Here is a 228,291-nt window from a genome sequence, read left to right on the forward strand (position 1 = left end):
TCGCGGTGTACTCGGTCGCGGTGATCGCCCGGCTGCTGCGGTCGTCGCTGATCGACGTGCTCGGTTCGGATTTCATCCGCACCGCCCGGGCCAAAGGCCTCGGCACCGCGGGAGTCGTCCTCTCGCACGGCCTGCGCAACGCCGCGCTGCCGGTGGTCACCGTGGTCGGGCTCGAGGTCGGCACCCTGCTCGGCGGCGCGATCCTCACCGAGCAGGTGTTCTCCTGGCCGGGGCTGGGCCGGTTGACCGTCGAGGCCATCCAGAACCGCGATTTCCCGCTCGTGCAAGCGGCCGTGCTGTTCTTCGCGGCCACGTTCGTCGTCGTGAACCTGCTTGTCGACCTGTCCTACACGCTGCTCGATCCGAGGGTGCGGGTGACCGCATGACCGCCGTGACCGCAGCCGTCCCGACCGCCCGGCCCAGCGTGGTGCGTGCGGTACTGCGCAACAAACTGGGCGTCGTCGCGATCACCGTCCTCGCGCTGATGGTGCTGGTCGCGGTCTTCGCGCCGCTGATCGCCCCGTACGATCCGGGCGCGCAAGATCTTTTGGTGCGGCTCCATCCGCCGGCCTGGGCGCACGGCGGCTCGTCCGCGCATCTGCTCGGCACCGACCAGCTCGGCCGCGACATCCTGTCCCGGCTCTTTTACGGCGCCCGCGTTTCGCTGCTCGTGGGCGCGTGCGCGGCGCTGCTGGCCGGGCTGGTCGGCGCGGCGATCGGGCTGGTCGCCGGCTACCTCGGCGGCTGGTTCGACCGGATCCTCATGCGGATCGCCGACATCCAGCTCGCGTTCCCGTCGATCCTGCTCGCGCTCGCCGTCGTCGGCTTCCTCGGCTCCGGGCTGTGGTACGTCGTGCTGGTGCTCGGCTTCACCGGCTGGGTGTCCTACGCCCGGGTCATCCGGTCCGAGGTGCTTTCCTTGCGCACCAGGGAGTTCGTCACCGAGGCGCGGGCGATCGGCGTGCGCGGCGGGACGATCATGCGCCGGCACCTGCTGCCGAACGTGCTGGCCCCGCTGGCCACGATCGGCACGCTGCACGTCGCCGCGGCGATCGTGGCCGAGGCCTCGCTGAGCTACCTCGGCCTCGGCGTGCCGAAACAGACCGTGACCTGGGGCGGGATGCTCAGCGACGGCCAGCTGTACCTCGGCACGTCGTGGTGGGTCGCGGTGTTCCCCGGACTGGCGCTGATGCTCACCGCGCTGTCTGTCAACCTGACCGGCGACGTCCTGCGCGACGTCGCGGACCCGAAGGCGTACCGCTCATGAGCGCTCTGCTGGAGATCGACGACCTGCGGATCGAATTCTGCCTCGCGACCGGGACCGTGGTGGCCGCCGACGGCGTGAGTTTCGCCGTGGAAGCCGGGGAAACCCTTGCGGTGGTGGGGGAATCGGGCAGCGGCAAGACCGCGACGGCGCTGTCGGTGCTGCGGCTCAACCCGGAACCGCCGTGCGTGTACGCCGGGGGAGAGGTGCGTCTCGACGGACGCGACGTGCTTCGCTTGCCGGAGAAGGAACTCCGGCGGATCCGCGGCAACGACGTCGCTATGGTGTTCCAGGACCCGATGACCAGCCTGAACCCGGTCAAGCGCGTCGGCGCGCAGGTGGCCGAGGTGCTGCGCCGGCACCAGGGCGCGACGCGGGCGCGGGCGCGCGCGGCGGCGGTGGAAGCGTTGCGGGAGGCCGGGATTCCCGATCCCGAGCGACGCGCCGGCCAGTACCCGCACCAGCTCTCCGGCGGGCTCCGGCAGCGCGTGATGATCGCGATGGCGCTCGTCGGACGGCCGCGGGTGCTGATCGCGGACGAACCGACGACGGCGCTGGACGTGACCGTGCAGGCGCGGATCCTCGACCTGCTGGTCGGCCTGCAGCGCAAGCACGGCATGGCGATCGTGCTCATCACGCACGATCTGGGCGTCGTCGCCGAGGTCGCCGACCGGGTCGTGGTGCTGCGGTCGGGACAGGTGGTGGAGACCGGCGACGTGGTCCCGGTTTTCGAGCAGCCGCAGGAGGACTACACGCGCGAGCTGCTGCGTGCGACGCCGAAACTGGAGCGGGTATGACGAACCTCGTGGAGATGCGCGGGCTGCGGAAACAGTACGGCGCGCTGGCCGCGGTGGACGGCGTCGATCTCGACGTGCGCACCGGGGAAACCCTTGCCGTGGTAGGGGAATCGGGCTCCGGGAAGACCACGCTGACCCGGCTGCTGCTGCGGCTGGAGGAACCGAGCGCCGGTTCGGTGCGCTTCGCCGGCGCGGACCTGTTCGCGATGCCCGCCGCGCAGCTGCGGAAAGCGCGGCGGGAGATGCAGGTGGTGCTGCAGGATCCCTACTCCAGCATGAATCCGCGGTGGCGGATCACCGACGTGGTGGCCGAACCGCTGGTGACGCACGAACGCGGGATGCGCGGCCGGCGCGGCCGGGCGAAGCTGCGGGAACGCGTCGGCGAGCTGCTCGCCGCCGTCGGGCTTTCGCCGCGGATGCAGGACCGCTACCCGCACGAGTTCTCCGGCGGGCAGCGCCAGCGGATCTCGGTCGCACGGGCGCTGGCGGTGCGGCCGCGGCTGGTGGTGCTGGACGAGCCGACGAGCGCGCTGGACGTCTCGGTGCAGGCGCAGGTTCTCGAACTGCTCGCGGACCTGCAGCGCCGGTTCGGGCTGACGTACCTGTTCGTGTCGCACAACCTGGCCGTGGTGCAGCAGATCGCGGACCGGGTGGCGGTGATGCGCGCCGGGCAGGTGGTGGAGCTCGCCCCGGCGGACCGGCTGTTCCGCGCGCCGGAGCACGAGTACACGCGGACCCTGCTGGACGCGGTGCCGAACCCGGACCCGCGAGCCCGCCGGCGGGTGGCTTCGTGAGTTCAGAGCTTCGACAGGACCAGACCGGCGCCGCCGAGAAGGGCGACGTCGTCGGCGGGGCTCTCGTTCACGACCACCCGCGGCGGTTCGGCGCCGGTGGCCCACGACGAGTCCTCGCGCAGCCGCTGCTCGATGCGGGCGCGGAACGGGTCGCCGCCCTCGGCGGCTTCGCCGTGCAGGACGAACAAACCCGGGGCGAAAAGCTGCTGGATGTTCACCAGTCCGAGCGCGATGTTGCCCGCGTACTCGTCCAGGAGCGGGTCGCCGGCGAGTTCGCGCACGGTCCGCGCGGCGAGTCCCCGCCGCTGGGCTTCGCCGCGCAGCCACGGCGTGGTCGCGACGGTTTTCCAGCAGCCGCGCGCACCGCAGGTGCATTCGCGGCCGCTCGCGGCGACCGTCATGTGCGCGCCGCTGCGGCCGCCGGGCGGGGCGAGGACTTCGCCGTCGAACAGCAGGCCGACGCCGAGCACTTCGCCGGTCGAGACCGACGCGAACGTGCTGCGGCCCTGGCCCGGCCCGAACCAGCGGTCGCCGAGGACCTGCAAGCGGGCGCGGTGCTCGACGTGGACCGGGACCCCGGCCAGGCCGCCGAGCACCTCGGCGATCGGGTAGCCGTGCAGCGCCGGCACCTCGTGCACCTCGATGATCGTCCCCGAGCCGGCGTCGACCAGCCCGGCGGAGGCGACGCCGATCGCGGCCGGCGCGGTCGGGAACCGGGTCGCTTCGGCGAGCGCGGCCGCGATGCCCGCCGGGGCGGCGGTGCGCGCGTAGGTCGCTTCGGCGCGCCACCGCACCCCGCCCGCGAGATCCAGCAGCGCGGCGCGGACGCGTCCGGGGAGCAGTTCGACCGCGCCGAGCACCGGCCCGGCGTCGGACGGCGCCGCGACCGGCGCGGGAACCAGCCGCAAGGCCGGGCGTTCGCCGGAATCCATGCGGTCACGATGCCACGCGCCGCGCCGAGAAGGGAGGCCACATGTCCGAACTGACGCGAATGACCTGGCAGGAGACGCGCGCCGCCGGGCGGTCCGCGATCGCGGTTCTGCCGATCGGCTCGCAGGAACAGCACGCCGGGCACCTGCCGATGGGCACCGACACGATGCTCGCCGAAGCGGTCACCGACGCCGCGCTGGCCCGGCTGGGCGGCGATCCGGAGGTGGTGCGGCTGCCCGCGCTGCCGTTCGGCCACAGCCCGCACCACCTGTTCGCGGCAGCGGTGTCGCTGCGCGCGTCGACGCTGCAGGCGGTGCTGGACGACCTGCTCGACTCGCTGGCCGCCAGCGGATACCGGCGCGTGCTGATCGTCAACGGCCACGGCGGCAACGACGAGATCATGCGGCTCGCGGTGAAGCAGTACGTGCTGCGCGCGGACGTCGCGCTGGCCGCGTGCTCGTACTTCTCGCTCGGCGACGGCCAGTCGCCGGGCCACGCGGGGATGTTCGAGACCTCGCTCATGCTCGCGGCGCACCCGGACCTGGTGCGCACGCCGGAGCCGCGGCCGGTCGTCGACCCGCCGCCGCTGTTCTCCGACTCGCCGTATCCCGGGCTGACCGTGGAGCGGCACGGCGAATGGGCCCGCGCCGGCGGGACCACCGACGACGCCGCCGCGGCCACCGCCGCGCACGGCGCGGAACTGCTCGCCGGGCGCAGCGCCGCGCTCGCCGAGGCGATCCGGGCGTTCGACCGCAGCACCCGCGACAGCCACGCATCCACCGAAGGGGCGCGATGAAGATCACCGACGTCGACGTGCGGGTCGTCAACCTGCCGCTGACCAACCCGTTCACCAGCTCGTTCGAGACGAAGACCGGCGAAACCCGCACCGTGGTGCGGCTGCGCACGGACACCGGGGCGCAGGGCTGGGGCGAGACGATGTGGGGCCGCCCGGTCGCCGAGCTGACCCGGAAACTGGGCGCGGAGATGATCGGGACCAGCCCGTTCGCCCTCGAAGCGTTCCACCGCCGCCACCACATGGTCCCGTTCTTCCACGGCTACCTCGGCTATGCCGCGCTCGCCGCGCTGGACGTGGCGTGCTGGGACCTCATCGGCCGCACGACCGGCCAGCCGGTAACCGATCTTCTCGGCGGCCCGGTGCGCACCGAGGTGCCGATCACCGCGCTGATCACCCGCGCCGACGCACCCGGCGCGCAAGGCACGGAACTGGCTCAGGGCCTGGCCGAGCACGCAGCGAAAGTGGTGGCCGAAGGCGGTTTCACCGCCGTAAAGCTGAAGGGCACCCGGGACGTGCGCGGCGACGTAGAGATCCTGCGCGCGCTGCGCAGCGCACTGCCGGACCTCGAGCTTCGCGTCGACCCCAACGCCGCGTGGTCAGTGCCCGACTCGATCCGCGCCGGGCTCGCACTGGAGGAACTGGACCTGGAGTACCTAGAGGACCCGTGCGTCGGCATCGAAGGAATGAGCCAGGTGCGCGCGAAAGTGCGGATTCCGTTGTGCACCAACATGTGTGTCGTCCGCTTCGAGGAGTTCGCCCCGGCAGTGCGCCTCGGCGCGGTCGACGTGATCCACGGCGATGTGTACAAATGGGGCGGCATCTCGGCCACCAAGGCGCTCGCCGCGCACTGCGAAACGTTCGGCCTGGGCATGAACCTCCACAGCGGCGGCGAACTCGGCATCGCGACCGCCGCACACCTGGCGGTCGTCGCGAGCACGCCGGTGCTCTCCCGCGCGATCGACAGCATGTACTACCTGCACGCGGACGACATCGTGGCACCGCTGCACCTGTCGAACGGCCGCTTGACGGTGCCGTCCGGGCCGGGGCTGGGGGTCGAGGTGGATGAGGAGAAGCTGGCTTTTTACGCGGCGAAGAACGAGAAGGAGGGCGATCTGACCGGCTGAGGGCCGTCGGTGCCCCATTTGCCGGTCGATCTGCTGGGACGGTGAAGCCAGCGCCTCTCCACGGGTCAATGACGTCGGTGTCGCGAGGGCGGGTTGCACGCTCCTGCGGAAGCTCGCGCTTCGTCCGTTGCGTGCGTTGATTATCCGAGTGCTCCGAGCTGTTGCAGCCGTGCCAGCGCGGCGGCGGCGTGTCGGCGCAACACTTCGTCCAGGTCACGACGCTCTGCTGGCGAAGCTTCCGGGGCTGCGAAGTACTCGTCGACCTCGGAGAACAGCTTGTCGAGCACGGCGAACACGTCGTCCGGGTGCAGAGCTTCGTCGTTCTTCATCAGGTCGAGGTATTGCTGTTCGAACTTGCCGGCGTCGATCGTCCGGTCGACGAACCGTCCGATCAGATCGCCGTGGTCGGCCGCGTCGCGCTTGTTCTCTCCGGAAGCGTTCACCTTCGCCCTCCACCAGGGACCCTTGTTCGATCACGTCGCGAAGCCGCTGGACGGTCAGTTCTCAACCCGTCCACTATGGTCCATCAGGTCTCAGCACTTCGTACCTCGCGGACGCGAAGGCGTGGGCGGGCAGCCTGAAGCAGCCCGGCGGGAAGAAGGGGTTCAGGGCCTACCGGGAGTTCTTCGAAGACGGCCAGATCGGCGTCAAACACCAGACTCCCGGCGGCGGGCCGGGCGGGATCATCGGACCGGACGGCCGGGTTGTGTCGTTCTGGTACAAGTAGAATCGGACGAAGAGCAGAATACTGAGTTTCCAGGACGCGTACACGTTGTGGCGGTGGCTTCCTTTCCCGCGAGGCGTGCTGAACCACGCCTTGGGCGACACCAAGGCGGACCTGGCATCCGCCGGCTTGCGGGTTGGGCACGGTGGTCCGCTTCGTGGAACAAGGCATCTTCAAGCCCGCGCCGGCCGACGTCCTGGCGGACCTGGGCCGCGTCATCGGCCGGATCGAGGCGCTGAACAAATGGCTGACCGAGGAACAGCAGATCAGCGCGGACCAGCAGCACGCTTACGCGGTGCTGTTGAAGATCGTCTACTCGGGATTTCTGAGCCAGGGCCCGGCGGCGCCGTGATCCGGCGTCCGCCGGGACGATGTTCCAGTAGGGCTGGTAGATGCGGCGGGCTCCTGGCGTGACGGCTTGTGCGACGCGGGGGAGGTAGTCCGCGAAAGTAGGCGCGGGCGCCGGGGGCGCGGTGCGGTGTAGCTGTTCGGCTGAGATGCCGAGTTCGCCGATGATGAGGTGTGCTGCGGCGAGCGTGGCGTCGGCAGTCATTGCGCGCTCGGAGGCGAGATGGACTGCAAGTGGCTGTTGATCATGGCGTCGAGGGCGGTTCGTGTGTGTGCGAGCAGCAGGCTGTGTGCGGGTGCGGCGGCCAGGAGTACGGCGTCGCCGGCTTCGATGCCGGCTGCTTGCCTCGCTGAGTGCGGAAGCTGTACGAAGTGGGTGCTTCGGACGGGAGATCCGGCCGGACCGGTCTGCACGGTCCAGTGCGTAGGTCATGGAGTGGTCGGAAGTACTCGGCGGGATGTTTCCGAGGAGCAGCGGCTCGCGGGCGGGTGCGCCCGCGGAGCGGCGGGGCAGGGGAAGCGCGCGGCCAATCTGTTCCGCTGTCAATGCTTGATCGGTCACGGGATCCTCCGTCGCCGCATTCATGGGTGTCTTAAGACATGCGGTCGAACGAGAGAACTTATGCGCAGGGTCGGTTCCGGAGGGTGTTCGTGTGTGAGCGGTGATGCCGGCGCGATGACCGTGGGGGCCTTGCCTGCCGCCGACGGGTAGGCCTGCGTTCGGAACCGGGCATCCAGCACCATATCGCCGGGTGGGTGGGGACTGCCTTGCCGCTGTCCGCACCTTGTCTCACTATGAGACAAGGTGACGCGCGCCACGAGTGCACCATGGTTGCGTGTGGGGTAAGCAGGACCCCCGGCACTGGACGTCAAAGGAGACGTGGTGGCGACTCGAGGCAACGAGACCATGCGCGACCTGCGGGAACTGTTCCTGTCCCGGGGCTCGCCCGAGGTGTCGGGGGTGCGCGACGTCATCACCGCGTCGTGGCAGCGGGCCCTGGAGAACCGGGTCGGCGTGGAGCGGCCGGAGCCGGTCTACGTGTCCGATCGCGACGAGGAGAGCCTGCTCGCGCACAGTGCCGCTCCGGTGCTGGCGAATCTGTCCGAAGAACTGGCCGGCCATCCGACCGCGATCCTGCTGACCGACGCGAACGGCCTGGTCGTCGACCGAATCAGCACCGATCGGGCGCTCACCTCAGGCCTCGACCAGGTGTCGCTCGCCCCGGGCTACAGCTATGCCGAGGAATCGGTGGGCACCAACGGCATCGGCACCGCGCTGGAATGCCAGAAGTCTGTGCTGGTGTCCGGTTTCGAGCACTTCAACGGCGAGCTGACCGGCTTCGAATGCGCCGGCGCGCCGATCGTGCATCCGGTCCGCGGCCACCTGGCGGGCGTTCTCGACCTCACCTCGTGGGCCGAAGCGTCCGGCCCGCTCCTGCTGACGCTGGCGCGCACCACCGCGAAGCGGATCGAAGAGGCGATGCTCGCCAGCACCGGAGCGCGCGAACTGAGCCTCTTCCGCGAGTACCTCGCCGCCTGCCGGCGCGGTTCGGGGGCGGTCCTGGCGGTCAACCGGGACGTCGTCATGGTCAACAGCCATGCCGAGGAACGCTACGACGTCACCGACCGCTCGGCGCTGATCACGCATGCCACGGATCTCGCCGGTTCGGCCAAACCCGCCACGGTGCTGGCCGATCTGCCGTCGGGGATCAGCGCTCGTCTGGAGTACCGGCCGGTCTACAACGGCGAAGTGCTCGCCGGAGGCATCTTCCGGGTCAAGAACCAGACTGTCTCCCGGCGCACTTCCGCGCATGCCGAACTTCAGCTGCCCGGTGTGGCCGGTGCGAGCCCCGCGTGGCGGCAGGCCTGCGCGGCGGCGGACGCGAGCCTCGGCGGCGGGCAGTGGCTCGCGCTGAGCGGGGAAACCGGCGCGGGGAAGGCGGCCATCGCCCGCGCGGTCGCGCTGCGCCACGGACGCAGGCAGGTTGTGGTCGACTGCGCTTCGGCTGACCTCAATGAAGAATGGCTGCCCGCGCTCGCCGAGGAGGCGGCTTGCAGCGACCCGCCCGTTGTTCTTCTCCGGCATTTGGACGCGCTGGACGACACTGTGCTGCCCGCGCTGTCCGATCTGTTCACCGCGTGGCAGAACGATCCGGCGCAGCACGCGCCCTCGTGGGTGGTGGCGACTGTCGGCAGCGAACCCGTCGATCCCGGCATTCAGGGTGCGGTGATGGCGTTCTTCGCGCGGAAGATCGAGGTTCCGCCGCTGCGCCACCGTATCGAAGACGTGCAGCGGCTCGTGCCGCATTTGCTGGCCCGCCGGGCAGGCAGCAGATCGTTGTCCGCTTCGGACGCCTGCGTCCGGCAGTTGATGCGGCTGCCCTGGCCCGGCAACGTCCGCCAGCTCGACCGGGTGCTCGCCGCGGCGGCGCAGCAGGTGCACGGCGGCGTCCTCGACGTCGCCGATCTTCCCGCCGAATGCCGCACCTTCACCCGGCGCCGGCTCACCAAGCTGGAGACCATCGAGCGGGACGCGATCGTCCGCAGCCTCGCCGCGAACCGCGGCAGCAAGGAACGCGCGGCCAGGGATCTCGGGATGTCCCGGGCCACGATCTACCGCAAAATCCGCGCCTTCGGCATCGTCGACGAAATGAGCTGATTCCGGTGTGCACAGCGGACTGCCGGATTACGGGCACCTGACCGTATTCGGCTGATCGAAAGCTGATTTCGAACCCGCTCTCCTGGTGCGAGAGCGGGTTTTTTCTGCCCGTCGGCGCGATCTCAGATTGAGATAGAACGCGGGCATTTCCCGGCACACACTCTGCCGGTCAGACGGACAGCGGCGGAGATGCCGCCGGTTCCAGGAGGCCCCAGTGAGCAGGCAGAGCCTTACCAAGGCGCACAACAAGATCACCGAGCTGTCGTGGGAGCCGACGTTCGCCACGCCGGCGACCCGGTTCGGGACGGACTACACGTTCGAAAAAGCGCCGAAGAAAGACCCGCTGAAGCAGATCATGCGGTCCTACTTCCCGATGGAGGAGGAAAAGGACAACCGCGTCTTCGGCGCGATGGACGGCGCCATCCGCGGGAACATGTTCCGGCAGGTGCAGCAGCGCTGGCTGGAATGGCAGAAGCTGTTCCTCTCGATCATCCCGTTCCCGGAGATCTCCGCGGCTCGGGCGATGCCGATGGCGATCGACGCGGTGCCGAACCCGGAAATCCACAACGGGCTCGCGGTGCAGATGATCGACGAGGTCCGGCATTCGACGATCCAGATGAACCTCAAAAAGCTGTACATGAACAACTACATCGACCCGGCCGGGTTCGACATCACCGAGAAGGCGTTCGCGAACAACTACGCGGGCACCATCGGCCGCCAGTTCGGCGAAGGCTTCATCACCGGCGACGCGATCACCGCGGCGAACATCTACCTGACTGTGGTCGCCGAGACCGCGTTCACCAACACGCTGTTCGTGGCGATGCCGGACGAGGCCGCGGCCAACGGCGACTACCTGCTGCCGACGGTGTTCCACTCGGTGCAGTCCGACGAGTCGCGGCACATCAGCAACGGCTACTCGATCCTGCTGATGGCGTTGGCCGACGAGCGCAACCGGCCGCTGCTGGAGCGGGACCTGCGGTACGCGTGGTGGAACAACCACTGCGTGGTGGACGCCGCGATCGGCACTTTCATCGAGTACGGCACCAAGGACCGCCGCAAGGACCGCGAGTCCTACGCCGAGATGTGGCGGCGCTGGATCTACGACGACTACTACCGCAGCTACCTGCTGCCGCTGGAGAAGTACGGCCTGGTGATCCCGCACGACCTCGTCGAGGAAGCGTGGAACCGGATCACCAACAAGCACTACGTGCACCGCGTCGCGCAGTTCTTCGCGACCGGCTGGCCGGTGAACTACTGGCGCATCGACGGCATGACCGACGCCGACTTCGAATGGTTCGAGGACAAGTACCCGGGCTGGTACGACCAGTTCGGCAAGTGGTGGGAGGCCTACAACCGGCTGCGCTACCCGGGCCGCAACAAGCCGATCGCGTTCGAGGACGTCGGCTACGAGTACCCGCACCGCTGCTGGACCTGCATGGTGCCCTGCCTGGTGCGCGAGGACCTGGTGGTGGACAAGGTCGACGACCAGTGGCGCACCTACTGCTCGGAGACCTGCGCCTGGACCGACAAGGTCGCCTTCCGGCCGGAGTACGAGGGCCGCGAGACGCCGAACATGGGACGGCTCACCGGGCACCGGGAATGGGAGACGCTGCACCACGACCGCGACCTGGCCGACATCGTCAAGGACCTCGGCTACGTCCGCGACGACGGCAAGACGCTGATCCCGCAACCGCACCTGGACCTCGACGACGCCAAGAAGCTCTGGACGCTCGACGACATCCGGGGCATCCGGTTCGCCAGCCCGAACGTCGCGCTCAACGAGATGACCGACGCCGAGCGGGAGCAGTGGGCCGCGGCCTACCGCGCCAACCCGAACGTCACTGTCGCCTGACGAGCCCGGGTCCCGCGGCCGCGTCCGGGCGGTCCGGCCGCGGGACCCTGCCGGAAGAATCGAGAAACCCATGGGCGACAAGCACCGCATCTCCTTCGAGCCGGTCGGCGTCGAGATGGAGGTCACCGAGGACGAGAAAATCCTGGACGCCGCCTTCCGCCAGGGCATCCACCTCATGCACGGCTGCCGCGAGGGGCAGTGTTCGGCCTGCAAGTCCTATGTGCTCGAAGGCGACTTGCAGATGGAGCGGTATTCGACGTTCGCGTGCAACGACGCGGAGGTCGAGGAAGGCTACTTGCTGCTCTGCCGGGCGCACGCCTACAGCGACTGCACGATCGAGCTGCTCAACTTCGACGAGGACGAGCTGCTCAACTCGGCTCCGCTGCAGGAGATCGCCACCGAGGTCGCCGAGATCGTGCCGCACACCCGCGACATCGTCGGCCTCCGGCTGCGGACGGCGAAACCGCTCGAGTTCAAGGCCGGGCAGTACGCCGAGCTGACCATCCCGGGCACCGAGGACTGCCGGTCCTTCTCGATGGCCACCACGCCCTCGACCGCCGACCACGTGGAATTCCTCATCAAGAAGTACCCGGGCGGCCGGTTCTCCGCGTTGCTGGAGGACGGCCTCTCGGTCGGGGATTCCCTGCTGCTGCGCGGACCGTACGGCAACTTCACGTTGAAGAAGGGGCACGTGCTTCCGCTGGTGCTGATGGCGGGCGGCGCGGGGATGGCCCCGGTGCTCAGCCTCCTGCGGCACCTCGCGGAAACGGCCGACCCCCGGCGGATCCGGTTCTACTACGGCGCCCGCACCGCGGCGGATCTGTTCTGTCTGGACGAGATCCGGGCATTGGGGGAGCAGTTGGCCGACTTCGGGTTCGTCGTCGCGCTGTCGGAGTCCGCGGACGGCGGGGGCGAACTCGGCGTGCCGGCCGAACCGGGGATGGTCACCGATGTGGTCGAGGCCCGGGAGCCGGAGCTGCACCGCGCCGAGGTGTACCTCTGCGGGCCGCCGCCGATGGTCGATGCCGCGCTCGATCTCGCGGCGAGACAAGGAGTTCCGGAAGACCAGGTGTTCTACGACAAGTTCACGACCTCGGTCAGTGACGATCAGTAACAGGAGAACGACGATGGCGAGCAGTCCGACAGCGACACGCAGCTTCCCGAAAGTGGAGTTCACCGACTCCGAAGCCGGCGCGCTGGAATTCCCCAGCTCGAAGAGCCGCAGCTACAACTACTTCGAGCCCGCCAAGATGCGCGCGACCGTGTACGAGGACGTGACGGTCGACGTCCAGCCCGACCCGGAGCGGCACCTGAGCCAGGGCTGGATCTACGGCTTCGGCGACGGACCCGGCGGCTACCCGCAGGAATGGACGCGGGCGAAGTCCTCGAACTGGCACGCGTTCCTCGACCCCAACGAAGAGTGGGAGCAGACGCTCTACCGCAACAACTCCGCCGTGGTGCGCCAGGTCGCGCTCAGCCTGGAGAACGCCAAGCGCGCAGGCGCCTACGCCCACTGGAAGCCGGCGTGGCAGACCTTCATCGCGCGGAACCTGGGCGCGTGGATGCACGCCGAGAACGGCTTGGCGCTGCACGTGTTCACCTCGATCCAGCGCTCCGGCCCGACCAACATGATCAACACCGCGGTGGCGGTCACCGCCGCGCACAAGATGCGCTTCGCCCAGGACCTCGCACTGTTCAACCTCGACCTGTCCGACTCGCTGGAGTCCTTCGACGGCGAGACGCACCGGGCGGTCTGGCAGTCGGCGGAGGAATGGCAGCCGACTCGTCGCGTGGTGGAGGAGCTGACGGCGGTCGGCGACTGGGCGGAACTGCTCTTCGCCACCAATGTGGTTTTCGAGCAGCTGGTCGGCCAGCTGTTCCGGTCCGAGCTGGTCATGCAGGTCTCGGCGGCGAACGGCGACTACGTGACGCCGACGCTGGTCGGCACCGGCGAGTACGACTACAGCCGCGACCTCGCCTACACCCGGTCGCTGTTCCAGATGCTGACCCGCGACGGGGAACACGGCGCCGCCAACAAGGAGCTGTTCGGCGAGTGGTTGTCGACCTGGGTGCCGAGGTGCCTGGCAGCGGCCGAGGCGCTGCAGCCGATCTGGTCGCAGCCTGCGGAGAAGGCGCGCACGTTCGCCGACTCGCTCGCCGCGAGCAAGGAGAAGTTCGCCCAGCTCCTCGAGGAGATCGGGCTCGACGTTCCGAAGGAGCTGGACCAGTGAGCGACATGAAGTTCGGTGCGCAGACCGAAATCTCGAACATGTGCGGCGTGACCCTGATGAACACCCCGATCGGCCGGGTGGTCGCCGACGTGATGGGCGCCAAGGACGGGGTCGGGCTGGTCGAGTACCCGTCGATGATCCGGGTCGACGGCACCCGGCTGCTCGAATTCGACTACGCCGAACTGACCGACGCGCTCGGCCAGGAGTTCGACGGCTCGGTCTTCGAGGAGATCAGCTCCACCCACTACGGCCGCATGGTGCACCTGGACGACCGCACCCTGCTCTTCGCCAGCCCGGAGGACGCGGCCGAGTACATCGGCTTCGACCTGCTGGCCAAGGGCTGAGGCCGGATCCCGAACCGCGCGGCGGCGGGCCGAGCCGCCCGCCGCCGCGTTCCCACCCCACCACTGCGAGCACGAACGAAGGGCGAGGATCTCCGATGTACGAAAAGGATGGCGAGCAGTACTACGTCGTCGACGGGCATGTCCACATCTGGGACGCGCGGGAGTCGAACATCAAGAACGTGCACGGGAAGCAGTTCATCGACTGCTTCTACGACTACCACCGCAACCTCAGCCCGGAGCAGGTGACGTGGGACTACGACACCTACACCTATTACGGCGGCGAGCGGCTGATGAAGGACGTCTTCGGCGACGGCCACGTCGACCACGCGATCTTCCAGGCCACGCTGCTGCGGGACTTCTACCGCAACAACTTCGGCCAGACCGGGGAATGCCTCGACCTGGTGCGCCAGCATCCCGGCAAGCTGACCTACAACCACGCCTACGACCCGCGCGACGGCGAGGCCGGGCTTGAGCAGTTGCGCCGCGACGCCGAGGAGATGCGGCTCAAGGGCGTGAAGCTCTACACCGCCGAATGGCACGGCGATTCCCGCGGCTACCGGCTGGACGACCCCTGGTCGCGGCGCTACCTCGAAGAATGCCTGGAACTGGGCATCAAGAACATCCACGTCCACAAGGGACCGACGATCCGGCCGCTGGACCGCGACGCGTTCGACGTGGCCGACATCGACCACGTGGCCACCGACTACCTCGACCTGAACTTCATCGTCGAGCACGTCGGGCTGCCCCGGCTGGAGGACTTCTGCTGGATCGCCACCCAGGAGTCCAATGTGTACGGCGGGCTCGCGGTCGCGATGCCGTTCATCCACGCCCGCCCGCGCTACTTCGCGCAGATTATCGGCGAACTGCTGTACTGGCTCGGCGAGGACAAGATCCTCTTCGGCAGCGACTACGCGCTCTGGACGCCGCAGTGGCTGGTGGAGCGGTTCGTGGACTTCCAGATCCCGGAAGACCTCCCGGAGTACCCGCGGATCACCGTGGCGCAGAAGAAAAAGATCCTCGGGCTGAACGCGGCCGCGCTGTACGACCTGGACGTGCCGGCGCAGTTCCGGCTGCGCGCGGAGGCCGGTGCGCGATGACCGCCGCCGCGGTTTCCCTGGACGCGCAGGTCCTGTCGGCGCTGGCGACGGTGTTCGACCCCGAACTGGACCAGCCGGTGACCGAACTCGGCTTCGTCCGCTCGGTCACGATCGACGACGCGGGCGTGGAGGTGCACCTGCGACTGCCAACCTCTTTCTGCGCCCCGAATTTCGCGTATCTGATGGTCTCGGACGCCTACGACGCGCTCTCGGCGCTTCCGGACGCGGGCCGGGTCCGGGTGCTGCTGGACGATCACCACGATTCCGAGAAGATCAACAGCGGTCTCGCGGGCGGGGCCGGATACGTCGGCACGTTCGGCGTCGAGGCGGAGCAGAGCCTCGACGAACTCCGCCGGACGTTCCAGCGGAAGGCCCATCTGGCCGCGGTCGAACGGTGTTGTCGTGCGGTGCTGGCCGGCGGCGCGTGGTCGCTCGAAGAGCTGCCGCTGCTGGAGCTGTTCGACCTGCCGGAGGGGCGGTTGAAGAACGCACTGCTGCGCCGGCGGGAAGCGATCGGGCTGCCGACCGACGCGCACGCGCGGGTGGTCGTGGACCACGCCGGCCGTCCGGTCGGGAAGCAGGACGCCGCGTTGTGGCTGCGTTTGGCGGCCGCCACCCGCATTTCGATCGAGGGCAACGCGCATTTCTGCCGCGGGCTGCTCGCCACCCGGTACGCGGATCCCGACGGGGCCGCGCCGCTCGTCGTCGACACCAGGAGCCGATCGTGAAAGCCGTCCAGGTCACCGGATACCACCGGAATCTCGAACTCCGCGACGTAGGGGAGCCGAAGGTCGCCGGTCCGCTCGACGTGGTGGTCAAAGTCGGCGCGGCCGGGGTGTGCCGCACCGACCTGCACATCCTCGAAGGGCAGTGGGCGGAGAAATCCGGCGTCGCGCTGCCTTACACGATCGGGCACGAGAACGCGGGCTGGGTGCACGCGGTCGGCGACGCGGTCACCAACGTCTCGGTGGGGGACAAGGTGATCCTGCACCCGCTGATCACCTGCGGGCTGTGCCGGGCGTGCCGGCGCGGCGACGACGTGCATTGCGAGCAGTCGGATTTCCCCGGCATCGACACGAACGGCGGGTACGCGGAGTACCTCCGCACGTCTGCCCGGTCCTGTGTCAAGCTGGCCGACAATCTCGAACCGGCCGAGGTGGCCGCGCTCGCCGACGCCGGTCTCACCGCGCAGCACGCGGCTGCGAAGGCGGCGAAACTGCTGCGGCCCGGCGATGTCTGCGTGATCATCGGCGCGGGCGGGCTCGGCCACATCGGCATCCAGTGCCTGAAAGCGATGAGTGCGGCGACGCTGGTCGTGCTCGACCGCAACCCGGCAGCTTTGGCGCTGGCCAAGGAGATCGGGGCGGACGTCACGATCGTCGCCGACGGGTCCCAGGTGGACGCGGTGCTCGACCTGACCGGCGGCCACGGCGCGGAAGCGGTGGTGGACTTCGTCGGCGAGGGCGGCGCGACCGCCGAGGGCGTCCGGATGCTGCGCCGCGCGGGCAATTACTACGTGGTCGGCTACGGCGAGAACATCGACGTCCCGACGATCGACATCATTTCCACCGAGATCAACTTCGTCGGCAACCTGGTCGGCTCGTACTCCGATCTGCAGGACCTGATGGTGCTGGCCGCCCGCGGCGACGTGAAGCTGCACACCGCGCAGTACCGGCTGGAGGACTTCCAGCAGGCGATCGACGATCTCAGCGCCGGCCGGGTCCGCGGCCGCGCGATCCTCATTCCCTGATACCGCAAGGAAAGGACGGAGACCATCATGGCGAAGCAGCTGAGGTTCGGCGTCGAGGCGCGGCGGCAGCTCGAGCTCGGGGTCAACACCCTGGCCGACGCGGTGAAGGCGACGCTGGGCCCGAAGGGGCGCAACGCGGTGCTGGAGAAGCTGACCGGCCCGCCGACGATCACGAACGACGGGGTGACTATCGCCCGGGAGATCCAGCTGGGGGAGCCGTTCGCGAACATGGGCGCCCAGCTGGTCAAGGAAGTCGCGATGAAGACCAACGGCGCGGTCGGCGACGGCACCACGACCGCCACCGTCCTGGCACAGGCGATGGTGCGCGAGGGCCTGGCCGCGCTGGGCGAGGGCGCGAACCCGATGCGGGTGCGGCGGGGGATCGAGGAGACCGTCGAAGCGGTCGTGGAATACCTGCGCAAGTCCGCGGTCGCGGTGTCCGGCGAAACCGAGCTGGAGCGGATCGCGACGCTCGCGGCGAGCGACGACGAGCGGATCGGCCGGGTGATCGCGCAGGCGCTCGCCGCGGTGGGCCGTGCGGGCGTGGTGGAGATCGAAGAGTCCGACCAGCCGGGACTGAGCGTCGAGCTGGCCGACGGGATCGAGTTCGACCACGGCTACACGTCGCCGTACATGGTCACCGACCGGGACCGGATGGAGGCGAGCTTCGCCGATCCGGTGCTGCTGCTGACCAACAAGAAGATCAGCCAGGTGCAGGACCTGATGCCGACCGTCGAGGCGGCGCGCCGGCTGGACCGGCCGCTGGTGGTGCTGGCGGAGAACGTGGACGGTCCGGCGCTGCAGCTGATCGTGAGCGGGAACGTGCACGGCACGTTCGCGGGCGCGGTGGTCCGCGCGCCGGGCTTCGGGCACCGGCGGATCGCCGAGCTGGAAGACCTCGCCGCGGCGCTCGGCGGGCGGGTGGTGAGCGAGGATTCCGGCGTCACGCTGGCCGAGGTCACCGAACGGGACCTGGGCCGCTGCGCGCACATCACCATCACCGAGGACTCGACGACGATCCTCGGCGGCGCCGGGGCCGAGGACGTGGTGCGCGCCCGGATCGGCCAGCTGGAGAAGCAGCTGGAGCGGGCCAGGATCGAGCACGACCAGGACAGCCTGCGGCTGCGCATCGCGCGGCTGTCCGGGCGGATCGCGGTGGTGCGGGTCGGCGCTGCGACCAGCGTCGAGATGAAGGACCGGATGCTGCGTGTCGAGGATTCCCTGGCCGCGGCCAGGGCCGCGCTGGAGGAGGGCGTCGTCGCCGGCGGCGGTGCGGCGCTGGCGCAAGCGGCGCTCCAGGTGGATCTGGACCTGGACGGCGACGCGGCGCACGGCCGCGACATCGTGCTGCGGGCGCTGGGCGAGCCGTTGCACTGGATCGCGGCCAACGCCGGGTACGAGGGAGCCGAAGTCCGGGAACGCGTCGCGGGACTGCCCAACGGCCAAGGGTTCGACGCGCTGGCCGGCGGGTACTGCGATCTGTTCGCCGCCGGGGTGATCGACCCGTTGAAGGTGACCCGCTCGGCACTGGAGAGCGCGGCGTCCATCGCGGCGCTGGTGATCACCACCGAGACGGCGGTGGTCGAGGAGGTCGTGGTCAACCCGGGCTCGATCATCGCGCCGGGCTTCGGGGACCTCGCCGAGGGCATGGTCCGCCCGTCCAACATCTACTAGGAACCGGGGGTCCCGCGCCGGGTCCGCTCCTTTCGGGCGGACCCGGCGCGGTCGACTACGCCGCGGCGCCGGGGCGGGCGCGTCCGGCCAGCCGGACAGCGAGGCTGAGCAGCCGTGCGGGCGGGCACTGGAGATCCACGAGCCCGGCGGCGGCCGCGGCGGCCGCGTCGAGGGGTCGCGGCCAGCCGGCCGGATGCACGACACCGCCGGACATGATCCGGAGGTCGGCGGCTTCGGCGAGCGCGTAGCCCGCGCCGATCGCGTCGCCGTTGACGGCGGCGACCACCGGCGCCGGGTGCTTGCGCACGGCGGCCGCTGCGGAGCGCAGGCCCGCCCCGAGATCGGGAGCGAACTGGCGGGCCGTTCCGGTCAGCACGACCGGCAGGGGCCCGGCATAGGCGAGTGCCGCGGCGAGGTGGCCGGTTTCCTCGGCCAGGAAGCGCACTACGACCGTTCCGTTCCGGTATTCCAGCATCCCCGCACCTCCTGGGCGTCGACGTCGCCGAAGCGTAGGCCGGGCCGGGGCCGGGGCCTGTCTCAGAACGAGATCTCCGGCGGTGCGCCGATGTGGTGCGGTGGCGGTCCAGGATTTCCCGGAAAGGTGTGCGCTGATGTCCGACGACGATGTTCCCGACCAGGTCTCCTCCGACGCGGCCGCCGGTCACCGCGAATGCCTCGAACGGGCTCGCCGGGCCTTGGCGGGCACCGGATGGGAGATCGAACGGCGCGCGGAGACGAGCCGGATCCGTGCCGGGTAGCCAAGCCCCGCTGCTCGTCGCCGGCAAAAACCGGGAGAGTTCGGCCTGCCGGGACGCGCACACCGTGTTCGGCCGCACCGCTTCGAAGGACAAGGAACTCCTGATCGTCAGTTTCCCGGCTGGCGACGAGTGTGCCGAGGTTTCAGCGGCGAGCGGGGATCAGCACGTTTGCGGTGCGGACACCGCGGTTCAGGGCTCGTGAGCGCGGGGCGATGGCGAATTGATAGGTGATTGCGACTTCAGGATAGGACGCCAGCCAGCCGGCCAGTTCTGCCACGACGAACCCGGCGAGATCGGCTGCGCGAGCGCAGTGCCACACGACGGCGGTGTGCAGGAGGTGCAGGCCTGTCCCGGTAGCGCGGGCGAGGTCGAAGGCGAGTGCCAGCGCGTCGCGGCGGATCTGCCGGGCGCGCACCTCCAGCACTACTGGCCCGGCGACGGTGCCGACGAGAGCGAGCGGCCGGTCGGCACCGTACACGAGGGCTCGCCACGGAATCCGGGTGTCAGCGGCCAGGACGAGCAACGAGGCGTCGAGTTCGGCGGCGCAGGCAAGCAATTCGCCAGCACCGCCGGACTCGAGGCCGGACACTCGCAGACCGGGCCATTGCGCGGTCACTCGCTCAACAGCGTGGTCCACGCAGGTGACCGACACCAAGCGGACTCCCGCCGAAGCGGGCTCGAGCGTCACCGGCCACCAGGTCGTCGCGGCGATTACGAGATCGGCACCGCGCCGGACGGCCGTAGCGGCTGCCCATAACAGTGCGTGCTCGGCTGCGGAGGTGCCGTCGAAGGCGACGACGATCGGCCCGGGCATGGTCAGGGCCGTCCTCGGTCGAGCAGTAGTGCGCGGCGGGCGGAGCCGACGTGATGGCGCATCGCGGCGGCCGCGGCCTCGGGGTTGCGGGTGATGATGGCCAGCAGGATCGCGCGGTGCTCGGCGAGGGAGCCCGTGCGCGGGTGCTGGGCCGAGATGTTGCGGTACTGGCGCATCACCAGGGGATAGAGGAGCGTGTCGTAGGTTCGTGCCAGGGTTGCTTGGTGCGCGGCGGCTTTGACTTGCTGGTGGAAGGTTCGGTTGCCTTTCGAGTAGGCGATCTGGTCGCCGGTCGCTTGTGCTGCTTCCATTCTTTCCAGGGTTGAGCGGAGTTCGGCGATTTCCCGGTCGGTCGCCCGTTCCGCGGCTTTGCCCGCCAGCGCCGCCTCCAGGGTTTCGCGTGCTTCGAGGATGTCGGCGGCTTCGGCGAGGGTGAAGCTGCGCGTGCGGACGCCTCGGTTGGCCTCGCTGGTGACGTAGCCTTCCTGCGCCAGCCGCACCAGCACTGAACGGATCGTGCCGCGGGATACGGTGAATCTCGTGGTCAGATCCGCTTCGGTCAGCCGGGTGTTCGGTTCGTAGCCGCCGGAGAGCAGCACAGTGCGCAGCTCTTCGTAGACCTGGCTGTAGCGCGTGGTGCGGCTGTCGCTTTCGGTCATGGCTCTAGCCCGGCAGTCCCGGGTACAGCCGGCGGGCTGTGCCGCCGAAGATCTCTCGTTGGTCCGCGGTCGGGACGTCGGCGAGGACTTCGTGGGCGAGGGCGACGAGTTCGGGCAGGGATTGCTCGGCTGCGGGGAGGTTCGAGCCCCAGGCGATCCGCTGTGCGCCGAACGAATCCAGTACGGGGTCGAGGAACGCGATCGCTTCCTTTCCGGCAGCGTGCAGGGGTTCGAGGTTGCGGTGGGTCAGTTTCAGGTGCAGGCCGGGGTGCACGGCCAGTTTCGCGACGGTCGCTCCGGCGTCCGCTGGGGATGTTGCGATGTCGGGGTAGCCGAGGTGGTCCAGCAGGACCTGGACGGACGGGAACCGGTCCAGCAGTGCGTCCAGTTGTGCGGTGGCGGGGCCGAGCCGCATCTGCAGGCAGACGGTCACGCCGAGTTCGGCGGCTTTTTCCCAGAACGGGAAGCTTTCCGGGGCCGCGAACCACTCGCCTTGGGCGGGGACTGTGCTGCCGCTGGTGAACAATCGCACGCCGGACAGGCCGTTGCTGGTGACGTTCGCGAGATGTTCGGCTGCGTCCGGGCGCAGCGGGTCCACGGTGCCGACGGCGAGGAATCGGTCGGGTCGCTGTGCGCGGCTGTCGAGGACGTAGGAGTTGTCGTAGCCGTACGCCGTGGTGGCCTGCACGAGCACGGCCTGCGCGATGCCTGCTTCGTCCATCCGGTGCGCCATCTCGTCGGCGGTGACCGGGCGGGTGGTGGCCCAGCCTGATTGCTTGCCGCCCAGGGGGGAACGCGGGTAGCGGTCGAGGTCGGCGGAGACGACGTGGCAGTGGGTGTCGATGATGTCCATGAACGGCACCTTTCAGGCGTCCGGGTAGTCGCCGTCGGCGAACAGTTGCCGCGGTTCGGCGGGGAAGTCGGCGTCGAGCAGGCCTTGGGCGCGCGAAAACTCGACGAGTGCGCGCAGGCTGAGGTCGTTGGCGGCCAAGCCGTACGGGATCGGGTCGGCGCCGAGTTGCCGGGCTTGTTTGCCCAGTCGCGGCAGGGCGGACCATTCCGGGTCGGCGGCGACCTGGCGGCGCTTGCTTTCGGCGAACGCGGCGTACAGCGAGGTCGGCAGGTCCGGGTCGCGTTCGACCAGTTCGCTGCGGACCGCGATCACCGAGTGCAGAGGGTAGATCCCGGTGCGCAGGTGCCAGTCGAGGGCGAGCACTTCGTGGTCGGGGAACAGCGGGTACGGGCCGTCCTCTGCAGACGGAGGCGGTGCCGACCATCCGGCGCGGGGCGCTCCGGCCCGGCCGGTACCGGCGTTGCCGCTCAGCGCGGCGTCGATGTCCCCGGCGCGCAGCAGTTCGCTGAGCGACCGGCCGTCGGTGACGTGCTCGACGTTGGCCGGTGCGCGGCCTTCGATGTGGTCTTCGTCGTCGACGACCCAGGTCACCGAGTTGAGGTCGAGGCCGTATTCGTGGTGGAGGATCCCGCGCACCCAGACTCCGGTGGTGACGGTGTAGGCGCGCACGCCGATCCGGGTGCCGGCCAGATCGGCGGGGAAGCGGATGCCGGAGTTCTCGCCGCACTGCACGTCGGCGTGGTGGAAGCGGCGGTTGAGGAACACCGGGATCGCGGTCAGCGGCACTCCGGCCTGCCGTGCCATGAGGTAGGAGGTGGGCGCGAGTTCGCAGACGTCGAATTCGAGGTCGCGGATCATCCGGCGGTACGCGCCGATCACCGGCGTCACCTCGACCGGTTCCACCGCGCGGCCGGGGAGCTCGACGTCTCCGTTCAGCAAAGCACGGCCGTGCGCGTAGTCGCCGAGGACGACTGAGAGCTTTTCCATGTCTTTCCTTCCGGGGTCAGGCGAGTCGCGAGGCGGACACGCCCAGTGCGGCGCACGTGCCGTCCACGAGTTCGTCGAACGAGACGGCGCGGGGGAGCACCTGCTGTTCGAGGGCGTAGCGGGCGACCTCGGTGACGGGTCCGCGCAGTGCTTCGAAGCCGACGGGGTTGAGTTCGGCCGGGCCGTTGCGCACTTGCGCGGCCAGTGCGTCGTAGACGGCGAGGACGGCCTTGGCGTCGGCGGCCGGGTTGATCGCGACGACGTGGTTGATCGGGGCGAAACCCTTGCGCTCGGCCCAGTTCGCCGCGACTGAAAGGGCATCCGGGACCGCGGTGCGGATGCGGTCGTCCGACGGGAGTTCGTTGCCCATGATGCCGTAGTCCAGTTTTCCGTCGAGGAAGTCGGCGGGCAGTTTCGTTCCTTCGGGTGCCCGCTTCGTCCACGCCGGATCGGTGTACTCGGGCAGGTGGCCGTCTTCGTAGGTGATCCAGTCCACTTCGGACAGATCGATGCCGTAGTCCTCGGTGAGAAACCCGCGCAGCCAGACACCGGTGGTCTGGCTCCACGAGCGCACGCCGACGGTCTTCCCGCGGACGGCGGCCACGCCGGGTTCGCCGAGGGTCACCAGGGTCTGGTGCTGGTGGCGGCCGAGGGCGGTGATCGGCAGCAGCGCCACCGGTTTGTCGTAGGCGACCGCTTGCAGGAGCGTCACGACGGCCAGTTCGCAGACGTCGGCGGCGCCGTCGTTGACGAAGCCGCGTGAGGCTTTGTGCACGGGGCGGATGTCGAGGCGTTCGGACGCCCCAGCGGCCTCCAACGCCGTGGCCGCGAGGTCGTCGCGGCCCAGCACGATCTTCATGTCGGGTTTCCTCTCCTTCACACGTCCTCGCCGTACTGGATCCGGCGGTAGGGCACGCTGAGCACGTCGCGGGTGATCCGGACGTCGATGACGGTCGGGCGCGGCGCGCGGACGTAGTCGCCCAGTGCGGCCCGGAGTTCGTCGACGGTGCGCACGGTCGCGCCGCCGCCGCCGAGCGCGCGGGCCACCGCGCCAAGCTCGGGGGTCGGGATCACCGCGAGCGCGGGATCGAGTCCCTTGGCGCTCGCCTTGTGGTACTCCGCGCCGAGGCCCTCGTCGTTCATCACCACGACGAGCACCGGCAGCCCGTACCGGCAGGCGGTCTCGAATTCGGGCAGGTGCATGAGGAAACTCGCGTCGCCCTCGACCACGAAGATCGGTTCGCGCTTGGCGACCGCCGCACCGATAGTCAGCAACGGGGCCTGCCCGATGGCGCCGAACATGCCGTAGTTCGACGTGATTTCGCGGGAGCGCTGGAACAGCATCGTGCCGAAGTCGGTCTGGTGCCCGCTGCCGAGGACGAGCCCGATCTCGCCCGGCAGTTCCTCGTCGACGACGGCGATCGCTTCGCGCGGGTCGAGCAGGCCGGGCTCGCGGCGGTACTCGGCCGGATCCACGAGCGGGGCGGTGAGCCGGGCGTGCACGTCGGCGGTGTGGAAGCCTTCGAGTTCGATGCCGCGCTGTTCCAGCGCGCTGGTCAGTGCTTCCAGTCCGGTCACCGCGTCGGCTTGGACGTAGCTGTCGGCGACGCGGCCGTTGCCCATCACGACGTGGGGCGCGGTGTCGATCTGCACGAATGTCGCGTCGGGGAAAAGATAGCCGCTTTCGATCGTGTAGTGGTTCAGGCTCGCGCCGACGGCGACGACGCAATCGGCTTCCTGCAACAGTTCCATCGCGACTTTGCTGCCGAACAGCCCGGCGATCCCGACGTGGTACTCGGTCTGGCCGTAGAGCCAGTTCTTGGCCTGCAAGGTGGTGGCCAGCAGCGCGCCGGTCCGGCGTTGCAGTGCGAGGACCTGCTCGCCCGCGTCCGCGCTTCGGGCACCGCGGCCCGCGATGAGCACCGGGCGCTTGCTCGCCGCGAGAAGTTCCGCGGCCTGCTCGATGCTCGCGGGATTCGGCAGCAACGCGGGAGTGCGCAGGAGGTCGGTGGACGGCGAGTACGGCAGGACGTCCTCGAATTCCTGCAGCTGCACGTCGATCGGCGCGCTGATCATGACCGGTCGTGACTCGGTGCGGGCGAGGTAGAACGCGCGCCGCACGATTTCCTCGGCGGAGTCGGCCTTCGCGACTTGCAGGAACTCGCATTCGATCGCGGCGGCGAACCGGCGCTGGTCCAGGTATTGCACCGCGCTTTCGTCGCCCAGCGGGGTTTCGCCGCAGAAGGCGACGAGCGGGATGCGAGCGCGGCTGGCCACGAGCATCGACGTGGCCAGTTGCGCGGTGCCCGGCCCGCTCGTCGTGGTGACGACGCCGGGGCGGCCCGAGGCGCGGGCGAAACCGTGCGCCATGCTCAGCCCGGCGCCTTCGTGGCGGACCTCGTAGAGCCGCGTGCCGTGTCCGGCCAACGCGTTCATCCAGTGCATGTTGGCGTCGCCCATCATGCCGAACACGTCGGTGACGCCTTCGGCGGCGAACGCCGCGGCCAGTGCTTCGTAGACCTTCACCGCGCGGCCTCCTGTTTGTCGAGGTGGCGGACGAGGCGGGGGAACACCCGCAGCGCGTTGCCGCCGTAGATGGCTTCCCTTTCGGCGGGGCCGAGGGAATCGAGAGAGTCGAGCAGCGCCAGGGTGTCGTCGAAGCGCCGTCCGGTTTCCGGGTCGACCGAGCGGACGGCACCGATCATTTCCGAGGCGAACAGGACGTTCGCGGCGGGAATGAGGTCGGTGAGCAGTTCCAGGCCGCGCCGGTGGTAGACGCAGGTGTCGAAGAAAACGTTGCCCAGCAAGGCTTCTTCCAACGGGGGCCGACCGCGGTCGAGCATCATCCCGCGGTAGCGGCCCCAGTGATACGGCACCGCGCCGCCGCCGTGCGGCAGGATCAGCCGCAGCGTCGGGAAGTCGGTGAACAGATCGGATTCGCACAGCTGCATGAACGCCGCGGTGTCGCCGTTGAGGTAGTGCGCGCAGGTGCCTTGCACGGCCGGGTTGCGCGACATCGCGACGTGCACCATCGCGGGCACGTCCAGCTCCACCATCTTCTCGTACAAGGGGTAGTAGACGGGGTCGGTCAGGGGCGGTGCCTGCCAGTACCCGTCGGACGGGTCGGGGTTGAGCAGGCAGCCGACGAACCCGAGTTCGGTCACGCAGCGCTCGAGTTCGGCGGCCGACGCGCGGACGGACTCGGCGAGCGCGTCGCCCGGGGACTGCGGCAGCTGGCACACGCCGGCGAAGTTGTCCGGGAACAGGCCGCAGACGCGGGCGATGAGGTCGTTGCTCACCCGCGACCACACGCGGCTGGTTTCCGCGTCGCCGTAGTGGTGGGCCATTTTCCCGGCGCCGGGGGAGAACAGCGTGAGATCGGTGCCGCGTTCGCGCTGCAGCTTCAGCTGGCCGTTCTCGATCGCGGTGCGAATCTCGTCGTCGTCGATGCGCAGCTCGTCGGGGGAGAGGCGCGCGCCGGCGTCCTCGAAGTTCTTGATCTGCCGTTCGCGCCACTGGCCGAGAGCGGGCGGCGCGGTGGTGAAGTGACCGTGGCAGTCGATGATCACGGGTTTCCTCCTGGGATGGGGTCAGCGCCCGGCCAGCTCGCGGCCCCGGTCGAGGCCGGGGTAGCTGCGGACCGGTGCGGTCATGAGGAAGCGGTAGCCCTCGTCGAGCACCTGCTCGGCGTTGCGGGCGGTGACGTGCGGATGGCCGACGACGACGTCGTGCTTCCGGCAGATTTCGACGATCCGGCGCCGGGCCTCGACCATCAGCGGGTGTTCCAGCTGCCGCGGCACGCCCAGCTCCTGGCTGAGGTCTCCCTCGCCGATGAGCACGAGCCCGATGCCCGGCACCTGGTCGAGGATCGCGGGCAGGTTCTCGATGCCGAGCTGGTCCTCGATCTGGATCACGGCGAGGATTTCGCCGTCCGGGTCGAGCGGCCAGACATCGGCCTTGGCGTAGTAGTCCTGAGTGGACAGTCCCCAGTAGCGCGCGGCGGCTGCCGGGGCGTCGCCGCGCAGACCGGCGGGTTCGAAGCGGTCGGTTCCGGGCAGGCGGGGGTAGCGGCAGGCCGCGACCGCGTTGCGCGCCTCTTCGACGCGGGAGATGTGCGGCCAGACGATGCCGTACGCGCCGAGGTCGAGCGCTTGTTTCGCGTGCCATTGGCCGTGTTCCGCGCCGTTGACCGGCACACGGACGAACGGGGTCGGCGCCGGGGCGAGGGTGCCTGCTTCGAAGATGCGCCGCCGGTCGAGGAGGTACTGCAGGCTGTCGCGGAGGTTCGCGGCGTCCCACGGTTTGTGCTCGGCTTCGAAGACCACCCCGTCGTAGGCGGAACCGGCGAAGTCGAGCGCCGCCGACGGCTCGGGCGGGGCGAAGGCCGCGAAGGCGGGTTTTCCCGACTCCAGGGCTCCGATGACGCTATTCAGCCTGGCCACTGTGCACCTCGCTCTGTTCGTTCTGTCGCTTGTGGACGATTCGCTGCCACCAGTCGCGCAGCCGCGCCCACAGCGAGGGGCGCGCGGGCGGTTCGGCGGCGGCGTCGCCGGCGCACTTGCGCACCAGTTCGGCGGAGAAGTCTTTGGTCATCCGGGAAACCACCGCACCGGCACCGGCTTCGATGAGCGACGCGAGCTTCCCCGCGAGGCTCACCTGGCCGGTCAGGCGGACGCGCGAACCCCCGGCCGCCGGATCCGGGACGACCCGGAAGGTCGCGTTCGCGGAGAAGCGGGTGGCTCCCTGCCCGTCGCGGCCCTTGGCCGACAGCCGCCCTTCCCGCTCGGGCTCGTCCAGGTCCAGGGAGACGCGGGCGCCGAAGCGCACGCCCACCGCGCCGAACTTGACGACCAGCGTTCCGTCGAACGATCCGTCGTCGTGCGAGGCGCCGAGCTCGGCGCCGCTGATGCACGACACCACCGCTTCGGGGTCGGACACGACCTCCCACACCCGCTCCGGCGGTGCGGGAACGGGGATCTCCTCGTCGATCTCGATCACAGCTCTGCCCTCGCTCGGCGGCTGCGCCCGTCACCGGGTCGGCCGCCAGATTGTTTAACAACTTTGCGGCGGACCGTAGCAGTCCGCAGCGATAGTCGGCAAGAACTCCTTGTTAAACAAGATTCTCGACGTCAGTCGATCTGCTGCCCGCTGAATCTTGTAGAACAAGAGTGGCCGGAGGATGTTCTCGCAGGTCGAGCGCGTGATCGCAGCGGATCGGACCGGGTGGAGAGACGTCGGTGAACGCAAGATTGTTAGACGATTTGCGTCCTCGACGGTTGAAACACCGGCAATCGGCGCGTACGGTCGCTGACACTGTTCGACATTTTGGGTGTCCGCCCGGTCGCGTCGGCACCCCCTTCCGCTCCAGCGCAGCAGAGGAGTCGTCCCCTATGGCCAGGACCTTGTCCGTCGCGGTGAAGACCTACCCGCACACGGAGTTCGCCGCCGCCCCCGGGTTCGCGCCCGGCGGCCATCGCGTCGAGGTCGCGCACGCCGATCCGATCTACCGGGCGTTCGCGCCGATGGTGCGGGAACTGCGCTACGACGTCAGCGAACTCGCCCTCGCCACCTTTCTGCAGGCACGCGAAGCGGGCGTGCCGATCGCGTTGCTGCCCGTCGTGCTCAGCGGCGACTTCCACCACCACTCGCTGACCCGCTGGCCCGGCTCGGCCGGATTCGCCCCGGCGGACCTCGCCGGGAAGCGGGTCGGGGTGCGGGCCTACAGCCAGACCACCGGCCTGTGGGTGCGCGGCATCCTGCACGAGGAGTACGGCCTCGACGCCAAAGACGTCACCTGGGTGACCACCGAGGGGCCGCACGTCGCCGAGTACGCCGAGCCGGCGAATGTCGAGCGCACGGAAGGAAAAGTGCTCGACGTCCTGCGCCGCGGCGACGTCTCCGCCGCCGTGCTCGGCCCGCCCGCGCTCGACGGCGCGGAAGGCCCGCTGGTCCCGGTCATCCCGGACTGGCGCGCGGCCGAAGAGGCCTGGGGCGAACGGCACGGAACAGTGCCGATCAACCACCTGCTCACCGTCCGGCGGGACCTGCTCGAAGCCGAGCCCGGCACGGTCGCCGAACTCTACGAGGCGTTCGGAACCCGTATCGAAGAACGCAAAGCCGCCGAGGCCGAGCCCGGACCGCGCGTGCGCGCACTGCGCTTCGGCATCACCGACGAACTCGTCGCCGGTCTGCAGATCGCGATCGACTACGCGCTGCAGCAGAACGTCATCCGCACCCCGGTGACCGTCGCCGAACTGCTCGACGACTTCTCCCGCCACCTCGCCTGAGCCCACCGAAAGCAGACCCCATGTTCCGCGTCGACACGCACACGCACATCATTTCCCCGGACACCGCCGCGTATCCGCCCGCGCCGCTCGGCGGGCACCGCTCCGACTGGTCCCGCGAACGCCCGACCGACATCGACGGCCTGCTGCGCGCAGCGGACGCCGCCGAGGTGGACCACCTCGTCATCGTGCAGGCCTCGACGGTCTACGGCTTCGACAACAGCTATGTCGCCGACCAGCTCGCCCGGCACCCCGACCGCCTCAGCGGCGTCTGCTCGGTCGACTTCCTCTCGCCCAAAGCCGTCGACGACCTCGCCCGCTGGATCGACGAACGCGGCTTCTCCGGCGTCCGAATCCGCGCCGCCGACGGGACGACCGCGGTGCCGACGCCCGGCCGCGGCCTCGACGACGACCGGATGACGCCGGTGTGGCAGTTCGTGTCCGACCGCCGCGTCCCGGTCTGCGTCCAGATGCACGCCAAGCACACCCCGATCCTGGCCGGACTGCTCGAGGCGTACCCGGGCCTGACCGTCGTGCTCGACCACGCGGCCCGCCCCGATCTCGGCGACGGCGTGCTGCCGTATCCGGCGCTCGCGCGGCTGCGCGACAGCGGCCGGGTCTTCGTGAAACTCACCCCGCCCGCCGTTCTGCGGGCCCAGCGCGAAGCCGGATCCGCCGCGCCGCTCGTGCGCACACTGGTCGAGGAATTCGGTGCCGACCACGTCATGTGGGGCTCGAATTTCCCTGCTTCGGAGGGCTCGCTGGGGGAGCTGGCGGACCTCGTGCGGGCGCAGCTTCCCGCGCTCGGCGATACCCAGCAGGCCCTCGTCGCAGGCGGCACTGCCGCGCGGTTGTACGGCGTGGCAGTCACGACGGGGGGACAGTGAGGACCGTGCGTACCCGTCGGAAGACCGTGCTGGCCGCGTTGGCGGCCGTGGTCGCGCTGCTCGGCGCGGGGTGCAGCAAGCCGCCGCCCGCGCCGGACGCCCGCAACCTCGCCGAGCTTTACCAGGCGGCGAAGAAGGAGGGGCAGGTCATCTGGTTCGCGCCGAAGCCGGAAGCCCAGATGCGGCCCGCGATCAAGGCGTTCGAGAAGAAATATCCCGGCATCACGGTCAAATACACCAACAAGAAGGCCCCGGACCTCGTCACCCAGCTCAATGTCGAACAGGCCGCCGGCCGCGTGAGTTTCGACGTGTCCAACGCGGGCGGGCTGACCGTGCTGCCGTCGGTGGACATGGCCGCGAAGGTCGACTGGAGCCGGTACGGCGTGCCAGGGAACCAGATCTTCGACGGCAACTTCGTCTACGTGTGGGCCGTGCCGAAGGTCTGGGCGTACAACACGACCGCGGTGCCCGCCGCCGACGCGCCGCACAGCTGGAACGACGTGCTGTCCCCGCAGTGGGGCGGCGGCAAGCTCACGATCGAGTCGCGCGGGTCCTTCATGACCGTGTGGGAGCAGGACAAGACGCTGGGCGCCGGACCCGGGCTGGCGTTCTCCGCGAAGCTGGCCAAGCAGAGCCCGCACTACACGGACAACACGACCCAGGCGCACACCAACATCGTCTCCGGGCAGACCCCGCTCGGCACGGACCTGATCAACCTCGTGCTCTCGGACAAAGCGAAGGGCGCCCCGGTCGCGGTCGCCCCGATCGGGCCGACCAACGCCAACAAGGCCTACCTGTTCGCGCCCGAGGGTTCGCCGCACCCGGCGGCCGGGCGGCTGCTCACCGCGTTCCTCGCCTCCGCCTCGGGGCAGAAGGCGCTCGCCGGCAGCTACAACTCGATCATTCCCACCGAGACCGACTGTTCGAAGGCCGCCGTCGCCAACCGCGTCGTCCGCGCGCTCTGCGCCGCCGGGGTCCAGTGGCACAGCGAGACCGACATCCAGCAGTACCAGCGGTTCGCCGATTTCTTCCCCCAGGTCGAGAAGGCCTTGGGCACCGACGTGAACTGAAATCCCCTTGGAGACTCCGACGATGCAGTCCGCCACCAGGGCCGCCCCCGCCGCACCCCCGCGCCCGCCCGCCGAACCCGCCCGCCCGCGCCGCCGCGGCCGCGTCCGCACCGGCCTCAACATCGCCATCGGCCTGTTCCTCGCCTACCTCGTGGTGTTCCCGCTGGGCATGCTGATCTTCAGCAGCCTCAAGAGCGCCGAACTGAAGCTGCCCTTCGACATCCCCGGGTTCACCCTCGACAACTTCGTCAAGATCTTCTCCTCGCCGCGAGTGCTCGAAGTAGCCCTCAACTCGGCGATCTTCGTGGTCGGCACTGTCTCGGTGGCGCTGGTGATCAGCGTCAGCCTGGCCTATCTCTTCGAACGCACGGACATGCCCGGCCGCCGCGTGCTGGCACCGAGCGCGCTGGCGCCGATGGGCGTGCCCGCGACCGTGATGGCGGTGGCCTGGGTGCTCGCGGCCAACCCCGCCAACGGCCCGCTCGCGCTGCTCGTCGAGCGCGTCTTCGGGATTTCGGTCGCTATCTACTCGCTGCCCGGCATGATCCTCGTGGCCGGCATCTTCGGCGTGCCCAGCATGTACCTGATGCTCGCGCCGACCTTCGCCCGTCTCAACCTCGAATTCGAAGAAGCCGCGGCCACCTCGGGCGCCGGATGGCTGACCCGCACCCGCAAGATCGTCCTGCCGCTCACCCTGCCCGGCATGAGCGCGGCCGCGATGCTGCTGGCCGTCATCGCGCTCGAAGAGTTCGCGATCCCGTCCATTCTCGGGACCCCGCACCAGATCTTCGTGTTCAGCAGTCTCGTGCAGGCGGCGCTGCAGCCGCCGTCGGGCATGTCGGACTACGGGCTCGCCAGTGCCTACGGCGTCCTGCTGGTGCTGCTGTCCCTGGTGATGATCGCGCTCTACCGGCGGCAGACGCGGGAGTCGCACCGCTTCAAGGTGGTCAGCGGCAAGGGATACCGGTCGGCTCCGGTGCGGCTGGGCCGGTGGCGCTACCCGGCGGCCGCGATCGTGACGCTGTATGTGCTCGTCGCGATCGTCGTCCCGATCCTGACTCTCGTGTGGACCAGCCTGACGCCGTTCCTGCAACCGATCAGCCTGCACAGCCTCGGCAGCCTCGGTTTCGCCAACTACGGCACGATCTTCACCGACCCGAACCTGACCCACGCGGTGGTCAACACCCTGGTCATCAGCCTCGTCACCGCGACCCTGACCGCCGGTTTCGGCCTGTGGCTGGCGCTGGCCTCCGAGCGCGGCGGGCGGGCCGGACGCGCGTTGTTCGACCTGTCGTTCCTCGTGTTCGCCGTGCCGAGCGTCGTGCTCGGCGTCGCGGTGCTGTTCCTGTACCTGTTCCTGCCGATCCCGGTCTACGGCACGATCTGGATCATCGTCATCGCGCTCACCACGCGCTACATCCCGCGCGCGTCGCGGATGCTGCAGACCTCCCTGCTGCAACTGGACGGCGGGCTCGAAGAAGTGGGCCGGGTTTCCGGCGCGCGGCATGGCACCGTGCTGCGCCGGGTGGTGCTCCCGCTCGTCGCGCCCTCGGTGACGCGCACCTGGCTCTGGGTCTTCGCGAACGCGCTGGGCGAACTCCCGATCGCGCTGCTGCTGTCCAATTCGGACAACCGCACCGTCGTCGTGCTGCTGTGGGACATGATCGGCGAAAGCGCGAACTACCCCGAGGCCAGCGCGCTGGCCGTGCTCCTGCTCGCCGTCTCCGCCGGTTCCGTGTGGTGGGTCAACCACCGCGGCTTCCAACAACACATCTGAGGTGTCGTGACCATGCAGAACACCGAGCACGCCGTGGCGATCTCCGGTCTCGAGAAGCGGTTCGCCCGGAAGCAGAGCGCCGAGGTGAGCCTCGCCGTCGACAACGTCGGCTTCACCGTGCCCCGCGGCGGCTTCTTCACCATGCTGGGCCCGAGCGGCTGCGGCAAAACCACCACGCTGCGCTGCCTGGCCGGGCTCGAAAGCGCCGACCGCGGCGAAATCTCCATGAACGGCAAGGCCGTCTTCTCCTCGGCGGCCCGCCGGGACGTCGCGCCCGAGGACCGTCCGATCGCGATGGTGCCGCAGTCCTACGGGATCTGGCCGCACATGAAAGTCTTCGACAACGCGGCTTTCCCGCTCCGCTACGGCCGCAAGACGTGCTCCCGGAGCGAGGCGCGGACGCGGGTGCTAGCGATGCTGGAACAGGTCGGCCTGTCGGAATACGCGGACCGGTGGTCGACTCAGCTGAGCGGCGGGCAGCAGCAGCGCCTGGCACTCGCCCGCGCCCTGCTGTGCGAACCGGAAGTCCTGCTGCTGGACGAACCTCTGTCCAATCTGGACGCGAAACTCCGGTCACAACTGCGGGCCGAACTGCGGTCCTTTCAGCAGAAGTTCGGCGTCACCACGATCTACGTCACGCACGACCAGGGCGAGGCGCTGGCGATGTCGGACACCATCGTCGTGATGAACCGCGGCCGGGTCGAGCAAATCGGTTCCCCGGCGGAGATCTACGACTCGCCCGCGTCCCGGTTCGTCGCCGATTTCGTGGGCAGCGCCAACCTCGTCCCCGGAGTCGTCGACGGCCCGCCACGCCGCGTAGCGGAAGTGAAAACCACCATCGGCGTCATGCGCTGCGAGCGTTTCGCCACGCCGCCCGCCCAAGTCCGGGACGTGCACGTGTGCATCCGCCCCGAACATGTCCGGATTGTGCCCGGAACCCCGGACGCCGGTCAGCCCAACCGCTTCCCAGCGCGCGTCATCTCCACCGAATACCTCGGCGACCGGCTCGAAGCGGTCGCCGCCGTGGGCGACGTCGAATTCCGCGCCCACGCCGACGCGCACTTGCGGATCCGCCCGGGCGACGACGTCGGAGTCGTGCTGGATCCCGAGTGGACAGTGGCCCTCTGGTCCTGACCTACTCGCCAGCGAACTTCAACTGGAGAGCACGGCGGACCGCGGACAGGTGATGACGCATCGCCGCGGCCGCCGCCTCCGGGTTGTGCGTGACGATGGCAGCGAGAATCGCTTCGTGCTCGTGGACGACCGTCGCCCGCGGCCGCGAACGGTCCATGTCGCGGTACTGCCGCAGCACCAGCGGATACAGCAGGCTGTCGACGAAGCGGGTGAGCGTCGACTGTCGTGCCGCCTCGCGCACCTGCTCGTGGAAGGAGCGGTTGAGCGCGGAGTACTCGTCCCGGCCGTCGGATTCCCGGCCCGCCCACATCCGCTCGCAGGTCGCGGTCATCTCCGCGATGTCCTCGTCGGTAGCGCGCTCGGCTGCCTTCGCCGCCAGGGCCGCTTCCAGGATCTCGCGGGTCTCGAGGATCTCGATCGCCTCGTCCTCGGAAAACGACCGCGTCCGCGCACTGCGGTTCGCCTCCGCGGTGACGTACCCCTCCTGGGCGAGCCGGGCGAGCACCGACCGGATCGTGCCGCGCGAGACCTCGAGCCTGCTGGTGAGGTCGGCCTCGGTGAGCCGGGCGTCGGGAGCGTACTGCCCGGACAGGATCAGCTCGCGGAGATCGTGGTACGCCCGCGCTGTCCGGGTGGCGCCGGGATCCGCGCTCTCCACGCGCGAGTCCTGCGCCTTGTCCACCGTCATCGCAGGCTGACCTCCCACACCGCGCCGTCCGATCGGCCGATCTTAGCCCGCGGGTGCGGACCGGTCGGCGCACTGATCGTTGTTCCGCCTGTCGGTGGTCGGCCGGAGCGCGGCCTCCCAAACGTCGACGGTGCACGGCGAGTGGTCCCGGCGCGGGTACCCGCGCCGGGACCACTCGCTCGCGTTGCGGTCAGTCGCGCACGGCCAGTTCGCCGAGTTCTGCCCAGTCGTTCTGGTCGACCTTGGCGTTGACGATGCGCGGTGTTTCGGCCAGATACGGCGGCAGGTCCCGCTGCGCGGCTTTGAAGTGGTCCGAGCCGACGTGCGCGGCGCCTGCGGCGTCGTCGCGGAAGGCTTCGACGAGGACGTATTCGTTCGGGTCGGCGAGGCTGCGCGACCAGTCGTACCAGAGGCATCCTGGTTCGGCGCGGGTCGCTTCGGTGAACGCGCGCGAGATTTCCGGCCAGTTCTCGGCGTGTTCGGGCTTCACGCGGAATTTCGCGGTAATGAAGATCATGCAGTTTCCTTTTAACGAGTCAGGGGACGAGGATCGCCCGGCCGCGGATGCGTCCGGCGGTGAGGTCGTCCAGTGCGTCCTGGAATTTCTCGAGCGGGTATCGGACGGTGTGCAGCCGTACCCGGTCCTGTGCGGCGAGCACCATGAGTTCGCACAGGTCGGTGTAGGAGCCGACGAGGTTGCCGATGAAGTTGATTTCGGCGGAGATGACGTCGATGGTCGGCACGTCGATGTTCTCGCCGTAGCCGACGACGTGGTAGTCGCCCGCGCGGCGCAGCATGGCGATGCCGTCGCGGGTCGCGCCGCCCTCGCCGACGAAGTCGAGCACGGTTTCCGCGCCCGCGCCGCCGGTGAGGTCCTGGACGGCGGCGACGTGCCCGCCGTCCGCGACGATGCCGTGGTCCGCGCCGATCGATTCGGCGAGCTTGACTGCCTCCGGGTTTTGGTCCACGACGATCAGTTCGGCGGCGGTGAGCGCCTGGTACACCGGGTACGCGTTCTTCGGTAGGTGGGCGCGGCAGGAGATGCTGCTCGATCCGGACGACGTCGCGGCTGGGCACGTGACGCGGTTCCGGCGCGCGTCGGCTGACCGGGTTGTCCGGTCACGCAAGCCAGCGCATCCGGAGATCATCTCTGCCGAGGACTTCACTGCGGTTCAGCTCTCTCGCCGGTCTCGCGCGGCGGGCGGTCTCGACGCGCGTCGGAAGCTGGAGCGAGGACCGAAGGCCACGAAGTGGACGTATGCGTTTCGCGGGCGAGTTCGGTGCGATCACTGCATGCGCAAGATGGAGGGGACGCCGCGGGACACGCGGATCTACTACCGCTGCGCCGCCCGGCCGCTCGTCCCTGGATCACCGGCTTTGGCTGATCACCCGAAGAACATCTATCTGCCGGAAGCGGCGTTGATGGATCCGCTGAACAGCTACATCCATCACGCATTCTCTGAGGAGCAGCGTGATGCGACCGTGGAGGCGATGCTCGGCGTCGCTGGCGATGTGAACGTCAACCCACGGCGCATGGCGGATGCCCAGCGACGGCTGACCCAAGCGAAAACCCGATTGGCGCGGCTCACGCAGGCGATCGAGGCCGGGGCCGACCTGGAAGCGCTGATCGAACCCCTGAACCGCGCGAGGGAGGAGCGCGACGCGGCAGCAGAGGAGCTGGCGAGGACTCCAGCTGGTTCAGAGCTGGGGAGAGCGGACGTTGAGGCGCTGGTCGACTCGTTGGGGGACGCCGGGAGACAGGTCCTCAGCGCAAGCCCGGCCCGGCTGCAGGAGCTGTACGAGGAGATCGGCCTGGAACTGGTCTATAACGCGAAAGAGCGGATGGTCGATGTGACCATCCGCCCACCCCGTAGGGTTAGTACGCGTGTCCGAGGGGCGAGTCGCGCACTAACCACACGCTTGCAATTGGCCTCGTGACGACGCAGGTCTCCTCCCAGGGGTCATGAACCTGCCTCGGGGTGGCCGATCGCCGCCGTGTCATGCTCAGGTTCGGCCTGTGCGATCTCTTCGCGTTGCCGCTGCTCACCTGGGCATCGCTTCCGCCGGAGGTCATCGCGGCGCGGTCGTCGCGGTGCTGTGCGTGATCATGCTGATGCAGTCCAACTCCGCGTATTCGCCGCTGATGATCTCCCCGACGAGCGGTGCCCGCCCGAATTGCGGGCCGTGGTGAGCCGGAACCTCGGCTTCATGCTGGGCGGGCTGATGCCGACGCTGGAGCTCGCTCAGCCCGGAGCTGTCGGACGTTCCCGCGCGGCTCGCGATCTTCCTGGCAGGTGCGGCTCTGGTATTCGTCGTCGCGATCGTGCCCAGCCAGGAAGCTCGGGGTGCGCTCGAGCGCTCCGTCTGGACCGCCGTCGATGACGTCGCCCCCGCCTGGCGGCGGCTGGTCCGACGGTGCGATCGGCGCGAGGTCCAGCCTCCACTCGGACGGTTCCCGACATCGTCTCGCGCCAGGCAGCCCTGCCGCGTGACGATGTCGGCAGCGCGATGGTCACCGCTCAATGCCGGGTGCCGATTGCGCCGTGATCTTTTCGTTCGCGAGGCGGCAGCGCGACATGCGCTGCGGCATTGCCCAGTCGCCTGACGGGCGAGACAAGTGACTCTGACCGCCGGCGCCGCCCGGGGCAGCCTCGCCGGGGGATGGGATGTGTTCGGTTGCGACAGGGGCGAGATGCGTTCGGGCGCCGGGCCTGGCACCTGGGACGGCGTCGTCGCGACCAGCAGTTCCTCCCGGCAGGGTCGGCGCCCCCGCCGGGAGGAAGCCGCGCTTCAGGCCGCCGCCCACGGCGGTTCGACCTCTTGCGCAAGCTCGACGATGTGGGGCTTCGCGTCGGACAGTGTCCAATCCGGCAAGTGCACGCGCTCGCCGCCGCGGAGGGCCGATTCGTGGGACAGGATTCCGGCACAGGTGATGTTCGCGGCTTGCACGGCGTTCGGGTAGGGCTCGGCCTGGCCGAGCACGGACATCAGCAGCCGGTGCGCGAGATGCGGGTGGGAGCCGCCGTGCCCGCCGCCCTGGACGAACGAACGGTGCTCGCTCTCGCCGTCCGCGGTGTAAACGCCGGCGGTGGTGAACGAGCGGATCTCTTCGGGCAGCCGCTGCGCGAAGTCGGGTACCTCGATCCGCTCAGGAGTCTCGCCGAGATAAAGCACATGCGCGGCGTCCTCGGTCTGTGCCCATTCGAAGGAACGGATCGAGCCGTAGACGTCGAAACTCTCGCGGTACTCGCGGGCGACGGCCCACAGGTGGCGGGTGACCTCGGCGACGACGTCGCTGTCGAGGAACTTGATGTGCGTCGACTCGATCGCGTACGGCGAGCCGTAGGCGTCCTTCATCCGGTCGAACACGGAGCCGGAGCCGAGGCACTGCACGTACTCGGCCTGATGCCCGGCGAGGGCTAGCGTCGGGCTGATCGCGTGCGTCGCGTTATACATCGGCGGCATCCCGTCCCAATAGGACGGCCAGCCGGTCATGTCCTGATGGTGCGAGGACCGGAAGAACTGCAGCTTGCCGAGATTGCCGTCGAGGTAGTTCTGCTCGAGGAAGAAGAACTCGCGGCTGTACACCGTGGTCTCCATCATCATGTAGGTCAGCCCGGTCCGGCGCTGTGCCTCGACGATGCGGCGGCAGTCGTGCACCGACGTGGCCATCGGGATGGTGCAACCGACGTGCTTGCCTGCTTCCAGCGCGGCGACGACCTGGTCGGCATGCAGCTGCAGCGGCGTGTTGATGTGGATGACATCGATGTTCGGATCGGCGAGCATGCGCGCGTAGTCGGTGTAGCGCACGTCGACGCCGTAACGGTTGCCGATCTCGTTGAGCTTCGACTCGGTCCGCTGACAGATCGCGTACATCTCGGCGTTGCGATGGCGCTGGTAGATCGGGATGAACTCCGCCCCGAACTCCAGCCCGACGATGCCGACGCGCAGCACCTTCTCCGAAGACATGCCTAGCCCTTTCTGTTTCATTTCTTGCTTTCGCCCGCGTCGACGGTCAGCTCCAGGCCGGTGATCATGCGCGCCTCGGCGGACAGCAGCCAGAGCACGGCGGCGGTCGAGTCGCCGATGCCGAGGTCGCCCGGAAGCAGTTGCCCGGCCCGGAAACCGGCCAGCAGGTCTTCGCGCGGCACCTGGTTCAGCTCGGCCATCGCAGCGGTCATCCCGGTGTCGATGCCGCCGGGATGCACTGTGTTGCACCGGATTCCGTAGGGGCCGAGTTCCGCGGCGAGCGAGGCGCTCAGTCCGCGCAACGCCATCTTCGCCGCGACGTAATGCGCGAGCCGCGGTACCGGTTTGATGCCGACGCCCGAGCTGATCAGCACCAGCGCTGAGCCGGCTCCGCGTTCGATCAGCCAGGGCACGGTCGCGCGGCAGGTGTGAAACACCCCGGTGAGGTTGATGTCGATCACGGTCCGCCAATGCTCCGGCGGTATTTCCCAGGTGGTGCGGAAGCCGTCGGTGATGCCGGCGTTCGCGATGACGTAGTCGATTCCGCCGAGGTCGCTCGCGGCCTGGTCCGCCGCCCTGGCCAGTGATTCGTGATCGCGAACATCCACTTCGAACAGCTCTGCCCGGCGGCCGAGCGCCCGGATCTCCGCTTGCGTGGCACGAAGATCGTCGATCGTCGCAGTGTGATATGGAGGATTCTCCACCTTGCCCGCACTGCCGAGGTCGACCAGCGCGACGTCCGCCCCCTCGGCCGCGAGCCGCACGGCGTGACTGCGGCCCTGCCCGCGCCCTGCCCCGGTGACGAAAGCCGCCTTGCCACGGAACCGGCCGTTCACGCTCGCCCCAGCAAGTGTTCGGCGCTCAGGTAGGCCAGTGCTTGGATCGTCTGGTTCGGGTTGTACCCGCCGTAGCTGACGAACTGCCCGCCGCCGACCGCGTACAGGCCGCGGCATTCGTGCACTTCGCCGTAGACGTTCGTGACCGAGGTCGCCGGATCCTCGCCCATGCGGTGCACGCCGACGTCATGCGTGGAGAGGTGGTATGGCGGCCGGGGATCGTCCGTCCAGTAGTCCTTCGCGCCCATCTCGCGAGCGATTTTCTCCTTGTAGCGCCCCATGAGCGTGACCGAGTTCGCGTCGTGCGGCGCCCAGTCGTGGGTGATCCGCAACGCGGGCTGGCCCCAGCGATCCCGGACGTTCGGGTCGAGGTCGCAGTAGTGCCGGGGATGCGGGAAATTGGTGGTCTGCGAATACATCCGGTGCAGGTGCAGGTAGTTGTCCCGCAGCCAATGCTTCAGCGACAGGCCCCACTTGGGCACCGCGGGGTTCATCAGGTGGTAGGCCTCGATCGGCTGCAGGTCTCCGGTGACGCTGATGATCGGCGAACCCCACAGCACGCCGAGGTCGTTGTCCGGCACCAGTTCCGACGTGTAGTCGTCGACGGCGCTGGAGGCGTTGAACGTGCCGAGGAACGGGTTCGTCGGCTCCGGCAGGACGGAGGTGAACCAGCCGAAATTGTGCGTCATGAAGTTCTGCCCGACCTGACCGTCCCGGTTGATCCCGGAGACCAGCAGCAGACGCACGTTCTCCAGCGAGTACGCGGCCAGCACCACCAGGTCGGACCGGACCTCGTGCGCGCTGCCCGACCCGTCCGCATAGGTCACGCCGGTCACGCGGGAGCCGTCGCCGGTCCGGTGGACGCGCAGGACCCGGCTCAGCGGACGCAGGTCGAGGTTCCCGGTCGCCTTGGCGGCAGGCACGGAGGTGACCTGGGTGGTCGACTTCGCTTTGACATGGCAGGGATAGCCGTGGCAGAAGCCGCAGTTCACGCACGCGGGCCTGCCGCGGTACTCGACCGAGTTGATCGCCAGCGGCTGGCGGAACGGATGCAGGCCGAGTCGGCGGGCCGCTTCGGCGAAAGGGACGTCGCCCGGTGCGTGGCGGACCGGCGGCATCGGGTACTCGTGCTCGCGCGGCGGACCGAACGGATTGTCCGCGGCCCGGCCGGAAATGCCCTGCTCCCGCTCGACCTTGCCGTAGTACGGCTCGAGATCGGCGTAGCTGATGGGCCAATCCGCCAGCGTGCCTTCCGGCAGCGCCTCCTTGCCGAACCGCTCCGCGATGGCGGAGCGCATCCGGAAGTCGGCCTCCCGGAACCGGTACGCCGCACAACCCCAGTGCAGGGTGCCGCCTCCGGTGCCGATGGAGGGCAGGCCGTACAGCGGCTCGTCCGAACCGAGTTCGCCCGCGGACCACGGCAGCACCCGTGCGGTCTCGCCTTCGTGCGGGCGCCACGTCACCGGGTCGACGTCGACGCCGGCGACGATGGCGCCACGCTGGTAGTAGCGCAGCTCGTCCTGTTTGACCAGGAAGTCGTCCTGCGTGTAATCCGGGCCCTTGTCGAGGCCCAGCACTCGCAGCCCGGCCGCGGTCAGCTGCTCGGCGATGATGCCGCCGGACGAGCCCATCCCGACCACGATCGCGTCGAATCGCTCGGTCATCGCCCGCCTCCGATCCGCGCGTAGAGGTCCTCGATCGTGAGCAGCGGGATCTCCCGGGCATCCACGCCCGGCCGCATCTGTTCGGCCGAATAGCCCCAGTGCGCCCCCGGGAAGCCGACGAGCTTCCATCCGGCGAGGTCGCGGTTGCCGCCGTACGCCGGGTCGCCGAAGAACCCCTGGACGGTGTGCTCGCGCACGATCCGGAAGAACCTCCCTGCGAAGGAAGGACTTTCCGCCAGAGCGGCGACGATCTTCCGGCGCGCTTCGGAGTCGAGGCCGACGAAGCCGAGGTCGCCGCTCAGCTCGCGCAGAGCGATCAGTCCGGCGCGGTAGACGGGTTGCAGGTCGCGCAGGAATCCGGCCAGCGAGCGGTCGATGTACTGGACGACACCGGCCTCGCTCGCCCCGGGGGAGCCTTCTTCGCCGGGCAGGATCTCCTCGGTCAGCGCGTCGAGGACGGTCGCTTCCTCGGGATTGAGGAACAGCAGAGGGTATTCCATTTCGTCCTTCTCCCTCGTTGTTTCAGAACCCGGTCCGTGCCTTGGTCCTGGCCTCGACCAGCGGGCGCAGGTACTCGATCGAGGTGCGGGCGTCCTCGTCGGGCTCGATGCCGCGACGGTGGAAGCCGGTCTCCATCGTCAGATAGCCGTCGAAGCCGGTGTCGAGCAGTGCGTCCACGAGGGACGGGAAGTCGCCGTCGCCGGAGCCGGGCGGGAGGCGGTCGCTGTCGGCGATGTGGATGTGCTTGAGGTTCTCGCCCATCTTGTACGCGTAGTCGCTGAGCACCTCGCGCCGATACAGCACGTGGAAGGTGTCGAACATGAGCTTTACGTTGTCCCGGTTGACGTCCTCCATCAGCTCGATCGCGTCGTCGGCGCTCTCGCAGAGGTTCGTGTCGTGGGAGGTCGGCTCGATGACGAGCGTGACACCGGTGTGCGCGATCGAGTCGGCGATCTCGGCGAGGCACTCGCGGGTCCACTTGAGCGCCTGCCGCCGCGAGGTGCCGAAGATGATCCAGCCGGGCAGGTAGATCAGCGTCTTGCCGCCCCACTGGGCAGTCAGCTCGGCCAGTTCCTTGTAGTGCTCGATGGTCGCCCGGCGTTCTTCGGCGACCGGGGAGGCGGGGTTGTTGCCGGGACCGCCGGACGGTGCGGGGAGCATGCTGGACAACGAGAGCCCGTGCTCGTCGAGCAGGTCCCTGATCTGGGCGCGTCGGTTGGCCGAGAGATGCGGCGGGTAGGCGTGCGGTGCGGCGGCGCCGATTTCGATGCCGTCGTAGCCGAGCCTGGCGATGCGCTTGATCGTCTCGTCGAGCGGGTAGGAGGGCACCCAGACGAAGAAGCTGGAGTAGGCCCAGGTGTTGTATGAGATCTTCACTTCGGTTGTCGCCTTTCGTGTCACTGCGGGGGCCGGCCGAGGAACTGCCCGACGTTGGTGTGGTCGACGAGGGTGGACTGGAGCTTGATCCGGGGAGCGAGCGGTTCGTCCGCACAGAGTTTCGCGGCCGCGATCGCCGCTTCCTTGGCCACGAGCGGATAACCGGCCGTGGCGGTGAGGGAGCCCGCGGCGATCCGCTTCAGCGCGTCGGCCTCGCCGTCCACGCTGAACACTTTGATCTCGTTCTGCCGGCCGGCTTCCCGGATGGCCTGGAGCGCGCCGAAGGTCATCTGGTCGTTGTGCGAGTACACCGCCTGGATCTGTCCGTGCGGGAAGCGTTGCAGCAGATCCTCCATGACCTTGAGCCCGTCGGCGCGTTTGTAGTTCGCCGTCTGGGTGGCGATGATCCGGACCCCGGAGCCCGCGATGCCCTGGCGGAAGCCGGCGCCGCGGGTGATGGTGGGGGAGGCGCCGAGACTCCCGGACAGCTCCACCACCGCGCCGCGGCCGCCCAGCGCCTTGACGACGGCCTTGCCGTCGGTGACGCCCGCTTCGACGTTGTCGGAGCCGATGTAGCTGGACACGTCGCCGTCCACCTGCCGGTCGGCGGAGATCACCTTGACCCCGGCGCGGGTGGCCTGTGCGATCACGCCGCGCAGCGCGGCGGTGTCCTGGGGCGAGATCACCAGGACTTCGACGCCCTTGGCTACCATGTCCGACACCTGATTGACTTGCGCTCCCGCGTCGCCCTGCGCGTCGGCCACAGTGACCTTCATGCCGCGGAGGAACTTTCGCGCGAAATCGGGGAACATCTGGGTCGTCTTCGCACCGTACGGAAAGGCGGTGCTGTTCCAGGAGACTCCGACGGAACAGCGCACGGTCGACGGATCGGCGTGCAGGATCAACTGGCTGCGGCATTCCGTGCCGCAGTAGACGCTGGGCGCCAGCCGGTCGCCGAGTTCCGCGGTCACCGGCACGTCCTGCCGCGGGACGGCCGTGCAACCCGCGACGAGCGCGGCCAGGCCGAGCGCCGCCAGCCGGGCCTTCACGAGCGACCGTCCTTGCGGCGGCGAATCGCCTGGACGGCGAGCATTACCGCCACGAGGATGACCGCACCCTTGACGATCTGCTGATCGAATGGCGAAACCCCGATCAGGTTCAGCACGTTGGCCAGGACCGCTAGCAGCAGGGCGCCGAACACAGTGCCGACCGCGCCGCCGATGCCGCCGGCGAGGCTGGTGCCGCCGATCACCACCGCGGTGATCGCGTCCAGATTGGACAGTGCGCCCGCGGTGGGGTCGCCGACGCCGAGCCGGGCCGCGCTCATGATTCCCGCCAGCCCGGCACACAGACCGCTGACGGCGTAGGCGGCCACGAGCGTGCGGCCGGTGCGCACGCCGGAAAGCCGGGCAGCCTCCATGCTGCCGCCGATCGCGTAGAGAAATCGCCCGAACGGCAAGTAGCGCAGGGTCACCACGCCGATGACGGCGACGAGGAGGAAGATCGCGAACGGCCCGGGAATCCCGAGCACGTCGCCACTGCCCAGCAGAGTGAAGAACCCGCTGCCATTGTCGAACGACTTTGGCCCGCCGTTGGTCAGGCGCAGCGACAAGCCTTGCATCGCGACCATCGTCGCGAGCGTCATGATGAACGGCTGTACCCCCCACCGGGCGACGCCGAGGCCGTTGAGCGCCCCCACTGCCGCACCGATGAGGAGCGACAGCACAATCGCCAGCGGCAGGATCATTCCGGCATCGAGGAACAGCGCTGTGCTCACTCCGGTCAGGGCGAGCGTCGCGCCGACCGATAGATCGATGCCGCCGGTGAGGATCACGAACGTCATTCCGATCGCGATCACTCCGACGACCGCCGACTGGCGGCCGACATTGAGCAGATTGGTGGGCTGGAAGAACAACGGCACCGCGATCGCCACCGCGGCGATCACGATGGCGGCGATGAGCAGCGGCAGCCAGTGGCGCCGCGCCCGGAGGGTCAGGGCCGGCAGGCGGCCTGCTTCGACGGCCACGGTTATCGCCCTCCCACGGCGTGCAACATGATTTCCTCTTCGGTGGCGGTACGACCGGGTAGCTCGGCGGTGACTTCGCCTTGGTGCATCACGAGAATGCGGTCGGACAAGGCCAGCACCTCGGGCAGTTCCGAGGAGATGACGATGATCGCGAGGCCCTGCGCGCACAGCTGCCGGATCAGGGTGTAGATCTCCTGCTTGGCTCCGATGTCGATACCACGTGTGGGCTCGTCGAGGATCAGCAGGTCGACGCCGGCTTCGAGCCATTTGGCGAGCACGACCTTCTGCTGGTTGCCGCCGGAAAGCGTGCCGACCGGCGTCTGCGGGCCCGGCGTTTTGATGCGGAGCTTTTCGATGTATCGGCGCGCTACGGACCGGTCGGCCGCGGGCCGTACCGTGCGGCGCCCGCGTTTGAGCAGGTTGACCAGCGAGATGTTGGCGGCGCAGGACTGGCCCGCGACGAGCCCCTGCGTCTTGCGTTCCTCCGGCACGAGACCGATCCCCGCCTTGATCGCCTGCAGCGGGTCGGTGATGCGCACGGGTTTGCCGTGCAGCCGCACCGTTCCGGTGTGCGGGTCGGCACCGAAGATCGCGCGTGCCAGCTCGGTGCGGCCCGCCCCGCGCAGCCCGGCGATGCCGAGAATCTCACCGGCCCTTACCTCGAACGAGACGGCCGACACGACCCCGGGCCGGGACAGTCCCTCGACCTGGAGCACCGGTTCGCCGATCTCGGCGCCCGGTGTACGGCTGCCGCGCACGAAATCCCGGCCGACCATCTTCGACACCAGCTCGTCGTGCGCGGTGCCGGCGATCGTCCCTTTGCCGGTCAGCTTGCCGTCCTTGAGCACCACGTACCGGTCCGCGAGGCCGAAGACCTCGTCCAAGCGGTGCGAGACGAAGACGACGCTCACCCCGCGCCGGGTCACGCCGCGCACGAGCGCCAGCAGCCGGTCGACGTCCGCGCCGCCGAGCACGGCGGTCGGTTCGTCGAGGATCAGCACGCGGGCGTCGCGGCGCAGCGCCTTCGCGATCTCGATCATCTGCTTGTCGGCAACGCTGAGCTCGCGCACCCGCTGGTCGGGCGAGACCGTCAGGCCGAGTTCGGCGAGGAGCGCCGCGGCCTCTCGGCGGGCACCCCGCCAGTCGATGCGCCCGCGGCCGGGGTAGCGGTTGAACAAGAGGTTCTCGGTGACGGTGAGTTCCGGGAACAGGCTCAGTTCCTGATAGACAGTGGCGATGCCGAGCGCCTCCGCGCCGGCCGGTCCGGTGATCGCTGCCGGACAGCCGTCGAGGAGCACCGCGCCGGAGTCCGGCGGGTGCGCGCCGGACAGGATGCGGATGAGGGTGGACTTGCCCGCGCCGTTCTCTCCAATGAGAGCCAGTACTTCGCCGGCTTGCAGAGTGAAGCTGACGTCGTGCAGGGCCTGGACCCCGCGGAAGGCCTTGCTCAGGCCTTGGACTTCGAGGCGAGCCACCACTTAGCCCACCCCCGGCGCCAGCGGGCGGACGACTGCGCTGTCCTCCGTGGATCTTGTCATAGCGGGAGCGTAAATTCCGTCGTGAACTGTCAAAATAGGCCAGAATTATTTCTTTTTCGACAGAAATCGAGGTATGATCACGATCATGGGCTCCCTGTGGACCGAAGTCGGCATCCTGCTCGAGGAGCAGAGCCTGGCCCCTGACGCGCATGCGGCGCGAAGTGTCATAACCCGTCTGATCGCGGACGGCACGCAGGTCAGTCGCAGCCGCCTGGTGCGAGCCACGGGCCTGGCGCGCTCCACGGTGGACAAGCATCTCGAGGCGCTCCTCGACGCCGGACTCATCGAGGACGCCGGATTCGGCAAGCAGGACGCGCGCGGGCGCCCGGCGCAGATGTTCCAGATCAGCGCCGCAAAAGGGGTCGTACTCGTCGCTGAGGTTTCCCCGCGCGCGTCGCGGGTCGCGCTGGCCACGCTGGACAAGGAGGTCGTCGCGCGGCGCGAGCTGGCGATCGACGTGCAAACGGGCCCGGAGGTGCTGCTGGCCGCTCTCGTCGAGCAGTTCCTCGCCATGCTGGAGGAGAACGGGCTCGCCGGGGACGACGCGCTCGCCATTTCGGTCGGACTGCCGGGCCCGGTCGACTCGCATCTGGGCATGGCGGTGCGGCCGCCGCTGATGCCCGGATGGGACGGTTTCGGAGTGTGCCGTTTCCTCGCCGAACGGCTCGGATGCGACGTGGTCGTCGACAACGACGTGAACCTGATGGCGCTGGGGGAGGCCAGGGCGCTGAAAGGCGCGCACCTGCCGTTGCTGCTCGTCCACATCGGACCCGGTGTCGGCGGTGGTTTCGTCGGCGAGAACGGCCGGGTGCTGCACGGCGCGGACGGTGCCGCAGCGGACATCGGGCACATTCGCGTGCCCGAGCTGCCCGACGCGTTGTGCCGCTGCGGAAACCGCGGCTGTCTCGAAGCCGTCGCCTCGACCAGTGCCATCGCCGCCCGCCTCGAGATGAGCGAGGACGGCCTGCTGGCCTCGGCGGTCCGCGGCGAGGCGAAGACCGTCAGCGTGGTTCGCGAGGTCGCGATCGTCGTCGGCCGCGTGATCGCCGACCTCGTCAACTTCTGCAACCCGGCGCGGATCGTGCTCAGCGGTCCGATCGTCCAGTGCACCGAAGAGGTGCTGGCCCAGGTTCGGAGCGTCGTCTACCAGCAGTCCCGGCCGCTCGCCACCCGCAATCTGTCGCTCGTGCAGAGTTCGCAGGGTGGCGAGGCCGGGCTCATCGGCGGCATGGTTTCCGCGATCGAGCAGGTCCTTTCGCCGCGTGGAATCGCCTACCACACCCGGCCGCGCGACTCGTCCATGCTGCCGCTCGGGTTGTGACGCCGGCTCACTTCAGCAGGAAACCCGCGTCGATCTGCTGGGTCGTGCCGGTGATCCATTTCCCGGCGTCGGACACCAGGAACAGGACGACGTCGGACACGTCGCGTACCGGCATCGCGTCGACCGGCATCAGGTTGTAGCGCATGGCGTCGCCGAGTTCTTTGTGTTCCTCCAGCCACTGCGGGAAGAACTCGTTGTTGGACATGGGGGAGTCAACGCCGGTGGGGTGGATGGTGTTGACCCGGATGGACTCCGGCGCCAGCTCGCGCGCGAGCGTCCGCATGAGACCGACGATGCCGTGTTTCGCCGCTGTGTAGTGCGTGCAGCCCGCGACTCCCTTCAGCCCGGCGATCGACGAGGTGAAGACGACGGAACCGCCCCGGCCGCCCGCCCGGATGTGCGGGATCACGGCCCGGCAGGCTTTGAACACGCCGGTCAGGTTGATGTCGATCATGTCGTCCCACGCGTCGTCGGTCAGCTCCCAGGTGTTCTCCGACAGGCTGAGGATGCCCGCGTTGGCGAGCAGGATGTCGACGCGCCCGAATTCGCGCATCGCGGTCTCGGCGAGCCTGGTCATGTCCGCGGTGCTGCGGACGTCGGCTTCCAGTGCGACACAGCGCCGCCCGGTCTTCTCGACCTCGGCGACGGTCTCGTCCAGATCGCCCGGCCGTCCGGTCGGGAACGGCACGGAGCCGACCTGATCGGTGATGTCGCAGACGACGATGTCCGCGCCCTCCTCGGCCAGCCGCACCGCGTGTGAGCGGCCTTGGCCCCGGCCGCCTCCGGTGATGACGGCGACTTTCCCGTCGAGCTGTCCCATCTTCGTGCTCCTTTCAGTGGTTGCGCAGTGCGGTGCGGAGAAAAGCGATGCTGTCGGCGGCGAGTGCGTCCATCGACGGCGCGACTGGGCGCCACAGCGAAACGGCCCGCGCGATTTCGGCGATCGTGGGCAGGAACGATTCGACGACGATCTGCCCGGAATAGCCGATGTCTTCGAGCGCGGCGAACACTTCCGGCCACGGGAGGTGCCCGCTGCCGGGTGTGCCGCGGTCGTTCTCCGAGACCTGGAAGTGGAAAACCCGGTCCCCGGCGGCGCGGATCGCGGCGCCGAGGTCCTTCTCCTCGATGTTCTGGTGAAACGTGTCGAGCATGAGGCCAAGGTTGTCGCGACCGACGGCGGCGCACAGTTCCAGACCTTGCTCGACGGTGTTGACGAGGTCCGTTTCAAAACGGTTCAGAGGTTCCAGCGCCAGCCGGACGCCGAGTTCGCCCGCGTGGTCCGCGGCGGCCCGCAGGCTTTCGGCCGCCCGCGCGCGTTGCCGGGCTCGTGCGTCCGGGGGCAGCAGCCGAGCCTGCCCGGTCGGCGCATACATCGGCCCCGCCACATGGGGGGACCCGACCGCCGCCGCCAGGTCCACGCAGCGGCGCAGGTAGCCCAGGCCGGCTGCGCGGGCGTCCGGGTCCGCCGCGGACACATCCCGGTCCGGGCCGAAAGCGCCGCAAACGCTGACGGCGAGTCCGTGTTCCCCGGCCGCGTCGCGCAGCGCCCGCGCGGACAGCAGCTGCGGATCCTCGACGCAGACCTCGATCACGTCGTAGCCGAGGCCCGCGACCTTGGCGAAGGCCGCGGGGCAGTCGGCGTCGGAGAACGGCGAGGCGAGCACGAACGTGCTCAGTCCCAACGGGTTGCGCATGGTCGTCACACCAGGCCCAGTTCGTTCTCGAGGCTCTTCGTATGGGCGATGGCCGCCTTCGTGTACGGATCGAGGAACTCCGGTGCGCCCGCGCTGGAGAGCACGCCCCAGACGTCACCGGCCGCGGGCAGCAGTTCGTAGGAGATCCAGCCGAGGTAGCCGATTTCGGCGATGGCTTGGACGATCGGCCGGAAGTCGGTGTGTCCGCAACCCGGTGCGGCGCGGTTGCTGTCGGCCAGGTGCACGTGGGCGAGCCGGTGCCCGCAGTGCCGGATCGCCGCGGCGATATCCGGTTCCTCCAGTGCCATGTGGAAGGTGTCGGCCATGCAGCCCAGCGCGGGATGCCCGGCCTCGTCGACGAAGGCGACCGCTTGGTCCATCCGGTTGATCAGGTAGGTCTCGTACCGGTTCCACGGCTCGACCGCGATGCGGACACCGTGGTCGCCGGCATAGGCGGCGATCGTCCGAGCGGCCTCGACCGCCCACGCCCATTCGCGTTCCCGGTCGGTTTCCGGCGTGATCTTCATGCAGGCCGTCGGAGTGAACGTGACGACCTCCGCGCCCAGCTCCGCGGCGTAATCGACGTTGCCGCGCAGGTAGTCCAGCGCGTTGCGGCGGACGGCCGCGTCGGTGCTGACCACGTCGCGTTCCGGGGTGAAAATGCTGATGACCGACGACGCGCGCACATCGTGCTTGTCGAGTTCGCGGCGGATCTCGGCGACGTTGTGCTGTGCTGGTTCGCCGACCAGTTCGACGCCGTCGTAGCCGAATTTCGCGATCCGCGCGATGCCCTCCGCGAGCGGCTCCCGGCCGTAGACGAGCGTGTTGTAGGTATAGCGGAACATCGGTGTCCCTTCACTCCGTGGCTTGGAAGTCGTGCGTGTAGTCGCCGACGTTGTGTTTGGTGAACGTGATCGGATCGCCCAGCACGATCTCGCCGTCGGCGCCGACAGTGCGGCTGCCGAGATGACCGGCGGGGAAGGACTCGCCTTGCCTGCCGGTGATCTTTCCGGCGATGTAGGCCGCGGCCGCGTAGTAGGCGAGGTAGCCGAGTTCGCGCGGGCTCCACAGGACGTAGGCCGGCACCTGCCCGTTCCGGAGCAGCTGCGCGTCGGCGCTCGGGTTGCCGAGGCCGGTCACCACGATCCGGTGCGCCGCCCCCAGATCGGCGGCGGCCTTGACGCTCGCTTCGAGCGCGATCGGGGTCGGTGCCATGATTCCCCGCAGATCCGGGTACGCCCGGATCAACGCGACGGCCGCGTCGTAGCTCTTTTTCGCGTCGTCGTCGCCGTAGGAGGTCTTGACCAGCTTCATGCCCTTGTTCTCCGGCCGGGCCAGCTCCGCGTGCATCGCCGCGATCCACTTGTTCGTGACCTCGGCGGTGGCCTGCGAGGAGACGATGCCGAATTGACCGGTGCGGTGCAGGGCGCCGGCGAGGATGTCGAACTGCGCACGTCCGATCGCGCCGGTGCTCGCCATGTTCACGAAGATCCCGCGCGCGCCGGCGGCCACGTCGCCGTCCCACGCCATGATCTTCGCGCCGTGGTCGCGGGCCGCGCGCAACGCGGGCGCGACGGCACTGGAGTCCACAGCGGACAGCCCGATCAGGCACGAGCCACGCTGCCGTCCGCTCTGGATCCGCTGGATCTGGCCGGTGACGTCGCCGGCGGCGGGACCGACGAACGACAGTTCGCCGCCCAGCTCGCGCTGCGCGTCCGCCATCCCGGTGTGCACGGCGGCGAAGTACGGATTGTCGGTCGACTTCGGGATCATCGTCAGGTTGCAGTCGCGGATGGACTTCGGCGCGGCCGGGCCGGTGCCCGAGGCCGGGGCGCAAGCGCCCAGCAGCATGAGCAACACGGCGGTGAGCGCGGTGCGGCGGGCGGTCACGAACGGCCTCCGGTTCGGCGGTCGCGCGCGGCACGGATGCGCGCGGCGAGGGCAGGGACGACGACGGCGCCGATCATGAGCAGGCCGGTGACCATGTACTGCACCGCAGTCTCGGCGTCGTCGAGCGTCATCCAGCTGGTCACGACCGTGACGAGGATCAGCGCGAGCAGGACGTCGGCGAACGAGCCTCGCCCGCCGTACATGCTGACCCCGCCGATCAGCACGATCCCGATCACGACCAGTTCCAGTCCGGTCCCGTTGGTCGCGCGCACAGTGCTGATGTAGCCGCTGTAGGCGATGCCCGCGACCGCGGCGACGGTCCCGGAGAACACGAACAGCGAACGTTTTATTCGGCGGACGGCCAGTCCGGAGAAGCGCGCGACTTCCGGGTTGCTGCCGATCGCGAACACCTTGCGGCCGATCGCGCCGCGGTGGAGGAGCACGGCAGCCGCCGCGGCCAGCGCGAGGAACGCGAGGAACCCGTACGGCACAAGGCTTCCGGGCACGGAATCCTGAGCGAACGACGTGAGAGCGCGTGGCAGTTCGCTGACGCCTTCGTTGCCCAGCAGGATGTACGCGCAGCCGCGGTAAAGACCGAGCGTGCCGATCGTGACGATCAACGACGGCAGCCCGACGTCGACCACGAGGATGCCGTTGACCAGACCGGCGACCGCGCCCGCGAGGATGCCGACGCCGATCGCGAGCCAGGCTGGCAGCCCGGCGCGCAGGGTCACGCCGAAGATCGCGGCCGACAGCCCGAAGGCGGACGCGACGGAGAGGTCGATCTCGCCGGCGGTCATGAGCCACGCCATCGGGACGACCATCAGGCACAGGCCGAGCGCACCGATCGCGGTGATGGCGAAGTTGTCCGCCGTGGCGAAATAGGGATTGGTCGCCGACGCCAGCACGAACGCCAGCACGACCAGCGCGGTGAGCATCAGCTCCCACGGTCCCAGCCACGACGGCAGGCGCACGGTGCGCTTCGGGGCGGCGGACTCGGTCATGCGGTCCTCCTTCGGGACGCGAGACGGCGGCGCAGGACCAGGTCGAGGGTGATCGCGACGATGATCACGAAGCCCTGGACCGCCTGCAGCCAGAACGGGGACACGTCCAGCAGCGCCAGCCCGATGCCGATCACGGAGAGCACCGCGGCGCCGAGGACGACTCCGGGGACGGAACCGGCGCCGCCGGTGATGCTGACCCCGCCGATCACGACCGCGGCGAGGATGACGAGTTCGTAGCCATTGGCGGCCGAGGAGTCGACCGTGCCGTACCTGGCGCCCCACAGCACGCCCGCGATCCCGCAGAGCAGGCCGGTCACCGCGTACGCCCCGAACACGAGCTTGCCGGACCTGACGCCCATCCGCTCCGCGGATTCCGGCCCGCTGCCGGTCGCGAGCAGCGCCCGGCCGGTCAGTGTGTGCCGGACCACCAGGTGCGCGATCACCGCGATGACCGCCGCGTAGACGAACATGCCCGGGATTCCGGCGATCGACCACGACGCGAGCGCCGTGTAGGACGAGGGCATGTTCTGCGCGGTGATCTGCTGGCTGCCGGCCAGCGCCGAGTCGGCGCCGCGGAACACGTACAGGGTGCCGAGAGTGACCATGATCGACGGCACCTTGAGCGTCGCGACCAGCGCCCCGTTGATCGCCCCGAGCGCGAGGCCGAGCAGCATCGCGACCAGGATCGGCACCACGAGCGGCAGCCCGGGATGGGCGGCGATGACGGCCGCCGCGGCGTAGGCGGTCAGCCCGACCGTGGACCCGACGGACACGTCGATGTTGCGGGTGAACAGGACCAGCGCCTGTCCGGTCGCCACGATCACGACGATGGCCATGTCCGCGAGCACCTGGCTCAGCGTCCCGGCGCTGGCGAATCGCGGCGCGAGCACGGAGAACCCGGCCACCAGCGCGACCAGGACCCCGGCGAGGCCGAGCTCGCGCTGGGCGAACCGGGACCGGCGGCGGGCGAGCGGCGGCGCGGGCGCGGGCGTCAGCTCAGACGTGTGCACGGTCCACCTGCCCGGTCATCGCACCCAGCACCTGCTCGGCGTCGAACGGGCGCCGGACGAATTCCGGGCCCTGGCGCCCGCGGTAGAAGGTGACGATCCGGTCGGCCACCGCGAGCAGCTCCTCGAGTTCGTTGCTGATCAGGACGATCGCCAGTCCCGTGGCCGCCTGTTCGGACACCAGCTGGTGCACCTCGGCCTTGGCCCCGACGTCGATGCCCTTGGTCGGATCGTCGAGGATCAGGATCTCCGGGTTCGTGGCGAGCCACTTGCCGATGACGACCTTCTGCTGGTTGCCGCCGGACAGGGCGGCCACCTTCTGATCCGGTCCGGCGGTGCGGATCCGCAACCGGTCGATCGCGCCGGCCGCCAGCTCTGCTTCGCGGCGGGCGGACAGCAATCCGAAGCGGCGTATCCGGTCGAGGCCTGCGAGCGGCAGGTTGAACCGGATCGAGTGATCCAGCACGACGCCTTCGGCGTGCCGGTCCTCCGGGACGTAGGCGATGCGCCGCGCCATCGCGTCGCGGGGCGAACGGATCGCCGCCGGTGCGCCGTCGACGAGGATTTCGCCCGAGTCGGCCGGATCGAGCCCGAACAGCCCGCGCGCGATCTCGGTGCGCCCGGCGCCGACAAGTCCCGCGAGCCCCAGGATTTCGCCGCGCCGCACCTGGAACGAGACGTCGCGGTAGGCGTCGCGGCGGGTCAGCCCCCGCACTTCGAGCTTCACCGCACCCGGTTCGATTTCGGCCTTGGGGAACACGTTCTCCACCGCGCGGCCGACCATGTGCCGGACCGCGCTCTCCGGCGTGAACTCGTTCGCGGGCCCGCTGATCACGGTGGTGCCGTCGCGCGAAACCGTGACCCGGTCGGCGAGGTCGAACACCTCGTTGAGGCGGTGGCCGACGAACAGCACCGCCACGCCGGCCGCCTTCAGCCGCCGCACGATGGCCATCAGCCGATCGACTTCGCGGGCGGACAGCGCAGCGGTTGGCTCGTCGAGGATGAGCAGCCGGGTTTCGCCGAGCAGCGCCTTCGCGATCTCGAGCAACTGCTGGTCGGCACTGGGCAGCTGGTTCACCGGGGTGCGCGGGTCGAGATGCGCGCCGAGCCGCGCGACCGCCTCCGCGGCGTTGCGCTCGATCCCGGCCCAGTCGAGCAGCCGGGTCCGCCGTCGCGGCGGGGGCTGGGTGAACATGATGTTCTCGGCCACGGTCAGGTCCGGGAACACCACGGGATGCTGGTGGACCACCGAGATGCCCATGGCTCGCGCCGCGCGGGGATGGGGAATGGTCACTTCGGCGCCGTCGAGCACGATGGTGCCCGCGTCCGGCCGGTGCACGCCCGCCAGGATGTTGACCAGGGTGCTCTTGCCCGCGCCGTTCTCGCCGAGCAAGGCGTGCACTTCGCCCGGATACAGCTGCATGGTCAGGTCGCGCAGTGCGGTGACGCCCCCGAAGCGTTTCGCGATCCCGTTCAGGGCGACCAATGGGGCGGTCATCATGCCTCCCCGAAGGCGGTGCCACGGGCTGCGGCCGCGAGCCGTTCCGCCGTCATGACCGTGGGCAGCATGGTGTTGGCGGCGGGCGGGACCGGGATGACGGAAGCGTCCGCGACGCGCAGGCCCGCGCAGCCGTGCACGAGACCGGTTTCGTCGACCACTCCGCCGCGTTCGGGCGGAGCCATCCGGCAGGTGCCGGTGAAGTGGTAGCCGGAGGCGGCCATCTCTTCGATCGTGGCGTCGAGCGAGGCGTCGTCGGCGATCGTGGCGGCGTCGATCCCCATCGGCTCGTGCAGCAGGCCGGCCAGCGGGTCGCTGGTGATCACCTGCCAGCCGAGCCGGACGATCTCGCGCATGGCGTCCCGGTCCGCCCGCTCGCCGAGATAGTTCGGCCGCACGCGGGGGAGTTCGGCGGGGTCGAGGGACCTGGCCTGGACCGTCCCGGTCGCGCGCGGTTTGTTGAGCACACAGCCGATTCCGGCGACGTGAGAGAGGTCCGTGCGCCCCTTGCCCGCCAGACCGCGCGCATTTTCTCCGGTCGTGGCGACGTCGAGATAGGCGAACATGGTCAGCTGCGCGTCGAGCGATCCGGGCTGGACGGTCGTCGAGGTGCGGACGGCCGTTTGCAGGCTGAAGTCCTCCGGCGACCACGCTCCTTCCCTCGGGGGAGCGACGAGCGGGACGGAGAAGTGGTCGCCAAGATGCCGCCCGGCGGGAAGCTCCGCGATCGTCGGAACGCCAAGCCGAGCCAGCACGTCCCGAGGGCCGATGCCGGATCGCTGGAGCAGGGCGGGGCTCTGGATCGCGCCCGCGCACAGGATCACTTCGTCGGCGCCGATGCGGGGCCCGTCGGCCGGCTCGACACCGGTCGCGCGGGTGCCGTCGAAGGTGATCCGCCGGACCAGCACCCCACCGCGCACGGTCAGATTGGACCGGCCGCGGGCGTGCGCGAGATGGGTCAACGCGGTGGACATCCGCAGCGTGCCGCGCCGGTTCATCGGCACCGGCCCGACTCCCTCCGCGTCCGGCGCGTTGAAGTCGCTCGCGTCCTTGATGCCGAGGTTCCGGCAGGTCCGCACGAACGCGGCCTGCAGCGGTCCGTACTCCGCCTCGGCGGCCCGCACGAGCGGAAACAGCCCGGCGCGGCCATGGATGTCGTCGCCGGGCGCGGCGTCGGCTTCCAGCTCCCGATAGGCGGCCAGGACGTGCGGCCAGTCCCAGCGCGGGTTGCCCAGCGCGGCCCATTCCCGGAAATCGGCGGTCGCGCCGCGCAGCGAGATCATGCCGTTGACGGCCGAACCGCCGCCGACCAGCCGGCCCTGCGGCGCGGCGATCGGGGCATCGCCGTGTCCTTCGACAGTCAACGCCCAGTCGTGGCGCGGGTCGGCTTCGGGCGCGTGCCCGCGCATGGGCACGTACCGGCCGTCGCGCACCGCGTCCGGGATCGCTTCCTCGGCGGGATAGTCCGGGCCGGCTTCCAGCAGCAGGACCGTCCGGTCCGGGTCCTCGCTCAGGCGGGCGGCGACGACGCACCCTGCGGTGCCGCCTCCGACGACTACCACGTTGTAGTGCTCGGTCATGGCTTTCTCCTCCAGCGGCGACTCAGGCGACGAGCAGGGGGCGGAGCGTGCGATGGGCGACTTCCAGGCCGGTGCGGACCTTGTCCTCGGTGCCGCCCCACACCGGGTCTTCGTGTTCGACGGACAGCACGCCGTCGAAACCGCCTTCGTAGAGCGTGTCGACGACAGCTCGCCAGTCGACCTCGCCAAGGCCGGGCACGCGGTAGCGCCACCAGCCGACGTCGAACGGGTCGGCGCGCCCGATCGCCTTGCCGGGCCAGCCGTAGCGGTGGCGGCGTTCCGGGAACAACTGGATGTCCTTGGCCTGCGCGTGCGGGATCTTGTCGACGTAGGGCCGCAACGCCGCCACCGGGTCGATGCCCATCCACATCAGGTGGCTCGGGTCGTAATTGAGGTAGAGGCCGAGGGAGAACATCCATTCCCACAGCTCGGGGGAGTAGGCCAGGTTCCCCGGATACCCGTCGGGATGCCAGCCTTCCATGACGCAGTTTTCGACGATGAGCTTGACGCCCAGTTCGCCCGCGCGGTCCACCAGCGGAGCGAACACCCGCTCGGCGTCGGCGAGGTTTTCGGCCACGCTCCGGCCCGGATGGCGCCCGATGAAAGTGCCGACGGTCGGACAGCCCAGTCCTGCGGCTGCCTCGAGGCACGCGAGCACGTGCTCGTTGACCGCCTTGCGTTCCTCCGGGTCCGGATGGAGGTTGTTGTCGTAGAACGCCAGCGACGACAAGGTGAGCCCGTGCCGGTCGAACAGCGCGCGAGTCTCGTCGGCGCCGTGCCCGTCCAGGTTCGCGGCGTCGAGATGGGTGGCGGTGAACGGCCGGTCGCCGAGGTCGGGCCACGCGGCGACCTCGAGGGCCTCGTATCCGTGCGCCGCGGCCCATTCCGCGATCTCGGCGAGCGGACGGCCGGGCAGGCAGGCGGTGAGGAAACCGAGCTTCATGACGAGGGAACCTCCACCCAGGTCGAGGATGTGCTGGACGTGATGACGGCGTCGGTGAGTGCGGCGGCCCGGGCGCCGTCGGCGAACGTCGGCAGGCCGTCGGGGACGGTTCCGCCGAGCGCCTGATAGGTGTCGGAGACAAAGGCGTTGAAGCAGTCCTGGTAGCCCTGCGGATGGCCGGGCGGCAGTGCGCAGTACCTGGCGGAGGCCGGCGACATCGCGGCGGCGTTGCGGTCTAGCACCGTGTTCGCGCCGAGTCCGCCGATGTGCAGCTGCTCGGGGTGTTCCTGGTCGAAGGCGTACGAGGCGCGGGAGCCGTCGATCGAGAACCGCAGCGAGTTGCGTCGCCCGATCGTCCGCTGGCTCACGACGACCGCGCCGGCCGCACCCCCGGTCGTCTCGAACTGAACGGTGGTGGCGGTGCCTTCGCCGGTCGTCCGCGCGCACACGCGGGCGATCCGGTGTCCGGTGACGAATTCGACGAGGTCGCACCAGTGCACCCCGATGTCGGCGAACGCGCGGTGGCGCCCGCCCTCGTCCGGTTCCCCGCGCCAGCCCGCACTCGCGCCGCCGGCCTGCCAGTCCTGCAGATACGCGCCGTGCAGCAGGCTCAGCTCGCCCGCCTGGCCGGCCGCGACCCGGGCACGGGCCTCTCGCACCGCAGGGTAGAACCGGTAGACGAACGGCACGGTCGCGATCCGGCCGGCTGCCGCCGCGGCGAGGGCCGCCGCGTCGGCCAGGGAGGTCGCCAGCGGTTTCTCGCAGACGACCGCCTTGCCCGCGTCGAGCGCCCTGCGGGCCAGCGGCACGTGCAGCGAGTTGGGGGTGCAGATGTGCACCACGTCGACGTCGTCGGACTCGGCGAGTTCCTCGGCGCTCGACGCAGGAGCCGTGGCGCCCAGCCGTGTCGCCGCTGCCGCCGAACTGTCCGGAGTGGACGCCGCGACCCGCGTCACGGTCGCTCCGGCCACCCGCACCGCTTGCGCGTGCACCGCGCCGATGAACCCCGCGCCGATGATTCCGGCGCGCACCTGATCCGCCATTATCGGGTCGTCACCGCCTCGATCCGTCCGTCCAGATAGGACTTGCTGATCCGGGCTGCCTCCGCCGGATCGCCGTCGTAGTAGTCGAGTTCCACGAACAGCCATCCGTCGTAGCCGATCTCGCGCAGTGCGGCGAACACGTCGTCGAAATCGACCTCTCCTTGCCCCAGCGGCAGGAACCGGCCGTCGCGCACGTCTTTGAGGTGCACGTGCCGGACCCGGTCGCGGTGCTCGCGGATGAGCTGGGCCGGGTCGCCGCCGCCCGCGACGAGGTGCGCGGTGTCGGGGCAGAACCCGATACGGGAACAGCTGAACAGCCGCCGGACCTCGTCGGGGCTTTCGACGATCGTGGTGAGGTGCGGGTGATAGCACGCTGTCAGCCCCCTTTCCTCGGCCAGCTCGGCGACGGTGTCGAGCGCTTCGCCGAGCCGGTCGTAGTCGTCGTCGCGCGTTCCGCTTGCCCGGCGCGCGCCGCCGCCGACGACGAGGTGCTCGGCTCCGAAGGTCGCGGCGAGTTCTGCGGCACGGCGCACGCGGTGCAGCTCGTCGGGCAAGAGCTCGGAGTAGATGAAGTTCGCTCCCGTGTAGACACTCGCGAGCGTCAAGCTGTTCTCGCCGAGCAGGTCCCGCAAGCGCTGTGGTTCGGCGGCGAAGTCGGCGAGGTTGCCGTCGAACAGTTCTACGCCTTCGTAACCGGCCGCGGCGATGTCCCGCAGCGCGCGCGGCATCGATCCCGGGACCCGGTAAACCAGGTCCTTGACGCTCGTTACGCCGGTCGGGTCGCCGGTCACCCCGCCCCAAGTGATCGTGTGGCAGCCGAGTCGCATCGCATCCTCCTTCGAGACGAAACCTGAACCTGCGCCCGCGGCTACTCGCCGGCCCCTGCGCGGCGGAGGCGTTCCCGGACGTACCGGTCGGAGGCGGCCAGTTGCGAGGTCACTTTCTCCAGGGGCCAGCCGCCGGTGCCGTGGCATTTCAGGCTCGCCGGGCCCTGGTAGCCCAGCCGCCGCAGGGCGGCGAGCGGGACGCTGTGGTCGAGGGTGCCGTCCGGACGCGGCAGCTGCCGCTCGCCCGGCCCGAAGTTGAGCCCGTCGACGCCGCGCCGGTAGTCGCGGTCGATGTCCCAGATGTAGTAATAGAAGAGTTTCTTGCGCTCCGCGAGAAAGGCGAGCACCTCGCTGATCGTTTCCTTCATGACCCACAGATGCGACGGTGCGACGCAGACGCCGAGGTTCGGGTGGTCGAGTTCGGTGACCAGCCGCTTGATCTGCGCGAAGCTGTCGACCCCTTCGTCCCACCGTTGTTCCTCGCCGATGCCGGACTCGAAATCCGCGCTGAACGGGACCGTGAGGTGGTTCTCGACCGCGATGCGGATGCCCTTGGCGGCAGCGGATTCCACCAGCGGCGGCAGGAAGGAGCCGACGAAGTCGGAAAAGTTCGCCTCGCAGTCGAAGACGACCGTGTCGATGCCCAGCTCCGCCGCGAGGTCGATGCGTTCGGCGATTTCCTGCTGGTTCTTGCCGTACGCGGTGAGTCCGCACGGGGTGATGCCGCAGGTGTCCAGCGCCTTCCGGATCGCCCCGACGTCGTCGCCGGGATTCACGTGGTGCGCGAGGGGAGCCGCCGAGGACCACAGATTGACCTCGCGGAATCCCAGCCCGGCGAGTTCGCGCAGCGCGAGGTCGAGCGGAAAGTCGTGGTAGGGAAGAATTTCTGCGGTGTACCGCATGTTTCGGTGCCTCTCAGTCCCAGGTGAACACAGCTTTGTCGGTCAGGCGGCGGTCGAACGCGCGGAACGCCTCGGCCGCGTCGTCGAGCCGGTAGCGGTGGCTGACCAACCGCTCGATCGGCAATTCGTGGCGCACGGCGAAGCGACTCAGGTCCGCGAACAGGCCGATGGGGAAGTACCAGCCGCCGGTCACCCGCAGCAGTTTTCGGATGAGCTGATCGCTCGGGTTGATCGTGGTCTCCCGCGATTCGCCGACGAAAGCGACGCTGCCGAGCTTGCGCACACAGTCCAAGGCGGAATTCTGCGCGGGCGGCGCGCCCGAGCATTCGACCACCGCGTCGGGTCCCTGGCCGCAGGTGAGCTCGCGCAACCGGGCTGCTGCGTCGTCCGAACCGGAGTTGACGACCGCGTCCGCGCCGAGTTCTCGCGCCAGTGCCAGCCGTTCGTCGAGCAGGTCGACCGCGAGCACGGTCGCGCCGAGCGCCTTGCCGACCAGCACCGCGGCCCCGCCCATCGGCCCCATTCCGAACACCGCGAGCGTCGTCGCGCCGCTGACGTCGATGGACTTCTGGGTGGCGTACTGCGTGCCGACCATGTCGGTGAGCAGCGCTCCGGCGGAGTAGGAGAGTTCGTCCGGCAGCGGCAAGCAGTTCACCGCGGGGACGACGAAGTATTCGGCGTCCCCGCCGTCCACGTCGAATCCGAGGCATTTCCACTGTGGACAGAGCATCAGCTTGCCGCCCCGGCAGTATTCGCACCGCATGCAGCCGATCGCGAGATAGGCGGTGACCCGGTCGCCCGGCGCGAGCCCGGTCGCCCCGGGGCCGATCTCGACCACGTCGCCGGCCGGCTCGTGCCCCGGCACGACGAGGCCGCGGCCCGCGGACGCGCCGCCGACGATGGGGTTCCCGGTGTACAGGCTCATGTCGCTGCGGCAGATCGCCGAGGCCCGGGTGCGCACGAGCACCTCGCCGGGGCCTGGTCGCGGCACTTCCCGCTCGACGACCCGGACCTCGCGCTCGCCCGGCAGCAGAACGGCTTTCATGGCGGTGCTCCTTCTATTTGACGGCGCCGAAGGTGAGCCCGGAGACGATCCGGCGGCGCAGGACGAGGGTCAGCACGACGATCGGTGCGACGATCACGGTCGAGGCGGCGGTGAGCATCCCCCAGTCGGTGCCGAACATGCCGGTGAACTCCATGATTCCGACCGGCGCGGTTTTGGCGTCCTGGCGGGTGAGCGACAAGGCGAGCAGGAACTCGTTCCAGCACAGGATCGCGGTGAGGATCGCGGCGGTGGCGATCGACGGCACGAGCAGCGGCCAGAGCACCCTTCGCAGAATTCCCCAGCGGCTCAGGCCGTCCAGCATCGCGGCCTCCTGAAGCGCGTACGGGATTTGCAGAATGGCGCTCCGGAGAATCCACACGGCGATCGGCAAGTTGATCGCGGCGTACGGCACGATCAGGATCGGGTAGGTGTCGAACAGCCCGAGGTTTCCGGCGAGGATGAACAGCGGCACGACCGAGACCATCGGCGGGAACATGTACGTCGAGAGGATCCACGACGACAGGAACCGCCGGGGCCGGAATTCCCGCAGCGAAAGCGCATACGCGGCGGGCACGGCCAGTACGACGGTGAGGACCGTGGCGCCGACCGTGACGATCACGCTGTTGAGCACCAACGGCCCGAAGGCCTGTCCTGCCCCGCCGCCGGTGAGCACCTTCGCGTAGTTCTCCAGAGTGGGCCGGAACGACCAGCTCGGCGGCACGCTCGTCGCGACGCTCGGCGGTTTGAGCGAGGTGACGACCATGAACACGATGGGCACCAGCGACCCGAGCAACCATGCCCAAAGCACGAGCTGCCCGGACCAGGCATTGGCTTTCCGACCGGCCACGTCCTATGCCTCCTCGTCGTCGCCCTGGCGGCCGATGAGGCGCAACAGCAGGGGAGTGAGCGTGAGCAGCAGCACCAGCAACAGGAGTCCGACGGCGGCGGCCGCGCCGATCCGGAAGCTCTGCAGCGCCACCCGGTAGACGGCGAGGTTCACGATCTCCGTGGAGTTGCCGGGCCCGCCTCGGGTGAGCACCTGGAACGAGTCGAAGGTCTTGAACGCCTGGATGGTCCGCAGCACGAGCGCGATGCCGAGGAACGGAGTGAGCATGGGCAGCGTGACGTGCCGGAACGCCTGCCAGGCCGACGCCCCGTCGATCGCCGCCGCCTCCAGCGGCTCCGGCGAGAGCGATTGCAGGCCCGCCATGAGGATCAGCGCGACGAACGGGGTCCACTGCCAGATGTCGAGTCCGAGTACGGTGAGCCAGGCGGTGGCCGGCCGCGCGAGCCAGTCCAGGTCGGCCGGGACGATCCCGAGCGCGCCGAGGTAGTGGTTCACCCAGCCGTAGTTCGGGTTGACCAGCTGCCGGAAGAGCAGCGCGGACACGGCCGGGGCGACCGCGAACGGCAGCAGCATGAGCGCGGCGGCCGGGCCCGAACCGCGCACCTTCGCGCTGAGCGGGATCGCGAGACCCAGACCGAGCAGCATCTCCGCCGACACGGCCACGGCGACGAACACGAGCGTCGTGAGCAGCGACGAGAGGATCTCTGGATCGGTCAGCACCGCGCCGAAGTTGGCGAAGCCGACGAAGCCGCTCTCCCCGCCGAACAGGTCGACGCGGCGGAAGCTGGACACCAGCAGGTAAAGCGTGGGCGCCACCGTCAGTGCGAGGAGCACCAGCAGCGCGGGAGAGATGAACAGCCAGCCGGCGCGGTTGTTTCGGCGTAATGCGCGGCGGTCCGCGGCCGGCGCCGTGGTCTCGGACGGAAGAGCGCGGAGGGTCGTCATCGAGACACCTCGTATCCGGCGGCGGCGAGCAGGCGGCGGACCGATTTCACGGCCTCGTCGAGCGCCGCGCGGGGCTCGGCGCGTCCGGTCGCGGCGGTGTTGACCGCCACCGCGATCGCCTGGCTCACTTCGGTGTAGTTGGTCAGCCGGGCTCGCCCGACTCCTGCCGAGAGGGTGGCCCGCAGCGCCCGGTAGAACTCGGCGTCCGGGTTCGCGGGGTCGCCGACCAGCCGGTCGTACACCGACGTCCGGGTCGGGTGCAGGCCCGCCTTCGCCATCTCCAGCTGGACCGGGGCGCTCGTGAGCCAGGCGATCGCGCGGTAGGCCCACGCCTTGTGCGCGGAACTGCGATTGATGCTCAGCATGTACGTGCCGAAGTGCGGTCCCGTCGCATGCCCGCGAGGCACCGGGGCGTACCCGATCTTGCCAAGGCTGGGCGTGTCGAGCTTCATGCTGTGGTAGTTCATCGACATCGCGGCGAGCCCGGCGCCGAAGGTCGACGCGGTCTCGTCCCAGGACGCCGACGCGGTGCCCGGCGGCACGACCGGGCGGTCGGTGATCATGTCTCGGTAGAAAGCCAGGGCCCGCTCGCCCGGCTCCTCCGCGAAGCGCAGGCTCAGGTCGTCCCCGATGAGGTGCCCGTCGCCGCCGAAACCGGCCAGGAGCGTCTTGAAGTCGTCAGTCGCCCAGTCGCCGACCCCGGCCATCCACGTGGTGCCGTAGCGCCTCTCGGCCGGGCGGGTGAAGAAGGCGGCCACCGTGCGGAATTCGTCCCAAGTGGACGGTACGGTCAGCGGCCTCCCGGTGCGGGCGGCGAACGCGCTCCGCTCGGCCGGATCGTCGAACAGGCTCTTGCGATAAGCCATGGTGAGCCCGTTGGCCTGGATGGGCAGTCCGTAGATGTCGAATCCGGCGGCGCTGATCGCTTCCGTCGTGGCCGGAGCGCCGGTGGCGGGAAAGTGCGCAGCGGGCGTTTCCTCGCGGTAGACGGCTGTGTCGTAGAAGATCTTCGGGATGAAATCGCCGAGGTCCACGTGCGCGAGGTCGTTGAGAGCCGGTTGGCGGAGGTAGCCGGCGAGCGGCTCGATCACTCTCGTCAGGGCGGGCGTCCATGGAGTGTCCATGATCATGATGTCGTAGTGGCTGCTGCGGACGGCCAGCTCCGCGAACGTCCGCTGCTGCAGCGCGTCGTACGGCTGGCCGTCGATCTCGAGGCCGAACCCGAAGCGTTCGCGGAAGGCCGGCAGCTGCGTGCGCACGGCGTCGAGATTTCCCTCCGCGGTGGCATACAGCATCCGCAGCCGGTCGGGCCGGGGCTCCGCAGCGCGGGCGCCGACCGGCCCGGGCGGCGCGGCGCAGCCGGACACCGCCGCAATCCCTGCGGCCAATCCCGCGGCTCGCAGCGCTTGCCGGCGGGTGAGGTGGTGAAGCGGCACGGGCACCTCCTGGACGCCTCTGTCCCGGTGTGTCGTTTCTGTTGGCGGAGAGCAAAGTAATGTTTTTGGCGTGCAGAAGTCAACCCGGGGCGTGCAGAAGAGGGCCGATCCGCGATAATCTGTCCCCCGTGACAGACCTCAGGATTTCCCCGGACCAGCTCGGCGATCTGGTCGCGGTGCTCGACCTCGTTCGCTCGGGCAGTGCGCGGACCAGACCGGAGCTGGGCCGCCGATCGGGCCTCGGCCGCACGGTGATCACCCAACGGGTCGGCCATCTGATGCGAGCCGGCCTGATCGAGGACGGCGAACTGGGGCTGTCCAGCGGCGGGCGAGCCCCGCGTGAACTGCGCTTCCGGTCGGAGGCGGGGGTCGTGCTGGCCGCCGAGCTGGGCGCCACGAGCATCAGCACCGGGATCACGGATCTGTCCGGCCGCCTGCTCGCCCACCGCGAGGAGGCCGCGGACATCGGGCAGGGCCCGGAACCTGTGCTGGCCCGGGTCCGGACGATGCTCGACGAGCTGCTCGCGGAGTCGAGCGGCGCGCCGGTCTGGGGAGTCGGCGTCGGGCTGCCCGGTCCGGTGGAGTTCGCCGCCGGCAGGCCGAGCGCGCCGCCGATCATGCCCGGATGGGACGGCTACCCGGTGCGCGAACGCCTCGCGGCGCACTACGACGCGCCGGCCTGGGTGGACAACGAGGTCAACACGATGACGCTGGGCGAGTACCGGACGGGGGCCGCGCAGGGGGTGCGCGACTACCTCTACGTGAAGATCGGCACCGGGATAGGAGCAGGCCTGATCTCCGGCGGCCGGTTGCACCGGGGGAGCCAAGGGTGCGCCGGGGACATCGGCCACACCGCGGCGCGGTCGGAGAGCTCCGTCGTCTGCCGCTGCGGGAACACCGGCTGTCTGGAGGCGCTGGCGAGCGGCGCGGCGCTGGCGCGCGACGGTGCGGCCGCCGCGCGCGACGGCAGCAGCCCGGTGCTGGCGGAACGGCTTGTGCAGCAGGGACACGTGGACGCGGCCGACGTGGCTTGGGCGGCGCAAAAGGGCGACCGCGCGGCCGTCGAGCTGTTGGTGCGCGCCGGCCGGCTGATCGGCGAGCAGCTGGCGATGCTGATCAGCTTCTTCAACCCCTCGCTGCTGCTGATCGGCGGCGGCGTCGCGGGCGCGGGCGCGGGCGATCAGCTGATGGCGGCCATCCGGGAGGCGATCTACCGCCGGTCGCTGCCGCTGGCCACCCGTGACCTGCGGATCGCCAGCTCCTCCCTCGGGGCCCGCGCCGGCGTCGTGGGCGCGGCCTTCATGGTCCTCGACGAGCTGTTCGCGCCCGACCGGCTGGCCCGCTGGCTCGACCTCGGCAGCCCGGCCGGGCACCCACAGCTGGCCGAGGCGGTCGCCTGAGGCAGCGCGCTTCCGGCGGGCCGCGGCGGCGACCGGCCGGAAGCGCGCGTCGCGGGCTGGGCGAGCAGGGGTGCCCTCCGCTGGCGGGCGAGGGAGCCGGGCCCGCGGAACCGCGCCCGAGCGCGCCGAACGAAAGCCGGTCGTCGTCACTTCAGCTCCGTGCTGATCGTCCGGCCGGACCGCACCGGCGCGTTGGCGAGGTCAGGACATGAGCCGCACGCCCAGCGGCGTGATCGCGCCGTCGGCGGTGGTGAGGTCCCCGGCCGCGGAATCCTCCGGCAGCGAAAAGCGGACCAGCCGTCCCCACGGCGTGCGGCCGTCCTGCTCGTCCCCTCGCGGCTGCCCGCACGGAAATCCGAAACCGAACCACAGAAACCCGTCCGGGTCGATGATCTCGCTGGAGATCGTGCCGTCGGTGGCGCCGTGGTTGCACAACGACCGGCCGTGTTTTCCGGGCGGCCCGCCGTCTTCCTGGTGATCGCGCAGAACCTGCCGCAACGCTTCCGGCGTGGCGCCGTCCAACGCGCCGAGCAGTTCGCGGCCCCGGCCGTACCGGTGCGTGGACGCGGTAGCCTCGTCCCAGCCAGGAGCCGGGTTTCCAGCGAGGCGTTGCCACACGTTGGCCCGCGCTTCGGCGTCGGCCGCGGGACCGCACACCGCCACGCGTCCGCCGCCCACCTCGACCGCTGCCATGGCGCCCGAGCGGTCGGCGAGGAGATAATTGCCCGGCAGCGGGCTTTCCTCGCGCAGGCAGGCCACCGCTTCGTCCACAGTGGACGCATGTGCGAGCATCCTGGCGGGCCATTCCTGCGCGGGGTAGTCCGCCAGGTTCCGCTCCGGCACGAAGGCGTAGGTGAAGCCGAGTCCGGCGCTGTTGACCCCGCGGGTGAGCATTCCGGCCCACGGCACGGGCACGTCGGCGGACGGCACGACGACGCGGACCGCCAAGTACGAATGGCGTTCGCCGTTCGCGGCCAGCAGATGATTCGTCGTGGAGTACGGGTTGTCGCTGTTGCTGGCCAGCAGCCAGCGCCGGGGACTGTTGATTCCTGCCAGGAAACACATGCCTACTCCGATGCGGGTTCGGGATTGCCGGGTGCGGGTTGCGGCTGCCGGGCTTCGCCGCGCAGTCGCGCGTTGGCCGCATCGAGGCCGGGCGTGCGCGGCGGCGGAGCGATCTGCAGCAGGACCGGCTCCGGCATCGAGCGGCAGGCGTCGCCGCAGTCCTTGGTGTGCATGCAGTCCTGGGAGCAGATCCACTGCTGGTGGTGCGGGCAGGGGAACAGGTCGTCGGTGCTGACCACCTCGCCGTCGAGAGGGCAGGCGACGACGAGATCCTCGCGCGGCCAGGCGATCCGGGGGCGGATCGCGTAGTTCCGGCCGCGGGCGCGAGTGCCGAGCCACCAGGTCAGGCCGCCGGCGATCAGGAAGCTGACCCAGTTGGACAGGTAGAGCGTGACCTGTCCGCCCAGATGCCCGAGCAGACCGCCCACCGCCAGGAAGGAGCCGACGACAGTCGCGGCGAACAGCGGGATCACCCCGGACCAGTTCCAGTGGCGCAGCATGGCGCGGCGGTATTCGATGAAGCGGCCGTTGTCCGGCCCGTGCCCGCCCCGGCCCCGGACCAGCAGCAGGTCGGCGATGCTGACGCCGATCCAGGCGGCCAGCAGCACTCCCTCGACGGCGAGGACGGTGCCGAGGTGGTCCAGGACGTTGAGGTACATCGCCAGGGTGCCGAGCACGACCATGACGACCGCCCAGACCGACCGTCCCGGCGTGAAACGCAGCCGGGAGAAGAAGTTCGCCAGCGAGAGCGAGCCGCTGTAGGCGTTGAGCAGGTTGATCCGCAGCTGAGTGATCACGATGAGCAGGAAGCCGCCGACGCCCATGATGGCGACCATGTACTGGCCCGGGTTGGCGTCGCCGCCCGAGGCCGCCCACAGGAGCAGGCCGATCGCGCCGGCGATGACGTAGGCGCCGAAGGCGTACGGCAGCAGCGCGACCCACAGTGCGCCGCGGCGGCCGCCGCGGGCGAGGCTCTGCTCGTTCGCGAGCAGCCGTCCCATGTCGGCGTGCCCGAACGCCACGTTGCCGACCAGTCCGTTGTACGACGCGACCGCGCCGAGCAGCCCGATTCCGCCCACGCTGCCCACGTGCGCGGTGATGAATTCGCGAGTCGCCGGCAGATCCGCTCCGGACAGCACGATGATCAGCAGCGCCGCCAGCCCGACGACGTAGGCGTAGAGCGTCCATTTCTGGAATTTGGCGACGAACTGCAACCCATAGAGCACCAGCGGCAGGAACACCAGACCCACCAACAGGTACGAGACCTTCACCGGGATGCCCGTCTGCGCGGCCAAGGCACTGGAGAGGATCTGGCCTTCGGTGGCGAAGTAGGTCAGCCAGCTCACCCAGTAGAGCAGAGTGGTCCAGGCGGCGCCGTCGAAGCCGAGGGCCAGGCCGCGCGACATCAGCGCGGAGCCCAGTCCGGTGCGCGAGGCGGTCTTGACGAACAGCACGTTGAGCAAGGTCTGCACCAAGACCGCATAGAGGATCGCGACGAGCACGTTCGCGATGCCGAAGGACGCCGCCAGTCCCGCGGGCAGCGAAAGGAAGATGGCCGCCGTGGCGCCGCCCGTCAGCGAAAGCACGATCTCGGACGTGCGGTAGCGCCAAGTGGGCGGCACCTTGCCCAAGGCGTAGTCGTCGCGCGCGACGCTGCCGGAGCCGATGCGCGCGGGCAGGTCACCGGTATCGCTCACTGTCTCTCCTTGAAAATTCGTCGAAAGCGGGGAACGCTCATGCGCGGCGAAACGAAGTGACCTGTTCAGGCGGAATTCGGTGGATGTGCCGCTCGCTTCCCCGGAAGAAGTCAGGGCGCCGTGACGACGATCTTTCCCGCCTGGCTACCGGATCGCAGGTAGCGATACGCGTCCGTCACGTGGCCGAAATCGAAGACCCGGTCGACGCGAGGCCGGAGGCGGCCGGACCGGATGGCTTCGCCGACGAGGGCCGTTCCGCGGGCCCGCTGGCCGGGATCGCTCACGTGGTTGAACATCGAGTACGGATGGAACACCGCACGCGCCCGGCACATGGCCGCCGCCGGGACGACTGGCTGCCGGTCGGTCAGCGTGCCGTACCCGAAGACGGTCGCGCCCGGTGCGAGATGGTCGACGTAGCGCGCGAGCGAGTCGCCGCCGAGCGGGTCGAACGCGGCCCGCAGGCCTTTTCCTTCGCTGGCACGGGAGATCGCCCTTGCCAGCCCCGCGTCGCCGACGACGACCGCGGTCGCGCCCGATTCCCGGAGGATCTCCGCCTTCGCCGGCGACCGGGTGGTCGCGACCGCGGCCACGCCGAGTTCCCGGCACAGCTGCAGCGCGCCCAGCCCGGCGGAGCTGGACGCGGCCGTGATCAGGACCGCGTCGCCCTCGCCGAGATCGCAGACCTCTTTGAACGCGAAGTACGGCGTCAGGTACTGCATCCAGATCGCCGTCGCCTCATGGTCGTCGAGCTCGCCGGGCACGGCGGTGACGTAATCGTCCGGCACGACCGCGGTCGCGCCCTGCACGCCGTTCCGCGTGAAAAACGGGATGGCGGTGACCCGGTCGCCGGGAGCGAACGCGGTGACCCCGGAGCCGGTCTCGGCGACCACTCCGCAGGCCTCGGAACCTATCCGCGACGGGAAGACCGGGATCGTGTAGTGCTCCCCGGCCAGGTACATGAGATCCGCGCGGTTGAGTGCGAACGCCGAGACCCTGATCCGCACGTCGTGCTCGCCCAGCGGCTGCTCCGGCCACGGTCCGACACGCAGCACCTCGGGGCCCCCGAATTCGGTGAAATAGACCGCCTCGGCGCGGCTCATCGCGGGTCCTTGGCGAGGTTCGGCTCCTCCGGGCTCAGAAACCGCGCGTATTCGTCCGCTCCCGGGCTCTGGTACCCCAACCGCCCGGACACCGTCCAGCCCTGCCGCGCCGCGGCGTCGGCAAGGAACTCCGCGTAACGGAGCGGGGCGACGGTGGCGTCGATGACGGGCACGCCCAGTTCCGCCTGCAGCCTGCGGTAGAACCCGAACTCGATGGTGCAGCCGAGGATGACGGCGTCGGCCCGGTCCTGTTCGACGGCGGCGCGCGCCTCCTCGAGGATGCGGCGCCCGGTGAACGCCGGGTCGGTCTGGAAGTCGTTGACGCCCATGCCGAGTTCGCGGAAGGAAGCGAGCGAACGCTCCGCACCGTAACGGTGGACGTTCTCCTCCATCTCGGGAATCCACTTCGCGCGCCCCACGAGCACGGAGAACCGTTCGCCGACCGACTGGGCGGTCCGGATGCAGGCCTCGGCCGGTGCGGTGACCGGCATCCGGCTGGTCACCTCTTTCGCGGCGCGCACGAACGGGTCGTAGAAGCATCCGATGACCATGGCGTCGTAGCCCTGCTGCTCGGCCCAGAGCACGGTCCGGAGCGAGGGCTGTGCCACCGTCAGTTCGTACGCGTTGTATTCGAGGTGGACGGGCCCGGTCCCGTTGAGCGACGCCACGTCCACGCGGGTGTCCTCCCGCGCCTCGGCGCGCAGGCTGTCGCCGATGGGGGCGTCGTAGGCGCTGTTCATCACGGGGTTGAGCCAGAGGATTTTCCGGGTCACGTGCTTGCTCCCGGACGGTGCGGTGTCGTCGCTCGGGTGCGGTCGCCGTCCAGCATCGAGCAGATGAACTCCGTGAGATTGGCGCCGAGGATCCGCCGCGCCAGGTCCGTGCCGAAGCGCTTCTCGGCGGCCTCGGCGAGCGTGGCGAAATCGGCCGGGCGCCGCAGTCCCGCGGTCTTGGGAATCTGCGTCCAGTCGACGAGCAGGCCGGTGAAAACCGGGTCGACCACCTCGGCGACGTCGTCGATGAAGTCGGTGCCGAGTCCTACGCGGTCCGGTCCGAGGAGGCCGACGGCGTGCTCCACGTGGTCCAGGAACCGGTCCAGAGTGGGGACTTCGTCGGTCAGGAAGGGACCGAACGCGTTGACGGCCAGGAATCCGCCCGCCGCGCCGAGCGCCTCGATCTGGCCGTCGGTGAGGTTCCGCGGATGATCGGCCAGCGCGCGGCAGGAGGAGTGCGACGCGATGAAGGGTTTGCGCGCCACCTCGGCGAGGTGGAAGAAACCGGCTTCGGACAAGTGGGAAACGTCGACGATGATCCCGACGTCCTCCATGCGCCGCACCGCGTCGACGCCCAGCCGGGTGAGGCGGCCGCCGGTGTCGCGCTCGCCGACGCCGTCCGCCATCATCGTGCGCCGGTTCCACGCCAGCGAGCACATCCGCACGCCTTCGCGCCGCATCACGTTCACGAGTTCGAGCGAGTGGCCGAGCGGCTCGGCCCCCTCGATCGCCAGGAGGAGCGCGATCTTCCCGGACGCGATCGTCGCGGCGATTTCGGCGCGGGTCGACACGAGCGCGACGGCATCGCGATGGACCTCGGCGAGGTGCCGGGCTTCTTCGATCATGAGCAGGCACCGGCGCAGCGCGCCCTCGCCTACGAACTGTTCCTCTGTCGCCACCGGGAGCACCTGGAGGCTCACGCCGCCCTGGCGAAGCTGAGGCAGCCAGTAGTCGCCGAAGGGGTCTTCGTGTCCCCGTTCGCGCAGATGGCGTACCGCCATCAGCAGGTCGTTGTGGCAGTCCGCCACCCGGTAGCTCATGAACGCTCCTTCGCGGCGGCTTCGAGCACGGCATCGAGCGCTGCTCCGTCGTAGTAGAGGTACGCGGAGCTGAGCACCCCGTTCGCGACGGTCACGACCGAGCAGCCGGCTACGTCGAGATCGGGGACGTCCGGCCGGTCGGAGGCACCGGACATCCGCCAGCGGACCACCACCCGGTCGCCGAAGGCGAGGGTCTCGTCGACCTGCCTGCGGTAATCCGGGTACACGGCGCGGAGACCGTGCATCGCCTCGAGGTCGTCGTGTGCGGATCCGAGCGCGGGGTGCCCGTTGACGGCCACCTCGAGGTCGGCGGAGACCAGCGCGCCCATGCCCTCGAAATCTCCGGCGTTCTCGGCGCTGTTGTAAGCGAGCCAGATCGCGGTCGCGTCCAAGATCGGTCCCTTCATGACTTGAGCGGCCCCGCCGCCTTGACCTGGACCCGGCACGCTTGGCCGGGAACGTAGGACAGCGGCACCTCGTGGACGGAGGTGATGCGGACGGCCTCCGGGTCGGCGCCCGAGCGGATGGCCGCGTTGACGGCGAGTTCCCGGGCTTCGGCCAGGCACGCTTCGCGGCCCTTGTCCTCGTAGCGGAACACCCGGTCGACGGTGCCCGAGGCGTCCGCGATGGCGGCGCCGTAGGCGTTGGCCACGGCGTGGTGGCCGGGCCGGACCACCTCGGTGACCCCCGGAACCTTGTCCGGCACGAGGTGGGAGCCGCCGCCGACGGCGATCAGCGGCAGTTCGTGCCGGCTGGCTTTCATGCGGTCGGCGATGATCCGGATCTGCTCGTCCACCCACGCCAGGGCGGCGTCGACGGTGTCGGAGGACAGGGACGCGACCGAGGCCGGGTCGCCGAATCCGGTCAGCCGGCCCGCCCGCGTCGAGATGTCGGAGAGGGTGAGGGTGGAACCTCCGCGCACCAGCGCCTCGGACACGACGCGATAGCCGACGGAATCGGGCCCGACGGCCACGTCTCGTCCGGTGCCTCGCACCACGGTGCCGCCGCCGAGGCCGATCGAGATCAAGTCCGGCATGCGGAAGTTGGTGCGCACGCCGCCGACCTCGATCGCCGCGGTCGACTCGCGGGGGAAGCCGTCGACGAGGATGCCGATGTCGGCCGAGGTGCCGCCGACGTCGACGACGAGGGCGTCGGAGAGGCCGGCGAGCGAGCAGGCGCCCCGCATCGAGTTCGTGGGTCCGGACCCGAGTGTCAGAACGGGGAAACGGGCGGTCTCCTCGGCGGTCATGAGAGTGCCGTCGTTCTGTGTCAGGAACGAATCGATGCTCAGCCCGTTCTCCGCCAGCGCGGTCTGGAAACCGTTGACGACGTTCCGTGCCACGCCAAGGAGCGCGGAATTCAGGACAGTGGCGTTCTCCCGCTCGAGAAGGCCGAGAGCACCGACCTGGTGGCTCAGCGACACGGGGAAGTCCGGTCCGAGCTCCTCGGCGATGATCTCCGCGGCGCGCAGTTCGTGGGCGTGGTTCGCAGGGGAGAAAGGCGCGGACACGGCTGCGGCGGCGACCGTCCCCGCGCAGCGCGCCGCGAACCGGCGTATCGCGTCCTCGTCGAGCGGGGCGATCTCGGAGCCGTCGAACTCGCTGCCGCCGCCGACGATCTCGGCCGGGCCCATGATCGTTTCGAGCAGGTCCGCGGGCCACGAGACGCCGGGACGGACGCCGCGCGAGGCCGGCGCCGCCAGCCGGATCACCCCGACCCGCTGGAGGCCGCGCCGCTGGATGATCGCGTTGGCGGGATGGGTGGTGCCGAGCATCGCCTGGGTGATCCGGTCCCGGTCGACCCCGGCGACCGCCTTCGAGAGCGAGGCGCGGATCCCGTCGAAGGGATCGGGGGTGGTGGCCGACTTGGTGGCGGCGACGACCTGGCCGGTGCTGTCCACGACGACCGCGTCGGTGTTGGTGCCGCCGACGTCGATACCGATTTTGAGGCTCATGGGACGGTTCACCCTTTCAGGGGGACGTAGTCGACGTCGTAGCCGAACGCGGCGGGACCGACGACGTCGAGCATCCCGTCGCGCTTCCAGCCGTCAGCGCAGGGCAGGCCGAGGACGCGCACTCGCTGGCCGTAGGCGAGGCTCTCGGTGGTGATCGGCTCCGCCGTTTCGAAGTCGAGCATGCAGATCAGGTCCGGCGGCGTGACGACCGGACGGCCGTTCTCGATCGCGAGCAGCAGCTCGTTCTGGATTTCGATCCGGAGCGTCCGGCCCGGGCCGGCGAAATCCTCGACGACGACCGTGCCGCGCGCGAAGCCGGTCGTGGTCCGCCGGTCGAGGTCGATGATCTTGCCGTCGAAGACGATCCGGCCGTCGGCGAAGTCGAGGAACCGGTCCCAGCTCCCTTCTTCCCGGCGCTGCACCGCGCGCAGCAGACCGCCTATCTCGCTGCAGTAGCGCATCGAACCCCACACGGCCGCGTCGCGGGCTTCGGCGACCGTCATCGGATAGGCGGCCAGCGCGTTCGCGAGGCCGAGCATCATGGCCGAGCCGCGGACCAGTTTCTCGCCGACTTGGTTCGAGACGGTCTCGAACGCGATCCGGTTGCCCTTCTCGTCGGCGAGGCTCATCGGGGAAGCGGACAGACCGGCGAGAGTGAACGTGGTCATCTCGATCTGCGGGAAAGCGCGGCGCATGCCGTCGGCGTCCACGCAGGGCACGCCGAGCTCGGCGGCGACGGCCAGCGGGATCAAGGTGTTCATGCCGCCGACTTCGACCGGCATGATCGCGTCGATGTCGCGTCCCAGATAAGAGACGAGGGCGCGCACCGCGTCGGCGAACTCGCTGCCGGAGGGGATTTTTTCGACGATGACCGTCGGCGCGCCGACGACCGCCACGGTCGCCAGCTGTGCGGCGGCGGAAAGTTCGTCGAGGCCGACGATGTCGATGGGCCCGTGGTCGTTGATCGCTTGCTCGACCATGAGCTTGGCGATGAACGGGTCACCGCCGCCGCCGGTGCCGAGCAGGGTCGCGCCCAGCGTCAGCTGATCGAGCGCGTCCAGTGCGAGTTTTCGCATGTCGGGAGGGTTCCTTCCCAGCCGTGCTCCGAAGAATCGTTGGCAGGGACGGTAGAACCCGCCGCGTTCGCCGACGATGGGCGTTCCGCACTGCCCGGCCGGGGGTGGTTGGACCGATCGCCCATTGGGCCGGGTCGGCGGCTCGGTCAGGCTGGCCGGGTGACTCGACCAGCCGACGGATCCGACCTGCTCCTGTTGACCGCCAGCGAAGTCGACGGCCTTCTCTCCGTGGAGGAGGCCGTCGAGACGCAGCGTGCCGCGTTCACCGCATTGGCCGCGGAGCAAGCGTTCCTCGCGCCCCGGATCCTCTCCGAAGGTTCCCGCGGCGACACCGCTTTCGTTTATGCGGCACGGCAATCTCTCGAGGAGGGAGTGGTCGCGAAGATCGGCTGCGTCGTGCCCGCCAACAGTGCCCGGGGGCTGCCGACAATCCACGCGATGGTGGTCGCGCTCGATGCCGTGACCGGGCGCCCCGCAGCGCTGCTCAATGGCGAGGCAGTAACGAAACTGCGTACCGTCGCCGCCTCGGCGCTGGCCGCCCGGGTTCTCGCCCCGCCGCCGGAGACGGTGGCTGTCATCGGCTACGGGATCCAGGGCCGCGCGCACGCGGCCGCGATCCGGCGCCTGTATCCCCGCGCCGAGGTTCGAGCGTGGGCGCCGAACCTGGGGCCGGACGCGACTTCGGACGGAGTCGCCGCGTGCCGGTCAAGTCGCGATGCGGTTACCGGCGCGGGGCTCGTGATCACCTGCACCACCAGTCGCACGCCGGTGCTGGAAGCGGACTGGCTCGCCCCCGGTGCGACCGTGCTCAGTGTCGGCTCGTTCGGGCCGGACCGGCGCGAGGTCGGCGACGACATCGTCGGCCGGTCCGCCGTCGTCGTCGACGATGCTCCGACGGCGCTCGAACACGCGGGCCCGGTCAAGCACGCAGTCGCCGGAGGAGTGCTCGGAGCCGACCGGATCATGACTCTGGGACAAGCGCTCACGCAAGGTTTCGCCCGTCCGGCCGACGCGGAATGGACCTTCTACAACAGCGTCGGCATCGGAATTCAGGACGCCGCGGTCACCGCGGCGATTCTCGACCGCGCGAGCAGCGCCGGCGTGGGACGGCGGATCCCGTGGTGAGCCAGGCCGACGTCACGGTCGTCGGCACCGGGGCGGTCGGGCTTTCCACCGCGTTGTTCCTGGCTCAAGGCGGCGCGAAGGTGGAAGTCGTCGACAGCGGCGGCATCGGGGCCGGCGCCTCGCGGAACAACGCGGGATGGATCGTGCCTTCGATGAGCGAGTCGGTGCCTTCTCCGGCCGCGCTTCGCACGGCAGCCAAATGGTTCGGTCGCGGAGACGGGCCGCTGAAGGTCGGCTGGGAACTGTCCGCGGGATACGTCGCGTTCCTGGCCCGCATGCTCTGCGCCGCCCGTCCCTCGGCGTACCGGCGCGGGCTGGCCGCCACCGCGTCGCTCGCGGTCGGCGCGGTGGCGGCATTCGACGAACTGGTCCGTCTCGGTGTCGATTTCGAGCGGCACGCCCGCGGTGTCCTGCTGCTCTTCGTCGAGGAGCACGGCATCCAGCCGCATCTCGACGACCTCGCCGTCCTGGCGGGACTCGGCCTGCCGGGCGCGGAGGTGCTGGCGGGGAAGGACGTCCGGGAGCTGGAACCGGAGGCGGGACAGGGAGTCGTCGGCGGAATTCTGTGCGGCGGAGACCAGCACGTCGACCCTTCGTCCCTGGTCGACGGGTTGGCGGCGGCGGGTGCGGAAGCCGGTGTGCGGCTGAGGCTCCACGCACCCGTCACGCGGATCGTCGAAGGCACCGGGTGCGTGCACCTCACGGCGGGCGGAGTCACCTCGTCCACTGGCGCTGTCGTGCTGGCCGCCGGGGTCGGCACTCGAAGCCTCGCCGGGATGGTCGCGAAGCGAGTCAGCATCCGCGGCGGGAAAGGCTACGGATTCGACTACCGGCCGGCGCCGTTCACCCTCGGCCACGCCGTGTACTTGAGCGACCACAAGGTCGCGGTGACACCCTTGGACCGGGGCATTCGCCTGGCCGGGACGATGGAGTTCGGGGCGGAGAACATCGAGGTCGACCACCGCCGTGCGGCCGGCGTCGCCGCTGCGATGCGCGCGTATTTCCCGAACTGGCCGGTCCGCGCTCCCCGTCCCTGGAGCGGGCTGCGGCCCATGACCCCGGACGGGCTGCCGGTCATCGGACACCTGCCGACCCGGGCGCCGATCTACGTCGCCGCGGGCCACGCGATGCTCGGGATCACCCTCGGCCCGATCACCGGACAGTTGCTCAGCAGGCAGATCCTGACCGGCGAACCCGACCCGCTGCTCGCCCCGTTCGCCCCGGACCGGTTCCGGCCCGTCCGGTTCCGGAGAGCCTGAGCGTCGGCGTCCAGTTTCGCGAAGCAGCCGGGCCGCGGAGGAAGCCGCACCCCGCTGGGTGCCGGCCGGACGGGCGTTGTGCGGAACGCACAGGAATCCGGATTCCGGTTGGGCAGTTCGCTGGTCGCCCGGATTACCGTGTGCTCGTAACCTTCGGACCGTCGCCCGGGGAAGGACGCGCCATGAGGCAGCTCGGCAGAGCGGAGTTGGACGAGTTGACGCTCGGCGCCACGTTGCTGGGCAACGGCGGAGGGGGAGACCCCGCCCTGGCGCGGCTCGTCGCGGAACAGGCCATCGACGACTACGGACCCGTCACCGTCGCCAAGCTCGAGGAACTCCCGGACGACGCCCAGCTGGTCACGGTCGGGGTGGTGGGCGCGTCCACGGCCATCGTCGAGAAGATCCCCGCCGGCCGGGAGTTCACCGCTGCGGTACGGGCGCTCTCGTCCTATCTCGGCCGCGAGGTCGACGGCATCATGCCGGTCGAGGCAGGCGGGATGAACACGCTGATCCCGCTGGCGGTGGCCGTCGAGCTGGGCGTTCCCTGCGTGGACGCGGACGGGATGCGGCGCACCTTCCCACAGCTCGAGATGACCACGTTCACCCTCGGCGGGATGAGCGCCTCCCCGATGAGCCTCGCGGACGAGAAGGGCGACAAGATCACCTTCGAGGCGATCACGAACCAGGTGGGCGAGCGGCTGGTCCGCGGCTCGGCGATGATGCTGGGGCTGGCGAACGCTCTGGCGGCGTACCCGATGACCGTCGCTCAGGCGAAGGCGGCCGCGATTCCCGATTCGCTGGAGTACTGCGCCACGATCGGCCGGCTGCTCCGCGCGATCCAGCGCCGCGAAGACGGCGCGTGGCGCGGGTTCCTCGGCTTCACCGGAGGCCGGAAGGTTTTCGAGGGGAAGATCATCGATCTGGAGCGGCGGACGACGACCGGTTTCGCACGGGGGACCGTGACGATCGAGGGGTTCGACGATCCGACGCGCACGATGCGGATCGAGATGCAGAACGAGCTCCTCCTCGCCCTCGAGGACGGGCTCCCCGTCGTGACGCCGCCCGATCTCATCTGCATGCTCGACCACGACACGGCGGACCCGGTGACGACGGAGTCGCTGAGCTACGGCGAGCGGGTCACCGTGCTGGGCTTGCCCTGCGCCGAGCAGTGGCATCGCGAAGGGTTCCTCGACGTCGTCGGGCCCGCCGCGTTCGGCTACGACGTCGACTTCGTTCCGCTGAACGGGGAGCCGTGATGAATCCGGATGCCGCGACCGGAGAGGGCGCACCTAGGCGCGATACCGGCCGACCGGGCATCTGCCTCGGCGAGGTGCTCAGGTGGGGCCGGCTGGCCTCGGCCGCCCTCCTTGGCGGCGAGTCCGCCCTCGACCGGCCCGCCACCCGCGTCCTGATCGCTCCTGCCGGACGTTCGCGCGAAGGCGACTTCGCCGGGGCGATCGTCCTGCTGGACGGTCGTGAGCTCGCGCTCGACACTTACCTGGTAGACGTCACCCTGCGCTGGATGGGCGAAGCCGGCGCGGTCATGCTCGTCGTCGTTTCGCCGGAACAGCCGCCGGGCGTCGCGAGCTGCCGGCTGGCCGATCGCAGCGGCGTCGCTCTGGTCGAGACCGAGGATTCCCTCCTCGAACTGGCGGACGCGCTGCGCGAGCTGGTCGAAGCGCCGCAACGCGTCCTGGCCCGGGTGATCGTGGACGCGGTGGACAAGCTGGCCCATCTTTCGCCGAGCAGCGGGGTCTCGGGCGTCCTCGACGTCGTGCGGCAGGCTCTGGGCGCACAGGTGTCGCTCGTCGCCGCGGAGGGGGAGATGCTCGCCGGGGATTCGCTGACGCCGCCGTTGCTGCGCCGGGACCAGGTCAACGTGCAGCTGTCCACTGTGGTCGGGACGACGCACCGGTTCACTCAGCCGGTGACGCTCGCGAGCGGCGAACGGCCGAGTTTCTGGATCGTCGCCGAGCTGGAGGCCCCGGGCGAGGTGCGCACGAGCGTGACCCGGTCGTTGCTGAAGATCGGCAGCAGTCACGTGGCCAACCGGCTGATCTCCGACCGGCTCGAACAGGAACGGGACGCGCGCGCCCGGCTCGGCGTGCTCAACGCCATCATGGCGACCGCCGGCCGGCCGTCGGCCGCGCTGGTGCAGCAGGTCGCCACGCTCGGGTGGCTCACCGACGGCTGGGCCACCGCGGTGCACCTGCGGATCGCCGGTCCCGTCGATGCGATGCAGATCCTCGCGCTCACCGATTCGGTACGCGTGCTCTTGGCCGAATCCGGGTTCGACGGCCCGCTCGTCGAACGTTCCGACGGGTGGACGACCTGGACGGTGCGGCTCGGCGAACCGCCTGCCGCGCGCTTCGCCCAAGACACCGCGGCGGTCCGGCACGCAGTACGGCGGTTCCTGGAAAGCCGGGACCATCTCCGGGTGTACGCCGGAATCGGGAGGCCGTACCTCGGACTGCAGGGATTGAAGCGCAGCCTTGCCGAAGCCCACGAGGCGATGACCATCGCCCAGGGAGCCGGCTCGCGGAGCGGCGTGCAGCACATCGACGAGGTAGGCCTGCAACGGATCCTGGTCGGTTGGTACAGCTCCGAGGAGTCCCGGGACCTCGCGCGCAGCCTGCTGCGCCCGGTGATCGAGATCGATCGGCAGGAGGAACTGCTCAGCACCCTCGAAGTGTTCCTCGACAACGAATCCTCTCCGACCGTGACAGCGGAAATCCTCGGAGTCCATCGCAACACCGTCGTCAACCGGATCTCCCGGGCGAAAAGCGTGCTGTCCGCGGACCTCGACGACCCGGACGAGCGGCTCGCGGTCCAGCTTGCCTGCCGGCTGGCGAAGCTGCGCGGCTGAAGAGCCTGTCACCGCACCGGCCGGCGGGCGGCAGTGCGATGACAGGCTCGCCGCCCCTGGTTGCTAGGCGAGTTCCCGGCCCTCGGTTTCGGGCATCACCACGGCGAAAACCGCTGTCGCCACGAGGAAAAGGTCGATGAACAGCATTGTCGAGGTGAAACCGCTCGCGTGCGCCAGCAGAATGCCGACCAAGCTCGGTGCGATCGTGTTGGCGACGCGCTGGCCGCAGACGCCGACGCTGTAGCCCAGGCCCCGTACCGGCGACGGATAGATTTCGCCGATCCAGGTGTCCCAGACGCCCCACGCGCCGAGGCTGAAGAACGAGAGAACGAAACTCCCGACGTACAACTCCGCGAGCGTGCCGGCGTTCGCGAAATAGAATCCGCCGGCTGCCGCGGCGAGCACGTAACCGACGAAGATCTTCTTGCGGCCGTATTTGCCGGTGAGCCAGGACGCGCTGACGTACCCGGGAATCATGAACACCGCGCTGATCGCGGCGAAGCCCAGACTCGACGACGCGGACAGCCCGCGCTGTCCGAGCAGGGTCGGCAGCCACGTTTGCAGGCCCCAGTATCCCCACGAGAACAGGAAGTTCACGAGCAGCTGCAGAACGGTGATCCGGCCGAGCCGTCCCCGGAACAGCGCCGAGAACGAACCCGCCCGCACCTCGGGCACGGACAAGGACTGCGCGCTGATGTTCTCCGCGTCCGCGGCGCCGAGACGCCGCAGGGTCGCCAGCGCCTCGTCCTGGCGTCCCCGCTGGACGAGCCAGTACGGGGACTCCGGCACCCAACGGCGGATGACGAGCACCCACAGGCTGGCGACTGCGCTCGCGATGATGACGCCGCGCCACGCGCCGGCGCCCAGTACCGCGGTGACGCCGACGGCGAGCAGCATGCCGAGCGGCCACCCGGCGGCCAGGTATACGGCGAGCCGGCCGCGATGCCGTACCGGCAGCAGCTCTTCGAAGTAGGGGAAGGTGATGGTCAGGATGCCGGCGAAGAGGAAACCCGCCACGGCCCGTGTGACGAGAAGCGTCTCGTAATTGGTGGAGAAGCCGCCGACGAGGGTGAGGACCCCGTAACCGGCGAGGCTCCACGTGCAGGTCGCGCGCCTGCCGATCCGGTCGGAAATCGGCCCCCAGGCGAGAGCGCCGGGGATCATGCCGAAGAAGAGCGCGGAGATGACAAGCCCCAGCTGCGCCGCGGTGACGTGCAGGCCGGCCTCGATCCCGGGCGCGATGTAGGTCAGGCTCAGCATTTCCCACGACTCAATGGCGAGTGCGGCGTAGAGTGCGATCCCGATCTTGAGATGGACCCGCGACAGCGGCATCCGGTGGAACATGGACCCGACAGAGACGGTCGCGGGTGAACCGGTCAGCGCCTCTGTCGACGGGGCACGGGTTCGACCCGCTTCTTCGCTGCTCATCGGACGACCTCCGGGCGGACGGCTTGAGAAGTGTGCGAACTGTAGGCACCCGGTCGTTCAGCCGACGATGTGCTCTGCGCACTGATCGAGCAGCCCGGCTTGGGCGATGCGTCCAAGCCCCGCGGGACGGCGGCGCATGTGCGGGTTCATCGGTCTGTAGCGGCACTGAATGCCCGCCGGGCCTCCTTGCGGCGGAGAGCTGTGTGTCCTGGATTGGATGCTCGCAGCCGAAGACCGCCAAGCGGGCTTCGGCCATGTGGAACTGCCGCGGAGGCCGGTCAGGACGGATGGCGGCGCGTGGTGGGCAAATCAAGATACTTGCGCCGAGGCTCTCCTCTAGCGACCAAGTGTGCGCCGTGCCGCTGTGGCCGATCGGAGCCGCTCTTGTGGTCGGCAGCGGCCTGCTTCGAATGTCAGCGTGAGCGAGGTGAGCAACGAGCGCGTGGTGACGGAGGTGTCCGAGCGGAACCGGAGTTCGCGCGGGTGCGCCAGGAGTCCGCGGCGAAGGTCTCGGGAGGCATATCGGGCTCGGCGAGCGGCTGGCAGTGCTCGTCGTTCGGCTGCCACACGATTGTTGTCGAAGAAGCGGTGGGGGACCGCGCGGCACCGCCGCACGCGGTCGCGTCGCCGGTGTTTGTCACCGCCCTGGCTTTCACCGTCACCGTGGCACTAGCTGGACCGACTTTGCACCGGACACTGAGAGCCGCCGTGCCCTGCCTTCCGGACGCGGAACACCTAGGCCGATGAACTCGCATAGCGCCCCAGCGTCGCCCGTGCCGCTCGCAATTACGGGGTAGATGTGCAGGTTACCTGGGGGAACTATTGGTCCTTGTCTGCCTGCTCGCCCTACGACGCTCATCGGCGGGGATCCCGCGGCCGTGATCTGTGATGAGCCCAGCCGGTTTACTAGCGGCGCTGGAGAAGCGAGCTCGCTTAATGCGACTGGGCAAACGATCGACCTGAAGCCACGGGTTCAAATCTCTAGGGGCTTGAGAGGGGCGAGTTGCTCACTATCCACACGTTTGCAATTGCCCTATTGATAGTTTGAGCGACATAGTGAGATTGCTGCACGCGTGTGACAAGGCTATAGCGCTTACGCGGCTAGGTCGCGCCCCCACTTGCTATCGTCCGACTTGGTTGGCCGGTTGCGCATGTGCGGGGTTCTTCGGAGAAGGCGTCGACCGAGCGGGACGGACATGCGCTTGCGCCGGCCTCCGCGTGACTGGATCGGTCGGCAGGCCGAGGTGCTTCGTCAGTGCCACAGGAAATCGCGGCTTCGCGGTGGAGGTTGCCGGCGACGTGGCCACGACGAGCGTAGCGACTCGGTCGGACTGGGCGAGTCTCCGTTGTCCGCTGCACGCCAACGGTGCTCTACTTCTCTCGTGCCTGAGGCTCGGCCGCAGCTAAAGGTCGTGGAGACGGCGCGGGGCGAATTCTGGGTAGCCCGGGACGTCCGATCCGATCGGCAGCGCCAATTGCGCGGACACGGGCGCGAGGCCGACCTCGACCGCCACCAGTTTCAGCTGTTCGACGGCGCGGATGCCGCCGTAGCTGACGAAACCGATCGCCTCGTCGCGCCACTCGGCGTAGACGAAAGCGAAAGCGTTCTTCACCGCGGCGGACGGAGCGTGGTTGTATTCCGGCGTCACCACGACGAAACCGTCGAAAGACGCGACTTTTTCCGCCCACTTTTTGGTGTGCTCGCCCGCGTAGTGCCAGACCGCGGCGGGGATCTCTTCGTCGTCGAGCGGAAGGTTCCATTCGGCGAGATCGACGATCTCGTACTCGGCTTCCGGCCGCATCGAAGCGACCTGGTGCACCCATTCGACCACGCTCCCGGCGACCCGGCCGGGGTGGGTGCTTCCGGCGATCACGGCGATCTTCGTCATGTCTCCCCCGCCCTTCGTTTTCGGAGTCGGTCCCGATAGTGGAGCGAATTCCTCTGGTACGGAAGAAGGAACTTTTCTTTCCCGTGGTTACGTCAATGTTCCTCCTATTCGAACTGGTTGATACCGGCCATGATCAAGCGGGAACCGCGGACGTCGCGGTGCGGGCGACGAGTTCCGGGGGTGAGTGCACCGGTTGCGCCCGCGACGGTTCGGTCACTTCGCGCTGGAAACTTCGTTCTCGAACCCGTAGAGCACGGCAGGGTTCCGAATCAGCATTGCCTCCCACTCGGCCGGTCCCGGCAGCCACCCGCGAACCAGTTCCAGGAACGTGCGGTCGTCGGGGGCGGGAGACAGCGTCGGGTGGGGCCAGTTGCTGCCCCACAACAGCCGATCCGGTGCGACATCGGCAAGGGCGCGGACCGTCTCGCCGAGGTCGGCGAAGGTTTCGCTCCGGCAGGTGCTGGTGAGGTAGGGGGCGGAGATTTTGAGCCAGGCCTTTCGCTCCGCCAGAAGTTCCCGGACGACAGCGAATTCGCGGCTGTCTACACCGGACGGCTGGGGGATTTTGGCCAGATGGTCGAAGACCAGCGGCACGTCGAGGCGGCGCAGCACGGGCCCGTACGTGACCAGCAGCTCGGGCGGCAGGTTGAGTTGCAGGTGCCAGCCCATCCGCTGGGCGAGACCGGCCAGCGGCTCGAGCGCGTCGAGCGTGAGCGGGAACGCGTCCCGCGGGTGCCGCAGGTAGAGCCGGACGCCGCGGATGCCGCCTTGGTGGAGTCGCTGCAGTTCGTCGTCGGGAGTGTCCGGGCGAACGACGGCGACCCCTCGGGCGGCGGTGCCGAAGGCCGCGATCGCGTTGAGGGTGGGGCGGTTGTCGGTGCCGTGCCTGGAGGGCTGGACGACGACGAGCCGTCCGAGCCCCAGGCGTTTCTGCACTGTCCGGTAGTCGGCCGGGGCCCGGTCGGGGAAGGCGTTGCCGCCGGTGGCGGGGTACCGGTGGTCATAGAAGTGCAGATGGGTGTCGCAGCCGAGCGGGTGGTTCACGGCAGGCCGCCCTCGGGTTCGTCGAGCCGGGACGCTCCGGTGAACCGGAGAGTGGCGAGGCCGATCGCGGCGGCGGCGATCATGTACCAGGCGGGGGCGAGGCCGTAGCCGGTGGTCGTGAGCAGGAACTGGGCGAGGTAGGGGCCGAAGCCGCCGCCCAGGATGGTGCCGAGGGAGAAGCCGAGCGCGACGCCGGACATGCGGGCGCGGGAGCCGAACAGCTCGGTGAAGAGCGGGTATCCGACGGCCTGGGCGAACACCCACGGCAGCAGGGAAACGGTCATCGCGAGGACCAGCGAGAGCCCGTCGCCGCGCGCCATCCAGAGGAACGCCGGGACGGTCAGCACGACGTAGCCGGCCATGGAGAACGCGTAGACCCGCCGTCGTCCGAAGCGGTCGGAGAGCCACGCGGCCGCGGGCATGAGGACGGCGAGGACGACGGTGATGATCGCGTTGGCGCCCAAGGCTTCGCCGGCCGGATAGCCGAGTTGCTTGACCAGATAGGTGTTGAGGTAGATGTGGCCGACGTAGGCGGTGCAGGTCATGGAAAACGCCAGCAGGATCAGTTTGAGCACGGCGCGCCATTCGTGGGCGAGCAGGTGCCGCAACGGGTTTCCGGCCAGCTCGCCGCGGGCGGCGTTTTCGGTGAACTGCGCGGATTCCGGCAGCCGCGAGCGCAGGTACAGGACCACAAAGGACAGTGGCAGGGAAAGCAGGAACGGGATACGCCAGCCCCAGGCGTGCATGGCCTCCTCGCCCAGTACGGCGGTGAGCGCGGCTGCGAGTCCGCCCGCGGCCGCGGTCCCGAGCGCGATACCGGCGGGAGTGAAGGCGCCGAAGAAGCCGCGCAGCCGGGCGGGCGCGGTCTCGGCGATGTAGGTCGACGCGCCGCTCGCTTCGCCGCCCGCGCAGAAGCCCTGGAGCAGCCGGGTGAGCAGAAGCAGCACCGGTGCCAGAACTCCGACGCTGGAGTAGGAGGGCAGCAGGCCGACCGCGGCGCTGGCGAGTCCCATCAGGAGGACGCTGGCGAGCAGCGCGGTCTTGCGGCCTCGCCGGTCGCCGAGCCGGCCGAAGAAGATCGCGCCGACCGGCCGCAGGAGGAAGCCGCTGCCGAAGACGGCCAGGGTGTCCAGGATCGCGGTGGCCGGGTCCGCGCGGGACAGGAACGCAGCGGAGACGAAGATCGCGAGGTTCGCGTACAGCGAGAAGTCGTAGTACTCGATGACTGAGCCGGCTCCGCCGGCGAGCGCGGTCTTCCACACTGTCGACGGAGTGCGCGAACCGCGCGCCGCGGTTTCGGCGGGGGAGTCGTCCGGCTGGCGGACCGATCGCTTCATGCAACATCATCCTCGGACGCACCGCCGACGGTTATCACTGTATGATAGCGTCTAGCGGTATCGCTGGGTATCTGGGAGGGGACATGGCGGAGGGCTCCGCGCCGGAACGGTCCACGATGCGGTCGGTCGAGCGGACGTTCGACGTGATCGACACACTCGCCGACAGCGGGCGGCCGCTGCGGCTCGCCGAGCTGGCCCGCGGCGCGGACCTGCACATCGCGACCGCGCAGCGCATCCTGAAGGTGCTGGAGCGCCGCGACTTCGTGACGCAGAGCGCGGGCAACTACACCGTCGGGCCGGCCGCGCTCGCGGCCGCGCATTCGTACCTCATCGGCAATCAGCTCGTGCTCGCCGCGACCCCGGTGCTGCAGGAGCTCGCGGAGGCGCTCGGGCTCACCGCCTCCCTGTCGGTCCGCGTCGGCGACGCCCGGGTGCTGGTCGCACGGGTGGAAGGCGGCAGCCCGCTGCGCTATCAGCTGCCGATCGGCGGGCGGCTGCCGCTGCACCTCGGCGCGGGCAAGATGTTCCTCGCCGAACTGCCCGCGGCCGAGCGGGCGGAGGTGCTCGACAAGCTGGGCGAGGAACTGGTCATGGCGGGCGGCGAGAAAGTGTCCCGCGCGGAGTTCGCCGCCCGCCTGGACGAGATCGCCGCCCGCGGCTACGCGATTTCGCGCAACGAGCGGGTCGTGGGCGCGCTGTCGGTCGCGGCCCCGGTCCGGTCGCGCGACGGCGAGGTCCTCGGGGTGGTGCAGGTGTCCGGACGGGACGAGGACGTCGACGACGCACGGCTGAAGGAAGCCGAACGCGAGGTCGTGAACGCGTGCGCGAGCATCGCGGCGAGGACGCATTGAGCACCGTTTCCTAGAGGATCGCCATCGCGTTCGCGGGCGAGCCGACCGCGCCCGGCAGATTCAGCGGTTTCGCCGACGCGAAGAACGCGTGCCGGCCGGTCCGGTCGCATTCGGCGGCGAGCGTGCCGAGCTTCCACAGCTCGCCCAGCGGGCAGCCGAGTTTCGCGATCAGTTCCTGGTGCAGCATCCCCTGGTCCGCGCCGGACGTCGCCCGGTAGGGCGAGTCCGGCGCGGCCGGGAGCGCTTCGACGGCGAAGGTGTCGGTGCCGAGCAGCGCGACCCGGTGGTCCCAGAGCCAGGCGAGGAATTCCGGTTCCTGTGCGACCCCGGTGGTGCGCCGCCGGGACCGCGCCGCTTCCCGTTCCCCGGGGGACAGCCCGAGGAACCACTCGGCCCACCCGGTGTGCAGGAGCACGATGTCACCGGGGTCCACAGTGGACTCCTGGGCGGCGAGCGCGTCGGCGAGACAGGCGGTCGTGATGGGCTCGCCGGCGGCGTGGTCGATCGGCGAGCCGGTCCGCCGCCGATGCCCGGCGACGTCGATCAGGACCGCGCGCCCGGCGATCGGCCGCTCCGCCCAGCGCTGGACGCCCAGGTCCGGCGTGCCGGCGCGGATCCGCTCGTCCGCGACGCCGTTGTAGAAGCCGTGCCCGTGGGCACGGCGGTGCCGGAGCCCGTCGAGGTGGCTGCTGACTTGGGGCCAGTAGCCGTCCCAGAAGTCGTCGAAACTGTCCGGATGGGCGCTCGTCATCGTCTGGGACGGCGGTTTCCGGTTGCGGGACACGGAAGGAACGAACGCGTCGGCCGGATAGTCCAAATTGAACACTTCGCCGGTCCGGATTTCCGCGGCCCCGGCGCGGACTTGCGCCGGTCCGGAGAAGTTCGCCATCCCGCGTTCGGGGGCGTCGCCGAACAGCCGCCAGCTGGAGCCCGGCGGAGCGTCGGAGCGGCGCAGAAGGTCTTCGTACGTCCCGAATCCGGCGGTCATGCCGCGCCTTCCGCGAGCCGGAGCAAGGAGGTCCGGGTCGCCGCGCTCATGACCGACGACGTGCTGAGGTCGTCGCAGTATTCGGCGACCGCGGCCATTTCCGCGGCGCGGCGGGCCGCGTGCTTCCGGGATCCGGTGAGGAAACGGTCGATCGTCGTGTGCCCGTCGCCGGACAGCTCGGCGGCGATCTGGCCGCGCACCCAGTCCTCCGCGCCCGCCTTCCGTCCCGCGTCGACCGCCTCGCACACCACCGCGGCCAGGCCTTTCATGAAGATGCTGCGGAGCAGCTTGTGCCCCATCGCGTCGCCCAGCTGGCCCGGGACGACATCGACCGGCGCGCCTGCCGTCGCGAGCAGTTCCGCGACCACCGGCGCCCCCGGGCCGGCCGCCATCAGCGGGGTGACCGCGCCGAGGGAGATCACCGGGCCGAGGATCGCGACGTCGGCCGTGCGGACCCCCTCGGGCAGCACCTTGCCCAGGTCCCGTTTGGCGGTCGGGGACGACGAGGTGAAATCGGCGTACACGGTCGCGGGGCTGATGTGCGCGGCGACATCCTCGGCCACCGCGCGGGACGCGTTCGCGGTGGTGAGGACCAGCACGACGTCGGCGTCCCGCACCGCTTCCGCGACGGTATCCGCACGGTGCAGTCCCGGCGTGGGCGGCGGTGCCGGGTCGAACCCGACGACCTCGTGCCCGGCGTTCTGCAACGCGACGGCATAGATCCGCCCGGCTTCGCCGAGCCCGATCACTGTGCAGCGCACACTGACTCCTTCTTCGCACCGGCTTCCGCGACGATCGCTTTCATCCGGTTGGCTTCGTCTTCCTGAACGGCTTCCGCGGCGGCGGCGATGTCCTCGGCGCGGTCCCGCGGCACGACGACGACGCCGTCCGCGTCGCCGACGACGATGTCCCCGGGCAGCACGGCGACCCCGCCGACCGCGACCGGGCAGCCGAGCGATCCGGGCCCGTGTTTGTAAGGACCGGCGGGGGAGGTGGCGCGGGCGAAGACCGGCATGCCGACCTCGGCCAGTCCGGTCGCGTCCCGGATGGCGCCGTCGACCACGAACGCCGCGACGCCGGCGTTGCGGGCGCGGGCGCCCAGCAGTTCGCCCAGCAGGGCGCGCGATTCGTCGCCCTGGCCGTTGACGACGATGACGTCGCCGGGTGCCGCTTCGGCGAGGGCGCGGTGCAGGAACGCGTTGTCCCCGGCCCGGGTCCAGACCGTGAACGCCGGCCCGGCGATCCGGCCGGCTGGCCACACCTGCTGGATCCGGGAATCGAGAACGCCGAGGCGTTCCATGGCGTCCCCGATGTTCGGGGTCGGCAGCGCGCCGAATCGGCGGCACAGCTCTTCGATGGACATCTGTTTTCCTCCGGTGGATCGCGGGTTCAGACGAGGCGCAGGAACGCGCGGGCTCGTTCGGTGCTCGGGCTGTCGAAGAATTCCCGCGGCGGGCTGTCTTCGACGACTTTTCCGTCGGCCATGAAGACGACGCGGTCGGCCGCCTGCCGGGCGAAGGTCATCTCGTGCGTGACGACGACCATCGTCATGCCGTCCTGGGCCAGCGATCGCATGGTTTCCAGGACTTCGCCGACGCGCTGGGGGTCCAAAGCGGACGTTGGCTCGTCGAAGAGCATCAGGTCCGGGTTCATCATCAGGGCCCGGGCGATGGCGACGCGCTGCTGCTGCCCGCCGGACAGCTGGGCGGGATAGGCCGCGGCGCGGTCGGCGAGCCCGACGCGGTCGAGCAGTTCGCGGGCGTGCCGTTCGAGTTCGGCGGAGGTCTTCAGCTTCAAGGTGCGCGGGCCGAGCACGAGGTTGTCCAGCACGGTGAGGTGCGGGAAGAGGTTGAAGTGCTGGAACACCATGCCGATCCGGGCGCGCTGGGCGGCGGACTCCTTGCCGGTCAGGTCGTGCAGTTTCCCGTTGCGCACCTTGCGGCCGATGAGCGCCCCGTCGACGGAGACGTGCCCTTGGTCGGGCATCGCCAGGCCGTTGATGCAGCGCAGCAGGGTGGTCTTCCCGGACCCGGACGGGCCGAGCAGGCACACCACTTCCCCTTGCCGCACTTGCATGTCGATGCCGCTGAGGACGTCTTGGGCGCCGAAGTGCTTGTGCACGTTGACGATGTCGACTGCGGTCACGGCGAAACCTCGTTTCCGGCGGGCGGCGCGGAGCGCGGTTTGCGCTTGCGCTGGTTGGCGCCGCGGGCCATGCGGCGTTCGAGCACGTTCTGCCCGGCGGTCGCGGCGCTGGTCACGAGCAGGTACCAGATCGCGGCGACGATGAGCAGTTCGATGGTGCGGAGGTTGTAGCCGGAGATGTTCTCGGCCTTGCTGAGGATGTCGCCGCCGGCGATGACCGAGACCAGCGAGGTTTCCTTGAGCAGCGTGATGAACTGGTTGCCGGCGGGCGGGATCATCACGCGCAGCGCTTGCGGGAGAATGACTTTGCGCTGCGCCTGCCACCAGGTCAGCCCGACCGCCGACGCGGCCAGGTGCTGGCCCTCCTCGACCGAGAGCAGGCCGGAGCGGATGATCTCCGCCAGGTAGGCCCCGTTGGCCAGCGAGAGCGCGATGATCGACGCGGCGAACGGGGACAGCACGTCGTTCGTCGGAGCGGAGACGACCCAGGACGTGCCGGGGATGCCGAGCGTCAGGTGCGGGGCGAACAGCGCCAGGTTGCCCCAGAACAGGATCTGGATCAGCGCCGGGACGCTGCGGAACACCCAGACGTAGAGGTTGCCGAGCACGCCCAGCACCGGGTTCTTGCTCAGCCGGAAGAACCCGAAGACCAGCCCGATCGCCGTCGCGCCGAGCATCGCGACCACGGACAGCACCAGCGTTTGGCCGAGGCCGTTGAGGATGAGGCCGTCGGCGAGGTACCGGCCGACCACGCTCCAGTCGAGTTGCGGGTTCTGCGCGAGGGATTTCACGACGAGCGCGGCGATCGCTGCCAGCACCGCGGCCGACAGCCAGCGACCGTAGTGCCGCTTCCGCGCGACGGTGTCGGGCACCGCCGCCGCGGCGGGCGGCGAGGCGGCCACATGCTGCTCTCGTTCGTTCATGGAGGTCTGCATGGCCGGCCTCAGCTCATCGGGATTTCGTCGTTGGTCTCGGCCTTGGCGACCGCCATGCTCGCGAGATCCCACTTGTCGAGGATCTTCTTGTAGGTGCCGTCGGTGATCATGGCGTTGAACGCGGCCTTGAACGCCTGGGTGAGCGCGCCGTAGTCCTTCGGCAGCGCGATCCCGGTCTCGCGAGCGGCCAGCTGGCCGACCAGCGTGGCGCCGAGGGTCTTGTCGGCCTTGGTCGCGAGCTGGATCTGCGGCGCAGAGTTCACCATCGAATCGACCCGCCCCGAACGCACCGCGTCCTGGCCCGCGTTGAAACTCGGGAAGTACAGGTACTGCAGCGCGGGCTTGCCCGCGGCCTTGCACTTCGCGTTGATCGAATTCGCGATGTTCTGATTGATCGTCGACCCGCTCGTCAGCCCGAACCGGGTGCCGCAGGCGTCGGTTTCGGAGTGGTAGACCCGGCCCTGGGACACCAGCAGGCTCGAGGACGCCTTGTAGAAGGCGAGCAGGTTGACCACGCCCTTGTTCTCGGGCGTCTTGGTGATCTGCGCGCCCGCGATCTCGACCCGCTTGGACTGCAACGCCGGAATCAGGCCGGCATAAGGAACCTGCGCCCACTTGACGGTCAGGCCCAGCTTCGCGCTGGCCGCGTTGATCAGGTCGAGCAGGACTCCGTCCGGCTTGTTGCCGGGGGAGTAGAAGTTCATCGGCCGGGTGTCGAACGACGCGCCGCCCGCGAGGGTGCCTTTCGCGTGGATGTCCGCGGGCACGAGCTTGACCAACGCCGGGTCCGCGCCGCCGTAGCTGCCCGGGTCGGCCGCCGTCGCGCCGCCGCTGGCTCCCGAACTCCCGCACGCGCCCAGGAGCAGGGCCAGCGAAGCAGCGGTCGCCGAAGTCTGGAGCAATCTCTTCATTGAAATCTTCTCTCGGTTCGAAGGCCTCGGTCGCCCAGGTGACTATCACTGTATGATAGTTGCTATCAATTTTGAGGTAGTTTGAGCTACGCTCGCCCGGCTGTCAAGGAGTGCCGAGCCGGGTTCCGGGAACGAGGAGGGCCGATGGCGAACACGGACGTGCACGCGCCGGTGCGGGAAGACTGGCTCGCGCGGAGCGAAGAACCGCTGGCAGTGCCGGACATCCCGATCGTCGACGCGCACCACCACCTGTGGGACCGCCCCGGTTCCCGTTATCTGCTCGGCGAATACCTGCGCGATCTCGAGCAGGTGCCGCAGGTGCGCGCCACGGTCTACGTGCAATGCCGCTCGTTCTATCTGGACGAAGGCCCCGGCGAGTTCAGGCCGCTGGGCGAAGTCCGGTTCGTCCGGTCGGTCGCCGAAGCGTCGCCTTCGGTGCCGACTGTCTGCCAAGCCGTCGTCGGCGGTGCCGACCTCTCGCTGGGCCATCAAGTCGAGCGCGTGCTCGATGCCATGGAGGAGGACTCCGGATGCCGCTTGCGCGGCATCCGGAACCAGACCGCGTGGCACGCCGACCCGCGCATCGTCAGCTCGCCGTACCAGGCTGAACCAGACCGGTTGCTGCGCAAGGAATTCCGGGACGGAGTGCGGGTGCTGGGCCGACGCGGGCTGAGCCTCGACGTGTGGGCTTACCACACGCAACTCGGTCAGGTTCTCGCACTCGCGCGAGAGTGCCCGGAGACGACGATCATCGTGGACCACTTCGGCGGCCCGCTCGGCATCGGTCCCTACGCGGCAGGCTCGCGTGCGGTCCTGGACCGATGGCACCGCGGAATGGACGGACTGTCGCGATGTCCCAACGTCGTCGTGAAGCTGTCGGGAGCCGGGATGCGAGTGTTCGGGTTCGGTTTCGACCAGCCGCAGCAGCCGCCGACCTCTGGGGAAGTCGCATCGGCGATGGCGCCGTATTTCGATGCCTGTCTCGACCGCTTCGGGGCGTCGCGTTGCATGCTTGCGAGCAATTTCCCCGTCGACAAAGGGATGTTCGGCTACCGGGTCCTGTGGAACGCGTTCGCCGAGTGTGCCGCATCATTGCCGGCGACCGAGCAGCACGACCTCTTCCACCGGACAGCTGAACGCGTGTATCGGCTGGACGACCTGTGAACCTCATTTGAACGCCGCAGACCAGACGAGGTCACGCTGCACTGACCTGTCTGGCACCGGCCGGGAACGGCGGGGCTCAGCAGGACGTTGCGGCAGTCGGGGAGTGACGTGTACGCGCTGCACACCGGAGGACAGCGGGGTAGCGGTAGCGCGCAGCTTCGGTGACGAACAGGCTCGAGTCGTTGCGGAACTTGGTTTCCCGCCGCGCGGACGATCGCGACCGACTGGCGGCTGCTGCCGGGTGGTCGGCGAATGCCGGGAGCAGCTCCAGCACCGCGCGCACCTCCGGATAGGCGAGCCGCGTTCCCCCGGCCCCAGAGCGCCTCGAACAGCCCGGTCAACAGCGGCCCGGATCGACTCGCTGTCGCCGCCCAAGCGACCAGTCCTGGCTGGCCCGACCCGCCGTCTGCGGCGACCCTTGTCGTGCTCAGTCGGTCGGCCGCGAGGGTGGTGCTGCCTCTGCGGTTGCTGCGGATCACGCAGGTCTACCGGGATCTCGGCGTGCAGCTGAGCTATGACAATGAAAAAGAGGCGGCCATAGTGACCGCCTCTCCCCGTGTGTCTAGCGTGTGTGTCTGAGGGGGACTCGATCACGGTTGCTGGCGAGAATTCCCCGTGAGAGGAAATTCGTCATGCTGCGAGCCAATCAGATTTCTTCGGTTCGAATGGGAATGCGGATGCGTTGCTGTCGTGGGCGAGTGGGTGGGGTTCGCCGGCCAGTGCGGCGAGGGCGGTCGCGACGTCGTGAATCGTGGCTTTGACATATGTGGCGGTGCTGGTGGCATGGGCCGGGCTGGTTTGGGTTGAGTGTCCAGCATAGGCCTGGGCGGTGGCGTAGCCGAAGTGGCGTTCGACCCAGGTGAGGGTGGTGTGGCGGAGCCAGTGGGTCGTGATGCCGTGGCGTGCGATCCAAGGTTCCGCGCGGCCGATGCGGTTCCAGAGGCTGTCGTATCGGCGGCGGGTGATCGGTTTCCCGGTGCGGTAGCGCAGCAACGGCGTGTCGGGGGTACCGGCGGGGCGGTGCCGTGCGTGGTCGAGCAGGGCGTGCATGAGGGTGGGGGAGACGGGTTGCCAGCGGGTGGTGCCGCCTTTTTCCTTGAGCAGTACGAGGTGTTGGTCGGGGTCGAGGCTGTGTTCGGTGAGGGCGAGTGCTCCGCCTCGGCGGCAGGCCGTTTCGGTGTGGAGGCGGAGCAGAAGGGTGTCGAGCTGCGGGTCGGTTCCTCCGGCGGCGGCGGTGTTGATGGAGTGCAGTTCGGTGTTGGTCAGGGCGCGGCGGAGCGAGGGGTGTCGCCGAGGTTTGGGGATGTGGGCGGCCGGGTTGTCGGGGTGGGTGATGATGCGGTCGAGTTCGGCGTGGCGGTAGAGGCATCGGGCGGCGGCGATGAAGTGTTCGGCGGCGCTGGTTCCACCGCGGTGGTTGCGGCGGATCTGTGCTTCGGCTTTCACGTGGGCGGACAGGTGCAGGAATTCGGTTGGCGTCGGCTCGGTGATCGGCCGGTCGGGCCGTACCTGGAGCAGGAGGTTCCAGTAGGGCTGGTATGTGCGGCGGGCCCCTGGCGAGACGGCGCGCGCGACTCGCGGAATGTAGTCAGCGAAGGTCGGGGCCGGACAGGGCGACGTCATCGTGCCGCTGAGAAGTTGTTCCGCTGAGACACCGAGTTTGTCGATGACGAGGTTTGCGGCGGCGAGGGCGGCGTCGGCGGTCATCGAGGACTCGAGTCCAGGCGTGAGCGCAGGTGGGTGCTGATCATGGCGGCAAGGGCGGTTCGGGCGTGCGCGAGCAGAAGATCGTATTCGGGTGCCGCAGCGAGGAGCACGGTTTCGCCGGGCCGGATACCGGCCATGTTTCTTGCTGAGTGCGGTAGCAGGACGAACTGTGTACTGCGCACGGAATGGGTTCCGTGCGGTGTCCGGGTGAGGACAAGGGTGTCGGAGAGCGCGGTGATGTTCAGGTGGTCGCCGACGGACCAGCCGAGGTTGGTAAGCAGTGCGGGGGCGGAAATGCGGCCGGACCGGTCGATGTGGCCCAGCGAATATGCCATGGAGTTGTCTGGCTCTGACCGGATGGCCGTGAGGGGTAACGGTTCTAGTTGGGGCGATGCTCCGGGGCTGGGCAGGGCAAGCGCGCCGACGATCTGTTCTGCCGTCAGGTCTCGACCGGTCACGACGTCCTCCGCAGCCGCAATCAGGGGTGTGTCAAGGCACGCATCCTGACCGGGGGACTCATGCGGCGGGGTCGCTCGCGGTGGGCTGTTCCGCGGTGTGAGTTCGAATTCCCGGGGAGGCACCCCTGAAACCCCACAGGTCAGTGAGGCTTCTGAGCTGCGGATTTGCGGTGCGGTGGGAGTTTGGGATGGAGCGTCGTCGGGGTGGCGGCGCGTGATGATGAGTCGGTCGTGGTGTCGACGATGCGGTGGCGGGGAGTTCGATCCCGGCTCGGCGAAGCGGTTGAGACGAAAGGGAAACCGCCTGGCGTGCCAGGGATACGAAAAGAGATGGGGGGCGGTTCACCTCACGCCGGGAACTGGTCGGCACGGGATGGTCCGCCGGAAGTCAGGATTCGCCGGGACCGTCGGGCAGCAGGCGTTGCAGACCGGTTGCGACAACTGAGGCGACATCCAGGTCCGGATCGAGTGCCGCGTTGATGATGACGCCGTCGATCAGTGCCATCGCGAGCACGCCGAGCGGCAGGGGATCCGCCGTCGCGGACCGGTCGTAGCGAAGGAGCACCTCGCCGAGTTCGCGATGGGTGCGGCGGAGGGCGGCGAGGCGCCGTGCGGCCAGTTCGGGGTTTCGCGCCGCGACGATGGAGAACTCGGCGCTGGCCAGGAACCAGCCGCGTCGGCGGCGAATGGCGTCGGCAAGCCAGGAGCCGACGGCCCGGCCAACTTCCTCTCGTCCGAGGCTCTCCGGGTCGATGTGCCGCCACTCGCTGGGCAGGGACTCGGCGCGCTCCTCGGCCAATGCGAGGAACAGCTCCTCCTTGCTGCTGAAGTTGCCGTACAGCGCGCCCTTGGTGAATCCGGCTTCCGCGGCGATGGCTTCCAGGGAGGCGGAGCCGTAGCCCACGTCGCGGAACTTCTCGTACGCCGCTTGCAACAGCGCGGACCGCGTCTCGCGGCGCCTCCGCTCCCGGCTCGATTCGGGGGCTTGACGGCTCGGCGCATTCATATACTCTTCGTACCACAGATACGTATCGTATCGGAAATACGGTGCGTATATAAGTGGTCAGAGCTGCCCGCTTGCCCCCAATCGGAGGTTTCCGATGACAACTGTGCCTTCCCCTGGCCGCGCGGCCGTCGCGGCGACGCTGTGCGTCGTCACCGCGGCGTTGTTCGCGTACTCGACACTGGAGACGATGCTGTCGCCGGCCTTGCCCGCGATCCAGCACGCGGTGGGCGCCTCGGCGCCGGAGATCGCGTGGGTCTTCACCGGCTTGTTGCTGGCCGGTGCGGTCTCCACTCCACTGGTGGGACGTCTGGCCGATGTCCGTGACAAGCGGACCGTCCTGCTGGGCGTGCTCGCGGTCGTCGGCCTGGGCACCCTGCTCGCCGCGATCGCCACGAACGTCGCCCTGCTGACTGCCGGACAGGTCCTGCAAGGCGTGGGGCTGAGCCTGGTCGCGTTGTCGGTGGGCATCATCCGCGACACCCAGCCCGCCCGGCGCGTCGCCGCAGGCAACGGGCTGATCGTGGGGACAGCGGCGTCGAGCACCGCGGTCGGGCTCGTGATCGCGGGTCCGATCCTCGAGGTGCTGCCCTGCACCTGGTTGTACTGGATCCCCTTCGCGGTGCTCGTCGCGGCGTTCGCGGTGGCGTGGGCCGTCGTCCCGCCGTGTCCGCCGGCCCGGCGCGGCCGGATCGACTTCACCGGTGCCATTTTGCTTGCGTTTGGACTCGCGCTGCTGCTGATCGGGATCTCGCGCTCCTCCAAAGCCGGCTGGGGCTCGCCACTCGTGCTGAGCCTGCTCGTGGCGGGCGTGGCGGTCCTCGGCGTGTTCGCCGCGGTCGAGCTGCGAACAGACGAGCCCCTGGTGAACCTCCGGCTGCTGGGCATGCGCGCGGTGCTGTTGACCTGCGCCGTGGCGTTCGTGGTCGGGTTTGGCACCTTCGCTGTCTTCGTCCTGGTGCCGATGCTGGTGGAGTTGCCGCCGACGACCGGCTACGGGCTCGGCGGTTCGGCCCTGTCTACCGGGCTTTACCTCGTGCCGCTGGGTGTCGTCGGCACGGCCGTCGCCCCGCTCGCCGGCCGGTTTGAACGAGTGATCGGCACCCGGGGCGTGATGTTTGTCGGCGCCGTGGCGATGGTCGCCGCCGCGCTCGTGCTCCTCACCGCGCCGGGGCGGCCGTGGCTGATCCTCGTCTCCACGGCGTTGGCGGGCCTGACCGTCGGCTTCGGGCTGACCGGGGCGATGAACATCGTGGTGGCGACGGTGCCCGAAGACCGGACGGCCAGCGTCAGCGGACTCGTCTTCGTGGTCAAGAGCATCGGCGGGGCACTGGGTGCCCAGCTGGGTGCCGTCCTGTTGGCACAGTCGACCGCTCCGGCCGCGGAAACGCCTGCTTGGGCTGGCTTTCAGTCGGCGTTCCTGCTCGCCGCCGGGGTGAGCCTGGCCGCGGTGCTGCTCAGCATCGCACTGCCCGCCCGGCTGCCCCGCGCCGCCACTGCGATCGGAGAACCCGCGTGACGGCACATCCTGGCCTCACCGCGCTCGACGCCGCCGTGGGACGAGCCGCCTCGGGGCACGCCGTGGCCGGAGCATCCGCGTGTCTGATCGACGGAACGACACGGTGCGCCACGATCGGGGTGGAGCGGACCGAAGGCGGTGCTCGGGTCGGCTCGCGCACGCTGTTCCCTCTCGGATCGGTGACCAAGATCGTCGTAGCCGCCGTGGTCTGCGGGCTGGCGGCCGAAGGCAAGCTCGACCTCGACACTCCCGTCGCCCCTCTCGTGCCGGAGCTGCGCGCGCTCGGCCCCCGCGGCACCTCGATCACCGCGCGCATGCTGCTATCCCACACCTCGGGCCTCGCCGATGCCTGGGACGGCTCAGCCTCGCTGGGCGACCTGCTCGACGCCTCTGCCGGGCCCGCCGCGACCGCGCCCGGCGAGAGCTTCTCCTACAGCAACACCGGCTATGTGGTACTCGGCCGGCTCATCGAGAACCTCACTGGCCGGAGCTGGACGGAGGCCGCGCAGCGGGCGATCCTGCAGCCGGCCGGGATCTCCTCCGCCGTCTTCACCGCACCAGCCGACGCGGTCGCCGGACACGTCCTCGGCGAGGACGGCGCGCTGGTGGCCGGCGACCTCTGGCCGCCGGTGAGCCCGCTCTTCGGCCCGGCAGGCGCGGCCATGCACGCCACTGCGGAGGACACGGCCCGGCTCGTGCTCGCCTGCGCGACTGGCCGCGCCCAAGACGGACGCGAACTGCTGCCCAGCCGGATGGCCGACGAGATGCTCCGCCTGCAAGCCCCGTTGCCCGGCGAACCGCTGCATTTCCGAGGCTGGGGACTGGGCTGGGCCCTTCCCGCCACCGGGCCCTCCCGAGCAGCTCAGCACATCGGCGGAACGAGTGCGTTCGTCCACGTCGAGCCCGACCGAGGCGTCGCGCTGGCCGTGCTGACCAACTTCCCGGAGGGCTGGGCCTTCGGGAAGAACGTCCTGCGCGAGACCCTCGGTTACCGCCGGCCCGCGCTCCTGCCCGGCTGCGGACCCGGCCACCCGGAGCGATACGCCGGCGAGTACGTCTCACCCGCGTTCGGAGTCACGGTGCGCGCCGCCTGGGGCGGCAGGCTCCTGATCACCAATCCCCTCAACGGCGCGGAAACCGACCTGAACCACCGCGACGACGACTCCTTCTGGGCCGATTTCGGCGCCTTCGAGACCGAGGTGAGCTTCATGGATTTCGACCGCGGGCGGGCCGGCCGCCTGCACACCGCACTCCGGATGCTGCGCCGTGTCGCCTGAGCGCGCCCGCACCGACGTCCTCGTGATCGGCGCGGGCATCGTCGGCGCGCTGATCGGCCGGGAGCTCGCCGGGCGAGGGCATGGGGTCGTGCTCCTGGACCCCGAGCCCGGCCGCGGCGCCTCGATCGGCAACGCCGGCCTGCTCGTTCCCAGCTTCACCAGGCCGATGGCCGCCCCCTCGACCTGGTGGGAAGGCGTGCGCGGGATGACCGGCGAGAACCCGCTGATCAGTATCGGCTCGATGTCTCCAGCAGTCCTGACGTGGCTGGCCCGGTTCACGGTCGCGGCCCGCCCGGGCCGGGCCGGTCGTATCGCCGCGCGGCTGGTCGCTCCGGCCCGCGCGGCCGCGGACGCATACGCCGGCCTAGCCGCGGAGACCGGCATCGACCTCGGCTTGGCCCGCGGAGGGTGGCTCCAGGCAGCGCGCAGTCCAGCCGTCCTCCGGCGAAAGGCGGTCCTGGCCCGGACTTTGGCGAAGGAAGGCGTTGACTACGAGGTCCTGACCCGGGACGACTTGCGCGCACAGGAGCCGGAGCTCGATCCGGGGCTGGCCGGCGCGGTGTTCTTTCCCGGCGACTCCTCGCTGGATCCGGCCGCGACGACACGCGCGGCACTGGCTGCCGCTGAAGAGCGCGGCGCCGTCGTCCGCCGCACCCGAGTCAACGGCCTGGTCCGCCGGTACGGCGAAGTCGCCGCGGTCCGGACCGGACTCGGCGAGTTCAGCGCCACCACCTACGTCCTCGCCACCGGTGCCGGACGGCTGGGGGGACGAGGGGTTCAGCCGGGCTGGGGCTGGAGCGTCGACCTGCCCGCGATGCGAAATCCGATCAGCACGCCGATGATCGGGCTCGACGACCATGTCGTCTTCAACCCCCTGCGTGGGCGGATCCGGATCACTGGCGGCATGCGGATCGGCGGCACTCCGTCAGCCCGCGACGACCACCCGGCCGCGACCGCGATCCGGCAGGCTGCCGAACGGCTCGTCCCGGCGCTGCGTGACCTGCCCGCCGGAAGCATCGTCCGCGCGGCGCGGCCGATGACCCCTGACGGACTTCCGCGAGTGGCCAGGACCGGCCGCAATCTCATCGTGGCCACCGGGCACGGCACCCTCGGAATGACGCTCGCCCCGGCAACTGCGGTCACGGTCGCCCGGCTCGTCGGGAGCGAAGACCGCCGCGAGGAGGTCCTGTGGTGACCGCGTCGCCCACAGCGGGCCACCGGCTCCACACCTCCGCGCTGGTCGCCGACGCCCACAACGACCTGCTGATGCTCGTCGCCCGTCGACCACCGCAGCGCTGGGCCTCGTATTTCCGCGACGTCTGGTATCCGCAGCTGCGTGCCGGCGGAGTGGATCTGCAGGTCCTGCCGGTCTTCGTCGACAACGAGTTCCGGCCGGAGGGTGCCCTGCGCGAAAGCCTCCGAATGGTCGAAGCGGCACACCGCATCGCCGAGGGCAATCCGGATCTGGTCGCTCTGTGCCGGACCGGCGCCGACATCGACACGACCATCCGGTCCGGCCGCATCGCACTGGTCCTGGCGCTGGAGGGATGCCCGCAGATCGACACCGACCTCGAGCTCCTGCAGACGTTCGTCCGCCTCGGCGTCCGGATCGTGTCCTTCACCCACTTCGGCCGGACGGCGCTGGCCGACGGATCCGGAGAAGACCGTGCCGGCAGCCGCCTCACCCGCGCCGGCGTCGAGGCGCTCGCACTGCTGGAATCCCTCGGGGCGGCGATCGACGTCTCACACCTCGGATCCGCCGGCATCGACCACGTGCTCGAGCTGGCTGCTCGGCCCGTCATCGCGACCCACTCCAGCGCCCGCAGCGTTCACCATCACCACCGCAACCTTTCCGACGACCACATTCGGGGCATCGCCGCCACGGGCGGCCTCGTCTGCGTGAACCTTTACGCTGGATACCTCACCGCAGAGCCGCCGACACTCGACCACGTCGTCGCACACCTCGAACGCGTCGCCGAGCTGGCCGGTCCCGACAAGGCCGGAATCGGCTCCGACTTCGTCGCCGACCTGTTCGCGGAAAAGGTCCCTGCCTGCTACCGACCGCTGATCATCGAGGGCACCAACACCGAAATCCTCGTTCCCGGACTCGAAGGACCGGCGGGGCTTCCTCTGATCAGCCACGCGTTGCTCGCCGCCGGACACCACGAGAACGAGGTCCGAGGAATCGCTGGCGCGAACCTCGCCCGGTTCCTCGGCTCCAAGCACTGCTGAATGGACACCGATACTGTCCTGCCGCGGCGTTGCCCACCTGAACAGGCTGCGACCGTCATCGCGATGGGTTCGCACACTCCGGACGCGCGCGAACTCGACGGCCGTACTCTTCACGGCGCACGAAACGTCGTAGAAGACGTCCGCACCGCCACTCGCGAAGCCGCCGACATTTCGGATGCTTTTAGTGCCGGCGACATCAGCGACCTTGTGCCCCTCCATGAGATCGTAACCGGGCAAAGGCCAGTGAAATCGGGCCGGCGACGCGTTTTCCGGTCCGGCGGCATGGCCTGGGAAGACCTGGTTATTGCCAAAACAGTGCTCCAAAAGTAGAGGTTCGTGCAGGAATAACTACCGTCGGCTGTCCAAACAGGGTCGGAATTCTTTGAGCGGGACGAAGACGACGGCTGGCCGAGGGGCACGCCGCCGAACAGCCGGCCGCACCTCTTGAGGCGGTTGTTGATGTACAGCCGATACCCGAGCCGCGGGCACCGGCGCCGCGGTGCCGACCGGCCGTGCCGGTGCCGAATCCTCTGGGCGACAAGGCCGCGTCGGAGGCGACGAGGCAGTTCGTCGCCGCGTGAAAGCGACACTTACAGTCCGCCAGCCGGTGTCCCGCCTTGCCGAATACTTGCGATTGGCCCTGTGACGACGAGGCCCTCTCGTGACGCGATCATCTCGCCCAGCCGGCACCAGAGCTGTTGCCCCTATTGAGCACGCCGAGCCGCTGCACGCGCACCAGTGCGGCGGCGCAACGCGTCGTCCGGTTCGCGGCACCCCGCCGAAGCCTCCGGCATTACGAGGTATTCGTCGCCCGCGGAGAACGAATCGTCCGCTCAGCCGGCCGCATTGTGGTCGTTCTCTGTACCCGGCGAGACGGCGGCTGCCGCTCCGGTCCGGGCGGCGATCACGCGGGCCGGTAGATCGGGCCGCGTTCGACGACTCGGTGCAAGAGGTCCTCGTCGATGTCCTCGGCGATGTGGACGGTACGGGGCTGTTGGCCGGTGTATCCGAGAAGTTCGCGCACCTCGCGGTTCGTGTAGTAGCTGCCCGCGGCCGCGAGCAGGACTGCTTGGTACCCGGCGTCGTCGAGGTCGCGCAGGTGTTTGAGGGCGGCGCCGGCAGGCAGCCCGGTGGTGGCAGTCCACGCGCGGAGCAGGTCGGGGACGAGGTCCGGCCGGGCTCGGAGGACGACGTCGAGCTGTTCGCTGTCGATGCCGGCCGCGGCGGCGGAGGGCATCGGGCCGGCTGCGGGGATCAGGTCGTCGGCGAGTGCTCGCAGCCAGTCGCGGCACTCGCCGGGCAGGTGGTGGTCCGGTGTCGCAAGCATGAGTGCTCCGATCAGGCGGGGACGGGCTGGTTCCGGCGGTTCGAGATCAGGTGTTCCGTGGTGCGCAGGGCGAGCGCGGCGATGGTGCTGGTGGGGTTGACGCCGCCGGAGGTGACGAACACGCTGCCGTCCACGATGTACAGATTGGGGATGTCGTGGGATTTCCCGTACTCGTCGACTACCGACGTCGCCGGGTCGGTGCCCATCCGCGCGGTGCCGAGGAGGTGCCAGCCGGAATACCGCATGAGCGATTCGGTCGCGACGTCGCGCGCCCCGGCTGCGCGGAAGGACTCGGTGGCCCGTGCGATGTGGAAATCGAGCAGGCGGCGCGAGTTTTCGCTGACGGAGTAGTCGATCCGGGGCGCGGGGATGCCGGAGGAATCGGCGAGCCCGGTGCCGACCGTGACGCGGTTTTCCTCGTCGGGCAGGTCTTCGCCGAAAATGCCCCAGCTGATGGTCCGGCCGAGATGGCGGCGGACGTGCTCGTGGTGCGCGGGGCCCCACACCTCCTCGCCCGCGCGGGTCGGCAGCGCGGCGTTGAGCGGGCCGCCGGTCGGGGCGAGGCTCCACTTCGCGCCTCGCACGAAACCGCGGTCGGTGTCGGTTTCGTAGAACTGGTAGGAGGTGATCTTCGCGCCGACGTGGCCCCGCCAGCTTTCCAGGTCCTCGTCGAAGTACCCGGTGACGTTGGCGAACGGGTGCACCATCAGCCGCCGTCCGAGCAGGCCGCTGGAATTGCCGAGTCCGTCCGGGTGCGCGGGCGTGGCCGAATTGAGCAGGATCCGCGGCGTGCCGATGGCGTTGGCCGCCATGATCACCACGCCGGCCCGGACGGAATGCCAGGATCCGTCCGGGAGGACGTATTCGGCTCCGGTGGCGAGTCCGTTGGCGGACATCAGGATCCGGGCCACGCGTGCCCCGGTCAGCAGGCGCGCGCCGCCGGCGACCGCGGCGGGCCAGTGGGTGAGGTCGGTCGATGCCTTGGCGCCTTCCGGACAGCCCTGCATGCACGATCCGAACTGGACGCACGGCCGCCGCCCTCGGTGCGGTGCGGACAGCACCGCCTGCGCGGCCGGCCACCAGTGCCACCCCAGCTTGTCGTGCGCTTCGGCCATCCGCGCACCGATCCGGCCGATCGGCAGCGGCGGGAGGGGCGGTTCGGCACCGTCGGGGTAGGCCGGGTCCCCGCCCGCGCCGGACACGCCGAACGCCGCGTCCGTGCGTTCGTAGAACGGTTGCAGGTCCGCGTAGCGAAGCGGCCAGTCGTCGGCGACGCCGTCCAGCGTGCGCACCCGGAAATCGGACGGCAGCAACCGTGGCCAGTCGCCCGCGTAAAGGATCATGCTTCCGCCGACTCCCGAGTACATCAGCGGCGCGACCGCGGAATGCGAGTCGTCGACGGGGTAGTCGGCGGGGTTCTGCCGGATGTTCGGGCTGGCCGACCATTGTTTGCGCGCTTCGAGTTCGTACGTTTCGCGCTGGGCCGGGTAGCCGGCCCGGTCGGGCCAGTCGCCTTGTTCCAGGCACACCACGTCGAATCCGGCCTTCGTCAGTGCTCCCGCGGCGACCCCGCCCGACGCTCCCGCGCCGATGATCAGGACGTCAGCTTGCTCCATCGGATTCCTCTCGCACACCGCCGTTGGTAAGCGCTTTCCGGCGTACCGTAGGCGAGGTCGTTCCCGGATGCAAGAGGCGGCCCTGATCCGAGCGAGACGCAGTCGTCGGCGTGACGGGCGGACTGGCGGCTGCCGGGCGCCGCGCGGTCAGCCAGCGGAAGAGCGGGTGCTGTCGCGGAGGACGACTTCGCCCCGTACGCGATGGCGGCGCGGGGTCTCGGCCGCTTCGTCGAGGGCGATCTTGACCGCGTCCGCGCCCATGTCCGTCATCGGGAGGCGGACGGTGGTGAGGCCGGGAACGACGTCCCGGAGCGGGCTGATGTCGTCGAACCCGGCGATGCCGATGTCCTCGGGCACCCGCAGGCCCGCTTCCCGTGCCGCCGCGAGAGCGCCCAGCGCCATCACGTCGTTGACCGCGAACAGACAGTCGACCGGCGGTTTGCCTTCGGCCCGTTCGAGCAGCGCCTTGGTCGCGTCGTACCCGCCGGAACGCGTGAAGTCGCACGAGATCTGGTGTTCGTCCTCGGGTTCCGCGCCGTGTTCGGACAATCCGAAGGCGAACCCTTCGGCCCGGTCGCGGGCCGTGAGCAGCGAGGGCGGCCCCGCCAGCACTGCGAATCGGCGATGTCCTGCGCGATGGAGCGCATCGGCGAGCGCGGCGGCGCTCAGCCGGTTCTCGACGACGACGGTGCCGATTCCGAGCCCGTCCTGCCCGATGCACGCGGCTCGTCCGCCGCCGTGGGTGTATTTCCGCAGGATCGCCCGCATCGGGTCCAGCAGTGCGGGATCGTCGACTCGTGAACCGGCGAGGATCACCGTCTGCGCGCGCTGTCTGCGCAGCAGTTCCACGTGGCGCAGCTCGGCGGCCGGGTCGCGCTGAGTGCTGGCGACGGTGACCAGCAGGCCCCGTTCGCCCGCGGCGGCGATGACTCCGGCCGCGATGCTGGAGAAGTACGGGTCGGCGATGTCGTGCACGATCAGCCCGAGCGTGGCGGTGCTGCCGCGGGCCATCGCCTGTGCCTGGGCGTTCGGCGAGTAGTCGAGTTCCGCCGCGGCGGCGAGAACCTTGGCTCGCAACGCTTCTTTCACCTGGCGGGTGCTGCCGTTCAGCACTCGCGAAGCGGTCGCGAGGGAAACCCCCGCCCGCTCGGAGACGTCGGCGAGGGTGGCCGCGGCTTCTTCGGGCTCGGCGGGGTTCGGCGTACGTCGGCGACTCACGGTCGCGATGCTAGCGCTTTCCGGAATCGCAGCTCGGATGTCCGGCGGCGGGGCTTGACGCGGATGGGCGAAGTTCTCTAGCTTGGAAAGCGCTTTCCCAGTGCGTTTGCCCTAGCTGGACGGGAAGGCGCAGACCGCGGCAGACCCCGCTCCGGCCGGGGCCGATCCGACGACGTATCCCCAGGAGAATCCATGGCTCAGCGAAGCATCGGCATCATCATGAACGGCGTCACCGGGAGGATGGGGTACCGGCAGCATCTCGTCCGGTCCGTCCTCGCGCTGCGCGACGAGGGTGGGGTGCGGCTTCGCGGAGGCGAGCGGGTTCAGGTCCGTCCGCTGCTGGTGGGCCGCGACGGCGCGAAGCTTGCCGAACTGGCGCGACGGCACGACATCGCGGACTGGACCACCGACCTCGACGCCGCGCTCGGCGACGACCGATGGGACGTCTACGCCGATTTTCTCGTCACGAAGGCGCGGGTGGCGGTGCTGCGGCGGGCGATCGCCGCGGGAAAGGCCGTGTACACCGAGAAGCCGACCGCCGAGACCGTGCCCGAGGCGCTGGAACTGGCCGCGCTCGCCCAAACGGCCGGCGTGCCCAACGGCGTTGTGCACGACAAGCTTTACCTGCCCGGCATGCGCAAGCTGGCGAGGCTGGTGCGGTCCGGGTTCTTCGGCCGGATCCTGTCCGTGCGCGGCGAGTTCGGCTACTGGGTCTTCGAGGGAGACGGACAGCCCGCGCAGCGGCCGAGCTGGAACTACCGGGCCGAGGACGGCGGCGGAATCGTCGTCGACATGTTCCCGCACTGGAATTACGTGCTGGAGAATCTCTTCGGAGAAGTCCGCTCGGTCTACGCGCGGGCGGTGACGCACATCCCGACCCGGTTCGACGAGAACGGCGCGTCCTACTCCGCGACCGCGGACGACGCCGCGTACGCGATTTTCGAACTCGACGGCGGCGTGGTCGCGCAGCTGAATTCGAGCTGGGCGGTGCGGGTGAACCGCAAGGAACTCGTCGAATTCCAGGTCGACGGCACGCACGGCAGCGCGGTCGCTGGCTTGTTCGGCTGCCGGGCGCAGCACCGGACCGGCACGCCCCGTCCGGTGTGGAACCCCGACCTCGCCGACGCGCACGACTACGGAGCCGACTGGAGCGAGGTCCCGGACAACGAGGTGTTCGAGAACGGTTTCCGGGTCCAGTGGGAGGAATTCGTCCGGCACGTGGTCGACGGCGATCCGCACCCGTACGACCTTCTCGCCGGAGCACGCGGGGTGCGGCTCGCCGAAGCGGGACTGGAGAGCTCCCGCACCGGTGCGCGGGTCGAACTTCCGCCGCTTGAAGCACCGCGCGTGGCGCTGGCGAACGGAGCGGCGAAATGACGGAAGTCGCTCTTATCGACTCGGCCGCCCGGGTCACTGGTTACCAGCTGCGGACTCCTCCCGCGCTGAAACGTCCGGAGAGTCCGTCGCGGTCGCGGATCGCCTTCGCCGCGGCGCACGTCGTCCCTCGCGCGACCGCGGAGAACGTGCCGGGTGCACCCGCGGACCTCGATTGGGACGCCACGCTCGCGTTCCGCCGCCACCTGTGGTCCTGGGGGCTCGGCGTAGCCGACGCGATGGACACGGCCCAGCGCAACATGGGACTCGACGCGGCTGCCACGCGCGAGTTGATCGCCCGGAGCGCGGCTGAGGCGGCGTCGGTCGGCGGAGCGCTGGTGGTCGGGGTCAACACCGATCACCTGACTGAAGAAGTGTTGTCCTTGAGCGAAATCGTGGACGCCTATGTCGCCCAGCTCCACTACGCCGAAGACCGCGGTGCAGGTGTCGTCCTGATGGCCAGTCGGCATCTCTCGCGCATTGCGACGTCGGCCGCGGACTACGAGAAGGTGTACCGCGAGGTGCTCGCGCGGGCGGGTGCCCCGGTCGTCCTGCACTGGCTCGGCGAGGCGTTCGACCCTCAGCTCGCTGGCTACTTCGGGGCCGAAGCGGACGCGACCGTACTCCGGATCGTGCACCAAAACGCCGACAAAGTGCGCGGGATCAAGATGAGCCTGCTCGACCCGGGCCGCGAAATCGCGCTCCGCGCCCGGCTTCCGCACGGCGTACGGCTCTTCACCGGGGACGACTACCACTACGTCAGCCTGATCGAAGGCGACGGCCAAGCGCACAGCGACGCGTTGCTCGGCGCCTTCGCGGCCGTCGCTCCGTTGGCGGCCACGGCATTGCAGGCGCTCGACGCGGACGATTCCGCGGAATACCGGCGCGTCCTCGAACCGACCGAAGCCCTGGCGCGGCACCTTTTCGCCGCGCCGACCGCCTTCTACAAGACCGGGGTCGCCTTTCTCTCCTGGCTCAACGGCCACCAGCCGGCCTTCGCGATGGCGGGCGGCCTGCACGCAGCACGCAGCCTGCCGCACCTTTCCGCCGCGCTCCGGCTCGCCGACGAGGCAGGAGCGCTGACCGATCCCGAACTGGCCGCGCGGCGGTGGACCTCGTTGCTCGCCGTGCACGGCCTCGACGACCGGGTTCCGGCGTGACCGCGCACCCGCGGATGTCGTTGAACCAGGCGACGATCCGCCACGCGGACTTCGCGACCGCGCTGCGCGTCACGCGGCAAGCCGGCATTCCGGCGATCGGAGTGTGGCGGGAACCGGTGGGCGCCGTCGGACTGTCAACGGCGGCAGCGATGCTGGCGGATTCAGGACTGCGGATGTCCAGCCTGTGCCGCGGCGGGTTCTTCACCGGGCCTGACACGGCGGCAGCGCTCGACGAAAACCGCAGGGCGATCGAGGAAACCGCCGCGTTGGCCGCGGCCGGGGCGGCGGGCTCCGCTCCGGTGCTGGTCCTCGTGGCGGGCGGTCTCCCCGAGGGCGACCGGGACCTCGCCGGGGCACGGAGCCGGGCGCGGGACGCGGTCGGCGTGCTCGCCGAGGACGCGGCGGCGGCCGGGGTGGTGCTCGCGATCGAACCGATGCACCCGATGTACGCCGCGGACCGCGGGGTGATCTCGACGCTGGCGCAAGCGCTCGACATCGCCGAGCAGTTCCCTGCGGACCGCGTCGGAGTCGTGGTCGACACGTTCCATGTGTGGTGGGATCCGTGCCTCGGCGACCAGATCCGCCGCGCCGGGCTGACCGGCCGGATCGCCTCCTACCAGGTCGGCGACTGGATCACGCCGCTGCCGCCGGACGTGTTGCTCGCCCGCGGTCTGCCCGGCGAAGGGCACGTCGACCTGGCGTCGATCTCGGAGCTGGTCGAGAAGGCCGGCTATCGCGGCGACGTCGAAGTGGAGATCTTCAACGAGGACCTCTGGCGGGCCGACCCGGATCGCGTGGCCCGGCGGGCGGCGGAAACCTTCGACGGTGCGGCGGGAGTGCCGGGATGACGGCCGGAGAACGAGCCTTGCGCGTGCTCGTCGCACCCGACTCGTTCAAGGGCTCGGCCGGCGCGGCCGACGCCGCCCGGTGGCTGGCCGAAGGCTGGGCTGCCGCGCGCCGGCACGACGAGCTGCGGGAACTGCCGCTTGCCGACGGAGGAGAGGGCACTCTCGACACGGTCGCCGCGGTCGTGCCCGGTGCGCGCAGGATGCCGGTCACCGTGCCGGGGCCGCACGGCAGCCCGGCGCACGCGCACTGGCTTCTGCTGCCCGACGGCACCGGCGTTGTCGAACTCGCCTCCACCAGCGGCCTCACGCTGCTCGACCGGCCCCGCCCCGCCACGGCGCACACGCTCGGCTTCGGCCGCGCGATCGCCGCCGCTCTCGACGCCGGCGTGCCCCGGCTTCTGCTCGCCCTGGGCGGGTCCGCATCGACGGACGGCGGCGCCGGGGTCCTCACCGCGCTCGGTGCCCGGCTGCTCGACGAGGCAGGAAACCCGGTTCCGCAAGGAAATCGCGGTCTGGCACAGCTGCGAACCATTGACTGCACAGGGCTCCGCCCCCTGCCGCGCGCGGGTGTGACGGTGCTCAGCGACGTGACCAATCCGCTGCTCGGACCTACCGGCGCCGCAGCGGTTTTCGGTCCGCAGAAGGGGTTTTCGCCGACCGATCTCCCCGCCGCCGAGTGCAATCTCCGGCGGCTCGCCGACCGGCTGGACGCCGATCCGGCCGCGCCCGGGGCCGGCGCGGCGGGCGGGACCGCGTTCGGGCTCCTGGCCTGGGGAGCGCAGTTGGCCCGGGGAAGCGAGTTCGTCGGCGCACTGGCCGGGCTGCCTGCCGCCGTCGCGGGCGCGGACGTCGTCGTCACAGGGGAGGGCCGGTTCGACGCGCAATCCCGGTCGGGAAAACTCGCTGGCCACGTGTCCGCGCTCGCGGCCGCGGCGCGGGTGCCCGCGCTCCTCGTCGCGGGCCGGATCGCCGCGCCTATCACGGGACTGTTCCAGGCCGCCGCGGACCTCTCCGAACTCGCCGGCGACCAGGCCCAGGCGACCGCCGATCCGGCGCTCTACCTGCGCCGTGCCGGAGAAAGGCTGGCCCGCCGGATGCCAGCGCACTGACCTGCCCGTCGATCACCTTCGCGCCCGCCGGGCGGGCGCCCGGAACTGTCCAGGAAAGGAAAGCCATGACGATCGCCAGTGTCGATCCGACGACCGGAACCGTCCGCAAGGAGTTCGCCGCGCACACCCCGGCCGAGGTCGAGGACCGGATCGCCGCGGCGCAGACCGCGTTCCGCGAACTGGCCGGCACCACCTTCGGCCAGCGCGCGGCGTGGCTGCACCGCGCCGCCGACCTGCTGGAGGCCGAGGTCGACGACGTCGCCGAGCTGATCACCGCGGAAATGGGCAAGACGCTCGCCTCCGCGCGCTACGAAACGCTCAAGTCGGCTGCCGGCCTGCGCCATTTCGCCGACCACGCCGAGCGGTACCTCGAGCCGGAACGGCCGGTCGACCCGGCGGCTGTGGGCGCCGCGGACCTCGCCGTCCGCTTCGAGCCGTTCGGGGTGATTCTCGCGGTCATGCCCTGGAATTACCCGCTCTGGCAGACGATTCGCTTCGCCGCGCCCGCTTTGATGGCCGGGAACACCGGGCTGCTCAAGCACGCCTCGAACGTCCCGCAATGCGCTCTTTACCTCGGAGAGCTTTTCGACCGCGCCGGATTCCCCGCCGGGTCTTTCCCCGCCCTGCTCATCGAAGCGAAGCAGGTGGCTCCGCTTCTCGCGGACCGCCGGATCCGCGCGGCGACGCTGACCGGATCCGTGGCAGCCGGCTCCGCTGTGGCCGAGGCAGCGGGGCGGAACATCAAGAAGACCGTGCTCGAACTCGGGGGCTCTGACGTGTTCCTGGTACTCCCGAGCGCGGACCTCGCGAAGGCCGCCGAAGCGGCGGTGACCGCGCGGGTACAGAACTCCGGGCAGTCCTGCATCGCCGCGAAGCGCTACTACGTCCACGCTGATGTCTACGACGAATTCACCGCACGGTTCGTCGAAGGGATGGCGGCGACGACTGCCGGGGATCCCCGGGACCCGGCAACGACTTTCGGTCCGCTGGCCACCGAACGCGGGCGGCGTGACGTCGAAGAACTCGTGGACGACGCGATCGCGAAGGGCGCGACTGTCCTGACCGGCGGCCGGACGCCGGGCGGGCCGGGGTTCTTCTATCCCGCGACCGTCCTTTCCGGACTGACGCCGGACATGCGGCTGTACCGCGAGGAATGCTTCGGCCCGGTCGCCTGCGTGCACCGCGTCGCCGATCTCGACGAGGCGATCAGGCTCGCCAACGACTCCGACTTCGGGCTCAGCTCCAGCGTCTGGACCGCCGATCCGGACGAGATCGAGCGCGCGACCCGCGAGATCGAAGCCGGGGGAGTGTTCGTCAACGGGCTCACCGCTTCGTTCCCCGGCGTCCCCTTCGGCGGGACCAAGGATTCCGGCTACGGCCGCGAGCTGTCGGCGCACGGGATCCGGGAATTCGTCAACGTCAAAACCGTCTGGCGGGCCTGACCTGTCCTCGTTCCTGCCACTAGTCCACCGCGAAGGAGTTTCAACGATGAAACCGGCACCGAAGATGCAGGCGGTGATGGTGCTCTACCATCTCGGCGAGCAAGGCCTGTGGGAGCACCATTTGTTCGGGGCGCTGCGACAGCACTACCGCGACGCAGAACTGTCCGGGCTGCGCGAGGGCCTGGTCGGTCTGTCCACTGTGGGCTGGCTGGACGTGGTCGGGCAGCGCAGCCATCGCGGCCATCTCCTGCGCCGCTACGCGCTGGCCGCGTCCGCGAGGCGGCTCGTCGAGTACCAGCTCGACCTTCGGCGGTACCTGCCGGTCGAACTGCCAATCCCCGCGGGGAGGCAAGCATGAGCGCCTCAGGCTCTGCGGCCGACTTGGCCGAACGGTCCCGCCTGGCCGACGGCAAGAAGACCCGGATGGGGATGATCTACGCGATCCTCGCCGCTCCCGCGCTCGGCCTCGCCTTCGGCTTGCTGGGCTCGATCGTCTCCACCCCGCCGTTCGACCGGCAGCAGCCGACCGGCGCCTTCGCGCTCGTGGCCGCACTGCAGGTGCCCTTCGGCGTCCTCGCGATCGCGGTGTTCCTGCTCGTCACCGGAACCTGGCGCGACACCGGCCGGATCCTCGGGCACCGGGTCAGCTGGTGGAACCTCTTCGTCGCCGTCGGCGGATTCGTGGGCGACCTGTGCTTCGCCGCCGCGTCCGGCCTGATCGGCGGCGCGCTCGCCGGGTCCATCGGAGGGCTCGCCGGCGTGGTAGGCGCGATCGTCGCGGCCGTGCTGTACCGCGAACGCATCCTGCGCGCCTCCACGGTGCTCGGCCTGGCCGCGCTGGCCGTCGGGATCTGGCTCGCCGTCTCCGGCGGCGAACTCGGCGCGCCGACGCACGGCTGGTACTTCCTGGTCGGTCTGCTCGTCATCGTTGCCGCCGTGCTCACCTGGGGGTTCGAGAGCTTCGCGATCACCGCGGGCACCGACCTCATGCCGCCGGAGAGTTTCCTGTGGTGGCGGGCGTTCCTCGAACTCCTGATCGCCGACGTCCTGCTCGTCGTGCTGTTCCCGGAGGGACGGCGGATCGCGGTCGACGCCTGGGCGCAACCGCGGCTCGTGGCGATCGGAGCGGTGATCGGGCTCGGCTGGGCGATCTGGATGATCATGGGCTACTACATCGGGATCTCTTACGCGGGTGCGGTTCGCGGCGGCGTGCTCACCAACACTCTCGCGTTCTTCTTCATCGCCTTTTTCTCGCTAACCGTTTACGGTGCGCCGTTCAGCACGTACGTCATCGTCGGATCGGCCATCACCATCGTCGGCACGCTTTTCATCGTCACCGAACCCAAAGCGCACCTTGCCCGGCTGCGCTCCTGAACCACCGCACCCAGAACGGAGACCACATGTCTGCCCGAATGTCCACATCGGACTCGACCGACGACGGCGCGCTCGCCGACGCGTACCTGCGCCGCAGCGCCCGCGCCAAGCTGCGCCGCCTCTCCGGGCTGATCGTGCTGTGCGCGCTTCTGCTCGCAGTCCTCGTGCTGATCTACGCCGAAGGCTGGTACTCCGGGCCGGGAGCCGGCGGTGCGGGCTGGGTGTTCGTCGGCATCGGCGTGGCGGCGGCCGCGATCGCGGCGGTCGTCATCGACATCGTCTACCGGAAGGAACTCTGAGATCATGGCTTCTCCTGCCGAACCGCCGTCCGAGACCGTCGCCCATGATCTGCCGTTGCTCAACGCACGCCGCTGGGCGCTGGGATTCCTGGCCTTCGCGATCGTCCTCGCAGTCGTGTTTGCTGAGTTCCTGGTCGGTTTCGTTGCCCACGCGCACTGACCTGGGGCACCGGACGGCGTGAGCGGGTTCCCGCAGCCGGCGCACGAACGACGAAGGCAAGTCGCAGGGCGTTACCATCGGCGCGTGGGCGACAACGTGTCGAATGAATCGACGGAGCTGCTTTCGGTGCGCGAGGAGCAGCGGAGGATGACGCGGCAGCGGATCATCACCGCAGCGCGGCAGGTGTTCGAGGAGCGGGGGTACGGACAGGCGTCGATCGGCGACATCGCCAAGGCGGCGAAGGTCAACCGGGCGACGTTCTACCTGCACTTCACCAACAAGGCCGAGGTGTTCACCGAGGTCTACCGCGCGGTGCGGGAGGACCAGAGCGCGCAGTACTGGTCGCTGCTCGGGCGGGCGCTCGCCGAGGGCAAGGCGGCGAGCGTGCGCGCCTGGCTTGACGGGGCGCTGTCCTGGTGGGAGAGCCAGGCGGCGCTGCTGCCCGCGATCCACGAGGCGATGGCCAGCGACCTCGAGGTCGCGGCCCGGTGGAAGGACCAGATCGACCAGCTGGCCGGCGGCCTGGAGGAGTACTTGGTCCAGTTCCCGGAGGCTCGGCGCGAGGAGCGGCGGCTGCGGGTCGAACTGCTCATGGTGCAGCTCGACCAGGTGTGTTTCCGCGCGATCGTGCAGAAGGTGTTCGCGATCGAGCGGACGCAGCTGCTCGATGTGGTGACCGGGCTGTGGGTCGACGCGCTCGGGCTGGAGCGCGACTGACCCGAACCTAGATCAACAGCTTGACGCTTGACTCGACACAGTGTCGTCCTTATTCTTCGGGGGACACCTGCGCCGGCAGTGAACGCGCAGGTCAGGCGAGTACGGCCGCAGCCCTGTGCGGCCTGCCCGCCTGGTGTCGAGGCGTCGACAGGGAAGACGCCGGTCTTCGCCCACCTGTCAACGATGACTCGGGAGCGTCCCCCTATGTCCTCCAGTCCTGGCGTCTCCGCTCCGTCTCCGGCGCTGATGCGGCGCGTGGTCTTCGCGTCCGCCATCGGCAATACCGTCGAGACTTACGATTACGCGGTCTACGGCTTCCTGACGGTCGTCCTTTCGAAACTGTTCTTCCCCGCGCAGCAGCCGGGTGTCGCGTTGCTGTCGGCCTTCGCGGTGTTCGGGGTCGCCTTCGTGGTGCGGCCGCTGGGTTCGCTGCTGTTCGGCTCGATCGCGGACCGGATCGGGCGCAAGCCCGCGCTGGTGGCCACGGTCGCGCTGATGGCCGGAAGCACGGCGGCGATCGGCGTGCTGCCGCCGGTGGCGTCGATCGGGGTGTGGGCGCCGATTCTGCTGGTGCTGTTCCGGTTGCTGCAGGGGCTCGCGGCGGGCGGCGAGTACGGCACGGCCATGACTTACGCCGCCGAGTTCACCCCGCGCGGCAAGCGCGGCGCGATGACCAGCCGCGTGCAGATCGGCAGCGTGGCGAGCCTGCTGCTGGCCGCGGGCACGGTGCTGTTGCTGAGCACCCTCCTGACGCCCGCGGCGATGGCGAGCTGGGGCTGGCGGATCCCGTTCCTGCTGGCCCTGCCGCTCGGCCTGGTCGGGCTCTACATCCGTTCGAAGCTCGATGAGTCCCCCGAGTTCCGGGCGCTGGAGAACCGCACGCAGGTGCCCGCCTCTCCGGTCAAGGAGTCGTTCGCCGCGCACTGGCGGCTGATCGTGCTGATCTTCGGCATCGCCGCGTTCCAGCAGGTCGGCTACTACATCGCCTTCACCTACGCGCAGACGTACTTGATCCGTCTGGGTTTCTCGCAGTCGCAAGCCACTTTGGCCACGGTGATCAGCATTGCGGTGGCGGTCGTGCTGGTCGCGCTGGGCGGACCGCTGTCGGATCGGTGGGGCCGGTGGCCGATGCTGCTCGGGCTTTCCGCGGGCACCTTCGTGCTGGCCTATCCGCTGTTCATCGGGCTCTCCTCGGCGAAAAGCCTCGGCGCGGCCATCGCGATGACGGTGCTGCTTGGCGTCCTGCCCGCGTTGTACACGGCGGTGGCTCCGGCGTCCTACGTGGAGGTTCTTCCGGCGCGGGTGCGCGCCACCGTGTTCGCGGTCGGGTTCGCGTTGGCGGCGACGTTGCTGGGCGGTCCGGCGCTGTACGTCAGCCAGACGCTCGTGCAAGTCACCGGGGACAACCGTGCGCCCGCGCTGTTCCTGATGTTCGGCGCGCTGGTGAGCCTAGTCGCGGCGTTGTTCGTGCGGCGGGCGGCCAAGCGGGTGGTGGACTCGGAGCCGGCCCCGGCGGTCAGCGAGCGGTCTCGCGAAGGGGTGTGACCCGTGTTGCTCACCGATCTCGCTGAGCAACTCGACACCGCGGCCCCGGGGATCACCGGCGAACTGATCGACCAAGCCGGTACCTGTCTCCTCGACGCGCTGGCCTGTGCCTACGGCGGACGCGACCTGCCGTGGGCCAGGCAGGCCAGGGCGATCGCGGGCAGCGGCGACGCCACGATCTGGGCGACCGACGGCCTGCGGAGCGGGCTCACGGACGCGGTGTTCGCGAATTCCGTTGCCTGCCACGCGTTGCTGCACGAGGACACGCATGCCGAAAGCCGCGTGCATCCCGGGACGGTGGTGATTCCGGCGGCGCTGGCGATCGGGGAGCGGCTCCGCTCGCCGTTGCCCGCGCTGCTGCGGGCGATCGTGCTCGGCTACGAGGCCATTGCCCAGGTTTCGGCCGCGGTGCTGACCGAGGAGTTCGGTGCTCGCGGATGGCGGGCCAGCAGCGTGTTCGGTCCCTTTGGCGCCGCGGCGGCGGCCGCGCATTTGCTGGGGCTCAAACCGATCGCTGCCGCGCACGCGCTCGGTATTGCTGCCAGTTCCGCCGCGGGTCTGTGCCAGTGGGCGCGCGACGGGACCGCCGAGGTGTTCTTCCAGAACGCCGGAGCCGCGCGAGCAGGCGTCGTCGCCGCGTTGCTCGCGGGGGAGGGCGCGACGGGTGCGACGTCGGCGGTGGACGGGATTTTCGGCCTGCGCCAGGCATTCGGCGGTGCGCGTGACGAAGCAGGACCGCCGGACGTCCGGCTGGATCGGATGGCGATCTCGCAGACGTTCTTCAAAGCGCACCCGTCGTGCGCCTTGACTCAGGAACCGATCGACGCGGCGATCGCCCTTGCTGCCCAAGGAATCGACCCCGCGCAGGTCGTCGAAGCGACGGTGCACACGTCCGGCGTGGCGGCCCGCTATCCGGGCTGTGCCAACGCGACTGCGCTGACCGCGCCGATTTCCCGGCAGATGAGCCTGCAGTTCGCCGTGGCGGCCGCGCTGACCGACGGCGAAATCCGTCCGGAACGCTATGCCGGAGCGCTCGATCCTGGGCTGGCCAAGCTGGCCGCGCGGATCTCCGTGGCGGTGGATCCGGTTGCGGACGCGGCTTTTCCGGCGCGCCGGGACGCACGCGTGACAGTCCGGCTCACGGACGGACGCGTCGTGTCCGCAGAAAGCTGTGAGCGGGTGCAGGTGTCCGTGATCGAGAAGTTCCGCTCCTACGCGGAGCCGGTGCTGGGCGCGGGGATCGACACGGTCCTGCGGGCTGTCCGAGAACCCTTCTCCGGTACCGATTCCGCGGAGCTCGCCGCACATCTCCGCTAAATCGACAAGTTGTCGCTTGACTCGACACTATGTCGTGTCTAATCTGGCTCGCAGGCCGGGGGCCGTTCCACGGAAGGACAATGACGTTGCGTTCCGAAGTCACGTTTCAGATCGGGTGCGACATCGGCGGTACGTTCACCGACGTCGTCGCGCTCGCCTCGGACGGACAGTCCTATGCGGACAAGTCCGACACCGTCCCGGACGACCTTGCCGCGGGATTGCTTGCCGCGCTGGAAAATCTCGCCGGTCGTGTCGGACTGCCGCTGCCCGGGCTGCTCGCCGCGACCACGCGGTTCGTCAACGGCACGACCGTCGTGACGAACGCGGTCGCCGAACTGCGCGGCGCGAAGGTCGGCCTGATCACCACGCAGGGCTTCGGCGACAACCTGCTGATCGCGCGTTCGGCCCGCAACGCGCACCGCGATCACCACAAGCAGCTCAGCCTTCCGCAGATCGTCGCCCGCGAGAACGTGCTCGAGGTGCCCGAGCGGATCGACCGCAAGGGCCGGGTCGTCGTTCCGCTGACCGAGCGGCGGGCGCGCGAGGCGGTGGAAGCACTGGCGGCCAAGGGCGTCGATTCGATCGCCGTTTCCCTGTTGTGGGGCTTCGCGAACCCGGAGCACGAGGAACTGCTCGCCTCGATCGTCGAGGCCGAGCATCCGGAGCTGTTCTTGAGCGTCGCGTCGCGGCTGCACCCGGTGATCCGGGAGTACGAGCGGACGATGACCACGGTGCTCAACGCGTTCACCGGGATCCGGGTCGCCGAGTACACCGAGCGGATCGAGCGCGAGCTGGCGGCGCGCGGACTGCGCGAACCGGTTGCGTTCATGCAGGGTTTCGGCGGCACGTCGAGCGCGGCGGAAGCCCGGCAGCGGCCGATCACGCTCATCGACTCCGGTCCGGCGGGCGGCGTGATCGGGGCGCGGGCGCTGGCCGACCGGCTGGGCCTGAAGGACATCGTGACCGCCGACATGGGCGGAACGTCGTTCGACGTCTCGGTGCTGCGCGACGCGACCCCTAACGTGACCCGGCGGGTGATGCTGGGGGAGCGGTTCCTGACCGCGCTGTCCAAGATCGACGTGCTGCCCATCGGCACCGGCGGCGGCAGTATCGCGTGGCTGGATTCGCGCGGCGTTCCGCAGGTCGGGCCGCACAGCGCGGGAGCCGAGCCGGGGCCGATCTGCTACGGCAAAGGCGGCACGCGGCCGACGGTGACCGACGCGTCCGCGGTGCTCGGGCTGCTGGATTCCGGGTCCTTTCTGGACGGTCGCCGGTCGCTCGACACGGTCAGCGCCGGCGACGCCCTCGCCCGCGAGATCGGGAAACCGCTGGGCGTGGACGCGGTGCAGGCCGCGGCGGCGGTGCACCGGATGGTGGTCGCGGACATGGGCAACGCCGTCCGCGCCGTAACGGTGGAGCGCGGACACGATCCGCGCCGGTTCGCGATGGTGGCTTTCGGCGGCGCGCTCGGCCTGTTCGCCGCGGACATCGCCCGTTCGGTCGGCATCCGGCAGATCGTGATCCCGGCCGAAGCGGCGGTGTTCTCCGCGCGCGGCTTGCTTTCCAGCGACGACATGCGCACCCGCGCGCGGTCGGTGATGTGGCAAGGCGGCGGCGCCGATGCGGTGCGTGCCGCGCTGAAGGAGCTTGACGCGGAACTGGTCGAGGCCTTGCACGCCGCGGGCTACGCGGACGACCGGATCGACATCCGCTGGGAAGGCGACTTCAAGTTCCTCGGCCAGCAATGGGAACTTCGGGTGCCGATCCCGCGCCGCGACGACTTCGGCGAAGCGGATCTGGTCGCGATCCAGGACGGATTCGCCGCGCGCTACGAGCAGGAGTACGGCGAGGGCACGGCTTGGGTGGGCAGCCCGGTGGTGCTGATGTCGGTGCGGGTCACCGCGACCGGCCGGGTCGACTTCTTCGAACCGGCCGAGCAGGAACTGTCCGACGGCGTGGCCGAACCGGTCGGCCGCAGGCGGATCCAGCGCGCCGGAGAGTCCGAAGTGGACGTTTACGACGCGCGGCGGATCACCGCCGGGGCCAGGATTTCCGGCCCGGCGCTGATCGAACACTCGCTGACCACCGTCTCGCTGCCCGAGGGCTGGGAGCTGAACGTGGACGGCTGGGGCAACTGCTTGCTGACCGATACCGACCGGACCGCCGGGGAGGAAACCGCATGACCGCCGCCAGCACGGCCGGGCTCGACCCGGTCGACGTCGAAATTCTCGCCAAGGCCCTGGACAACGTCGCCGCGGAAATGGGCGTGGTGATGATGCGCGCCTCCGGCAGCCCCGCGATCGCGGAGGCGGTGGACTTCTCCACCTTCATCGCCGACGCCGAGGGCGACATCATCAGCTACGCCGGCTACATCACGATGTACCTGGGCGCGGCCCGGCAGGCAGTCCGGCACATCCTCGCCACCTACCCGCGGCAGGAAATCCGGCCCGGGGACATGTTCCTCTGCAACGACCCGTTCACCACCGGCAACGCGCACGCCGTCGACGTCGGCGTGGTCCGGCCGATCTTCTTCGGCGAAGAACTGGTGGCGTGGTGCTGGGCCGAGGCGCACGTCAACGATTTCGGCGGCGCCGCTCCGGGCGGGATGGACCCGACGGCGACCGAGGTCTACGGCGAAGCGCTGCGGCTGCCTGGCGTGAAGATCGTCGACCAGGGGCGTCCGGTCGAGGACGTGTGGCGGATCATCGAGACGAACATCCGGGTGCCGGAGCTGGTGCTCAACGACATCCGGTGCTTCATCGCGGCATGTCACCGCTGCGACGAACGGCTGCAGGCGCTCGTCGGGCAGTACGGTGCCGACACTTTCCGCCGCTACGTCGAAGCCGCCAAGGACCTGGCCGAGCAAGCAGTCCGGCGCAGGATCGCGGACTTGCCGAAGGGCACGTTCACCGCCGAGGAATTCGCCGAGCACAACGGGCATGCCGACGAGTTGTACCCGATCCGCTGCACGCTCACCGTCAGCGACGACGCACTGCGGTTCGACCTGACCGAATCCGCGCCGCAGACCGACGGTTTCATCAACGTCAGCGCGGCGACGACATTGGGTGCGGTCGTGTCGCCGCTGCTGATCACCCTGCTTCCGGATCTGCCGATCAACCAGGGCACGCTGCGCCCGATCGAGGTGGTCACCCGGCCGGGCACGATCTGCGACGCGCGCCGGCCCGCGCCGATGGGGGCCGGGCACATCGAGACCGGGTTCCGGATCGGGAAGGTGGTCACGAGGCTGCTCGCCGATCTCCAGGCGGGCAGCGAGAACGCCTTCGTCCGCGAGCACGTGACGGCTCCGTGGCAGGACTCGTGGAGCGCCAGTTTCTTCTACGCTCCCGACGAATCCGGCCGGCTCGTGCCGTTCCCGGACATGAACGGCGGCGGCAGCGGCGCGGGCGCGCAGGCGATCGCGGACGGCATGGACGTCAGCGGCGTGCTCGCCCAGCCGCAGAACAGCATCCCGGACATCGAGATCAACGAACTCGCCTATCCGGTGCTGTACCTGTGGCGCAAGCTGAACCCGAACTCCGGCGGACCGGGCCGGACCCGGGGCGGCGCGGGCATCGACCTCGCGTTCACGCCGTGGTACACGCCGGGCGGCCAGGAGCACGTCATGGCGGCCTGCTGGCAGGTTCCGCCGTCCGGGGTCTTCGGCGGCTACCCCGGTTCCACCAGCGGTTCCGCGCTGGTCTCCGGTGCGCAGGCGGACGAGGCGTTCGGCCGGGGCGAGGTGCCGCGTGGGGTCGAGAACCTCGCTGCCGCACCGAAACCGTTGCAGGGCAAGCAGTTCGGGCTTTCGGTCGGTGCGGGCGACGTCGTGGTGCTGCGGGTCGGCGGCGGTGGCGGGTACGGCGATCCGCTGGAACGAGGGCCGGAGCTGGTCGCGGCGGACGTGCGCGCGGGCGTCGTGACGGCCGACGCGGCGCGGGTTTCCTACGGCGTCGTGCTCGATGCGGCGGGCGACCCCGAGGTCGCCGAGACCAGCCGGGAAAGGGAGCGAATCCGCGCCGGCAGGCGGGAATGGCCCCGGGAAGACGGCTTGGCGGTGCGTCGAAGCCCGGCGCACGAACGGCTCGCCGAACGCGGCCAGTGGTGCCAGCCGAGGCCGGGGGTCGAACTCGTGGAGTTCGCCGACCCGGAGACCGGAACGCTGCTGCGCGCCGATGTGGTCGTGCACCCGGACGCCCGATGACGGGCCACAACGAAAGGCGGAACGACGTGGTTGCCCCGGATACTTTCCCGGACGCGCTGGCGGCGCTGGCGAAGCTGTTTCCCGGCGAGGAGGCGGTGGTCGCGCCCGAGGGACGGCTGACCTTCGCCGAGTTCGCCCGGCGCTGCGACGACCTGGCGGGCGCGTTCCGCGCGGCGGGGCTGCGGCCGGGGGAGCGGGTGGGGATCCTGCTGCCGAACGGGCTGCGCTGGCTGGTCACGATGCTCGGCGCCCAGCGGGCCGGGCTGGTCGCGGTGCCGGTCAACACCTGGTACCGGTCGGCGGAGCTGGCGCATCTGGTCGGCACCGCTGACTTGCGCCTGGTGGTTACCGAGAAGCAGGTGTTCGGCAAGGACATGCTCGCCGAACTCACCGCCGCCGGGCACGGGGAGGTCTTCGAGAGCGGAGCCCGCGCCGACGGGTATCTGGGCGCGTTGTTCTGGCCGTCCGGCGAGCCGTTCCCGTCCGGGCTCGAGCCCGCCCCGGCGCCGGAGCGCAGTGCGGGGCCGGACGACCTCGCGATGATCCTTTACACCAGCGGCAGCACGGCGTTGCCGAAGGCGGTGCCGCTGGAGCACGGCAAGCTGCTGCGCAACGGCTACGAGATGGGCGAGCGGATGCACGTCGGGCCGGGCGACCGGCTGTGGTTCGCGATGCCGTTGTTCTTCGGTTACGGGGCCTGTAACGCGCTTCCGGTCGCGCTGAGCCACGGCTTGACCTTGTGCATCGAGGAGAAGGTCGACGGCGACGCGTCGCTGGCCTTCATCGAGCGCGAACGGTGCACTGTCTCTTATGGACTCGCGACCGCGGTCCGTGCGCTGCTGGCCGCGCCGAGCTTCGGCAGCCGGGACGTCTCGTCGCTGCGGACCGGACCGGTCGGGTTCAACGCCGAGGACAAACGGCTGGCCATCGAAGGGCTCGGCATCACCGAGGCGTGCAGCGCCTACGGGCTGACCGAGTCGTACGGCTTCGTGACCATGACCGACGCGAGCGACCTGCCGGAAGTCAAGCTGCACACCCAAGGCAGGCGGCTGCCGACCCAGGAGATCCGCATCGTGGACAAGTCCGGCGCGGTGTGCCCGCCCGGGGTCAGCGGCGAGATCGAGATCCGGGGCTGCGTGATCGACGGCTACCTCAGCGGATCGGACGTCAGCGGCGGCACGCATTCCCCGGACGGCTGGTTCCGCACCGGCGACCTCGGATCGCTCGACGCGGACGGACGGCTGTCGTTCGGCGGCCGCTGGAAGGAAATGCTCAAGATCAAGGGCATCAACGTCGCGCCGGTGGAGATCGAGGGCATCCTCGGCGAGCACGCCGAGGTCGACCAGGCGTACGTCTTCGGACTGTCCACTCCGGACGGCGACCAGGAGATGGCCTGCGTCGTCGTCGCGGACGCGCGCAGCGGCGCGGAGGGAACCGAACTGGCGGGCAGGTTGCGGGAGTACGTCCGGTCCCGGGCCGCGAGCTACAAGGTGCCCGCCCGGGTCGTGGTGCTGGATTCGGCGGCGGTGCCGCAGACCCACACCGGGAAGGTCAGCAAGCTCAAACTGCGCGAGATGCTGGAGGCGGGATGACCGGGCGGCGCACCCCGGCGTTCGCGGACCTGCCGACGCTGCCGGACCGGGACGAGCACCACGCGTGGGACGTGTGGGGGCGCGCGGACGAAATCGGCACGCTCAACCTGATCGGACCGCAGCAGCGGCTCGCCGCGGCGAAGACGGTGCGCAGCGGGCAGATGATCCCGCTGACGCTGCCGCTGAACGAGCCTGATCCTGGCCTGTTCGACGAGCGCGATGTCTTCCAGCACGTCGTGGAGGACACCGTGGCCGGGCACGACGACCGGCTGGACGGGTTCTATCTGCAGGGTTCCTCGCAGTGGGACGGGCTGCGGCACATCAAAGCCGGACGACACGGCTACTGGGGCGGCCGCAGCGAAGCCGACCTGGTGGACAGCGAAGTTCTGGGCGTCGACCGGTGGGCTGAACACGGCTTCGGCGGGCGTGGGGTGCTGGTCGACGTCGCCGGGCACCTGGCGGCGCAAGGCACGCCGCTCGCGCCGGACGAGCCAGTGGAGATCACCGCCGCGCTGCTCGACGAAGTCGCCGACGCGCAGGGAACCGTCTTCGCGTCCGGGGACATTCTCGTGGTCCGCACCGGATGGACGGAGTGGTACCGGCAGCTGGCGGCGCGGGACCGGGCCGCGCTGCGCGGAACGATCGGCACCGGTTTCGCTTGCCCCGGGCTGGAGTCGGCGAAGGACATGGCCGGCTATCTCTGGGACCGGGAATTCGCCGCGGTCGCGATGGACAACGTCGGCGTCGAGGTCTTCCCGGTGAACCGCACCAAGGGCTTCCTGCACCGGCGGCTGATCGCGTTGCAGGGCATGCCGCTGGGCGAACTGTGGCTGCTGGACCGGCTCGCGCGGGCGTGCGCGGAGCGGGGGAGCTACGAGTTCTTCCTCGTCTCCGGGGTGCTGCCGCTGCCGCGCGGGGTCGGCAGCCCCGCCAACGCGCACGCGATTCTCTGACGCTTCGAGAAAGGAACGATCATGCCGCTAGGACCGGTACGCCAGGTGGCGATAGTCGGGATCGGCATCACCGAGCTGTCCCGGAAATCCGCGCGCAGCGGCCTCAACCTGGCCGCCGAGGCGCTTCAGCTGGGGCTGGACGACGCCGGACTCGGTGCCGGGGACGTGGACGGGCTGTTCACCAACGTCGGCTATCCGCTGTCGATCGACTACGACCGGGTGGCGGAGGCGTTCGGCCTGCGGATCCGCGCCGCCGTGCAGACCTGGAGCCACGGCCGGTTCGTCGGTCCCGCGCTGCAAGCCGCCGCACAGGCCGTGGCGCTCGGCACCACGGAGGTGGCCGCTTGCCTGGCCGGAGTGTCTTTCTCCGGGCTGGGCATGGTCGGCGGCGCGGGCGACGCGGAAGGCCTGCGCCAAGGCGGCGGCTCGCACGGGGAACTGCCGCATTACGGGATGACCGCCCCCGGCGCGGGCGCGGCGATGGCGTTCCGCCGGTACTGCGAGCGGTACGGCGTCGACCCCGCGCTGATCTCCGCGGTGCCGATGGCCATGCGCCGCCACGCCCGGCTCAACCCCAACGCGCAGATGACCAAACCGCTGGAGCAAGCGGATTACGACGCGCAGCCCTACATCGTGGAGCCCTTGCGCCGTCCGGACTTCGCGCTGCTCAGCGATGGCGGCGCCTGCCTGCTGGTGACCACAGTGGAGCGAGCGCGCGATCTGCGGCAGCCCGCGGTGATCGTCTCCGGAATGCAGGGCCTGCGCGCCGGCCGGGACGAGTTCATCTTCGCGCCGCCCGGGCTGGGCGTGTTCACGCAGGGCGACGAGCGCCGAGTCGAGGACCATCCGGTCTACGCGATGGCGGGCCTCTCCGGGCCGGGCGATGTGGATTCGCTGCAGCTCTACGACGCTTTCTCGCCCAACGTGGTGTTCGTGCTGGAGCGGTTCGGCTTCGCCGGCGAGGGCCAAGCGCTCGAATGGCTGCAGGACGGCCGCATCGAACTCGGCGGCGAGCTGCCGGTCAACACCGCGGGCGGCCTGCTGTCCGAAGCGCACCTCTGCGGCTGGGGGCACATGGCCGAGGCGGTCCGCCAGATCCGCGGCCAGGCCGGCGACCGCCAGGTGACCGGATGCGAGGTCGTCCAGTGGGCGACGCCGTTCGGCGATTCGACTGTCTTCACGAAGGACCGGTGACCACGATGACCACTGCGCGACCTCTCCCGCTTCGCTACCCCGAGGACGTCGAACACCTCGACGGCGCGGCTCGCGGCGAACTGCGCGTCCCGGTGTGCGGCTCGTGCGGCGAGGCGTTCTGGCCGCCGTCCCCGGTGTGCCCGCGCGATTTCCGCCGCGACGTCGAGTGGACGACCGACGCCGGGACCGGCCGGGTGCACAGCTGGGTCCGGTTCCACAAGCGCTACTTCGAGGGTGACGACGTGCCGTACGTCGTGGTGCAGGTCCGGCTCGACAGCGGCCCGAACCTGACCACGACGTGGACCGGCCCGGACGACCCTGTGCTCGGCGAACCGGTGACGGTCTCGTTCCGCGAGGTCGGCGACGGGGTGTGGCTGCCGGAATTCGGGCCGGGGGAGCAGGCGTGAAGCCGTCTCGTGAACTGGCGGCCCGGATCGGACCGGTCGGCGTGTGGCTGTCCGTTCTGGCGGAGGTTCCCGCCGCCGAGGCCGCGAAGGCCGCCCGGGTGGTCGAAGACCTCGGCTACGGTGCGCTGTGGATTGGCGAATCCCCGGCGCACAAGGAAATCTTCACCCACGCCGCGTTGCTGTTGTCGGCGACCACACGGCTGACCGTAGCCACCGGAGTCGCCACCATCTGGGCTCGCGACGCGGTCGCCGCCGAAGGCGCGGCCCAGACGCTCGGCGAGGCTTTCCCCGGACGGTTCGTGCTCGGCCTCGGCGCCAGCCACGCGGAGGCCGGCCGAGGGAATGGCCATGACCGGCCGCTGACGGCGTTGCGCGAATACCTCGACGTGCTGGACAGCGATCGCTACCGGGGGCCGCGGCCGGACCGTGCGGTGCCTCGGGTGCTGGCGGCGTTGCGGCCCCGGATGCAGGAACTGGCCCGCGACCGGGCCGCCGGGATGCACTCGTTCTTCGTGCCGCCCGCGCATACCGCGGCCGCCCGGGAACGTCTCGGTCCGGAGCCGTTGCTCGTTCCGGAACAGGCAGTGGTCGTCGATGCGGACGCGGCACGGGCGCGCGAGGTGGCGCGGGAGCACGTCGCGACCCGGCTTGTGCTGCGGAATTACGTGAACCACTTGCGTGCCTTGGGTTTCGGGGACGAAGACTTCGCCGACGGCGGGAGCGACCGGCTGGTGGACGAGTTGGTCGTGTGCGGCGCTGCGGACCAGGTGGCGGCGCGGGTTCGCGAGCATCTCGCCGCGGGGGCTGATCACGTGGCGATCCATCCGTTGACCCGCGCGCCAGGCGTCGAGCCAGTGCTGGACCAGCTTCGGGCACTGGCGGCAGAGGGAGGAATCCGGTCGTGACTGATCGATATCGCGCGGCCGAAGGGCAGTTCCAGCTGACCGGCGTCCAGGCGCTGGCCCGGCTGCCCTTCGAGGTACGCCGCGCCGACCAGCGGGCGGGGCTGCGGACGGCGGCGTTCGTGTCCGGCTACGAGGGCTCGCCGCTCGGCGGATACGACCTCGAACTGGGCAAACAGGCGGAGCTGCTGGCCGAGCACGACATCGTGTTCGAGCCGGGCGTCAACGAGGAACTGGCCGCCACCGCGGTGCAGGGCGCGCAGCTGGCGGCCAAGTCGGAGAACCGGCGCGTCGACGGCGTGACCGGCTACTGGTACGGCAAGTCCCCGGGCCTGGACCGCGCCTCGGACGCCCTGCGGCACAACAACCTCATGGGCACCCACCGCCTCGGCGGGGCGCTGGCGCTGGTCGGCGACGACCCGGGCGCGAAATCCTCGACGGTGCCCGGCAGCTCCGAACTGCTGCTGGCCGACCTCGGCATGCCGACGCTGTACCCGGCGGATCCGCAGGAGGTCCTCGATCTCGGGCAGCACGCGGTGGCGATGTCACGGGCCTGCGGGCTCTGGGTCGGGTTCAAGATCGCTACGAACGTCGCCGACGGGACCGGCACCGTGCGCGTCGATCCCGGCCGGTTCCGTTCTCTTGAGCCGGATCCGGTGGTCGACGGTCGGCCGTTCGTCCACGAGATGACCGCCCGGATGCTGCAACCGGACCTCGGCAGGCTGGAGCGCAGCCGTGACGGCGCGCGTCTCGAACTCGCCCGTCGTTACGCCGCGGTCAACGGGCTGAACACCGTTGTCGGCGGCCGCGACGCCCGGATCGGGATCGTCGCCGCGGGCAAGACCTATCACGATCTCCGCCAGGCGCTGGAGATCCTGGGCCTGGACGAGCCCGAACTGGAGCGTCGCGGAGTCCGGCTGCTGCGGCTCGCGATGGTGCACCCGCTCGAACCCGAAGCCGTCACCCGGTTCGCGGCGGGACTGCGTGAGATCGTGGTGGTGGAAGAGAAACGTTCTTTCATCGAGACCGCGGTCAAGGACCTGCTCTACGGCCGTCCCGACACTCCGGCCGTCGCTGGCAAACGCGGTCCCGACGGCACCGCGCTGGTCCCGGCCGACGGCGAACTGGATCCGGACCGCATCGCCGCGGCGCTCGCGATCCGCTTGCGTGCGCACGGCGGCTTCCCGTCCGTGGAATCCTGGCAGGCCCCGCGACGCACGATCGCGCTCCCGCTCGCCGCTCGCACGCCGTATTTCTGCTCGGGCTGCCCGCACAATTCGTCCACGAAGACGCCGGAGGGATCGCTGGTTGGCGCCGGGATCGGGTGTCACAGCCTGGTCTTGATGACCGGCCGCGAGGACTACGGCGACATCACCGGACTGACCCAGATGGGCGGCGAGGGCACGCAATGGATCGGCATGTCGCCGTTCGTGCGCGACGACCACTTGGTGCAGAACCTCGGCGACGGCACCTTCCACCACTCCGGCAGCCTCGCGGTGCGCGCGGCCGTCGCGTCCGGGGTCAACATCACCTACAAGCTGCTGTACAACTCGGCCGTCGCGATGACCGGCGGCCAGCAGCCGACCGGGGTGCTCACCGTTCCCCAGGTCGTCGCGGCGATGCGGGCTGAAGGCGTGCGCCGGATCATCGTCACCACCGAGGAACCGGCGCGCTACCGGCGCGTCCGGCTCGGCCGCGGCGTCCGGGTCTGGCATCGCGACCGGCTGGCCGAAGCGCAGGAGACGCTCGCCCGCGTCCCGGGCGTGACGATGCTGATCCACGACCAGGAATGCGCGACCGAACTGCGCCGCAAACGCAAACGCGGGCTCGCCCCGGAACCGCCGCAGCACGCGGTGATCAACGAACGCGTCTGCGAGGGCTGCGGCGACTGCGGGGAGAAGTCGAACTGTCTCTCGGTGCAGCCGGTCGACACCGAATTCGGCCGCAAGACCCGGATCGACCAGTCGTCCTGCAACAAGGATTTCTCGTGCCTGGAAGGGGATTGCCCGTCGTTCCTCACCGTGCTTCCCGGCAAGAGCGCGGGGAAGCGGCCGCTCGCCGAACCTCTGGCGGACCCGCTGCCGGAACCGAAACGGACGGTCTCGGCTGAGCGGTACACCGTGCGGGTGACCGGGGTCGGCGGCTCCGGCGTCGTCACGCTGTCGCAGATCCTCGCGACCGCGGCGAACATCGCCGGACTGCCGGTGCGGTCGCTCGACCAGACCGGGCTCGCGCAGAAGGGCGGCGCGGTCGTCTCCGACGTCAAGATCGGCGCGACGCACGCGAACAAAGCCAGCGACGGTGAATGCGACCTCTACCTCGGTGCCGACGTGCTCGTCGCCGCGGACCCGCGCTACCTCGCCGTCGCCGACCCGAGCCGGACCACCGCGGTGGTCTCGACGTCGAAGGTCCCGACCGGAGCGATGGTCGCCGACACCAGCGTCACGTTCCCCGAGGAGGCGGCCCTGCTCGACCGGCTCCGCGAAGCGGCCGGAACCATGACGGCGCTGGATGCCCGGGAAATGGCCGAGGTGCTCTTCGGCCAGGACCAGTACGCCAATCTCCTGCTGACCGGAGTGGCCTACCAACGCGGTGCGCTGCCGATCCCGGCCGAGGCGATCGAAGAAGCCGTCTCTCGCAACGGGGTTCGGGTCGAGACCAACGTGCAGGCGTTCCGCCGCGGCCGGCAATGGGTCGCTGACCCTGCGGCGCTGGAAACTGTGCTCGCCGGTGTGCGCGGAGAACCCGAACCGGAGCCCGCGCTGTCCCCGGCGGCCCGCGCACTCCTGGCCACCGTCGGCGAAAGCGCTGAACTCGCGCGGTTGCTGCGGGTCCGGGTGCCTGACCTGATCGCGTACCAGAACGTCGCCTACGCGCGCCGTTACGTGGAGCAGGTGGAACGGGTGCGCCGTGCCGAGTCCGGCGCGGTCCCGGGCTCGACGGCGCTGACGGAAGCGGTGGCGCGGAATCTGTACAAGCTCATGGCCTACAAGGACGAGTACGAGGTCGCGCGGCTTTCGCTGGATCCGGTGCAGGAACGCCGAGTCCGTGCGCGGTTCGGCGCCGACGCCCGCATCGCGTACCGGTTGCATCCGCCGGTGCTCAAGGCGCTCGGCATGCGCCGCAAGATCGAACTGGGGCCGTGGTTCAAGCCGGTTTTCCGGGTCCTGGTGGCGGGGCGGCGGTTGCGGGGGACGCCGCTGGACCCGTTCGGCCGTGCCGCGGTCCGGCGGCTGGAGCGTGACTTGATCGCCGAATACGAACGGGTCGTCGGCGAGCTGGCCGAGCGGCTTGACCAGGAAAACCACGCCCTGGCAGTGGAAACGGCTCTCCTGCCCGACTTGGTACGCGGTTACGAGGACGTCAAACTCGGCACTGTCGCGAACTACCGGAGCACACTCGCGCAGAAGATGGACGAGTTCCGCGCGGCGAAGGCCGGTGCGCCGTGCTGAACGAACTTCGCCGGGCGTTGCCCGCCGGCCGGGTCCTCACCGATCCGGATGTCCTGGCCGCCTACGCGCACGACGAGGCGGTGTGGGCTGAGCACGAGCTGCCGTTGGCTGTCGTGCGAGCGCACACCGCCGAGGAGATCCAGCAGACCGTGCAGGTGTGTCTGCGCCATCGGGTGCCGATCGTGCCGCGTGGTGCCGGTACCGGTCTGTCCGGAGGCGCGAACGCGGTGGCCGGCGGGATCGTGCTGTCCACCGAGCGGATGACCGCCATCCGCGAAATCAACCCCGCCGAACGGCTCGCGGTGGTCGAACCGGGTGTCGTGAACGAAACGTTGCGGTCGGTGTGCGCGGACCACGGCCTGTGGTATCCGCCGGACCCGGCGAGCGCGCCGTGGTCGACGATCGGCGGCAACGTCGCGACCAACGCCGGCGGCCTGTGCTGCGTCAAATACGGCGTCACCCGCGACTATGTGCTCGGAATGGAAGTCGTCACCGGGACCGGGGAACTGGTCCGGCTCGGCCGCCGCACCGCGAAAGGCGTCGCCGGGTACGACCTCGCCGGGCTGATGGTCGGCTCGGAAGGCACGCTCGGCGTCGTCACCGAAGTCACCGTGCGGTTGCGTGGCGAGCGGGCCGGCGAACGCACGGTCGCCGGGTTTTTCCCCAGCCTGTCGGCGGCGGGAGACGCGGTCGCGGCCGTCAGCGAGTCGGGCGTCGTGCCGTCGGCGCTGGAACTGATCGACCGGCACACTCTCGCCGCGGTGGACGCCTGGAAGAACATGGGCCTGTCCGCCGACGCGGAGGCGGTGCTGCTCGGCCGCACCGACGCACTCGGCGAGGACGAGGCGAAGGTGCTGACGGACTGCTTTACCGCGGCCGGAGCCACCTGGGCGGCCGCATCGTCCGATATGGACGAAGCGGAGGCGCTGTTCGCCGCGCGACGGTTGGCGTATCCGGCGCTCGAACGGCTGGGGCCGGTACTCACCGAGGACGTCTGCGTACCCCGCGGCGCGGTGCCGGAAATGCTGCGGCGGATCGAAGCCATCGGCGTCCGGCACGCCGTGCGGATCGCGAATGTCGCGCACGCCGGGGACGGCAACCTGCACCCGGTGCTCGTCGTCCCGCCCGAGGAAAGGGCACGAGCGGAGGCCGCGTTCGAGGAGATCCTCGACGAGGCGATCGCGCTGGGCGGCACGGTCACCGGGGAACACGGTGTCGGCCTGCTCAAACGCGGCGGGCTCGCCCGGGAACTCAGCCCGGCGGTGCTGGCGATGCACGCGGCGGTCAAGAACGCGCTCGATCCGCACGGAATCCTCAACCCGGGCAAGGTGATCGCGTCGTGCGCGCCGTCGTCCTGAGCGCTCCGGGAGAACTGGCGGTCACTGAAGCCGACTGCCCGGAACCCGGTAGCGGCGAGGTCCTGGTGGAAGTCGCGGCCTGCGGGGTGTGCGGGCACGACCAGGCCGACCGGGCCGGACTGCTGGACATTCCGCTGCCCGCGGTGCTCGGCCACGAGATCGCCGGAACCGTCGTGGCCGGCGGAACCCGGTTCGCGGCAGGGGACCGGGTCGCCGCGAAGCAGTTCGGCACCTGCGGCCGCTGCGAACCATGCGCGGCCGGCGACGAACTGCGTTGCCCGCGGCGCGCGTTCCTCTACGGCGGGTTCGCCGAATACGCGGTCCTCCCGGAATCCGCCCTGCTCCCCGTGCCGCCCGGGGTCCCGCTGGCCGAGGCCGCCGTGGTCGCCTGCGCGGTCGGCACCGGACTGCAGGCTCTCCGCCGGGTGGCGCGGGTCAAGCCCGGCGAGACGGTCCTGGTCACCGGAGCCGGCGGCGGATTGGGGATGCACGCCGTCCAGGTCGCCGCCGCGCTCGGGACCCGCGTGCTCGCGCTCACCGGGAGTCCGGACAAGATCGCGCAGCTGGAGAAGTCCGGTGCTGCGCAGGTGGTGCTCACCGGGGACACCGCCGGGCAGGACATCCTCGACCTGACCGGCGGCCAGGGCGTCGACGTCGTGCTCGACAACACGGGGTTGCAATCCGTGTTCCGCCAAGCTTTCCGCGCGCTCGCCCACGCGGGCCGATACGTACTGACCGGACAGGTCAGCGGGGAGCCGATCCGAGTCCATCCGGCTTTCGTGTTCGAGAAGGAAGCCGTCATCACCGGCTCGGGATCCACGCTCATGCGCACCTTCGCCGAGGCGATGGCCTTGGTCGCCGAGGGCCGGGTGCGACCGGCGGTGAGTCGCTACCCGCTCGAAGACGCGGCGCGCGCTTTCACCGACCGGGTCGCCGGCCGCGCCGTGCTCGTTCCTTCAGGAGGACTGTCATGACCAGGCCCTTGGCCGGTACCCACGTCGTCGAGTGCGCGAGTTTCGTCGCCGGGCCGACCGGCGGCCTGACCCTGGCGCAACTGGGCGCCGACGTCGTCCGCATCGACCCGATCGGCGGCGGCAGCGACTACCTCCGCTGGCCGGTCGCGCCGACGGGGGAGAGCTACTACTGGGCTTCCCTGAACAAGGGCAAGCGTTCGGTCGCGATCGACCTGCGCGATCCGGAAGGCCGCGAACTCGTCCTCGCACTGGCCACCGCTTCCGGCCGCGATCGCGGGATCCTGATCGACAACGCGGTCGGCCGTCCGTGGCTGGCCCACGAACGGCTGGCCGCCCGGCGTCCCGACGTGATCCACGTGCGCGTCCAGGGCTATCCGGACGGACGGCCCGCGGTCGACTACACGGTCAACGCCGAAGCCGGGATCCCCGGGATCACCGGCAGCGGCGACTGGGCCGCGCCGGTGAACCACGTGCTGCCCGCGTGGGATCTCGTCACCGGGCTGAGTGTCGCGACCGGCGTGCTCGCCGCGCTGCACCACCGCGACCGCGCCGGCGAAGGGTCCTATGCGGAGCTGGCGCTGTCCGACGTGTCTCTCGCCGGGGTCGCGAATCTGGGCTGGCTGTCGGAAGCCGCCGACCGGCACGGCGAACGGCCCCGGCACGGCAACCACGTCTACGGCAGTTTCGGCGTCGATTTCGCTTGCCGCGACGACGCCCGCGTGATGGTCGTGGCGCTCACCGACGGCCAGTGGCGCGCGTTGCAGTCGGCGACCGGGACCGCGGAGGTGTTCACCGCACTGGAGAAGGCAATGAACGCGGACCTGCGCGACGAGGCCGAACGGTATCGCCTCCGCGAGACCATCGCGGCGGTCCTGCGGCCGTGGTTCGCCGCGCGCGACCTCGACGAGGTGGGCAAGGAACTCGACGCCGCGCGGGTCCTGTGGGGCCGTTACCGCGGGATGGCTGATCTCGTGGCCGAACACCGCGAGCGGGCACACGACGTGCTCGCCGACCTGCGACTGCCCAGCGGCAGCCCGGCCATCACGGCACGGTCGCCGTTGCGCTTCTCGGGCGAGCGCGGTCCCGCCGGGGCGTGCCCGGCGCTCGGCGCGGACACCGATTCCGTACTGGCCGAGGTGCTCGGCCTTACCGCCGCCGAACTCGGCGGCCTGCACGACCGGCGGGTCATCGCCGCGCCGGAAAACCCGTACAAGGAGGTACGTTGACCATCGATTCGAGCATCGCCCTCGACCGCACCCGGTTCTTCATCGACGGTGTCTGGACAGAGCCGAAGGGCGCCGAGACGCACCTCGCCCTGGAAGCGGCTACCGAGAAACCGCTGGGCCGCGCCGCGCTGGGCTCCGACGCCGACATCGACGCTGCCGTCCGCGCCGCCCGCCGCGCCCTCGACGAGGGACCGTGGGGCCGGACCACCGCCGCGGAACGCGCGGCGACGATGCGCCGGTTCGCTGAGGCGCTGGCAGCCCGCGCCGCCGACACTGCCACGCTCGTCAGCCGGGAGAACGGCATGCCGATCGGGCTGTCGAACGCCTTCAACGGGGACGCGCCGGCCGGGCTGCTGACCATGTACGCGGACCAGATCGCGGCGGAGCAGCTGGAAGAAGTCCGGCCGAGCGCGTCCGGATCGACGGTCGTGCGCCGCGCCCCGGTGGGCGTGGTCGCTGCGATCACGCCGTGGAACTACCCGCAGGTGCTCGCGATGATGAAGATCGCGCCGGCGCTCGCCGCGGGCTGCACCGTGGTGCTCAAGCCGTCGCCGGAAACCGCGCTCGACGGGTACGTTTTCGCCGACGCCGCCGCGGAAGCCGGGCTGCCGCCGGGCGTGCTGAACATCGTGGTCGCCGGTCGCGAAGCTGGTGCCGCGCTGGTGTCGCATCCGTTGGTGGACAAGGTCGCGTTCACCGGATCCACCGCCGCGGGCCGGACGATCGGCGCGGAATGCGGGCGGCTGATCCGCCGGTGCACGCTGGAACTGGGCGGGAAATCGGCGGCCATCGTGCTCGACGACGCGGACCTCGACACCTTCGTCGCCGGTCTCGACAACGCCTGCTTCCAGAACAACGGCCAGACCTGCACGGTCCAGTCGCGCATTCTCGCCCCCCGCTCGCGCTACGCCGAAGTGGTCGACGCGGTCGCGCAGTACGCGCGCGAAATGGTGCTCGGCGACCCGCTCGACCCGGCGGTCACCTGCGGTCCGATGGCCAGCAAAGCACAGCTCGACCGGGTTCTCGGCTACCTCGAACTGGGCCGCGCTTCCGACGCCCGGCTGGTGGCGGGCGGCGGCCGTCCCGCCGCACTGTCCCGGGGCTGGTTCGTGGAGCCCACCGTGTTCGCCGACGTGGACAACCGCGAGCGGATCGCGCAGGAGGAGATCTTCGGCCCGGTCGTCACCATCACCCCGTATGAGGACGAGGACGACGCGGTCCGCCTAGCCAACGACAGCGAATACGGGCTCGGCGGCTCGGTCTGGACCACCGACGAGGACCGCGGCCTCGCCCTCGCCCGCCGCGTGCGGACCGGAACAATCGGCCTCAACTACTACCTCCAGGACCTCGGCGCGCCGTTCGGCGGGATGAAGGGCAGCGGCGTCGGCCGCGAACTCGGGCCCGAGGCGCTCGACAGCTACCTGGAATTCCAGTCCGTCTACGCCAGCGCCGCCCAGCTCTGACCCAGGGCCGCCCCGGGGCCGCCGCACGCGGCCCCGGGGACTGACCGCGGAGGAGAAGACCCTTGTCCACTGTTCGACGCCTGCGCTCCATCGCGCTCGCCCTCGCGCTTGCCCTGCCCCTGACCGCTGTCCCGGACGCTGCCGCCGCCACCCGCTACCGAGTCCAGCGACTGGTCACCGGCACCACGCTGCACTCGCCGAACGGCATCGCCCTCGCTCCGAACGGCGACCTGCTCACCGCGAGCCTCGCCAGCGAAACCATTTCTGCAGTGGACCCCCGCACCGGACGGAACCGCACTCTCGTCGGCCCGCGCGACGGTCGTTCCGACGACCTCGCGGTAGCCCCCTCCGGCGAACTCCTGTGGACCGACCCGGTCGGCGGTGTCGTGAAAGGCCGTGCACCGGACGGCCGGATCCGCACCGTCGCGCGTGATCTGCCCGGCGTCAACTCCATCGCGTTCGACCGGTCCGGCAAGCATCTGTACGTCGGGCAGCTGACCTTCGCCGACGCGCTGTGGGAGATCGACCCCGCCGGCCAGGCCGCGCCCCGGCTGGTCGCGCGCGATCCGGGCGGGCTCAACGCGTTCGCCTTCGGACCGGACGGCATGATCTACGCGCCGCGTTCGAAATACGGGGAAGTCGCCAGGGTCGATCCGCGAACCGGAGCGATTTCCGTGCTCGCTCAAGGATTCCGTCAACCGGTCTCCGTCCGCTTCGACGCGCAAAACCGCCTCTACGCGCTCGACGGCGCGACCGGCCAGCTGGCCCGGATCGACCCGGCCGGTGCCAAGCACACCGTGGCGATGCTGCCTGCCGCCGATGACAACATGATCATCGACTCCACCGGGCACGCTTACGTCAGCAACATGGCCGACAGTTCCGTCTCCCGCGTGGACCTGAACACCGGAACCGTCAGGGCCATTACGTCGAGCCAGCTCGCCTTCCCGGCCGATATCGCCTCCGACGGGCGGACGCTCTACGTCGCCGACGTGACCGCGCTGCGCACCGTGAACCCGCGTACCGGTGCAGTCGGCGAAATTCAGCGGCGGCTGTCGTCCTCGCTGGAGTTTCCGGCCGGGATCAGCGTCACCGCAGCACATTTCGTGCTCACGTCAGAGCTGATCGGGTCGGTTCAGGTGGTGGACCGTCGGACCGGGAAGGTCGTTCGCGAGGTGCACGGTCTCGACAATCCCGCGGACGCCGTCGAGCTGTTTGACGGCAGCCTGGTGATTTCCGAACCCGCAAACGGAAGGCTGCTGCGCGTCGTCGGCGAGGAAGTCCGTCCGTTGGCGGAAAACCTCGGCACCCCAACGGGTATCGCTGTCACCGAGCGCGGGACAGTCCTGGTCGCCGATGCTCAGGGCCGTCTTGTCGAGGTCGAACCCGCCTTGGGAACGGTCGTCGAACGAGCTGCCGGACTCGGCGGACTGCGGGCGGTCGCGGTGCGACCGGACGGATCGGCTGTCGTCCTCGACGCCACCGGCCATCGCGTGCTTTCGGTGGACCGGCAAGGAAAACAAGAAGTGCTCGCGACCGGCCTCGACGTCGGCTACCTCGACGTCCCATACGCCCGTTCCGGCGGCCTCGCGCTCGGCACCGACGGAACCGTCTACATCGCCGCGGACCGGCACAACGCCGTCGACGCGATCCGGAAGACGCACGGATGACCACCCGGGAGTTCCGGTTCGGCGTCAACCTGCTCACCCCGACCTCGCGCGCGGAATGGCAGGCGCGGTGCCGCGAAGCCGAAGACCTCGGCTACGACGTCATCGCGGTCGCCGACCACCTCGGCATGCCGGCGCCCTTGCCCGCGCTCGTGTCGGCGGCCGAAGTCACCACCCGGCCGCAGCTCGCGGTGTTCGTGCTCAACTCCGGGTTCTACAACCCGGTGCTGCTGGCCCGCGATCTGGCCGGAACGGACGCGCTGCTCGACGGACGCCTGGAGGTCGCGCTCGGAACCGGCTACGTGAAGGCTGAATTCGACCTCGCCGGGATTCCCTGGCGCAGCGCGTCCGAACGAGTCGACCACCTCGAGCACACCGTGCTGGAGATGGGGCGGCTCCTCGCCGACCCGGACCACCGGCCGAGCCCGGTCCGGCGGCCGCCGCTGTGCGTCGCAGGCAACGGCAACCGGGTCCTGCGGATCGCCGCCGAACACGCTGACATCGTCGCCTTCAGCGGGGCCGCACCCGGGCACCGGCCCGGCATGCTCCGGTTCCTCGGCCCGGACGCGCTCGCCGCCCGCGTGGACCACGTGCGGCAAGCGGCCCCGCACCGCTTCGACGACCTCGAACTCAACCTGCTCGTCCATGCCGTCGCCCTTGACGGCGACCGCCAGTCCGCAGTCGAGCGGCTGCCCCGGTTCGAGGCTTACCGGTCCGATCTGGCGCAAGTGCCCACCGTCCTTTCCGGACCTCCGGCGGAGATCGCGGAAACCCTTCATCTGCACCGGAAGACGTTCGGCTTCAGCTACGTCACGGTGCCCGAACCGGCGATGCGCGACTTCGCTAGCGTCATCGCCGCAGTGAGGAGCTGACCCTGATGGCTCGTTTGGCCCGGACCGCCGGCCTGACCGATGTGCAGCAGGAGATTCTGTCCACGGTGCGGTCGTTCGTGGACAAGGAGATCATCCCGCACGCGCAGGCGTTGGAGCACGCGGACGAGTACCCGGCCGAGATCGTCGAGGGCATGAAGGAGATGGGCCTGTTCGGGCTCACCATCCCGGAGGAGTACGGCGGCCTGGGCGAATCGCTGCTGACCTACGCGTTGGTGGTGGAGGAGATCGCGCGGGGCTGGATGAGCGTGTCCGGTGTGATCAACACGCACTTCATTGTCGCGCACATGATCACCCGTCACGGGACGCCGGAGCAGAAGCAGCACTTCCTGCCTCGGATGGCGACCGGCGAGGTGCGCGGCAGCTTCTCGATGTCCGAGCCGGACCTCGGTTCGGACGTGGCGGCGATCAAGACCCGCGCTAAGCGCGAGGGCGACGATTATGTGATCGACGGCGCGAAGATGTGGCTGACCAACGGCGGCTCGTCGAACCTGATCGCGCTGCTGGTGAAGACAGACGAGGGCGCGGAGAAGGCACACCAGAACCTGACGACGTTCCTGGTGGAGAAGCCGTCGGGGTTCGGCGAGGTTCTTCCCGGGCTGACGATTCCGGGCAAGATCGACAAAATGGGCTACAAGGGCGTGGACACCACGGAAGCGGTGTTCGACGGCTTCAAGATCGGTGCGGACAAGGTGCTGGGGGAGGCTCCGGGCAAGGGCTTCTCGTACATGATGGACGGCGTCGAGGTGGGCCGGGTGAACGTCGCGGCGCGGGCGTGCGGCATCGCGATCCGGTCGTTCGAGCTGGCGATCGCGTATGCGCAGCAGCGTTCGACGTTCGGCAAGCCGATCGCGCAGCACCAGGCGATCGCGTTCAAGCTCGCGGAGATGGCGACGAAGGTCGAGGCCGCGCACCTGATGATGGTCAACGCCGCCCGGTTGAAGGATTCCGGTGCGCGCAACGACGTCGAGGCCGGGATGGCGAAGCTGATCGCCAGCGAGTACTGCGCCGAGGTGACCCAGGAGGCGTTCCGGATCCACGGCGGCTACGGCTACTCGAAGGAATACGAGATCGAGCGCCTGATGCGCGAGGCCCCGTTCCTGCTGATCGGCGAGGGCACCAGCGAAATCCAGAAAACCATCATCAGCCGCGGCCTCCTGCGCACATTTGGCCGACCTTAGGAAAGACTCGTCGTGGAAAGTCGGCCGGTGAAGTGGGTCACTTGCTTCGATATCGAAGCAACGAAGGCGGGCTCGGGTTCCGGGTTCTTGGTCGGTGCCTCGATTGTGGGAGGCCGCCGGTTTTGGAGCACCGACACGATCGCTCTGCTCAAGCCGTCGAATGTGATTTCGTACAAACCTTAAGAACTGCTGTCCAGGCTTCCGCTGAACGTCGCTCTCACGGCTGAGGCGAGAGCGTCGAAGAGGGGGTCTAGTCGTTCGCGTGCATCTGCCGGCGGGCGTGAGCCGTCCGCGATGAGGTTTCGGGACGCGCGGGCCGATGTACGTTTTCACAGTGGTGCCGGACCCTCAACTGCTCCCCAGGGGTGCCCAGTGGTGATCGTCGCGACCATGTGCCGAGTTCCGCCGTGGACGGCGCGCGTGCCCCTGCGTCGTTCAGGACGTGTCGGACGACCAGCACCATCACGAGCGTCGCCGGCGCACTCGAGGCCGACGTCTTCCTCGTTGCCGCCGGGGGAGCGCTGTACGAGGTCGCGGCTGCCGGTGCGACGGTGACGCCGGTCGGCTCCCTCGACATGACCCGCCAACTCGCCGACGTCCGCCTCGACGCTGCACCCGGCCGCCTCGTTCTCTCCGACTGCTCCCTCGCGATTCGCCGCGCACTCGAGTGCGGAGCGGGTTTGCTCGCCGCCGAACAGGTCGGCGTGGCCCTCTGGTGCTTGGAGACCACCGTCGAGTACCTCAAAATGCGCCGCCAGTTCGGCCGCGTCGTCGGCGGGTTCCAAGCCCTCAAACACCGGCTGGTCGACCTGTACACGAGCGTCGAATCCGCCGCCGCAGCAGCCCAGTACGCCGCGGCGCCCCTCGCAACGGGCGAGACCCGGACGTGCCGGTCGCGGTGGCCGTCGCACAGGCCCACTGCAGCGACGTCACCATGGTGGCCGCGGAGGAAGCCATCCAACTGCACGGCGGCATCGGGATGACCTGGGAGCATCCGGCACACCTCTACCTCAAACGCGCCAAGTCGGATCAGATCGCGCTCGGGACTTCAGGCGTCCACCGCTCCCGGCTCTCGGCGTTGATCGACCTTCCATCTTGATCAGCGGCGGCCACTTCGACGCGCGCGTCCCGCGCCGAGGACGGCTGCGAATGCTCCTGGACAACTGTTGTCGGGGGCGGTTTCTCATCGACGTCCCGGTAACGCTGGCGTCGATGCCGTGGCGGCTGGGTTCGAGGCCGCGCGGGTGTTCTTCGGCGGTGTGTTCGCGGTTGTGTTCCCGGACAACATGAAAGCGATGGTGGAGCAGGCCGACGCGACCGATCCGCGGTTGAACGATGCGGTCCGCGAGTACGCCCAGTCCCGCGGGCCGTGGCGCGGTGCGACCCGGCTGGTTGTTGGTCTGTTCGGGCGGCGCTCGTTTGTTTCTCGTCATCGGCCGGTCTTCGCGCGGTCCCGGTTCCGGGCCGGCGGAGGGAGTTGCGGTGAGCGGGTCAAGCGGTGCGGCTTTTGCGGGGGCGGTGGCTGCGCGGCGCGGCCGGTCGCGTGCGTGCGGTCGGGCTGTGAGTGGTGTGCGGTTCGCGTTTTATGGGCGGATGTCGACTGTCGAGTTTCAGGATCCGCGGACGTCGCGTGCGTGGCAGCGCGCGGTGGCGGATGAGCTGGTGGAGGGGGTCGGCGAGGTGGTGGTGGAGTTTTTCGATGCGGGCCGGTCGCGGCGGTGGTCGTGGGAGGAGCGTCCGGCGGCGTCGGATCTGCTGGCGGCCGCGGAGCGCGAGGATCGCGGGTTCGATGCTGTGGTGGTGGGGGAGTACGAGCGCGCGTTCTACGGTGACCAGTTCCGCGAGGTGGTCGCCCGGCTGGGTACGGTGGGCGTGCAGGTGTGGTTGCCGGAGGCCGGCGGCCCGGTGGAGCTGGACAGCCCGGTGCATCAGGCGTTGATGACGTTGCTGGGCGCGCAGGCGCAGCGCGAGGTGGTGCGGGCCCGGCACCGGGTCATGGCGGCGATGGCTGCGCAGGCGCGGTTGCAGGGGCGTTTTCTGGGCGGTCGTCCGCCGTACGGGTATCGGTTGGCCGATGGCGGGCCGCATCCGAACGCGATGCACGCGCGGTGGGGTCGGCGTGTGCATGTGCTGGAGCCGGATCCGGCGACGGCGCGGTGGGTGCGGTGGATGTTCGCCGAGCGCGCTAGGGGCCGGTCGATCGCGTCGCTGGCGCGGGAGCTGAACGAGCGCGGTGTCGCATGCCCGTCGTGCGTCGACCCGGCAAGGAACTCGCACCGGTCGGGTGCCCGGTGGATCGTCCGCACCGTGGCGATGATCCTGGAGAACCCGCGCTACACCGGCCGGCAGGTGTGGAACCGCCAGAGCACGAACGGGCACGGCACCGGTGGACGGCGTGGGGGTCGGGGCTCGGGTGCTGTGCGTCGGAACGACGCGGTGGAGTGGGAGGTGTCCGAGCGTCTGGCGCACGCTCCGCTGGTGGACGAGGCGACGTTCCTCGCCGTGCAGCGGACACGGGCCGGACGCCGCGCCAAGGACGGTGGCACGCGGGAGTACGCGTTGTCCGGGCTGGTCGTGTGCGGGGTGTGCGATCGCCGGATGGAGGCGCACTGGGTCCACGGCCGGCCGGGGTACCGGTGCCGTCACGGCTACAGCACCGCCGCGCCGCGCCCGGTCGACGGGCCGCGCAACGTCTACGTCCGCGAGGAACACCTGCTGCAGACCGCGGCAGGACTGATTCCGGCGGACGAAGCGGCTGACCGCAGCCCGCGCGCGATACAGGAGGCTCTTCGTGACCGGGGTCTGGAGATCTTCTGCGGTCGCGCGACGCGCGAACTCCGACCGGCCGCGGCGCGAGAAGTCGTCTGCCCCGGAGGGCCGCCGGGGCAGCTTGCGCTCGACGTGGACTGCGGCCCCCTCGCCGGCGCGCCATCGGCGCACCGGACGGAGCCCGCCGAGGAGCACGACCGTCCGTTCCCTGCAGCCGACGAGCGACCGGTATCACCGGGCCGCGACCGTCTACCGGCATAAATTTACCCCACGGATCTGAAAATCCGTGGGGTATGGGAGTGTCCGAGAGGCGAGTTGCTCGTTAACCACACGCTTACAGCTCCGAGGGTAATGCACCTCGTGAATCGATTAACCAGGTGCATTCCCTCGGGCTGCTCAAATCTTTCTAATCCTTAAACAGCCAGTATTCGGATGATATTCCGACTATTTGAATAGAGCAAATCTTTTCTCGGTTATCAATCAGCAGTCGCCTGAGCGTCGCCTTCGGTCGCATTGAGTTGAGCTTCGTATAGATTCCCAGCAGGCAGATCAAGTAGCTTCAAAAGTTTCTTTGCGTGTGCGATCTCCTGTCGAGTTGAATGAGAGCCTCTGCCGTACAGGCCGACGATCTCTTCGCCGATCTTTTCGGGACTATGCAGGCTTAAGTAGCAGCTCACCACTATTGCTGCGCCACGATGATCCCGATTTCGGAACGCGTTAGTTTGTTCGAAACTTTTATCAACTAGCAACCGGATCGCATCATGCTCACTGGATGGTATGGTCCAGCGGCCAATTAGAGGTGAAGATCGGATAGCCCATGCGGCGTAGGTCGACATTTGACTGCCAGGATTTCTCCTCCAAAGGTATAGCAACTTCATTTGTACGTCGTTGTTTAGTTGAGCATCATCCTCCAGGTAATGAATGGACCAGGCAAGCGACCATACAATTGCGAACTCAAGCGATTCGAACCCGTGATCTTCCGAAAGAAATTCTTGCGCATTCTTTCGTGCTAGGCGCTTGAGGTCGTCTTCATTGAGCTCCGGCAAATCGTCTCCTTCTCTGGATTGCCTGGAGATCCGGTTTGCATAAGCCGCAGTCATAAAGTTTAGAGCGCCGGATATGTGTTCGTCAAAGTTGTCCGAGTTAAGATTCGAAGCAATCAATGAGCAGTATTCGTCTGCTTCAAGATGACTGGCTTCAATGCTTAAGATATCCGATTTCGTGAAGACGTAACTCGGGTACTTGTTTCGATTCCCTCTAATTCCGTCCGCGACAGACTCGCGGAGTATTCCCTCGTAGCGTCCCCCAAGCAAACCTTTGGCGAGAGTCTGCGAAAACCCGAGGAAACCCCAATCCGTATTACCTCTTTCGATAATGAATTCAATTGCTTTTCTCGCTGCATTCGGCGCTATTGGAACTTCATCGGATAGGCATGCAACGATATTCCCAAGAAGAGAATTGTACTCTGAAGTTAGACGACTGCGCGTGCGGTCAACTGATTTTGATGGGGGATCCGTTATAAGTTTAAGTATTTTACTTTCAATCTTTGCGGCTAAATCCATCGCGTGCTCAAGGATGTCAACCGCCTTCCGTCCTGCCAAAACCGCAGATATTCCTACAACCTCACGCCATCGCGGATCTTTCAATTTTGCGCCCAGTAGCCGAGAAGGTTCCTTCGAGCGTACATTGGCAGGAATGTAGCCGTTAACGATTGCTAGTGCACAAAGATATTCCTGAAATGTCAGATGTTTGAATTCATAAACCCAGCGGAGTTGGCCACCATCGAATTTTTGGCCACTCTGCACAAGTAGACTACTTCTCTCTTCTACTGATTCAATGAACTCGTGAACTGAGGTCTTCGCGTATGCGAGCACTTCAGGGACCGCGCTGCGCGCCTCTGCGAAGAAGTCGGCCAACTCGGGAGACGTCACGCTAGCCTTGCCCTCCACCATCATCCGGTAGGCTGCAAATGCAAGCTGAGGAAGGGCTTCTTCTGGGTCAATTGGATCGTGACTTTCGACATTCCATGTCATAAGAAGGACTTCAATAGCTTTTTGGTACAGTACGGTGCGCCGTCGGGGAAGTTGCCCAACCCACCGTTTGACCAGCAGTAGTGTTGTGAGGAGCAAGGGGTTGACAGCTAGGCGTCTCACCCGGTCTGTAGATACAATTGAAGCCGCCAAGGCAAGGGCGTCCGACTCGACATCGGGACGGTCTCCGAGCACCTCCCTGTGCCAGAGCTTGCATAGCAAGCTGATGTTCTCATCCGAGAGTTCATCGACGCGATAAGTGTGACAGATCGAACCTACGGCTCCAGCTATAATGCGAAAACCTACTTCTCGGGATGTCACAACAAGCTTGACCTTGGGGTATCTGCCCACGAAAGTTCGTAATTGTGCCACGAACGCAGCACGGTCGGACTGTGACGGAATCTCGTCAAGTCCATCAATCAATAACACGACACGACCGGCGTGCAGCCGGTCGCGTATGTACAGAGAAAATTCTCGCGCGAACTCTTGCATCTCTGCGCGGATGACGACCTCGTCGAGTATCTCGCTTATAGGGCGCGTCGCGCTGGGGCCAATTTGGCGGCACCTAACCACGATCGGAAATGCGTTGTAAGGTAGAGCGATATCGGGTTCCGTGTCGGGGGGTTGCGGATCCAAGAATGCCATGCACAAGCGCTTCAGAATTGTAGTCTTTCCAGACCCTGGTGGGCCAAGAACCGCAATTCTGTCATAGCCGGAAATCGCATCTACTATTGAGATTCCACCTGCTGTTCGTCGGTTTCGTTTGGATTTTCCGTCGGCGATCTGATCGATTTCTTCTTCGAAGTCTGCCGAATTATCGACATCGCCTGAATCTTCAATCCGAGCAGGGCTCGGATCTGTAACCTCTTTCTGTTCTATATCAATCAAGCTGAGTGGAACATACAGATCCTCTAATGCAAATGTCTTCGAACCAACGTGCTGATCGGCCGGAAGGCCCTCTAGGGTGATCTTTCCATATTCCGTTGCCAAATATTCGTAGTACGAGCTTTTAAAGCGTTCTTCGAATTGCGGACTTCGTGCGCCATCGCGAAAAATAATTGGATGATCTACTGCTCCTCGCAAGGAGGGTTCTGCGATTCCGCTTACAACTTCTCCATCTGCGTGAACTAGGCACACTGCTGCAGTGGTGCCAGAATCGCCGAAATGGACTGACCACACCCATCCTATGGAGGTTCCTATTAATTCTAGGCGTTCAAGGAACTCGAGTTGAGGACTGTGCTGGTGAATGAATCTTCCGGAAACTTCCGCAGCGCGCGCCGGAGATACTACAACTTTTCCTTCGACAAGTATATTGGCTATGTCTTCACCATTGAGAGTTACAATTCGAGGCGGTGAAAAGGAACTTTCCTGCTCAAGGGCGGTCTCCGTAAACCCTGACAGGGACAGAAAGTAGCCAACAATGTCAGCCGTCTTGGCCACTCGACGCTCCACGTCGAGTACTCCGGCAAATTTATTTACATCGCTCCCACCGATAGGTGCCTCGTGTGCCTTGCATTCTGCAACTACTGTTCGGCTTTCGAACTTATGGGATGCAGAGATATCTAGCTCGCGCCCGCTCTTATGTACGTTCAAGCGAAACTTCTCGTAGCCTAGTGCCTCGAATACGTCGGTTGCGAGCCGGGTTAAGACGTCTCCTTTCGCGTTGCTTGTATTTGCGATGACTCGCGTGGTTATCGAAGTGGTCACTTGTCCCTCATTTTGGTAGCCTAGCTTTGTCGCGTATTCGATACCTGTCAACTGTCTTGGCTAGATTATGGCCTGTACCCTCTTTTCATTGAATCGCTACTCCTGGTAATGAACGATCACTCATCGATTGGTCGTTGACTGGCGTCGTTGTGTTACAGGTTGTCGGCGAGGTTCAGGTCAACTCGGTCCAACTGCCGCGGCAACCGGCGACGGAACGCTGCGCGCAGTTCAGGGCATCGAATCTACGTCGGATCGTCCCATGAGACGGTTGTGAGACGGACGGCTCGAATTGGAAGACCTCTATTTGGGGGTCGTGTCGAGCGCCCGCGTCGGCCGCGCTAGCGTGAGGAAGAATCTTCTTAACCTGGAGTTGCCGATCAAGCTTACTGGAACACGCGTCAGATGAGGAAGTCGGACATGGTTGACTAGTAAGTGGTGTTGCCATACACAAGGCCCGAGGCTGAGGAGTCGTCATGCCGACTGCACTGGGCGCTGGCAGCCCCGTGCTTGGCCGGACCGCGCCGGTCGAACACCCCGGACGCGCGAGCCGATGCTCAGGATTCGCGGACGCTAGGAGTGAATCGGCTGTCAGCAGGCGGTAGAGCTTCTTCCGTGGCTGGCCGCGATCTGCCTGACTAGCTCTACATCTACATCAAATGGACTGCCAGTCTCGCGCGTCTCCACCGTGAAGATGCCAAGACGTCTTTGTCCGCAGTAGACGACCGACTCTCCGGTAGCCATGGAGTATCGGTCGAACGCCGTCGTGAGACCAGCTTGCCAGGCGAGATCCGCAGGCACAACGTGAAGTGCGAGTGATCGTGACCTCGCGGCGATGCCAGCCCGGGATCGTAGGGTTGTATTTGGGCTCGCAGTCCCGTCGCGGAGAGCGTGATCGGATACGAATACCTCTAGTGGGGCAAGCTGCGTGCCCCGATACGGGCGTGAGATTTGTAGCAACTCCGGGATATCGAATGGATCCCAAGCTATGATTGACTGCGCGCCCACATCGTGCGCGGTCAGCGCCATGGTCCGAGTCGGAGACCCCGGTGTGCCGCGGACGACCCAGCACCCTTCTGCTGTGCCGTTGGCCATGCGGAGAATGTCGCGCCTTACCTCGCCGACGGCACCGATCGCGCCGAGGATGCCGGCCACGTCCGCGAGGCTTGGCGTGCGGCGTGCTTGTTCCCAGCTGGACAGCATCGCGGGCGCAACGCCGATTCGGCGTGCAAGTTCGCGGAGTCCGAAGTTGGCTTCGATGCGGGCATTTCGGAGGCTGGCTCCGAGGATGCGCGTTCGAGGAGTCGGGGGCATCGCGGTTCGGGCCGATCAGAGGCTACCGCGACAGCGCGGGATGGTTCGGCGGGATCGGGATGCCGTTGGCGCGGCGGTACTGGTAGTCGCAGTGGACGCACATGACGAGAACGCAGTTGGGGTCGCGGCTGTCGCGTGACTTGAAACCGGTCGGTGCGGTGAGGCCGCACAGCATGGTCACGTCTTCGCCGGGGTCTGGGACTGAGTCGAGCATGGCGCGGTGCCACACCCCGTCCACGACTGGGTGGACGTGATCAAGGTCGATGAAGATCAGCGCTTGCATGAGGATCCCCGTACCGGTGGTTGATGCGTCTCGGAGCTGTCACAGACTGCCGAGTGGCCGCGGAGTGGCGTGACGTGACGAAAGCGGCTTTGAGCTGGGCGAATCACGGTTGTGACGGCTGTGACGTGTCCCAGGCCCACGCTCGCTGGAGCGCCCGAGCCGCCTAGTTCGGGCCGGAGGCGGCTGCTGCGGCTGGTGTCACAGCGTTTCCGCGCCAACTGGCATCCAACCTCTCCTCGACAGCCTGCGGTCTGTTGAAATCATTCAGTGCGTACGGCTGGCGCGAGACCACGGCGCTCGTGTGGCAAGGCTGTGGCACTTGTGCGGATAACCTGCGTCTGCATTTGCTATCGTCCAACTTGGCTGGCTGGAAGGGGTGAGGTGCGGCGATGGCGGAGCGGCGAGAAGCGCTGATTTTGGCTCGCGAAGATGCTGGTCATACACAGGAGACCCTCGCCGCGGTTCTCGGCGTCGACCGGACAACCGTCGCGCGCTGGGAATCCGGTGGGCATCGTCCGTTGCCGCATCAGTGGCCGGAGCTGGGGAGGGTGCTCGGGCGACCGGTGGCGGACGTGCGGGCATTCTTCGGGCAAGGCTCGCCCGAAGCGGGAGGCTCTGCGCTTACGTCGGCGTTCGAGTGGTTGGACAAGTCGGCGGGCTGGGCTGCGGGGATAGCTCGGCGCGCTGTGCGGCCGACGCCGGGCGGTCAGCGTCGGATCGGTCGCCGGGCTGACGAGGCGGAGGTACTTCGACAGTTCTACGGCACTCCCGAGGGCGAACACTGCTACTTCGGTGCGGAGGTCGGGCGCGAACTGGTCACTACGAGTGTGGTGACCAGACCGGACTGGACCGATCTCCGATGTTCGCTGGATGCCCGGCGGGATGTGCTCGTGCTTGATGCGCGAGTTGCTGCAGAGCAGCGAGCTGGGACAACGGACGCCGCCTTAGCTCGGCTGGCAGAAGCAGCGACAGCGGACGTCCGGATCGCCGATCGGCCGCTGTACCGGCTGCTTGACGTCGACGTTTGCGCTGATCATGTCGGCGGGACAGTGGGCACTGCCTCGTTTGTCGAGTACGCGTTAGGTCCGGACCTGCTCGAACAGGAGTTAGCGGCTGGCGAGACCCAGATGCGGAGCGAGCTGCTGCCAGACCTCGCTCGTGTTCTCGACACGCGCAGTCGTCTTTGTGCTGGTGGGGTGCTGGCGCTGACCGCGATCGCGCGGCAGGCGGATCCCGCCCGCGGCGAAGCTGACTATCTCCTGCTCGTGCAGGAACGATCCGGCCATGTGGTCAACGGGTCGGGTCGGCTCGCCGTGATCCCGAAGGGGTTCCACGGTCCGCTGGCGGACCAGCGGGGCGACGCGCGAATCGGCGCAACGCTGCGGCGTGAGCTGGAGGAAGAGCTGTTCGGTCGTGACGACGTCGATACCACGACTGATGTGCAACGTGCGGCCGACCCGATGCACCCGACGCGGCTCTCGGAACCGATGCGGTGGTTGACGGCGGAGCCGGGCCGGATGCGGATGGAGTGCACGGGCTTCGGGTTTAACCTGGTCAGCGGCAACTACGAGTTCGCGGCGCTCGTCGTGATCGAGGACGAAGAGTTCTGGCCGCGGTTCGGCGGCGTGGTCGAGGCGAACTGGGAAGTCTCTGGCCTGCGGCAGTACTCGTCGCTCGACCGTGAACTGGTCGGCGAGCTGATCAGTGACGAGAAGTGGACGAACGAGGGCCTGTTCGCGTTCTTGCTCGGCCTGCGCCGGTTGTCGGAGATCGGCGGTGTGCGGGTGTCGTTGCCGCCGATCGGCCTATGCTGCTGACGGCCACCGGACGGTCAGCACGACAGAGTCGGCTAGCGCTTCCCAAGAGTGGTCGATTCCGGGACCCCACATGACGTAATCGCCTTGGCGTGACATGGTTTTCGTGCCGCCGGTGACGTCGATGCGGAACTCGCCGGAGATGAGCATGACAAGCGTGGTGCGCCGATCATCGGCCGTCCACTCGGGACGCTTGTCTCCTGCGGGATGGTTGGCCCACTTGACTTCCACGTCGTTCGTCGCCCGAACTCCGTGCGAGGGGTCGAGGAAGTGGCCGACCAGCCAGCCGCGGTTGCCTGCGGCGTCTTCGTTGGCGTTGCCGCTGGTCCAGCCCTCGGTCACTCGCTGATCTCCCACTCGATCGTTGGCAGGCGCACCCGGTCTCCGCCGATTTCCGCGAGGCGTCGGAGTCCTTGCGTCATGGCGAACAAACCTTCGTTGCTCCACGCTACATCAGTCAGCAGTTCGGTCAGAAGCTCGATGTCTGTGGTCGAATATTGGCGCAGCGTCGAGGATTCCCAGTTCGCGGCGACGACTCCGCCGTACTGGTTCCAGAACTCTTCGTCCTCGATGACGATGAGGCTGGCGAACTCGAAGTTGCCGCTCACCAAGTTCAGCCCGAACCCGGTCGTCTCCATGCGGAGGCGGCCGGGTTTTTGCATGAGCCAGCGCATTGGCTCCGACATGAGCGTCGGGTGCATCGGGTCCGCTGTCAGCGAGTCGGCGACGGTGTTGTCGATGTCGGGGCGGCCGAACAGCTCCTCTTCCATCTCGCGCCGGAGCGTTGCGCCGATCTGCGCGTCGCGGCGGACGTCGGTGAGGGGCTGGTGGAAGCCCTTCGGGATGACGGCCAGGCGGCGCGCGGCGTTCAGGACGTTGCCCGAGCGTTCTTGGACTAGCAGGACGTAGTCGGCTTCTCCGCGGAACGGGTCGGCGGGGCGGGCGATGGCGGTGAGGGCTAGTGCGCCGCCGGCGCAGAGCCGGGTTCCGACGTCGAGGACGGACGCCAGGTTGGGGAGGTAGCGGTCTCGCAAAGGGAGCTTGAGCGGTCCGCCGGCGATGATGGCGTCGACCAGTTCGCCCTCCAGCAGGTCCAGCGTCAGGGCGTAGTGGACGAAGTGCGTGGTGCCAAACGAACCGGCGAGCTGGTGTTCCGCGATGTCGAGGGCGAGCGCGCGGTAAAGAGGGCTGTTCACGAGGCGGGTGTTCATGGCCAGCGACTCGGCGAGCCGGTGAACTGCCGCGGTTGCGGCGCGCTCGTCGAGGCCCAGGTCTGCCTTGGGCTGCGCGGTGGCGACCCTGAATCGGTCTGACGCGGGGCGTAGCTCGCAGTCCAGATCCAGCCAGTTCGCACAGGTCAGGACGCTGGTGTTCACGAGTTCGGTGCCGACGCGCGCGGTGTACAGGCCGTGGTCGCCGGTTCGGCTGCCGTAGTAGGCGGCAAGCGCGTCAGCGGTGTCGCGTTGGGTGACCCAGCTGCGGCGGGTGCTGCGATCGCGCAGGGCTTGGGTGTCCAGCTGCGCGGCTTTGGCGGCGACTGCGCGGCGCGCGGTTCCGGGAGACCAGTGTGCGTGCTGGTCGATCCATTCGAGCGCGGACGCGATGTTCGGGTCGTCGTCCAGGCGGGGATCTCCGGGTGTCTCGGCCGGTGCGGTGCCGGTCAGTTCGGCGAAGCGCGCGCGCTCGGCGTCACCGACTTGCTCGTACGCGCGGTCGAGCACCTGTTGCATCTCCGACCGCGGGCGCAGGTCCGGCTTCTGGTGCCAGGACGCGACCGTGCGGACGCCGATGCCTAGGTGCGAGGCGAAACCCTCGTTGCTCATTCGGAGAGCGGCTTGCAGCGCTGATGCGGTGCGGCCTGTCCATTCGTCGGCCGGATTCATCGGCGCGCGCATTCCGAATTCGAAGCTGCATTAGTCGTGCACTGCTTATGCACTGCTGGTGCATGGGAACGGTCGCCGTTTCGGCCTTGAATTCGGGGTATGGAAATCATCTGGTTCATCAGCCCGGAGCGCAAGCCGTCAGCGCTTCTTCTGCACGTGGTCGACGACGGTTGCCAGGCTGGTCTGGACGTCGTCCAGCCGGTTGAAGATCTCGTCCAGGCGCTGTTCGAGCGCGTCGAGGCGGGTCGAGAGTTCGCCACCGTCGTCGGCTGGCTCGTCGGGGTGCGGCGGCGTGCGGTTCTGCAGCACGGCCTGCAGATGTTGCGGGTGCCAGCCGAGCGTGGTCGAGAGTGCTTCGAGCGTGCGCGCGCTCCGTCGGCGCTCGACCGTGTGGTGCTGCAGCTCGCGCACGATCGCCTGCGACACGTGCGACCGCTCGGCCAGCTCGCGCTGTCGCCAACCGAGTTCGTGCACGCGCATGTCGATCGCCTTCGCGACCGCCGCCCAATCCTCCGACACCTATTCCTCCGCGCTCCGCCTCAGCGCCGAGATTAGCGCGTCATTGCGCTTTTCTCGCGCCGCGTAGCGGGTGTGCCGCGGCGCGTCGGATATCTATGCCCTTCGGGCAGCTGAAATCAACAACATAGTCTTGAAATCATCAGATTGGCCTTTTCTTATGAACTCGAATGTCACTTTTCACACGCCGGATGAAGCGGCTTGGCTGCTCGGTGTCTCGCGGGGCGCGGTCAGCCGGGCCATCCGGAGTCGCAAGCTGCGGGTGGTCCGTCGCCGGGAAGGGTTGCGGATCCCGTCCAGCGAGCTGACGCGCGTCCTTCGCGGAGGTGCGGCGTGATGGACGAACTCACCTTGATCGGGATTGCTTGGCGGCTCGACGTGCTCCGTTGGGTGCCGTCCGAGGTGCTCTACGACGTCGTGACCAGGGACGGACTCTGTATGTGGCCACCGGACGGTGACCCGCCGCCCGCCTCGTCGGACCCGGAACTCGCCGACCGAATGTGCGGCGGATGTCCGGTCCGGGACATGTGCCTGGAGCTGGAGTTGCGGACTGCCGGCGCGGCGACCGTTGGTATCTGGGGCGGGATGACGGACGACGACCGGCGGGCGTTGCATCCGCACTGGCTGCGCCGTGGCGAGCGGGCCGGGGGTGCGCGATGAACGGGCTGACCGTGACGCCGACTCAGCTCGTGGCCGGATTCGGCGTGCTGCTGGTGCTGTTCTGGGTTTGGCGTGCGAGTGCGCGTCGGGCGAAGGCAGCGGCGGAGAAGGCGCGGTCCGGGGCGCGGCTGGTGTCGTTGGCCGGGCGGGTCGTGTTCAATGCAGCGCTGATCGTGGCGGTTCAGTGGGTGGTGATCGCTCACCAGGGCGGGACGTGGGTCTTGCTGGCGGTGTTGGGGTTGCCTGCGCTGTTCGCCGCGCACGCGCTGACCCGGGCGCTGACCGTAACGACGATCGACACCTCGAAGCGGGGTGGTCGGCGATGAGTCGGGCGCAGAAGTTGGCGCAGGACGCGGCTGAGGCTGCGGAGGTTCGGGCGTATCAGACGGATCCGGACGTGGTGGCGCTGCGGATCGAGCGGGTGCGGCGGCAGGTCGACTGGATGGCGTGGTCCGGGATCGTGCTCGGGCTGGGCTTCACGATGACGAACGTGCAGACCTTCGCGTCGGCTGATACGGCGGTGTGGTCGTTGCCGTGGCTGGCGGCATGGGTGCTGGATCCGACGGTTTCGTTGGTGCTGCTGGCGATTCTCCGGGCGGAGCAGGTGACGGCGCGGTACCAGGTTAGGACTGGGCCGTGGGTGCGGCGGGCGAAGTGGTTCACGCTGGCGGCGACGTATGTCATGAACACCTGGACGTCGTTCATGGCCGGTGAGGCTGCGGCGATCGTGTTGCATTCCGTTCCGCCGCTGGTGGTGTTCGTGGCGGTGGAGGCGGTCACGGATCTTCGGGACAAGCTGACCGATGCTGTGCTGGTGGCTGCTGGTGAGCGTCGAGTTGTTCGGTCGGTCGAGGGCGGGCGGCGGAAGCTGTTCGCGGACTACCTCGCCGAGGCGCGGGCGGCTTGGGCTCCGGGCGTGGAGATCACGCCGGCGTGGGTTCGGCAGGAGACCGGGTGTTCGCGCGGGTTGTCGCCGCGGTTGGCTCGGACGTTGCGCGCGGAGGTGGCCAATGGCTGACGACGCGCTGGTCAAGGCCGAGCCGATACTCGACGGGGAACTGGTGGATGACACGTTGCCCCAGCCGCGGAAGCGGTTTGAGTCCTGGTGGCTGCGATCCCGGTGGGTGCCGACTTGGTTTAAGGACCGGAACCAGGCGCGGCAGGCGGCGAAGGACTTCGTTGCGGGTGTCGTGCGCTCGCCGTTCCGGTGTCTGGGTGCGGTGGCGCGCGGGCTGGTTGCGGCTGCGCGGTGGTGGCGAGCTTGGGTGACTGTTCGGGACTTCCGGGAGGCGGCGGAGCAGTCGGAGAAGTTGGCGGACAAGTTTGCCGATATCCGGGCTCTGACGTTGTTCCGGTGGAAGGTCACGGGTGCGGTTGCGACCGGTGCCGTTGCGGTCACTCTGATGGCTCACCTGGTCTACGGTGCCGTTGCTCTTTGGGGCGTCGGTGGAGTCTTGGCGGTTGCGTTGGCCGTGCTTGGACGCCAGCGCGAAGGGAGTCCGGGGCGAAAGGCGGTGCTGGCCGGGCCACGAACGTTGCGCTGGACGATGGATCCGCAGGTGCTGGTCGACGCCTTCCGGGACGCGAAGCTGGTGGGCAAGGACGAGACGTTGCGGCTGGTCGAGCGCGCGACGCGGATGGGCGACGGCTGGGCGATCACCGTGGATCTTCCGGCTACCCGGAAGGCCGCGGACGTGATCAAGAACCGGGAGGCGCTGGCGTCGGCGCTCGCGGTGGATGAAGTGCAGCTGATCGTGGAGCGGGTGCGCGGTAACGGCGGGCACGCTGGCCGGGTCGCGATGTGGGTTGCCGATGAAGATCCGTACGCATCTGCGCCGCGGAGGACGCCGTTGCTCGACGCGGCGCGGTGGGATGCGTGGCGACCGGTCCCGTTTGGACGGGATGCGCGGGACCGGCGGGTGGATCTTCCGTTGGTGTGGACGTCGTTGCTGGTTGGGGCGATTCCGCGGCAGGGCAAGACATTCGCGGCGCGGTTGGCTGCGGCTGGGCTGGTGCTTGACCCGTTCACGCGGCTTTATGTGGCGGATTTCAAGGCTGGGAAGGACTGGGACGCGGCTGGGCGCGTCGCGCATCGGTTCATGTCGGGTGATGAGCCGGAGCACGTGTTGGCGCTGGTCGGGTGGCTGGTGGAGCTGGTCGGCGAGGTGCAGGGGCGGTTCCGGCGGATGCGGGAGCTGGACGACGAGATCTGTCCGGAGTCGAAGGTCACGCCGGCGATGTCGCGGGACCGGGCGTTGAACATGCCGATCACGGCGATTTTCGTGGATGAAGTGCAGGTTCCGTTGGAGGACCGGACGCCGGTCAAGGTCGAGGGCAAGACGTTGACGGCGGGCGAGTATGTCGGCGAGTTGTTGACGTGGTTGGCGAAGAAGGGACCGGCGGCCGGGATCGTGCTGGTGTTGGCGACGCAGCGGCCGGACTCGAAGACGATTCCGTCCGGGTTGCGGGCGGTACTGGGGTCGCGGTTCGCGTTGCGGGTCATGGACTGGCGGGACAGCAACATCGTGCTCGGCGAGCAGATGAACACGCGCGGGTATGACAGCAGTCGGTTGCTCGCGTCGCACAAAGGCGTTGGGATTCTCCGGCCGGACGGGGATGCGCAGGCTGGAGGGGATGTGCTGGCGCTGACTGTGCGGACGTATTACATGCCGAACGAGGACTGGCAGACTATCTGTCGCCGCGGACGTGAGCTGCGTGAGGCGGAAGGGACTCTGACCGGGCACGCAGCTGGTGCGTCGATGCCGGAACTGGAGATGCCAGCCGCTCCGCAGATCGTTGCGGCTACCCGTGATGACGCGGTTGAGGAGCAGTTACCGGAGCCGCTGCGCGCGGTGGTCGAGTACTTGGACAACGCGGCAGACGATCGCGAGTTCGTCCCTACCTCAGAGCTGACAGCCGCGCTCGGTGTCGAGGCGAAGACGTTCGCGGCGCAGATGAGCGAACTGGGCTGCCGCCCGACGCGGTACCGCCTTACCGGCGACGACGGCCGAACTCGTCAGGTTCGCGGATACCTGATAGCTGAAATCGATCAGGCGCGACGCGAGGCGGCTTCGTTCGGCGTCGAGGGGGCGTCATGACGAGTTCCAGGAGCGACGAGCAGGGCGTTGTGGTCATCCTGCCTACGGAGATGCCAGTATTGACGCCAGTGGTGGCGCGCGGACTGCTTGCGGTCCTGGTCGAGTTGACAGACGTGCCGTGCTGGGACCGTGCGAAGGGGACGACCGATGACAGCTGATTTCGATATCGATCCGTGGGCAGTGCTGGACGATGCGCTCGGCGTCGACTCGGCCGTCGTTGCTGAGGAGCAGATCGGTTCGTTGGCGTTCTACGGGCGGTGCTCGACGGAGGACAACCAGGATCCGGAGACCTCGCTGGGTTGGCAGCTTGGGAACGCCACGAAGTTCGTTGGCCCGCTGGGCGGAGAAGTGGTTGCGCAGTACTTCGACGTTGGCCAGTCGCGTTCGGTGCCGTGGGAGCGGCGGGATGCGGGTGCGCAGTTGTTGGCCGCGCTCAAGGATCCGCGGCGAGAGTGGACCGGTGTTGTGGTCGGCGAGGGGACGCGCTGCTGGTTCGGGAACCAGTTCTCGCTGATTGCTCCGCGCTTCGCGGCCTACGGGGTTGACCTGTGGGTTCCGGAACTCGGTGGGAAGTTCGACGCACGCAACCCGTCGCACAAGATGCTGATGAGCGTCCTCGGTGGGATGAGCGAGTCGGAGCGTCAGCACGTTCAGGCGCGTGTCCGGTCGGCGATGGACGCGCAGGTGATCAACGAGGGGCGGCATCAGGGCGGCCGGGCACCGTACGGATATCGAGTGGTGGACGGCGGTCCGCATCCGAATCCGCGGAAGGCGGCCGAGGGGTTCCGGCTGCGGGTGCTGGAAATCGATGAGCCCGCGGCGGATGTGGTGCGCCGGATGTTCGCCGAGTACTTGGCAGGCGTGGGCGACCGGGTGATCGCACGTGGGCTGAACCAGGACGGTATTCCGTGCCCGTCGAAAGCGCGGCCGGAGCAGAACCGGCACCGTCCGGGGGACGGTTGGCAGGGCTCGACCGTGCGCGCGATTCTTGAAAATCCCAGATATACGGGCTACGCGGTCTTCGGGCGGTGGACGAAGCATGAGCGTCTGCTGAATCCGGACGACGTGAGCGCTGGTTACGTCGTCCGGTTCCGGCGGTCGGATCCGGGAACGGTGGTCCGGTCGCGGCGGCAGTCTCATCCGGAGATCGTGTCCGTGGAGACCTTCGCGCAGGCGCAGCTGCTGCGGCGGTCGCGTGGCGCTGGCGGGATGCGTGGTATCGCGAAGCTGGAGCGGGACCGTCCCACGGTGAAGAACGTCTACCTGCTGAAAGGTCTGATCCGCTGCGAGATCTGCGGTCGGAAGATGCAGGGCGCGCCGATCCGGAAGACGGTGTACTACCGATGCATGGCCCGGACGTTGGCACCGGGATCACCTGCGCTGGAGAACCATCCGAAAACGGTCAATCTGCGCGAAGACGTCGTGATGCCCGCGTTGAACGGCTGGCTGTGTCAGGTATTCGACCCGGCGAACCGGGATGAGACGGTCGCCGCGTTGGTGGCCTCGCAAGGCGGAACGCACTCGACCGGCAGGGAGTCGGCGGAGAAGCGGCTGGCTGATGCGGAGTCGCGGTTGCGCAGACATCGAGCAGCGATCGAGGCGGGCGTGGATCCGGCGGCAGTGGTGGAGGCGATCAACACGGCGCAGGCGGAGCGGGAGGCGGCGCGCGCGGAGTTGCAGCACTTGCCGAAGGCGACCGTGATCGAGGCGGCGGAGGTGTACGCGCGGTTGGACTCGATGGACGACGTGGCCCGAGCACTGAACTCGCGGACGCCGGAGCGGATCACGCGGGTCTACCAGGACCTCGGCGTGCAATTCCGCTATGACAATGAAAAAGAGGCGGTCGTAGTGACCGCCTCTCCCCGTGTGTCTAACGTGTGTGTCCGAGGGGGGACTTGAACCCCCACGTCCGTTAAGGACACTAGCACCTCAAGCTAGCGCGTCTGCCATTCCGCCACTCGGACTTGCTGATAAAGAGAGTATACGACGGTCTGGCACGCCTTTTCAGGGGGGTGTGGAATCCGGTCGAAGGCTCGCATGAGATGATCACATGTTCTCGACATTTTAACCCCTGGTGGAATATCCGCAGGTCATCGGCATGCGGACCGGGCGTCAAGGTGTGGCTCCCATGGCCAGGGCCGAGCATGATGCTGATCTTGCCAGGCGAACGGGACGGGCCTGTGTGCCCTGGCTGGGACCTGTTGCCGGGGCGGTCCTGGAAATCAGGCTGCCAGGAGTCAGGCGCCGATCATCGTCACCATCCCGGACACCACGATCAGCCCCACGATCGCCCGGTCGAACACCAGACGCGGAACCCGGCCGACGAGGCGGCCGCCGAGGATGTTGCCTGCCAACGCGGCCAGGACGAGGATCGGCAGCCGGGTGCTCAGGTCCGTGGTGTCGAGCTGGCCCGCGGTGATCAGGAGGAGCAGGGACAGGCAGTTGGTCACCACGAAGTAGCCCGCGAGGTCGCCCACGAACGTTCGGGGCGGGACTTTTGCCGAGGCGAGCAGGACGGCCGGGGGTGCGCCGTTGAGGGAAGTCGTTGTGGAGAGGTAGCCGCCGAGCAGGCCGGCGATTGTTTGTCTTGCCGGGGTCGCTGGCCGGGCTTCGCGAGTGGGGCGGAGGAGCAGGCGGAGGCCGGAGAGTACGACCACGGTGCCTGCCAGGATGCGGAGTGCGTGCGGCGGGAGCAGGTGCAGGGTGAGGGCGCCGGCGGCGGCACCGGGGAGGCTTGCGGCGCCTAGGACGGCTACGCGGCGCCAGGCGATGTGGGCTCGTTCGCGGTGGAGCACGGCGAGTCTGGTGATCATGGTGGTGATCAGGTTGATCACCACCACTTGCGGCAGCGGGAACCCGATCAGCAGAAGCAAAGGCGTGCCGACCAAGGAAGCGCCGAAGCCGGTCAGGCCGCCGATGAAGCCTGCGAAAGCGACCGCTAGTGCGCCGAGGATCATGGGACCGCCTGTCTGGGGGAGAGCGTCATGTGACCACTGCTTGGCCCACTAAGGCGAGCGAAAGCACGGCGAGGAGCCCCAGCACGATCCGGCGGGCATCGCCGCGGGCGTGGCGGTACAGCCAGGTTCCGGCGGCGATTCCGGCCAGGGCCAGGGGGAGGAAGAGGGCGGTTTGCAGGAGGACGTCGCTGGTGAGCAGGCCGCCGGTGCCGGCGGTGGCGACTGTCATCGTGTCTGCGGCCAGGAAGAAGACGACCAGGCTCGCGCGGTTGACCGCCATCGGCAGCGGGGACGCGAGGTACATCAGGACGACTGGCGGGCCGCCCATGCCGCAGGCGCCGTTCAGGATGCCGAAGGCGGTGCCCATGCTCGCGCACGCGCTGCGGCCGGGCAGGCGGTGGGTGCGGCGGCTGAAAGCCAGGGCTAGGGCGGAGATTCCGACAACCAGGCCGACGGTCAGTCTTGTGGCGCGTTCGGGTAGAGCTGCGAGGAACCAGATGCCGATGGGGAGGCCGAGGAGCGCACCGGCCAGGAGCCAGCGTACGGACGGGCGGTGGGCGTCGGGCCAGGACTGGGGCAGCAGGGTCACGCTCGAGGCGATTTCGAGCAGGAGGGTGCTGGGGACGACGGCGGGAGGCGGCAGGACCAGGCAGAGGCAGCTCACCCACACCAGGGACGCGCCGAAACCGGAGTAGCCGCGGATCAGGCCTCCGGCGAACAACGCCGCGACGGCGAACGCCATCGCGGCCGGGGGCAGTTGCCAGAAGGTCATCGGCGGGCGGGGGGAGCGGGGACCCTGGACGGGTGCGGCATCGGACCTCCACGGCGCGGGCGGATCGCTCCACTGTGCGGTACGTCTGGCCGGGGCGGTAGGTCCAGAATCGCGGCATCGCGGGGTGCCAGCGGGGCGGTCCAGCCGGGCGGAGCTGCCGAGGATCGGCAGGTCGAAAGCCCGGCTGGACCGAAACAGGACTGAGCGGTCAGGAAGAGGCGACTCCGGCCTCGCCCCGCGAAGAGTCCGTCTCCGCGGCGACCGCGGGCGCGGGGCGGCGCTTCCGGAACTGGTACGCGATCAGGATCAGCGTCAGGGTCACCGCGCTGAGCCAGAACTGCGAACGGGTCGTCGGGAGGAAAGCCATGGCCAGGATGACTGCCGCCATCAGGGCGATGGTGGCGTAGCTGAGCCACGGGAACAGCCACATCTTCAGGCCTAGCGCGCCGGGGTCGGTGTTCTGCAGGCGCTTGCGCAGGCGGACCTGGGCGAGGGCGATGGCGAGGTACACGAAGAGTGCGACCGCACCGTAGGAGTTCACCAGGAACTGGAAGATCAGGTTCGGCGAGGTGTAGGCCGCGATGACGGAGACGTACCCGATGACGGTCCCGGCGATGATGGCTCGGCGGGGGACGCCGCTGCGGGACAGCTTCGTGAACATCTTCGGGGCGTCGCCGTTGCGGGTCAGGGCGAACAGCATCCGCGAGGACGTGTACAGCGCCGAGTTCAGGCAGGAAAGCACCGCGGTCAGAACGATCGCGTTCATGATCGTCGCCACGGCGGGGATGCCCAGGACGTCCAGGACCGCGGCGTACGGGCTGACTGCGGTGTCGGGAGCGTTCCAGGCCTTCACCGCAACGACCACGAAGACCGAGCCGACGTAGAACAGGACCACGCGGAACACGATGGAGCGCATGGCCTTGGCGATCGCGCGGCGCGGCTCGGCGGATTCGGCGGCGGCGATGGTGACGATCTCGGCGCCGGTGTAGAAGCCGACGCACGGGACGACCGCGGCTAGCACCGCGCCGATGCCCATGGGGGCGAAACCGCCGTGGGAGACCAGGTTGCTGACGCCGCCGTGGGAGCCGGGCCAGACGCCGAACAGGTACAGGGCGCCGACCACCAGGAACACGAGGATCGCGATGACCTTGATCGAGGAGAACCAGTACTCGAACTCGCCGTAAGAACGCGCGGAGACCAGGTTCGTGGCGGTGAGCAGCAGGAGCAATCCCAGGCTGAGCACCCACAGCGGGACGTTCGGCAGCCACAGCTGCAGGATCCGGCCGCCGGCGACCGCTTCCACGGCCACCACGATCACGAAGAAGTACCAGTACATCCAGCCGACCGTGAAGCCGGCCCGGTTGCCCATCGCCTCCCTGGCGTAGACGTAGAACGAGCCGAGCGCGGGCCGCGCGACGGTCATTTCGGCCAGCATCCGCATGATGAGCACGGTGATCAGCCCGGCGATCAGGAACGAGACCACCGCCGCGGGCCCGGCCGACTGGATGACCACGCCGCTTCCGACGAACAGGCCGGCGCCGATCACGCCGCCCAGTGCGATCAGATTCATGTGGCGTTGCTTGAGACCCGGTTTGAGACCGCTCTCGGCGGCTGTTTCCGGTGCAGAACCCACGTCTCCTCCTTCCGGCGGCGCCGGGGGACCTCGATGTCCCCGCGCCGGCCGCCGCCGCGATGTCGCTGAGAGCTGCTGTGTGGTTCCCGTCACCGTAGGAAGGAACAGGTCCCTCCGCGAGAGCCAGATACCACCGATGCTCTGGGACCAGAACGAGCCGGTCCCGGACAGCACGACGGGCGCCGGGTGCCCCGTGTCTTCCGAGGTACCCAGCGCCCGTCCCGGCTATCCGTCAGGGCTGGATCGCCTTCTCCACGTCGGTGAGCATGCCGTCGACGCCGTGCAGGAGCTCGTCCAGCACGTCGGTGTCGGCCACCAGCGGCGGCGAGATCATGAGCATGGTCGCGCCCCGGTCGTCGCCGCGGAGGATGACTCCGGTGCGGCGGAACGACTCCGGCAGGACCTCCCGCAGGACCGTCAGCGACTCCTGGTCGGTCAGCTCGCGGCCGCCGTCGCGGTCGGCCATCAGCTCGATCGCGTAGAAGAAGCCGGTGCCGCGGACGTCCTTGACGCAGCGGTGCGCGTCCTTCAAGGACTCCAGAGCGGCGTGCAGCTTCGGGCCCTCGGAGAGGACGTGCTCGGGCACCTTCTCGTCGCGCATCGCGCTGATGTTGGCGACCGCGATGGCCGTCGAGACCGGGTGGCCGCCCCAGGTCGCGCCGTGGGTGAACACGCCGCCCTTCGGGGAGTCGTACAGCTCGGTCACCAGCCGCTCGCGCACGATCACGCCGCCGAGCGGGGCGTAGCCCGAGGTGGAGCCCTTGGCGAAGGTGATCAGGTCCGGTACCACGCCGGTCAGGCCGTGGCCGAAGAAGTGGCCGAGGCGGCCGAACGAGCAGATGACCTCGTCGGACACCAGCAGGATGCCGTACTTGTCGCACAGCGCCCGCAGCGCCGGCCAGTAGCCCTCCGGCGGGACCAGCGCGCCCCGGCCGTTCTGGACCGGCTCGGCGAACACCGCGGCGACCGTCTCCGGGCCTTCTTCGAGGATGACCGCCTCGATCGCGCGGACGCAGTCCAGCTGGTCGGCCGGGCCGCAGTCGCCGGTGAAGCCGAGGGTGTTCGGGACGTGCCGGATGCCCGGCAGCAGCGGGCCGAACGGCTCCTTGATCTTCGGCAGGCCGGTCACCGACAGCGCGCCCATGGTCGTTCCGTGGTAGGCCATTTCGCGGCTGATGATCTTCGTCCGCTCCGGAGCGCCCTGGCTGCGGTGGTACTGCCGGACGAACTTCAGCGCGGTCTCGACCGCCTCCGAACCGGAATTGACGAAGAACGTGGTGCCGAGGTCGCCGGGGGCGAGGTCGGCGATGATCCGGGCGGCCTCGATCGACGGCGGGTGCGCCGAGCCCCAGTTGCTGGCGTAGGCGAGGGTGCCGACCTGCTCGGCCGCGGCCTTGGCGATGTCCGCGCGGCCGTGGCCCATGTTGACGCAGAACAGCCCCGCGAGGCCGTCGAGGTGACGGCGGCCCTCGGTGTCGATCAGGTAGCTGCCCTCGCCGCGGACGAACACCGGGAATTCGCTTTGCCAGGTGTCCTTGCGCGTGAAGTGCGGCCCGAGGTGTCGGCGGGCAGTGGCCCGCAGCTCCGTGACGTTCACCTGGCGACCTCCTGTGTGTGCGAGAACGGGAATGTGTCGACGATCGCAATCTTTCTGGTCCACGCCCAGAGCCAGAAAGAGGCCGATCACCGGTGCCAGATCCGGCGGCGGGCATGAAAAAGCCCGGCCGGGCGTGAAGGCTCGGCCGGGCAGGGGGGTCGTGAGTGTTCATCACGGTCAGAACCGCGATGAACACTCACGAGGCGCTTACACGTAGTCCTGGTACTTCTCCAGGAACCGCACCGGCTTCGACAGCGCGTCGCGGCGGAACGGGTCGCCCAGCTCGCGGGTGCACATGATCTCGATGACCGTCGTGCGGCCCTCGTTCATCTGCGCGTCCACGGCCTTCCGCAGCGCCGGGCCGACGTCCTCGAGCTTGTCCACGACGACGCCGTCCGCGCCCATCGCCTGCGCGATCCCGGCGAAGCTCTCGCTTTCCAGTTCTCCCGCGACGAACCGGCGGTCGTAGAAGTCGACCTGGTTCTTCTTTTCCGCGCCCCACTGGCGGTTGTGGAACACGACGGCGGTGACCGGGATGTCGTGCCGCACCGCGGTCATGATCTCGCCCATGCTCATGCCCCACGCGCCGTCGCCGGCGTACGCGACGGCCGGCCGGTCCATCGCGGCGGCCTTGGCGCCGATGATGGTCGGCAGCGCGTAACCGCAGTTGCCGAAGGACATCGGAGCGAAGAACGACCGCGGCTCCTCGAAGCGCAGGTAGCTGTGCGCCACGGAGTTGATGTTGCCGATGTCGGTGGAGACCATCACCCGCGGCGGCATGGCCTTCTCCAGTTCGCGCAGGACCTGGCGCGGGTGCAGCCAGTTGCCCTCCTCCTGCTCCTGCTCGGCGATCATGTCGAGGGAGTAGGGGTCCTTTTCGTGGGTCCACGCGGAGAGTTCTTCCTCCCACGCGTCCTTTTCCGCCTTGGTGCGGTCGGCGCGCTCGCCGCGGGTGGCGTCGCAGGCGAGGGTGCGGTCCGCGAGGCGTTCAGTCAGCGCGGCGGCGGCGGCCTTCGCGTCGCCGCAGATGCCGACGGTGATCTTCTTGACCAGGCCGAGCATCTTGTGGTCCGCGTCGATCTGGATGATCTTCGCGTTCTTGGGCCAGTAGTCCATGCCGTGCTGCGGCAGGGTGCCGAACGGGCCGAGCCGGGTGCCGAGCGCGATCACCACGTCCGCCTGCGAGATGAGCTTCATCGCGGCCTTGGAGCCCTGGTAGCCGAGCGGGCCGCACCACTGCGGGTGGCTCGCCGGGAAGCTGTCGTTGTGCTGGTAGCTGTTGACGACCGGCGCGCCGAGGCGTTCGGCGAGCGCCTTGGCCTCCTCGACGCCGTCGGACATGACGACCCCGCCGCCGGAGATGATCACCGGGAATTCCGCGCTGGCCAGCAGTTCCGCGGCCTGGGCGAGGCTCTTCTCGCCGCCGGGGCCGCGGTCGAGCCGCTGCGGCTCGGGGATCTCGGTCTCGATCTCGCCGTAGAAGAAGTCGCGCGGGATGTTCAGCTGGGTCGGGCCGAGTTCCGCGTGCGCCCGGTCGAAGGCCCGCGCGGTGTACTCGGCCATCCGCTTCGGGTTGTTGACGTGCGCCTGGTACTTGGTGAACTCCTGGAACATCGGCAGCTGGTTGGCCTCCTGGAAGCCGCCCAGCCCGGTGCCCATGGTGCCCGCCTCGGGCGTGATCATCACGACCGGGCTGTGCGCCCAGAACGCCGCCGCGATCGCGGTGACGCAGTTGCTGATGCCGGGCCCGTTCTGCCCGATGACGACGCCGTGGCGCCCGCTGACCCGGGCGTAGCCGTCGGCCATGTGCGCGGCGCCCTGCTCGTGCACGACCGGCACGAGCCGGATGCCCGCCGGCGCGAAGATGTCCATCGCGTCCATGAACGCCGAGCCCATGATGCCGAAGATGTCGGTGACGCCGTTGGCCACCATCGTCTCGACGAAGGCCTCCGACGGGGTCATCTTCGCCGTCCCGCTGACGACGGTGCGGCCGTCGCCCGTCTTCCTCTCCGCCATGGTTGAACTCCTTCGACGCTGAAAGTCTTGGTTTTCGGTACGTGAGGTTCGTAAAAGCTGAACACGACGGACGATAGGACGCCACGCGCGGGAGGTCAACCGGCAGTTGATGGAAAACGAGACAGGATGTGCTACTTTTCGGAACGTGAGTGAGTTGCGGAAGACCAGCGCCGTGGAACTCGTGCGCGAGCCGGACGGCGCGGGACTCGACGGAGACACCCCGACCATGCGGCTGTTCTCGCTGCTCGAGCTGATCGCGGCGAAGGACCAGCTGGTGACGCTGCAGAGCCTGGTCGAGGAGACTGGCCTGCCGAAGCCGACGCTGCACCGGATGCTGCAGCAGCTGGAAGGCGCGGGCCTGCTCGTGCGCCAGGCCGACGGACGGCATTACGGCACCGGCGACCGGCTCCGTCGCCTCGCGGAGAACCTGCTGCTCAACGCGACGCACCACGGCGCGCGGCGCGCGGTGCTCAACCACCTGGTCGACGAGCTGGGGGAGAGCTGCAACATCACCGCGCTGTCCGGCAGCGAGATCGTCTACCTCGACCGCGTCGAAACGCCCGAGCCGCTGCGGTTCTACCTGCGGCCGGGTTCGCGCGTGCCGATCCACTGCTCGGCCAGCGGCAAGATCATCCTGTCCCAGATGAGCCCGGCGCAGCGGCGCAAGCTGCTCGCGCACGCGCCGCTCAAGCAGTACACCGCCAAGACGGTCACCGATCTCGACGCGCTGGAGGAGGAGTTCGCCCGCATCCGGCGGGACGGATTCGCCTTGGACGACGAGGAATTCCTGCCCGGGCTCGTGTGCGTGGCGGTGCTGGTGCCCAGCCGCACCGGCCGGTCCAACCTGGCGGTGGCGGTGCAGGCGCCGGTCATGCGGCTCACCGCCGACAAGGCTTTGCAGGCGCTTCCCGCGTTGCAGCGGGCCGCCGAAGCGATCAAGGAGGTCGAGGCCGAGGGGTCGGCCGACGACGCCGACAGCATCCCGTCCTGACGGAGGTCTCCCGATGAACCCGTTGTCCAGCAACGGTCCCGACGCCCGGATCGCCGTGCGCGACGCGTTCGGCATCGACTCGTCCATGACAGTCCCGTGCTTTTCCGAAGCCGACGAGCACGTTCCCGAGATCGATCCGGCCTACCGGTTCAACCCGGACGTGACGCTCGCGTTGCTGGCCGGGTTCGCGCACAACCGGCGCGTGCTCGTGCAGGGCCTGCACGGCACCGGCAAGTCCACGCACGTCGAACAGGTCGCGGCGCGGCTGAACTGGCCGTGCCTGCGGGTGAACCTCGACGGCCACATCAGCCGGCTCGATCTCGTCGGCAAGGACGCGGTGGTGCTGCGCGAAGGCAAGCAGGTCACCGAATTCCGCGAGGGAATCCTGCCGTGGTCGCTGCGGCGGCCGACGGCGCTGATCCTCGACGAGTACGACGCGGGACGGCCGGACGTCATGTTCGTCATCCAGCGGCTGCTCGAACGGGACGGCAAATTCACGCTGATCGACAGCAACACCGTGCTGCGCCCGCATCCCGGTTTCCGGCTTTTCGCCACGGCCAACACGGTGGGGCTGGGCAATCTCAACGGGCTCTACCACGGCGTCCAGCGGCTGAACCACGCGCAGATCGACCGGTGGAACATCGTTGCCGCGCTCGATTACCTGGCGCCGGAAGAGGAAACCGCGATCGTGCGGGCGCGCGTGCCGGGGCTGTCCGGGCAGTTCGTCGAGGCGATGGTGGCGGTGGCCGGGCTGACCCGCGAGGGGTTCCGGGCCGGTGACCTGTCCGCGCTGATGTCGCCGCGCACGGTCATCACGTGGGCGGAGAACTGCGAGATCTTCGGCGATCCGGCGCTCGCGTTCCGGCTGACCTTCCTCAACAAATGCGACGAGGCCGAACGCCCGGTCGTCGCCGAGTACTTCCAGCGCTGCTTCGACCTGGAGCTGGCCGCGGCGTGAGCACGCCCGAGACCCGGCGGCGCCAGCAGGTCGAGGAGCTGTCCGCGGCGGCGATCCGGGCGGTCAGCGGGACGCCGGACGCGCATTTCCGCGGCGGGCGCTTGCATCGCGGCACCCGTCCGGTGCCGATGCCCGCGCCGCATTTGCTTGCCGACGACGAGGATCTGCAGTCCTTCCGCGGCGCGGCGGACGGGATGGCGTTGCACCTGAGCCGGTCGGATCGGGAGCTGCACAAGCGGTTGCGGCCCCGCGGCGGTGTCGAGCGGCTGCTGTTCGAGCTGCTGGAGCAGTTCCGGGTGGAGTCGTTGGTTCCGGCCGGTTTTCCCGGGGTGGCAGCGAATCTGCGGCGGCGGCATGAACGCTGGTCGCTGTCGGCGCACCACAATGGACTGACTGAGACGGCGCGCGGCGTGCTGCTTTACACCGTCGCGCAGGTCGCTCGGGCGCGGATCACCGGCGAGCCGGTCGTGGAAGAGACCGAGGATCTGATCGAGGCGACCCGGGCGGCGATCGCGCCGATGCTCGGTGCGCAGTTGGCCGGGCTTCGGCGGAACCGGGCTGATCAGGCGGCGTTCGCCGAACATGCGCGGGCGCTGGCCGAGGCGGTCGCCGGGTTGCTGGAACCGGAGAAGCCCGACGACGCTGACGACGACGAAGAAGACACCGCGGCGTACGCGTTGCTGCTGGATTTCGCCGACGAAACCGGCAGCGAGGAAGGCGGCACCGCGGGACTCGGTGACCACAAAGGACCGGTGGCGGCCGGGTCGTACCGGGTTTTCACCACCGCTTACGACCGCGAGGACCGGGCGGGACCGTTGGTGCGGCCGGAATTGCTGCGCGAGTTGCGCGAACGGCTCGATGCCCGGGTGGCCGAGCAGGGCGTCAACGTGGCTCGGCTCGCGCGGGAACTCACAGCTGTGCTCGCTGAGCCGGAACGGTCCGGATGGGACGGTGCGCAGGAAGAAGGCCAGATCGACGGCCGGGCGCTCGCGCGGTTGATCGCGACGCCCGCGGACCATCGGGTGTTCCGCGTAGAGCGGACCGAACCGGTCGCCGACGTGCTGGTCACGTTCCTGATCGACTGCTCGGGATCGATGAAGGCGCACCGGGAAACCGTTGCGGTGCTGGTCGATCTGTTCGCTCGCGCGCTGGATCTCGCCGGCGCGAGTTGCGAAATCCTCGGCTTCACGACCGGCGCCTGGCACGGCGGCCGGGCGCGGCGGGACTGGATGCGCGCCGGGCGGCCGAAACACCCTGGGCGGCTCAACGAGCGTCGGCACCTGGTGTTCAAGGACGCGGCGACACCGTGGCGGCGCGCGCGGCGGGATATCGCGGCGTTGCTGAAAGCCGATCTGTTCCGTGAGGGCATCGACGGCGAGGCGTTGGCGTGGGCGGCTGGTCGGGCGCGGGCGTGCGATGCGCGGCGGCGGCTGGTTTTCGTGCTGTCGGACGGGAGTCCGATGGACGGCGCGACCGTGCTGGCCAATGAGGAGCGGTATCTCGACCGGCATTTGGTGCAGGTGGCGGACGGGCTGGAGCGGAGCGAGACGGAGGTGTACGGCATCGGGGTCGGGCTTGATCTCAGTGCGTATTACCGCCGCAGCTTGGCGCTGGACGCCGCGGAAGGCACGGGGTTCCGTGCCTTCCGCGAGATCCTCGACCTGATCGCCCGTCGCTAACCTGCTGGTTGTGCGACCGGCGAAACCGCCGCTGGTTCGTTGCGCTCCAAGGCGATCGGCGAACGCCGCTTCCCGGGAGCGAGCAGGCTCCAGCCGAACACGATCACCAGGTTCGCGCCCATCGACACCAGACCGGTGTTGAGGCCGCCGAGCGTCACGCCGGTGGCGTACAGGACGACCGCGGTCACCACGCCGACCACCATGCCGGTCGCGATCGCCGCGGTGCGCACTCGCCGGGCGAACAGGATCGCCAGCCAGCCCGGCACGACCTGGGCCAGCAGGTTGTAGGTCAGGTTCAGCACGGTGAGCATCAGCGTCGAGGCGGTCAGCGTGAGCACGGCGGCGAGCACCAGGAACACCGCGACCGCCACGACCGTCCAGCGCCGTTGCGCCGCGGGGCGGACGTTCGGGGCCAGGTTGCGGCTGACCATGCCGCCGATCGCCAGCGCCGTCGCGGACAGCACCAGCACGCCGGACAACGCGGCGCCAGCGGCCACGAGGCCCAGAACCGGTTCCGGGAGAAGGCCTTTCGCGGTCACCATGAAGACCGTGTTCGGGTTCTTCAGCCCGGGGTGCTGCTTGAGCCCGTAGTAAGCGGCGAAGACGAGGAACGGGTAGATCAGCATGTACAGCGGCATCCACACCGTCGAGCTCTTCACCGCCCGCTCCGAACGCGCCGGGAACACGTACGCGCCGCCGAAGCCGAGGTAGAAGACCACGCTCTGGAACAGGATCGTGGTCATCGCGAACCACAGGTCCTGGCCGCCCATCGTGGTCTGCGCCCTGGCCAGCGCCTCGGGCCCGGTGACCCCGGACGTCCCGCCGGCGACGAGCACCGCGGCGAGGCCGACGAGCACCACTCCGAGCAGCATGAACGCGTCCTTGAGGATCGACACGAACGCGGGGGAGCGGATGCCGGACACGGCGATGTAGGCGAACGCGATGACCCCGGCCAGCAGCACGCACTGCACCGGGGTCAGTTTCAGCCCGAGGTTGCTCAGCACCACTTGCAGGCCGATGAACTGGTACTGGCCCCACGGCACGAGCGCGATCAGCATCGTCACGCACGTGATCAGCTCCAGCGTCCGGCTGCTGTAGTGGCGGCCGAAGACGTCCGGGACGGTCATCGCGTCGTGCTTGCGCGCCGCGCGCCAGACCAGCGGGGCGAGGAAGTAGCCCAGCGAATAGGCGAGCAGGATGTAGCCGAGGAACCAGATCCCGTAACTCGCGCCGTGGGCGTAGATCCCGCTCGGGAAGCCGATCATCGTGCCGATGCTGTACACCTCGCCGACGGCCAGGAAGTACAGCAGCCACGGCGGGAACGAACGGCCGCCGACCAGGAACTCGGAGATCCCGCCGCCGCGCGACGAGCGGCCCGCCCACAGCGCCAGCAGGATCGAAAGCCCCATGACGACGGCGACAATGAGAATCAGCATTTACTGGTCCTCCTTCGCTGCCGGCGTGTCCGCCGGGTAGTGCTTGCGGTCGAAGAACCACCAGCTGATCCACAGGCACAGCGTGGTCAGCGGGAAGCAGAGGAACATCCAGAAGAACACCAGCGGGAACCCGGCCACTGTCGCGGGCGAGCCCGCCACCAGCGGGATTCCGCCGAGGATCGCGATCGCGGGGATGCCGAGCCCGATGCACAGGCTCGGCCAGCTGCGGATCATCGGACGCCTCCCGCCGGGGCCGGATCGCGTTGCCAGACCAGCTGTCCGCCGATCACCGTGGCGTCGACGGTCAGGTCCCGGATCCGGCTTGGGTCCACTGTGGTCGGATCCTCGGACAGCACGATGAGATCCGCGAGCTTCCCGACTTCCAGGCTGCCCTTGCTCTCTTCCTCGCCGGCCAGATAGGCCGCGTCGATGGTGTACCCGCGCAAGGCGGCTTCGACGTCGATCGCTTGTTCCGGGCCGAGAAGCTGGCCGCTGCTGGTTTGGCGGGCGACCGCGCACCAGATGCCTTCCAGCGGCGGCACCGGCGTGACCGGCGTGTCGGAGTGGAGTCCGAAGTGGATTCCGCGGGAGCGGGCCGACGCGAGCGGGCTGATCCGGCGGGCGCGTTCCGGGCCCAGGAAGACGTCCCGGTGCCGGTCGCCCCAGTAGTAGACGTGCTTGATGAAGAACGACGCGGCGATGCCGTTTTCGGCCATCCGGTCGAGCTGGTCCTCGCGGGCGGTCTGGCAGTGTTCGATGCGGTGGCGGCGGCCGGTGCCTTCGGGCGCGCCGAGGCGGGCGTAGCCGTCGATGATGGCGTCGATCGCCGCGTCGCCGTTGCCGTGCACGGCGACCTGCCAGCCCGCGGCGTCGAGCGCGGCGATGCGGCGGGACAGGTCCTCCGGTTCGAGCAGCATCATGCCGTGTTCGCCGGGGTCGCAGGTGTAGCCCTCGGCGAGACAGCCGGTGCGGCCCTGGATCGAGCCGTCCGCGACGATCTTGATGCCGTTCATGGTGAATCCGTCCGGACTGGACGGATCGGGCGCTTCCGGGGCGCCCTCGGCGAGGCCGGGCAGGAGGGTGTGGAACAGGTAGCCGTGGATGCGGGTGCGCAGCTTCCCGGCGCGGGTCAGCATCCGGTACGCGGCGAGTTCCTGTTCGCCGCCGATCAGGCCGATTCCGGTGTCGTGCACCGAAGTGACGCCGTTGCGCAGGTACTCGGCGTCGGCGAGCTGGAGTGCCGCGGCCAGCTCGTCGGGGCCCTGCGCGGGCATCGCGGAGTTGACCAGGAACGCCGCGGTCTCGATGAGGAGGCCGGTCGGTTCCCCGCGTTCGTCGCGGGCGATGGCGCCGCCGGGCGGGTCGGGCGTGGCCGCGGTGATGCCGACAGCTCGCAGCGCGGCGGAATTCGCCACGCTGAAGTGGCCGGTCACGTGCGTGAGCAGGACCGGGTTTCGCGGTGAAGCGGGATCCAGGTCGTGCCGGGTCGGATGGCGGTTGTCGGCGAGAAGCGTGTCGTCGTAACGGAAACCCTTGATCCATTCGCCGGGCCCGAAGTCGCGCGCCGCCTGCCGGACGCGGTCGGCGATGTCGCTGATCCGGTCGTTCGGCGGGCTTCCGGCGTCGACCGGGGCGGCGAGCGCCATCCCGAAGAACGACGGATGGTTGTGCGACTCCACGAAACCCGGGACGACCGTGCGTCCCGCCAGGTCGAGCACTGTCGTTTCGGGACCGGCGAGGGCGGCGATCGAGCGGTCGTCGCCGACCTCGGTGATCCGGCCGTCGCGGGCGGCGAGCGCGGACGCCCGCGTCCCGCCCCGGTCGAGAGTCAGCACCGTGCCCCCGAGCACTACCAGGTCAGGGGCCGGACGAGCGGATGCCGCGGGTTCGCCCACGATGGGACCTCCTTGTCCACGTGTCCTGCCCCCACGACAGTGCCGGGGGAGCTGGCCCGCGAACAGGTCCAGAAAGCGACGCGCGCGTGGTGCCAGAAGCGGCCTCGCGCTAGACGATGTCGAGCAGCGAGACCTCGCCCTCGCTGCCGACGATGCCGAGCGGCTTGCTGGTCGCGTCGTCGACGATCGCGGCGAGGTGCTCGGCGATGTCCTCCGGGGTGGTGTCCGGATTGGTGTAGCCCTCGTTCATCGTGAGCGCGATGCGCTGCATGTGGCCGCCCTGCGTCAGGATGGTCTCGCCGGTCACCGCGCAGTCTTCGTGCGCGAAATAGGCGACCAGCTGCGAAGCCATCGACGGCGTCATCTTCTCTTTCAGCGTCTCCTTGAGCGAGTCGGGGATGTCGGCTTCCTCGGCCAAGCGGGTGTAGGCCGTCGGCGCGATCGCGTTCACGCGGATGCCCGCCTCCTTGCCTTCCAGGGCGAGGCACCGGGTGAACCCGAAGACCGCGGCCTTGGAGGTGACGTAGGGGGTCTGGCCTTCCCAGCCGACGATGGTCGGCGACGACGTGTTGACGATGCGGCCGGACCCGCTGGCGGCCAGGTGCGGCCACGCGGCGGCGGCGATCGCGGCGGTGCCGAAGAAGTTGACCTCCATCTGGCGCCGGATCTGGTGCACGGCGCCGGCCGAGCCGATGGGGGCGGGCACGTTGATGCCGGCGTTGTTCACGACGATGTCGAGCTTCCCGAACGCGTCGATCGCGGCCCGCACCACGGCTTCGGCGTCGGCGGCGACGTCGTCGTGGTTGGCCGCGGCCGTCCCGCCCGCTGCCGTGATCTCGGCGACTACTTCGTCCGCCGGGCTCGGGCTGGAGCCGGAGCCGGTCGGGTCGCCGCCGAGGTCGTTGACCAGCACCGCCGCGCCGCGCGCCGCGAGGAGCAGGGCGTGCGAACGCCCCAGGCCGCGTCCGCCGCCGGTCACCAGCGCCACTTTGCCGTCGAAACGCAGCATCTCGGATTCTCCTCGTCGTCTCCGGGGCCTCTTCGGATCGGCTGCCGACGGCGTCCCTTGTTACGCAAAATATGTTATATATTTTAGGGAGTTGTCAAGGAGCGAGTCGCGGCGCCGGGCCGGGTTCAGCTGTCGAGCAGTTCCCGGCAGAGGTCGCCGAGCAGCCGGATCCCCGGGTCGATCACCGGCGGCGGGGTGGCGGAGAAGCCGATGCGGAAGTGGTTGCGCGGCGGGTCGTCGCCGAGGAAGAAGATGTCGCCGGGTTCGATGAGGATGCCCAGTTCCTCCGCGCGCTCCACCAGGACGCGGCAGTCCAGTCCGGACGGGCCGGTCATCCACAGGCTGACGCCGCCGGGCGGGTACGGGCCCTGCGCCCACGGCAGGTATTCGGCGACCGCGGCGGTGGTGGCGGTCCACTTGCGCATCAGCTTCGTGCGGTAGCGGCGCAGCGAGCGGTGGTACTCGCCGCTTTCGATGAGCAGCGCCAGCGCCCGTTGCAGCTGGCCGGGCGGGTGGCGCAGGACGTATCGGCGGGCCTCGCGCAGCGCGCGCACCAGCTCGCGCGGTCCGACCAGGTAGCCGAGGCGCAGGCCGGGGGAGAGGAATTTGGAGAAGGTGCCGAGGTAGACGGCGTCGCCGGTGCTGTCGAGCGCCTTCAACGCCGGGGTGGGGCTGCCCTGGTAGCGGAATTCGCTGTCGTAGTCGTCCTCGACCACCACGGTGCCGGAGGCCGCGGCTTGGGCGAGCAGCTGGCGGCGCCGGCCGATGCTGAGGGTCGCGTTGGTCGGGTGCTGGTGGCTCGGGGTGAGGTAGAGGAGGTCGACTCCGTCGAGCGATTCGGGCGGTCGCAGGCCGCGGGAGTCGACGTCGATCCCGGTCACGCGGGCGCCGGTGCGGAGGAAGATGTGCCGCGCGTCGAGGTAGCCGGGGTTTTCGATGGCCACGACCTGGTCCGGCCCGAGCAGCACGCGGCCGAGCAGGTCGAGGCCCTGCTGCGAGCCGACGGTGATCAGCACCTCCTCGGGGTCCGCCTCGATGCCGCGGGTGGTCAGCAGCTGGCGGCAGACCATCTCGACCAGCATCGGGTCGTCGGAGCCGACGCTGTCCTGGAGGCTGTGGAAGACGTGCGGGCGGTAGAGGGCGTCGCGGAGGCAGCGCGTCCACGACCGGGCCGGGAACGCGGTGATGTCGACCTGCCCGGCGAGGAACGGATACGGGTAGCTCGCCCAGTCGGTGCGTTTCTCGATGTGGGCGACGCCGGCGTCCGGGAACCGGCGGACGCGGGCCGCCCAGTCGATCCGCGATTCGGTGTCCCGTTCCTCCACCGCGCAGTGCGGGCGCATCTCGCCGTTGACGAACAGCCCGCTGCGCTCGCGGCTTTCCACGTAGCCCTCGGCGACCAGCTCCTGGTAGGCGAGATTGATCGTGTTCCGGGAGACGCCCAGTTCGACGGCCAGTTCCCGCGAGCTGGGCAGCCGGCGGGCCGGATCGAACGTGCCGATGGCGATGCCGTGCTCGATCGCCCGCCGGACCTGGCGGTACAGCGGTTCGTCCGACGAGCGGTCGATCTCGATCAGCGTGCGTGGCAAGTGCGGTCTCCAAGCGGCCGGCGTGCAGCGGGGTGGGCTGAAACGTAACTCGCGGCGGTCGGTTTTCCCACCCCGCGCCACGCCGGGGAGGCTCAGGCCAGCGCGTCGGCGACGTCGGTGAAGGGCAGGCCGTGCGCCAGGGCGACCGGCTCGTAGGTCAGCGCCCCGGCCACGGTGTTCACTCCGCCGCGGAGCTCGGGCGTGTCCTGCACCGCGGTGCGGAGACCCTTGTTCGCGATCTCCAGCGCGTACGGGAGCGTGACGTTGGTGAGCGCGTGCGTGGAGGTGTGCGGGACCGCGCCCGGCATGTTGGCCACGCAGTAGAACACCGACTCGTGCACCCGGAAGGTCGGGTCGGCGTGGGTCGTCGGACGCGAGTCCTCGAAGCAGCCGCCCTGGTCGATCGAGATGTCCACGAGCACGCTGCCCGGCTTCATCCGGGAGACCGTCTCGTTGGACACCAGGCTCGGGGCCTTCGCGCCGGGCACGAGGACCGCGCCGATCACCAGGTCGGCCTCCAGCACCGCCTGCTCGATGGCGTACGAGTTCGCCGCGGCGGTGCGGATGCGGCCCTGGTACATCCGGTCGGCGGCGCGCAGCTTGTCGACGTTCTTGTCGAACAGCACGACGTCGCCCCAGGTCCCGGCCGCGACGGCGACCGCGTTCATCCCGGCGACGCCCGCGCCCAGCACGACCACGCGGGCCGGCGGCACTCCCGAGACGCCGCCGATCAGCACGCCGCGCCCGCCGTTGACGCGCATCAGCGTCTGTGCGCCGACCTGCGGGGCCAGCCGCCCGGCCACCTCGCTCATCGGGAACAGCAGCGGAAGGGAGCCGTTCGGCAGCTGGACCGTTTCGTAGGCCACCGAGGTCGTGCCCGCGCCGAGCAGGGCCTTGGTGCAGGGCTCGCTCGCGGCGAGGTGCAGGTAGGTGAACAGCAGCTGGTCCGAACGCAGCCGGTGGTACTCCTCGGCGATCGGCTCCTTGACCTTCAGCACCATCTCCGCGGTGCCCCACACGTCGTCCGCGTGGTCGAGCAGCTTCGCGCCGGCGGCCGCGTAGTCCTCGTCGCGGATGGACGAGCCCTCGCCCGCGCCGCGTTCCACGAAGACCTCGTGGCCGGCCGAGGTGAACTCGTGTACTCCGGCAGGCGTCGCCGCCACCCGGTATTCGTGGTTCTTGACCTCGCGAGGCACACCGATCTTCATCGCCTGCTCCCATCTGCCGTGTGTGGTGCGACCGAGAGTGCGGGACGGCTGGCCACCGCGAAAGTGCCAGAAACCGCTCGGTCGACGGGTCCAGTCGCGGGGGCCTTCTGGACCTGTCAACGGGCACTGTTCTGGCTCTGTCGCTTGGGGCCAGAGGTCGGGATCCTGCTCGGGGAGCACTGCCGTCCGCGAGGGAGTTTGCGAGATGACCATGGCCCCTCTGGCCGAGACCTGGCGGGACCGCGTCGGCGACGCCCGCCCGCGGATCGCGCTCGCCGACGGCGCCGACCCGCGCGCCGTCACCGCGGCCGCGCACTTGGCCGACCGCGGCGAGATCGAACCGTTGCTGGTCGGGCCCGCGGCGGAGATCGCTGCTGTTGCGGCAGAGCTGGGTTTTCCGGTGCCGCCTTTCCTCGACACGGCGGATCTGGCCGCTGACGAGGCTGTCCTCGCGCGGCTGGGTTCGGCGTTTCCTGACCGGGTCGAGACGGTCCGCAATGATGCGGTCGCCCTCTCCGCGGCGCTTCTCGCGCTCGGCCGGGTGGATGCGTGCCTGGCCGGCGCGACCCGGCCGACGTCCGATGTCCTCCGGGCCGGCCTGCGGATTGTCGGCCTCGCTCCCGGGGTGCGGACGCTCAGCAGCTGCTTCCTGATGCTGTTGCAGGACGGCCGATCGCTCACTTTCGCCGACTGTGCCGTGGTTCCCGAGCCGGACGCGGACGCGCTGGCCGACATCGCAGTCGGTGCGGCTTCCACGCACCGGGCGCTGACCGGAACTGAGCCCGTTGTCGCGATGCTTTCCTTCAGCACCCAAGGCAGTGCCAAGCATTCCGCGGTGGACAAGGTCCGGCAGGCGACTTCGCTGGTGCGGGAACGGCTGCCCGGTGTGGATGTGGACGGCGAACTGCAATTCGACGCCGCTGTCGTGGACGCGGTCGGGGTGGCCAAGGCGCCGCGGTCGACCGTCGCCGGGCGGGCGAATGTGCTGGTGTTCCCCAATCTCGACGCGGGGAACATCGCTTACAAGATCGCCGAACGACTCGGCGGGGCGACCGCGCTGGGGCCGATCCTGCAAGGCGTCGCGGCGCCGCTGCACGACCTGTCGCGCGGCTGCAGCGCGGCCGACATCGAGACGATGGCCCTGATCAGCGCGGTGCACGCGGTGACCGGGCGGGAAGTGGAGGGGGTCCGATGACGCGCGCGGTGGAATTGGTCGTGCTGGACATGGCGGGCACGACGGTCCGCGACGACGGCGCGGTCGAGGCGGCCTTCTCGGCGGCGCTGGAGGCGGTCGGGGTGCCTGCCGGCTCGCCGGAGCGCGAGGACGTGGATGCTTACGTCCGCGACACCATGGGGCAGTCGAAGATCGAGGTCTTCCGGGCGCTCTTCCCCGCGGACGGGGTGGCGGAGAAGGCGAATCAGGTTTTCGAGACTGCGTTTGCTTCGCAGGCGATCGAGGTCGCCGCGCCGCTTCCCGGTGCGGAGGAAGCGATCGACAAGTTGCGCGCGCAGGGGCGCCGGGTGTGCCTGAGCACGGGATTCTCGGCAGCGACACGGGATGCGCTGCTGGAGCGGCTCGGCTGGACGGATCTGGCGGACCTGGTGGTGTGCCCGGCGGACGCGGGCGGCCGGGGCCGGCCGTTCCCGGACATGGTGCTGACCGCGGTGCTGCGCTTGGGAATCACGGACGTGCGCGCGGTCGCGGTCGCGGGGGACACCGGTTTCGACATGCTGACCGGGCGGAGGGCAGGCGCGTCGGTCGCGGCGGGGGTGCTGACCGGGGCGCATGACGAGGCGACGTTGCGGGCGCACGGCGCCACGCATGTGCTGGGGTCGGTGGCGGAGTTGCCTGCGGTGCTCGAGGAACTCGGCGGCGCGGTTTTCCCGCGCTGTTCGTGAGACCGTACCGGACCGGGGCCGCTCGCGCGGGACGGCCCGGCACGGGTCCGTTGATCAGGAGTCCTGAGAGCCGGAGATCTCGGTCGGCCGCGGGACCGTTCCGTCGTCGATGACCGCGAGCGGCGCCGTTTTCCCGTTGAAGAGGACCGTGACGGGCTTGTCGTCGCCGGTGAGGAGGGTCAGCCGGACGGCCTTTCCCTCGGTCATCGCGGCTTCGAGAGTGGTTTCCACCGAGGCTGCCCGGTCGGCGTCGACCTTCCACATCTGAGTGCCGATCGTGATCCGTTTGCTCGCCATCGCAGTGTCCTTTCGCCGGACAAATGTGCTGTCACTGGGGATCTGACGGACCGCTGTCCGGTGCTTCCGCCACGGCGAGGCCGAAAGTGAAATCCGCCGTCCGGACAGTGTGCTCGGCTTTCGGCCGGGCCGCGCCGAACCGCTCTCCCGGACCGAAAGCCGCGCGGTACAGGCCGATCGCGCCGCCGGTCGCCGCGGTCAGCGCGGCTTCGGCCGCATCGACGATCTCGGCCGCCGATTCCCCCGCGATGCCCGCGAAGTCCGCCTCGGCGCCCCGGTCCGGGGAAACCCACACGGCGACGTCCAGCTGTTCGCGGACTTCGCCTTCGAAGAGCGGGCTTTCGCTGACGGGGAGCCGGGTGCCGTCGACGGTCCCGGCGAACCGGGCCGTGCGGACGCGGTGGCGGAGCTTGCCGTCCGCGCCGGTGGTCAGCACCAGTGTGTCGAGCCGGAAATCCCGGTTGCGGAACGCGCGGTTGTGGTGCACGACCAAGGCGGGCAAGCGCACGGCGATCCGCGCGGGCGGACCGCTTGCCGCACCGAGGAAATCGTGGCCCGGGCGGTCGTCGATCTCGAAAACGGCTTCTTCTGCCCGCGGCGCGGGGACCGGTGCCAGGTCGAAGCCGATGGTCTGCACGGCGAAGCGCATCGGCCGGGTCAGCATCGGCGTGATGATCTCCCGGCCGTCCCGCGCGCCGAGCCGCAGGAGCTGTGCTTCCAAGCGGTTCAGCGCGCCGCTGGTGCGCACGCCTTGCTGTTGCAGGAGCGCCGCCTCCGTGCGTTCCTCGCTGATCAGCACCACGATGCTTTCCTTGCGCGGCAAGACCGGCGGCACCGACGACGGCCAGCTCAGCTCCATGCCGGGCAGCGTCCCGGTGACGTCGTTGCCGCCGAAGACGTACCGTTTGCCGGGGGCGATCGGGACGCCGCTGGGATTCTCCGGGTTCAGGAGCGTGACCTGGGCGGAGACGCCGACGTCCAGCAGCGAGACGTAGACGTATTCGCCTGGGTCGCCGTCGTTGTGCACGGTCACGCACACTGCCTGGCCGGGATGGAGAACCGCGCCGCCGGCAGGCAACGGGCGGGCGACGCCGTCGACGACCTGGGCCAGTTCGACGCGCACCCGGGTGCGCAGAGCCAGGCCCGGGTCTTCCGACAGCCGCAGCACCGCCCGCGCCCGCGCGATTCGCTTGAGGTCGCCCAGCACCTGGTGCGGTGCGGCTTTCGGCTGGTTCAGCGGGCCCGCGGCGTCGTGCAGGGCAACGCCTCCGGAGCCGGTCACGGTCCGCACCGCCGCCGTTTCCCCCTCGGCGGCCAGGCGCAGTGCCGGATCGGCCTGGACGCTCTCCGCCAGCGAACCCGTTCCGGCGTCCAGCGCGACGGGGAGCGGCGGGACCGCGGTCGCGATCACTTCGGCACGGGCCCCCGCGGGAATGTCCCGGCTGGGGTCGGGACCGTGCAGCGGGCCGAAGGCCGCCTGCCCGTCCGTCCACTTGACCACGGTCGTGCCGAGCAGGTCTTCGTCGTTGCGGATCGCGAACTCGTCGCCCTCGCGGTAACCGAGCAGGCCGGCGCCGGAGATCCGGATCCATTCCCGGTGCCGGGACGCGGGCAGCGCCGCGGCCTGGTCGGCGAGTCCGGTGCCGAACAGTTCGCGGTCGCGCGGGCCTTCCGAATCCGGTCGCTGCACGCCGCACTGCCGCAGGACCAGCTGGCGGACCCGGTCGCCGACCGTCGCCCAGGACAGCGGTTTCGCCGCCGGGTCGAGGGTGTCGAGCACGCGGGTGAGCGCGTCGGTGAAGTAGCCCATGGTGACGTCGTCGGCGTTCGGCGCCTCGTAGGCCCGCTGGTTCGTCGCGCAGGCCACGAGCCGGACCGCGTCCGGATTGCCCCGCGGGCTCAGTTCGGCGAGACCGGGACAGGTGCGGTGCAGCGAGTCCAGGTGGGCGCGGGCGAGGCAGGCCGGGACGGCGCGGGGCCAGACTTTGGCCACCGCGCCGGTTTCGAGGTCGCGGGACATCGCGCCGGAATGGCAGCAGTCGAGGATGACCGCGGCGTTGCGGGTCCGCGCGGTGAGTTTTTCGAGCAGCAGCGACAGCTCCACGTTGGCGATGCCGCGGAAATCGTCCTCCGAGGACTCTTCGTAGTCGGTCGGGATGATGAACTGCAGCACCCCCGGGCCCGGCATTCCTTCGGCGAGCGCCGGGTCTTTCGCGTAGGCCCCGTGCCCGCTGTAGTAGACGACGGCGGCGTCGTCGGGCCGCGACCGCGCGATCAGCTGTTCGTAGGCGTCGAGAATGCCTGCCCGGCTGGCGTTTTCGCCGTCGCAGACGACCGGGTCGAAATCCCAGCGCGTGAGCGCGGCGGCCAGCGCGGCGGTGTCGTTTCCGGGACCGGTCAGGCCGCCGGTCGCCGAACCGATCAGCAGTGCCCTGCGTGTCATGTTCCCTCCAGGATCATCGCGGCCCGTGCCCGGGCCGCGTCGTTCATTCCCCCAGCAGTCCGCATTCCCGGGCGATCCGCACCGCCTCGGCGGCGTTCCTGGCGTCGAGCCGGCGCATCGCCGAAGCGCGCTGATTGGCCACAGTGGACTTCGCCAGCCGCAGCCGGGTGGCGATCTGGCTGTTCGTCAGCCCCTGGGACACCAGGTCCAGCACCTGCAGTTCGCGGTCGGTGATCCCGAACGGACGCTTCGGCCGGGCCGGGGCCGCACCCGGCAGCTTGCGCGCCCGCCGGATCCGCCGGACCAGCGCGGCGAGCGGGACCGCGCCGAGCCGGCCGGCGATCGCCCCGGCCTCGGCGGCCGCTTCCGCCGCCGTCGCGGTGTCCTCGTCGCGGGCAGCCGCGCGGGCCAGCGCGTAAGCGCGGTGGTACGGACGGTCCAAAGAGGACCAGGATTCCGCGATGCCGGCCCACATCGGCGTGGTGTCCGCGCCCGAGGCTCGCGCTCGTTCGGCGGCGCAGAGCGCGGCTAGTGCCCGGGTTTCGGGGTCGTCGCCCGCGGTCGCCCGCGAAGCCAGGTCGCCGGCGAAAGCCCGGAGTTCCGGCGGCAGGCCGGGCTCGGGCCAATCGGCGGCGATGCGGAGGCCGCAGGCGCACAGTTGCAGCACCAGCAGCACGTCCTCGCTCGCCGCGACCGCTTCGATGCCGTGCCGCACGGTCGTCAGCGCGTTCTCCGGATCGCCTCGCGCCTCGGCGAGTTCGGCGAGGCAGCGGTACACGGGACTGAGGAACCGCGGCTGTGCGCTGGGCAGGTTCCGCACGCTCTCCAGGAGCCGCTCCGCCTCGTCGAACCGGCCGGTGGCCAGGTCGATCTCCGCTTTGGTCAGCCGCTGGAACGTGGTCTCCCGCGCCGGGTGGTAGCGCAGCACTTCCTCGACGAGGACCGAGGCCTCGTCCCATTCGCCGATCTGGAACAGCGTCGCGCAGGCGTTGTTCGCCAGCAGTGCCGACTGCCGGGAGTCGAGCAGCCCGAACTCCCTCGTTTTCGCCAGTCCGATCCGGAACTGCTTCGCGGCCTCGACGATCCGGCCCGCGCGCTCCAGGCACACGCCGAGGTTGCCGCGGGCGCGCAGCTGGTCCTCCAGATGGTCTTCCGCCTCCGCGACGGCGAGCGCCTTCTCGACGGCCGCGACTGCTTCTTCGTGGCGGCCCAGGCCGGAAAGCGCCAGCCCCCGGCTGTTGAGCGCACGTCCGGTTTCCGGCCCTGCCGACGCGGCTCGGGCCTCCGCTTCGGCTTGGCGGGCCAGTTCGAGCGCTTCGGTGCACCTCCCGGACTTCACCGCCGCCGTGGCGAGCGCGGACCGGACCCGGGAGCCCGCCGCGCTCGGCCGGGCCGCGTCGAGGATGCGGTCGGCGGCCCGCAGTTCGGCCTGGGATTCCTCGTCGTAGCCCGCTTCCCAGTGGTAGCTGCTCAGCCGCTCGTGCAGGCTGCCGAGCCGGACCGGATCCGCGCCGTTCGCCGCCGCCACCGCCTCGCGGGCCCAGGTGACGCTTTGGCGCAGGTGCCCGGCCCAGCGGGCGGCGTTCGCGGCCGCCTCGAGCACCTGGTCGAGCGAGGCGCCCGCGACTTGTCCGGCATCGGGGAGCCGGGGCCAGAGGTCGAGCGCGCGGGCGTACTGAACTTCGGCCTCGGTGAACGCGCGCAAGCGCAAGGCGAAATCGCCGGCGCCGATCGAGGCGTGCAGTGCCCGGGCCGCGTCGTCGGCCGCATACCAGTGATAGGCGAGCTCGGGCAGCAGCCGCGGATTGGCCGGGGCCTCCTCGGCCAGCGCTTCGGCGAACTGCGCGTGCAGGCGGCGGCGTTCCCGGGCCAGCACCGCGCGGTACGCGGCTTCGCGCAGCAACGCGTGCTGGAACCGGTACGAGCGATCGTCCTCGTCCTCGACCAGGACGTGCTGACCGAGGCATTCGGTGAGCGCGGCGTCGAGCGCCCGGTCGTCGAGCCCGGCGACCCGGGCCAGCACGGCGTCCCCGACCCGGCGGCCCGCGACGGCGGCGACCTTGGTCAGCCCGGCCGCGTCGGGGCCGAGCCGGGCGAGCCGTTCGTGCATGAGGTCGTCCAGCGAGGGCGGGATGCGGGCCGCCCCGGAGCCGGACTCGGCGACGAGCTGTTCGGTGAAGTAGGGATTGCCCTCCGACAGCGCGAAGTACTCGTCGGCGCGCTCCGGGCTGACGTCCTCCCCGGTCAGCGCGGCGACGAAGGCCCGGAGTTCCTTGCGGCTGAAGGGTTGCAGGGTCAGCCTGCGCGTCCGGCGGACGAACTCCGGCTCGGTCAGCCGGACCCGCAGCGGATGCCCGGTGCGCAGTCCCGACCGGTAGCTGCACACCAGCATCAGCCGCTCGTCGGTCTTGGTGAGCACGAAGTAGGCGATGAGGTCGAGCGTCGCGGTGTCGGCCCAGTGCACGTCCTCGAACACCAGCACCAGCGGTTTCCGGCCGCCGATGTGGTCGAGCAGCCGGGCGACCGCGCCGAAGACCCTGCTCCGCGCGCCGGGGCCCGGAGCGGGGCCGGGGCCCGCGGTGAAGTCGGAGATCAGGCAGGACAGCTCCGGCCAGGCGGGTCCGGCCAGTTCCCGGGCCCGCTGCTCGCCTTCGGCGCGGACCAGGCCGCGCAGGGCCTCGGTCAGCGGGCCGTACGGGATGCCGTCGCCTGCCAGTTCGAGACAGCCGCCCGCGAGGACGAACGCGCCGGATTCGCGTGCGGTGCGGGCGAATTCCCGCAGCAGGCGCGTTTTTCCGGTGCCTGCTTCGCCGTCGAGGACGAGGGCTTCGGGGTGCCCGGCTGCTGCGGCGGCGAGCACTTCGCGCAGCAGCTGGAGTTCGGCGTGTCGTCCGAAGAACGGGTTCACGCCGGGCCTCCTTCCGTGGTGGCGTGTTCAGGCGAGCGGTTGGGCCGCGGCTTTGAGCGACACCGGCCACGGGTAGCCGGCGGGCAATCCCTCGACCGCCTTGCGGAGTTCGGCCGCGGCGAAGGCGGTCCGGCACGCACAGCGGAGCGCGTGCAGTTCCGCTGCGCGATCGGCCGCGAGGTTCCCGGAGCCCAGCAGTGCGTCGAGGCGGCCGGTGAACCCGGCGGCGAGCGCGTCGAGTCCGGCGAGCGGCCGTTCGGGCGGGAGGAACGCGCCCAGGCAACGCAGGACGACCGGGAGTTCCGGATGGTCGATCGGCAGGGCGCGCGCGGCGGACAGCAGAGCGCGGGCGCCGAGTTCGCAATCGCTGCCGTCGCCGTCCGGATCCGCGCGTCGGCGGAGGCGCAATGCGACGGCGTGGGCGAAATGCGTGAACGCAGTGTCCTCTTCGGACAGTTCGGCGGTCTCGCTCTCCAGCACCTCGCTCGCCAGCGCGATCGCGGTGTCCACGGATTCCACCGTGGGCGGAGCCGTATCGGGCAGCAGCAACTCCGCGGCGGTGCGCCAAGTGCGGCGGCCGTCGAGGGAAAGCGACGCGACGAGGGACTGCAGCAACTCCGCCTGCACAGGCTGCGGCGGGACTTCCGCGGGAGCCTCCGCGCGCGCGACCGCCGGGCTTTCTTCGGCGGCGTCCTCGACGATGATCACCGGAACCTCGTCAGGACGCACGTTCAGGACGCCCGCGCCGGACTCGATCGCTTTGCGCATCAGGCTGGAGAAGCCCGCGCCGCCGTTGGCCATCCGGGCTTGGAGTTCGGTGAACCGGGCGAACAGGTTCTGCATCGAAGACAGGTCCAGCGGCCGGTCGCCGAGCCCGAGCATGGCCTTCATCAAGTCGCACAGCTGCAGCAGCAGATCGGCCATTTCGGAGACGTCGGCGGACACGCCGTCGGTGTCGCACACCGTGTGCAGCAGCTCTTCGGCCCGGTCGATGTCCGGCAGCGCGGCGGGAGAACGGCGTCCGGACAGCAGGTCGGCGGGGGTTTGGGTGACCATGCCGGTCAGCTGGTTCTGCGCGCCGGTGAAGAGCAGCATCGCCAGCACCAGGCGCAGGATCGCGAGGTAGGAGACCTGGAACCGCCCGTGCTCGATGGCTTCTTCGAGCAGTTCGACGGCGCGCGGACGGTGGGTGCCGTCGCCGGTCCGCACCGTGCGGAAGGCGAGCAGGTACCCGAGGAAGGCCGCGACCTGCGGGCGTTGCGGATCGCCTTCGCGGTGGTGGCCGTAGACCTCGTCGGCGCACTGGATCGCCTCGTCGAGATCGGTGCGCGCCGAAAGCGAATCCAGCGGCGCGGTCGTCATGCGCTGGAACAGTTTCTGCGCCAGGCTGCCCAGCGGTTCCGTCCGCGCGGGGCCGCTGAGCGTCGCGAGCCGGGCGCGCAGTTCGTCGATGGTCTCGGTGGTCTGGGGCATCCGGTTGTCTCCTTCGCCGGGGGAGGGCTGGTCAGTGGCCGCCGTGGACGAATCCGGCCCATCCGGCGACGCCCACGTGCTCGCGGTGGGCGAACGACTCGCGCAGCGGGGCGGGGACGCTGTCGGGGATCGGCGCGTCCGGACGGAGCAGGCAGAGCTGGGCCGTGCGCAAGGCTTGCCACGGCGGCAGCTTTTCCGCGCGCAGGTAGTGGTGGAACAGGTACATCAGCATCGACGTCGCCTCGTCCGGAATCGCCCACTGGGTGAACAGGACGGTGCGGACGCCGCCGGCCAGGAACGCGGTGCCCAGGCTGTAGGCCTCGTCGTAGCCGTGGATCGACCGGCCGGTGTGGCACGCCGCCATCACGACGAGGCCGATCCGGCGGCCGGGGGTGCGGTGCAGCAGCCGGACGATCTCGTCCGCGCCCAGTTCGCCCGGCGTGCCGGGAGAATCGGGTGCCAGCACCAGAACGGCCTTCGCGGCCCGCTCGTCGGAGGTGAACTGGCCGTGGCAGGCGAGGTGCAGCACCGCTCCGGCTTGCGGGCCGTCGGCGGTCAGCCACGCCCGGACCTGTTCGGCGGTGCCCGGTCCGGACGGGCTCGGGGATCCGTTCGGGCGGCGGCCGACGTACTTCGCCGCGTGCAGGAAGGCTTTGTGGACTTCCAGCGCCTCGAGCCGCGCGGCGGGCAGATCCCGCGCGGTGCCTTCGGTCCGCGGATCGCTGACGACAAGGCCGGTCGAGGTCAGCCGTACCGGGGGCCGCGCGGCGTTGGCGCAGAACTCGCGGGCCGACACCGCTTGCGAGAACGCGGCCAGTTCCAAGGCGTAGGCGCCTTCGCGGTTGCGTGCGGCCTGCCAGGGGATGGCCGCCAGTTCGGCCATCGGGATGAGCACGATCCGCGGCACCCGGTCGCGTGTTTCCGCGTCCCGCGCGAAATAGCGTTCCAGGAGCGGGCCGATCGCCACTCGCCAGGCCCATTCGCAGAGGTCGTCCAGGCAGTCGGTGAACGAAGTCTGCGCGACCGGAGCCAGCTCACGCGAAAAACGCGACAAGGCCGTCAGATAACCCTCGATTTCGTTGTCGTGGCGCACTCTCAGGTACGACAAAGGCAGGTAGGCCATTCGTCCTTCGCGCGGGATCACCAGGGCCATGCCCGGTTGCTGTTCGTCGGCGGGCACGAGATAGACGAGGGCGTCCGCCTCGACGGTGCGCAGCGCGGCGCGGACGTCCGCGGGAGACGGCAACCGCAGCAGATGTTCGATTCCTCCCGCGGCGTCCACGAGCACTTCGATGGCCTCTGCCCGCAGCCCCGGCGCGGTCGGCCCCTCTGTCTCCCACCGCTGCGCGAGGGCGTCTTGCCCGGCCGCGCGCAGCCGCGGCACCAGATCGAGCATTTCGACCTCGGCGAACAGCATCAGGCCGCGGCCGGTGTCGAGCGCCTCCATCGCGCCCGCGTAGTCGCCCGCGAGGACGCGCTGCCGGGCCAGGTCCATGCCCATGGCGGCGGCCTCGCGCAGACCGGTCCGGGCCACCGCGGGATCGGACTCCACCAGTGCGCGGCGCGCGAACCGGTACAGGGCGGTCAACCCCGCCTCGCCGGAGGCGGCGTGGTCGCCCAGCCGGCGGCTGATCTGCGAGAGCAGGTTGTTGGCATCCGTCCACAAAGGATTCGCCGATCCGTCGCGGCCGCGCAGGTCGCGGATGAGGTCTTCGAGCACTTGCCGCGCCTCGTCGAGGCCTTCGGTCGAGCCGAGGACCTCGGCGCGCCGCCACAGGTTGATCGCGACGCCGTTGCGGGCGAGGTCTTGCGCCGGACCGGGCTCGGCGGCGGCCTCCTTGGTGAGTTCGACGGCCCGGTCGATGCGCGCGAGGTCGGTCTCGGTCCCGCCGCGCATCAGCGCGTAGCTGGCGGCGAGCTTGTTCATCGCTCCGGTTTCGCCGCCGGTGTACCGCCGGACGGTCTCCTCGGCGGTGAGCCCGTCCACGTCGGGCATCGGGTCGGTGAGCAGGCCGAAGATCGCGTTCGAACTCGGCGGGAGCTCGAACGCGGACGGGTCGAGGCCGAGCGCCAGCGCGCTGTGGCGCAGCCGCTCGAGCTGGTCCTGCGTCGCGGACCAGTCGCCGGTGCGCTGCGCCCGGAGGAATTCGGCCATCGTGTCGCGCACGTCCCGCAACTGCGCGGCCCGCTGCTCGTCGCCGATGCGGTCGATGAGCGGCCCCATCTGCTCGATCATGCCCATCGCGCTGCTTTCGTCGCCGCGCTGGAACGACACGCTGAGCCCGACTCCGTGGCGGGCGGCCGCGAGCGCGGCGAGGGTGTGCGGGAATCCCGCCTGCTCCGTCGTGAGCTCGTCCAGTTCGGCGACGACCTCGGCGGCCGCGGCTTCCCGGTCCTGCACCTGGCAAGCGAGCTGGAAGGCCCGTGCCGAGGCGCGCGCCTGCGGCCAGGCGAGCAGGTGCGGGGGCGCGGCGTCCGCCAGGCCCAGCAACGCGCCGGTCTCGGCGATGAGCTGGACCGGCGGTCCGCTGCCGCCGTCGGTCAGCAGCGTGACCATGGTGGCCGCGAACTCGCTCCGCAAAGGATGCCCGGCGGGCAGCGCGCGCAGGTCGGCCAGGAAGGACGGCAGGTCGTGCCGCCCGCCCGCGGCCACCGCGTCCACTGCCGCCCGGCAGCGCGCGACGGCAGCCGGATCCGCCGGGACGTCCGTGCCGTTGCCCACCCTGGCCTCCTCGCTCCGGTTCTGCTCTTCCCTGACGGACGGCCGCCGCTTCAGGGCGCGGTCACCGCCGCCAGGATGCGGTGCACCGCCTCGGGTTCGGCGGCCCGAGGCTCGTCGTCGAACACCGACGCCACGACGTCCAGCACGACCTCCTCGGGCGTTTCGCCTGCCGCGATCCGGCTGGTGATCGCCGCGACCGCCACCGCCGCCAGTTCGGTCAGCGCGTCGGGCGGTTCCTGGCCGCCGGACGGGTCGACGAGGAAGAGGTCTTCGCCGTTCTCCGCGGACACCCGTTGCAGCGGAACCGACGGAGGCTGTTTGCGCCCCAGCGGCCGCTCGACGTAATCCGCGTACCACCGGGGCCGCACGCGCATGGCGGACAGCACCGCGGCGATGTCGCGCGCGACCTCCTGGCGGGCGGTCGCGGGGTCGGCGCCGCACCCCACGCGGTATTCCGCCCACTGCTCGACCGGCCAGATCCCGGGCCCCACCGCGGCGTCCGTGCCGACGAAGTCCAGGATGTCGACGGCGAGCGCGAGCAGCACCGGGTCGCGGCCGAGTTCCGCGGCCAGCCAGCAGGGGACCCGCGGGCGCTGCAAGGCACCGCGTTCGCTGCGCCTGCGGCGGTATCCGTCGACGGTGGCGTGGCCGAGCCTGCTGCGGATCCACCCTTCGAGCGAGGCGATCGGCACGCGCGCGTTGGCGAAAATGTCGTCGATGACCGCGTCCATGTCGTTGTGGAACCGGTCGAGGCACGGGTCGTCGAGGCGCCGGACCCCGGCGGCGCAGCGGTAGTGGCCGCGCTTGGCCTCCAGCTTCCGGGTGAGGTTCCGGAACAGGACCGGCTCGGCGATCTCGAACACGGCGGCCCGCAGGCGGCGGCGGGCCTCGCCGCGCGCCGCGGCGGCGTGCGCGGCCAGCTTTCCCTGGCTCGCCAGCTGCCGGACCTGATCGGGGGTGACGGGGACGAAGTCGTTGCCAGCCATGGGAAAGCTCCTGCTGATCGAAATTGCTTCGGCAAAATCGAAGCTAGGAGCCGTCTTCCGCGGGTTCGATGGACCGCGCGGGAGTTGATGACAACGCACTATCCGGGAACCGCGGCGGACCGCCTCGTCTCGCGGACTGGACCGGTGGGACGACCCGGTTGGACCGCTCGACGCCGCTGCCGGGAATTCAGCCGCTGGCCCCGCCTGCGGGGTTCCCCTCACGAACCTGCCCGGTACGGTGCCGCCTTCGCGGTCAGCGTCGCCACGTCACCTCGGTGACGTCGAGTCCGAGGTCTTTCATCGACCGGTCGAGGGTGCGCAGCGCTGCTCGGCGAGGGGTGCCGATGATCCAGGGGCCGTCGTCGCCCGCCTCCAGCTGGAGCGGTCCTCGCGCGGGCGCGCAGTCGACGAACTCGGCGTAGCGGTGCCTGCCCAGTGCGCTTTGCGGGACCATGCGCTGGTTCGCCGAACCCCGCCACACCAGGTCGGTCGGCTGCGCGACGTCGAACCGGCCGTACACCACGACGTCGGCCCGCGCGGCCGCGGCCCGGCGGGGCTCGTCCAGTTCGTCCTCGTCGTAGCCGGTGTAGAGCAGGAAGTCGAGGTCGCGGTCTGTGCCGCGGCGGATCTCGTCCGCGGCGGCGAGGAACGCGGCGAGGCTTTCCGCCTGCTGCAACGGTTCTCCGCCGCTCACCGTCAGCCCGGCGGCACCGCGGTCCACCGCGGATTGCCACAGCGCGGCCAGGTCCTCGACCGGCGTCTCGGTCCCGCCGTCGGCGGACCAGGTGTCGCGCGACATGCAGCCCTTGCACGCCAAAGTGCAGCCTTGCAGCCAGATGCCGAGCCGGTGCCCGGGCCCGAGCGCGCGGACCGGGTAGTGGGTCCGGCTGATCCGCAGCCGCGCGCTCATGCGGGACGCGTCCGGTTCAGCCGGTTCTCGACGGCTTCGGTGAAGGCCGGATCGCCGGTCGTGGCGGACAACGCGTCGAAGTAGGCGTACTCCGCGGCGCGGTACGCGGCTTGGATCGCTTCGATCAGGGTCGCGGGCTGGCGGCCGCCGGTCTCGGGAATGACCGCGGCGAAGTCCGCGAAGCCAGGGTCGAGTTCGAGAATCATCTCCTGCAACTGTGCCTCCAGTTCCTCCGAACGCTGCCTGCTCGCCGCGTACGCCTCCTGGAACGGATGTCGGCGGGCGAGGCCGACCATGAACGAGACCGAGCCGCCGACCAGCAGTCCGGCGATCACGATCACCACCAGGGTCGTGCCCGTGATGTCCAGCGACGCGAGGCGGACGTGGTCCGCGCCGACGACGGACGCGGCGACCATGCCCAGGAAGGCCGCCATCGTGGTCCAGGCGACGCCGAGGACCGCCGCCGCGGGTTTGAGCGCGCGGTCGCTGCCGGTCGCCCGGCCCGACCGCAGCATGACCGCGGTGACGTGCGGCCCGAGCACGGTCATCACCGCGGACGAAACGCCCAGCGCCCAGGCCGCCGCGGCGGGCAGCACGCCGGAGAGGAAATGCTGGAACACCAGGTAATGCACCGGACCGAGCACGACGACGAGCCCGGCGAGGATGAGGACCCTCCACCGCAACCCCAGAGCGGTGGTTTCGCCCTCCCACACCGGATCGTCCTCGGGCGCCTGGTCCTCGCCGGCCTCCGCGGGCGGCCGGTGCGGATCCGGCTCGCGCAGCCACGCTTCCCGTCCCGCGAGGCGGCCCATCATCTGCCGGGCGGCAGCCGTCTGCCGGCGCGCCTCGTCGCGCTGCTCCCGCAAGAGCGCAGTCTGCTGGAGCACGGCGAGATGCCGTTCCTGCGCCGAGGCGACCGCCGCACGGCAGCGCTGGCGCAGGAGGTTCGCGTAGTCCTCCTTCTCGGTTTCCGCGTCGTGCGCGGCGGCGAGGGAATCGGTGAACGACCAGCCGTCGCGCACGTGGTTGCGGGCGTCGGCTTCCCCGCGCGCCCGCGCCTCGGCGATGAGCACCGCGGCGGGCGTGCGCGGGTCTTCGACCGGGACGGGCGGCCGCGGCCGGGCACGCGGGGCGCGGTCTGCGGACGCCGGGGCCGGCGCCTCCTGCGGGGGATGGGTCACGATGCGCTCTCCTGGCTAGCGGCGGTACAGGGTGATCGAGCCCTCGACGTCCCGGCCGAACCGGATCCGGTCGCCGGACGCCAGCTGCCGGTCCAGCGGCGGCTGGATCTCGGCTCCGTTCAGGAACGTCCCGTTCGGGGTCGGCAGCGCTTCGATCCAGGCGGTCCCGTCGGCGTCGACGCGCACCGCCGCGTGCGCGCGGGAAACGTTGGGATGATCGCGGAAGACCCGTTGATAGGAGCCCAGCCTGCCCAGCTCGACCCGGACGCCTTCGCTCACTTCGACCTCCCCGCCGGCGAACTCGATGTACAGGGCGGGCGGCGTCAGCGAGCGGCCGCACTCCAGCCGCGTGCACTGGGTGTTGCCGGGAGCGGCCTCGTGCGAGCAGCGCCAGCAGCGGTCGCGGCTCCACCCTTTCCGCCGGTCCGCCGGCTGGACCGGGATGTCCGTCCCGTCCGTTCGACCCCGTTCTGTCGTGGCGCCCCCAGGCGGTTCCTCGGCGACCTCCACCAGCGGGCACGTGTGCTCCGCGCACATCGACGCTCCGTCGTCGAAGACCTCCGAGGGATCCTCGGGGCACGCCCAGCGCATCAGGCCCCGCCCCGGGTGAGCCGCGCGGTCAGGCCGGGGCCGTCGTCCTCGCCGCCGGGGCGCAGCTCGAAGACCTCGACCAGGTCGCCGCGGGCGGCGTTCTCGTCGAACAGCATCCGCGCCAGCGGGTTGACCAGATTGCTCTCCAGCATGTTGCCGATGCCGCGGCCGCCGTTTTCCAGGTCCTCGCAGGACAACGCGGCCAGCCGGGAGTGCACGGCGGGCTTCAGCTCCAGCCGGACGCCGAGCTGGGTGCGCACCTTGGAGACGACGTTGCGCAGCTGCCCTTCGAGGATCAGCACCGCCACCTCCGGGCTGATGTAGTTGAAGACGACGATGTTGTCGCCGAACCGGTTCAGCAGCTCGGGCCGTTTGAGCACCGTGGTGAAGTGGTCGCGGATCTCGTGCCGCACGCTCTCCTCGAGTTCCGCGTACCGGGCGCCGGGCTCGACGAGCCGGGTGGTGGCCTTGGTCTCCGGGTCGGTCCGCAGGATGCCGAGGTTGGAGGTGAAGACGAGGACGCACTCGGAGAAGTACGTGGTCGTGCCCTGGCCGTCGGTGAGCCTGCCGTCCTCGAGGATCTGCAGGAACTTGTCCATCACGAGGTTGTGCGCCTTCTCGATCTCGTCGAAGAGCACCACCTGGAACGGCCTGCGGCGGACCGCGCCGGTCAGCTCGCCGCCCGCCTCGAACCCGACGTAGCCCGGGGGAGCGCCGATGAGCCGGTCGGCGGCCTGTTCGGCGGAGAACTCGCTCATGTCGAACCGCAGGTACGCCTGGGCGTCGCCGAAGAGCAGCTCGGCGATCTGCTTGGCCAGTTCGGTCTTGCCCACCCCGGTCGGCCCGGCGAAGAACAGCACCCCGCGCGGGCGGTGGCCCGAGGTGCTCGCCTGCGCCCCGGAAAGGCCCAGCGCCGCCCGTTTCAGGATGTCCAGGGTCTTGCCGATCGCGCGTTCCTGCCCGAGCACCCGCTCCGCGATGACCTTCTCGCCGCGGGTGATCTCCTCGCGCACGCTGGCCCGTTGCCACAGGTTGTCGTCGATGCCGAGCTTGTAGATCCTCGTGGCGTCGGCGAGGCGGTCCACGCCCAGTTCCCGGTCCACCGCCAGCCGGGCGATCTTGAGCAGCGCCTCCAGCGGCATGCCCTCGGTGAGCGCGGCGAACTCCTTCTCCGGCGGGATTTCCCGCGGTTCCGGCTCGGCCGCCGCGGGCAGCAGCGGAACGAGGAGCTTCGCCATCCGCTCGCGGTCGTCGAGCGTCGGCACCGGGGCGGCCAGCGTGCGGATCGCCTCGATCCCGGCGGTGAACCAGATCGGCAGGTCGCGTTCGCTGTCGGCCAGCCAGATGACCGGGTGGTACAGCGCGCGCGGGCGGTCGGGGTACTTGTGCCGGACCGCGGCGAGCGCGAGTTTCTGGAAGTAGACGAACTCGTCGCGTTCTTTCGCGTCGAGCTGTGCGGGCGAGCGCAGGAGCCGGGAGGCGTGGTCCACGACGAAGGCCAGCCGGGCGAGCGGCCGTCCCGGCCCGCCGGACCGGGCGGCCGCGTGCGCGGTGTTGTCGGTCTCCAGCGGCGGTTGCTCGGCGGTCCCGGCGATCTTGGCCAGGTGCGCCCGCAAGCGTTCCGGGGACGGCCGCCTGCCCAGCACGCCGCAGCCGAGCACCTGTTCCGCCGCCCGTCGTGCGTCCTGTGTGGACGGATGCACGTCGAGGCCGGCGACCGCGTCGTAGGTGACCAGCGCGTCGAACCCGGCCGGTTCCAGCACGTGCCACAGCAGCTGGGTCAGCGACAGGATTTTCGTGGCGCCTTGGTGCTCGACGAGATAGGAGTCGCGGATGTTGCCGTGCAGCACGTACTGCGCGTGCACGGCGAGGGTGCCGGCGATCTCGCTGGCGAAGGCCGGGACAGGATGGTGCATACCGGGTTCGGTGGACACTGGCGCGCTCTTTTCGGGCCGGGCGGGCAGGGATCAGGTGTGGTACCGGACGCCGGGCCGGGACGCGGTTTCGATGTCCTCGACGGCGTCTGCACCGGCCACTTGCGCGGGCGTTTCCTCCAGGCGCACTTCCACTCCGGCGGCCGCCGCGGCGGCGGCGACTGTCCGCATCGCCGCGTTCGCGACGGCGCAGCGTTCCTCGCCGGTCGCTTTCTCGCTGTCGCTCAAGGGGGACCGGGCCGCTTCGAGGTGGTGTTCGATGCGATTGCCGTGGTGCACCCGGACCACCGTCGCGTGTTCGTCGGCCCAGCCGGGCCGGGCCATCCGGAGCCCGCTGAAATCCTTGCCCTCGAAGGTGTCCAGCACCTCGTGGCCGTCCTCGGCGAGGCAGCGGCGGACGAGGTCGCGCACGAACGCCCGCCCGGCCGTTTCGTCGGCCCAGTCCATCAGCCGGGCGCCCTCGCGGCGCAATTCGGGGGTCAGGTCGCGAGTGCCTTCGACGACCTCGCGCAGCGCGCGGGCGGTCCCGCGCAGCGGAGCGGGCGGGTCCACAGCGGACAAAACCTCGGCGAGCGGGCCGTCGTCCAGTGCCGACACCCAGGTGGCGGCCAGCCGCCGGCGCTCGATGGCCGGGTTGAGCTCGGTGACGATCTGGTAGCGCAGCTGGCTGAAGTACATCGGCTGCTCGGCCCCGGCCGGGATCGCGGCGGCTGCGGCGAGCATCTGCTCCAGTTCGGCGGTGGTGGCGTCCGGGTCGAGCAGGCCGATCACGTCGGCGACCGACGTGGCGGCGACCGGGCCGCGCCGCGGTGCGTGCCGGTCGGCGACGGCTCGCCGGTACCGGTCCAGTTCGGCGGAGAGGTCGCGGTCCGCGCCGGTGTTCGGCGCGGTGAGGACGACCCGGAGCGGCGGTGCGGCCGCGTCGATTTCCTTGTGCAGCCGGGCGATCTGGTACTCGGTGTCGGACACCCAGCGGACCGCGAGGGCGGGCGTCACCTCGGCGGAGAGAGCGAGCGGGGGAGGGACCGGCAGCCCGATGCCCGCCGCTTTGGCGCGCTCGCGGACGAGCCGCAGCCGGGCGTTGACCGCCACGATGTCGGCCATCGCGCGCCGCCGCCACTGCCCGGCCGCCTCCGCCGCCTCGATCGCGGCGATTTCCCGTTCCAGCGCGGTGCCTGATTCCCCGATCGCGCGGACCGCGCTTTCGGTCGCGGCGCCGACCGCCCTGGCCACCAGCACCGCGCCGGCCGTCACCGCGTACGCGCCGGCCACCACGATGGCGCCCGCCGCGACGATCGGAAGCCCGGCAGGTGCGACGACCATCGTTCCAGAACTCATGGCTACCTCCTCATGGATGGGATGACGGACCGCCGCCGCCCGCGCGGGCCAGGATTTCCCGTTCGCGGCGGTCCTGTGCGCGCCAGGCCATCGACCGCTGGACCGTCCACGGCAGGATCAGGAAAGCCGCCAGGAACGGCGCGGCGAGGGGCGCGACGACGGTGAGCGCGGCCAGGCCCGCGACCGCGGCGAGAGCCGCCGGGACGGCGGTGCGGCGGGCGAGCAGCCGCCTGGCCAGCCTGCCCAGCGCGACCCGGCCGGCGCCCAGCAGCGAGTAAGCGGGATGGAACCGGCCGCCGCTTTCCCACGCCAGCAGGCTTTCCGACACGAGGACGAGCAGGGCCGCGGCGGCGAGGCCCACCCAGGAGTCGACGATCTGGGCGTCGGAGGCGACCTCGGCCACGTCGCTCAGCCCGAGCAAGGCGAGCAGGAACGCGGTGACCGCGGCGACCCCGGCGGCGGCGTAGCTGAGCGCCTGCGGGCGGTTCTGCCGCCGCGACCAGTCGCGCAGGCTTTCCGTGCGGCGCAGCCAGGCTTCGTGCGCCTCCTGGGCGCGCCGTTCGTCGGCGAGCCGGGCCGACTCGGCTTCGGCGTGGGCGACGAGGGCCATGGCGATCCATCGGCAGTCGTTGTTCCGGACCAACTCCGAAAACCAGTCCAGGCGGAAGGCGCGTGCCTGTTCGTCAAGCTCGCGGCGGATGGTTCGGGTGTGTTCCGCGGTGGCCGTCGCGGCGAGCAGTGCCAAGGAAAGCGCCCGTTCCCGTTCCTCCCGGAGGAAGACTTCGGCGGCTCGGCGCGCGTCCGCGTTCGCCACGGCTGCCGCGCGCTCGGCGAGTCGATCCCAGGCCGTCCGCCAGTTTCGGCGGACTTCCTGAAGGCCGAGCCCGCTCGATGCCTCCCCGCGTGCGCCGCCGGAGGCGAGGAGCGGCAACAGTTCGTAGTCCCAGAGTTCGGCGACGACGTCCGTGCTCGGGACGATTCCTTCGTAGCCTTCCTGGGCCAGTTGCGCGAGCGGGCCGGGCGCGATGTTCCATCTGCGGTACCAGGGCGGGAAGGCGGGGGCTACCGCGCGCACGAGATGCAGCAGGCGCACGTCGGCGGGCGCGCGGCGGCGGGGCGGCGGGACGCGGGCGCCGTCGTCGGGGAAGGCCGCCAGCCAGGCGGACAGCCGCCTCGCCGGTTCGGGGTTTTTCCCGCACAGCACCGAAAGCGCCAGTCCCCAGTCGTTGACCAGCGCGGCCGCGAGGTCTTCCCGGTCCCAGAACTGGCGGCCCGCGAAGACGTACGGTTCCCCGGCGCGGGGGTCGTCGGCGGGCCGGGGCGGGGGAGTGCTGACGGCGGGGCGTTCCCCGCGCAGCCAGGCGGCGACCTCCTCGGCGCCCCAGCGGTGGTCGGGGTCCATGGTCAGCAGGCCGTCGCAGAGCAGGCGGAGGCCCTCGTCGGCGACCGCGCCGGTGTCGATCGGCCGGCCCGAGGCGAGGCGGTCGCGGATGACCTGCGGGACGGTGATCCCGGGGAACAGCGGCTGCCCGGTGGCGAGTTCCGCCGCGCAGACCCCGAGAGACCACCAGTCGAAGGCCGGGCGGACCAGGCCGACGTGGAACTCGGGCGGGGTGTAGGGGACGGTGCCGATCCGCCCTTCGTCGGTGTGCGCCTCGCCGGCCGGCACGTGGAGGGCGATGCCGAAGTCGGCGATCGCCACCGTCAGCGGTTCGAGCCCGGCGACCAGAATGTTGGCGGGCTTGAGATCGCGGTGCACGATGCCCGCCTGCTGGACCGCGGCCAGCCCGTCGGCGAGCTGGCGCACCACCTCCGCGACGACGTCCGGGGCGACCCCGGCCGGATGCCGCAGCCGCAGGTCCAGCAGGGTCCCGCCGGTCAGGTGCGGCATGACCTCGTAGAACCGGTCGTCCTCGACCCCGGTTTCGGCACAGCCGACGACGTGCGCGGGGCATTCGCCGCGGAGGAACGCGACGACGCGTTCGTCCGGGAGCCAGCCCGGCCGGTGCACCTTCAGCACCCGGGGCGCGCCGTCGGAACGCCGCACGACGTGGAAGACGTCCCCCTGGCCGCCCGGGCCGGTGATGTCGAGCTCGATCCGGAACCGTTCGGCGAGCAGGCGCGGCAGGGCGCGGCCCGCGCCGCGGGGGCGGGACCGGCCGGGTTCGATCTCGGTCGGCTCGCCTCGGTCGAGCGCACGCCTGCCGGGTTCGACTTCGGTGGGCGGGGCGCCGTGCGGTGCGGTCACCCGGCGGTCCTCGCGAATCCGGTCAGCCGCACGAGAGCTCGACCACCACGGACCGGTTCTGGGCGGCGGCGACCGGGTCGAGCGTCCCGTCCGGGCCGATGTCCCGCACGCGGCCGGGCCCGTTCTGGCCCGCGCCGACGGTGGTGATGCGGTCGGCCGCGATACCGGCCTTGACCAGCAGCGCCTTCACGGTTTCGGCGCGCTGCTTGGACAGCGTCACGCTGTCGGCGGGCGAGCCGAACGTCGCGGTGTTCCCGGTGAGGGTCACTTTCTGCCCGCCGGCGAGCTGCGAGACCAAGGTCTGCAAGGTGTCGTGGGCCCCCTTTTCGTCGCGCAGCCGCGCCGTGTTCGGCAGGAAGCCGACTGGCCCGCTGTCACGCAGCACGGTCGTGCCGCAGGGCCGAAACACCGGCGCCGCGGGAACGTCGACCTTCGAGACCGGCAGGTCGGTTTTGACCGTGTCCTGGCGCCGATCGGGAAGCGGGAGGACCGCCGTGCATGTGGCTCCCGCCTTGGCCGCGACGGCCTGCCACAGCGCGACGACCTTTTTCTGGAGGCTGCCGTCCAAGGCCGGTTGCGGATCGGCGGTGAGGCCGAGCCCGGCGAGGAACACCGCTTTGTTCTTCAGCTCCGGCAAAAGGTGTTTCGCGGCAAGGAAGTTCGCCAACTCGCCGGGGTCCGCGTCGAACATCGCACTGTCGCGGAAGGAGATCGTGCCGGTCGTGGAGAGGCCCGAGTCCATCAGCACGACGGTGCCGCCGTCGCCGGTGAGCTTGCCCGCCTCGGACAGCGCCGTCAGATCGTCCGCCTCCGGCTTCTTCGGGCCGAGGCCGGAGACGGCCTGGGCGACCTGCTGGACGGCGCTCGCGATCTCCTGTTTGCGCTGGGACTCGTTCTTGCCCTTGATCACCGGCGAGATCTTGAGCGCGCGGGAGGGCTGGCCGTCGACCCGGAACACCTGGACGCTCTGCTGGTTCTGCACCGCGGCGGAGAGCAGGTCCTGCACCCCGGCGGCGACGGCGGGCCGCTGGCTTCCCGCCCGCGCGCCCACGACCAGGCTGACCGGCTTGTCCGGCGCGGCGGTGCAGCCGTCTGCCGCGAGGCCGGTCCCGGCGGCTGTCGAACCGCTGGCCGAACCGCCTGTCGGAGCGCACGCGGAGAGCAGGGCAGCCGCGGCGGCGAACGCCAGCGCCGCGGGGAACGGCCTTCCGCTGTTTCCGCGGGGTCGCAAGGAGATCATCGTCCGTCCTTCGGTTCGGGGTTGTTTTCGCCGGCCTCCGGCGCGGGCGGCCTGCGTTCGCCGGGATCCGCGCCGCTGCCGAGCAGCCGTATCCGCGCGTCGGCCACGAGCTTGGCTTCGAGGCTGTCCAGCAGCGCGAAGTGCAGGCGCATGTCCTGGTCGGCCCGCTGCCGGATCTCCCGGACCTGGGCGGAGAGCCGCTGCGCCACGACCAGCCCGGCCTCCAGGTCGGCCAGCCGCGCCGCCGCTTTCGCCCGTTTGGCCACCGCGCGCGCCCACTGCTGGGCGGCGGGGTTGTGCAGTTTGTAGGCCATCGCTCCGGACAGGACGCCGGTGCCGAGGTACAGCGCGAGGAACAGGATCGCCGACAGATGGCTCGCCTGGCCGGAGGCGGCCTGCAGCTGCGACTGGGACTGGCCCTCGACTTCGACGGTGGTCCCGGTCTGGTCCGACGAGACGTAGAACCAGCGGAACAGGAAGGCGGCCAGCCCGAGCGTCAGCCACACCCCGCCGCACGCCGCGGCGAGCGAGCGCGCGTTCGGCGCGTGCCGCTGGACGGACGCTTCCTTCCACTGTTTGCCCGCGAAGTGCGAGAGCGCGAGGCAGACGACGGTGAACCCGCCGACCAGGATCCACAGCTTCCACGGCTCTTCGTTGATCGCTTCTTCGAGGACCTGGTCGAACGCGACGACGTCCACCGCCGCCGCGGCCACGAGCGCCAGGTACTGCAGCCCGGTCGTCCACGGCAGCCCGACGATGAGCGACGCGTCGCCGCGGATCACCCTGCGACGCTGGGAAAGGACGGTGATCGGCCGCCTCGGCTCGGTCATGGCTTCCCGCCCTTGCGCTCGCTGCGGCGGATCGGTTCGTGGTACGGCGAGTCCGGGTCGGTGACGCGTTCCAGCGCGTGCGCGACCGCGGCGTCGAGGTCGTCCATCACGTCGCGCTGGTCTTCGCAGCGGATGCGGCGGGATTCGAGCAGGGCCTCGGTTTCGGCTTCCAGCTTCCCGATCTCGATCAGCAGCCTGTTGTGCTGGTCTTTGACCTCGACGACCCACTTGGCCTTGTGCGCCTGGATGTAGGCGTCGAGCGGCGCCGCGGCGCCCGCGTCCGGCCCGAGCTCTTCGATCTTCCGGCTGACGTCCCGCGCCAGTTCGGCGACCGCGACCTCCGGCGGCGCGGGCTCACGCAGGTTCCGCAGCCGGCGCTCGATCGGTGCCGGGATGCTCTCCGGCCGGTTTTTCCTGATTCTCATGCGGGTTGCTCGTAGTTCTCCGGCTCGGCGCCGGCGTCGGGGGCGGACTCGGGTTCCGGCGCCGCCGGGCGGAGGCGCTCGACGACGTGCAGCAGTTCGTACCGGCGGCCGAGGGATTCCGGCGGGCCGCTCGGGTCCTCGAAGACCCACGAGGGCAGCACCTGGCTGGTGTAGCGGATCAGCGGAGCCAGATAGGCGCCTTCGGCGTGGGCGAGCACCAGGTGCTCCCAATAGGTGGCGACCCGCATCGCGCCGCGGGCCCCGGCCTGTTTGGCCCTGGTCTGCGCGAGCGCGAAGTCGGAGCGGGCCGCCTGCTCCCCGGCGGCGATCCGGCCGCCCAGCTCGTCCAGCTCGTGCTGCATCGCGGCTTCCCCGCCGCGCGCCGCCGCGATCCTCCTGGCCCGAGCGGCCTCCCGGCGGCTGCGCAGGACGGTGTCCTGGCCGGGCTGGGCCTCGATCCGGCTGCGCGGGAGGAGTTCTTCCGGAGTGAGCGGGACTTCCGCGGAGACGACGCCGTCGGTCGCGCGCTCGAGGCCCAGTTTCGTGTCCGCGTACCGTCGGCGCAGCGCACCGAGTTCTTCGAACCGCGGCTTGTTCTGCCGCACGTACTGCGCGAGCTCGGCGGCCATCTCGTCGAGGGCGACGCTCTGGAGGTACTGGGGATAGGGCGCGGTGATCGCGCCGTCGTCGGCGACCATGGCGAGCACGTCGTTGTAAGCGGGGGCGCGCAGCCGTCCGTCCCTGCGTCCGCGTCTGCGGTCGGCGCGCCACTCGCGCTTGTCGTAGCCGGTCTGGCGGACGGACCTGGTCATCGCCGCTCCTTCTCGATGCGGGCGTCCCGGTGCCGGGACAGTGCCGTGCGGTGCCGGATTCCCAGCCGGGCCAAGGCGTTCGCCTGGACGCGCAGCTCGTCGGCCACCGCCTGGCCGGGGAATCCCGCTTCCGGGACCGGGATTTCGACGACGCTCAACGCCGCCAGCGCGGACAGCGGGTCAGCGAGCCCCTCCGCGGCACGTACGGCTTGCTGGGCCTGGTCGAGCGCTGCCGCGAGGGCTTTCCCGGTGCTGGTCTCAGCGAGACCGAGCCGTTCCCCTTCGCCGAGGACGGTCCGGCCCAGCGCGATCAGCCGGGTGGTGCTGTGCCCGAACTGCTCGGAGATCTCGCGCAGCTGCGGGTGCGTGCTGGCCAGCGGCGCCACGTCGGTCTCCTCCCACGCGCTGTCGTCCGGCCGGTGCTCGCGCATCGGCTCGGCGGTCGTCGTCACGGCGTCTGCTGTGATCAGGACGGACAGGTCCGCGGGATCCCCGGCGGCCCGGGCTTCGCCTGCCCGCAAGGCGAGCGCGATCCGGTCCTGGCGGGCCAGCACCTCCGCCACGTCGCGGCAGAGACTCCGCAGCCGCGGCCGGGCGGCCGGTTCCCGCGCCAGCGCGCTCATGCGCTCCAGCGCGTCCGCGATCAGCGTCCGGTGCCGCCGGATCCGGACCGCCGCCGCGACCCGCGCCGCGCCGACGAGCAGCAGCCCGGCCGCCCCGGCCGCGACCGCGATCCACCCGAGTTGGTCCACGCCTCACCCCACAGATCCGCCCACAATCCCGTCTGACGGACGGCCGTGGCGGTCATGCCCCGAGCAGAGCGAAGCCGCCCCAGCGCGAAATGTGCGCCGAGCCGTTGTCCGGGGCGAGCATCGACAGTTGCGCCCGGCGGAAGGCGGCCGCCGGGCGAGCCGGATCCTCGTCGAGATACTGCTGGAACAGCGAGAACAGCACCGGCGCGGGCGAATGCGGCCATGCTCCGCGCACGACGACGCGCGCACCCGCCGCGAGGAACGCGCTGGACGGTTCGAGCGCTTCGTCGTACGAGGAACGCGTGGCGTGGTCCGCAGTGCAGGCCTGCAACACCAGCTCGCCGTCCGCGAGCCCGGCAGAGTCCATCGCGGAGCGACGAGTGAGCAGGCCCGCCGAGGGGACCAGGGTGATTTCGACGTCCTCCACCAGATACCGGCGTCCGGAGCCGGTTTCGCGCCAGGCCGCCGCCCACGGCGCAGCGCCGAGCGCCCCGGCCGGAACGAGCGCGATTCTCGGCACCCGGCCGGGCGCGGCGGCCTGCGCGGCGGCGAGCACAGCGGCGCCGCCCGCCAGCCATGCCCAGCCGCCGAGCGCGTCCAGCGCCGCGGGCTCGCGGCTGGGATCCCGGGTGAACGGCTCGGCGGCGAGCAGCGGCAGCCTGCTGCTGGCGACCGGGCCCTCGGCGGGCACGACCACCGCGGTGCCGCCCGCCGCCGGATCGTGCGGAATCAGGTAGACGAGCGCGTCCAGCCCGCGGTCCCGCAGCGAACGGCGGATCTCGTCCGGCCCCGGCGGCTCGGCCAGCGTTCGTTCGTCCTCTTCGGACAGCTGTGCGGCCACTCGTCGGCGAGCCGCCTCATCAGCGCTCTGAGCAGACGGCCAGGCCTCGGCGAGCTCGGCCCGTCCGGTCTGGCCGAGGCGGTCGCGGAGCAACTCGGCCCCGGCACCGCGGGCCAGCGCCGCGCCGCGTTCGGCCTCGACGACGCGGACGAGGTCGTCGAGAGCGTCGTCCGCGTGGCACCAGCCCGCCGCCGTCCGTGCGAACCGGTGCACCGGCGTGCTCGGTTCCCACTGCGGGAAAAGGAAAATCTGCCAGGTCTGCCGGGCCAGCGCGCGCAGGGCGACCTGTCGGCTGCGCGCGAAGTCCCCGGGCCCGCCGCGCCGCCGGAGCAGCCGGCAGAGCTGCTCGTCGACCGCGGGCTGCCCGCTGTCCGGACGCTCCAGCGCGCGTTCCAGGTCCTCGATGGCGGGCTCGGCCTCGTCGCCGTCGTGCCCGCCGAGGACCATCTGCGCGGACACGAAACCCCGGATGCGCCGGACGAACGGGCTCGCCGCCGCTTTCTCCGGCAGTTCGCCGCACATCCGCAATACCTTGCGATAGGCCGCGGTCCGGGCGGCCAGATCGCCGTTCTCCACCGAACCCGCCGCTTCGCCGAGCGCGGTCAGCAGCGGCAGGAGCGCCGCGCTCTCCTCGCCGGGCCGCGCCGCCTCGGTCGCGGCGAGATCCGCCACCATCTGCTGAATCCCCGGACCGAGCGGCTGCTTGCCGTCGACCATCGCCTGCAGTGCGGTGCGCTGGTCCAGCATCTTCAGCAGGCTGTCCGCGTCGAGGAGGCTTCGCACGCCCTCGTCGTGCAGCGCAGCGCGGAGCGGGCCGGGATCCCGGTAGCCCAGCAAGACCGGGATCATGTCTTCGAGCACGGCCGCGGCCGCGCCCAGTTCAGGGCTCCGGCCCTCCTCGTCGTGCTCGCTCATCCGGCGGAGAGCGTCCGCCGTTTCCGCGAAGACTTCCTGCATCAGGCTGACGTCCAGCGGGAACCGGTCGGCGATCCACTGGCCGCGCAGCTGGGCGGTCCGGTACGCCAGGAGCGCCCGCGCGGCATCCGGTCCGGCGAGCGCTTCGGCGCGGGCCTCGGCCAGCATCGCGTCGACGTCGCACCGGTCGGCGACCGCGTCGCCCCCGAAAGCGTCCAGTGCCGCGGCGAGGCCGCTGATCCTGCTGCTGTGCAACGGAACGACCACGCCGGGATCGACGTCGGCGTGCGTCAGTGCCCGGGTCGCCCATTCGACCGCGGGCCAGGCGTGTTCGTGGCCGGAGAGTTCAAGCAGCGACTCGTGCAGACCGGCGAGCACGACCTCCGACCCGGGCGCGCGCTCGGGCGTCCCCAAGACCTCAGCGGCGGACGACAGCACCGGGGCGTCTTCACTGGTGCAGCCGCGAACCTGAAGAAGGAGCGCGCAGCAAACGGTCTCGTGGTCGTTGAGGCCCGCCGACGCGCGTTTGGCCGCGTAGGAGGTGATTGCTGTTTCCAGTTCGGCGGTGGCCTCGCCGTCGCTGGTGCAGAAGATTTCGTTGGCGACTTCCGCCACGATGCCGTGCGCATCGGGCAGCCGCTCGGGATCGGCGGCGAGCAGTTCGAGCAGCTTCTTCGCGGCGGCGAGGGCCTCGGTGAGCAGGCTGCGGTCCGCGCCGGCCAAGTACAGCTGTTCGAGGACATCGACGAAGAGCTGCCATCCGTCGACGCAATCGTGGCCCGCTTCGGCCAGCGCCGGCGCAGTGAGCGCGCCGCGCAGGAGGTCCGCGGCGCGCTCCAGATCGTTGTGGTCCCCGGTCAGCGGATGGGCCCATCGCAACGCCCACGCCCGGCCCAGTGCGAAGTAGGCGGCGTTCAGGGAATCGGTCCAGGACAAGGAGATCCTGTCGAGAGCTCCGGTCAGCTGCCGTGCGCGCTCGGCGGTGACGGCCTCGGTGCGCAGCAGGGTGGCGACCATCTCGCTGGCTTCCACCGCGGCGGATTCCGCCACCTCGGGCGGGCTGCCCGGCGCGGAGGCGGCGGCGAGCAGGCAGGAGGCGGCGGTCTCGTAGTCCGCGGCAGAGCCGGTCTCCTCGGCGATCCAGCCGTGCGCGCAGCCGAGCACGCGCTGCCAGTGCGGAATCGACGGGTGGCCGGACGCGGTGTCGACGGCGAACCCGACGAGTTCGGCGGCGAGGCGCAGTTCCTCGACGCTGGCGTCCGGTCCGAGCGCTTGCAGAAGGCCGATCCCCGCGTCGGCGGCGTCCTCCGGCTCGACCCGGCCCGGATTTTCCCGGAGCAGCGCCGCGATCCGGTCCGCGCCGTCGTGCGCACCTTCATCAGCCACGGTTCACCTTCCCCTGCCTCGCCTCGATGACCGCCTGGACGCGCGACATCACGTCGTCCAGGCCCTGGGGGTCGGACAGCAGGGACTCGGCGCGCTGCCGGGGCAGGAAACCGTTGTCCGCCAAGCCGCGCAGCGCGGACCGCAGGCTGGTCTCCCGGTCGTCGGGCGGCACTCCGGCGAATCCGGTGACGACCGTGTCGACCACGACCGCGTCCGGGTCGGCGCTGGCATCGCGGAGTTCGACGGCGGCGAACGCGGCCTGCGCGCTCGGGTCGGCGACGCAGTCGCTGCCCCATTTGGACGCGTCGTCGTCGGAAAGCGAGGCGACCGCGCTGTCCGGGCGGCGTCCGAGCGGGCGTTCGATGTAGGCGTCGTACCAGCTCACGTACTCCGGAGCGGCCCGGGTCCCGACGTTGACCCGTGCGCCAGTGCTGCACACGCACTGGATCGTGGCGAGCATCGCGGGGATCCGCTCCACGTAGTACGGCACGGGCTTCCCGAACTCGGCGGCGCAGCGCTCGGCGATCCGGCGCACCAGATAGCCGCCCGAAGGCAGCGGGGCGGAGTAGCCCGCTTCGTCGACAAGGTGCCCGAACACCGCGCGGTGCTCTTCGTCGGGAAGCGCGAGTCCGTAGCGGTTGCTGCGCACCTGCTTGGGCTTCGCCTGCGCACCGCGGGCACAGCGGTAGGACCGGAGCACGTCGTGGACCCGTTTGCGCACGTGGACGCGCACGGCGCCGGGCGGATTCGTGATCGTGGCGCCGTGCTCCGTCAGAAAGATCATGACGACGTGCAGGACGTCGGCGACGAGATCCCGGCAGACGCATTCGCCGGAGAGCACGAGACCGGACGCCGGTTCCGGGCCCGCCGCCGGGCCGTAGCGGAGCTCGCGCAGCACGAGGCGCAGATCGCAGCGGGCGACCCGGTGGCTGGCGTGCAGCCGGTCCCGGGTTTCGCGGAGCTCGTCGACCGCGGCGCGGACGACGTCGGTGGGCAGTTCGGGGGAAGGACGGCAGGGCCGGACAGGGGAAGAGAGCGTCTTCATGCAGAAATTCCTACACTAACAGAAGTTAATATGCGAATGTGTGGCTAAGGGTGACATCGCGGGTCACGTTCCGTGCCGGGGTCCGGGGCAGTGGAGGCCGGCTGTGACACCATTGGCCTAGCGGAGGTGGAGTGCAGGATGGTGTTGCTGCCCGCGGTTGTGCCCCAGCTGGTCGAAAAACGGTCGGAACTGGTGCCCGCCCGGCTGGCCCGCAAGGTCGCGCCGCTCTTCGGCGTCCCCGCCGAGCAGAACCCGTTCCGCCCGCTGACCTGGGTGTGCGACTTCACCGCGATCACCGTTTCGGAGATCGCCCGCGGGGCCCCGCTGCCGACCCGGGCCGCCGCCGCCGAACTGCGGGAAGAACAGCACGAGGGCGGATGGTTCGTCCGCGACCGCGCGGTCCTGCCCGGCACCCGGGGCGCGCTGCCCAACGAGATCGTCGCGGCCACGATGAACCGGTTCGGCCCGGACACCAAGGCGGCGGTCGTGCTCACCGCGGCGAACGTGCTGCTCGGCCCGGCCGCCGAAGCGGTCCGCACCGCGCTGGCGATGCTGCGGCCGGCGGACGGCCGCGAGCTCCCGCCCGTGCAGTGGCTCGCGGCGTGGGCCGCGACGGCGATCGAGATCTACCGGTCGCAGCCCGCTCTCGTCTCCGCCGCGCTGACCGCGAGGGTGATCCAGCGCGCGTCGCTTTCCGCCCCGCGGTTTCCGTTGTCGCCCGCGGTGGCCGCGCAGGCGCGGGCCCGGTGCGAGATCGGCGCGGTCACGGCCGAACGCGGTCCCGATCCGGTCACCCGGCCCCGCGACTTGGACTTCCTGGACGGCATCGGCGCCGCCCGGCTCAACTCCGTCGGGGTGCTGCCGGGCGCGGGGGCGGAGGAGCCTGCCGGGCTGCCCGCCGGGCTCGGCGACCGGATGGTCGAGCGGCTGATCGGCCTGCTGGTCGAGATGGGCGCTCCCGGCGGGGTGGCGCACCTCTGGGTCACCGAGCGGATCCCGGGGCAGGAACTGGTGTCCGCCATGGTCCCGTCGTCCGGGCTGGTCCGGGAACTGGTCGAGGCCTGGGCCGCCGAACCGGGCTCGCTGCCGGGACGGGACGAGCCAGGCGACGCGCTGGCCGGTGCGCTGGCGGTGCCCTTCCGGCTGCCGCGGCCCGCCGAACTGGCCGCGCTGCCGCTGCTCGCCCGGCGCGCGTTCGTGCTGGCGGCGACCGGGATCGTCCGGCAGATGGGCTTGCTCGCGCCGTCGGAATGGCTGGCCGGGCCGCGGTTCGCCGAACTGGTGCACGACCTGTCGGATCTGCTCGGCCGGGTGTTCGAAGCGGACGATCCGGTGGTGACCGACACCCGGCTGCGCTTGGCCGTGCAGCTGGCGGGAGCCGAACGGCATGCCGGTCGTGCCGAGCCCGCGTCCGCGCGAGCGGTGCTGGCCGCCGCCGATGCCTGCCTGGAAGCGGGGGAGGCGGGCCGGATCGATCCCGGGCTGCTCGCCGACCTGCTGGTCGTGGCCTGCATCGAGCTGAACGCGCTGCGGTCGGCCGGCTTGCGGGGCTTCGGCATCGGGACCGCATTGCGCCGGTACTGGGCGGCATTCGCCGACACCGTCGAGGTCGACCTCTTCGCGCCGGGCGCCGATCACAGCGGGCTCAGTTTCCAGCTGCACAATTACGCCGCTTTCCTGGGAGCCAACAAGGACAACGCCGAGGATCTGCGCGCCGCGGTCCGGCTGTTCGAAACGGCGGTCATCCCCGGCCGGACCCGGCTGTACAACCGGGACCGCGACATCAGGCCGCTGGCGCGCAGCCGGTACCTCGCCGCGGACGCCGCTTCCGGCCTCGCCTCCCTGCTGACGGACAGCGCCGAGGCCGAGCGGTTCGCCCGGCAGGCTTACGCGTGGCTGCAGCAAGTCCTGGCCGATCCGCTCTACCAGCCGCACCGCCTGCGGCCGGTGCTGGGCGACAGCATGTTCGCGGTGCGTGCCGCGCCGGTCCTGCTGCAGGCGGTCGAACTCGGAATCGCGGAGAACCCCGCCGCGGACATCGCCCGGGCCGACGAGCTGGTGCGGCTGGTCGAAACGTGGCTGAAAGAGACGGCGGACGACGGCCCGGGGCATTCGGGCCATCAGCTCGCCGTTCTCGATTTGCGCGCGCGGCTCGCGGCCCTCGGTTTCGCCGGCTGAAGACACCGGAATTCCTTTCCTGGCGTGCGGTTTTCCGTGCGCTCCCGCTGCTCGCCGATCCGCGGCCGCCGGCGCGGACCGTCCAGTGGAGGGCGGAGGTGATCGGCGATGCGCGGTGGCGGAGGAAACGGCGACGACGACGGCGGCGGCAATTGACCGCAACGGAATCCTTTCGGGAGCACGGCAGTCGTTCCGGGACCGGGAAACCGCGGTTCCGGAACGACTGCGTTCCGCGGGAGTTGTTGGCAGGCGGGCAATTCGGGGTTGAAACGATGCTGCGGAAAGCGGGAAGCTGCCGGGGAGTCGGTTCGCCCGCGCGGATCGTTACAGCGCGGACGCCGAGCACCGGAGCCGGCCCCGCAATGAGCGGATTCCGTTTGCCGGCCGGTGTTTTCCGGTTTCCGCGAGCTGTTCCAGTTTGTTGCGCACTGCCTTATCGGACGGCTGCCGAAAGAATGCGGATCAGCTGTTTTCGCCGCGGGAATTGCGGTGGCGGAAACAATCCGGACCTGGTATCAGGCGGGCGGCGCCACCGCGGTGGCGATCAGCGCGCGTGCCGCGATCTCGATCCGTTCTTCGTCCCCGGTCACGATCCGGTCCAGGCACAGCCCTCGCAAGCCGGAGATCAGCAAGCTCGCCCGGGCCGCCGCGTCGGGTTCGGCGTAGCCCAGTTTCCGGTACACCGGCACCAGCGGGTCCACCATCGCGGTGATCGCTTCCCGCGCGACGGTCAGGTAGCGCTCCGGCTGAGTCGGGGCCAGCGCGAGCACCTGGAACAGAATGTGGATCGGCCGCTGCTGGCGGCCGCGGGTGATCGCGTGCCACAGGGCGTGCGCGGCGGCGGCGAGGGATTCTTCGTCGTGCACGGAGCGGAACAGTTCGGCGACGTCCGGGCGGCTCGCGGCGATCGCTTCGGTGATCAGGTTTTCCCGGGTGCCGAAGTAGTACAGCAGCATCCGCTTGCTCGTCCCCAGCGCTTCGCCCATCGGCGCGAGCGACAGGTCCGCGATGCCGTGCGTCGCGAGGTAGTCCACGGCCTGCTTCAGCAGTTCGGCGCGGCGGCCGGTCCCGGAATCCACCCCTTGACTGTACCGATCGGTACGCCGTACCGTCCATCCGTGTACCGATCGGTACACGGGCGAGGAGGGCTGATGGCGGGCAAAGCGCTCTCGGTGGCGATCGCCGGCGGCGGGATCGGCGGGCTGACGCTCGCGCTCGCGTTGCGGCAGCGCGGGATCGGGGCGGAGGTGTACGAGCGGTCGGCGGAGTTGCGCGAGGTCGGTGCGGCGGTGGCGTTGGCCGCCAACGGGTCCCGGGTCCTCGCGCGGCTGGGGTTGCGGGACGAACTGGCCGCGTGCTCGGCGGTGCCGACGGAGCTGGTCTACCGGCATTGGCGGAGCGGACAGCGGGTGGTCGCCCATCCGATCGGGGACGCCTACGAGGAACGGTTCGCCGGACCGTACTTCGGGATCCATCGGGCGGATCTGCAGCGGATCCTGGCCGGTGCGTGGGGCAAGGTCCATCTTGGCCGGCAGGTGACCGGGGTCGTCGCGGACGGGGCGCGGTATCGGCTCGCATTCGCCGACGGGACAAGCGAAACCGCCGATGTGGTGGTGGGCGCGGACGGGGTGCACTCAGCCGTGCGCTCGTGGGTGGACGACGCGCCGCTTGCCCGGTACTCGGGGTCGAGCGGCTTCCGGGGCCTGGTGCCGGCGGAGCGACTGCCGTCGTTGCCGGACGCGGGGGCGATCCAGTTCTGGATGGGGCCGGGCGGGCATCTGCTGCATTACGCGATCGGCGACGGTTCGGTGGTGAACTTCCTTGCGGTGCTGGACGAACCGGACGTGTGGACGGGGGAGTCGTGGACCGAGGACATCCCCCGTGAGCGCATCGAAGCGGCCTTCGAGGGCTGGCATCCGGCGGTGCGGGAGACGGTCGGCGCGACGACGCTGTACCAGCGGTGGGGGTTGTTCGGCCAGCACCCGCTCAACCGCTGGCATCGCGGCGGTGTGGTGCTTCTTGGCGACGCCGCGCACGCGATGCTGCCGCACCACGGGCAGGGGGCGAACCAGACGATCGAGGACGCGGTGACGCTCGCCGAGTGCCTCGCGCGGGATTCGCGCGAGGCGGCGCTCGCCCGGTACGAGAAGCTGCGGCGGCCGCGGACCCGGGCGGTGCAGCGGAGTTCGTGGGTGGCGAATGCGCTGCTGCATCTGCCGGACGGTCCGGCGGCGGAGGCCCGGGATGCCGCGTTGGGGCGGATCGGGGAGACACTGGAGTGGATTCACTCGCATGACGCGCTGACGGCCGCAGAGCGCGGCTGAGCAGCTCCCTTTTCCGCGAGCGCCTTGAATTCCGCACTCGTGAGCACGTCCGCAGTGGACTGAGCGAGCACTACCAGCGTCGCCGCATGGACCTCGGCGGCGGACATCGCGCCGTGGCCGAGATCCGGATGGTCGTAGGTGGCGCACGCATCGGACAGCACCCCGGTCCGGAAGTCGCGGAACATCGCGTCGCGGACGGTGGCGTGGACGCAGTCCTCGGTGGTCACGCCGGTGGCGATCAGGGTGTCCACGCCGCGCCCGCGGAGCTGCATCTCGAAATCGGTGCCGTAAAAGGCGCTGTAGCGGTGCTTGGGGATCAGCGGTTCGTCCGGGCGGCGGTCCGCTTCGGAGTACAGGGCGGCGCCGGGCGTGCCCTCGATGAGCGCGTCGCCGGCGGCGATCGGCGGGTACAGGTCGGCGAACCGGCCCATGTCGGAGCCGTCGGGGCGGTGGACGTGGGCGGTGAAGAACACCGGGACGCCCGCGGCGCGGCAGAAGCGGATCGTGTCGTTGAGGACGGGGATCATGGCGCGTCCGGCCGGGGATTCCAGCGGGGCGCCGGGAGCCAGGAAGTCGTGCTGCATGTCGATGACGACCAGTGCGGTGCGGGCCGGATCGACGGTGGACAAGCGGTAGCCCATGGAACGCTCCTTCCGCGGAGGTCCATGAAGTATCACGGGTTGTCGTCGGTCGTCAAGAAAACGACAGGTTGGATTGTGCTGCCGAGGTGCGTGCGGGGAACCTTCACGCATGGGGTGCGGCGCAGACACGGTCCCGTGAGCATTGATCGAGTGTTTCGGCCAGGTTGGCGTCCTGCCTGAATCAGGCGTCTTCGATCTGCGCGGCGACGGTGTGCAGGGATTCGATCAACGCCTGGGTCGCCGGGTTCAGCCTGCGGCCGGCGGCGAGGGTCAGGCCGACGCTGTGCCCGATGTTCTCCAGCGGCGTCGGCAGCGTGACCAAGCGCGGGTCGTCCATGCCGAGGAGGCCGGGGAGCGCGGCGACCATGGCGGTTTCGGTGAGCAGCTGCCGCACGGTCAAGAACGACGTCGCTTCGACGCGGTTGGCGGGCAGGTCGAGGCCGTGCTGGGCGAAGAGGCTTTCCAGTTCCTGGCGCAGCACTGTTTCGGTGCCGGGCACGATCCACGGGAACTCCGCCAGGTCCTCCAGCGAGACGTTCCCGCGCGCGGCGAGCGGGTGGTGCGCGCCGGCTACGACGCGGATCGACTCCTGGTACAGCGCCCGCCGCCGGGTGTCTTCCGTGCCGGGGCCGCTCAGCCTGCCGACGATCACGTCGACCCGGCCCGCGGTCAGCTCCACCAGCAGCGATTCCGGCGTTCCCTCCCGGACGACCACCGTGACCAGCGGATGGTCCTCCTTGAGATGCGCGATGGCCCGCGGCAGCAACAGGTTCGATCCCGCGAGGTGGATGCCCGCGACGACCCGGCCGCGCGTCGCGTCGGCGATCTCCACGACGTGCCGCGCGGCGTGGGTCAGCTGGGCGAGCACGGCGCGCGCGTGTTCGGTGAACGCGGTCCCGAACTCGGTCGGCGTGATCCCGCGCGGCCCGCGTTCGTAGAGCGGCACGCCGAGGATGGCTTCGAGATCGTGCAGGCCGCGCGTGACGACCGGCTGCGTGACGTGCAGCGCGGCGGCCGCGCCGACGACGCTGCCCTGTTCGGTGAGGGTGTCCACCAGCACGAGGTGCCTGAGCTTGAGGCGGCCGTCGAGCAGGCGGGGCATCTCCATTCCGGCGACATTACTGTCCGGGACGGCTTCCGGCGTCACGAGAGGGCGAGCCGGACCAGCGCCTGGCTGAGCGCCGAGCGCGGGTCGGCCAGGTCGAGGAAGACGTCGAAGTGGTTGCGGCCGGGCACGACGGTCAACGGACCGGCGGCGGGCCAGTGCGCGTGGAAAGCCTTGCTCTGCCGGTGGAATCCGGCGGCTTCGTGTTCCGCGACCGCTACGTGCAGCGGCGCGGCGCCGGGTTGCGCGAGGATCGGGCTGAGGGCTTCCGCGCGCGTGGAGTCGAGCGTCAGCCACGCGTTGGCGAACGAGTCGACCAGCGGGCGGACGTCGAAGAGCCCGCTGATCGTCATCGCGCCTTTGACGACGTCCTCGGGCAGTCCGGCGGCACGCTGCCATCCGGCGACCGCGGTCATCGCGGTCAGGTGGCCACCGGCCGAGCTGCCGACGACGTGGATGCGCTCGCGGTCGAGGCCGTGCTCGGCGCCGTGGTGGTGCACCCACGCGACGGCGGCGCGGACCTGGCGCACGATCTCCTCCAGCGGAGCCGCGGGAGCGAGCGTGTAGTCGGGCGCCACGGTGGCGATTCCGGCGTCGGACAGCACCCTTGCCATGAACGCGGTGTCGTGGCGCGAGAGCATCCGCCAGTAGCCGCCGTGGATGGCGAGGACGACGGGGCGCAGCTGTCCGGGGGAGATGCCCCAAACGTCCAGCCGCTCGTCGCTGAGCGGGTCGAAAGCCAGGCCGGCGACACCGTTCAGCCTGGCGGTGGCGGATTCGGACGCGGAGCGGTAGCGGGCCATCGCGGCGTCGAATTCGGCCGCGGTGACCGTGGCCTGCGCGCTGTAGTCCCGATCGACGTTCGGATGGTTCACGGGAGTCATCCTTCGCCGCTGCCGTCATGCCTGGCCAATGCTCATTTCGGCGAAAGCCATGCCGATCGAGGCATGGCCGAGACATGTCCGGACAGCTATGGGAGCGGCGGCAAAGAGCATTGGCCAGGCATTCCGGACGTCCCTACGGTCAGCTTCATGGCTGCGGAACTGCACAACGTCGTCGGCGGGACCCGGGTCGCCGGGCGGCGCACCTTCGAGAAGATCGACCCGGTCGACGGGTCTCTCGTCGCGCACGTCCACGAGGCCGGACCGGACGTGGTCGACGCGGCGGTCGCGGCCGCGCGCGCCGCACTGGACGGGCCGTGGGGACGCGCTTCGGTGGCTGAGCGCAGCGCCTTGCTGCGCCGGATCGCCGACCGGATCGAGGAGCGGTTCGAGGATTTCGTCGCCGCGGAGGTCCGCGACACCGGAAAACCGGAGCACCTGGCGCGCGACCTGGACGTGGCGCGGGCGGCGATGAACTTCCGGTCCTTCGCGGACACGGTCGCGGCGGCCGGTCTCGACTCGTTCCTGACGGATCTGCCCCACGGCCGGAAAGCGCTGAACTACGCGGTGCCCAAGCCGCTCGGCGTGGTCGCGGTGATCGTGCCGTGGAACCTGCCGCTGCTGCTGTTGACCTGGAAAGTCGCGCCCGCGCTGGCGTGCGGGAACGCGGTAGTGGTCAAGCCGTCCGAGGAGACGCCCTCGACCGCCACCCTGCTCGCCGAGGTGATCGCGGAGGCGGGTGCGCCGACCGGGGTGTATAACGTCGTTCACGGCTTCGGGCCGGACTCCGCCGGGGAGTACCTCACCGCCCACCGCGGCATCGACGGCGTGACGTTCACCGGCGAATCCCGCACCGGTTCGGCGATCATGCGCGCGGTCGCTCCGTCGGTGCGGCCGGTTTCCTTCGAGCTGGGCGGAAAAAACGCGGCGGTGGTGTTCGCGGACTGCGACCTCGGGAAGACCCTCGACGGACTCGCCCGCTCGGTTTTCCTGAACACCGGGCAGGTGTGCCTGTGCACCGAGCGGGTCTATGTCGAGCGATCCGCCTTCGACGCGGTCGCGAACGGGCTCGCCGAGCGGGCGAAAGCGTTGCGGCTGGGCCGGCCCGGCGCTCCTGAAACCACGACGGGGCCGTTGATATCCCACCAGCACCGCAAGAAAGTACAGTCCTATTTGGACCTCGCGGTGGCCGAGGGCGCGACGGTGCTCACTGGTGGTGCGGTGCCGGAACTCGGGCCGGATCTGGCGGGCGGGTCGTGGATCGAACCGACGTTGTGGACCGGGCTGGACAACTCCGCGCGGGTCGTGCGCGAGGAAGTCTTCGGGCCGGTCGCGGCGCTGATCCCGTTCGACAGCGAAGAGGAAGCCGTCCGGCTGGCGAACGACACCGACTACGGGCTCGCCGCCGCCGTGTGGACGACGAACCTGGAGCGCGGCCACCGCGTCGCGCAGCAGATGCGGGTCGGGATGGCCTGGGTCAACACCTGGTACCTGCGCGATCTCCGGTCGCCGTTCGGCGGCGTCGGGCTTTCCGGCATCGGCCGGGAGGGCGGCCTGCACTCGATGCACTTCTACACCCAGCCGACGAATGTGTGCGTGCAGCTATGACTGTCGAGGACCATGCCGAGCGGCTCGACCGGGCGACCGCCACCGGGCAGGCGATCCCGCAGCTCACCAGCACGGAGCCGATGAGCCTGGCGACGGCGTACGCCGTGCAGCACGCCGGAATCGCGCTGCGCGAAGGGCGCGGGGAGACGCTGGCGGGCGTCAAACTGGGCTTCACGAGCAAGGCGAAAGCCGAGCAGATGGGCGTCTCGGACGTGATCATCGGCTCGCTGACCGACCGGATGCGCATCGAGGACGGCGGGACGTTCGACGTCGGCCGCGGCGTGCATCCGCGGGTCGAACCCGAGGTCGCGTTCCGCCTCGGCCCGGACGCCGGGATCGTCGCCGTCGCGCCCGCGCTGGAGATCATCGACAGCCGGTACCGCGACTTCGAGTTCAGCCTGGCCGACGTCGTCGCCGACAACACCTCGGCCTCGGCGTTCGTGCTGGGGCCGTGGACCCAGCTCGACCGGCTGGACGCGCTGGCCGTGGACCTGCTTTTCGACGGCGAGGTCGTCGCGACCGGATCGACCGCCGACATCCTCGGCGACCCGCTGCGGGCCCTTCCCGCCGCACAGCGGATGGCGGCCGCGTACGGGCATCGCCTGCGCGACGGGTCGGTGCTGCTGGCCGGTGCGGCGACCGCGGCGGTCGCGTTGAGAGCGGGCACGCACGTCGAGGCCCGGGTCGCCGGGCTGGGTTCGGTTTCTGTTCACACGGTGGAGGGATGAACGTGGCGCAAGCCCATGTCGTCGCCGGGAAGGCGACGCCGCGCGGGCGGTTCCCGCACGTGAAAGTGGTCGGGGACCTGGTGTTCGTCTCCGGCACCAGCAGCAGGCGGCCGGACAACACGTTCGCCGGCGCGGAGGCCGACGAGTTCGGCGTGACCGCGCTGGACATCCGGGCGCAGACGCGCGCGGTGATCGAGAACGTCCGCGACATCCTGGCCGCCGCCGGAGCGGGTCTCGAAGACCTCGCGCAGGTGACCGTGTTCCTGGTCAACATGAACGATTTCGGCGGCTACAACGAGGTCTACGGCGAGTTCTTCGACGAGAACGGCCCGGCCCGCACGACCGTCGCGGTGCACCAGCTGCCGCATCCGCATCTGCTCATCGAGATCCAGGCGATCGCCCGGATCCCCGGCAAGGAGGAACGATGACCGCCATCCCGCCCGTGTTCGACTTCGCGAAGTGGATCGCCGACCACGAGGACGAGCTGAAGCCGCCGGTCAACAACAAGCAGATGTGGGCCCCGATGGGCGATTTCATCGTGCAGGTCGTCGGCGGGCCGAACCAGCGCACCGACTACCACCTCGACCCGTACGAGGAGTGGTTCTACCAGTACAAGGGCGACATGCACGTCAACCTCATGACCGAGGACGGCCCTCAGCGGGTCGACATCCGCGAGGGCGAGATGTGGATGCTGCCGCGCAACGTGCACCATTCGCCGCAGCGTCCGCAGGAAGGGTCGATCGGGATCGTGATCGAGCGGATCCGCGAGGAGGGGACGCTCGAGAAGTTCGTGTGGTTCTGCCTGGAGTGCGACGCGAAGGTGCACGAGGTGGAGTTGCAGGTGCGGGACATCGTGGACGACCTGCCGCCGGTGTTCGAGCAGTTCTACACCTCCGAGGAAGCCCGGACCTGCGGCAACTGCGGCACGCTGCATCCCGGGAAGGGCTGAGCGTGCGCGCGATCGACGTCCACAGCCACTTCGTCCCGCACGGCTGGCCCGACCTCGGCGAGGGAATGCCCTGGCTGCGCGCGGAAACCGAACGCGAGGCCGTGATCATGGCCGGTTCGGACGAGTTCCGCCGGATCCGGTCCGACTGCTGGGACGCCTCCGTCCGGCTGGGCGACATGGACGCCGACGGCATCGAGGCGCAGGTCGTCTCGCCGACGCCGGTGTTCTTCGGCTACGACACCAGCCCGGGCCAGGGCGAGAAAATCGCCCGGGTCTTCAACGACCTCGCGCTGGAGATCTGCGCGCCCGCGCCGGGCCGGCTGATCCCGTTCTGCCAGGTTCCGCTGCAGGACACCGACGCCGCCTGCCGCGAACTGGACCGCGCGGTCGCGGCCGGGCACCGCGGTGTGGAGATCGGCAACCACGTCGGCGACCGCGACCTCGACGACGCGGGCGTGGTGACGTTCCTCCAGCACGCGGCTTCGCTCGGCGTCCCGGTATTCGTGCACCCGTGGGACATGCCGGACGCGCCGCGGCTGGACCGCTGGATGGCGCGGTGGCTCACCGGAATGCCCGCGGAGACGCATCTGTCGATCATCGCGATGATCCTCGGCGGGGTGTTCGACCGGGTGCCGCCGAGCTTGCGGATCTGCTTCGCCCACGGGGGCGGGTCGTTCGCGTTCTGGTTGGGGCGGTTGGAGAACGCCTGGCATCAGCGGGCGGACATCATCGCTACCTCGGAGAAGCCGCCGTCGGAGTATGTGGGCCGGTTCAGTGTCGATTCGGTGGTGTTCACCGAGCCGGCGTTGCGGAACCTGGTCGACACGCTCGGGGCGGAGCAGGTGATGGTGGGGAGTGACTACCCGTATCCGCTCGGGGAGCGCCCGGCCGGCGGGGTGGTGCGCCGGGCATCGTTCTTGGACGAGGCCTCGCGGGAGTTGTTGCTGCGGGGGAACGCGAAGCGGTTCCTTGGCTAGGACAACCCGAGATGGTCCCGCAGCGCAGGCCCGCTGTAGTCCTCCCGGAACACCCCGCGTTCCTGCAGCCTCGGCACCACCTGGTCGGCGAACTCGTCCAGCCCGCCCGGGGTCACGTGCGGGACCAGGATGAAGCCGTCCGACGCGTCGGCCTGGACGAGGTCGTTCATGGCCGACGCGACGGTCTCGGGCGAGCCGATGAAGTTCTGCCGTCCGGTGACCTCGATGATCAGTTCCCGGCTCGACAGGTGCTTCGCCTCCGCCAGCTGGCGCCATTCGCGTGCGGTCGCGATCGGGTCGCGGTGCATGCGGACGCTCGCGCGGCCCTTCGAGATCAGGTCGCCGACCACCGGGTCGAACGACGGGAGCGGGCCGTTCGGGTCGTGGTCGCTGAGGTCGGTGTTCCAGAGCTGTTCGAGGAACTTGATCGCGGTCTGCTCGCTGACCTGCTGCAACCGGACCTCGTGGGCGAGTTCGTGCGCTTCGGCGTCGGTGTCGCCCAGTACGAAGGTCGCGGCCGGGAGGATGACCAGTTCGTGCGGGGAGCGGCCGTATGCGGCCAGGCGGCCCTTGACGTCGGAGTAGAACGCCTGGCCTGCTTCGAGCGTGCCGTGCCGGGTGAAGATGGCGTCGGCGGTCGCGGCGGCGAATTCGCGGCCTTCTTCGGAGTCCCCGGCTTGGATGGTGACCGGGCGGCCTTGCGGGCTGCGCGGGACCGGGAAGCGGCCGGAGATGTCGAAGTGGGCGTCGTGGTGGGCGAAGTCGCCGCCGTCGGCCAGGAAGCGGCCGGATTCCTTGTCCGCCAGCAGCTCGCCGCCGCGCCAGGAGTCGAAGAGCTCCCATGCCGTACGCAGGAAAGTTTCGGCGCGCGAGTAGCGCTGGTCCTGGGGCAGGAATCCGCCGCGGCGGAAGTTTTCGCCGGTGAACGCGTCCCAGGACGTGACGACGTTCCACGCGGCGCGGCCCGCGGAAAGGTGGTCCAGGGAAGCGAATTGGCGGGCCACCTCGAATGGTTCGTTGAAGGTGGAGTTGATGGTTCCGGCCAGGCCCAGGCGGTCGGTGACGGCGGCCAGTGCGGACAGCACGGTGAAGGTGTCGGGGCGGCCGACGACGTCGAGGTCGTAGATTTCGCCGCCCTGTTCCCGCAGGCGCAGGCCTTCGGCGAGGAAGAAGAAGTCGAACTTCGCGCGTTCGGCGGTCTGGGCCAGCTTGACGAACGAGCTGAACTCGATGTGGCTGCCCGCTTCGGGATCGCTCCACACCGTGGTGTTGTTGACCCCGGGGAAGTGCGCGGCGAGGTGGATTTGCTTGGCAGTCATGGAAATCTCCCGGGACTCAGGCGGCGTAGCGGTTGGCCGGGCGCGGCAGGCCGAGCAGCCCGCGCAGGGTCGAGGCCTCGTATCCGGTGCGGAACGCGCCCCGGTCGCGCAGTTCGGGGACCAGCGCGCGGGCGATGGCGGTCAGATCGTGCGGCAGGGCGCCCGGGCGCAGCCGGAAACCGGTCAGGCCCGCGGCGTGCCAGTCGAGCAGGAGGTCGGCCAGCTGAGCCGGGGTGCCGGTGAAGACGTGGGCGTCGGAGGCGAACTCGGCGCGGTCGTCCAGCCGGGCTTTGCGGTCCGCGGCGGCCTGCCCGGTTTCGTCGAGGAAGACGACGAGGTCGGCGAAAACCTGAAGGGGCGCACCGATTTCGTCGATGATCGACGCGGCGTGTGCGCGGTCGTTCGGGGTCACGTACACGACGTCGGCCTGGCGGGCGGCGAGGCGATAAGCGTCGGGACCGTGCGCGAGCGCGGCGACGATCGGCTGGCCCTGCGGCGGCCGCGGCGTGATGGACGGGCCTTTGACAGAGAACCAGCGGCCCTCGAAGCCGATGTAGTGCAGTTTGCCGCGGTCGATGAACCTGCCGGTGGCGACGTCGCGGATCTCGGCGTCGTCCTCCCAGCTGTCCCACAGCCGGCGCAGCACCTCGACGTAATCGGCGGCTTCCTCGAAGAGTTCGGGCGCCTCGGGCGGCGTGCGGCGGCCGAAGTGCCGGAACTCCGCAGCGCTTCCGGACACCTGCACGCGGACCCCGGCGCGGCCGGTGCTGACGTAGTCGAGCGTCGCGATCGCCTTCGACAGGTGGAACGGCTCCGTGTGGGTGACGACCGCGGTCGGGATCAGGCCGATGTGCGAGGTCAGCGGCGCGATCCGCGAGGCGAGCAGCACGGCGTCCAGGCGGGTTTGCGCGCGGTCGGCGCGGGCCGTCGGCTCGGCGGGGTCGCGCAGGGAGAGGAAGTCCTCGAAGGTGACGAAGTCCAGGTGCGCGGCTTCGGCCTCCTGGACCAGTCCGGTCCAGTATCCGGCGGTGAGCAGGTCGGCCGGGCGGGCGTCCGCTTCGCGCCACGCGGCCGGATGCCAGCCGGCGCCTTCCAGCGCGACGGCGAGCCGTGGTCCGGTGAGCCCTGTCATGCTGCGTCCTTTCCCCGTGGATGCCAGCAGTGTGGCGCGGAGTCCGGGGCCGGGGCGAGGAGTAACCAGCGTCTGGGACAGTCGGCGGGAACGGGAATAAACCGGTTGCCCGGCGTCAGGCCGACGCGGTTTGCTCGACGCTGATGAATCGGATGCATGCCGGCGAAGCGGAAATCGACGACGACCTGGTCCGTCGCCTCGTCGCGGCCCAGTTTCCGCGGTGGGCCGGGTTGCCGGTGTCGCGGGTCGCCTCGTCGGGAACGGAAAACGCGATGTTCCGGCTCGGCGACGACCTGGTCGCCCGGCTGCCGCGGCTGGAACGCGGGGCCGCCGAGATCGGTCACGAACAGCGCTGGCTGCGCTGGCTCGCACCGCGGCTGCCGGTCGCGGTGCCGGAGGTGCTCGCCGAAGGACGGCCGGGCGAGGGCTTCGCCTGGGACTGGTCGGTGCTGCGCTGGCTGCCCGGCGTCAACCCGGATTTCGGCGACGCGCGGGTGGCGCGGGACTTGGGCGCGTTCGTGAAGGCGTTGCGCGGCCTCGGCACTTCCGGTGCGCCGGAGGTCAGCCGGGGCCGTCCGCTGCGCACGCGGGACGCGCCGACCCGGGAGGCGATCGCGCAGCTCGGCGGCGATCCGGCGTATGCCGAGGCATGGGAGAAGGCGCTCGCGGCGCCGGAGTGGGCCGGGGATCCGGTGTGGCTGCACGCCGATCTGTCGCCGGGGAACGTGCTGGTCGACGACGGCGGGCTGAGCGCGGTGCTGGACTTCGCGGGAGCCGGGATCGGCGACCCGGCGGTGGACCTGATCCCGGGGTGGAACACGTTCGCGGCGGCTGAGCGGGAGGTGTTCCGCGAGGCAGCGGACGTGGACGACGCGACGTGGGAGCGCGGCCGGGGCTGGGCGTTGTCGATCGCGCTGATCCAGCTGCCGTACTACCGGGAGACGAATCCGGTGCTGGCGGCGAATGCCCGGCGCACGATCGAGGCCGCGCTGGGCGACTCGTGAGTGCCTGTGCCGGTTCTCGCCGGCATCGCCGCGCACGAGGGTCTCTGCGCTAGTCCAGGTCGATCCGGATCGTCAGCAGGTCGGTCCCGAACGCCTGGACCGCCGTGCTGTTCAAACGCGGCAACGACTTCAGCCGCGCCCGGGCGTCGTCGTCGGGAAGCAGGTGCGCGACCCCGCGCAGCCAGCGGCCGTGCAGGCGCAGCCGGACGCGCGGGTCGGCCTGGATGTTGCGCACGTACTGCGACCGCTCGCCGAATTCGGACACCAGCCAGAATTCCTGTCCGACGCGGCGGCCGCCGATCGGGGTCTGGCGGGGCAGACCCGAGCTGCGGCCGGTCGTTTCGAGCAGCGTCTGGCCGGGGAGCCGCGACAGGACGGGGTTGCCGAGCCGCCGCTGGAACGTCGTGACGAGCTGGTGCTGCAGATCGCCGGGCCGCGAGGCCCCGGCCGCGTGGCGCAACCGCGCCGGGATGACGAGTTCGTGGATCGGTGCCGCCAAAGCCCACAGCTGGCGGGCGGGGAACCGGTCGTAGGTGACTTCCGTGGTCCAGTACACGCGGTCCGCGTCGAGGTGCACGATGTTGCGCGTGGTCATCAGCGGCGACGGTGCTTCGAGCACGACGCGGTCCGGCGTCGCCGAGGCGATGGTCCAGCCCAGCACCCGGTCCGGCGACAGGCGGGTGGTCAGGCCGAGGCCGAGCCACCCGGTGCGCAGGAAGGCCCGCATCGGCGGCGGAGCGTCCTCCCAGACCGCGCGAGCCCACGCGAGGGCCTCGCGCTGGTCCCCGGCAGGACGGGGAATGTCCACTGTGGACGTGAAATCCGGCACCCTGCCACGCTAGCACCGTTGGGGTGTCGTGGGTGTTTACGCCGGTCGGAACCGGCGTAAACACTCACGACGCCGGCTTCCAGCCCAGCTCCGGACCCAGCCGGGTGGCCAGATCGGTGAGGATCTGCACGTAGTCCTCGTGCTCGAAGGTGAACGGCAGCGCGAAAGCGACCTCGTCGATCTCGCGGAAAGCGGCGTGCTGGTACAGCTGCGAGGCGATTTCAGCGGACGTGCCGACGTAGTCGCGCGAGAACAGCAGGCCGCCTGGGCCCTGCGGGGTTTTGGTGCGCGGCAGGCGTTTTGCCGCGTAATCCTCGTACTTGGCGCGCTGCCCGGCCGTGGCGCTGTCGGTCGGAATCACCACCAGGCCTTGCGAAACCCGGGCCCGCGCCCCGTCCGGATGGTGCGACCGGAACGCGCGCACGTGCGAGAGCTGGATGCTCTCGAAGTCCGTCGAGCCCTCCTCGGCGCGGACGACGCTGCTGGTCAGGTAGTTCATCCCGGCCTGCCCGGTCCAGATCGCCGAGCGGGTGCTCGCGCCGCCGTACCACAGGCGGCCGGCCAGTCCGGGCGAATGCGGCTGGACGCGGTCGGAGAACGTCTCGATGCCTTCGACGCCGCTGAACGTCGAGGCGCGCTCGCCGCGGATCAGCGACAACAGCCGCGACACCCGGTCGTAGCCGAAGTCTTCGCGGTCGCCGGTGTCCGGGTACAGCGCGCCCCGCACGTCCTCGTAGTGCATCGGCGGGCTGACGCTGACGCCCGGGTTGAGCCGTCCGCCGGACAGGACGTCGACGGTCGCCAGGTCCTCGGCGAGGCGCAGCGGGTTTTCCCAGCCGAGCGGGATGACCGCGGTGCCGAGTTCGATCCGGCTGGTGCGCTGGGTGGCCGCGGCGAGCACCGCGACCGGCGACGAGATGCCGTACTGCAGGTGCCGGTGGCGGACCCAGGCGCTGTCGAAGCCGAGCTGCTCGCCGAGTTCGAGCACGCGCAGCGTGGATTCGTGGCCCGGCCGCGGGTCGTCGCCGTCGAACAGGCCGATGGTCAGGAAACCCAGTTTGCGCAGCGATTGCGTTTCGGTCGGCACGACGCGTCCTTCCTCGGGTGAACTAAGCCGGAATAACCGCGGACCGGCCCAGGTTGTTCCGGCTCGCCGGCACACACGCAGAACACTGGGGAGTACGCACGATGCGCGCTTTGTCCATCACTCGCTACGGCGGACCCGAGGTCCTCGAAGAAATCGAGGCGCCCGAGCCCGTTCCGGGGCCGGGCGAAGTGACCATCACGGTCTCGCACGCGTCCGTGGGGCTGATCGACGCGCTGATCCGCCGAGGCACGCTCGCGGAGTACGACTACGCGCCGAAGCCGCCGCTGGTGCCCGGGCTCGAGGTCGCGGGCACGATCCGCGCGGCCGGACCGGGGAGCGGCTTCTCGGTCGGGGACGAGGTCGTCACGCTCACGCTGCCCGGAATGGGCGGATACGCCGACGTCAAGCTCGCGCCCGCCGCTCTCGTCGTGCCGCTGGCGGGCACCGGAGTGGACCGCGCGCAGGCTGTGGCCGGTCTGGCGAACACCGTGACCGCCTACCTGTCGCTCACCGAGGCGGTGCGGCTGCCGAAGGACGCGCGCGTGCTCGTGCACGGTGCGCTCGGCGGCCTCGCCTCGGTGTACCCGGAGGTGGCGCGGCTGCTCGGCGCTCGCGAGGTCGTCGGCACGGTCCGGCGCCCTGAGCAGGTCGAGGCGGCGAAGCAGCTCGGTTTCGACCGGGTCGTGCTGTCCGGGGAACCCGGCGAGCTGGGCGCAGAGCGGTTCGAGATCATCGTCGACCCGGTGGGCGGCGACCTGCGGATCGCGTCGCTGGACCTGCTCGCGCCGATGGGGCGGATGCTGGTCGTCGGCAGCGCGGGCAGCGAGACCGCGCCGCTGGTCGACTCGAACGCCGTGTGGGGCAAGAACATCGGCGTGGTCGGGTTCAACGTGGGCGGTTTCCTGGCCGCCGATACCGCGCCCGCTCGCCCCGCCGCGGACGCCGTGCTGCCGCTGTACACCGACGGCCGGATCCGGCTGCCGGTCACCGTCCTGCCGATGGCGCAGGCGCGCGAGGCGCACCGGCGGATGGACGCGGGTGAGGCCGTCGGGCGGCTGGTGCTCGCCAACTAGGGCCGACGCCGGGAACGGAAGCGGCGTCGCCTCTTTCCCGGACGGCGCCTCCGCTGACGTCACGCGCGAACCTGCTCGCCGCCGGGGATCGCGGCCAGCAGGTCGCGCGTGTACTGCACGCGCGGCCGCAGCAGGACGTCGTCGGCCGGGCCGAGTTCGAGCAGCTTGCCCTGGCGCATCACCCCGACCTGGTCGGCGATCTCCCGCACCACGGCCAGGTCGTGGGTGATGAACAGGTACGTCAGGCCGAGCTCGTCCTGCAGGTCCACCAGCAGGTTCAGGATCTGCGCCTGCACCGAAACGTCCAAAGCGGACACCGGCTCGTCCAGCACGACGAGATCCGGCCGCAGCGCCAGCGCCCGGGCGATCGCCGCGCGCTGGCGCTGGCCGCCGGACAGTTCGGCCGGTTTCCGGCGCAGCACGGACGACGGCAGCGCGACCTGGTCCGCCAGTTCGGCGACCCGTCCGGCCCGGCCGCCGACGCGGAACGCGCGCAGCGGTTCGCCGATCACGTCGGCGATGGAAAAGCGCGGGTTCAGCGAGGCGTACGGGTTCTGGTAGACGAGCTGGAACCGGCGGCGCAGCCTGCGCAGTCCGGCGGGGGACAGCCGGGTGACGTCCTGGCCGGCGAAGCTGACCGTGCCCGCGGTCGGGGTTTCCAGGCCGACGACCAGGCGCGCGGTCGTCGTCTTGCCGGACCCGGATTCGCCGACCAGCGCCAGGGTCCGGCCGCGAGTGAGCTGGAACGACACGTCGTCCACGGCTTGCACGGCACCGGCGCGCGAGGAAGCGAAGGTCTTCGAGACCGAGTCGACGGACAGCAGGACTTCCGGGCCTTCCGCGCGGCGGGGCCGGAGTGGTTCGCGGCTGAGACTCGGGGCGGCGGCGAGAAGCCGTCGGGTGTAGTCCTGCGTCGGCGCGGCAAGGAGCTCGCGGGCCGGCCCTTCTTCGACCAGCCGTCCCTCGGAGAGCACGGCGATCCGCCCGGCCCGGTCCGCGGCGACGCCCAGGTCGTGCGTGATCAGCAGGATCGCGGTGCCGTCGTCGGCGGCGAGTTTTGCGAGATGGTCGAGGATTTCCTTCTGCACGGTCACGTCGAGCGCACTGGTCGGCTCGTCGGCAATGATCAGCCGGGGCCGGCCCGCGAGCGCGATCGCGATCAGCACGCGCTGCCGAAGCCCGCCGGACAGCTCGTGCGGATACTGCCGCGCGCGCGATTCCGGCCGGTCGACCCCGGCGCGGCGCAGGAGTTCCACCGCGCGGGCGGCGGCCTCGTTCCTGGCGGCCAGGCGGTGGATCAGCAGCACCTCGGCCACCTGCTCGCCGATCCGCCGGACCGGGTCGAGCGACACCGTCGGATCCTGCGGCACGAGCGCGATCCCGGTGCCGCGGATCCGCCGCCAGTCCTTTTCGGACAGTGTGGTGAGGTCGCGTCCGCCGAAAGTGATCTGTCCGCGGCGGACTCGGCCGCCGCGGGGAAGCAGTCCGATCGCGGCGTGCGCGGTGGTGCTCTTCCCGGAACCGGATTCGCCGACCACCGCGACGATCTCGCCCGCTCCGACCCGCAGGCTCACGTCGCGCACAGCGGGCACCACGCCGCCCGAGGTGCGGTATGAGACCGCCAGTTCGCTGATCTCCAGCACTTTGTCAGCTCCGTTCGCCGTCGAGAGCCCGGGACACGCGGTTCGCCGCCAGCACGACGGCCGCGACGGTCAGCCCCGGGAACGTGGTCATCCACCAAGCGGTGGCCAGGAAATTGCGTCCGCCGGCGACGAGCGCGCCCCACTCCGGCGTCGGCGGGGTCGCGCCGAACCCGAGGAAGCTGAGCGCGGACACTTCGAGCACCGCGATCCCGACGGTCACCGTGGCCAGCACGAGCACCGGTCCCAGTGCGTTGGGCAGCACATGCCGTCCGAGCACCCCGCCCCAGCGCACGCCGGACGCCCGCGCTGCCTCGACGAAGACGCCGGAACGCACTCGCAGCACCTCGGCGCGCATCAGCCGGGCGAACGACGCGAGGTGCGCCACCCCGACGGCGATCGCCACGTTCGTGGTTCCGAAGCCGAGCGCGGTCACCAGCGCCAGCGACAGCAGGATCGACGGAACCGCCTGGAGGACGTCGACGATCCGCATCACGACCGAGTCGAGCCAGCCGCCGCGGAACCCGGCGAGCAGCCCCAGCGCGGACCCGGCGGCGAACGCGACGAGGACCGCGAGCACCGTCGCGCGCAGGGACAGCCCGGCCCCGTGCACGACGCGGGCGTACCCGTCGCGGCCGGTCTCGTCGGTGCCGAACAGGTGGCTGAGCGAGGGGCCTTGGAGCCGTTCGGACGGGATGCCGGTGATCGGGTCTTGGCTGGTGAACAGGGTGGGGGCGAAGGCGGCGATCAGCACGGCGGCGAGGACGAGTCCGGAGAGGACCAAGCCTGGGCGGCGGACGAGGAATCGGCGGGACAGCACGGCTTCAGACATGCGCGGGCACCTCCTTGCGCACGGAGACCCGCGGGTCCAGCAGCGGGTAGACGAGGTCGACGACGAGATTGAGCACCACGAAGAAGAACGCGGCGAGCACGATCACCGCCTGCACCACCGGCACGTCCTGCGCGGTCACCGCCGACGCCGTGACGCGGCCGAGACCGTCGCGGGAGAACACGGTTTCGGTCACCACCGAACCGGCCAGCAGGTTGCCCGCGACGACGCCCACCAGAGTGAGCGCGGGCAGTCCGGCGTTGCGCAGCGCGTGTCCGAAGTGGACTCGGCGAGGGCTCGCGCCCTTCGCGCGCACCACCTCGATGTACGGCTCGGCGAGCTGTGTTCGCAGGCTCTTCGCCAGCACTTGCGCGATGATCGCGCCGGTCGGCAGGGCGAGCGTGACCGCTGGGAGGACGAGCGACGCGAAGCCGGTCGATCCGAGCGCCGGGAACAGCCGCAGCCGGAACGAGAACAGCTGGATCAGCAGCAGCCCGACCCAGAACGTCGGCAGCGAAGTGCCCAGCGGCGGCAGCGAAAGCAGGAGCTGGCTCACCCAGCGGGTGCGGGTGAAGGTGCCCAGCACGGCGATCCCGCCGCCGAAGACGATCGCGAGCACCAGCGCCAGTCCGGAGACGGCGAGCGTCGGCGGCAACGCGGTGAGGACTTGGCGGGTGGCGTCGTCGCCGGTGGCCACCGAGGTGCCGAAGTCGCCGTGCAGCGCGGCGAGGAGGTGCTTGCCGTACTGCACGAGGACCGGGTCGTCCAGCCCGTACTCGGCGCGCAGGGCGGCGATCTGCTCCGGCGACGCGCTGGGACCGCCCTCGGCCGAGCCGAGTTTGGTCAGCACCGCGTCGCCGGGCAGCAGGTACAGGATGACGAACGACAGCGTGAACGCCGCCCACAGCACCACTACGGCCTGCAGAACGCGGCGAAGCAGCGGGAAGCCTTTCACGAGCCCGAAACCCACGCGTCGAACAGCTGGAGCCGCGAGGAAGCCTCGAAGCCGACGTCATGTGCGTTCGGTCCGACGCCGAGCACCTGCGTCAGTTCGAAGACCGGGATCGAGTAGGCCTGCTCCACGATGGTCCGCTGCGCCTTTTCCGCCGCGGGCTTGCGCTTCGCGGGATCGACGGTCGCGGACTGTTCGTTCAGCGACGCGTCGAGCGGGTTGTCCGCGGGCAGCTTGCTGCGGTTGTTCGTCTTCGTGGAGAACTGCTGGCGCAGGATGTCCGGGTCGGCGCGGGTGACGTTGTACCAGAGGAAATCGTACTGGCCTGCCTGCTGAAGGCGGGTGACCTCGGCGTTGGTGTGCAGCTCGATCTTGAGGTCGAAACCGATCTTGCGCAGCTGCTGCTGGATCAGCTCCAGCACGCTCTGGTTCTGGTTGAACACCGCGGAGAACAGCACGGACGCGGTGAGCCGCTGCCCGTTCTTCGTCCGGATGCCGTCCGGGCCGGGGACCCAGCCGTCGGACTGCAGCAGCGCCTTCGCGCCTTCCGGGTCGTAGGCGAGTTCCTTGGACAGATCGGTGTACAGCGGCGTCGCGGTGCCGAGGATGCTCGTGGCGGGCTTGTAGTTCGGGGTGAGCACGGTGCTGGTGACCTCGGGCCGGTTCACGCCCTTCGACACCGCCTGCCGCACTTTCTGGTCGGCGAGGACGCCGCGGGTCACGTTCGCGTGCAGGTTGAACACGATGCCCGGGTTCGGCCGGACGGGTTCGGTGAAGCCGTTGCCGGAGAACTGCGGTTCGTCCACCGGCTGGACGTCGGTGATCGCGTCGAGCTGCCCGGACGTCAGGCTGCCCGACCGCACGCCGGGTTCCGGCACCACGCGGAAATCGATCTTGTCGACGTACGCCTCGCCCTGGTGCCGCCACAACGGCGAACCCCAGTGGTAACCCGTGCGCTTGCTGAGCACGATGTTCTGGTTCGGCTTCAGGCTGGTGAACACGAACGGGCCCGAGCCGATCAGGCCAGCGCCCTGGCAGCGCTGCTCGGCGGTGTGCCGGAACGCCGCGGGCGCGAGCACGCCGAGCGACATCGTGGAGCTCGCTTGCAGGAACTGCGCGCTGGGCTGGGTGAACTCGAGCCGGACGGTCGCTGGGTCGACCACTGTCGCGCCGCGGTAGGCGGCCAGGTAGCTGGAACCGAGCAGGGCCTTCGCGCCGAGCGCCTTGATGCCGTCGAAGCTGGCCTTCACCGCGGCGGCGTCCACGGGGGAGCCGTCGGAGAAGGTGGCGCCGGAGCGGAGGTGGAAGGTGAAGCTCGTGGAATCGGGGCTGACCGTCCAGCGGTCGGCGAGCCACGGGGTGATCGCGCCGGTTTTCGGGTCCTGGTCGGTGAGCGAATCGACCAGCTGGCGGCCGACGTTCACCGAGGCGTTGGTGCTGACCTGCTGCGGGTCGATGCAGTCGGGATTGGACGAGATGCCCAGCCGGAGCGTGCCGCCCGGGCGCGGGGGACCGGCGTCCTGCGGACTGGCCCCGCCCGCCGTGCCGCACGCGGCGAGCAGCAGCGGAAAGGCCAGCGCGAAGGCGAGACGGGACCGCGCGCGGGCGGGACGGCCGGGTCGGGGCGGGGTGTGGCGGGGCACGGAATTCCTCCAGCGGGGACGGAACGGATGCGTCCAGCTCAACCGTTCGCGACGGTTCGCTGAAGCCCGTCCCAGCAGGTGAACCGCCGTCCCGCGATCCGGCCGGGCGCGCGGATTCCGGTTGACGGACAAGGGAAAGCGTGGCCCGCGCCCGCGTGATAACCGGAGCGGTTTTGTTCGGCGAGGAGGTCCGGGGACCGGGAGCGCGTGCCGGTGCGCTGCGGAAAACCAGTTGCGGCGCGCGGGAGACTGGCGGGCATGGCGGGGTGGGGCGGGAGCGGATCGGCTTGGGTCCGCCTGCAAGCGGTGGCGGTGTCCGGTTCAACCTGTGAAGGGCTTTTGCTCGCGGCACTGCCCTTGCTGGCCGTCTCGATCACCACCGACCCGCGTGCGGTGTCTCTGGTGAACGTCGCCGGGCAAGCGCCGTGGCTGCTGCTTTCGCTGTTCGCCGGGGTGGTGATCGACCGGGTCCGGCGCACGACCGTGCTCGCCTCGGCGTACGCGGTGCAGATCGTGGCCGCGCTCACGTTGGCGCTGCTCGGTTCCACCGGTTCGCTGAGCCTGCCCGCGCTGCTGGTGGTGGCGTTCGTGCTCACCACGGCGCAGGTGTTCGGCGACGGCGCGGCGGGCTCGGTGGTCCCCGAGGTCGTCACGCCGGATCAGCTCACCATGGCCAATTCCCGGCTGCAGGTGATCGACCGGGGCATGGTCCAGTTCGTGGTGCCGCCGGCGACCGGGCTGCTGATCGGGATCAGCGCGGGGCTGCCCGCGTGGCTGGCAGCCGTCGCCGCGCTGGTCGCGTTGCTTCTCGCACGCGGGATACCGTCGGCGAAACCGGTGCGCACGCCCGCGCATCCGCTGAAGGACGTGACTGCCGGGCTGCGCTATCTCGTCGGCACGCCGCTGTTGCGGTCGATCACCGTCACGGTCGCGCTGGGCTCGTTCGCGGCGGCCGCGGGCAACTCGATGCTCGTCCTGTACGCCACACAGGAACTGCGTCTCTCGCCGTTCGGGTACGGCGTGCTGCTGGCCTGCCTGGCGGTCGGCTGGGTGGTGTCGTCGTTCTTCGTGGACCGGTTCGTGCGCCGGTTCGGCTACTCGACAGCGATGCGGATCGCGCAGGCGTGCGCGGTGCTGAGCCAGCTGCTGATCGCGATCGTGCCGCCGTGGCCGGTGCTGGTCGGCGCGGTGCTGATCTTCCTCACCGCGACGACGCTGATCTGGAACGTGTGCTCGCAGTCGAGCAGGCAGCGGTTCACGCCGCCGGAGCTGCTCGGGCGCGTGCTGACCAGCCATCGCGCGCTGGCCTGGGGATTGACGCCGCTGGGCGCGCTCGCGGGCGGGTTCGTGGCCGTGCACTGGAGCTTGCGCGGGGTGTGGGTGATGGCGGCGGCGGTCCAGCTGCTCGGGACGTCGCTGGTGTGGCGGCGGCTGAGCCCGGCGGCCTTCCGGGAGGCCGAGGCCGCGATGGCGCGCTAGCCGCGCTTCGGCAGTTTCCAGCCGGGACGGGGAAAGTGGCAGGTGTAGCCGTTGGGGTAGTGCTGCAGGTAGTCCTGGTGCTCCGGTTCGGCTTCCCAGAAGTCCCCGGCGGGCGTCACCTCGGTGACGACTTTCCCGGGCCAGAGGCCGGAGGCGTCGACGTCGGCGATGGTGTCTTCGGCGATCTGCTTCTGCTCGTCGGTGGTGTAGAAGATGGCGGAGCGGTAGCTGGTGCCGATGTCGTTGCCTTGGCGGTTTTTGGTGCTGGGGTCGTGGACCTGGAAGAAGAACTCCAGCAGGGTGCGGAAGTCGGTTTGTTCCGGGTCGTAGGCGACCTCGATGGTTTCGGCGTGGGTGCCGTGGTTGCGGTAGGTGGCGTGGGGGACGTCGCCGCCGCTGTAGCCGACGCGGGTCGCGGTCACGCCGGGCTGGTGGCGGAACAGCTCCTCCATGCCCCAGAAACACCCGCCGGCCAGAATCGCCTTCTCCGTGGCCATGTCGCCTCCTCCGTGCTCGCACCGCTTCCGCCGCCATGCTAGCCGCCGGGCAGCAGCCCGAGGACGAGGGCGAGCGGCGGCCACGCGTCGCGCCCGCGCCGGGTGCAGGCGAAGGCCCGCAGCCGGACGTCCGGCCCGGTCAGCGCCACGACGGCGACGTCGGGCCGGGTCTCCCAGGATTCGGGCAGCAGGCCGACCCCGCCGCCCGCCGCGATGAGGTCCTGGACGAGGTCGAGGTTGTCCGCGCGGTGGGTGAACCGCGGCGAGAACCCGGCCATCGACGCCAGCGTCCCGACGACCGTCTCGTCCGCGCCGTTGCGGGAGTTGCCGATCCAGTCGCGGTCGCGGAAGGCGGCGAACACGTCGAGGGTTCCGTTGCCCCGCAACCGGTTCGCGTCCGCGCGCGGCACCGCGAGTCCCCACGGCTCCGCCCACAGCGGACGGACGGCGAGCGACGGGTCGGCGGCCGCGGGCGCGAGGTTGTAGTCGTAGGTGAGGGCGAGGTCGATGTCGTCGGTCCGCAACTGGGCCAGTGCTTCGGCGGGTTCGTGCTCGCTGATCACGACGCGGACGCGCGGATGCCGCTGCGCGAGGAGGTCCGCGACCGGGAGCACCGCGTGCCGCACGCCCGTCCCGAACCCCGCGACGCGCACGGTTCCGGCGGGTTCGGCCTCGGGATCGAGATCCACCCGCGCCGCTTCGACCGCGCCCAGGATCGTCACCGCGTGCTCGGCGAGCCGTCGCCCGGCGGGAGTGAGCCGCACGCGGCGGCCGTCCGGTTCGAGGAGCGCGACACCGGTTTCCTTGGCCAGCACCGAGATCTGCTGCGAGACGGTGGACGTTGTGGTTTCGAACACGTCCGCCACCGCGCGCATCGAGCCGAGCCGCGACAACTCGAGAAGGAACTGCAGCCTGCGGGTCTCCATCCGCCGATTGTCCAGGATATCCGAACAGTACGTCCAGGATTGGCACGTGGACACGAACGGTCTCGATGCGTTCTCCTGGACAACGTGCTTCCCTCCTCTCCCCGGGCCGGTGTCGCCCTCGCCGTCGGCGCCATGCTGTCCGTCCAGCTCGGGCTGGCGGTTTCGGTCGACATCGCGAACCGGATCGGGCCGACCGGCGTCGCGTGGCTGCGGCTCGCGTGGGCCGGGGTGCTGCTCTTGGTGCTCGTGCGGCCGAGGCCGTCGGCGTTCCGCCGCCCGGCGTTGCTGACGTGCGTGGTGCTCGGCTTCGCGACAGCCGGGATGACGATCCTGTTCATGATCGCCGCGACCCGGCTGCCGCTGGGCACCGCGAGCGCGCTGGAATTCCTCGGCCCGCTCACCGTCGCGATCGTGCGCGGCCGCGGCGGAACCCGGGTGTGGCCAGTGCTGGCGGCTGCCGGAGTGGTGCTGCTGACGCAACCATGGCAGGGCGGGACCGACCTGATCGGCGTCGGCTGCGCGCTCGCGGCCGCGGTCTGCTGGGGCGCGTACATCGTGCTGACGCAACGGGTCGGCGACGAGGTGTCGGGCCTGCGCGGGCTGGCGGTGT

General features: G+C 69.9%; 201 protein-coding genes, 1 tRNA gene and 2 pseudogenes (2 of these 204 cut by a window edge). 90 read left to right on the forward strand and 114 right to left on the reverse strand.

Going from position 1 to position 228,291, the window contains the following annotated elements:
• The 4 genes in view from L3Q65_RS09800 to L3Q65_RS09815 are tightly spaced (each overlapping or abutting the next) and all read left to right on the forward strand, a layout consistent with a single transcriptional unit that may run on beyond the window.
• Positions 1 to 386, forward strand: partial view of an ABC transporter permease gene (locus L3Q65_RS09800; RefSeq protein ID WP_182894914.1) — the 3' portion only. The gene continues 586 nt to the left of window position 1, outside the view; 386 of the gene's 972 nt are visible here — the last part of the coding sequence; its start codon lies off the left edge, out of view; its stop codon occupies positions 384 to 386.
• Positions 383 to 1,267, forward strand: a complete 885-nt coding sequence (locus tag L3Q65_RS09805; protein ID WP_182894913.1) for an ABC transporter permease — start codon at positions 383 to 385, stop codon at positions 1,265 to 1,267. The genes L3Q65_RS09800 and L3Q65_RS09805 overlap by 4 nt, the downstream gene beginning before the upstream one ends.
• The gene (locus L3Q65_RS09810) at positions 1,264 to 2,061 is read left to right on the forward strand and encodes an ABC transporter ATP-binding protein (protein WP_237599398.1); all 798 of its coding nucleotides are present in this window, start codon (positions 1,264 to 1,266) and stop codon (positions 2,059 to 2,061) included. Before L3Q65_RS09805 ends, L3Q65_RS09810 begins: the two co-directional genes overlap by 4 nt.
• On the forward strand, positions 2,058 to 2,855 hold the full coding sequence (locus L3Q65_RS09815) for an ATP-binding cassette domain-containing protein (RefSeq protein WP_182894911.1): 798 nt from the start codon (positions 2,058 to 2,060) through the stop codon (positions 2,853 to 2,855). The genes L3Q65_RS09810 and L3Q65_RS09815 overlap by 4 nt, the downstream gene beginning before the upstream one ends.
• A 2-nt stretch (positions 2,856 to 2,857) precedes the next feature.
• Here L3Q65_RS09815 and L3Q65_RS09820 read toward each other — a convergent pair whose 3' ends face one another.
• Positions 2,858 to 3,787 carry an ROK family protein gene (locus L3Q65_RS09820; RefSeq protein WP_220508213.1) on the reverse strand — a complete coding sequence of 310 codons (930 nt, stop codon included), beginning with the start codon at positions 3,785 to 3,787 and terminating at the stop codon, positions 2,858 to 2,860.
• A gap of 41 nt (positions 3,788 to 3,828) precedes the next feature.
• Here L3Q65_RS09820 and L3Q65_RS09825 point away from each other — a divergent pair, with 41 nt between their 5' ends.
• Positions 3,829 to 4,581, forward strand: a complete 753-nt coding sequence (locus L3Q65_RS09825; protein WP_182894910.1) for a creatininase family protein — start codon at positions 3,829 to 3,831, stop codon at positions 4,579 to 4,581.
• Complete coding sequence (locus L3Q65_RS09830) at positions 4,578 to 5,705, forward strand: mandelate racemase/muconate lactonizing enzyme family protein (RefSeq protein ID WP_237599399.1); 1,128 nt, start codon at positions 4,578 to 4,580, stop codon at positions 5,703 to 5,705. The genes L3Q65_RS09825 and L3Q65_RS09830 overlap by 4 nt, the downstream gene beginning before the upstream one ends.
• Positions 5,706 to 5,845: 140 nt before the next feature.
• Here L3Q65_RS09830 and L3Q65_RS09835 read toward each other — a convergent pair whose 3' ends face one another.
• On the reverse strand, positions 5,846 to 6,148 hold the full coding sequence (locus L3Q65_RS09835) for a colicin immunity domain-containing protein (RefSeq protein ID WP_237599400.1): 303 nt from the start codon (positions 6,146 to 6,148) through the stop codon (positions 5,846 to 5,848).
• A gap of 426 nt (positions 6,149 to 6,574) precedes the next feature.
• On the opposite strand from L3Q65_RS09835, the gene L3Q65_RS09840 reads away from it, so the two are divergent.
• From L3Q65_RS09840 to groL, 10 genes are all read left to right on the forward strand, one after another.
• A complete protein-coding gene (locus tag L3Q65_RS09840; RefSeq protein ID WP_237599401.1) occupies positions 6,575 to 6,781 on the forward strand; it encodes a hypothetical protein in 207 nt (68 codons plus the stop codon).
• A gap of 879 nt (positions 6,782 to 7,660) precedes the next feature.
• Positions 7,661 to 9,436 (forward strand): sigma-54-dependent Fis family transcriptional regulator, encoded by a 1,776-nt coding sequence (locus L3Q65_RS09845; protein WP_237599402.1) that lies wholly within the window; start codon positions 7,661 to 7,663, stop codon positions 9,434 to 9,436.
• A gap of 214 nt (positions 9,437 to 9,650) precedes the next feature.
• Positions 9,651 to 11,288, forward strand: a complete 1,638-nt coding sequence (locus L3Q65_RS09850; RefSeq protein WP_237599403.1) for a methane monooxygenase — start codon at positions 9,651 to 9,653, stop codon at positions 11,286 to 11,288.
• A gap of 70 nt (positions 11,289 to 11,358) precedes the next feature.
• Complete coding sequence (locus tag L3Q65_RS09855; RefSeq protein ID WP_237599404.1) at positions 11,359 to 12,402, forward strand: FAD-binding oxidoreductase; 1,044 nt, start codon at positions 11,359 to 11,361, stop codon at positions 12,400 to 12,402.
• Between the two features lie 13 nt (positions 12,403 to 12,415).
• Complete coding sequence (locus tag L3Q65_RS09860) at positions 12,416 to 13,519, forward strand: aromatic/alkene monooxygenase hydroxylase subunit beta (RefSeq protein WP_237599405.1); 1,104 nt, start codon at positions 12,416 to 12,418, stop codon at positions 13,517 to 13,519.
• A gap of 5 nt (positions 13,520 to 13,524) precedes the next feature.
• Positions 13,525 to 13,863, forward strand: a complete 339-nt coding sequence (mimD, locus tag L3Q65_RS09865; RefSeq protein WP_237600875.1) for a propane 2-monooxygenase effector subunit MimD — start codon at positions 13,525 to 13,527, stop codon at positions 13,861 to 13,863.
• Positions 13,864 to 13,958: 95 nt separating this feature from the next.
• A complete protein-coding gene (locus L3Q65_RS09870) occupies positions 13,959 to 14,960 on the forward strand; it encodes an amidohydrolase family protein (RefSeq protein ID WP_237599406.1) in 1,002 nt (333 codons plus the stop codon).
• The gene (locus L3Q65_RS09875) at positions 14,957 to 15,688 is read left to right on the forward strand and encodes a metal-sulfur cluster assembly factor (protein ID WP_237599407.1); all 732 of its coding nucleotides are present in this window, start codon (positions 14,957 to 14,959) and stop codon (positions 15,686 to 15,688) included. The genes L3Q65_RS09870 and L3Q65_RS09875 overlap by 4 nt, the downstream gene beginning before the upstream one ends.
• The gene (locus L3Q65_RS09880) at positions 15,685 to 16,710 is read left to right on the forward strand and encodes an NAD(P)-dependent alcohol dehydrogenase (RefSeq protein WP_237599408.1); all 1,026 of its coding nucleotides are present in this window, start codon (positions 15,685 to 15,687) and stop codon (positions 16,708 to 16,710) included. Before L3Q65_RS09875 ends, L3Q65_RS09880 begins: the two co-directional genes overlap by 4 nt.
• 27 nt (positions 16,711 to 16,737) lie before the next feature.
• Positions 16,738 to 18,384, forward strand: a complete 1,647-nt coding sequence (gene groL, locus L3Q65_RS09885) for a chaperonin GroEL (protein WP_237599409.1) — start codon at positions 16,738 to 16,740, stop codon at positions 18,382 to 18,384.
• Between the two features lie 55 nt (positions 18,385 to 18,439).
• Here the strand turns inward: groL and L3Q65_RS09890 are convergent, their stop codons facing one another.
• Positions 18,440 to 18,859, reverse strand: a complete 420-nt coding sequence (locus L3Q65_RS09890; RefSeq protein WP_237599410.1) for an enoyl-CoA hydratase-related protein — start codon at positions 18,857 to 18,859, stop codon at positions 18,440 to 18,442.
• 136 nt (positions 18,860 to 18,995) lie between these two features.
• Here L3Q65_RS09890 and L3Q65_RS09895 point away from each other — a divergent pair, with 136 nt between their 5' ends.
• A complete protein-coding gene (locus L3Q65_RS09895; protein WP_237599411.1) occupies positions 18,996 to 19,142 on the forward strand; it encodes a hypothetical protein in 147 nt (48 codons plus the stop codon).
• Positions 19,143 to 19,284: 142 nt separating this feature from the next.
• Here L3Q65_RS09895 and L3Q65_RS09900 read toward each other — a convergent pair whose 3' ends face one another.
• From L3Q65_RS09900 to L3Q65_RS09940, 9 genes are read right to left on the reverse strand one after another with little or no spacing between them, the layout of a single operon-like run.
• A complete protein-coding gene (locus L3Q65_RS09900) occupies positions 19,285 to 19,956 on the reverse strand; it encodes a universal stress protein (RefSeq protein ID WP_237599412.1) in 672 nt (223 codons plus the stop codon).
• A gap of 2 nt (positions 19,957 to 19,958) precedes the next feature.
• A complete protein-coding gene (locus L3Q65_RS09905) occupies positions 19,959 to 20,615 on the reverse strand; it encodes a GntR family transcriptional regulator (protein ID WP_237599413.1) in 657 nt (218 codons plus the stop codon).
• Between the two features lie 4 nt (positions 20,616 to 20,619).
• Positions 20,620 to 21,468, reverse strand: a complete 849-nt coding sequence (locus tag L3Q65_RS09910; protein ID WP_237599414.1) for an amidohydrolase — start codon at positions 21,466 to 21,468, stop codon at positions 20,620 to 20,622.
• A gap of 12 nt (positions 21,469 to 21,480) precedes the next feature.
• Positions 21,481 to 22,455: an ABC transporter substrate-binding protein gene (locus L3Q65_RS09915; RefSeq protein ID WP_237599415.1), complete on the reverse strand. Its 975-nt coding sequence runs from the start codon at positions 22,453 to 22,455 to the stop codon at positions 21,481 to 21,483.
• Positions 22,456 to 22,471: 16 nt separating this feature from the next.
• Entirely contained in the window at positions 22,472 to 23,314 is an 843-nt protein-coding gene (locus tag L3Q65_RS09920) for a hypothetical protein (protein ID WP_237599416.1), read from the reverse strand.
• A gap of 17 nt (positions 23,315 to 23,331) precedes the next feature.
• Positions 23,332 to 24,981 (reverse strand): thiamine pyrophosphate-binding protein, encoded by a 1,650-nt coding sequence (locus L3Q65_RS09925; RefSeq protein ID WP_237599417.1) that lies wholly within the window; start codon positions 24,979 to 24,981, stop codon positions 23,332 to 23,334.
• Entirely contained in the window at positions 24,978 to 26,024 is a 1,047-nt protein-coding gene (locus L3Q65_RS09930; RefSeq protein WP_237599418.1) for an amidohydrolase family protein, read from the reverse strand. The genes L3Q65_RS09925 and L3Q65_RS09930 overlap by 4 nt, the downstream gene beginning before the upstream one ends.
• A gap of 21 nt (positions 26,025 to 26,045) precedes the next feature.
• On the reverse strand, positions 26,046 to 26,897 hold the full coding sequence (locus tag L3Q65_RS09935; RefSeq protein WP_237599419.1) for an HpcH/HpaI aldolase/citrate lyase family protein: 852 nt from the start codon (positions 26,895 to 26,897) through the stop codon (positions 26,046 to 26,048).
• Entirely contained in the window at positions 26,881 to 27,453 is a 573-nt protein-coding gene (locus L3Q65_RS09940; protein WP_237599420.1) for an SRPBCC family protein, read from the reverse strand. Before L3Q65_RS09940 ends, L3Q65_RS09935 begins: the two co-directional genes overlap by 17 nt.
• Before the next feature lie 392 nt (positions 27,454 to 27,845).
• Here L3Q65_RS09940 and L3Q65_RS09945 point away from each other — a divergent pair, with 392 nt between their 5' ends.
• The 5 genes from L3Q65_RS09945 to L3Q65_RS09965 are packed head-to-tail and all read left to right on the forward strand — an operon-like array spanning position 27,846 to position 33,607.
• Entirely contained in the window at positions 27,846 to 28,742 is an 897-nt protein-coding gene (locus L3Q65_RS09945) for a hypothetical protein (protein WP_237599421.1), read from the forward strand.
• Positions 28,743 to 28,762: 20 nt separating this feature from the next.
• On the forward strand, positions 28,763 to 29,626 hold the full coding sequence (locus L3Q65_RS09950; protein ID WP_237599422.1) for an amidohydrolase: 864 nt from the start codon (positions 28,763 to 28,765) through the stop codon (positions 29,624 to 29,626).
• A gap of 5 nt (positions 29,627 to 29,631) precedes the next feature.
• A complete protein-coding gene (locus L3Q65_RS09955) occupies positions 29,632 to 30,696 on the forward strand; it encodes an ABC transporter substrate-binding protein (RefSeq protein WP_237599423.1) in 1,065 nt (354 codons plus the stop codon).
• A gap of 22 nt (positions 30,697 to 30,718) precedes the next feature.
• Entirely contained in the window at positions 30,719 to 32,473 is a 1,755-nt protein-coding gene (locus tag L3Q65_RS09960) for an iron ABC transporter permease (protein WP_237599424.1), read from the forward strand.
• 12 nt (positions 32,474 to 32,485) lie between these two features.
• A complete protein-coding gene (locus L3Q65_RS09965) occupies positions 32,486 to 33,607 on the forward strand; it encodes an ABC transporter ATP-binding protein (RefSeq protein WP_237599425.1) in 1,122 nt (373 codons plus the stop codon).
• A gap of 1 nt (position 33,608) precedes the next feature.
• On the opposite strand, the gene L3Q65_RS09970 is transcribed toward L3Q65_RS09965, so the two are convergent.
• From L3Q65_RS09970 to L3Q65_RS09980, 3 genes and pseudogenes are all read right to left on the reverse strand, one after another.
• Complete coding sequence (locus L3Q65_RS09970) at positions 33,609 to 34,295, reverse strand: GntR family transcriptional regulator (RefSeq protein ID WP_237599426.1); 687 nt, start codon at positions 34,293 to 34,295, stop codon at positions 33,609 to 33,611.
• Positions 34,296 to 34,485: 190 nt separating this feature from the next.
• Entirely contained in the window at positions 34,486 to 34,812 is a 327-nt protein-coding gene (locus L3Q65_RS09975) for a putative quinol monooxygenase (protein ID WP_237599427.1), read from the reverse strand.
• A gap of 19 nt (positions 34,813 to 34,831) precedes the next feature.
• A pseudogene (locus tag L3Q65_RS09980) lies at positions 34,832 to 35,293 on the reverse strand (zinc-binding dehydrogenase); the annotation flags it as partial.
• Here L3Q65_RS09980 and L3Q65_RS09985 point away from each other — a divergent pair.
• Both L3Q65_RS09985 and L3Q65_RS09990 read left to right on the forward strand, forming a co-directional pair.
• On the forward strand, positions 35,283 to 36,233 hold the full coding sequence (locus L3Q65_RS09985; RefSeq protein ID WP_237599428.1) for a zinc ribbon domain-containing protein: 951 nt from the start codon (positions 35,283 to 35,285) through the stop codon (positions 36,231 to 36,233). The pseudogene L3Q65_RS09980 and the gene L3Q65_RS09985 overlap by 11 nt on opposite strands.
• A 79-nt stretch (positions 36,234 to 36,312) precedes the next feature.
• Complete coding sequence (locus L3Q65_RS09990; protein ID WP_237599429.1) at positions 36,313 to 36,486, forward strand: hypothetical protein; 174 nt, start codon at positions 36,313 to 36,315, stop codon at positions 36,484 to 36,486.
• A gap of 599 nt (positions 36,487 to 37,085) precedes the next feature.
• Here the strand turns inward: L3Q65_RS09990 and L3Q65_RS09995 are convergent.
• From L3Q65_RS09995 to L3Q65_RS10030, 8 genes are read right to left on the reverse strand one after another with little or no spacing between them, the layout of a single operon-like run.
• On the reverse strand, positions 37,086 to 38,264 hold the full coding sequence (locus L3Q65_RS09995; protein WP_237599430.1) for a Gfo/Idh/MocA family protein: 1,179 nt from the start codon (positions 38,262 to 38,264) through the stop codon (positions 37,086 to 37,088).
• A 17-nt stretch (positions 38,265 to 38,281) separates the two neighbouring features.
• On the reverse strand, positions 38,282 to 39,100 hold the full coding sequence (locus tag L3Q65_RS10000; RefSeq protein ID WP_237599431.1) for an SDR family oxidoreductase: 819 nt from the start codon (positions 39,098 to 39,100) through the stop codon (positions 38,282 to 38,284).
• Entirely contained in the window at positions 39,097 to 40,764 is a 1,668-nt protein-coding gene (locus L3Q65_RS10005) for a GMC family oxidoreductase (RefSeq protein WP_237599432.1), read from the reverse strand. The genes L3Q65_RS10000 and L3Q65_RS10005 overlap by 4 nt, the downstream gene beginning before the upstream one ends.
• Complete coding sequence (locus tag L3Q65_RS10010; RefSeq protein ID WP_237599433.1) at positions 40,761 to 41,264, reverse strand: gluconate 2-dehydrogenase subunit 3 family protein; 504 nt, start codon at positions 41,262 to 41,264, stop codon at positions 40,761 to 40,763. The genes L3Q65_RS10005 and L3Q65_RS10010 overlap by 4 nt, the downstream gene beginning before the upstream one ends.
• A gap of 22 nt (positions 41,265 to 41,286) precedes the next feature.
• Positions 41,287 to 42,141 carry a sugar phosphate isomerase/epimerase gene (locus L3Q65_RS10015; RefSeq protein WP_237599434.1) on the reverse strand — a complete coding sequence of 285 codons (855 nt, stop codon included), beginning with the start codon at positions 42,139 to 42,141 and terminating at the stop codon, positions 41,287 to 41,289.
• Between the two features lie 20 nt (positions 42,142 to 42,161).
• Complete coding sequence (locus L3Q65_RS10020) at positions 42,162 to 43,190, reverse strand: substrate-binding domain-containing protein (RefSeq protein WP_237599435.1); 1,029 nt, start codon at positions 43,188 to 43,190, stop codon at positions 42,162 to 42,164.
• Positions 43,187 to 44,167 (reverse strand): ABC transporter permease, encoded by a 981-nt coding sequence (locus L3Q65_RS10025; protein ID WP_237599436.1) that lies wholly within the window; start codon positions 44,165 to 44,167, stop codon positions 43,187 to 43,189. The genes L3Q65_RS10020 and L3Q65_RS10025 overlap by 4 nt, the downstream gene beginning before the upstream one ends.
• 2 nt (positions 44,168 to 44,169) lie before the next feature.
• Positions 44,170 to 45,642, reverse strand: coding sequence for a sugar ABC transporter ATP-binding protein (locus tag L3Q65_RS10030; protein ID WP_237599437.1), 1,473 nt, complete (start codon positions 45,640 to 45,642; stop codon positions 44,170 to 44,172).
• A gap of 148 nt (positions 45,643 to 45,790) precedes the next feature.
• Between L3Q65_RS10030 and L3Q65_RS10035 the strand changes: the two genes are divergently transcribed.
• On the forward strand, positions 45,791 to 47,026 hold the full coding sequence (locus L3Q65_RS10035) for an ROK family transcriptional regulator (protein ID WP_237599438.1): 1,236 nt from the start codon (positions 45,791 to 45,793) through the stop codon (positions 47,024 to 47,026).
• Between the two features lie 7 nt (positions 47,027 to 47,033).
• Here L3Q65_RS10035 and L3Q65_RS10040 read toward each other — a convergent pair whose 3' ends face one another.
• The 16 genes from L3Q65_RS10040 to L3Q65_RS10115 are packed head-to-tail and all read right to left on the reverse strand — an operon-like array spanning position 47,034 to position 63,687.
• Entirely contained in the window at positions 47,034 to 47,846 is an 813-nt protein-coding gene (locus L3Q65_RS10040) for a mycofactocin-coupled SDR family oxidoreductase (protein ID WP_237599439.1), read from the reverse strand.
• A 13-nt stretch (positions 47,847 to 47,859) separates the two neighbouring features.
• Positions 47,860 to 48,720, reverse strand: coding sequence for a sugar phosphate isomerase/epimerase (locus tag L3Q65_RS10045; RefSeq protein ID WP_237599440.1), 861 nt, complete (start codon positions 48,718 to 48,720; stop codon positions 47,860 to 47,862).
• 5 nt (positions 48,721 to 48,725) lie between these two features.
• The gene (locus L3Q65_RS10050) at positions 48,726 to 49,565 is read right to left on the reverse strand and encodes a sugar phosphate isomerase/epimerase family protein (protein WP_237599441.1); all 840 of its coding nucleotides are present in this window, start codon (positions 49,563 to 49,565) and stop codon (positions 48,726 to 48,728) included.
• A 10-nt stretch (positions 49,566 to 49,575) separates the two neighbouring features.
• Complete coding sequence (locus L3Q65_RS10055; protein WP_237599442.1) at positions 49,576 to 50,610, reverse strand: substrate-binding domain-containing protein; 1,035 nt, start codon at positions 50,608 to 50,610, stop codon at positions 49,576 to 49,578.
• On the reverse strand, positions 50,607 to 51,614 hold the full coding sequence (locus L3Q65_RS10060; protein WP_237599443.1) for an ABC transporter permease: 1,008 nt from the start codon (positions 51,612 to 51,614) through the stop codon (positions 50,607 to 50,609). Before L3Q65_RS10060 ends, L3Q65_RS10055 begins: the two co-directional genes overlap by 4 nt.
• Complete coding sequence (locus L3Q65_RS10065; RefSeq protein WP_237599444.1) at positions 51,611 to 52,624, reverse strand: ABC transporter permease; 1,014 nt, start codon at positions 52,622 to 52,624, stop codon at positions 51,611 to 51,613. Before L3Q65_RS10065 ends, L3Q65_RS10060 begins: the two co-directional genes overlap by 4 nt.
• On the reverse strand, positions 52,611 to 54,119 hold the full coding sequence (locus tag L3Q65_RS10070) for a sugar ABC transporter ATP-binding protein (RefSeq protein WP_237599445.1): 1,509 nt from the start codon (positions 54,117 to 54,119) through the stop codon (positions 52,611 to 52,613). Before L3Q65_RS10070 ends, L3Q65_RS10065 begins: the two co-directional genes overlap by 14 nt.
• Positions 54,119 to 55,699 carry a GMC family oxidoreductase gene (locus L3Q65_RS10075; RefSeq protein ID WP_237599446.1) on the reverse strand — a complete coding sequence of 527 codons (1,581 nt, stop codon included), beginning with the start codon at positions 55,697 to 55,699 and terminating at the stop codon, positions 54,119 to 54,121. Before L3Q65_RS10075 ends, L3Q65_RS10070 begins: the two co-directional genes overlap by 1 nt.
• Positions 55,700 to 55,721: 22 nt before the next feature.
• Positions 55,722 to 56,642, reverse strand: a complete 921-nt coding sequence (locus tag L3Q65_RS10080) for a sugar phosphate isomerase/epimerase (protein WP_237599447.1) — start codon at positions 56,640 to 56,642, stop codon at positions 55,722 to 55,724.
• Positions 56,639 to 57,685: a Gfo/Idh/MocA family protein gene (locus tag L3Q65_RS10085; RefSeq protein WP_237599448.1), complete on the reverse strand. Its 1,047-nt coding sequence runs from the start codon at positions 57,683 to 57,685 to the stop codon at positions 56,639 to 56,641. Before L3Q65_RS10085 ends, L3Q65_RS10080 begins: the two co-directional genes overlap by 4 nt.
• Positions 57,685 to 58,512 carry a sugar phosphate isomerase/epimerase gene (locus tag L3Q65_RS10090; RefSeq protein WP_237599449.1) on the reverse strand — a complete coding sequence of 276 codons (828 nt, stop codon included), beginning with the start codon at positions 58,510 to 58,512 and terminating at the stop codon, positions 57,685 to 57,687. Before L3Q65_RS10090 ends, L3Q65_RS10085 begins: the two co-directional genes overlap by 1 nt.
• A gap of 41 nt (positions 58,513 to 58,553) precedes the next feature.
• Complete coding sequence (locus L3Q65_RS10095; RefSeq protein WP_237599450.1) at positions 58,554 to 59,414, reverse strand: sugar phosphate isomerase/epimerase; 861 nt, start codon at positions 59,412 to 59,414, stop codon at positions 58,554 to 58,556.
• Between the two features lie 13 nt (positions 59,415 to 59,427).
• A complete protein-coding gene (locus tag L3Q65_RS10100; protein ID WP_237599451.1) occupies positions 59,428 to 60,459 on the reverse strand; it encodes an alcohol dehydrogenase catalytic domain-containing protein in 1,032 nt (343 codons plus the stop codon).
• Between the two features lie 13 nt (positions 60,460 to 60,472).
• Positions 60,473 to 61,306, reverse strand: coding sequence for a carbohydrate ABC transporter permease (locus L3Q65_RS10105; RefSeq protein ID WP_237599452.1), 834 nt, complete (start codon positions 61,304 to 61,306; stop codon positions 60,473 to 60,475).
• A 3-nt stretch (positions 61,307 to 61,309) separates the two neighbouring features.
• Positions 61,310 to 62,251 carry a carbohydrate ABC transporter permease gene (locus tag L3Q65_RS10110; protein ID WP_237599453.1) on the reverse strand — a complete coding sequence of 314 codons (942 nt, stop codon included), beginning with the start codon at positions 62,249 to 62,251 and terminating at the stop codon, positions 61,310 to 61,312.
• Positions 62,248 to 63,687, reverse strand: coding sequence for an extracellular solute-binding protein (locus L3Q65_RS10115; protein ID WP_237599454.1), 1,440 nt, complete (start codon positions 63,685 to 63,687; stop codon positions 62,248 to 62,250). Before L3Q65_RS10115 ends, L3Q65_RS10110 begins: the two co-directional genes overlap by 4 nt.
• A gap of 128 nt (positions 63,688 to 63,815) precedes the next feature.
• Between L3Q65_RS10115 and L3Q65_RS10120 the strand changes: the two genes are divergently transcribed.
• The gene (locus tag L3Q65_RS10120; RefSeq protein ID WP_237599455.1) at positions 63,816 to 65,087 is read left to right on the forward strand and encodes an ROK family protein; all 1,272 of its coding nucleotides are present in this window, start codon (positions 63,816 to 63,818) and stop codon (positions 65,085 to 65,087) included.
• Positions 65,088 to 65,288: 201 nt separating this feature from the next.
• Here L3Q65_RS10120 and L3Q65_RS10125 read toward each other — a convergent pair whose 3' ends face one another.
• From L3Q65_RS10125 to L3Q65_RS10160, 8 genes are all read right to left on the reverse strand, one after another.
• Entirely contained in the window at positions 65,289 to 66,152 is an 864-nt protein-coding gene (locus L3Q65_RS10125; RefSeq protein ID WP_237599456.1) for a carcinine hydrolase/isopenicillin-N N-acyltransferase family protein, read from the reverse strand.
• Between the two features lie 2 nt (positions 66,153 to 66,154).
• Entirely contained in the window at positions 66,155 to 67,849 is a 1,695-nt protein-coding gene (locus L3Q65_RS10130) for a cytosine permease (protein ID WP_237599457.1), read from the reverse strand.
• A gap of 110 nt (positions 67,850 to 67,959) precedes the next feature.
• Positions 67,960 to 68,949, reverse strand: a complete 990-nt coding sequence (locus tag L3Q65_RS10135) for a zinc-binding dehydrogenase (protein WP_237599458.1) — start codon at positions 68,947 to 68,949, stop codon at positions 67,960 to 67,962.
• Complete coding sequence (locus L3Q65_RS10140; RefSeq protein ID WP_237599459.1) at positions 68,946 to 69,722, reverse strand: aspartate/glutamate racemase family protein; 777 nt, start codon at positions 69,720 to 69,722, stop codon at positions 68,946 to 68,948. The genes L3Q65_RS10135 and L3Q65_RS10140 overlap by 4 nt, the downstream gene beginning before the upstream one ends.
• Positions 69,719 to 70,762: a dipeptidase gene (locus tag L3Q65_RS10145; protein ID WP_237599460.1), complete on the reverse strand. Its 1,044-nt coding sequence runs from the start codon at positions 70,760 to 70,762 to the stop codon at positions 69,719 to 69,721. The genes L3Q65_RS10140 and L3Q65_RS10145 overlap by 4 nt, the downstream gene beginning before the upstream one ends.
• On the reverse strand, positions 70,759 to 71,169 hold the full coding sequence (locus L3Q65_RS10150; protein ID WP_237599461.1) for a nuclear transport factor 2 family protein: 411 nt from the start codon (positions 71,167 to 71,169) through the stop codon (positions 70,759 to 70,761). The genes L3Q65_RS10145 and L3Q65_RS10150 overlap by 4 nt, the downstream gene beginning before the upstream one ends.
• On the reverse strand, positions 71,166 to 72,716 hold the full coding sequence (locus tag L3Q65_RS10155) for a hydantoinase/oxoprolinase family protein (protein ID WP_237599462.1): 1,551 nt from the start codon (positions 72,714 to 72,716) through the stop codon (positions 71,166 to 71,168). Before L3Q65_RS10155 ends, L3Q65_RS10150 begins: the two co-directional genes overlap by 4 nt.
• An 8-nt stretch (positions 72,717 to 72,724) precedes the next feature.
• On the reverse strand, positions 72,725 to 73,792 hold the full coding sequence (locus L3Q65_RS10160) for a DUF917 domain-containing protein (protein WP_237599463.1): 1,068 nt from the start codon (positions 73,790 to 73,792) through the stop codon (positions 72,725 to 72,727).
• Positions 73,793 to 73,951: 159 nt separating this feature from the next.
• Between L3Q65_RS10160 and L3Q65_RS10165 the strand changes: the two genes are divergently transcribed.
• The 4 genes from L3Q65_RS10165 (at position 73,952) to L3Q65_RS10180 (ending at position 79,042) form a co-directional block, all read left to right on the forward strand.
• Positions 73,952 to 74,917 carry an ornithine cyclodeaminase family protein gene (locus L3Q65_RS10165; protein ID WP_237599464.1) on the forward strand — a complete coding sequence of 322 codons (966 nt, stop codon included), beginning with the start codon at positions 73,952 to 73,954 and terminating at the stop codon, positions 74,915 to 74,917.
• Positions 74,914 to 76,176, forward strand: coding sequence for an FAD-binding oxidoreductase (locus L3Q65_RS10170; protein ID WP_237599465.1), 1,263 nt, complete (start codon positions 74,914 to 74,916; stop codon positions 76,174 to 76,176). Before L3Q65_RS10165 ends, L3Q65_RS10170 begins: the two co-directional genes overlap by 4 nt.
• Before the next feature lie 182 nt (positions 76,177 to 76,358).
• Entirely contained in the window at positions 76,359 to 77,432 is a 1,074-nt protein-coding gene (locus L3Q65_RS10175) for a DUF917 domain-containing protein (protein ID WP_237599466.1), read from the forward strand.
• Positions 77,432 to 79,042 carry a CdaR family transcriptional regulator gene (locus L3Q65_RS10180; protein WP_237599467.1) on the forward strand — a complete coding sequence of 537 codons (1,611 nt, stop codon included), beginning with the start codon at positions 77,432 to 77,434 and terminating at the stop codon, positions 79,040 to 79,042. Before L3Q65_RS10175 ends, L3Q65_RS10180 begins: the two co-directional genes overlap by 1 nt.
• Positions 79,043 to 79,105: 63 nt before the next feature.
• Here L3Q65_RS10180 and L3Q65_RS10185 read toward each other — a convergent pair whose 3' ends face one another.
• The 4 genes from L3Q65_RS10185 to L3Q65_RS10200 form a co-directional block, all read right to left on the reverse strand.
• The gene (locus tag L3Q65_RS10185) at positions 79,106 to 80,374 is read right to left on the reverse strand and encodes an MFS transporter (protein ID WP_237599468.1); all 1,269 of its coding nucleotides are present in this window, start codon (positions 80,372 to 80,374) and stop codon (positions 79,106 to 79,108) included.
• 1,499 nt (positions 80,375 to 81,873) lie between these two features.
• The gene (locus L3Q65_RS10190; protein ID WP_237599469.1) at positions 81,874 to 82,359 is read right to left on the reverse strand and encodes an NADPH-dependent FMN reductase; all 486 of its coding nucleotides are present in this window, start codon (positions 82,357 to 82,359) and stop codon (positions 81,874 to 81,876) included.
• A 213-nt stretch (positions 82,360 to 82,572) separates the two neighbouring features.
• On the reverse strand, positions 82,573 to 83,403 hold the full coding sequence (locus L3Q65_RS10195) for an amidohydrolase (protein WP_237599470.1): 831 nt from the start codon (positions 83,401 to 83,403) through the stop codon (positions 82,573 to 82,575).
• Complete coding sequence (locus tag L3Q65_RS10200; protein ID WP_237599471.1) at positions 83,400 to 84,740, reverse strand: MFS transporter; 1,341 nt, start codon at positions 84,738 to 84,740, stop codon at positions 83,400 to 83,402. Before L3Q65_RS10200 ends, L3Q65_RS10195 begins: the two co-directional genes overlap by 4 nt.
• Positions 84,741 to 84,823: 83 nt before the next feature.
• On the opposite strand from L3Q65_RS10200, the gene L3Q65_RS10205 reads away from it, so the two are divergent.
• Complete coding sequence (locus L3Q65_RS10205) at positions 84,824 to 85,591, forward strand: IclR family transcriptional regulator (protein ID WP_237599472.1); 768 nt, start codon at positions 84,824 to 84,826, stop codon at positions 85,589 to 85,591.
• Between the two features lie 10 nt (positions 85,592 to 85,601).
• Here the strand turns inward: L3Q65_RS10205 and L3Q65_RS10210 are convergent, their stop codons facing one another.
• From L3Q65_RS10210 to L3Q65_RS10235, 6 genes are read right to left on the reverse strand one after another with little or no spacing between them, the layout of a single operon-like run.
• Positions 85,602 to 86,579 carry a cyclase family protein gene (locus tag L3Q65_RS10210; RefSeq protein WP_237599473.1) on the reverse strand — a complete coding sequence of 326 codons (978 nt, stop codon included), beginning with the start codon at positions 86,577 to 86,579 and terminating at the stop codon, positions 85,602 to 85,604.
• A complete protein-coding gene (locus L3Q65_RS10215; RefSeq protein WP_237599474.1) occupies positions 86,576 to 87,340 on the reverse strand; it encodes a DUF1932 domain-containing protein in 765 nt (254 codons plus the stop codon). Before L3Q65_RS10215 ends, L3Q65_RS10210 begins: the two co-directional genes overlap by 4 nt.
• Complete coding sequence (locus tag L3Q65_RS10220; protein WP_237599475.1) at positions 87,325 to 87,942, reverse strand: RraA family protein; 618 nt, start codon at positions 87,940 to 87,942, stop codon at positions 87,325 to 87,327. Before L3Q65_RS10220 ends, L3Q65_RS10215 begins: the two co-directional genes overlap by 16 nt.
• A 26-nt stretch (positions 87,943 to 87,968) precedes the next feature.
• Positions 87,969 to 88,724, reverse strand: a complete 756-nt coding sequence (locus tag L3Q65_RS10225; protein WP_237599476.1) for an amino acid ABC transporter ATP-binding protein — start codon at positions 88,722 to 88,724, stop codon at positions 87,969 to 87,971.
• Positions 88,721 to 89,647, reverse strand: coding sequence for an amino acid ABC transporter permease (locus L3Q65_RS10230; RefSeq protein ID WP_237599477.1), 927 nt, complete (start codon positions 89,645 to 89,647; stop codon positions 88,721 to 88,723). The genes L3Q65_RS10225 and L3Q65_RS10230 overlap by 4 nt, the downstream gene beginning before the upstream one ends.
• 20 nt (positions 89,648 to 89,667) lie before the next feature.
• On the reverse strand, positions 89,668 to 90,570 hold the full coding sequence (locus L3Q65_RS10235) for a transporter substrate-binding domain-containing protein (RefSeq protein ID WP_237599478.1): 903 nt from the start codon (positions 90,568 to 90,570) through the stop codon (positions 89,668 to 89,670).
• Between the two features lie 144 nt (positions 90,571 to 90,714).
• Between L3Q65_RS10235 and L3Q65_RS10240 the strand changes: the two genes are divergently transcribed.
• Entirely contained in the window at positions 90,715 to 91,734 is a 1,020-nt protein-coding gene (locus L3Q65_RS10240) for an amidohydrolase (RefSeq protein ID WP_237599479.1), read from the forward strand.
• A gap of 630 nt (positions 91,735 to 92,364) precedes the next feature.
• On the opposite strand, the gene L3Q65_RS10245 is transcribed toward L3Q65_RS10240, so the two are convergent.
• The 3 genes from L3Q65_RS10245 to L3Q65_RS10255 all read right to left on the reverse strand — a co-directional run bounded on the left by L3Q65_RS10245 (position 92,365) and on the right by L3Q65_RS10255 (position 94,905).
• The gene (locus tag L3Q65_RS10245; RefSeq protein ID WP_237599480.1) at positions 92,365 to 93,441 is read right to left on the reverse strand and encodes a site-specific integrase; all 1,077 of its coding nucleotides are present in this window, start codon (positions 93,439 to 93,441) and stop codon (positions 92,365 to 92,367) included.
• Positions 93,438 to 93,899 carry a hypothetical protein gene (locus L3Q65_RS10250; RefSeq protein WP_237599481.1) on the reverse strand — a complete coding sequence of 154 codons (462 nt, stop codon included), beginning with the start codon at positions 93,897 to 93,899 and terminating at the stop codon, positions 93,438 to 93,440. Before L3Q65_RS10250 ends, L3Q65_RS10245 begins: the two co-directional genes overlap by 4 nt.
• Before the next feature lie 388 nt (positions 93,900 to 94,287).
• On the reverse strand, positions 94,288 to 94,905 hold the full coding sequence (locus L3Q65_RS10255) for a TetR/AcrR family transcriptional regulator (protein ID WP_182894887.1): 618 nt from the start codon (positions 94,903 to 94,905) through the stop codon (positions 94,288 to 94,290).
• Positions 94,906 to 94,999: 94 nt separating this feature from the next.
• Here L3Q65_RS10255 and L3Q65_RS10260 point away from each other — a divergent pair, with 94 nt between their 5' ends.
• The 5 genes from L3Q65_RS10260 to L3Q65_RS10280 are packed head-to-tail and all read left to right on the forward strand — an operon-like array spanning position 95,000 to position 100,260.
• Positions 95,000 to 96,421, forward strand: a complete 1,422-nt coding sequence (locus L3Q65_RS10260; RefSeq protein ID WP_237599482.1) for an MFS transporter — start codon at positions 95,000 to 95,002, stop codon at positions 96,419 to 96,421.
• A complete protein-coding gene (locus L3Q65_RS10265; protein ID WP_237599483.1) occupies positions 96,418 to 97,698 on the forward strand; it encodes a serine hydrolase in 1,281 nt (426 codons plus the stop codon). Before L3Q65_RS10260 ends, L3Q65_RS10265 begins: the two co-directional genes overlap by 4 nt.
• On the forward strand, positions 97,688 to 98,893 hold the full coding sequence (locus L3Q65_RS10270) for an FAD-binding oxidoreductase (RefSeq protein ID WP_237599484.1): 1,206 nt from the start codon (positions 97,688 to 97,690) through the stop codon (positions 98,891 to 98,893). The genes L3Q65_RS10265 and L3Q65_RS10270 overlap by 11 nt, the downstream gene beginning before the upstream one ends.
• A complete protein-coding gene (locus L3Q65_RS10275) occupies positions 98,890 to 99,930 on the forward strand; it encodes a dipeptidase (RefSeq protein ID WP_237599485.1) in 1,041 nt (346 codons plus the stop codon). Before L3Q65_RS10270 ends, L3Q65_RS10275 begins: the two co-directional genes overlap by 4 nt.
• Positions 99,931 to 100,260 (forward strand): hypothetical protein, encoded by a 330-nt coding sequence (locus L3Q65_RS10280; RefSeq protein ID WP_237599486.1) that lies wholly within the window; start codon positions 99,931 to 99,933, stop codon positions 100,258 to 100,260.
• A 574-nt stretch (positions 100,261 to 100,834) separates the two neighbouring features.
• On the opposite strand, the gene L3Q65_RS10285 is transcribed toward L3Q65_RS10280, so the two are convergent.
• The 3 genes from L3Q65_RS10285 to L3Q65_RS10295 all read right to left on the reverse strand — a co-directional run bounded on the left by L3Q65_RS10285 (position 100,835) and on the right by L3Q65_RS10295 (position 104,091).
• A complete protein-coding gene (locus tag L3Q65_RS10285) occupies positions 100,835 to 101,257 on the reverse strand; it encodes a hypothetical protein (RefSeq protein WP_237599487.1) in 423 nt (140 codons plus the stop codon).
• 11 nt (positions 101,258 to 101,268) lie between these two features.
• Complete coding sequence (locus L3Q65_RS10290; RefSeq protein ID WP_237599488.1) at positions 101,269 to 102,873, reverse strand: GMC family oxidoreductase; 1,605 nt, start codon at positions 102,871 to 102,873, stop codon at positions 101,269 to 101,271.
• A 147-nt stretch (positions 102,874 to 103,020) separates the two neighbouring features.
• The gene (locus tag L3Q65_RS10295) at positions 103,021 to 104,091 is read right to left on the reverse strand and encodes a LacI family DNA-binding transcriptional regulator (protein ID WP_237599489.1); all 1,071 of its coding nucleotides are present in this window, start codon (positions 104,089 to 104,091) and stop codon (positions 103,021 to 103,023) included.
• A gap of 192 nt (positions 104,092 to 104,283) precedes the next feature.
• On the opposite strand from L3Q65_RS10295, the gene L3Q65_RS10300 reads away from it, so the two are divergent.
• From L3Q65_RS10300 to L3Q65_RS10440, 29 genes and pseudogenes are all read left to right on the forward strand, one after another.
• Positions 104,284 to 105,468: a Gfo/Idh/MocA family protein gene (locus L3Q65_RS10300; protein WP_237599490.1), complete on the forward strand. Its 1,185-nt coding sequence runs from the start codon at positions 104,284 to 104,286 to the stop codon at positions 105,466 to 105,468.
• Entirely contained in the window at positions 105,465 to 106,625 is a 1,161-nt protein-coding gene (locus L3Q65_RS10305) for a DUF993 family protein (RefSeq protein ID WP_237599491.1), read from the forward strand. Before L3Q65_RS10300 ends, L3Q65_RS10305 begins: the two co-directional genes overlap by 4 nt.
• Positions 106,622 to 107,473: a sugar phosphate isomerase/epimerase gene (locus L3Q65_RS10310; RefSeq protein WP_237599492.1), complete on the forward strand. Its 852-nt coding sequence runs from the start codon at positions 106,622 to 106,624 to the stop codon at positions 107,471 to 107,473. The genes L3Q65_RS10305 and L3Q65_RS10310 overlap by 4 nt, the downstream gene beginning before the upstream one ends.
• Positions 107,470 to 108,582, forward strand: coding sequence for a glycerate kinase (locus L3Q65_RS10315; RefSeq protein WP_182894877.1), 1,113 nt, complete (start codon positions 107,470 to 107,472; stop codon positions 108,580 to 108,582). Before L3Q65_RS10310 ends, L3Q65_RS10315 begins: the two co-directional genes overlap by 4 nt.
• A gap of 65 nt (positions 108,583 to 108,647) precedes the next feature.
• Positions 108,648 to 110,024 carry an aldehyde dehydrogenase AldH gene (gene aldh / locus L3Q65_RS10320; RefSeq protein ID WP_237599493.1) on the forward strand — a complete coding sequence of 459 codons (1,377 nt, stop codon included), beginning with the start codon at positions 108,648 to 108,650 and terminating at the stop codon, positions 110,022 to 110,024.
• Between the two features lie 46 nt (positions 110,025 to 110,070).
• Complete coding sequence (locus L3Q65_RS10325; RefSeq protein WP_182894875.1) at positions 110,071 to 110,382, forward strand: hypothetical protein; 312 nt, start codon at positions 110,071 to 110,073, stop codon at positions 110,380 to 110,382.
• A complete protein-coding gene (locus tag L3Q65_RS10330) occupies positions 110,379 to 111,398 on the forward strand; it encodes a DMT family transporter (RefSeq protein ID WP_237599494.1) in 1,020 nt (339 codons plus the stop codon). Before L3Q65_RS10325 ends, L3Q65_RS10330 begins: the two co-directional genes overlap by 4 nt.
• Before the next feature lie 26 nt (positions 111,399 to 111,424).
• On the forward strand, positions 111,425 to 111,697 hold the full coding sequence (locus L3Q65_RS10335; protein ID WP_143271475.1) for a hypothetical protein: 273 nt from the start codon (positions 111,425 to 111,427) through the stop codon (positions 111,695 to 111,697).
• Positions 111,698 to 111,701: 4 nt separating this feature from the next.
• Positions 111,702 to 111,857: a hypothetical protein gene (locus L3Q65_RS10340; protein WP_158242562.1), complete on the forward strand. Its 156-nt coding sequence runs from the start codon at positions 111,702 to 111,704 to the stop codon at positions 111,855 to 111,857.
• Between the two features lie 84 nt (positions 111,858 to 111,941).
• Positions 111,942 to 112,574, forward strand: coding sequence for a TetR/AcrR family transcriptional regulator (locus L3Q65_RS10345; protein WP_182894872.1), 633 nt, complete (start codon positions 111,942 to 111,944; stop codon positions 112,572 to 112,574).
• A gap of 204 nt (positions 112,575 to 112,778) precedes the next feature.
• A complete protein-coding gene (locus L3Q65_RS10350) occupies positions 112,779 to 114,119 on the forward strand; it encodes an MFS transporter (RefSeq protein WP_220508208.1) in 1,341 nt (446 codons plus the stop codon).
• A 3-nt stretch (positions 114,120 to 114,122) separates the two neighbouring features.
• Complete coding sequence (locus tag L3Q65_RS10355) at positions 114,123 to 115,436, forward strand: MmgE/PrpD family protein (RefSeq protein WP_237599495.1); 1,314 nt, start codon at positions 114,123 to 114,125, stop codon at positions 115,434 to 115,436.
• A gap of 80 nt (positions 115,437 to 115,516) precedes the next feature.
• Entirely contained in the window at positions 115,517 to 117,619 is a 2,103-nt protein-coding gene (locus L3Q65_RS10360) for a hydantoinase/oxoprolinase family protein (RefSeq protein ID WP_237599496.1), read from the forward strand.
• Positions 117,616 to 119,637, forward strand: coding sequence for a hydantoinase B/oxoprolinase family protein (locus tag L3Q65_RS10365; protein WP_237599497.1), 2,022 nt, complete (start codon positions 117,616 to 117,618; stop codon positions 119,635 to 119,637). The genes L3Q65_RS10360 and L3Q65_RS10365 overlap by 4 nt, the downstream gene beginning before the upstream one ends.
• 26 nt (positions 119,638 to 119,663) lie before the next feature.
• Positions 119,664 to 121,229: a class I adenylate-forming enzyme family protein gene (locus L3Q65_RS10370; RefSeq protein WP_237599498.1), complete on the forward strand. Its 1,566-nt coding sequence runs from the start codon at positions 119,664 to 119,666 to the stop codon at positions 121,227 to 121,229.
• On the forward strand, positions 121,226 to 122,182 hold the full coding sequence (locus L3Q65_RS10375; protein WP_237599499.1) for a cyclase family protein: 957 nt from the start codon (positions 121,226 to 121,228) through the stop codon (positions 122,180 to 122,182). Before L3Q65_RS10370 ends, L3Q65_RS10375 begins: the two co-directional genes overlap by 4 nt.
• 21 nt (positions 122,183 to 122,203) lie before the next feature.
• Positions 122,204 to 123,376 carry a thiolase family protein gene (locus tag L3Q65_RS10380; RefSeq protein ID WP_237599500.1) on the forward strand — a complete coding sequence of 391 codons (1,173 nt, stop codon included), beginning with the start codon at positions 122,204 to 122,206 and terminating at the stop codon, positions 123,374 to 123,376.
• Between the two features lie 5 nt (positions 123,377 to 123,381).
• Positions 123,382 to 123,783, forward strand: a complete 402-nt coding sequence (locus tag L3Q65_RS10385; RefSeq protein ID WP_237599501.1) for a Zn-ribbon domain-containing OB-fold protein — start codon at positions 123,382 to 123,384, stop codon at positions 123,781 to 123,783.
• Positions 123,780 to 124,688 (forward strand): TIGR03620 family F420-dependent LLM class oxidoreductase, encoded by a 909-nt coding sequence (locus L3Q65_RS10390; RefSeq protein ID WP_237599502.1) that lies wholly within the window; start codon positions 123,780 to 123,782, stop codon positions 124,686 to 124,688. Before L3Q65_RS10385 ends, L3Q65_RS10390 begins: the two co-directional genes overlap by 4 nt.
• The gene (locus tag L3Q65_RS10395) at positions 124,685 to 128,137 is read left to right on the forward strand and encodes an indolepyruvate ferredoxin oxidoreductase family protein (RefSeq protein ID WP_237599503.1); all 3,453 of its coding nucleotides are present in this window, start codon (positions 124,685 to 124,687) and stop codon (positions 128,135 to 128,137) included. The genes L3Q65_RS10390 and L3Q65_RS10395 overlap by 4 nt, the downstream gene beginning before the upstream one ends.
• The gene (locus tag L3Q65_RS10400; RefSeq protein ID WP_237599504.1) at positions 128,131 to 129,495 is read left to right on the forward strand and encodes an FAD-binding oxidoreductase; all 1,365 of its coding nucleotides are present in this window, start codon (positions 128,131 to 128,133) and stop codon (positions 129,493 to 129,495) included. Before L3Q65_RS10395 ends, L3Q65_RS10400 begins: the two co-directional genes overlap by 7 nt.
• A complete protein-coding gene (locus tag L3Q65_RS10405) occupies positions 129,477 to 130,469 on the forward strand; it encodes an alcohol dehydrogenase catalytic domain-containing protein (RefSeq protein ID WP_182894861.1) in 993 nt (330 codons plus the stop codon). The genes L3Q65_RS10400 and L3Q65_RS10405 overlap by 19 nt, the downstream gene beginning before the upstream one ends.
• Positions 130,466 to 131,695: a CoA transferase gene (locus tag L3Q65_RS10410; RefSeq protein ID WP_237599505.1), complete on the forward strand. Its 1,230-nt coding sequence runs from the start codon at positions 130,466 to 130,468 to the stop codon at positions 131,693 to 131,695. The genes L3Q65_RS10405 and L3Q65_RS10410 overlap by 4 nt, the downstream gene beginning before the upstream one ends.
• Before the next feature lie 2 nt (positions 131,696 to 131,697).
• Positions 131,698 to 133,158: an aldehyde dehydrogenase gene (locus tag L3Q65_RS10415; protein WP_370648209.1), complete on the forward strand. Its 1,461-nt coding sequence runs from the start codon at positions 131,698 to 131,700 to the stop codon at positions 133,156 to 133,158.
• Positions 133,159 to 133,220: 62 nt separating this feature from the next.
• Positions 133,221 to 134,825 (forward strand): hypothetical protein, encoded by a 1,605-nt coding sequence (locus L3Q65_RS10420; RefSeq protein WP_237599507.1) that lies wholly within the window; start codon positions 133,221 to 133,223, stop codon positions 134,823 to 134,825.
• Complete coding sequence (locus L3Q65_RS10425) at positions 134,822 to 135,694, forward strand: TIGR03621 family F420-dependent LLM class oxidoreductase (RefSeq protein WP_237599508.1); 873 nt, start codon at positions 134,822 to 134,824, stop codon at positions 135,692 to 135,694. Before L3Q65_RS10420 ends, L3Q65_RS10425 begins: the two co-directional genes overlap by 4 nt.
• Positions 135,695 to 135,699: 5 nt before the next feature.
• Entirely contained in the window at positions 135,700 to 136,893 is a 1,194-nt protein-coding gene (locus tag L3Q65_RS10430) for an acyl-CoA dehydrogenase family protein (protein WP_237599509.1), read from the forward strand.
• A gap of 575 nt (positions 136,894 to 137,468) precedes the next feature.
• Positions 137,469 to 137,992, forward strand: a pseudogene (locus L3Q65_RS10435) (acyl-CoA dehydrogenase family protein).
• Positions 137,993 to 138,462: 470 nt separating this feature from the next.
• Entirely contained in the window at positions 138,463 to 139,923 is a 1,461-nt protein-coding gene (locus tag L3Q65_RS10440; RefSeq protein ID WP_370648210.1) for a recombinase family protein, read from the forward strand.
• Between the two features lie 215 nt (positions 139,924 to 140,138).
• Here the strand turns inward: L3Q65_RS10440 and L3Q65_RS10445 are convergent, their stop codons facing one another.
• The 3 genes from L3Q65_RS10445 to L3Q65_RS10450 all read right to left on the reverse strand — a co-directional run bounded on the left by L3Q65_RS10445 (position 140,139) and on the right by L3Q65_RS10450 (position 144,993).
• Positions 140,139 to 143,399, reverse strand: coding sequence for an NACHT domain-containing protein (locus L3Q65_RS10445; protein WP_237599510.1), 3,261 nt, complete (start codon positions 143,397 to 143,399; stop codon positions 140,139 to 140,141).
• A 588-nt stretch (positions 143,400 to 143,987) separates the two neighbouring features.
• Positions 143,988 to 144,710: a helix-turn-helix domain-containing protein gene (locus L3Q65_RS47585; RefSeq protein ID WP_370648182.1), complete on the reverse strand. Its 723-nt coding sequence runs from the start codon at positions 144,708 to 144,710 to the stop codon at positions 143,988 to 143,990.
• A 22-nt stretch (positions 144,711 to 144,732) separates the two neighbouring features.
• Positions 144,733 to 144,993: a hypothetical protein gene (locus L3Q65_RS10450; protein WP_237599511.1), complete on the reverse strand. Its 261-nt coding sequence runs from the start codon at positions 144,991 to 144,993 to the stop codon at positions 144,733 to 144,735.
• A 389-nt stretch (positions 144,994 to 145,382) separates the two neighbouring features.
• Between L3Q65_RS10450 and L3Q65_RS10455 the strand changes: the two genes are divergently transcribed.
• Complete coding sequence (locus tag L3Q65_RS10455) at positions 145,383 to 146,810, forward strand: helix-turn-helix transcriptional regulator (RefSeq protein ID WP_237599512.1); 1,428 nt, start codon at positions 145,383 to 145,385, stop codon at positions 146,808 to 146,810.
• Here the strand turns inward: L3Q65_RS10455 and L3Q65_RS10460 are convergent.
• The 3 genes from L3Q65_RS10460 to L3Q65_RS10470 all read right to left on the reverse strand — a co-directional run bounded on the left by L3Q65_RS10460 (position 146,799) and on the right by L3Q65_RS10470 (position 149,209).
• Entirely contained in the window at positions 146,799 to 147,149 is a 351-nt protein-coding gene (locus tag L3Q65_RS10460; RefSeq protein WP_237599513.1) for a signal peptidase I, read from the reverse strand. The two genes, L3Q65_RS10455 and L3Q65_RS10460, sit on opposite strands and share 12 nt — an antisense overlap.
• Positions 147,146 to 148,690, reverse strand: a complete 1,545-nt coding sequence (locus L3Q65_RS10465; RefSeq protein WP_237600877.1) for a transcriptional regulator — start codon at positions 148,688 to 148,690, stop codon at positions 147,146 to 147,148. Before L3Q65_RS10465 ends, L3Q65_RS10460 begins: the two co-directional genes overlap by 4 nt.
• Before the next feature lie 138 nt (positions 148,691 to 148,828).
• Positions 148,829 to 149,209: a helix-turn-helix transcriptional regulator gene (locus L3Q65_RS10470; RefSeq protein ID WP_237599514.1), complete on the reverse strand. Its 381-nt coding sequence runs from the start codon at positions 149,207 to 149,209 to the stop codon at positions 148,829 to 148,831.
• A gap of 157 nt (positions 149,210 to 149,366) precedes the next feature.
• On the opposite strand from L3Q65_RS10470, the gene L3Q65_RS10475 reads away from it, so the two are divergent.
• The 7 genes from L3Q65_RS10475 to L3Q65_RS10505 are packed head-to-tail and all read left to right on the forward strand — an operon-like array spanning position 149,367 to position 154,863.
• Complete coding sequence (locus L3Q65_RS10475) at positions 149,367 to 149,543, forward strand: helix-turn-helix domain-containing protein (RefSeq protein ID WP_237599515.1); 177 nt, start codon at positions 149,367 to 149,369, stop codon at positions 149,541 to 149,543.
• Positions 149,543 to 149,866 (forward strand): WhiB family transcriptional regulator, encoded by a 324-nt coding sequence (locus L3Q65_RS10480; RefSeq protein ID WP_237599516.1) that lies wholly within the window; start codon positions 149,543 to 149,545, stop codon positions 149,864 to 149,866. The genes L3Q65_RS10475 and L3Q65_RS10480 overlap by 1 nt, the downstream gene beginning before the upstream one ends.
• Complete coding sequence (locus tag L3Q65_RS10485; protein WP_237599517.1) at positions 149,863 to 150,192, forward strand: hypothetical protein; 330 nt, start codon at positions 149,863 to 149,865, stop codon at positions 150,190 to 150,192. Before L3Q65_RS10480 ends, L3Q65_RS10485 begins: the two co-directional genes overlap by 4 nt.
• Positions 150,189 to 150,884, forward strand: coding sequence for a hypothetical protein (locus L3Q65_RS10490; RefSeq protein ID WP_237599518.1), 696 nt, complete (start codon positions 150,189 to 150,191; stop codon positions 150,882 to 150,884). The genes L3Q65_RS10485 and L3Q65_RS10490 overlap by 4 nt, the downstream gene beginning before the upstream one ends.
• Positions 150,877 to 152,964 (forward strand): cell division protein FtsK, encoded by a 2,088-nt coding sequence (locus L3Q65_RS10495; protein ID WP_237599519.1) that lies wholly within the window; start codon positions 150,877 to 150,879, stop codon positions 152,962 to 152,964. The genes L3Q65_RS10490 and L3Q65_RS10495 overlap by 8 nt, the downstream gene beginning before the upstream one ends.
• Positions 152,961 to 153,122 carry a hypothetical protein gene (locus L3Q65_RS10500; RefSeq protein ID WP_237599520.1) on the forward strand — a complete coding sequence of 54 codons (162 nt, stop codon included), beginning with the start codon at positions 152,961 to 152,963 and terminating at the stop codon, positions 153,120 to 153,122. The genes L3Q65_RS10495 and L3Q65_RS10500 overlap by 4 nt, the downstream gene beginning before the upstream one ends.
• A complete protein-coding gene (locus L3Q65_RS10505) occupies positions 153,112 to 154,863 on the forward strand; it encodes a recombinase family protein (RefSeq protein WP_237599521.1) in 1,752 nt (583 codons plus the stop codon). Before L3Q65_RS10500 ends, L3Q65_RS10505 begins: the two co-directional genes overlap by 11 nt.
• Here L3Q65_RS10505 and L3Q65_RS10510 read toward each other — a convergent pair.
• From L3Q65_RS10510 to xsc, 6 genes are all read right to left on the reverse strand, one after another.
• Positions 154,845 to 154,928: transfer RNA gene (locus tag L3Q65_RS10510), tRNA-Leu, on the reverse strand. The two genes, L3Q65_RS10505 and L3Q65_RS10510, sit on opposite strands and share 19 nt — an antisense overlap.
• A gap of 273 nt (positions 154,929 to 155,201) precedes the next feature.
• Positions 155,202 to 155,921: a sulfite exporter TauE/SafE family protein gene (locus L3Q65_RS10515; RefSeq protein WP_237599522.1), complete on the reverse strand. Its 720-nt coding sequence runs from the start codon at positions 155,919 to 155,921 to the stop codon at positions 155,202 to 155,204.
• A 25-nt stretch (positions 155,922 to 155,946) separates the two neighbouring features.
• Positions 155,947 to 156,693, reverse strand: coding sequence for a sulfite exporter TauE/SafE family protein (locus L3Q65_RS10520; RefSeq protein WP_237599523.1), 747 nt, complete (start codon positions 156,691 to 156,693; stop codon positions 155,947 to 155,949).
• Between the two features lie 208 nt (positions 156,694 to 156,901).
• Positions 156,902 to 158,263, reverse strand: a complete 1,362-nt coding sequence (locus tag L3Q65_RS10525) for an amino acid permease (protein WP_182894958.1) — start codon at positions 158,261 to 158,263, stop codon at positions 156,902 to 156,904.
• Between the two features lie 295 nt (positions 158,264 to 158,558).
• Entirely contained in the window at positions 158,559 to 159,923 is a 1,365-nt protein-coding gene (locus L3Q65_RS10530; protein WP_182894842.1) for an aspartate aminotransferase family protein, read from the reverse strand.
• 207 nt (positions 159,924 to 160,130) lie between these two features.
• Positions 160,131 to 161,939 (reverse strand): sulfoacetaldehyde acetyltransferase, encoded by a 1,809-nt coding sequence (gene xsc / locus L3Q65_RS10535; protein ID WP_237599524.1) that lies wholly within the window; start codon positions 161,937 to 161,939, stop codon positions 160,131 to 160,133.
• 145 nt (positions 161,940 to 162,084) lie between these two features.
• Here xsc and L3Q65_RS10540 point away from each other — a divergent pair, with 145 nt between their 5' ends.
• The 3 genes from L3Q65_RS10540 to L3Q65_RS10550 are packed head-to-tail and all read left to right on the forward strand — an operon-like array spanning position 162,085 to position 165,567.
• Positions 162,085 to 162,930 (forward strand): IclR family transcriptional regulator, encoded by an 846-nt coding sequence (locus L3Q65_RS10540; protein ID WP_237599525.1) that lies wholly within the window; start codon positions 162,085 to 162,087, stop codon positions 162,928 to 162,930.
• A gap of 13 nt (positions 162,931 to 162,943) precedes the next feature.
• Positions 162,944 to 163,888 carry an AAA family ATPase gene (locus L3Q65_RS10545; protein WP_182894840.1) on the forward strand — a complete coding sequence of 315 codons (945 nt, stop codon included), beginning with the start codon at positions 162,944 to 162,946 and terminating at the stop codon, positions 163,886 to 163,888.
• Positions 163,885 to 165,567 (forward strand): cobalt chelatase, encoded by a 1,683-nt coding sequence (locus L3Q65_RS10550; RefSeq protein WP_237599526.1) that lies wholly within the window; start codon positions 163,885 to 163,887, stop codon positions 165,565 to 165,567. The genes L3Q65_RS10545 and L3Q65_RS10550 overlap by 4 nt, the downstream gene beginning before the upstream one ends.
• Here the strand turns inward: L3Q65_RS10550 and L3Q65_RS10555 are convergent.
• From L3Q65_RS10555 to ald, 6 genes are all read right to left on the reverse strand, one after another.
• Entirely contained in the window at positions 165,564 to 167,003 is a 1,440-nt protein-coding gene (locus tag L3Q65_RS10555; protein WP_182894839.1) for a sodium:solute symporter, read from the reverse strand. The genes L3Q65_RS10550 and L3Q65_RS10555 overlap by 4 nt on opposite strands.
• Complete coding sequence (locus L3Q65_RS10560; RefSeq protein WP_237599527.1) at positions 167,004 to 167,237, reverse strand: DUF3311 domain-containing protein; 234 nt, start codon at positions 167,235 to 167,237, stop codon at positions 167,004 to 167,006.
• Positions 167,234 to 168,898 carry an amidohydrolase gene (locus L3Q65_RS10565; RefSeq protein ID WP_237599528.1) on the reverse strand — a complete coding sequence of 555 codons (1,665 nt, stop codon included), beginning with the start codon at positions 168,896 to 168,898 and terminating at the stop codon, positions 167,234 to 167,236. Before L3Q65_RS10565 ends, L3Q65_RS10560 begins: the two co-directional genes overlap by 4 nt.
• 109 nt (positions 168,899 to 169,007) lie before the next feature.
• On the reverse strand, positions 169,008 to 169,907 hold the full coding sequence (locus L3Q65_RS10570; RefSeq protein ID WP_182894836.1) for an SDR family NAD(P)-dependent oxidoreductase: 900 nt from the start codon (positions 169,905 to 169,907) through the stop codon (positions 169,008 to 169,010).
• A gap of 125 nt (positions 169,908 to 170,032) precedes the next feature.
• Positions 170,033 to 171,496, reverse strand: a complete 1,464-nt coding sequence (locus L3Q65_RS10575; protein WP_182894835.1) for a PLP-dependent aminotransferase family protein — start codon at positions 171,494 to 171,496, stop codon at positions 170,033 to 170,035.
• Between the two features lie 92 nt (positions 171,497 to 171,588).
• A complete protein-coding gene (ald, locus tag L3Q65_RS10580) occupies positions 171,589 to 172,704 on the reverse strand; it encodes an alanine dehydrogenase (RefSeq protein ID WP_182894834.1) in 1,116 nt (371 codons plus the stop codon).
• 205 nt (positions 172,705 to 172,909) lie between these two features.
• Between ald and L3Q65_RS10585 the strand changes: the two genes are divergently transcribed.
• Together L3Q65_RS10585 and L3Q65_RS10590 are read left to right on the forward strand one after the other, a co-directional pair.
• Positions 172,910 to 173,899: a phosphotransacetylase gene (locus L3Q65_RS10585; protein WP_182894833.1), complete on the forward strand. Its 990-nt coding sequence runs from the start codon at positions 172,910 to 172,912 to the stop codon at positions 173,897 to 173,899.
• A complete protein-coding gene (locus L3Q65_RS10590) occupies positions 173,896 to 174,603 on the forward strand; it encodes a phosphonatase-like hydrolase (RefSeq protein WP_182894832.1) in 708 nt (235 codons plus the stop codon). The genes L3Q65_RS10585 and L3Q65_RS10590 overlap by 4 nt, the downstream gene beginning before the upstream one ends.
• A 54-nt stretch (positions 174,604 to 174,657) precedes the next feature.
• Here L3Q65_RS10590 and L3Q65_RS10595 read toward each other — a convergent pair whose 3' ends face one another.
• The 19 genes from L3Q65_RS10595 to L3Q65_RS10685 form a co-directional block, all read right to left on the reverse strand.
• Complete coding sequence (locus L3Q65_RS10595) at positions 174,658 to 174,900, reverse strand: hypothetical protein (RefSeq protein ID WP_182894831.1); 243 nt, start codon at positions 174,898 to 174,900, stop codon at positions 174,658 to 174,660.
• Between the two features lie 31 nt (positions 174,901 to 174,931).
• Positions 174,932 to 177,343: a caspase family protein gene (locus tag L3Q65_RS10600; protein WP_237599529.1), complete on the reverse strand. Its 2,412-nt coding sequence runs from the start codon at positions 177,341 to 177,343 to the stop codon at positions 174,932 to 174,934.
• A gap of 43 nt (positions 177,344 to 177,386) precedes the next feature.
• Positions 177,387 to 180,251: an AAA family ATPase gene (locus L3Q65_RS10605; protein WP_237599530.1), complete on the reverse strand. Its 2,865-nt coding sequence runs from the start codon at positions 180,249 to 180,251 to the stop codon at positions 177,387 to 177,389.
• A gap of 27 nt (positions 180,252 to 180,278) precedes the next feature.
• A complete protein-coding gene (locus L3Q65_RS10610) occupies positions 180,279 to 181,724 on the reverse strand; it encodes a hypothetical protein (protein ID WP_182894828.1) in 1,446 nt (481 codons plus the stop codon).
• A gap of 31 nt (positions 181,725 to 181,755) precedes the next feature.
• Positions 181,756 to 184,446: a CHAT domain-containing protein gene (locus tag L3Q65_RS10615; RefSeq protein ID WP_237599531.1), complete on the reverse strand. Its 2,691-nt coding sequence runs from the start codon at positions 184,444 to 184,446 to the stop codon at positions 181,756 to 181,758.
• Positions 184,447 to 184,496: 50 nt separating this feature from the next.
• Entirely contained in the window at positions 184,497 to 185,432 is a 936-nt protein-coding gene (locus L3Q65_RS10620) for a hypothetical protein (RefSeq protein WP_182894826.1), read from the reverse strand.
• A gap of 253 nt (positions 185,433 to 185,685) precedes the next feature.
• Positions 185,686 to 186,342, reverse strand: coding sequence for a 4Fe-4S single cluster domain-containing protein (locus tag L3Q65_RS10625; protein ID WP_182894825.1), 657 nt, complete (start codon positions 186,340 to 186,342; stop codon positions 185,686 to 185,688).
• Complete coding sequence (locus tag L3Q65_RS10630; protein WP_237599532.1) at positions 186,339 to 187,523, reverse strand: hypothetical protein; 1,185 nt, start codon at positions 187,521 to 187,523, stop codon at positions 186,339 to 186,341. Before L3Q65_RS10630 ends, L3Q65_RS10625 begins: the two co-directional genes overlap by 4 nt.
• 15 nt (positions 187,524 to 187,538) lie before the next feature.
• Positions 187,539 to 188,114, reverse strand: a complete 576-nt coding sequence (locus tag L3Q65_RS10635) for an FHA domain-containing protein (protein WP_182894823.1) — start codon at positions 188,112 to 188,114, stop codon at positions 187,539 to 187,541.
• Entirely contained in the window at positions 188,114 to 190,030 is a 1,917-nt protein-coding gene (locus L3Q65_RS10640; RefSeq protein WP_237599533.1) for an AAA family ATPase, read from the reverse strand. The genes L3Q65_RS10635 and L3Q65_RS10640 overlap by 1 nt, the downstream gene beginning before the upstream one ends.
• A 51-nt stretch (positions 190,031 to 190,081) precedes the next feature.
• The gene (locus L3Q65_RS10645; RefSeq protein ID WP_237599534.1) at positions 190,082 to 191,386 is read right to left on the reverse strand and encodes a hypothetical protein; all 1,305 of its coding nucleotides are present in this window, start codon (positions 191,384 to 191,386) and stop codon (positions 190,082 to 190,084) included.
• A 10-nt stretch (positions 191,387 to 191,396) separates the two neighbouring features.
• Positions 191,397 to 193,634, reverse strand: a complete 2,238-nt coding sequence (locus tag L3Q65_RS10650; protein ID WP_237599535.1) for a serine/threonine-protein kinase — start codon at positions 193,632 to 193,634, stop codon at positions 191,397 to 191,399.
• Positions 193,635 to 193,656: 22 nt separating this feature from the next.
• On the reverse strand, positions 193,657 to 194,874 hold the full coding sequence (locus L3Q65_RS10655; RefSeq protein ID WP_182894819.1) for an OmpA family protein: 1,218 nt from the start codon (positions 194,872 to 194,874) through the stop codon (positions 193,657 to 193,659).
• Positions 194,871 to 195,704 (reverse strand): hypothetical protein, encoded by an 834-nt coding sequence (locus L3Q65_RS10660; RefSeq protein ID WP_182894818.1) that lies wholly within the window; start codon positions 195,702 to 195,704, stop codon positions 194,871 to 194,873. The genes L3Q65_RS10655 and L3Q65_RS10660 overlap by 4 nt, the downstream gene beginning before the upstream one ends.
• Complete coding sequence (locus L3Q65_RS10665) at positions 195,701 to 196,129, reverse strand: hypothetical protein (RefSeq protein WP_237599536.1); 429 nt, start codon at positions 196,127 to 196,129, stop codon at positions 195,701 to 195,703. The genes L3Q65_RS10660 and L3Q65_RS10665 overlap by 4 nt, the downstream gene beginning before the upstream one ends.
• Positions 196,126 to 196,941, reverse strand: a complete 816-nt coding sequence (locus L3Q65_RS10670; protein WP_237599537.1) for a hypothetical protein — start codon at positions 196,939 to 196,941, stop codon at positions 196,126 to 196,128. Before L3Q65_RS10670 ends, L3Q65_RS10665 begins: the two co-directional genes overlap by 4 nt.
• The gene (locus L3Q65_RS10675) at positions 196,938 to 197,693 is read right to left on the reverse strand and encodes a hypothetical protein (RefSeq protein ID WP_237599538.1); all 756 of its coding nucleotides are present in this window, start codon (positions 197,691 to 197,693) and stop codon (positions 196,938 to 196,940) included. Before L3Q65_RS10675 ends, L3Q65_RS10670 begins: the two co-directional genes overlap by 4 nt.
• A 52-nt stretch (positions 197,694 to 197,745) precedes the next feature.
• A complete protein-coding gene (locus L3Q65_RS10680) occupies positions 197,746 to 200,835 on the reverse strand; it encodes a CHAT domain-containing protein (RefSeq protein ID WP_237599539.1) in 3,090 nt (1,029 codons plus the stop codon).
• The gene (locus tag L3Q65_RS10685; protein WP_182894813.1) at positions 200,828 to 201,880 is read right to left on the reverse strand and encodes a hypothetical protein; all 1,053 of its coding nucleotides are present in this window, start codon (positions 201,878 to 201,880) and stop codon (positions 200,828 to 200,830) included. The genes L3Q65_RS10680 and L3Q65_RS10685 overlap by 8 nt, the downstream gene beginning before the upstream one ends.
• Before the next feature lie 138 nt (positions 201,881 to 202,018).
• Between L3Q65_RS10685 and L3Q65_RS10690 the strand changes: the two genes are divergently transcribed.
• The gene (locus L3Q65_RS10690; RefSeq protein WP_237599540.1) at positions 202,019 to 204,058 is read left to right on the forward strand and encodes a hypothetical protein; all 2,040 of its coding nucleotides are present in this window, start codon (positions 202,019 to 202,021) and stop codon (positions 204,056 to 204,058) included.
• A 515-nt stretch (positions 204,059 to 204,573) separates the two neighbouring features.
• Here the strand turns inward: L3Q65_RS10690 and L3Q65_RS10695 are convergent.
• Positions 204,574 to 205,137: a TetR family transcriptional regulator gene (locus L3Q65_RS10695; protein WP_237599541.1), complete on the reverse strand. Its 564-nt coding sequence runs from the start codon at positions 205,135 to 205,137 to the stop codon at positions 204,574 to 204,576.
• Between the two features lie 72 nt (positions 205,138 to 205,209).
• Here L3Q65_RS10695 and L3Q65_RS10700 point away from each other — a divergent pair, with 72 nt between their 5' ends.
• Complete coding sequence (locus L3Q65_RS10700; RefSeq protein WP_182894810.1) at positions 205,210 to 206,382, forward strand: FAD-dependent monooxygenase; 1,173 nt, start codon at positions 205,210 to 205,212, stop codon at positions 206,380 to 206,382.
• On the opposite strand, the gene L3Q65_RS10705 is transcribed toward L3Q65_RS10700, so the two are convergent.
• From L3Q65_RS10705 to L3Q65_RS10715, 3 genes are all read right to left on the reverse strand, one after another.
• Positions 206,343 to 207,023 (reverse strand): cysteine hydrolase family protein, encoded by a 681-nt coding sequence (locus L3Q65_RS10705; protein ID WP_182894809.1) that lies wholly within the window; start codon positions 207,021 to 207,023, stop codon positions 206,343 to 206,345. The two genes, L3Q65_RS10700 and L3Q65_RS10705, sit on opposite strands and share 40 nt — an antisense overlap.
• Positions 207,024 to 207,204: 181 nt before the next feature.
• Positions 207,205 to 208,131 carry a LysR substrate-binding domain-containing protein gene (locus L3Q65_RS10710; RefSeq protein WP_182894808.1) on the reverse strand — a complete coding sequence of 309 codons (927 nt, stop codon included), beginning with the start codon at positions 208,129 to 208,131 and terminating at the stop codon, positions 207,205 to 207,207.
• A gap of 35 nt (positions 208,132 to 208,166) precedes the next feature.
• On the reverse strand, positions 208,167 to 209,003 hold the full coding sequence (locus tag L3Q65_RS10715; RefSeq protein WP_220508206.1) for an alpha/beta hydrolase: 837 nt from the start codon (positions 209,001 to 209,003) through the stop codon (positions 208,167 to 208,169).
• A gap of 156 nt (positions 209,004 to 209,159) precedes the next feature.
• Between L3Q65_RS10715 and L3Q65_RS10720 the strand changes: the two genes are divergently transcribed.
• From L3Q65_RS10720 to L3Q65_RS10740, 5 genes are read left to right on the forward strand one after another with little or no spacing between them, the layout of a single operon-like run.
• On the forward strand, positions 209,160 to 210,617 hold the full coding sequence (locus tag L3Q65_RS10720; protein ID WP_237599542.1) for a 2-hydroxymuconic semialdehyde dehydrogenase: 1,458 nt from the start codon (positions 209,160 to 209,162) through the stop codon (positions 210,615 to 210,617).
• Positions 210,614 to 211,345, forward strand: coding sequence for a 2-keto-4-pentenoate hydratase (locus L3Q65_RS10725; RefSeq protein WP_237599543.1), 732 nt, complete (start codon positions 210,614 to 210,616; stop codon positions 211,343 to 211,345). The genes L3Q65_RS10720 and L3Q65_RS10725 overlap by 4 nt, the downstream gene beginning before the upstream one ends.
• Positions 211,342 to 211,773: a RidA family protein gene (locus L3Q65_RS10730; protein ID WP_237599544.1), complete on the forward strand. Its 432-nt coding sequence runs from the start codon at positions 211,342 to 211,344 to the stop codon at positions 211,771 to 211,773. The genes L3Q65_RS10725 and L3Q65_RS10730 overlap by 4 nt, the downstream gene beginning before the upstream one ends.
• The gene (locus L3Q65_RS10735) at positions 211,770 to 212,294 is read left to right on the forward strand and encodes a 3-hydroxyanthranilate 3,4-dioxygenase (protein WP_237599545.1); all 525 of its coding nucleotides are present in this window, start codon (positions 211,770 to 211,772) and stop codon (positions 212,292 to 212,294) included. The genes L3Q65_RS10730 and L3Q65_RS10735 overlap by 4 nt, the downstream gene beginning before the upstream one ends.
• 2 nt (positions 212,295 to 212,296) lie before the next feature.
• A complete protein-coding gene (locus L3Q65_RS10740; protein WP_182894802.1) occupies positions 212,297 to 213,271 on the forward strand; it encodes an amidohydrolase family protein in 975 nt (324 codons plus the stop codon).
• On the opposite strand, the gene L3Q65_RS10745 is transcribed toward L3Q65_RS10740, so the two are convergent.
• Together L3Q65_RS10745 and L3Q65_RS10750 are read right to left on the reverse strand one after the other, a co-directional pair.
• Complete coding sequence (locus L3Q65_RS10745; protein ID WP_237599546.1) at positions 213,268 to 214,590, reverse strand: NtaA/DmoA family FMN-dependent monooxygenase; 1,323 nt, start codon at positions 214,588 to 214,590, stop codon at positions 213,268 to 213,270. The genes L3Q65_RS10740 and L3Q65_RS10745 overlap by 4 nt on opposite strands.
• A gap of 16 nt (positions 214,591 to 214,606) precedes the next feature.
• Positions 214,607 to 215,722, reverse strand: a complete 1,116-nt coding sequence (locus L3Q65_RS10750; RefSeq protein WP_237599547.1) for an LLM class flavin-dependent oxidoreductase — start codon at positions 215,720 to 215,722, stop codon at positions 214,607 to 214,609.
• Positions 215,723 to 215,865: 143 nt separating this feature from the next.
• Between L3Q65_RS10750 and L3Q65_RS10755 the strand changes: the two genes are divergently transcribed.
• Positions 215,866 to 216,726, forward strand: coding sequence for an aminoglycoside phosphotransferase family protein (locus L3Q65_RS10755; protein WP_237599548.1), 861 nt, complete (start codon positions 215,866 to 215,868; stop codon positions 216,724 to 216,726).
• A gap of 49 nt (positions 216,727 to 216,775) precedes the next feature.
• Here the strand turns inward: L3Q65_RS10755 and L3Q65_RS10760 are convergent, their stop codons facing one another.
• Together L3Q65_RS10760 and L3Q65_RS10765 are read right to left on the reverse strand one after the other, a co-directional pair.
• Entirely contained in the window at positions 216,776 to 217,555 is a 780-nt protein-coding gene (locus tag L3Q65_RS10760; RefSeq protein ID WP_237599549.1) for a nitroreductase/quinone reductase family protein, read from the reverse strand.
• Positions 217,556 to 217,619: 64 nt separating this feature from the next.
• Positions 217,620 to 218,642 carry an LLM class flavin-dependent oxidoreductase gene (locus L3Q65_RS10765; protein ID WP_182894800.1) on the reverse strand — a complete coding sequence of 341 codons (1,023 nt, stop codon included), beginning with the start codon at positions 218,640 to 218,642 and terminating at the stop codon, positions 217,620 to 217,622.
• 101 nt (positions 218,643 to 218,743) lie between these two features.
• Here L3Q65_RS10765 and L3Q65_RS10770 point away from each other — a divergent pair, with 101 nt between their 5' ends.
• On the forward strand, positions 218,744 to 219,715 hold the full coding sequence (locus L3Q65_RS10770; protein ID WP_182894799.1) for a zinc-binding dehydrogenase: 972 nt from the start codon (positions 218,744 to 218,746) through the stop codon (positions 219,713 to 219,715).
• A gap of 59 nt (positions 219,716 to 219,774) precedes the next feature.
• Here the strand turns inward: L3Q65_RS10770 and L3Q65_RS10775 are convergent, their stop codons facing one another.
• Genes L3Q65_RS10775 through L3Q65_RS10790 form a run of 4 tightly spaced genes read right to left on the reverse strand, consistent with a single transcriptional unit; the run spans position 219,775 to position 224,713 of the window.
• Positions 219,775 to 221,358 (reverse strand): ABC transporter ATP-binding protein, encoded by a 1,584-nt coding sequence (locus L3Q65_RS10775; protein WP_182894798.1) that lies wholly within the window; start codon positions 221,356 to 221,358, stop codon positions 219,775 to 219,777.
• Positions 221,359 to 221,362: 4 nt separating this feature from the next.
• Complete coding sequence (locus L3Q65_RS10780; RefSeq protein WP_237599550.1) at positions 221,363 to 222,187, reverse strand: ABC transporter permease; 825 nt, start codon at positions 222,185 to 222,187, stop codon at positions 221,363 to 221,365.
• Positions 222,180 to 223,154: an ABC transporter permease gene (locus L3Q65_RS10785; RefSeq protein WP_304504556.1), complete on the reverse strand. Its 975-nt coding sequence runs from the start codon at positions 223,152 to 223,154 to the stop codon at positions 222,180 to 222,182. The genes L3Q65_RS10780 and L3Q65_RS10785 overlap by 8 nt, the downstream gene beginning before the upstream one ends.
• Positions 223,136 to 224,713, reverse strand: coding sequence for an ABC transporter substrate-binding protein (locus tag L3Q65_RS10790; RefSeq protein WP_182894951.1), 1,578 nt, complete (start codon positions 224,711 to 224,713; stop codon positions 223,136 to 223,138). Before L3Q65_RS10790 ends, L3Q65_RS10785 begins: the two co-directional genes overlap by 19 nt.
• Positions 224,714 to 225,037: 324 nt before the next feature.
• Between L3Q65_RS10790 and L3Q65_RS10795 the strand changes: the two genes are divergently transcribed.
• Positions 225,038 to 226,258: an MFS transporter gene (locus L3Q65_RS10795; RefSeq protein ID WP_182894796.1), complete on the forward strand. Its 1,221-nt coding sequence runs from the start codon at positions 225,038 to 225,040 to the stop codon at positions 226,256 to 226,258.
• On the opposite strand, the gene msrA is transcribed toward L3Q65_RS10795, so the two are convergent.
• Together msrA and L3Q65_RS10805 are read right to left on the reverse strand one after the other, a co-directional pair.
• Positions 226,255 to 226,755 carry a peptide-methionine (S)-S-oxide reductase MsrA gene (gene msrA / locus L3Q65_RS10800; protein ID WP_237599551.1) on the reverse strand — a complete coding sequence of 167 codons (501 nt, stop codon included), beginning with the start codon at positions 226,753 to 226,755 and terminating at the stop codon, positions 226,255 to 226,257. The genes L3Q65_RS10795 and msrA overlap by 4 nt on opposite strands.
• A 38-nt stretch (positions 226,756 to 226,793) precedes the next feature.
• A complete protein-coding gene (locus L3Q65_RS10805; RefSeq protein WP_182894794.1) occupies positions 226,794 to 227,681 on the reverse strand; it encodes a LysR family transcriptional regulator in 888 nt (295 codons plus the stop codon).
• A gap of 84 nt (positions 227,682 to 227,765) precedes the next feature.
• On the opposite strand from L3Q65_RS10805, the gene L3Q65_RS10810 reads away from it, so the two are divergent.
• A protein-coding gene (locus L3Q65_RS10810; protein ID WP_237599552.1) for a DMT family transporter crosses the window boundary here: on the forward strand, positions 227,766 to 228,291 show its 5' portion. 332 nt of this gene lie beyond the right edge of the window; the window shows 526 of its 858 coding nt (coding positions 1–526); the start codon lies at positions 227,766 to 227,768; its stop codon lies beyond the right edge, outside the window.

This window comes from Amycolatopsis sp. FU40 (assembly GCF_021903635.1).
Classification (GTDB): Bacteria; Actinomycetota; Actinomycetes; order Mycobacteriales; family Pseudonocardiaceae; genus Amycolatopsis; species Amycolatopsis dendrobii.

Bases quoted from the DNA above. Each gene is read 5' to 3' on its own strand.
- L3Q65_RS10600 (WP_237599529.1), bottom strand. From the start codon at position 177,343: ATGACACGCAGGGCACTGCTGATCGGTTCGGCGACCGGCGGCCTGACC.
- L3Q65_RS09895 (WP_237599411.1), top strand. From the start codon at position 18,996: ATGTCCGACGACGATGTTCCCGACCAGGTCTCCTCCGACGCGGCCGCC.
- L3Q65_RS10515 (WP_237599522.1), bottom strand. From the start codon at position 155,921: ATGATCCTCGGCGCACTAGCGGTCGCTTTCGCAGGCTTCATCGGCGGC.
- L3Q65_RS10255 (WP_182894887.1), bottom strand. From the start codon at position 94,905: ATGAATGCGCCGAGCCGTCAAGCCCCCGAATCGAGCCGGGAGCGGAGG.
- L3Q65_RS10505 (WP_237599521.1), top strand. From the start codon at position 153,112: ATGACAGCTGATTTCGATATCGATCCGTGGGCAGTGCTGGACGATGCG.
- L3Q65_RS10665 (WP_237599536.1), bottom strand. From the start codon at position 196,129: ATGAGAATCAGGAAAAACCGGCCGGAGAGCATCCCGGCACCGATCGAG.
- L3Q65_RS09810 (WP_237599398.1), top strand. From the start codon at position 1,264: ATGAGCGCTCTGCTGGAGATCGACGACCTGCGGATCGAATTCTGCCTC.
- L3Q65_RS10085 (WP_237599448.1), bottom strand. From the start codon at position 57,685: ATGGCGGATCAGGTGCGCGCCGGAATCATCGGCGCGGGGTTCATCGGC.
- L3Q65_RS10315 (WP_182894877.1), top strand. From the start codon at position 107,470: ATGACGGCCGGAGAACGAGCCTTGCGCGTGCTCGTCGCACCCGACTCG.
- L3Q65_RS09965 (WP_237599425.1), top strand. From the start codon at position 32,486: ATGCAGAACACCGAGCACGCCGTGGCGATCTCCGGTCTCGAGAAGCGG.
- L3Q65_RS09975 (WP_237599427.1), bottom strand. From the start codon at position 34,812: ATGATCTTCATTACCGCGAAATTCCGCGTGAAGCCCGAACACGCCGAG.
- L3Q65_RS09995 (WP_237599430.1), bottom strand. From the start codon at position 38,264: ATGTCTTCGGAGAAGGTGCTGCGCGTCGGCATCGTCGGGCTGGAGTTC.
- L3Q65_RS10705 (WP_182894809.1), bottom strand. From the start codon at position 207,023: ATGGGCTACCGCTTGTCCACCGTCGATCCGGCCCGCACCGCACTGGTC.
- L3Q65_RS10720 (WP_237599542.1), top strand. From the start codon at position 209,160: ATGGCTGCGGAACTGCACAACGTCGTCGGCGGGACCCGGGTCGCCGGG.
- L3Q65_RS10450 (WP_237599511.1), bottom strand. From the start codon at position 144,993: ATGCAAGCGCTGATCTTCATCGACCTTGATCACGTCCACCCAGTCGTG.
- L3Q65_RS09860 (WP_237599405.1), top strand. From the start codon at position 12,416: ATGGCGAGCAGTCCGACAGCGACACGCAGCTTCCCGAAAGTGGAGTTC.
- L3Q65_RS10075 (WP_237599446.1), bottom strand. From the start codon at position 55,699: ATGACCGAGCACTACAACGTGGTAGTCGTCGGAGGCGGCACCGCAGGG.
- L3Q65_RS10685 (WP_182894813.1), bottom strand. From the start codon at position 201,880: ATGAAGACGCTCTCTTCCCCTGTCCGGCCCTGCCGTCCTTCCCCCGAA.
- L3Q65_RS10220 (WP_237599475.1), bottom strand. From the start codon at position 87,942: ATGTCCATCGAAGAGCTGTGCCGCCGATTCGGCGCGCTGCCGACCCCG.
- L3Q65_RS10645 (WP_237599534.1), bottom strand. From the start codon at position 191,386: ATGAGTTCTGGAACGATGGTCGTCGCACCTGCCGGGCTTCCGATCGTC.
- L3Q65_RS10595 (WP_182894831.1), bottom strand. From the start codon at position 174,900: ATGGCGAGCAAACGGATCACGATCGGCACTCAGATGTGGAAGGTCGAC.
- L3Q65_RS10200 (WP_237599471.1), bottom strand. From the start codon at position 84,740: ATGAAGCGATCGGTCCGCCAGCCGGACGACTCCCCCGCCGAAACCGCG.
- L3Q65_RS10795 (WP_182894796.1), top strand. From the start codon at position 225,038: ATGGCGGGGTGGGGCGGGAGCGGATCGGCTTGGGTCCGCCTGCAAGCG.
- L3Q65_RS10205 (WP_237599472.1), top strand. From the start codon at position 84,824: ATGGCGGAGGGCTCCGCGCCGGAACGGTCCACGATGCGGTCGGTCGAG.
- L3Q65_RS47585 (WP_370648182.1), bottom strand. From the start codon at position 144,710: ATGCCCCCGACTCCTCGAACGCGCATCCTCGGAGCCAGCCTCCGAAAT.
- L3Q65_RS10745 (WP_237599546.1), bottom strand. From the start codon at position 214,590: ATGACTGCCAAGCAAATCCACCTCGCCGCGCACTTCCCCGGGGTCAAC.
- L3Q65_RS09920 (WP_237599416.1), bottom strand. From the start codon at position 23,314: ATGAAGATCGTGCTGGGCCGCGACGACCTCGCGGCCACGGCGTTGGAG.
- L3Q65_RS10035 (WP_237599438.1), top strand. From the start codon at position 45,791: ATGGGCTCCCTGTGGACCGAAGTCGGCATCCTGCTCGAGGAGCAGAGC.
- L3Q65_RS10290 (WP_237599488.1), bottom strand. From the start codon at position 102,873: ATGGAGCAAGCTGACGTCCTGATCATCGGCGCGGGAGCGTCGGGCGGG.
- L3Q65_RS09910 (WP_237599414.1), bottom strand. From the start codon at position 21,468: ATGGACATCATCGACACCCACTGCCACGTCGTCTCCGCCGACCTCGAC.
- L3Q65_RS10410 (WP_237599505.1), top strand. From the start codon at position 130,466: ATGACCAGGCCCTTGGCCGGTACCCACGTCGTCGAGTGCGCGAGTTTC.
- L3Q65_RS10725 (WP_237599543.1), top strand. From the start codon at position 210,614: ATGACTGTCGAGGACCATGCCGAGCGGCTCGACCGGGCGACCGCCACC.
- L3Q65_RS10190 (WP_237599469.1), bottom strand. From the start codon at position 82,359: ATGACGAAGATCGCCGTGATCGCCGGAAGCACCCACCCCGGCCGGGTC.
- L3Q65_RS10770 (WP_182894799.1), top strand. From the start codon at position 218,744: ATGCGCGCTTTGTCCATCACTCGCTACGGCGGACCCGAGGTCCTCGAA.
- L3Q65_RS09915 (WP_237599415.1), bottom strand. From the start codon at position 22,455: ATGGAAAAGCTCTCAGTCGTCCTCGGCGACTACGCGCACGGCCGTGCT.
- L3Q65_RS09945 (WP_237599421.1), top strand. From the start codon at position 27,846: ATGGCCAGGACCTTGTCCGTCGCGGTGAAGACCTACCCGCACACGGAG.
- L3Q65_RS10560 (WP_237599527.1), bottom strand. From the start codon at position 167,237: ATGATCCGCAGCTGGCCGAGCCTGTGCATCGGGCTCGGCATCCCCGCG.
- L3Q65_RS10500 (WP_237599520.1), top strand. From the start codon at position 152,961: ATGACGAGTTCCAGGAGCGACGAGCAGGGCGTTGTGGTCATCCTGCCT.
- L3Q65_RS10070 (WP_237599445.1), bottom strand. From the start codon at position 54,119: ATGACCGCCCCATTGGTCGCCCTGAACGGGATCGCGAAACGCTTCGGG.
- L3Q65_RS09825 (WP_182894910.1), top strand. From the start codon at position 3,829: ATGTCCGAACTGACGCGAATGACCTGGCAGGAGACGCGCGCCGCCGGG.
- L3Q65_RS10620 (WP_182894826.1), bottom strand. From the start codon at position 185,432: ATGGCTGGCAACGACTTCGTCCCCGTCACCCCCGATCAGGTCCGGCAG.
- L3Q65_RS10010 (WP_237599433.1), bottom strand. From the start codon at position 41,264: ATGGAATACCCTCTGCTGTTCCTCAATCCCGAGGAAGCGACCGTCCTC.
- L3Q65_RS09805 (WP_182894913.1), top strand. From the start codon at position 383: ATGACCGCCGTGACCGCAGCCGTCCCGACCGCCCGGCCCAGCGTGGTG.
- L3Q65_RS10160 (WP_237599463.1), bottom strand. From the start codon at position 73,792: ATGCGAAAACTCGCACTGGACGCGCTCGATCAGCTGACGCTGGGCGCG.
- L3Q65_RS10465 (WP_237600877.1), bottom strand. From the start codon at position 148,690: ATGAATCCGGCCGACGAATGGACAGGCCGCACCGCATCAGCGCTGCAA.
- L3Q65_RS09970 (WP_237599426.1), bottom strand. From the start codon at position 34,295: ATGACGGTGGACAAGGCGCAGGACTCGCGCGTGGAGAGCGCGGATCCC.
- msrA (WP_237599551.1), bottom strand. From the start codon at position 226,755: ATGGCCACGGAGAAGGCGATTCTGGCCGGCGGGTGTTTCTGGGGCATG.
- L3Q65_RS10365 (WP_237599497.1), top strand. From the start codon at position 117,616: ATGACCGCCGCCAGCACGGCCGGGCTCGACCCGGTCGACGTCGAAATT.
- L3Q65_RS10495 (WP_237599519.1), top strand. From the start codon at position 150,877: ATGGCTGACGACGCGCTGGTCAAGGCCGAGCCGATACTCGACGGGGAA.
- L3Q65_RS10095 (WP_237599450.1), bottom strand. From the start codon at position 59,414: ATGCGGTACACCGCAGAAATTCTTCCCTACCACGACTTTCCGCTCGAC.
- L3Q65_RS10475 (WP_237599515.1), top strand. From the start codon at position 149,367: ATGAACTCGAATGTCACTTTTCACACGCCGGATGAAGCGGCTTGGCTG.
- L3Q65_RS10700 (WP_182894810.1), top strand. From the start codon at position 205,210: ATGGCGGGCAAAGCGCTCTCGGTGGCGATCGCCGGCGGCGGGATCGGC.
- L3Q65_RS10155 (WP_237599462.1), bottom strand. From the start codon at position 72,716: ATGAGCCTCAAAATCGGTATCGACGTCGGCGGCACCAACACCGACGCG.
- L3Q65_RS10555 (WP_182894839.1), bottom strand. From the start codon at position 167,003: ATGCTGATTCTCATTGTCGCCGTCGTCATGGGGCTTTCGATCCTGCTG.
- L3Q65_RS10780 (WP_237599550.1), bottom strand. From the start codon at position 222,187: ATGTCTGAAGCCGTGCTGTCCCGCCGATTCCTCGTCCGCCGCCCAGGC.
- L3Q65_RS10670 (WP_237599537.1), bottom strand. From the start codon at position 196,941: ATGACCAGGTCCGTCCGCCAGACCGGCTACGACAAGCGCGAGTGGCGC.
- L3Q65_RS10805 (WP_182894794.1), bottom strand. From the start codon at position 227,681: ATGGAGACCCGCAGGCTGCAGTTCCTTCTCGAGTTGTCGCGGCTCGGC.
- L3Q65_RS10350 (WP_220508208.1), top strand. From the start codon at position 112,779: ATGTCCTCCAGTCCTGGCGTCTCCGCTCCGTCTCCGGCGCTGATGCGG.
- L3Q65_RS10735 (WP_237599545.1), top strand. From the start codon at position 211,770: ATGACCGCCATCCCGCCCGTGTTCGACTTCGCGAAGTGGATCGCCGAC.
- L3Q65_RS10480 (WP_237599516.1), top strand. From the start codon at position 149,543: ATGGACGAACTCACCTTGATCGGGATTGCTTGGCGGCTCGACGTGCTC.
- L3Q65_RS10610 (WP_182894828.1), bottom strand. From the start codon at position 181,724: ATGCCCCAGACCACCGAGACCATCGACGAACTGCGCGCCCGGCTCGCG.
- L3Q65_RS10425 (WP_237599508.1), top strand. From the start codon at position 134,822: ATGACCACCCGGGAGTTCCGGTTCGGCGTCAACCTGCTCACCCCGACC.
- L3Q65_RS10340 (WP_158242562.1), top strand. From the start codon at position 111,702: ATGGCTTCTCCTGCCGAACCGCCGTCCGAGACCGTCGCCCATGATCTG.
- L3Q65_RS10545 (WP_182894840.1), top strand. From the start codon at position 162,944: ATGAACCCGTTGTCCAGCAACGGTCCCGACGCCCGGATCGCCGTGCGC.
- L3Q65_RS09905 (WP_237599413.1), bottom strand. From the start codon at position 20,615: ATGACCGAAAGCGACAGCCGCACCACGCGCTACAGCCAGGTCTACGAA.
- L3Q65_RS10235 (WP_237599478.1), bottom strand. From the start codon at position 90,570: ATGAAGAGATTGCTCCAGACTTCGGCGACCGCTGCTTCGCTGGCCCTG.
- L3Q65_RS10655 (WP_182894819.1), bottom strand. From the start codon at position 194,874: ATGATCTCCTTGCGACCCCGCGGAAACAGCGGAAGGCCGTTCCCCGCG.
- aldh (WP_237599493.1), top strand. From the start codon at position 108,648: ATGACGATCGCCAGTGTCGATCCGACGACCGGAACCGTCCGCAAGGAG.
- L3Q65_RS10230 (WP_237599477.1), bottom strand. From the start codon at position 89,647: ATGAACGAACGAGAGCAGCATGTGGCCGCCTCGCCGCCCGCCGCGGCG.
- L3Q65_RS10430 (WP_237599509.1), top strand. From the start codon at position 135,700: ATGGCTCGTTTGGCCCGGACCGCCGGCCTGACCGATGTGCAGCAGGAG.
- L3Q65_RS10755 (WP_237599548.1), top strand. From the start codon at position 215,866: ATGAATCGGATGCATGCCGGCGAAGCGGAAATCGACGACGACCTGGTC.
- L3Q65_RS09815 (WP_182894911.1), top strand. From the start codon at position 2,058: ATGACGAACCTCGTGGAGATGCGCGGGCTGCGGAAACAGTACGGCGCG.
- L3Q65_RS10145 (WP_237599460.1), bottom strand. From the start codon at position 70,762: ATGAGCTACCGGGTGGCGGACTGCCACAACGACCTGCTGATGGCGGTA.
- L3Q65_RS10175 (WP_237599466.1), top strand. From the start codon at position 76,359: ATGAGGCAGCTCGGCAGAGCGGAGTTGGACGAGTTGACGCTCGGCGCC.
- L3Q65_RS10245 (WP_237599480.1), bottom strand. From the start codon at position 93,441: ATGACCGCCGACGCCGCCCTCGCCGCCGCAAACCTCGTCATCGACAAA.
- L3Q65_RS10080 (WP_237599447.1), bottom strand. From the start codon at position 56,642: ATGAAGCTCGGTTTCCTCACCGCCTGCCTGCCCGGCCGTCCGCTCGCC.
- L3Q65_RS10360 (WP_237599496.1), top strand. From the start codon at position 115,517: ATGACGTTGCGTTCCGAAGTCACGTTTCAGATCGGGTGCGACATCGGC.
- L3Q65_RS09950 (WP_237599422.1), top strand. From the start codon at position 28,763: ATGTTCCGCGTCGACACGCACACGCACATCATTTCCCCGGACACCGCC.
- L3Q65_RS10640 (WP_237599533.1), bottom strand. From the start codon at position 190,030: ATGCACCATCCTGTCCCGGCCTTCGCCAGCGAGATCGCCGGCACCCTC.
- L3Q65_RS10710 (WP_182894808.1), bottom strand. From the start codon at position 208,131: ATGGAGATGCCCCGCCTGCTCGACGGCCGCCTCAAGCTCAGGCACCTC.
- L3Q65_RS10625 (WP_182894825.1), bottom strand. From the start codon at position 186,342: ATGAGCGCGCGGCTGCGGATCAGCCGGACCCACTACCCGGTCCGCGCG.
- L3Q65_RS10260 (WP_237599482.1), top strand. From the start codon at position 95,000: ATGACAACTGTGCCTTCCCCTGGCCGCGCGGCCGTCGCGGCGACGCTG.
- L3Q65_RS10045 (WP_237599440.1), bottom strand. From the start codon at position 48,720: ATGCGCAACCCGTTGGGACTGAGCACGTTCGTGCTCGCCTCGCCGTTC.
- L3Q65_RS10300 (WP_237599490.1), top strand. From the start codon at position 104,284: ATGGCTCAGCGAAGCATCGGCATCATCATGAACGGCGTCACCGGGAGG.
- L3Q65_RS10335 (WP_143271475.1), top strand. From the start codon at position 111,425: ATGTCTGCCCGAATGTCCACATCGGACTCGACCGACGACGGCGCGCTC.
- L3Q65_RS10285 (WP_237599487.1), bottom strand. From the start codon at position 101,257: ATGCTTGCGACACCGGACCACCACCTGCCCGGCGAGTGCCGCGACTGG.
- groL (WP_237599409.1), top strand. From the start codon at position 16,738: ATGGCGAAGCAGCTGAGGTTCGGCGTCGAGGCGCGGCGGCAGCTCGAG.
- L3Q65_RS10490 (WP_237599518.1), top strand. From the start codon at position 150,189: ATGAGTCGGGCGCAGAAGTTGGCGCAGGACGCGGCTGAGGCTGCGGAG.
- L3Q65_RS10590 (WP_182894832.1), top strand. From the start codon at position 173,896: ATGACGCGCGCGGTGGAATTGGTCGTGCTGGACATGGCGGGCACGACG.
- L3Q65_RS10330 (WP_237599494.1), top strand. From the start codon at position 110,379: ATGAGCGCCTCAGGCTCTGCGGCCGACTTGGCCGAACGGTCCCGCCTG.
- L3Q65_RS10380 (WP_237599500.1), top strand. From the start codon at position 122,204: ATGCCGCTAGGACCGGTACGCCAGGTGGCGATAGTCGGGATCGGCATC.
- L3Q65_RS10185 (WP_237599468.1), bottom strand. From the start codon at position 80,374: ATGCCGCTGTCGCGGGTCCATCTCAAGATCGGGATCGCACTCTACGCC.
- L3Q65_RS10110 (WP_237599453.1), bottom strand. From the start codon at position 62,251: ATGACGACCCTCCGCGCTCTTCCGTCCGAGACCACGGCGCCGGCCGCG.
- L3Q65_RS10570 (WP_182894836.1), bottom strand. From the start codon at position 169,907: ATGCTGCGTTTCGACGGCAAAGTGGCGCTGGTGACCGGCGGCGGACGC.
- L3Q65_RS09820 (WP_220508213.1), bottom strand. From the start codon at position 3,787: ATGGATTCCGGCGAACGCCCGGCCTTGCGGCTGGTTCCCGCGCCGGTC.
- L3Q65_RS10305 (WP_237599491.1), top strand. From the start codon at position 105,465: ATGACGGAAGTCGCTCTTATCGACTCGGCCGCCCGGGTCACTGGTTAC.
- L3Q65_RS10090 (WP_237599449.1), bottom strand. From the start codon at position 58,512: ATGCGACTCGGCTGCCACACGATCACTTGGGGCGGGGTGACCGGCGAC.
- ald (WP_182894834.1), bottom strand. From the start codon at position 172,704: ATGAAGATCGGTGTGCCTCGCGAGGTCAAGAACCACGAATACCGGGTG.
- L3Q65_RS09890 (WP_237599410.1), bottom strand. From the start codon at position 18,859: ATGCTGGAATACCGGAACGGAACGGTCGTAGTGCGCTTCCTGGCCGAG.
- L3Q65_RS10180 (WP_237599467.1), top strand. From the start codon at position 77,432: ATGAATCCGGATGCCGCGACCGGAGAGGGCGCACCTAGGCGCGATACC.
- L3Q65_RS10375 (WP_237599499.1), top strand. From the start codon at position 121,226: ATGACCGGGCGGCGCACCCCGGCGTTCGCGGACCTGCCGACGCTGCCG.
- mimD (WP_237600875.1), top strand. From the start codon at position 13,525: ATGAAGTTCGGTGCGCAGACCGAAATCTCGAACATGTGCGGCGTGACC.
- L3Q65_RS10040 (WP_237599439.1), bottom strand. From the start codon at position 47,846: ATGGGACAGCTCGACGGGAAAGTCGCCGTCATCACCGGAGGCGGCCGG.
- L3Q65_RS09960 (WP_237599424.1), top strand. From the start codon at position 30,719: ATGCAGTCCGCCACCAGGGCCGCCCCCGCCGCACCCCCGCGCCCGCCC.
- L3Q65_RS09855 (WP_237599404.1), top strand. From the start codon at position 11,359: ATGGGCGACAAGCACCGCATCTCCTTCGAGCCGGTCGGCGTCGAGATG.
- L3Q65_RS10060 (WP_237599443.1), bottom strand. From the start codon at position 51,614: ATGACCGAGTCCGCCGCCCCGAAGCGCACCGTGCGCCTGCCGTCGTGG.
- L3Q65_RS10280 (WP_237599486.1), top strand. From the start codon at position 99,931: ATGGACACCGATACTGTCCTGCCGCGGCGTTGCCCACCTGAACAGGCT.
- L3Q65_RS10240 (WP_237599479.1), top strand. From the start codon at position 90,715: ATGGCGAACACGGACGTGCACGCGCCGGTGCGGGAAGACTGGCTCGCG.
- L3Q65_RS10750 (WP_237599547.1), bottom strand. From the start codon at position 215,722: ATGACAGGGCTCACCGGACCACGGCTCGCCGTCGCGCTGGAAGGCGCC.
- L3Q65_RS10635 (WP_182894823.1), bottom strand. From the start codon at position 188,114: ATGCGCTGGGCGTGCCCCGAGGATCCCTCGGAGGTCTTCGACGACGGA.
- L3Q65_RS10525 (WP_182894958.1), bottom strand. From the start codon at position 158,263: ATGAATCTGATCGCACTGGGCGGCGTGATCGGCGCCGGCCTGTTCGTC.
- L3Q65_RS09875 (WP_237599407.1), top strand. From the start codon at position 14,957: ATGACCGCCGCCGCGGTTTCCCTGGACGCGCAGGTCCTGTCGGCGCTG.
- L3Q65_RS10125 (WP_237599456.1), bottom strand. From the start codon at position 66,152: ATGTGTTTCCTGGCAGGAATCAACAGTCCCCGGCGCTGGCTGCTGGCC.
- L3Q65_RS10150 (WP_237599461.1), bottom strand. From the start codon at position 71,169: ATGAAGGGACCGATCTTGGACGCGACCGCGATCTGGCTCGCTTACAAC.
- L3Q65_RS10690 (WP_237599540.1), top strand. From the start codon at position 202,019: ATGGTGTTGCTGCCCGCGGTTGTGCCCCAGCTGGTCGAAAAACGGTCG.
- xsc (WP_237599524.1), bottom strand. From the start codon at position 161,939: ATGGCGGAGAGGAAGACGGGCGACGGCCGCACCGTCGTCAGCGGGACG.
- L3Q65_RS10050 (WP_237599441.1), bottom strand. From the start codon at position 49,565: ATGTTCCGCTATACCTACAACACGCTCGTCTACGGCCGGGAGCCGCTC.
- L3Q65_RS10485 (WP_237599517.1), top strand. From the start codon at position 149,863: ATGAACGGGCTGACCGTGACGCCGACTCAGCTCGTGGCCGGATTCGGC.
- L3Q65_RS10520 (WP_237599523.1), bottom strand. From the start codon at position 156,693: ATGACCTTCTGGCAACTGCCCCCGGCCGCGATGGCGTTCGCCGTCGCG.
- L3Q65_RS10005 (WP_237599432.1), bottom strand. From the start codon at position 40,764: ATGACCGAGCGATTCGACGCGATCGTGGTCGGGATGGGCTCGTCCGGC.
- L3Q65_RS09870 (WP_237599406.1), top strand. From the start codon at position 13,959: ATGTACGAAAAGGATGGCGAGCAGTACTACGTCGTCGACGGGCATGTC.
- L3Q65_RS10210 (WP_237599473.1), bottom strand. From the start codon at position 86,579: ATGACCGCCGGATTCGGGACGTACGAAGACCTTCTGCGCCGCTCCGAC.
- L3Q65_RS10455 (WP_237599512.1), top strand. From the start codon at position 145,383: ATGGCGGAGCGGCGAGAAGCGCTGATTTTGGCTCGCGAAGATGCTGGT.
- L3Q65_RS10730 (WP_237599544.1), top strand. From the start codon at position 211,342: ATGAACGTGGCGCAAGCCCATGTCGTCGCCGGGAAGGCGACGCCGCGC.
- L3Q65_RS09830 (WP_237599399.1), top strand. From the start codon at position 4,578: ATGAAGATCACCGACGTCGACGTGCGGGTCGTCAACCTGCCGCTGACC.
- L3Q65_RS10585 (WP_182894833.1), top strand. From the start codon at position 172,910: ATGACCATGGCCCCTCTGGCCGAGACCTGGCGGGACCGCGTCGGCGAC.
- L3Q65_RS10325 (WP_182894875.1), top strand. From the start codon at position 110,071: ATGAAACCGGCACCGAAGATGCAGGCGGTGATGGTGCTCTACCATCTC.
- L3Q65_RS09900 (WP_237599412.1), bottom strand. From the start codon at position 19,956: ATGCCCGGGCCGATCGTCGTCGCCTTCGACGGCACCTCCGCAGCCGAG.
- L3Q65_RS10660 (WP_182894818.1), bottom strand. From the start codon at position 195,704: ATGACCGAGCCGAGGCGGCCGATCACCGTCCTTTCCCAGCGTCGCAGG.
- L3Q65_RS10100 (WP_237599451.1), bottom strand. From the start codon at position 60,459: ATGAAAGCCGTTCTGCTGCCGGGCGAGCGCGAGGTCCGGGTCGTCGAG.
- L3Q65_RS10385 (WP_237599501.1), top strand. From the start codon at position 123,382: ATGACCACTGCGCGACCTCTCCCGCTTCGCTACCCCGAGGACGTCGAA.
- L3Q65_RS10135 (WP_237599458.1), bottom strand. From the start codon at position 68,949: ATGAGCCGCGCCGAGGCGGTCTATTTCACCGAATTCGGGGGCCCCGAG.